The organism is Arthrobacter sp. Hor0625, from assembly GCF_052567525.1.
Genome location: NZ_CP199586.1, coordinates 2,831,898 through 3,061,387, shown reverse-complemented (window position 1 = coordinate 3,061,387; position 229,490 = coordinate 2,831,898). Strand labels below are relative to the sequence as shown.

Here is a 229,490-nt window from a genome sequence, read left to right as displayed (position 1 = left end):
GGAAAAACTCGGCGCGATCATCCTGGTGCTGGACGAGGCCTCCCGGCCCGAGGACCTGGAAAAGCCGGTCCTCACCGCCGCTGCGTCGTTCCGCGACCTGGCCGCCAACGCCCGCGTGATCACCATCTCCCGTGACGCCGCGGAGGCCGCCGAAGCCGCCATGCCTGCGGTGGCGGCCGCCCGGCAGGGCGTCGACGGCCTGCTCCGTTCACTCGCCAAGGAGCTGCGCGCCGGCGCCACCGGCAACGGCATCGTCCTCGCCGACGGCGCACGGACCACGAGCCCCAGCGCCCTCGGCGCCCTGCGGTTCCTCCTCTCGGGCCGTTCGGCCTTCGTCGACGGCCAGTTCCTCACGGTTTCCTCCGACGCGGGCCAGCTGCCGGACGACGCCGACAGGCCGCTGGCCGGCAAGGTCGCTGTCGTGACCGGCGCGGCCCGGGGCATCGGAGCGGCGATCGCGCGCACGCTCCACCGGGACGGCGCCACCGTCATCGCGGTCGACATTCCTGCCGCAGGGGACCACCTCGCGGCCGTCGCCAACGAGATCCCTGGCACTGCCCTGCAGCTGGACATCAGCCGCGAAGATGCCGGCCAGCGGATTATCGACCACGCGGTGGAGCGGCACGGCAGGCTGGACATCGTGATCCACAACGCCGGCATCACCCGGGACAAGCTGCTCGCCAACATGGACCAGGGGCGCTGGACCTCGGTCATCGCCGTGAACATTGCCGCCCAGCTGCGGATCAACGAGGCCCTGCTGGCCTCGGAGCACTTCCGGAACGCGCCGCGGATCGTTTCCGTCGCGTCCACCAGCGGCATCGCCGGCAACCGCGGCCAGACCAACTACGCCGCGTCCAAGGGCGGCGTCATGGGCATGGTCCGCGCCACCGCGCCGCTGCTCGCGGCCCACGGCGGCTCGATCAACGCCGTCGCGCCGGGGTTCATCGAGACCGAGATGACGGCACGGATCCCGTTCGCGACCCGGGAGGTGGCACGCCGGCTCAATTCGCTGCAGCAGGGCGGCCGGCCCCAGGACGTCGCCGAGGCGATCGCGTTCCTGGCCAGCGACGCCGCTGGCGGCATCTCCGGTGGGGTGCTGCGCGTCTGCGGACAGAACCTGGTGGGCGCATGAGCGCTCCGCAGACTGTCCGGCTGGGCGAGATGCCGTCGCTGTCCAAGCTGTACGTCAACGCCGCCGCCACCGCGGCACGGCGCCGCGTCCTCGGCGCACAGTCCGGGTCCGAGCTGCCCGGCTGCGGCCACGAGGTCCGCGGCGTCACGGCCGGCGTCGGGAATCTGACGGCCTACCAGCACCTGGTCGGGGAAACCGCCAGCGATGTGCTGCCGGCCGGCTTCATCCACGCCCTGGCGTTTCCGCTGGCCATGTCCGTGATGAACCGCGAGGACTTCCCGCTGCCGCTGCTGGGCATGATCCACCTCAGCAACAAGGTGGTGCAGTCCGCTCCGGTGCTGTTCTCGGAGGCACTGGACATCCGGGCCTGGGCGGAAAACCTGCGCGGGCACCGCGCCGGGACCCAGCTGGACCTGGTCGCCGAGGTGCGCGGGGCAGGTGAAGACACCCTGCGCTGGCGCGGCGTCTCCACCTACCTGGCCAAGGGCGTGTTCCTGCCGGGAATCGACAAGCCCTCAGCCGCCGCGGCTCCGGGCGACTTCACGGCGCCGAACCCGACGGCCCTGTGGCAGCTGGGGGTGGACACCGGCCGCGCCTACGCTGCCGTGTCCGGTGACTTCAACCCGATCCACCTCAGCGTGCTCAGCGCCAAAGCCCTGGGCATGCGCCGGTCGATCGCGCACGGCATGTACCTGGCCTCCAGGGCGCTGGCCGACGTCGGCGCCGCGAAAGGCGACGCGTTCAGCTGGGATGTGGCGTTCGAGGCGCCGGTGTTCCTGCCGGCCAGGGTGGCGCTGGACATCAGCACCGTGCAGGACGACGACGGCGCGTGGCTGCGCTCGGACTACGTGGCGTGGAGTCCGCGGTCGGGCCGGAAGCATTTCAGCGGGTCGGTGGCGTCGCTGAAATAGCGCCCCACAAGGCAAACGTCGGCGGCCGCCCCGGGAAGACCGCGGTTTCCGGGGGGGAGCCGCCCGCGTCTGCGGCCCCGGGTCAGCCCGCGTCGGTGGTATCCGGCTGGCGTTTGGCGTCCCCGGACTTCAGCACGCGCAGCATGCGGTGCAGGCTGAGCAGGATCGATTCCACGGCGTTGGGCGCGCCGGGGGGCTGTTCCTCGGCCGCGATCCGCGCGGTGAACTCCTGGACCGCGGCATCGGCCTGTTCGATGAGCTCGGCCTGGCGCTGCGGTTCCTCCTCATCGACGGCGCGCAGGGCATCGCCGACCAGCGCCATGGCGTCGGCCAGCGGCTCGGCCTGGCCGTCGGGGATGACGAAGGGGTGGTCTGTGGCCCAGATGACGTCCGAGAGTACCTGCGTGACGTCCTGGATGTGGAAGGTCAGCCGTTCCAGGTCCCGCAGGTCGCGGTAGTCCTCTTCAACGTCCCGGGGGTGCAGGCGGCGGCGCGGGTTGGCCCGGCGGCTGGCGTCGGCCTTTTGGACGGCGGCACGTACCGAGCGGGCGTGCGCGGCCAGTGCCTCCGAGCGGCGCGACCAGTCCTCGTGTTCCGGCGGCCAGTTTTCCTTCAGCGCCTTGCTCATGTCCCGAAGCTGCCGGGCCAGGGCCAGCCGCAGTTCGGCCAGGCTCAGTGCCGCGGCCTTGAAGTGCAGCGGCGGGAAGACCAGCAGGTTCACGAGGATGCCGACGCTGACCCCGACGCCCATCTGGAGCAGGTAACCGAAGGAGAACTTGTCCGGGTTGTGGCCGCCGACCAGCAGCACCAGCAGTGCCGCCGTCGGGATCCAGTCGCTGCCCGAGCCAATCCGGGGCAGGCCGGCGAGGATTACCCCCAGCCCCATGACGATCGCGACGGTCAGCGGGGATGGGTCTCCGAGACTGAAGAGCATGAAGGCCAGGCCGATGCCGATGGCGAGCCCGACGAGGGTCTGGAACCCCTGGCGCATGGAGCCGGAGACGTTCTCGTACATGGCCACGAGCGCACCCAGCGGGGCGTAGTAGGGGTATTCAGCGGCGGAACCGGGCATGTAGGGGGCGATGAAGAACGCGACGCCTGCCGCGATGGCGGCCTTGGCTGCCAGCTGCAGCCTGGGCCACAACAGGGCGGCGGAGACGCTGGCCCGCACGGCCCGTCCCGCTTTGCCGAGCCGGGAGGGATGGCCGCCGCGGTCGGGTTTATCGTCACTAGCCATCCGGCCAACACTAGGGCTGCGGCGTTGGTGCTACAAGTGGACAAACCCGCCCATGCCCTGTCCGGCTAGTCCGCAGCGGCGCAGGCCTCCCGGACGGCTGCGGACAGACGCTGTGCCCGGCCGCCGGTACGGCCTTCCTCGGCACGCCGCGGGACGTAGCCGAAACCGATGCCGTGGGCCGGATCCGCATAGCCCAGGGCCGCGCTGGCGCCTTCATGCCCGAACGCGAACGCGCTGCCGAAGTCCCGCTCGGGCTGCGGTTTCATGAAGACGACGGCGAACGCGTCGCTTTGGGCCGAACACCGGTCCAGTCCCCAGACCTGTTCCTCGGCCATGAGTGCGGCGGTGCCCGGAGCCAGGAACGCGGGGAGACCGTCAACGCCGGTTAGCGCGGCGGCGTAGAGGCGGGCCAGACCGTCCGCGGAGCCGATTCCGCCGGCGCTGCTCATCCCGCCGGCCCGGATGGTGCGGTGGTTGGGCAGTTCCATGATGGTGCTGACCGGGGCGTTGCTGGTGATCCCGTCGAGGCTGAACGGATCCGCCGGCGGTCCCTCCGCGTACAGCACGTCCCGGAACCGCGGCTCCTGGTCCTCGGGCAGGCCCAGGAAGAAGTCCAGGCCGTAGGGGAGGCGGAGACGTTCGTCGAAGAGCGCCTGAAGGGACCTTCCCGCCACCCGCCGGCACAGCTCCTCCATGATGACCCCGATGGTCAGGGCGTGATAGCCGAAGGCAGTGCCCGGACGCCAGAGCGGAGCCTCGGCGGCGAGCCGGCGCGCTGCCTCGGAGGTGGGGAAGTCGGCGAGCGCCAGGCCTCCGGAGATGCCGGGGACCCCTGCCTGGTGGGACAGTGCCTGCCGGACGGTGAGACGGTCCTTGCCGTGCGCCCCGAACTCGGGCCAGTAGGCGACCAGTGCGGCATCCAGGTCCAGCAGCCCCTCCTGGACCAGCAGGGCGATGACCATGGCTGCGGCGCCCTTGGAACACGAATATGTGCCGGTGATTTCTCCCGGGCCCAGTCCGGCACCGGCGCTGAGGTCCAGCACCTTGGCGCCGTGCCGGTAGACGGCGAGCTGGGCGCTGTAGGCGGGGTCCGCGGCCCGGAAGGAGTCGAAGAGTTGACGGACGGCAGTGAATCCGGGAGCCGCGTAGCCGGAGGAAGAGGAGGAGGCCGCGTTGGCCGCGTCGTCGGTCGCTGTGTCCGCCACGCCTCAGCCGGCCCCGTGGCCGGCCGCCACCTCTTCGCCGGCCCGCACCGGACCGGGCGGGGTGCCGATGCCGAAGGGCCGGCCGCCGAGGGCCTCCCTGCCGTGCTCCGTAAGCCAGTTGCCCAGGTCCGGGCCTTTCGGGACGATGCCGGTGGGGTTGATGTCTTCATGGACGATGTAATAGTGCTGTTTGATCTGCACGAAGTCGATGGTGTCTCCAAAGCCGGGGGTCTGGAACAGGTCCCTGGCGTAGGCCCACAGGGCCGGCATCTCGCTGAGTTTCTGCCGGTTGCACTTGAAGTGTCCGTGGTAGACGGCGTCGAAGCGGGCGAGGGTGGTGAACAGCCGGACGTCAGCCTCGGTGATGGTGTCGCCGACGAGGTACCGCTGGCCGGTGAGCCGCTCTTCGAGCCAGTCCAGGGCTGTCCAGAGCCGGTCGTAGGCCGCGTCGTAGCCCTCCTGCGACCCGGCAAAGCCGCAACGGTAGACGCCGTTGTTAACCTCGGTGAAAACCCGCTTGTTCACGGCGTCGATCTCCGCCCGGAGCGCCTCGGGGTAGAGCTCCGGCGCGCCGTCGCGGTGGTACTCGGTCCACTCGGTGGAGAAGTCCAGGGTGATTTGCGGGAAGTTGTTGGTCACCACGGCTCCGCTGGGAACATCGACGATGGCCGGGACGGTGATACCGCGGGGATAATCCGGGAAGCGCCGGAAGTAGGCCTCCTGGATCCGTTCGATCCCGAGGACCGGATCCTTCCCGCCCGGATCCAGGTCAAAGGTCCAGGAACGGGCGTCATGCGTGGGTCCGGGCTGGCCGAGCGAGATGACGTCTTCGAGGCCCAGCAGCCGCCGCACGATCACAGTCCGGTTCGCCCAGGGACAGGCCCGCGCCGCGACCAGCCGGTAGCGTCCCGGTTCAACCTTCCAGCCGGGCTCACCGTTGGCGCCGGGGGTGCCGTCCCGGGTGATCCGGTCTTCGATGTAGTTGGTGTCGCGGGTGAACTCGGCTCCGCCGGTGACATAGGCGCCGCGCGTGCTGAAGGCCTGGTCCGTCTTCGTGGTTGACTCACTCATGCCCCCAGCCTAGACCGCCGGACCAACGGGGAGCCGCCCGGGACCGGTCGGGACACCCCGCCGGCACGCAGCCCCGCCGCCACGCAGCCCTGGCGGCGCAGCAGACAGCTTCAGCGCAGCAGGCCGGCGAGCACCGGGGCGATCGGCTGCCAGGCCACCCACCAGGCGGCGGCCACGGCCGCTACGAACAGTCCGATCCAGAGGAAGGCCGGAACCCGGGTGGCCCGGGCCAGCAGGAACGCATCCGACGTTGACAGGCGGTTCCGGTGCCGGGTGTGCACCGCGATGAGCTTGCCCAGGTCGCGGACGGCCGCCACCAGCAGCGCAAGACCGAGCCCGATCATCACATGGCCGATCAGCACGGCCGGGACAAACAGCACCAGCACTATGGCCGCGAGCACCGCTCCGGCAGTGATCAGCACGCCGGCGATGTTGCGCAGGAAGAGGAAGGACACCAGCAGCAGCACGGTCCCTACCGACATGGCCGCCGGCCCCCAGCCGGTGAACCCGCACCAGACCATCGCCGCGCCCGCCAGGGCCGGGACCGGGTAGCCCCAGAACGTCGACCAGACCGCAGCCGCCGGCCGCCGGCTGTAGCTCGTGGTCGTGCCTGAATGGTCCAGGCCCAGCCGGATGCCGCCGAGGCGCTGGCCGGTCATCAGGGCAGCGACGGCATGGCCGAGTTCGTGGGTCACGGTGGCGAGCAGGCCGAAGTAGCGCCAGGTGGCACTCGGCAGGGACAGCACGACGGCGGCCGCGGCCACCAGCAGGAGTTCCACACCGGTCACCGACGGGACCGGGGCGTGGCTGAAGCCGGCCACCAGCCGCTCCCACCACGTGCCGGCGAGGTCAGCGGCCGCGAGGCCGGGCAACGCGCTACCCATGTCCGGGGCTCAGGCTTTTCCGGCGGAATGCTGGATGCAGTACGGCGTCCACGGTCTGGCCTCAAGCCGGCCCTCCGCGATGGGGCCGCCGCAGACCTCGCAGATTCCGTAGGTGCCGGCCTCGATCCGGGCGAGGGCCGCGTCGATCTGGGCCAGTCCGGCGCTGCTCTGGGCCAGCAGCGCGGAGGCCTGGGAGAGTTCAAAGGCAATCGTGGCGCCTTCGGGGTCGTGCTCGTCGTCGACGTTGGAGTCCTGCCGGGCGGCGTTGACCGAGGTGATGTCCCGGCGCAGGGCGGGGAGCAGGGCAAGTTTGCGTTCGCGCTCCTGGGACAGGAGGATCCGGAACCGTTCGACGTCGACCATAGGGTGCAAGGCTAGCGCGGGCAACCGGACCGCGTCGAAACCGTCCGGACGGCCCGCCGGGCCGAAAGCCCTGTCGCCGGGGAGCGGGCCGGCAGTACAGTGAAAGCCCGATCTCACCCAGCCAGGGAGATGCCATGGACCCCTCCGCCGCACAGACCCCTGCTCCACGTAGCTCTCCTCCACAGGCCCCTGCTCCACAAAGCCCTGCTCCGCAAGCGTCCGCTGCGGAGTCCGCGATGCCTCCGGCCGCCGATGACGATGCCCGGGCGTTTGCCGCCGTGGAGCACCACCACGCCGGGATGCTCACGCGCCTCGACGCCTTGGTCGCAGCCCTGACGCATGCCGTCCAGGCCCGTGACTCTGTGGCGGAGCACGACGCCCACGAAGTGCTGGTCGAATGGTGCGAAACGGAGCTTGTCCCGCACGCGCTCGCCGAGGAAGGGCCGCTCTACGGCGGTGCGGGCGGCACCCCCGAGGGCCGGCTGCTGGTGGCGGGCATGCTCTCCGAACACCAGGTCATCGTCGGACTCGTGGAGCGGCTCCGCGCGGCCCGAGGCGTGGACGCCGCCGTCGCTGCCGGAGCTATCGGACACATCTTCGCGCTGCACCTGCAGAAGGAGAACGGCCTGCTGATGCCGTTCATCATGGACTCGCCCGGGCTCAGCCTGGCGGACGCCGTCGCCGGCCTGCACGAACTGGTGGGAGAGGCGCATGTGCACAGCTCGCACGGGCGAACCGTCGGGGACGCGCCGACGGCCAACGGCTGACCTGCCCATGGCAGACCGTCCGCCGGCCGGGGGCCCCGCCGGCCCGGAACACGGCGGCGACGCCGACCCGGCGTTGCGCGAACTTGCTGCCGCCCATGGGGTGGGGATCTCCTACCGGGGCTGGGACGGGCTGGAGCGTCCGGTGGCCGCCGGGACCCTGCGCCGGGTCCTCGGCGCCCTCGGGGTTGCCGCCGACAGCCCCGGCCACGTGCGGGGCTCGCTGGAACAGGCGAGGCTGGCACCGTGGCGCCGGCTCCTGCCACCGATCGTGGTGGCCCGCGAGGGGATGGCGGCGTCCTTCGACCTGCACGTCCCGCACGGCAGCCCCGTCACCGTCCGGGTCATTGCCGAGGACGGATCCCAATACGAAGCGCCGCAGCTGGAGAACTGGGAAGCGCCCGTCGAGGTCGACGGCGTACTGACCGGGCGCGCGAGTTTCGCCGTCCCGGAGGGGCTGGGTCTGGGCTGGCACACCGTCCAGGCGGACGCGGCCGGAATGACGGCGCAGTGCCCGCTAGTGGTGACACCGGCGCAGTTGCGGCCCACCGGTGCCCTGGCCGGCCGGCGCGCGTGGGGCCTTACCGCCCAGCTCTACTCCGTGCGGTCCGCCCGCTCCTGGGGGATCGGCGACTTCGCCGACCTGGCGGACCTCGCCGCGGTGGCGGCAGCGGAAGGCGCGGACTTCCTCCTGGTCAACCCGCTCCACGCCGCCGAGCCCGCGCCGCCGGTGGAGGATTCGCCGTACCTGCCGGCCACCCGCCGCTTCTTCAACCCGCTCTACCTCCGGGTGGAGGAGATTCCGGAGTACGCCTACCTTGAGCCCCGGGCGCAGGCCGCCATCCACGACGCGGCCCTCCGGCTGCAGGCGGCGAACCGGCAACCGGACCTGCTGGACCGGGACGCCAGCTACACGGCCAAGCTGGCGGCGCTGGAACACGTCTTCAGGGTCCGCCGAGGCCCCGACCGGGCCCGCCGCTTCGGCGACTTCTGCCGCGGCCAGGGGAAAGGGCTGGACGACTTTGCCCTCTGGTGCGCCCTGGCGGAGCGCCTCGACCCCGCGGCCCCCGAATGGGAGGCCGAGGCAGCCTCCCCGAACACGGACTACTGCGCAGCCCAACGGACGGCGCTCGCGGACCGGATCGAGTTCCACCGCTGGCTTCAGTGGGTCTGCGACGAACAACTTGATGCCGCCCAGCACGCGGCGCTCGGTGCCGGGATGCGGATAGGCGTCATCCACGACCTCGCGGTCGGAGTGAAGCCCGGCGGCGCCGACGCCTGGACCCTCTCCGGGGTTCTTGCCTCCGGCGTCACGGTCGGCGCGCCGCCGGACGTATTCAACCAGCAGGGCCAGAACTGGACCCAGCCGCCGTGGCACCCCGGCAGCTTGGCCGAATCCGGGTACGCCGCCTACCGGGACATGCTGCGGACCGTCCTGCGCCACGCCGGCGGCATCCGGGTGGACCACATCCTGGGCTTGTTCCGGCTCTGGTGGATTCCGGAGGGTGCGCCGGCGGACCAGGGCACCTACGTCTACTACGACCACGAGGCGCTGATCGGGATCCTGGCCCTCGAGGCCCAGCGCGCCGGAGCATTTGTGATCGGAGAGGACCTGGGGGTCTTTGAGCCGTGGGTGCGGGACTACCTTGCGGCGCGCGGGATCCTCGGCACCTCGATCCTGTGGTTCGAGCGCGACGCCGACGGCCCCCTCAGCCCTGAAAGCTACCGGGAACAATGCCTGACCAGCGTCAACACGCATGACTTACCGCCCACGGCAGGCTACTTGGCCGGCGAACACGTGGCCCTGCGGGAGTCCCTCGGGCTGCTGCGGCGGCCGGTGGCTGAGGAACGGGCCGCGGACTCCGCGGAGCAGGAAGCGGTGCTGGCGCGGGTCCGGGAGCGCGGACTGCTCCCGCCCGCTGACGCCCCGCCACCTGGCGAGCAGGCCACGGTCGAGGCGCTGTACGCCTTCACCGGGCTGACGCCGTCGGTCTTGCTCGGCGTCGCACTCGTGGACGCGGTCGGGGAGCGGCGCACGCAGAACCAGCCCGGCACCGGCTCCGAGTATCCCAACTGGCGTGTGCCGCTGGCGGGCCCGGACGGCGCCGTCCTCCTTGAGGAACTGCCCGCGAACCCAAGGGTCCAAGCACTTCTTGCCACCGTCCGGAAATCCCTGCACCCCGTCGCTGCCGACGGGAGCAGCCCGGCAGGCAAGTAGTGGAGGCCGAAAGGCAAGTACTGCCGACACCCGCCTGCAGGAGCGGGACAGGTAATTCGAGTACTCGATACTCGTGCACCTCTACAGGGCAGTTCCTAGGGTTTGGCCTACTGGGTCTCAACTGAATACGTAAGGTCTCACATCATGTCCACGCTAAATGCTCTTGCCCCAAAGTTTGTTGCCGTAGGCAACCCTATTAATGCTGACGTCCTTGCCCCCCGCACCGGGGGGAGTTCGCGTCCAGAATGGTGCCGACGGGAGCTGGTCGGGGAAATTCTGGGCAACCTGACCGGCCAGGGCGGCACCGGCGGCTCCTGCGGTGCGGTGGTCGTCGGAGCGCCGGGAGCGGGCAAAACCTTCCTCGCCCGCAAGGCGCTCGAACGGCTGGATCACAGTTACCTGGTCGTTCAGGTGGAGGGGCGTTCGGCCCCGGCAACAACGCCTTACGGCGCTCTGGAATCGCTCGTGAACAACCTCGACGAAGGATGCCTCGATCATCCGCTCAAAGTGGTTGCCGGACTTACCCGGCTGCTGCGGGATCGGGCCGGGGGACGCGAGGTTGTCCTGTTCGTGGATGATGCTGAAGGCCTTGACGAACTGGCCGCCCTCGTCGTTAACCGGCTGACAGTCCACGGAACTGTTCGATTGCTGGCCACGGGACAGGACCTGCTGGCGGCTCCGGGCGAGCTGGTTGCGCTGTGGAAGGACGGCGTCGTCGGACGGACTGACGTCGGTGCCTACAGCCGGGCCGAGGCACGCCAGTGGCTGCGCTCCTTTTGCGCGGCCGAGGTCTCAGCCGCGGCGGCAGCGGCATTCTGGGCAGCCAGCCGCGGAAACCCCAGGGTGCTCGAACTGATCGTGCGCGACCAGATGGACGCGGGCACGTTCGTTGCGGACGACGGTATCTGGGTACTGACCAACAGCTCCTTCGTGGACGGCGCGAACTCCAGGGACGCCGTCTGCGCCTGGCTCAACCCGGAATCCCGCGCGGAGCGCCAGGTCCTGGAACTGCTGGCACTCAGCGGCGGCATGCCCTTGGACTCCCTGCTGCAGCTCGGCAGCGCTGAAGCCGTTGATTCGCTCACCGCGAGGGGCTGCCTCGACCGGCCGAGTGGCCGGCGGTCCTTGGTGCGGCTCGGGAATCCTCTGGCGGAACGCGCTATCCGCGAGCGTGTTCCGAGGCGCCGGAGCAGGGAGCTGTACCTGCGCGCCGCGCAGGTCCAGCCAGGAGCTGAGGGCTCGGCCGCGGAAGTCCTGGCGATGTCCCGGTGGGCGCTCGACTGCGGCGAGCCGTTGTCCGCGCGTGAGGCCAGGGAGGCATCGTGCCTGGCCAACCGCGCCGGCCAGCCCCGGGTGGCCCTGAGATTTGCAGAGCTTCTGGCCCCGCACGAACCTGGCACCGCCTTGGTGCTTCAGGCCCGGGCCTACCTGGCGCTCGGGGAGGCCGTAAAGGCCGAGCAGCTCTTGTCCCCGCACGACCTCGACGCGATGGACCTTTCGCTGGCCTGCTGGGTCGAGGCAATGCTGGTGCGCAGCCACGTCCTCGCTTCCTGTCCGGGCCGCGGGCCTGAAGCCCGGGCCGAGTTGGACCGTGTGGAGGTGCGGCTGAATGGAGCCGAAGCCGGTTCCGTTCAGGACGGCGCCGGAACCGCAGCGCTGCGTGAGGACCTCGCGTTGGCCACCGCCGAACTCGACTTCAGCGAGGGCAGGTACCGCCAGGCGACAGAGGCGCTGGTTCGGCTGTATCCAGCCTGCACGGACCGGGGAAGGATGGTCCACGCGGCCACGCTGTTGTGGCAGGCCTGGACGATTGCGGGCCGTCGCGCGGATGCCCGGACCCTGATCCAGGACATGCAGGTCCGCTTCACCGCAGAAGAGCTGGCGGAGGTCGGAGCAAAGACCACTGAACAAGCACTGCTGTACCGCTTTGTGGGGACATCCCCGGTTCCCCGCCTCCTCGGCGGCCCCGACGCCGGGCAGGGCGCCGGCGGGACCGCAGCCGTCGCCGTCGCTTTGGGCGAACTCGGCCAAGGCGTCCTGGACGCCTACTGCGGACGGGCAGAGCGTGCGCTGACGCGGCTGTTGCCGGCACAGCGCCAGCTCGGGCAGCTGGATACGTCCGGCGGACAGGCACTGGCCGGTGCAGCTATCGCGTACTGCTACGCACTGCTCGGGAAGAAAGACAAGGCCCTGCAGTTCCTGGTTTCCGTGGAGCTCGACGGCCGCTGCCCGTCGCAGCTCTCGTTGGGCGTGCGCTCTTTCTTCCAGGTGCTCGCCTCCGCGGAACTGGCATCCAAGGAAAAAGCAGGAGTGCGGCTGCTGGGTCTTGCCGAGGAGGAACGCCGGCGGGGGGCGAAACTGCCCGAACTGGTTCTCCTCTGCGCAGCTGTGCGGCAAGGGTGCCACGGCGCTGCCCCGCGGCTGGTCGCGGCGTCGGCATCCGTCCAGGGGGTATTTGCGGACGTATGCCGCCTGTTCGGGACGGGCGTGCAGGAGCAGGACAGCGCCGTGCTGCTGGAGGCCGCCGAAGCCGCCGCTGGTATGGGCGATGACCTGTTCGCCAGGGACGCGGCCCGGGAGGCCCAGAAACTTGCCGCCACGGCGGGGGACCGGGCCGCAGCCCGCGCGGCCCGGCACCGGATCAGCAGCAGCGTCCAGAAACTGGGGGTCATGCCGACGGAGGAAGATGGACCGACGCTCACGGCCCGGGAACAGGAGGTGGCCCGCCGGGCGGCCGCGGGCGAGAGCAACAAAGCCATCGCTGCGAAGATGCACATCTCCGTCCGGACCGTGGAAGGTCATCTCTACCAGATCTACGGAAAGCTCCTGGTGACCAGCCGTGCCGACTTGAAGATGACCTTCGCGTAGGGGGCCGGACATGGATACGGGCGTTTCTTCCCAGGCCCAGCCGGGCTGCTCCGAGCTGGTGGCGTCCATAGTGGCCGCGCTGCAACATCCGGACCGGAAAGGAGTCCTGCTGGCGGGGGACGCCGGACTGGGCAAGACCGCCCTCGCACGGGGGGTGCTCCGGCAACTCGGCCCGACGGTCAAGCCCTTCTGGATATTTCCTGCCGCGGCACTGGCGCAGCTGCCTTTCGGTGCCTTGGCCCCTTACCTCGACTCGTTCCCCCTGCCGGAGCCCGCGTCGTGGCTGGCGGTACTGCGGCGCATGCAAGACGTGCTGCGCCGGCGGCTCGACGCCGGCGAACCGATGGCCTTGGTAATCGTGGAAGACGCCTGGCACCTCGATGCAGACAGTTCCAGGGTGCTGGCGCACCTGGCGGTGACCGGGCTGGTGAAACTGGTGGTGCTCTCCCGGAAGAAGCCGGAACCGCCGGCCGCTTTTGTCTCCCTCTGGGACGAAGGACTGCTGCAACGCTTTGACCTGTCGCCGCTGACGGACGCGGAGGCGGCCGCGCTTTGCGGGCAGGTGCTGGGCGGAGACATGGTCACCAGCGACAGTACCGCCCTCAACAGGATTGCCGGAGGAAACCCGCTTTTCCTGCTGTCGCTGATCCGTCAGGGCCAGCGGTCGGGCGAGTTGGTGCTCCGCAACCACGTGTGGATGCTGAGGAACTTTCACCTGCGGGTCGATCAGCAACTGCGGGACCTGGTCCGCGAACAGCTGGCCGCCAGATCGGCGGCGGAGAGGGCGATCCTCGAGACCGTGGCGCTCGCAGAGCCGATGCCCCTGGTTTGGCTGCAGCAGCTGGGCAAGGAATCGGACGTCGACACCCTGGAAGAGGACCGGCTCATCACCATCGCCCGCGGGCCGCACCGATTGGTGCGGCCGGCCTCCCCGCTGCTGGGAGCTGTGCTGCGCGACCTGGTTCCGCCGGCCCGCAGCATGACCATTCGCTCCCTGCTCCTCGCAGTCGCGGACGGTGTGATCCCGGAGGAGACCCAAACCAGGCTGGTCTGCTGGTCGTTGGAATGCGGCGCCGCGGTCAGCGATGAGCAGCTCCTGGGGGCAGCCGCCAGCGCCAACCGGCATTTCGAGCCCATGGTGGCGCTGCAAACAGCCGAAGCGGTGAGCGGGGAAGTCTTTCGGGCGGCAGCGAAGGTCCAGCTGGCTGAAGCCCACGTCCACCTTGGTGACCTGCCCCGCGCGGCGTCGTTGCTGCAGGACTGCATAGAGTCAGCGGCGGACCCCGCGACGGCGGAGGCAGCTTCCCGGCTGGCCGCCCGCGTGCATCTGGGGATGGGCGGCCAGGTCCTGGGGCTCAGAAGAATTGCCGCCGCCTGGCGCGCGTCGGAACGGCGGCTTGACGCCGGGAGCGCGGGGTCCGCGGTGCGCGGCCCCTGGGGGAGCCGCCTGCTGCTCCTGCACGCACTTCACCTGGAGGGACGCTACGCCGAAATCGAGGCTGAACTGGTTGCGGGGCTGGCCGACACCGGGGCGGACCCCGTCACCCGCACCAGGATCCTTTACCTCTGGGCTGAGTTGCTGGCGGCCACCGGACGGCCGGACAGTGCCGCCCGGGCAAGCGGCGAAATCCTGCAACTCCTGGGCGGAAGCTCGACGGCCCAGTTCCGGGCCTACGAACTGGCGCGCTTCAAGTATTCCCTGGCACTGGTGCGGCTCGGGCGCTGGAACCTCGTCGCCAGACCGCTGGAAGAGGCTCCGTGGCACGGGTTTCGCAGCGGGGTGCACTTCGGCGGCGGGCAGCCCCTGGTAAGCGGGCTGGCGGCACTGAGGCAGGGCGACATGATGACCGCATTGGGCAGGCTTGAGGTTGCCGTCGAGGCCCTCATCGAATCCGACTTCGACCAGCTCCTGCCATACGCCCTGGGCCTTGCGGCGTACGCTGCTTCCCTGCTCGGACGCAACGACGTGGTGGACCGCTATGGTGAGGCCTACAACGGCGTCCCCTATCAGGGTTCCCTGCACTTTCAGTTGCTGGGCCAGGCCCACCTCGCGGCAGCGCGGGCGGCCGTGCAGGGCGCAGCAGCCGGTATCCGTGAGCTGGCCGGACTGGCCGACCGTGCCCGCCGCGCGGGGCTGCTCGCGGCGGAACGTGATGCCCGTGAACTGGCGTTGCGGCTTGGGGATAACAGCCAGTTGGCCCGCCTGGTGGAACTGACAAATCACGGCGAGGGGCCGGAAGCCGAGTGCCTCAATGCCTACGCGCGCGGCCTGCTCGAGCGGGACGCCGAGCAGCTGCTCGCTGCCGGCGAAAGGGCGCAGGAACGGCGGTACTTCCTGCTCGCGGCCGAATGCCTCGGCAAGGCGGTCTCCTTCCTGAACGGCACCCGGGACCCGAGGCGCGTCCGGGCAGTGGCCCAACTGCTCCACCTCCGGCGCAACGAGCTGGCGGGAATCAGCGCCCTGCCCCTGTTCGGCCCGGATGACGCTACCTCCCTGACAGCCAGGGAACGCGAAATTGTCATCATGGTGACCAACGGCAACACCAACCGCGAAATCGCCGAGCTGTCGTCACTGTCGGTCCGCACTGTGGAAGGACACCTGTACCGAATCTTCAGCAAGCTCGGCATCAATCGCCGCGAAGATCTGAAGACTGTCGGCCTGACGACTGTGCGAAGCGGCGAGCTCAGCCCCCGCTGAAGCCCGCAGGGAATGCCGGCGCCGGCAGGATCATCCGCACGGGGTTCCGTGTCGGCGCCGCCGCACGGTGGTCGCGCCGGAAGGAGCTGCCGGGGACGGACCGAATGGCCGGCTGGTTTACTTGCTGAGTTCGGCCAGTTCCGGGGCACCGAGGCTCATCGCGGCCAGGATCGCGTCGACCGCGGCGTCCACCGAGGTGGTGCCGGTATCAAGCACCAGGTCGGCGTCCTGGGGCGGTTCATAGGGGGAGCCGATCCCGGTGAAGTCCCGCAGGTCCCCGGCACGTGCCTTGGCGTAAAGTCCCTTCCGGTCCCTCGCCTCGCAGACCTCCAGCGTCGTCGCCACATGCACCAGGAGAAAGGAGCCGGCACTCTCGGCCATCGCCCGGACCTCCTGACGGGTGGATTCGAACGGCGCGATCGGCGCGCACACGGCAATTCCGCCGGACTTGGCGATGAGCGACGCGACCCAGCCGAGCCGGCGGACGTTGAGCTCGCGGTCCTGCCTGCTGAAGCCAAGTCCGGACGACAGGAGCCTGCGGACGTCGTCCCCGTCCAGCAACGTGACGGGGCGGCAGTCCGCGAGCTGCAGCCTTTCGACCAGTGCACGGGCGATCGTCGACTTGCCGGAGCCGGAGAGACCGGTCAGCAACACGACAGTTCCCGCCGCGGGAGTAGCTCCTGCCAGCGGTTCGGGATTCGCCACGCGGCGCCGTCGCGGCCGGAATCCCGCCGCCGCCCCCGCGTCGGAGGTGTAGTTGAGCAGGATGGAGGCGCCCAGCCGGCGCAGTACGTAGTCGCGCAGGGCCGGGTCAGGACCGGCGGCTGCCCCCTCATACGCGGGCAGGACCAGCAGTCCGGTGCGCGCTCCGGACAGCTGCTCCGAGCAGTGTTCGAGGACGGTCAGCAGTTCCAGGACCGTGTAGCTTCCGTGCTCCTGGCTGCCGGCGACCGCTACCAGCCACAACGTGGCGTGGTGGCGGACCGCCATGCCCATCGCTTCGGCAAGCTGGGCCGGCTCCGGCACCCGGTCAAACGCGGCCACCAGGATCGGGTCCGTGGCGCGTCCCGGCAGCCCGCCGTCGGCTGCGCTGAGAGGCCGGGTCAGGCGCAGCCTGCGGACGGGCGGGTGCTCGGCGGGCTGAAGTGCTTCCAACCGGCCGGCAAGGTGCATGATGTCGTGCCCCGAGTCCTGGCTGGCGTTGACAGTCAGTCTGGCCAGGGGAGTGCCATCCGGATCCGTGATCACCAGGGCGCTTTCGTCCACGGCACGTTGCCCGACGGCGGCGGGCACCGGCAGTGTAAACGGCCAGGGCCACTCCGCTGGAACGTGGGAGGGCAGCGCATAGCCGTCCGCGGGACCATACAGGCCGCCCAGGAGGAGCTCCAGCTCGTCCAGGCGGGCGCCGGTGAGAACGTGCGATGGTTCTGCACCCAAGAGCAGGCTCACAGTGTCCCCCTGATTCCGTCGGCTGATTTCATGAGAGCGGCCGCCTCACGACGCCGTCGGCTCTCCACGCTGGCCAGTGCCGGGAACCCTTTCTGCCGGCGCAGGTACATCCAGGCAAGGGGTGCGACCAGCAAAGCGGCCCCGAGCACACCGGCTGTCAGCGCGTCCGGTACGGAGAGCATCTTCAGCGCCGACGCCAGCAGCACAAAGGCCAACGCCCTGCGCACAAATCCACCCGAGAGGCGGGAAGACAGCATGGCCCCCAGATAGACACCGGGAATGCTTCCCAGCACCAGGGGAAGAGTCAGGCCGAGGTTCAGGTCACCGAAGAAGGTATGCCCCACGGCCGCTGCAAAAACTAGGGGAACGGCCTGCAGGAGGTCGGTTCCGACCAGCTGGTTGGCTTTGAGCCCCGGATAGATCAGCATCAGCCCGATGATGATCAAGGACCCGCTTCCCACGGAGGTCATCCCCACCACCGTGCCGCCCAGAATCCCGAGGAGGACGGTGGGCACAACCCGGACTGCCACGTGCGGCCGCTCTGTGGGCAGCTCAGCGCCGCGTCCGTCCGCGCTGCGCGCGCGCTCGGCGAGGCGTATGTAGGCCCGCACCACCAGCAGGATGGCGCTCAGCAGCAGGGCAAAGCCAAGGGCCAGTTTGACGTTCTGCTGGACTTCCTCGCCTGGGCCCAGCCACTTGAGGATCAGCACTCCGCAGAACGCTGACGGCACCGAACCCACCGCCAGCCACTTGACGACGTCCAGATTTACGGTCCGGCGCCGCAGGTGTACCACCGAACCCACCGGCTTCATGACGGCGCTGGCCACGAGATCGCTGGAGACCGCGGCGAGTGGCGGGACGCCAAAGAACAGCACCAGAGCGGGTGTCATGAGGGCTCCGCCGCCCATGCCTGTAAGTCCCACGACGACGGCTATACCGAAAGCTGTCAACGCCAAGGTCAGGTCCATAGCGCCGATCCTTGCACCGCGGCAGCGCCCGATAAATACGTAGTTCTGCGGGGCCGAGAGTAGTCACTTGGACCGGGAGGCGCCGGATTGCGGTCCTGGTCCGGGCCGGCCTAACCGTTGGTGGTGGTGGTTGCGGTGAGGTCGAAGCTGATGTCTTTGGTGGCGTGGTAGTTCAGGTGGGTTTCCGCGGCGATGGTGTTGGTTCCGTTGACCAGCAGGGAGGGCGGGACGTTGAAGGTGACCGGGGCGGTGTTGGCGTTGGAGGTGGAGCTTGAGGCGGTGGCGTAGGAGTTGATGGTGACCGTGCCGGCGGGCATGCGGCTGCGGCCGACTTCCGTGCCGTTGACGTAGATGACGACGCCGTCGTCGGCAACGGTGGTGAGTTTGAGCGCGGTGACCGCGGAGGCGCTGGGGATGGAGAAGCTGCGCAGGAAGTAGGCGGCCAGCGGGCGGACGCTGGTGGTGGCGGAGGGGTTGAGGTTGGTTCCCAGCGGGGTTGAGCCGTAGCCCAGGACGCCCGGTCCGGTGGTCCAGGCGGAGGAGTTATAGCCGGGGTTCTTCCACGCCGGGTCCGGTGCGGTGCTGCTGTACCGGTATTTCCAGGAGGACTTGGCGGGCACGACGACGGCGGTGACGGAGCCGGAGGAAGTGGAGACGGTCACCGGCGAGGTCTTCGTTCCGGTTGCTCCCTGGCTGTCGGTCACGGTCAGGGTCACGTTGTAGGTCCCCGCGGCGGCGTAGCTGTGCGACGGCGAGACGCCGGTGCCGGTGCTGCCGTCGCCGAAGGTCCATCCGTAACCGGTGATGCCGGCGTCGTCAGTGGAGGCGCCGGCATCAAACGCCGCGGTCAACCCGGACACCGAGGAACTGAACGACGCCACCGGCGCGGCATTGACCGTGGAGCCGTTGGTGGTGGTGGTGGTTGCGGTGAGGTCGAAGCTGATGTCTTTGGTGGCGTGGTAGTTCAGGTGGGTTTCCGCGGCGATGGTGTTGGTTCCGTTGACCAGCAGGGAGGGCGGGACGTTGAAGGTGACCGGGGCGGCGTTGGCGTTGGAGGTGGAGCTTGAGGCGGTGGCGTAGGAGTTGATGGTGACCGTGCCGGCGGGCATGCGGCTGCGGCCGACTTCCGTGCCGTTGACGTAGATGACGACGCCGTCGTCGGCAACGGTGGTGAGTTTGAGCGCGGTGACCGCGGAGGCGCTGGGGATGGAGAAGCTGCGCAGGAAGTAGGCGGCCAGCGGGCGGACGCTGGTGGTGGCGGAGGGGTTGAGGTTGGTTCCCAGCGGGGTTGAGCCGTAGCCCAGGACGCCCGGTCCGGTGGTCCAGGCGGAGGAGTTATAGCCGGGGTTCTTCCACGCCGGGTCCGGTGCGGTGCTGCTGTACCGGTATTTCCAGGAGGACTTGGCGGGCACGACGACGGCGGTGACGGAGCCGGAGGAAGTGGAGACGGTCACCGGCGAGGTCTTCGTTCCGGTTGCTCCCTGGCTGTCGGTCACGGTCAGGGTCACGTTGTAGGTCCCCGCGGCGGCGTAGCTGTGCGACGGCGAGACGCCGGTGCCGGTGCTGCCGTCGCCGAAGGTCCATCCGTAACCGGTGATGCCGGCGTCGTCAGTGGAGGCGCCGGCATCAAACGCCGCGGTCAACCCGGACACCGAGGAACTGAACGACGCCACCGGCGCGGCATTGGCCCTAAAAGGAACCCGCTGCACCGCAAGCACAGCGGAGGTGTCGACGACGGTCACCTTCAGCCATTCGTCCCCCGTCGATCCGCCCTCCACTGTGATCCTGGAGAAGTTGGGGACGGGGGTGGTGAGGCCGTAGTACGACAGCCACGTCGAGGAGGTCAGCGGGCGGTCGCTGGCGAAGCCATGCGTGTCTCCGTTGAAGAGAAAGACCGGAAGCTGGTAGCTGAGGGAGTCGGAGGCGAAGGCCTTCACCAGCGGCTCGTAGGCGGTGCGGCTGGGCGTCCCCTTGAACATGTCGGCCTGGGTTGTGAAGACCACCGCACGGCTGCTGTTCGCCCTGGCACGTTCGAAGGCGGCGTGAATGAGGGCGACGCCGGCGTCGGTGCGTGCCTTCACTTCGGCGGTCTGGGCACTGGTCGGTGCCGAATAGCCGCTCCAGGTTGCCAGGTCGTTGGCCGAGCCCACGATGTGCACGGCGGCAAACGTGAGGCCCTCCCGGTCATAGAGCACGTTCTCCGGATAGCCCGCCTGGGCCGTCACGCTCGCCGCATTCCGCCCCAGGGTTGTGCCGGGGACTGGGAAGAAAACCCGGCGTATGGCGTCCAGGCGCTCCAGCGGGTTGGCGGCGCCCACCGAGGCGCCGGAACAATCGGCCCATTCATTGTCGCCGGGAGTGTAGACCAGCGGGTCGGCGAAAGTGTCAAATTTTGCCCTGATGGTCGCGTAGTACGAGTCGGAGCAGTTCGGGGGGCCGCCGATGTCGCCCAGATGGGTCACCAGCTGCACCTGGCTGTCCGCATTGATCTGTCCGATCCGGTCCGGGAAGACACTCAACTGCGCGGAGCCGTAGGGGGTGTCCCCGATGACGGCGAAACTGAACGGCGCGGCGGCCGCGACCGGTCCGGCGGCGGCTGCGGTGAAGCTCAGGGACAGGGTGACGGCGGCCAGAGCCGATACGAGCTTGCGTTTCACCGGGTATCTCCTCGCATTTGGGATTGCCACGCCGGGAGACCGCTTCCGCCGCTACCGTTCGGCGGCCAAGGATCCGTCCAGTGGCAAATCCGTCCAGTAGCCGCCCCTAACCGTCTCGGGTATCGAAAGGGTACAAGTGCCTCATCAGCTTGTCCATCACCTCCCGACGGCGACTCCGCCCGCCGTCCGCAGCGCCAGCCGGCACCGATGAACCGCCACGGCGCTGCCGGTCCGGGGTAGCCGGCCGGCCGCCGGCGGGCGCGATTAAGTAGGACCGGGCACAACAGAGTGGTCCGTACCCGGACACGAATTGCCGGCCCAGTAACCAGTACCGATTAAGCAGTGAGACGCCCAAGGAAGACCCGTACCGTTTACTCGCGTGCCCCGGCCGGCGTCCTCCTACGTTGGATATATCCAGTCGACAAACAACTACGGGTACTAAGTAGGTCTCGACATGTGCTCTTTGAAGATAAGTTCCGTACCGGCTTTTCACAGCAGCGCTTCCCGGCACGTACCGGCGCGCCAAGGCCATCATGTCCCGGACTCCGGTCCGGGCAGCTTCGGCAGGGGAAGTACCGTCGGGCCCGCATGCATCGCTGGCCGCCCGGCGGCGGGACCGCCTGCGGCCGGCGCTGATCCCGGGCCGTTCCCGCCTTCCTGCTTCCGGCGCGGCGACGGGCGGTGCAGCCGATGAGTCCGCTGGATGATTCCGCGGCCCTGGCCGTGGACCTCGGTTTCGACCGTCCCGCCCGCACGACGGGGCACAGCTATCCGGCCCTTCGCGCCCCGAAAACCAAAAGCGCCTGGACCCGCGCCGCCGGCTCCGGCCAGGCGTGGGCCGGCCACTACCACCGTCTTTTGTGCGTTACCGACGCCGCGGTGCTCTGTTTCGTGGCGATTGCCGCCCAGCTCTTCCGGTTCGGCGGCAACAGCTCCGAAATCGAGGTCGGCCGGTCCGGCTTCGATTACGGCTCCCTGTCCGTGGGCATCGCCGTGGCCTGGATGACAGCGCTCGGCGTCTACCGCAGCCGCGATCCCCGGGTGGTCGGTATCGGCACGGATGAGTACAAGCGGGTGATCAGCGCCACGGTCACGCTGCTGGGTGTCATGGCCATCGCCTTCCTGGTTTTCAAGGTCGACGTGGCGCGCGGCTACTTCGCCCTCGCAGTTCCGCTCGGCGTCGGCGGCCTCATCGCCTCCCGCTGGAGCATGCGCCAGTGGCTGACCCGGCAGCGGGCCTACGGCCACTATCTGTCGCGCGTCGTCGTTTTGGGCAGCTACAAGGATGTCCGTTACGTGGTCAGCCAGATCCAGAAGAAGTCCGGAGCCGTCTACGAAGTCGTCGGCGCAGCGCTGCCGCCCGGCGACGATCGGATGAGCGTAGCCGTCGGCTCCGCCGCCGTCCCCGTGGTCTCGGACACCGGCTCCGTGGTCGCGGCTGTAAAGCAACTCAACGCGGACGCCGTCATCGTTGCAGGACGGGTCAAGGGCGGCAGCAAGTTCGTGCAGGAACTCGGCTGGAAACTCGAAGAGTCCCGCGCCGAGCTCGTCCTGGCCACCGGATTGACCAACGTCGCCGGCCCGCGGATCCGCTTCCGCCCTGTGGAAGGCCTCCCGCTGATGCACGTGGACCTGCCCCAGTACACGGGGGCGAAGCACGTGCTGAAGCGGATGCTCGATATCGTCCTCTCCGCCGGGGCGCTCCTGGTGCTCTCGCCGCTGTTTATCGTGCTGGCCGTCCTGATCAAACGGGACAGCCCGGGCCCGGTAATCTTCCGGCAGGAGAGGATTGGCCGCGCCGGCAAGAAGTTCATGATGTACAAATTCCGCTCCATGGTGCAGACCGCCGAAGAGGACCTCGCCGCCCTGATGGACCGCAACGAGGGCGCCGGCGTGCTGTTCAAGCTGCAGAACGATCCGCGCGTCACCCGGGTCGGCACGTGGCTTCGGCGGTACTCCCTGGATGAGCTGCCCCAGTTCTGGAACGTCCTGCGCGGGGACATGTCGCTGGTGGGTCCGCGGCCGCCGCTGCAGCGGGAAGTGGACGCCTACAAGTCCCGGGTTCACCGGAGGCTGTACATCAAGCCGGGGCTGACGGGCATGTGGCAGATCAACGGCCGCTCAGAACTGAACTGGCAGGACAGTGTCCGCCTCGATTTGTACTACGTAGAAAACTGGTCTCTCGCCGGCGACATCATCATCCTGTGGCGGACAGCCAAGATGATGAAGAACCCAGTCGGCGCCTACTAAAACGGGGGAAATATGTTATCGCTCAAACGCGGGGGCGCTATCAGCGCCAAGCTGTCGGACGCCGAGCTGGCCGCAGCCCTGGCCGAAGGGGCCGGAGACATCCTCAGGACCCTGCAGGACGAAGCCGACACCCGGGAGCCCGGCCCGCTCGGCGCGGAGGGGGACAGGCGCTCCCAAACGTTCCTGACGAAGATGCTTCTCCGCAGCCGTCCCGGGGACCACGTGCTCTCGGAGGAGGCACCCGATCAGACGTCGCGGCTGCGGGCCGACCGGGTCTGGATCATTGACCCATTGGATGGCACCCGCGAATTCTCCGAAGGCCGCCGCGACTGGGCAGTGCACGTCGCGCTCTGGGAAAAGGGCGAGTTGGCGGCCGGCGCGGTTGCGCTGCCCCGGCTGGATATGGTCCTGACCGGTGAGGACGCCGGCGAGGCCGCCGCACCCCATACCGGCCTGAGGATGGCCGTGTCCCGGAGCCGGGCGCCGGAAATTGCCCGTGCCGTGGCCGCCGAAATCAACGCCGAGCTCATTCCCATGGGTTCGACCGGGTATAAGACGTGCGCCGTCGCCAGCGGTGAAGTCGACATCTACCTGCACGACGGCGGCCAGTATGAATGGGATTCCGCCGCGCCCGTCGTCGTCGCCCGTGCCGCCGGGCTCCATGTCAGCCGGCTCGACGGTTCGGCACCGCGGTACAACCAGGAAAACCCCTACCTTCCGGACCTGCTGGTCTGCCGTCCGGAACTCAGCGCGATGGTCCTGGCGGCAGTCGCCGACGCACGGCGGGAACACCCCCAGAAGGAAGGACAATCCGGTGAGTGACGTGACCGAAAGCCCCCGACGCATCCTGTCCCAGCTCGAGGTCCTCGAGTCGGAGGCGATCTATATCCTCCGGGAAGTGGTGGCGGAGATCGAGCACCCGGCGCTGATGTTTTCCGGCGGGAAGGATTCGATCGTCATGCTGCACCTCGCGGCCAAGGCGTTCGCTCCTGCCCGGATCCCATTCCCGGTGCTCCACATCGACACGGGCCACAACTTCCCGGAGGTGCTCGAACTCCGGGACCGGCTGGTGGCCCGGTACGGAGTGAACCTGGTGGTCGGTTCGGTCCAGGACGCCATCGACCGCGGCATGGTCCGGGAGGAGCCCAATGGTTCGCGGAACCGGATCCAGACACCCGTGCTGCTGGAAACAGCGGAGAAGAACGGCTTTACCGCCCTGCTGGGCGGTGCCCGCAGGGACGAGGAAAAGGCCCGCGCCAAGGAGCGCATCTTTTCCTTCCGCGACGAATTCGGCCAGTGGGACCCCAAAAAGCAGCGCCCGGAGTTGTGGAACCTGTTCAACGCCAAGGTGCACCTGGGCGAAAGCATCCGGGTGTTTCCGCTCTCCAACTGGACCGAGCTTGATATCTGGGAGTACATCGCCGCTGAGGGCATCGAGGTGCCCTCCATCTACTACGCCCACCAGCGCGAGGTCTTTGAACGCAACGGCATGCTGTTCGCGGCCAATGAGCTCTGCCGGCCCACCGCCCAGGAACCGACATTCCTGGAATCGGTCCGTTACCGCACCGTGGGGGATGCCACCCTGACCGCTGCTGTACGCTCCCAAGCCGACACCGTCGAGCGGGTCCTCGAAGAAGTCGCCTCGTCCCGGATCACCGAACGCGGGGCCACCCGCGGCGATGACCGGGTCAGCGAAGCGGCGATGGAAGACCGAAAGAAAGAAGGCTACTTCTGATGGACCTCCTGCGATTTGCCACTGCCGGATCGGTCGACGACGGGAAGAGCACCCTCATCGGGCGTCTGCTCTACGACTCCAAGTCCATCTTCAGCGACCAACTGGAAGGCGTTGAGCGGACCAGCCGCGAAATGGGTTCGGAATATACCGAGTTGTCGCTGCTGACGGACGGCCTGCGGGCCGAGCGGGAGCAGGGCATCACGATCGACGTCGCCTATCGGTATTTTGCGACCCCGTCGCGGAAGTTCATCATTGCGGACACCCCCGGCCACCTCCAGTACACCCGGAACATGGTGACCGGCGCGTCCACCGCAGACCTGGCGATTGTGCTGGTGGACGCCAGGAAGGGCTTGGTCGAACAGAGCCGCCGGCACGCGTTCCTGGTGTCCCTGCTCCAGGTTCCCCACCTGGTCCTGGCCGTCAACAAGATGGACCTTGTGGGCTACTCGCGCCAGGTGTATGAGGACATCCGGCGGGAGTTCACGGAGTTCGCGGCAAAACTGCAGATTGCGGACCTGACCGTCATACCCGTCTCCGCCCTGCACGGTGACAACGTGGTGGACCGCTCGGAGAACATGCCGTGGTACGAGGGCGGTTCACTGCTCAATCACCTGGAGAACGTGTATATCGCCAGCGACAGGAACCTCGTGGACGGGCGGTTCCCGGTGCAGTACGTGATTCGGCCGCACACCAGCGAGCACCACGACTACCGCGGCTACGCGGGGAAGGTTGCCGGCGGCGTGATGCGGACCGGGGACGACGTCATCGTGTTGCCCAGCGGCCTGCCGAGCCGCATCGCCTCCATCGAAACCGCCGATGGCCCGGTCGCCGAGGCCTTTGCGCCGATGTCGGTCACGGTCCGGCTGGAGGATGACATCGATATTTCCCGCGGGGACATGATCTGCCGCCCGCACAACCAGCCCAGCGTGTCACAGGATATCGACGCCATGGTGGCGTGGATGAGTGAGGACCCCCTCCGGCCCGGGCAGAAGCTGGCCCTTAAGCACACCACCCGCAACACCAGGGCACTGGTGCAGTCAGTGCAGTACGAACTGAACGTCAACACCCTGCACCGGGATGAATCGGCTCCCGAACTTGCGCTGAACTCCATCGGCCGGGTCCGGCTGCGCACGACGACGCCGCTGCTGACCGACGAGTACCGGCGGAACCGGGAAACAGGCGGATTCGTACTGATCGACGAAAACACTCACAGCACCGTCGGCGCCGGAATGATCATCTGAACGCACGGACCGGCGCCACCACGTATCACTAATTGGGGAGGATTTAAAGCAATGACATCAGACCTAGGTTTCCCGGACGGCCGGACAGCCGCATCGCCGGGCCCGGAGCGAATCCTGCTGGTAGGTTCCAGCGGCGGCCACCTGGCGCAGTTGATGTCGCTGCGGCCCTGGTGGTCGGCGCACGAGCGGGCATGGGTCACCTTTCCCACCGAGGATGCGAAGTCGAACCTCGAAGCGGAGACCGACGTGTCATGGGCCTACTCGCCCACGACACGCAATATCCCGAACCTGCTCCGAAACGCCCGGCTTGCCTATCTCGTGATCCGCCGCTTCCGCCCCACCGTGGTCGTCTCCACCGGCGCCGGCAGCGCTTTCCCCTTCTTCGTCGTGGCCCGGGCCATGGGCATCGCGACCGTCTATATCGAGGTGTACGACCGGGTCGAGAGCCCCACTCTGACCGGCCGGCTCTGCCGTCCCTTCTCGGACCTCATGCTGGTCCAATGGCGGGAACAACTCGGCCTGTACCGGGGAGCCCAGCTGCTGGGGAGGCTCCTGTGACGAGCAGAGCAGCCAGGACGATCGCGGTACTGGTGGGAACCGACTGCCATCCGTTCCAGAGAATCATCGACTGGGCAGACAAATGGGCGGAAGCCAATCCCGCCGACCGGGTGATCGTCCAGTACGGCCACAGCGCTCCGCCGCGAACTGCCTCCGGCCGGGCCTTCATCTCGCCCACGGAACTGGCCACCTTGCTGGAAACCAGCGACGTCGTCATCATCCACGGAGGCCCTGCCACGCTTTCAGAGGCGCGAAAAGCCAGTCACCTGCCGCTGGTGTTTCCCCGGGATCCCCGCCACGGGGAACATGTCGATGACCATCAGCAGCGGTTTTCGCGCTGGGCAGACGGGCGGGACCTCGCCATCTGCGTGGAATCGGCGCAGGAACTGGATGCCCGCGTGGCCGCGGCTGCCGGAGACAAGGCGGGGACCCGCCGCCTGATGGAGGCAGAGACCTTCGGCGCCGACGAGGCCGCGCGGAAGTTGGCCGCATTGCTGCACAAGCGCCGGACCTCGGCGAACAGCGCCTCCGCCGGAGCCCCGGTCGTCCTGTATGTCGCCGCACCGTCCGGCTCCGTCGACACCCTGCTGGAAACTGCCGGGGGCCTTGCCTCGGTGGCTTTCCTGGGCGACACGCGGCGGCTCTGGCAGCGCGGCATCATCGACAATGAGGATTGCAGTTGTGGCCTGCCCTTTCATGAGTGCACGTTCTGGCGCGCGGTCGGGAAGACCGCCTTCGGGGGGTGGGACGAAGTCGATGTCGCCGGTTTGAGCAGGCTGGCCGGCGCCGCCACCCCGGCACGCTACCTGGGGCCGGCGGTGCTGGCCGGAAGGCTGCAGGGCCGACAGCAGCTGGCCCGGTACAGCGGGTACTACCAGGCGGTCTATGCCGCCGCCAGGGATGTTTCCGGCGCGGACGTCCTGGTCGACAGCGCAGAGGACCCTATGCTGGCCTACGCACTGAGCCATAACCGCGAGATCGACCTGCGTTTCCTCGAGCTCTCCCTAGCCGCCACGTCCTGGACCTCGGCGCGGACGGCAGCCGGGCAGGACAAACCGTCCCGGCTCGCCGCCCTACGGGCGGCACGGGCCCTGAGCCGCCACAGCATCCCGCGGGCCAGCCTGTCGCCGACAGCCGTCCGCGACCGGCACGCCGTCTCGGCGTGCTGGGCCCGGTTAGGACTGCCCGGCTCCGGTGATGGGGCGGCCGGCACGGTGGGCCGCGCCCCCCAGCCGGTGCACGCCGTGGCATGCCACGCCCTGGCCGACCCCCGCAGCGGCGTCGGACCTGGCGGTGCCGCCGCGCCCGGCAGGGGCGCAGGAGCGGGCGCCGGTGCAGCCACAGCGGGAACCGGGTGGTGACCGCCATGGACCGGGTCACCGCCATCATTGCCACGAGGGACCGTCCGGAGATGCTGCGCCAGGCGATCAACGCCGTCATGGCGCAGACCTACGCCGGGTTCATCGAGATCCTGGTCGTTTTTGACCAGTCGGAGCCGGACTACTCCCTGGTCGAGGAATCCGAGTCCCGCAGCGTGCGGGTTCTGACCAACGTGCGGAAGCCGGGACTTGCCGGTGCCCGCAACAGCGGCATCGAGGCAGCCACGGGGGAGTTCATCGCGTTCTGCGACGACGACGATCTCTGGCTGCCCCACAAGGTCGAAGCGCAGGTGGGGCTGCTGGCGGACAATCCCGGCACTGAGTTCGTGACCTGCGATATTGCGGTCTCCTACGACGGTCAGATCCACGAGCGGCCGCTGGGCAAGTCCTGGATCAGTTTCCCGGACCTGCTGCGCGACCGCCACACCGAACTCCATCCCTCAACATTCATGATGCGGCGCTCTGCCGTCCTGGAGGGCTTCGGCCTGGTCGACGAGGCAGTCCCGGGCGGCTTCGGCGAAGACTACGAGTTCCTGTTGAGGGCCTCCCGCAGCGCTCCGATTGCCCACGTCAGGAGGGTGTCGGCGACGGTCAGGTGGGGTAGCCAGTCCTTCTTCTTCCGCCGCTGGCAAACGATGTGTGACGGCCTGTCGTGGATTCTGGAAAAGTACCCGGAATTCGATACGGTGCCCGCCGGCTCTGCCCGGATCAGGGGCCAGTTGGCGTTCGCGCACGCGGCCATGGGGGAGCGGCGGATGGCGTTGCGCTGGGCCGCATCGGCAGCCCAACGCAACCCACTGGAGCCGCGCGTGCCGCTGGCCGCCGCCGTCGCCTGCGGGATGGTGACGCCGGGACGGGTGATGGAAGCACTCCACAAACGGGGCCGCGGCATTTAGCAGCGCTGCGGCCCGGTTGCATCACCCGCTGACCAGTTTCCGCCAGGCCGCAGCCGAAGGTGCGTCCGTCAGGCGGTAGTCGCCGACACCGACCGCGGAGTCCCAGTACGCCACGAAAAGGGCCTTTTGGTCCTTCAGGTATTGACCGACCTTGGCAAGCCACGCAGCCCGCCCCTCCCCGCCGGGGTCAGTAGGGATGAGCCGGCTACCGGTCTCGGCGATGCCGAAGGGCTTGCCCGCGGCCTTGGAGACCGCAACGACGTCTCCAAAGACGGCGGCCGGGTCCGGGTAGGTCGAGGGACCGGCAACGCTCCCGGCGTCGTTATACGGGTCCCAGGCCAGGACGTTGATGTAGCTGTCGCCCGGGTAGTAATCCTTCCAGTCCAGCTTTGAGGCAGGGTTCACGGTCCATCCCATGAGGATCAGGGTGGAGTGCAGGTGCTCGTTGCCGGCCTGGTCCTCCAGCCGCGCAATGTGCTGCCAGGCCGCGCGGTAGTCGGCCGCAGTGAATTTGCCGCGGGCGATTTCGGCCTCGGGTTCGTGGACGTAGGACCAGTACGTTTCCTGGTCCCGCGGGGCCGCCTTGAACCAGGCCAGCAGGGCCTCATCGTAGGTGCCGGCCAGCACGTCCGCCGGCGGCGGACGGAAGGAGATCACCAGGGACTTACCCTTGAACGTTTCCAGCGATGACCAGCTGGACGGCAGCGCATCGTCGAAGAGCCGGACGGTGCCCAGGGAACCGAACCGGCATTCCTCCCGCGCCAGGGCTTCTTCACGCGTCCCGCCGGAGCTCGATTGTCCCAGGCTGGAGCCGAAGACGGTCCCCGACGGCGGCGCAGGGGCGGGCGCCGGCGTATCGGCAGCCACCGCCTGCATGGAGACGTCATCCACCTGGAGGGACTGGCCCGGCGCCAGGTCCCACGCCAGGATGTTCAGGTCCATGGACGAACAGTTATAGGCGGCCGTGACATCGAAGGCGATCTTCGTCCAGCTATCGGTCGTCAGGTGAAAGGTTGAGCCGGTGAGCGGGACGTCGCCCTGTTCCTCGCGGACCCGCACCTGACCTGATATGCCTGGGGTGTCGGTACGGACCCACGCGCTTACGCTGTAGCGCGTTCCGGCTTTGGTGGCTCTGACGGTATTGAGTCCGTCGTTCAGGACGGCTGTCTGCGTGCGCTTCGTTGTGAGCTCGACGGCGTGCCCGCCACTGTGGCCGCCGCTAACGATGGCCAGCTCCTGGGTACTGCTGTCATTGGTCCGCCAGCCGGAGGTGCCGGCTTCGAACCCGCCGTTAACCACCTGCTCTGCCGGGCCCGCCTCAACCGGAACAGAGCCGGCCTCGGCAAGACCCAGGACAATCGCCAGGGCCGTGCAGCTGCCGGCGACCAACCGCCGGCGGCGGCTCCGGTGCGCGGAGTCTGCCCGGGACAGGGGCAGGACGGCACCGGACCCTGGGGTGTTCCCGGTGTCTGTCACGCGATTCATAGGCTTGCTCCTGCGCCCGAGGGCGTCGATCACGATGCACCTGAGACCCGGCTGCGACCCGGACTTTCGAATCAGGTCAAAGCGGCCATGTCGATGTGAAGAGACTGTACAAGTCTTCGTCACGGATTCCCACAGGTGCTACGCGGGCAGCGGCTCAAATTACCCGTATAACCGGAATGCAATATCGTGCACAATGGGACCACATGCCGCAGGCGGCAGTACTGGGGGAACTGGCGGAGGGACCGATGATGAGAAACCCGTGGCGTGGACAACGCATTGTGAGCGGCACAGGCACGTCACCGCTGGACACGCTGGTGGAGCAACTCTGGCGCCTGCCCGTCTCGACCGGACAGGTCCGTGTTGTCCTCAACCCCTCTGCGGACGACGGGTGGCGCGAGGTCGAATCGTATTGGGTGCTTCCCAACGCTTCCCGGGCGAAGCTGCTGATCCCGCTGGCGACGCCGCAGGTCACCGCCGCCAGCCTGCTCCAGTACCGCTCGCTGCGCCGCGGCAAAATCAATACGGCACGGATCCTGCTGGGATCGTTGGCACGGCTGGGGCTACGACCGGTCCTGGACAAGTTGTCGGTGCAGGAACCCGCAGGGCAGGTGCCCGGAGCGCAGCCAGCGATGCCGCTTGCCGCCGTGGCGGCCAGGCTCCAGGACAGCGGAACGGCCGAGGGGGACAGCTCTCCGGCTACCGGCCGTGCCGGCCGGGAGTTGTTTGCCTCCATCGGTATCCGGGAGGGAGATAACCGCAAGCCGACGCTGCAACTGGTGGATGGCACCGGAAAGCCGGCAGGGTATGCCAAGCTGGCCTGGAACGAGAGCAGCAGCGAGTTTGTCCGGACGGAGATCGGCGCCTTGAGCGCCGTCGGCGGGTCAGCGGGGGCCGTGCGGGCACCGGCGCTGCTGGCCGTCGGAACCCACGGCGCCTTTCCCTATCTGGTGACCGAGCCCCTGCCGCTGGACGTGCGCGCTGTACGCGGCCGCGTTAACGGCCCCACCCCCCAGGAGCTCTTTGCCCTGTGCCCGGTCATCAGGGTGGACCGGCTCTCCTCCACTGACCACTTCCAGGCGCTGGGGCGCCGGCTGGCCGGCCTTGATCCGGCGACCGAGCCGCTGTTGGCGCAGGCCCTGGACCGCCTGGCCGAACAGTTGCGTGGCCGGGATCCGGTGCTGCCGGTGGCCGAGCGCTGGCACGGTGACCTTGTTCCCTGGAACACGGCACGGGATGCGGCCGGCCGCCTGTGGTGTTGGGACTGGGAGTCGTGCGAGCCCGATGCGATCGCAGGCCTGGACGCAGTGCATTGGATGTTCAGTGTCAGGCGCGAGCGCGGCGAGGGCCCGGTGGCAACTAACCTGCTCCGCGCCATGACGGACGCCAGGTCCTTCTTCGAGGCGGCAGGCCTCTCCCGGGACGCTTGGCCGGCGGTCGTGGGCGTCTACGCCATGGTGGTAGCCGAACGGGCCTGGACACTGGCTGTGCGCAATGGGGGCTGGGCCTCCTCCTGGATCACGGTGCCGGAGTTGATCAGCCTCCTTGATGCTGCCCACGGCCTCTTCGGAACCCCGGACGAGCGGGGTTCCGTTGAGGCCTCTCCGGCCGCCCCGGCGACGTGACGCCCAGGCCCCACGGGCCGGCTAGGGCCAGAGCGGTTCCCGCTGCAGATAATCGGCCAGCGCCTTGTTGTGCGGGGCGTAATAAGCGGTGAGCTCTGCCCTGGCGGCCTCCGGCATCCTGGACCGGGCGCTGGCGTTGAAGGTCTTGGTGGTCGGCAGGCCGAAGCGGGGGAGGCCGAGGAACTCGCATACCCGGTCGAAGGCACCTTGGACGTCGTCGTACATGTCCTCGCTGCGCAGGACCAGCAGCTGACCCTCCGGAAACGCGCGGTGCCAGTTTTGCACCTGCGGCAGGTACACGCCCCTGGCCCGGTACGAGTAGAAGTCATGGGCGGTGCTGTAATACCAGGAGTCCGACGCCATCTTCCCTAGCTCGCCCGCCAGCCTGGTGTCCTCGGCGGCGAGCGCCGCTTCAAAGTCCAGGGGCTCGACGCCGTTCTGGACTCTCTCCTGGTAGTGGGAGTAGGCGCGTTCAACCGGGTCCCGCAGCAGCGCGATCGCCTTGATGTTGAGGGAGACCGCGCGCGCCTGCATCGCGATCCGGGGGTCCCAGAGGTAATACGGGGACGCCTCACCGCTCAGCGGACGGTAGCCCAGCTTCCGGGACAACAGACCGCGGTACGCCTCCGTGTGGAAGTGCGAGCGGTACCAGAGCTCGCCCCGTCCGCGTTCCTTGAAGAAGTAGTCGGTACTCTTCTTGCCGCGTACCTGGGGGAAAAGCCCGAGGACCCCGGGGTGCATCAGTAGGTAGTTGTACAGGGAGGTGGTCCCGCCGCGCTTGGTGCCCACGATCAGGAAATCCGGCGCCGGCCTTGCTCCGACGGTCCCCTTCGCGTAGGACCGGGTGAGGACATCCCCGGCATCCTTCATCCACCTGGGTGCTACGTCTTTGATGTCGCTAAGTCCAAGCATTCCGGCTCCCTGATTCGTCTAGTGGGTGGTTTGGGCACGAAAAGGTTGGGTGGGGGGCCTACGTCGCGGCCGGGGCTTCACGCCGCCCGCTGCGGGACAGGAGGGCAAGGTCGTCGAGGTGGAGCCGTTTCCTGTCCAGCCAGCACCAGGCGGCCAGGGCGGCCATGCTGGTGGCCCCGGCTACGAATACGGCCGCCGTTGACTGGCCCATCAGCGCCCTGGTCAGCAGGCTGACCGGGACAACACAGACACCGGCGACGAACAGGGCGTAGAAGACCTGCCGCGCGCCAAATTTGATGCCGAGGAAGATGCGGCTCTCCACCGAAGCCAGCACGGAGTCCAGCAGCAGGCTGAAGGCCCAGGACACTGCCGCCCCCGTGATGCCCCAGAGTGGAACCAGCCACAGGTTCCCAAGCACGTTCAGGACCAGCACGATGACTTTGTTAACGGCCATCCACCCGCTTCTGCCGCTCATCATGAGTAGGGCGTCCACGTTGCCGGCCATCAGGAACGTCAGGGCGCCAGCGCACAGCACGATCAGCGCCGTGCTTCCGCTCTCAAACCCGGAACCCAGCCAGCCCAGGACGGTCGGGGCGAAGAACATGAACAGCGCGTAGACCGGTGCCCCCAGCAGCACAATCCAGCTGACGGTGGTGGAGTAGAGATCCTGGACCAGCCGCGTCTTGTTCTCGCCGAGGAGGGCACTGAACCGCGGCGACACCACCATCCTCATGGCGGTGGCGACGATGAGCCCCACGCTGACGAACCGGCTGGCGGCACCGTAGACGCCGGCCGCCCCCGCCCCGGCAATCAAGCCAACCAGCACAACATCGAACCAGATGATCGACTGTTCCACCCCGGAGGAGAACCAGCGGGGCAGCGCGAACTTCCAGATCTGCACGTTGAGCTCACGGGCAGGCCATAGCGGCCCGTGGCTGCCTGCGCCCCGCTCGTGCGCCCCGACGCGACGCCACAGAATCAATAGGGCTGCCACCATGGCGATTGCCGCCGGGGCAGCCCAGGCGATGGATGCCAGCACCGGCAGGGTGCCCAGGCCAAGGGCGCCGAGCCCCAGACTCCCCAGCACCAGCAAGGGCCGGGCCACCGGGAGGCCGATGTTGCCGATGGCCGCATACGGCACAATGTTTCCCAAGGCGCGGGTTGCGGCCAGCGCAACCATCATGATGGCGGCCGCGGGAAGGAACCAGCTTGCCCCCTGGACCGCCTGCACCAGCTGTTGGCTGTCGGCGTCGCCCCCGGCGCCGAGCTGGGGAGCGAGCACGGCCAGCAGCAGCGCGAGCAGGCTCCCGACCACGGCGGGGGGAACGAGCAAGGCCATCGTCGCGCCCCGGAGCGTGGACCGGTCCGAGATCTGCAGGCGGGGGAGCAGCCACACCGCGGCGGTATCCATGCCGGCTTTCGCCAGTCCCAGGACGATGGTGAAGATAGCGATGGTCTGCAGCACGACGCCGGAGCCCGCCTCGCCCAGTGAGCGCGCCAGGATGAAGGTCAGCGCAAAGCCCATGACGGAGCCGATGGCAGCCCCCGAGATTCCGATCACGCCGCCGCGGGCAGCCTGCCGCCGTTCGGCGCTGTGCGGGGAGGCCCCCCGGTCAACTACCTGTTTCTCCCCGGTAACGCTCACGACGACTTGCGGCTTCCGGCCGTGGGTGCTGACTCCGCGAGCACCGCCTCGGATTCAGGTTTCTTGTCGCCCGTTGTGGGCAGGCTGAGGATTTCCCGGTGCCGGGCCTCCTTGGCGGGGCTTTCAGGATCAACGATCCTGCGCCCCGAGGGGACCAGGACGGTTCCAGCGAGCTGGGCCTCCACGTCATTCATTTCAGCGGCGTTCAAGGCCAGGGCATCGATCCGGGTCCGCTGGCATTCCCCGACGAGCAGCACCAGGTCGGAGAGCCGGCCGGCCGCCAGGCGGCTTGCATGCGGCGCGGAGGGTGGCAGGGCCAGAATGATCACCTGGCCGGATTCACGTCCGATGAGCTCCCGGCGGACCGCCTCGGTGACGAACTCGTCGGCGTCCAGGATGGTCCTTCCGCGTTGCGGCTGGAAGACCGTGAGGGACTGGACGAGGCCGGAACGGAGTATGCGGCCATCGGTTCCGGCAGCATGGCTGTTCAGCTGCAGCCCGGTCTTCAGGACGGTCATCTGTGCGTCCGAGGCCCCCATCAGGACGAGCTCCACGCGGGTTCCGGCCTCCGCCAGCACGACGGCCAGGTTGGCAGCGACATCCGAAGGCCTCGAGTTGCGGGTCTCGTCGATGACTGTCAGGGTGCGCAGCCGGTTGTTTGAGCTGGCCAGCAACCGCTCACGCACCACCCGGAACTGGTCAAGGTCAGTGCCGGCTGCGGGCATCGACGCACGGGAAGCCGTGAACCGGACCAGGAGGGGGCCGGCGCCTGCCCCGCGGACGTCGAACCAGTCCCTGACGCGGCGGTCCAGCATGTTGACGGCAAACGCAAGCACCAGGCCCACCACAAACGCAGCCAGCGTGCCGGTGAGCATCACGGTCGTCGGCTGCGGTTGAACGCTCACCTCGTTCTGTGCCGCCGGGTTCAACACCGTGCCGCCGCTCGTGTCGATGAGGGACAGCTGGTTCAACTGCGACTGGACACTGCCAATCTGCGCGAGGATGGACGATGCGCTGCTGCCGGCGCGCGGAAGGGCCTTCTGCAGCCCGGTCAGCTGCTGCTCGAGCTGGCCCCGGAGTTTGGACTTCCGTTCCTCCGCCTGGCCCTGACGGTAGGCGAGGTACGAGTTGGCCAGCGCATCCGCGCCCGCCCTGGCATTCTGCGCGTTGCTTGAGGTGTAGGAGATGGCCATCGTCGTGCCGTTGGCCAACGTGGTGACGTTGACTCCGGCCCGGAGCGCTGCCACCGAGTCGCCATTAGCCAGGCTGGACGCCGCTGACTGGGCCACGACGTAGGAGCTTGCCAGCTGCTGCTCCGTGGAGGCGTCCAGCAGTGCCGAGCTCGCCTTGGCAGGGTTGAAGGGGTCCGTGGTGATGACGTTGAGGTTGACGACCGTGGAGGCGGTCACGGAGCCCGGCACCAGGCCGAGGTACGCAGCAGCGGCGCCGACCCCCAGGACGGTGACAAGCGCGATCGTTTTCCATTGCCGTCGCAAGACTACTGCGTAGTGACCGAGTCCGACGGAAGAATTCTCGTCCATTTGTTCCTCAATCTGCCGGCAGAACGCCGGCAATACGCCCAAAAGGGAGACCTGACTCAGCGCCGGGCCGGGGCTGATGGCACGACGATATAGTCCGCCCGCCCGGGGGCATATAGGTATTTGGGGGTAGGTACTAGGGGGGAACTACTCGTTGGCAGTCTTTGTGCCGGTTGCCATACTGAACGCCGATAGCCAAGGAGCCCCCATACCTTCACGAAGGACGCCAGGCATGAACACGGACTTCCCGGCCGGAACAACCGGCGTCGCGGTACTGCGCAGGAGTCCGGTGCAGCGCCCGGACCGGGAACGCGTCGGAGCCACTGCCGAGCTGCCGCGCTGGCCGTTTGCGCTCATCTTCCTTGGCTTCCCCTTGTGGTGGCTCGCCGGCCTCAGCGATCTCATTTGGATCGGCGTCGGGGGCATCATGTTCCTGTACCTGGTGCGTTTCCGTTCGGTGCGGGTGCCCAAGGGGTTTTCGGTGTGGATGCTCTTCCTGCTCTGGATGGCGTGTTCCTCCATTGCGATCGATTCACCCGAACGCATGCTCGGCTTCGTTTACCGGCTGCTGCTTTATCTGGCGCTGACTGTCATCTTCGTTTACGTCTACAACGCCCGGGCGCACTTGAAGGTGCAATACATTCTGGGCTGCCTGACGGTCTTCTGGGCCGTCGTCGTGGTTGGCGGCTATCTTGGGCTGCTCTTTCCCTCCGTGGTGATCCACACCCCGCTGAGCTACGTTCTGCCGCAATCGTTGTTGCGGAACGAGCTGGTGAACCAGATGGCCATCCGTCGGCTGACGCAGTTCAACCCCGACGCGTGGAACTACATCGACCCGCGCCCCAGCGCGCCCTTCCTGTACACAAACAACTGGGGCGCCGCGTATTCGTTGCTTCTGCCCCTGGTGGTGGGCTACCTCTGGCAGATCCGCAGGAGCCGCCGCTTCTGGCTGGTGCTCGCGGCGATTCCGGTGTCCTTCGTGCCGGCGTTCCTGACCCTCAACCGGGGCATGTTCCTGGGACTCGGCATCGCCCTGCTCTACGCCGCGATGCGGATGGCCCTGGCCGGAAACCGGAAGGGCCTTGGCGCGCTGCTGGGCATGGGCATCCTGGTGGCGATCATTGTCCAGGTCCTTCCCGTCACCGAACGCCTGCAGAACCGGCTCGGGGTCAGCAGCACCACTGAGGACCGGGAATCGCTCTATATCGAGGCCCTGAACGAAACGCTCAAGTCTCCGGTCTTCGGGTTCGGGGCGCCGCGGCCCTCCGTCACCATCGGAGCGCCCTCCGTAGGGACCCAGGGCCAGATCTGGATGGTGCTGTACTCCCACGGTTTCCTCGCGGCCGCCTTCTTCGTGCTGACCTTCGTCGTCATGTTCTTCTACACACTGCGGCTCTCGGACCCGGTGGGCCTGGCCTGTAACACGGTCCTGCTGGTGTCGGTCGTGGAGGTTTTTTACTACGGCATGCTCGCCTCGGGCCTGGCACTCATGCTGATCGCCGGAGCAATCGGCCTGCAAAAGGCAGGCGCACTGAAACGGGGGCCGCGGCCGCCGGGGATAGGGGTGTTCCCATCGAACTTCTAAGCGAGCTGCGCAACGACATCAAGGCGAACCGCGGGCAGTCAAAGGGCCAGGTCGTCATGGTTCTGTACCGGATTGCCCACGCAAGCCGCAGGCCATTGAACCGGCGCCCCCGGCCGCACGCCGTCGTCGTCGGTGCAGCCTACAGGCTGCTGGTGGAGTGGGTGCTGGGTGTTGAGATCCCCTGGCGCACCAGGGTCGGTTCCGGGGTACGCATCTACCACGGGGTCGGCCTGGTCATCAATGACCGGACCGTGATCGGCAACAACGTCGGCATCCGGCAGAACGTCACCATCGGCAACAAGGGTTCTGCCGGCCCGTGCCCGGTGATCGAAGACGACGTCGAGATCGGCGCCGGGGCGATCATCGTCGGCGGTATCCGCATCGGCAAGGGGGCCCGCATCGCCGCCGGCGCGCTCGTCACCACCGACGTACCGCCGGGCTTCACGGCGATCGGGAACCCCTCAGTGCTGCGGCCGCCGCGGGCCGTCCGGGCGGAGTCGAACTCCGCCTGAACGGCCCGGCGGCCGCCGCCGCTACCGGGTGGCGTTGTAGACGTCCGTGCCGAAGTGGTTCAACCCGGAGACCCCCGCCATTCCCAGATGCGCCAGGGAGAAGGTGTCCTCGATACTGGCGAGCAGGCTGTAGTGGTTGTAGAGCGTGTCGGACGAGGTATTGGGACGCACGAAGGGCGAGATCACCAGGGCACCCACCTTCCCTCCGCCGGGACCGAAGACTGCCTGCATCGGAGCCCCCCGGTCGATGTTCTCGCCGACTTCCTTGTCGCCCTCATCAAAGGTGATGACCAGCATCCCGTCCGTCTTGAAGGCCGGTGAGGAAGTGATTGCCGGTACCCACTTCTTCAGCCATGCGTCCGCTGTGGCCAAACCTCCCTCCGTCCCGTCGACGCACGGGGAATCGTGTCCGTCGCTGCACGTATTGGGAGTGATGTAGGAGAGGTTGGGGGTGGTGTCCGCCGACTTCAGGTCAGCGGTGAGCCCGGACAGGTCCACGACGTTCCGTGCACAATCGGGGGATCCGGTTATCGCGGCGAAGTAGACAAACGGGTTATGCCTGGTGGCGTACTGGTCACCGACCCGGGGCTTCTTGGTGCTGTCCGCGGCGTTCAGCTCGGGGTGCCGGCACGGGGTGCCCATATCTTCCATATACCCCTTCCAGGTCAGCCCCGCCGAGCTCAGTTGCCCCGCAACGGTCTGCACGCTTTCCGGATAGACGCAGCCGAAGCCGGCAAGCTGGCCGTAGGACGCCGTGCCGGTTTGAGTGAACTCGTGGAAGACGGCGCAGTCATTCATCGTTTTGGGGTTGGGGCCTTGTCCGGAGATCTGGGCGATGTAGTTCGGCAACGAGCTGGGCGCCACAGCGTAGTAGGAGGTCAGGAGAACGCCCTGTTCCCGCAGCGTCCGGGACAGGTACGGCGCCTGTGATGACTCGCCCCAGGCACGCTTGTAGCTCGTGTTTTCCAAATTGATGACAAATACGTGGGCCGGCTTGGTCGCCACCCTAACGCTCGTGGAGGAACCGCCCGCACCCTGGCCGGCACCGGCCACCTGGCCGCCGCAGCCCGATAGGAGGGCGGCCAGGGCCAGCATGGCCATGCCCGTGAGCGTCTTGCCGGCGGACCGGCCCGAGAGCGTGCTGCCGGCCGCCGCAGCCGGCCTCGGCGTGGACCCGGCTGAATGCCTGGGATTCGTTCGGGCGGAGGTACTGCGGTACGGCCTCATCTGGTTTCCGTTCCTTAGGTTCGCTGCTGCTGCGGTAGGTGGCTCCACAGGTAGCACCTGATTGCCTGCCGGTCTATAGGTAGTCCGGCGGCGGAGCGGGACCCGGCTTGTCGACGAATGCCCAGGTGGAAGGCGCTCGAGGCGGTCGGTACAGCGTCCGAAGGCTTCCTGCGCAGCTCCTGCCGCAGCGTTCAGGTGGCGCCGCTTCGGCGGTAAGTAGTGCCGCGGATTAGACGCGTAGCCACGGCCCGGATTCGGGTAGCCGGATGCCGGTTTCACGCTACTTTTCCCGGATCCGCCGTCATACTCTTGCTTCACTTTCCGGCTCTGAAGAGTGTCAGGTCTCCAGGAGTGTGCGTCTTCCCGGCGCATCCCGGTCTCTTTCTAAGGGGGCTCCCTGTGTCGAGGGCGCGCGTAATTTCAAAAATTGTCGGGCCGCTGGCCATCGCTTCAATCGTCTTCTCGACGCTGGTGGCCAATCCGTCACCGGCCGCGGCGGCGCCGGTGGTGGTGCGGAACGGCTCGACGGCGGCGACAGCGGCGGCCTCGTGCTGGGAAATCAAGCAGGACACCCCTGCGGCGGCCAACGGCACCTACTGGCTGCTGACGCCCGCCATGGATGCCCCGGCGCAGTTCTACTGCGACATGACCACCGACGGCGGCGGCTGGGTCCTGATCGGCAAGGGCCGGGAAGGCTGGGTGGTCAACAACAATGGAAAAGGCTCGCAGTCCGCACTGCGCACCGCCGGCCTGAGCCCCATGTCGTCAGCAACGACGCAGTACCCGGCCACCGTAGTGCAGGGGTTGCTCAACGGCGGCCGTCCGGACGCCCTGTCCGACGGCATCCGCCTCAAGCGTGCAATGAATGCGGACGGAACGCAGTGGCAGGAAGCCCGGTTCAATACGAATAAGGGGGAGCGCTGGGTCTGGACCTTCAGCGCGGAGCACCAGGTTGCCTGGTTCACCTTTGACGGCGTGCGCGGGGGAGGAGGGCTGACCTCCAACTTTGGTGCAGATGACGGCTACCAGCGGGTCACCACCAATACCCTGGCGGACGCTTCGCAGGGCTATACCCAAGGGTTTTCGTACGGTCCGTCGGTGACGGGCACCAGCAGCAGCACCAGCTATCTCTGGTCGAAGGCGGACGGGCAGGGCTCCGCCCGCCCTTACACGGAAATGTATCTCCGTCCCCGGCTCACCTCCCTGGACTCGGGCTTCACCCGCATCGGGGACGGCGGCACGGCCGCGAAAACGAATGTTCCGGTTGCTTCGTCCCTGGCGCTGGACAGCCCCTGGGGGCTTGCCGACCCGGCAACCCCGAAACGTGAAGGGGACGTGCTGTCACAGGCATTCGTCCAGAGCGGCAAAACGATGTACGTAGGCGGCAACTTCACCGCCGTCCAGCGTGCGGCCAATTCCACCGGGGCTGACAAGGTCTCCCAGGCCTACCTGGCGGCGTTCGACGTCGATACCGGCCAGCTGTTGCCCGGGTTTGCCCCGCAGCTGGATGGCCCGGTGATGTCCCTCGCCGTCCTGCCCAATGGCAACGTCGTGGCCGGCGGCATGTTCACAACGGTGAACGGGGCCCCGGCGCCCTCGCTGGCGACACTCAACCCGACGACGGGCGCCACGGCGACAAACTGGTCAGCGGCCGTGGAGGACCGCATCGTCGGGGACGTCATGCGGGTGACGGATCTGGCCGTCAACGGGGACTGGCTTTACCTGGGCGGTTCCTTTACGCATCTGAGCGGAGGAAGCCGGCCGAACACGTCCGTCTATGCGCGGGACCTGGGCCGCGTGTCGTTGACCGACGGCACACCGGACCCGGATTGGAACCCCAACATGGACGGGACCGTCATGGGGATTTCGCCGTCCGCGGACGGCACCCGGGTCTACGCGGCCGGGTTCTTCTCCAACGCGGCCGGGGTGACTGCACGCCGGGCTGCGGCCGTGCAGACCACCGCCGGCGCACCGCTCGCCACGCCGGCCTGGAACCCGGTGTGGAGCAACGGCAAGGACTACCAGCAGACCGTGGGGGCCATCGGTGACCGCGTCTGGCTCGGCGGGTCTGAGCACAGCCTCTTCAGCTTTTCCCCGTCCACGTTTGAGAAGTTGTCCGGGAACATCGGTAAGAACCACGGCGATTTCCAGACGATGACGTCCAGCCAGACGGGCATCCTCTACGCAGGCTCGCACGGCCACGACTGGAACTACTCCAACGCCTTCACCTGGCCGGACGTCGGAACAGGGTGGACCCACGCCGACGCCTTCAGCTACATCGGGGCGTGGGACGCGGCCACGGGCCAGATTGTTCCGACCTTCAGCCCGACCATCACCTGTGCCAAGAAAGCCGAAGGGGTGTGGGCCTCCGCCGTAGACAGCAACGGCACCCTATGGGCCGGAGGAGACATAGCCACGGCAGCGACGCGGACGTCGGTGTCGAGGTGGGCGGGAGGCTTCGCCCGGTTCCCGCAGACCGATGCGACCGCCCCCACCACCCCGGCCGCCGTGACGCCGTCGTCGGACGGAACGACGACGGTGAAGCTGACCTGGAGCGCCTCGTCGGACAACAGCGGCAGCGTTTCCTACCAGGTCCTGCGAAATGACCGCGTGGTGGCCACCACCACCGGCACGGGCATCACCGTCCCGAAGGGCGGCGAGAACCGCTTCTTCGTGCGGGCCGTCGACGCCGCCGGCAACCTCTCGGCCAGTTCCCCGGCCGTCGTCACCAGCGGCGGGAATCCTGCTCCCGTGGCCGAGTTCACGTCTGCCGCCGACGGCTGGAGCCAAAACTTCGACGCTTCGGCATCAACAGACAACGGAACCATTGCCGACTATGCCTGGAACTTCGGTGACGGCACCACCGGATCCGGCGTCACCGCCAGCCACACCTACACGGCCGCCGGGACCTACCAGGTCCGTCTGGTCGTCACGGACGACGGCGGCGAGCGGGCGGGCTCGATGAAGACGCTGACAATTGTGCAGCCTGCGCCGAAGGATGCCTACGGCGCCGCCGTTTACGATGAGAAGCCCACACTCTATTACCGCTTGGGCGACGGCAGCGGCACGACAGCGGCGGATTCGGGTTCCGCAGACAGCCCGGGAACCTATTCCGGCGGCGTGACCCTCGACTCCGCCGGGGCGCTGCCGGACGTGCCGGACACGGCCGCCGCCTTTGACGGCAGCTCCGGCCTGGTGGCCAGCCAGCGGAGCTACGACAACCCCGGCACCTACACCCTGGAGCTGTGGTTCAACACGACGACCACCACGGGCGGAAAGCTGATCGGCTTCGGCGACCAGCCGGTCGGAACTTCCAACAACTACGACCGGCACGTGTACATGCAGGACGACGGACGCCTCGTGTTCGGCACCTGGACCGGGCAGCCGAACACGATCACCAGCCCCGCCGCCTACAACGACGGCAAATGGCACCTGATGGCGGCGACGCAGTCCTCCGACGGCATGGTGCTCTACGTGGACGGTGCCCAGGTGGGGACGAACCCGCAAACCCAGGCCCAGCCCTACTCCGGGTACTGGCGGATCGGCGGGGACACCACCTGGGGTTCCAGCAGCCCGTTCTTCGCCGGAACCCTCGACGAAGCAGCCGTCTACCCGACAGCGCTGACCGCGGCGAAGGTTGCCCAGCACTACCACCTCGGCGGCGGCAACCTGGCCCCGGCGGCGGCCTTTAGCTCCACGGTCAGCGACGCTTCCGCCGTTTTGGACGCCTCCGCGTCGACTGACGACGGCAGCATCACCAGCTACGCGTGGGACTTCGGCGACGGCACCACGGGCACGGGGGCCACCACCACCCATGTCTTCGCCTCGGCCGGCACCTATCAGGTCAAGCTGACCCTGACTGACGACCTCGGGCTGACGTCCTCGGTGAGCCACCCGGTTGCCATCACCCGGCCCGCACCGGCGGATGCCTACGGTGCCGCGATCTACGCCGGAAACCCCACGCTGTACTACCGGCTGGGTGAAACCGGAGGCACTGCCGCGCAGGACTCCAGCCCGGCCGGCAGCGCCGGCGACTACTCGGGCGGGGTCACCCTGGGCGCTGCCGGAGTGCTGCCGGGAGGGGAGAGCACCGCTGCCTCCTTCGACGGAAACTTCGGCCTGGTCGCTACCCGCAACACGTTCTCCAACCCGACCACCTACTCCCTGGAGGTGTGGTTCAACACCAGCACCACCCGTGGCGGGAAGCTGATCGGGTTCGGAAACAGCGCCACCGGAACCTCCGGCAATTATGACCGGCACGTGTACATGCAGGATGACGGCCGCCTGGTGTTCGGAACGTGGACGGGCCAAATGAACACGATCACCACGCCCGGCGCCTACAACGACGGACAGTGGCACTCGGTGGTTGCGACGCAGTCTGCTGCCGGCATGGTCCTGTACGTGGACGGTGCCGAGGTGGGCACCAATCCGCAGACAGGGGCCCAGGACTACACCGGCTACTGGCGGATCGGCGGGGATACCACCTGGGGTTCCAGCAGTTCATTCTTCGCCGGCACCCTCGACGAGGCCGCCGTCTACCCCTCGGCGCTGACGGCGGCCGAGGTCGCCAGGCACCACCAGCTCGGGACAACCGTGGCGCCGGTGAACAAGGCGCCGGTGGCATCGTTCACCTCGGCGGTCAAGGATCTGGGGGTCACGGTCGATGGGTCCGGCTCCTCGGATCCGGACGGCACCGTTGAAAACTACGCGTGGGACTTCGGAGACGGAGCCGCCGGCCAGGGAGCCACCGCGACCCACACCTACACGGCCGCGGGAACCTACACCGTCAAGCTCACCGTCACGGACAACCAGGGCGCAACCGCTGAGAAGACCGATCAGGTCACCGTGACGGCACCGCCGGTGAACAAGGCGCCGGTGGCATCGTTCACCTCGACGGTCAAGGACCTGGAGGTCACAGTCGATGGGTCCGGCTCCTCGGATCCGGACGGCACCGTGAAAAACTACGCGTGGGACTTCGGAGACGGAGCCGCCGGCCAGGGAGCCACCGCGACCCACACCTACACGGCTGCCGGCACCTACACGGTGACGCTCACCGTGACCGATAACGAGGGCGCGACCGCCGAGACGACCGGCCAGGTCATCGTGACGGCACCGCCGGTGAACAAGGCGCCCGTGGCATCGTTCACCTCGACGGTCAAGGACCTGGAGGTCACGGTCGATGGGTCCGGCTCCTCGGATCCGGACGGCACCGTTGAAAACTACGCGTGGGACTTCGGAGACGGAGCCGCCGGCCAGGGAGCCACCGCGACCCACACCTACACGGCTGCGGGCACCTACACGGTCACGCTCACCGTCACGGACAACCAGGGCGCGACCGGTGAGAAGACCGGCCACGTCACCGTGACGGCACCGCCGGTGGACGTGGTGGCCGTTCCGGCAAAGTCAGACTGGAACTGGCGCTACGAAGCCACCGCGCCGCCGACAGGCTGGAAGGAACAGGGCTTCGACGCCTCGTCCTGGAAGACGGGCAAGGGCGTCCTGGGCTTCGGCTCCACGGGACTGGGAACGAACATCGATGTCAGTACCGGAACCAGCACGCGACCCCTTGCCGCGTACTTCATCAAGACCTTCACGGTGGACGACGCAGCCAGCGTTTCCAAGCTGACCCTTAAGACGGTCGCCGACGACGGCGTGGTGGTTTACGTCAATGGAACCGAGGTGGGCAGGAGCAACATGCCTGCTGGCACCGTGACGTTCAATACCTACGCATCAGCCGCCACCCGGACGTCGGTGGCCTCGGCCAGCCCGGTGACGGTGGACGTGCCGGTGTTCCTGTTGCGGAACGGGACCAACACCATCGCCGTCGAAACGCACCTGAATTACCGCGCCACGGCCGACGTCAGCTTCGACCTGAGCGCAACCGCAGCGGTCGGCGGAACGGTGCCAAACCAGGCGCCCGTCGCCAAGTTCACCTCGACGGTGTCCGGACTGGCGGTGGCGCTGGACGGGTCCACGTCCGCGGATGCTGACGGGACGATAGCGTCGTACGCCTGGAATTACGGTGACAACGCGACCGGCTCAGGCGCCACGGCGACGCACACCTACGCCGCAGCCGGGACGTACACCGTCACGCTCACGACGACGGACAACAAGGGTGCGACCGGTGTGGCAACGGCTCCGGTGACGGTCACTTCGGTGAGCGGGCCGGTAGACGTGGCCGTGGTGCCGGCGAAGGCCCCGTGGAGTTGGCGCTACGAATCAACGGCGCCCGACTCCGGCTGGAAGAACAACGGGTTCGACGCCTCCGCCTGGAAGACCGGCAACGCCGTCCTTGGGTTCGGCACAACGGACCTGGGCACCAACATCGACGTTCCGCCGCCTACCAGCAGCCGGCCGCTGGCAGCGTACTTCCTCAATCAGTTCAACGTGGATGACCCCGCCAAGGTATCGAAACTGACGTTGGACACCGTGGCTGACGACGGGGTCGTGGTCTACGTCAACGGAACCGAGGTTGCCCGCAAAAATATGCCCGCCGGGCCGGTGACATTCTCCACCTACGCCTCAACCGCGATCAGGACAATCAAGGCCAATGCGGCGCCGCTGACCATCGACGTGCCCTTGTCCTTGCTGGTGGGAGGCATCAACACCATCGCGGTGGAGACCCACGTGAACTACCGGGCCACGCCCGACGTCAGCTTCGACCTCAAGGCAACGATGACGAAGCAGCCCTGAGTCCCCGGCGGGGGACTCTCCGCACCACCTGACCGGGCGGACCCGGCCGCAGCTGCCCCAGCCGCGGCCGGGTCCGCGTTTGTGCGGATGAGGTCAGGCCGTCAGCAGTCCGGGTTGTCCGGGAAGGTCACCTGGCTGACCAGCCACGTTCGGGTTGCGGACTGTACCAGCGTCATCACATTCAAGGACCTGTCCCTGGCACTGCCCTTCTGGACCGTCGCTCCGGCGCTCGTAAGCACTGACACCGCCGAGGAATCGACGCAGACATTGAGGGTGACGGTCGGCGGTTCGGCGCCCGGCTCGTAGCGGACGACCTTGGTTGACACCACCTTCGGTTTGCCGGCGAGGTGCCAGCCGTTGGCCTTGAACTCGCTGGCCTTTGCCATCAGGGAGTCGTAAGCGGAGCCGGTGGCCAATGCCGAGAGTTGGGCCTTGTCAGGCGGGTTCACCGTGGCAAGAGCTGTGGCCGTGGTGCCCACGTAGGCGGCCGCGTTCTTTGTCACCGACGCCGCGACGGGGGCCGGAACGGCCACGGCGGGCGCGGCGGTTCCCGGCGGCGCGGGCGGCGGTGTTGCGGCCGACGACGCCGCAGACGGCGCGGCAGAGGATGAGGCGGACTGCGAAGGTCCGTTTTGGGCGTCTGACCGGACAGCACCGGGGCTGGCTTGCGTGGCGATCAGCAGGACCACCAGCGCGGCGGCCAGAACGGCTGCTGCGGCAACGATGACGGTGGTGCGCGACCTGGCTTTTGACGCCTGACCCGGTGTTGACATAGTTTCTCCCCCTCGATGACCGCCCGCTGCACCGATGCCCTCGGGTCCTCGGACCTCCGCCACGGCTCGGACAATGATCCAGTATCGTACACAGCCGGTTGTGCTGACTATAGCGGGCGCAGGGCGGCTGGAGCGGTTACGCGGCGGTGCGCCGTTGGACCTCCGTGCACCTCCCGGCGCGCCTGTCCGACGGCCCGCAGAAAGCCGCGTTCCGCGTGTCGTTGCGGGGCGTGGCACCGGGGTGATAATTTCTCTTGCCGCCTCAAATTTTCTGGCCAGGACGGCGCCCGCCCCACCCGTTCCCCCTGCATCCCCGCGCACCAGAAAGGCCGCAATGGCGCTGCTCCTTCCTGAGACCCTGCCGACCCTTCAGACGGTCACCGGCAGGTTCGTTTTGGCCCCGTTCACACCGCTCGACGTCGAGCCGCTGGCCCGTCTCCTTACCCGGGATGAGATCTGGTCGCAGGGCTTCAGCGACAGTGAGGCGCGGCCCGCGGGGGAGGCCCAGGTGGCTGCGTTCGTGGACCGCCGGTTTGCCGGCCTGCAGGTCTTCTCGGTGTACCGCCAGCTTCCCCTCGGGCAGTCACGCTTCGTCGGGACCACCGGCATCACCGACCACGACGTGGTCTCGGAGCGGGTCAAAATCGGGCGTACCGTGGTCGATCCGGATCTTTGGGGAGCCAAGGTGAACCATGAAGTGAAGATCACGCTGTTGGACTGGTTGTTCTCGTGCGGGGCCGGACGGGTCGAGTGCGACGTGGACGCCCGGAACCAGCGGTCATTGTCCTCGCTGGTCCGCTTTGGTTTCACGGCCGAGGGAACCCGCCGGCGGTCCTCGCGCAATATCGACGGGCTGTGGCGGGACTTTGTCATCCTGTCGCTGCTGACCGAGGAGTGGCCGGACGTGCGTCCGCGGGCGCTGGCAGCACTGGCCGGTCCGAGCCGCGCCGGCCTGCTGGCTGTCTAGCCCGGCGCGCATTACGCCGCCGGGTTGACCGTGTCGCCGTGCCGGTGGGCGACCTTCCATTCCCCGTTTTCCCGCCGGTACACCTGGGTGGCCCGGAGCGTGTAGCTGCGCGGTTCACCGTCGACCGAGGCGGTGACGTGCTCCAGTCCCGCCGTGTACGCCATGTCGCCGACGACGTCGAAGGCCTGCAGATCGAAGCTGTAGGCGGTGCAATCGGAGAAGCTCTGGCCCAGCGCGGCAAAGAGTTCGTCCACCTGCTCCAGCCCTGAGGCGTTACGCCAGGCCCCCAGCACGCTGACTGGTTCGTTGCGGGACCAGATCGCGCGGCGCGGACCGGGGTCGCCGTTGTGCAATGCCACTTCGGCGCGGTACAGCACCGAGGTCACCCAGACCAGGAAATCATCGCGGTCGGTCATGCTTCCAGTATGCGCCGCTGCCCAGGGCGCCGCCATCGGGCTGACGCTTGCACAAACCCCGTCAGGGCAACAAAAAAGCCCTTGGAATCCGAAGATTCCAAGGGCTTTTCCTTGTGTGCGCGGAGGGGGACTTGAACCCCCACCCCCTTTCGAGGACTAGCACCTCAAGCTAGCGCGTCTGCCATTCCGCCACCCGCGCAGGTGGTATTTCCGGGAAAATTTCGCCTTTCGGCGTTTTGCTTTTCTCGGAAGCAGCGAGAAAGACTCTACACGAAGTTTCCGGAAACAAATAATCGGGCCAGTGGGTAGGCTGAAGCCAGTACCGAGCCCACCACCGGATCCCTGCCATGAGGAGCGATATGACTGAAGTTCGGCCTGAAGACGAAGTTGTCCGGATCTGCCAGGAGCTGATCCGGATCGACACCTCCAACTACGGCGACGGCTCCGGACCGGGGGAGCGCGCCGCGGCCGAGTACACGGCCGGGCTGATCGCCGAGGTGGGTCTGGACGCCGAAATCTTCGAGTCCGCCCCGGGCCGGGCAAGCGTGGTGACCAGGATGGCGGGCGAGGATCCGTCCGCCAGTGCGCTGGTGGTCCACGGACACCTCGACGTCGTTCCCGCCCTGCGCGACCAGTGGTCCGTTGACCCCTTCGGTGCCGAGCTCAAGGACGGCCTGATCTGGGGCCGCGGAGCCGTGGACATGAAGGACATGGATGCCATGATCCTCGCCGTGCTCCGGGACTTTGCCCGCACCGGACGAAAGCCCAAGCGCGACATCGTCTTCGCGTTCTTCGCCGACGAGGAAGCCGGCGGCAAGTACGGTGCCGGCTACGCCGTCGAGCACCGGCCGGAGCTGTTTGAGGGAGCTGCCGAGGCGATCTCCGAGGTGGGCGGGTTCTCGGCGACCATCGGCGGCCAGCGCACCTACCTGCTGCAGACCGCGGAGAAGGGCCTGTCCTGGCTGCGGCTGGTCGCCCACGGCCGCGCCGGCCACGGGTCCCAGATCAACACCGACAACGCGGTGACCCGGCTCGCCGGCGCAGTCTCCCGCATCGGGGACTACCGCTGGCCGGTGGAGCTGACGCCGACCACCCGGCAGTTCCTGGACGGCGTGACCGAGCTGACCGGCGTCGAGTTTGATCCTGACGACCCGGAGAAGATCCTCAAGGAACTCGGCACCGTGGCCCGCTTCGTCGGCGCCACCCTGCAGAACACCACCAACCCGACCCTGCTCAAGGGCGGCTACAAACACAACGTGATCCCCGAATCCGCTGAAGCCCTGGTCGACTGCCGCACGCTGCCCGGCCAGCAGGACCAGGTCCTTGAGATCGTCAGGGACCTCGCCGGTGCGGGCGTGGATGTCAGCTGCGTGCACCAGGACGTCTCGCTCGAGGTGCCGTTCGCCGGCAACCTCGTCGACTCGATGATCGACGCACTGCACTCGGAAGATCCGGAGGCGAAGGTCCTGCCCTACACGCTCTCCGGCGGCACGGACAACAAGGCGCTGAGCCGGCTCGGCATCACCGGCTACGGTTTCGCGCCGCTGATGCTGCCGGAGGATCTGGACTTCACCGGCATGTTCCACGGCGTCGACGAACGCGTCCCGGCTGAGTCGCTGAAGTTCGGCACGCGCGTACTCAAGACCCTCCTAAGCAACTACTGAGCGGACGTTACAGACCCATGGCACCCCAAGACCGCACACCGCTCACCATCCTGCCCGACGCGCTGCTGGAACGGATCCGGGGCCGGGCCGCCGGCTACGACCGGGACAATGCCTTCTTCACCGAGGATCTCCGCGAGCTCGCCGACGCCGGGTACCTGAAAATCTTTGTCCCGGTCGAGGACGGGGGACTGGGGCTGGGCCTGGCCGGAGCGGCGCAACTGCAGCGCCGGCTGGCCACCGCGGCGCCTGCCACGGCGCTGGCGATCAATATGCACCTGGTGTGGACCGGCGTCGCGCACGTCCTGGCAGCCCGGGGCGATTCGTCCCTGGACTTCGTCCTGAAAGAGGCCGCACAGGGTGAGATCTTCGCCTTCGGCAACTCTGAGGCCGGCAACGACTCAGTCCTGTTTGATTCGAAGACCGAGGCGACTCCGCTGCCGGACGGCAGCTACGGGTTCACCGGGACGAAGATCTTCACGAGCCTGTCGCCGGCCTGGACCCGGCTGGGCATTTTCGGCAAGGACGCCGCGGGCCGCGGCGGCGAGGGCGAGCTCGTCCACGGCTTCATCGACCGCGACACCCCCGGATACCAGATCCTCTCCGACTGGGACACCCTGGGCATGCGGGCCAGCCAGTCCAACACCACGGTGCTCGAGGGCGCCGTCGTCCCGGCTGAACGGATCTTCCGCAGGCTCCCGGTCGGGCCGAACGCCGACCCGCTGATTTTCGCGATTTTCGCCTGCTTCGAAACGCTGCTCGCGGCGGTCTACACCGGCATCGGCGAACGGGCGCTGGAGTTGGGGGTGGCGTCGGTCAAGCGGCGGACCTCGTTCAAAAACGGCGGCCGCAGCTACGCCCAAGACCCTGACATCCGCTGGAAAATTGCGGAGGCGGCGATGGCGATGGACGCCCTCTACCCGCACCTCGCGGCCGTGGCGTCCGACGTCGACGCCCTCGCCGACCACGGCGGGCAGTGGTTCCCCAAACTGGTGGGCGTCAAAGTCCGGGCCACCGAAACGGCGCGCACCGTGGTGGACCTGGCCATCAGGGTCTCCGGCGGGTCTAGCTACTTCCGCGGTTCCGAACTTGAACGGCTCTACCGCGACGTCCTGGCGGGCATGTTCCACCCGTCCGACGACGAGTCGGCGCACAACACGGTGGCCAACGCCTGGCTGGGTCCGCTGGACGGCTGACCGGCCGGGCGGCGGGTCAGACGGTGCGCTGGACCTGGAAGACCTTGCGGCGGAGCCAGAACCGCCGGCCGCCGCCGACATACAGGACGCTGCGCTCCAATTCCCACTTCCCGTACTCGGAGTGGGCGGCGAGCAGGCGGCGGGCTTCGGGCAGGGAATCCTCAGGGCTGACGGTCAGAACGAGATACTCGTACTGCCTCGCGTAGTCCCGCTCCCGACGGACCGAGCTGTTCAGAAATTGTTCCCTCATCGCTCTCCATTTTCGTCTTTTTCGGGCTAACGTGAAGTCATGAGCATCGATCCGCGTGTCGCGCTTCAGTCCCTGACCGCCGCCCTCGAGGAGCATTTGGCCGCTGCTGCGGCACGGCGGGGAGAAGGGGATCCCGCGGTCGAAGCGGCGTTTTTCGCCGTCGCCGATGCCTTTGAAGTTTATGACGACTCGCTCTACGAAGCGTACGGCGAAGTGACCCCGCTTGAAGTCATCGAGGAAGAAGATGACGAGGACGAGGATGAAGATGTCGACGACGAGGAAGACCTGGAGCTGCTCCGCGACAGCTAGTCCCGGTCTCTCCGTCTTCGGGACCGTTCCCGTTCCGTCGCCGCGGGGACCACGCGGATCATAGCGGCGCGGACACGTCCTCGAGGGCGGTTGCGATTTCCGGCGGCAGCGGTTTCAGGTCCGCGTCCAGGATCTCCTTCAACTGCACCGGCGTCCGGGCACCCACGACGGCGGAAGCCACCCCGTGCTGGGACAACAGCCAGCTCAGGGAAACGTCCAGGACGCTCCGGCCCAGGCCCTTGGCCGCCATCGCCACGGCCTCGACTACCCGGGACGCACCGGCCGCCAGGTAGGGCTCAACGTAGCCGGCCAGTTTCTGGCTGGCCGCCCGGGAGTCGGCCGGCATGTGGCCGCGGTACTTCCCGGTCAGGACGCCGCGTCCCAGCGGGCCCCACGCCAGCAGGCCGAGGCCGGCGTCCTCCACCGCGGGAATGAGTTCCGCCTCGGCCCGGCGCTGCAGCAGGGAATACTCTGCCTGGCACGCGACCAGCGGGAACCCGGCGACGGCGGCCGCCTTGGCGGTCTGCCAGCCGTTGAAATTGGAGACGCCCACGTAGCGCGCCCGGCCGGACCGGACCGCGAACTCCAGGGCGGACAAGGTCTCTTCCAGCGGCACATTGGGATCCCAGGCCTGGGCGAACCAGAGGTCCACGTAGTCCGTGCCCAGCCGGGCCAGGCTGGCGTCCAGCGAGGACAGCATCCCGTTGCGGGACGTGTCCACGCTCCGCCGGCTGCCGGAGGCCGCCAGACCGGCCTTGGTCGAGATGACGACCTCCGAGCGCGCAACGACATCGCCCAGCATGCCCCCGAGCAGGACCTCGGCGCCGCCGCCGCCATAGGACGCGGCGGTGTCGATCATGGTGCCGCCGCCGTCGACGAATGCCCGGAGCAGGCCGGCGGCGTCCTGCTCGTCAGTTTCACCGGCCCACGACATGGTGCCAAGGGAAAGGGACGAGACACGCAACCCACTGTTGCCGACATAACGCTGCTGCATGCCTGCAAGCTTACGGTGCTTCGGAACTCCATAACGTAGGGTCTATAAACGTGAACTGGTTAGAAGCGGCCTTTCTTGGCCTTGTGCAGGGACTGACGGAATTCCTTCCGATTTCTTCGAGCGCCCACCTGCGGATCGTGGGGGAGTTCCTGCCCAACGCCTCCGATCCGGGAGCGGCCTTCACCGCGATCACCCAGCTGGGAACCGAGACCGCCGTGATCGTCTACTTCTGGCGCGACATCGTCCGGATCGTCAAGGCCTGGTTCGGCTCGCTGACCGGCAAGGTATCGCGGCAGGACCCGGACGCGCGCATGGGCTGGCTGGTGATCCTGGGCAGTATCCCGATCATCATCCTCGGCCTGCTCTTCCAGGACCAGATCGAGTCCGTGCTGCGCAGCCTCTGGATCGTCGCCACCACGCTGATCGTCTTCGGCATGATCCTCGCGGTCGCCGACGCCGTCGGCCGGCAGGAACGCGAGCTCACGCAGCTGAGCTACAAGCACGGCATCCTGTACGGGCTCGCCCAGGCGATGGCCCTGATTCCCGGCGTATCCCGCTCCGGCGGCACCATCACGGCAGGCCTGCTAATGGGCTACACCAGGGAAGCCGCGGCCCGTTACTCCTTCCTGCTGGCCATCCCCGCCGTCTTCGGCAGCGGCCTGTACCAGCTGTACAAAGTCGTCTCCAAGGACGGTCTCACCGGCCCCTACGGGTTGCCGGAGACCGCCCTCGCGACCGTCATTGCCTTTGTGGTGGGCTACGTCATCATCGGCTGGTTCCTCAAGTACGTCTCCACCCGCAGCTACCGGCTCTTCGTCTGGTACCGCATCTTCCTGGGACTGGCGCTGTACCTGCTGCTCGGTTTCAATGTCATCAGCGCCTAGCACTAGGCTTGGGGTGTGAAATCCTGGACTTCCCGCCCCGTTCCCCAGCTGCCGGGCAGCATGCCCGCGCTGCGTCTGTTCGACACCGCCGAGGGCGGCCCGGTCACCCTTGATGCGGCGGGGGAACAGTCCCTGTACGTCTGCGGCATCACCCCCTACGACGCGACCCACATGGGCCACGCGGCCAGCTACGTCGCCTTCGACCTGCTGAACCGGGCGTGGCGCGACGGCGGCCAGCAGGTCTCCTACGTCCAGAACGTCACCGACGTCGACGATCCGCTCTTGGAGCGGGCGACGGCGACCGGCGTGGACTGGCGCGAGCTCGCCGCCAGCCAGATCGAGCTGTTCCGCACCGACATGGAAGCCCTGAACGTGCTGGCACCGGACAACTATGTCGGCGCCGTCGAGGCCATCCCGCTGATCGTTCCCGCCATCGAGTCCCTGCTGGAGCGCGGCCTGGCCTACCGGGTCGCCGGCACCGGCGGCGAGCCCGACGGCGACGTCTACTACGACGTCGAAGCGGCCGGGAAGCACTCCGCCGAGGCCCGCGACGCCTGGACCCTGGGCTCCGTTTCGCACCTCTCCGACGCCGAAATGCTTGAACTTTTCGCCGAGCGCGGCGGCGACCCCGGCCGCGCCGGCAAGCGCCAGGCGCTGGACCCGCTGCTGTGGCGGGTGGCCCGCGAGGGTGAACCCAGCTGGCCGGGCGCCAGCCTGGGGGAGGGGCGGCCCGGCTGGCACATCGAGTGCACCGTGATCGCGCAGAAATACCTGCCGGCACCGTTCACCGTGCAGGGCGGCGGCTCGGACCTCGTCTTCCCGCACCACGAGATGGGTGCCGGACACGCCTACTCCCTGGCCGGGGTGCCGCTGGCGAAGCACTTCGCCCATGCCGGCATGGTCGGCCTCGACGGCGAGAAGATGAGCAAGTCCAAGGGCAACCTGGTGCTCGTGTCCCGGCTCCGCGCCGCCGGTGAGGAACCGGCCGCAATCCGGCTGGCGATCCTGGCCCACCACTACCGCAGCGACTGGTCCTGGACGGCGGAAGGCTTCGAGCAGGCCAAGGAGCGGCTGCGCGCCTGGCGTGCCGCCGTCGAGCGCGCCCCCGAGGGCTCGGCGGGCCCGCTGGTAGGGCAGCTGCGTGACGCCCTCGCCGAGGACCTCGACGCCCCGCGCGCCCTCGCCGCAGTGGACGCCTGGGCTGCAGCCGCCGCCGCAGCGCCGGAAGGCTGTTCCCCCGTGGACGCCGCGCTGGTGCGCGACGCCGTCGACGCGCTGCTCGGCGTCGAGCTCTAGGCTGCGCCCCTAGGGCTTGTCTTTGCCGCGGCGCTTCAAGTAGCGCTCAAACTCGCGCGCGATGGACTCGCCGCTGGCCTCGGGCAGGTCGGCGGTGTCCTTCGCCTCCTCGAGCTGCCGGACGTACGCCGCGATCTCCGGATCCTCGGTGGCGAGCTCGTCGACGCCGCGTTCCCACGCGTCCGCATCCTCCACCAGGTCCCGGGTGTCCAGGGGGACCTGCAGGAGTTCCTCGATCCGGTTCAGCAGCGCCAGCTGCGCCTTCGGCGACGGGGCCTGGGCGACGTAGTGCGGCACGGCGGCCCAGAGCGAAATGGTCGGCAGTCCGGCCAGCAGGGCGACCTCGCCGAGGACGCCCACGATCCCGACGGGCCCTTCATACTGGGAGGCTTCCAGGTCCATCCGCTCCCGCAGGGCCGCGTCGTCGGTGGAGGTGCTGACCGGAATGGGACGGCTGTGCGGCACGTCCGCCAGCAGCGCACCGACCAGGATCACGTAGTCGACCTTCAGCGCCTCGGCGTGGACCAGCAGCTCCGCCGTGTAGGCCCGCCACTTGTAGGAGGGTTCGGTCCCCTGGACGAAGATGACGTCCACGTTGGTCTCCGGCACGCTGGCCTTGAATATCCGGGTGGAGGGCCAGGAGATCTTGCGCTCACCGGAGGCCGTCCGCCGGATGGTCGGCCGGGTGAACTGGAAGTCGTAGTACTCATCGGCGTCGATGGTCCCGACCTTCTTGCCGCCCCAGAGCTTGTTCAGGTACCGCAGCGCGTCGCTGGCGGCCTCCCCGGCGTCGTTCCAGCCCTCGAAGGCGGCCAGCATCACCGTGACGCGGCGGCCCTCCGGGACGGGCTGCAGCAGCCGCTCCGGCTCGGGCGCGGCGTCCTCTTCCGTGATCTCTGGCTCGAAGCTGTTCATGGGTTCACCCTACGTCGAACCGGCCGGGCCGCGCAGGAAGCCGGGGGAGGGGAGTTCCCCGGCTTCGCCCTCGGCGTAGCCGCGGCAACGGCTCCCGCCCGGTACGGCAGGGTCCGGCACCGTAGACTTGGGGCATGCGATCGCCAGCCTCCCAGCCCCTGCTCAAAGCCGCACTATGGGACATGGACGGCACCATCGTCGATACGGAGCAGTACTGGATTGAGGCCGAACACGCCCTGGTCTCCGCCCACGGCGGACGCTGGTCGCACGAGAAAGCCATGCAGCTGGTCGGCCAGTCGCTCGTGTTCTCCGCCGGCATCCTGCAGGAGGCCGGCGTCGACCTCGAGGTCCGGGAGATCATCGACACGCTGACCGGGCACGTGGTGCACCAGGTCCGGGAATCGGTGCCGTGGCGGCCCGGCGCGCGGGAGCTGCTGGACGAACTGCACACCGCGGGCGTGCGCTGCGCCCTCGTGACCATGTCAGAGGCGCCGCTGGCCCGCGAGATCGTCGCCAGCCTGCCCAAGCCCTACTTTGAATTCCTGGTCACCGGCGACACGGTGGCGCAGGGCAAGCCACACCCGGAGGCCTACCTGAAGGCCGTCGAACTCCTCCAGCAGCACGACCCGGAACTGGACCACCGGCACTGCGTCGCGCTGGAGGACTCCGCCCCCGGCGTCGCCGCCGCCGTGGCGTCCGGCGTCCTCACCGTGGCCATCCCGCACATCGTGCCCCTGCCGCACGACCCGCGCCGCGCCACCTGGGACACCCTGGCCGGGCGGACCGTCGCCGACCTGGAGGGGCTGCTGGCCCTCCGCCACGAGTTCACCGGGGCCGGCCTGTGACCGAGCCGTCGGCGCGGCGGCCAGGGCCGCCGGAGGCGCGGGACACCCCGGATGGGGAACGGCCGTTCTCCCTGCGCGGCGGCATCCCGCTGGGCAGGATCGCCGGAATCCCGGTGATTTTGGCCTACTCGTGGTTCGTCATCGCGGCCTTCACCGTGATCGCTTACGGCCCCGTCCTGGCCAATAACTACCCCGGGGCCGGCGCCACCGCCTACCTTGCCGCGTTCGCCTACGCCCTGCTGTTGCTGATCTCGGTGCTGGTCCACGAACTGGCCCACGCGCTCACTGCCCGGCTCTACCACTGGCCCACCAGCAAGATTGTCCTGAACCTCTGGGGCGGCCACACCCAGTTCGAGAACTTCACCGCCTCGCCCGGGAAGTCCGTCCTGGTGGCCATGGCCGGCCCGGCCGCGAATTTGGTCCTGGCCGGAGCCGGGTGGCTCCTCGTTGCCCCCGGCCCGCTTCCCGGCCTCGCGGACCCCCTGGCCAACATCTTCGTCTGGGCCAACCTCCTGATCGGCATCTTCAACGTGCTCCCCGGCCTGCCGCTCGACGGCGGCCGGCTGGTCGAATCCGCGGTCTGGAAGGCCACCGGAAGCCACGAGCAGGGCACCATCGCGGCCGGCTGGGCGGGCCGGATCATCGTGATCGCCCTCGCCGTCTGGTTCGTCGTGCTGCCGCTGTTGAGCGGCAACCGCCCGGACACCTCGCTGATGCTGATCACCGTGCTCGTCGGCAGCTTCCTGTGGATGGGGGCGACGGCGTCGATCCAGCAGGCCCGCTACCGGAGCCGGCTCCACCTGGTCGACGCCGCCGCCCTGGCGGAACCAGCCGTCGGCCTGCCCGGCGACGCCACCGTGCTGGACGTGCTGCGGCATTCACCGCGCGGCGTCCCCGCCGTCGTGCTCTTCGGCCCGGACGGCCGGCCCGCCGCGGTCGTCGACGAGACCGCAGCGGCGGAAGTGCCCGCCGCGCTGGCCGCCGCCACCCCGGCAACCGCCGTCGCCTACCCGCTCGCCGCGGGCGCCTATGTTAAGGAAACCGACCGCGGCGCGGAACTGCTGGCCTACCTGGCCCAGCTCGAGGGGTCCGACTACGCCGTCATCGACGACGCCGGAACCGTCACCGGACTGCTCCGCCAGCTGACCGTGCTGAACGCCATCACCGGCAAGCAGGGACCCGGTAACGAGGGCGCCCGCTCCGGGGCCGAGGGCCGGGATCAGGGCCCGACCCGGTAGAGTTACCTGCCGGTCGTGAATTCTCCGGCCCCCAGACCACGGACCGGCCCCAGCCGCCACATCCGCGACCCCGGCTTTCACAGGAGCGAGGAACATCCCATGAGCAGCGACACTGCCGCCAACGCCACCCCCGACGGGAACAGCCCAGCCGCGGAGGGCACCGCGGCAGCCGCCGCCAGGCCCACACCGGCGGCAGCTATGCCCGCACCGGTCGGCGCCAACCGCCGCCGCGGACCGTTCCGCGAGGGCGAGCGGGTGCAACTGACGGATGAACGCGGCCGGATGAACACCATCAGCCTCGAAGCCGGCGGGGCGTTCCACACGCACCGCGGCTTCCTGAACCACGACGAGATCATCGGCAAGCCCGACGGCTCCGTGGTGGTCAACAACGTCGGCCAGCAGTACCAGACCCTGCGCCCGCTGCTCTCGGACTTCGTACTCTCGATGCCCCGCGGCGCGGCCGTCGTCTACCCCAAGGACGCCGGCCAGATCGTCACCATGGCCGACATCTTCCCGGGCGCCCGCGTCGTGGAGGCCGGCGTCGGCTCCGGCGCCCTGTCCATCTCGCTGCTGCGCGCGGTCGGGGACAACGGCTACCTTCACTCCTTTGAACGCCGCGAGGAGTTCGCCGACATCGCCCGCGGCAACGTCGAGACGATCTTCGGCGGCCCGCACCCGGCCTGGCAGATCAGCCTCGGCGACTTCCAGGAGGAAGTCCTCAAATCCGAGGCGCCCGGGTCCGTGGACCGGGTGGTGCTGGACATGCTCGCCCCCTGGGAATGCCTCGACGCCGTCGCCACCGTGCTGGCTCCGGGCGGGGTGTGGATCAACTACGTCGCGACGGTGACCCAGCTGTCCCGCACCGCCGAGGCCATCCGCGCCGACGGCCGGTTCACCGAACCCGACGCCTGGGAATCCATGGTGCGCGGCTGGCACCTGGAGGGCCTCGCCGTACGCCCGGACCACCGGATGGTCGCCCACACCGGTTTCCTGCTGGTCACCCGCCGGCTGGCCGACGGCGTGACGGGCATCTCCGTCAAGCGGCGGCCCTCCAAGACCGAGTTCGACGCCGATGACGTCAACGCCTGGACCCCCGGCGCCGTCGGCGAACGCGCCGTCTCGGACAAGAAGCTGCGGCGCGCGGCCCGCGACGCGATCGCCGGCACCAACGTCGTGGACACCCCGGAGGTCACGAACTAGTCCGTATTTCGGAAGTCTTCAGCGGCAGCCGACGTCTTGGGGCTATGGTCTTAAGAGAAGTACGGAAGGGGCTGGTGCATGATGGAGACTCCGAACAACGACCACGGCCGGACGCCGGAGGACGAGGCGGCTGACGCCGGCCAGGAGACGGCCGGCGCGGCCGCCGAACGCTACGCAGCAAGCGAGCTCTCGGTTGCCGAACGGCAGGTCAACATCCTGCGGGACAAGCTGCGCAACATCGACCGGCAGCTCGCCGCGGCCACGCAGAACAACTCGAAGCTGGTCGGGATGCTGGAGACCGCCAAGGCGGAGATCCTGCGGCTGAAGAACGCCCTCGACCAGGAGGGCCAGCCGCCGTACAGCTTCGGCACCATCCTGCAGCTGAACCCGAAACGGCCGCCCGAGCCGGGCAGCAGCGGCCAGGCGGCGACGGAAGAGTCCGTGGACATCTTCAACGCCGGCCGGAAGATGCGCGTCGGCATCAGCCCGCTGGTGAACCTCAACCAGCTCGCCGTCGGGCAGGAAGTCCTGCTCAACGAGGCCCTGCTGATCGTGGCCGGGCTGGGCTACGAGCGGGCCGGGGATCTGGTCACGCTCAAGGAACTGCTCGGCCGGGACCGGGCGCTCGTCGTCGGCCGCGCGGATGAGGAGCGGGTGATCCGGCTCTCCGGTGCCCTGCTGGCGGAGAAGCTGCGGGTCGGCGACGCTCTCTCGATCGACAGCCGCACCGGGTACGCGCTGGAGAAGATCCCGCGCTCGGAGGTGGAGAACCTCGTCCTCGAGGAAGTCCCCGACATCACCTACCAGGACATCGGCGGCCTCGGACCGCAGATCGAACAGATCCGCGACGCCGTCGAACTGCCGTTCCTGCACCCCGACCTCTACCGCGAACACGGCCTCAAGGCGCCCAAGGGCATCCTGCTGTACGGCCCCCCGGGCTGCGGCAAGACCCTGATCGCCAAGGCCGTCGCCAACTCGCTCGCCGCCCGCGCCGCCGAACGCGCCGGCAAGACGGACATGAAGAGCTACTTCCTGAACATCAAGGGACCGGAGCTGCTGGACAAGTACGTCGGCGAAACCGAACGGCATATCCGGCTGATCTTCGCCCGGGCCCGCGAGAAGGCCTCCGAGGGCAGCCCCGTGGTCGTGTTCTTCGACGAAATGGACTCGCTCTTCCGCACCCGCGGCACGGGCATCTCCTCGGACGTCGAGACGACCATCGTGCCGCAGCTGCTCAGCGAGATCGACGGCGTCGAACGGCTCGACAACGTGATCGTGATCGGCGCGTCCAACCGCGAGGACATGATCGACCCGGCCATCCTGCGGCCGGGCCGGCTCGACGTCAAGGTCAAGATCCAGCGCCCGGACGCCGAGGCCGCGGCCGACATCTTCAACAAGTACATCACCACGGACCTGCCGTTCCACGAACAGGACCTCGCCGAACACAACGGCGACGTCCAGGCCACCGTGGACGCCATGATCCAGCGCACCGTGGAGTCCATGTACTCCACCGAAAAGTCCAACGAGTACCTCGAGGTCACCTACGCCAACGGCGACACCGAGATGCTGTACTTCAAGGACTTCAACTCCGGCGCCGTGGTGCAGAACGTCGTGGACCGGGCCAAGAAGTCCGCCATCAAGGACCTGCTGACCACCGGGCAGAAGGGCCTGCGCATCGACCACCTGCTCCGCGCCGTCGTCGACGAGTTCCGCGAGCACGAGGACATGCCCAACACCACCAACCCGGACGACTGGGCACGCATCTCGGGCAAGAAGGGCGAACGCATCACCTACATCCGCACCATCGTCCAAGGCAAGGCCGGCCAGGAGCCCGGGAAGTCCATCGAGACGATGCCGAGCACGGGCCAGTACCTGTGACCGGCGGCGCCGCGACCGGCCCCGGCGGCCTGCCCGCCGGGGGCGCCATGCGCGTCATGGGCTCCGAAACCGAATACGGCATCCACGCCCCCTCGGCCCCCGGCGCCAACGCCACGATGATGTCCGCCCGGGTGATCCAGGCGTACGCCCAGCTCACCCGGCAGCGTGCCGCCGGAGGCGCCGAAACCCGCTGGGACTACACCGACGAGGAGCCGCTGCACGACGCCCGCGGCTGGACCCTGGAACGCAGCGCCGCCGAACCGGAGCAACTCACCGACCGGCCGCCGGTCCTCGACGCCGAGGCGGTCGCCCTCGCCTACGGGCGGGCGGAACTCGACCACGACGGCGAGGACGAATCCGGGTCGCTGCTGATGAACATGGTCCTCGGCAACGGCGCCCGGCTCTACGTGGACCACGCCCACCCGGAGTACTCCAGCCCAGAGGTCACGAATCCGCGCGACGCCGTGACCTGGGACGCCGCCGGGGACCTCGTGGCGCTGGCCGCGGTCCGGCGGCTCGCGGCGGATCCGGAGCTGCCGCCGATCAACCTCTACAAGAACAACACCGACAACAAGTCCGTCTCCTACGGTTCGCACGAGAACTACCTGATGCCCCGGTCGGTTCCGTTCGGTGAGATCGTCCGCGGCCTCACCCCGTTCTTCGTCACCCGCCAGGTCATGTGCGGCGCCGGTCGCGTCGGACTGGGCCAGGACAACTCCCGGCCCGGCTACCAACTAAGCCAGCGCGCGGACTTTTTCGAAACCGAAGTCGGCCTCGAAACCACCATCCGGCGCCCGATCATCAACACCCGGGACGAGCCCCACGCCACCGCTGACAAGTACCGGCGGCTGCACGTGATCATCGGCGACGCCAACCTCAGCGAGACCGCGAACTTCCTCAAGTTCGGGACCACCGCCATGGTGCTGAGCCTCATCGAGGCCGGCCTGGCTCCGCGGGTGGAACTCCACGAACCGGTCGCGGCCCTGCAGGCGGTCAGCCACGACACGTCCCTGACCGCCACCCTGCGCCTGGCCGACGGCCGCCGCGTCACGGCCCTGGACCTGCAGTGGATGTATTACGAGGCCGCCGCCAAGCTCGCCCAGGACACCGGGGTTGCGGATGCCGTCGACGGTGACGGGCACACCCACGAGGTGCTCGAGCGCTGGTCGGCGACGCTGACCGCCCTCGACAGCGACCGCCCGGCCGCCGCGTCGTCCGTCGAATGGCTGGCGAAACTGTCCCTCCTGGAGGGGTACCGGCAGCGCGACGGACTGCAGTGGTCCGACGCCCGGCTGGGACTGGTGGACCTGCAGTGGGCCGACATCCGCCCCGAGAAGGGCCTCTACCACCGCCTGCTGGCCCGCGGCCGCATGCAGCGGATCACCGATGACGCCGCGATCGGGCGCGCGGTGACGGAGCCGCCGTCGGACACCCGGGCGTTCTTCCGGGGCCGCTGCGTCAGCCGGTTCGGCGCCGACCTGGTCGGCGCCAGCTGGGATTCGGTGATCTTCGATCTTCCCGGCCACGGGAAGCTGCAGCGGGTGCCGACCCGCGAACCGCTGCGCGGCACGGAAGCCCTCACGGGCGGCCTGTTCGCCCGGCACCGCGAGGCCGGGCCGTTCCTGGCCGAGCTCCTGGGCCGAAGCCCCGGCTCGTAGGTTCAAACGCCCCCGTTGGGCGTCCAAGCGTGGCAATATGGCTTTAAAGGCCGTCCTGTGCAGGATGGGACGGACGGTGGGATGAAAGAAGGAGAGCACGATGGCAGGCCAGGAGCAGCAGCAGCCGCAGTCCCGGGACACCGAGGTGGCGGAGGACCTTCCCGCCCCGCCGGCGGCGCCGGAGGCCCAGGCCTCGGCCGCGACCCAGGGCGTGGACGACCTGCTGGACGAAATCGACGGCGTCCTGGAATCCAACGCCGAGGAGTTTGTCCGCGCCTTCGTCCAAAAGGGCGGCCAGTAAGCCCGGAGAACACAGGGCTGTGGGCCGGAAGCCATTGATCCACTACGTTGAGGGAGTGCACCAGTGCAGGAATCGTCAGCCAACCAGCTAGCAGCGGACGCCACGTCCTCCTTCACCGAGCACCTGCGGCGCTCCCGGCCCGAACTGCTACCCTACAACGCCCTCCCGGCCGCCGCGCCCGGCGCTCCCGCGGCGCCCGGCGCCGGCCCGCTACAGGCTCCGCACGCCACCACGATCGTGGCCATGACCTATGCCGGGGGAGTGCTGATGGCGGGGGACCGGCGGGCGACCATGGGCAACGTGATCGCCAGCCGCCACATCGAAAAGGTGTTTCCCGCAGACCAGTACTCCGTCCTGGGCATCGCGGGTACGGCCGGCATCGCCCTGGACATCACCCGCCTGTTCCAGGTCGAGCTGGAACACTACGAGAAGATCGAGGGCACCCAGCTGAGCCTCGACGGCAAGGCGAACCGGCTCGGCGCCATGATCCGGAGCAACCTCCCGATGGCCATGCAGGGCCTCGCTGTCGTCCCGCTGTTCGCCGGGTTCGACCGCGCTGCCGGCGTCGGGCGGCTCTTCTCCTACGACGTCACCGGCGGGCGCTACGAGGAACAGGAACACCACGCGGTCGGATCCGGCTCAATGTTCGCCCGCGGTGCGCTGAAGAAGCTCTGGCGCCCCAACCTCTCCGAAACCGAAGCCGTCCAGGTGGCGGTGGAGGCCCTCTACGATGCGGCCGACGACGACTCCGCCACCGGGGGACCCGATCCGGTCCGGCAACTCTGGCCGGTCGTGTATACGGTCAGCCGCACCGGCGCCTTCCGGGTGGCCGAACCGGTCCTCGCGGCCGCCGCCGGCACCGTCATCGAGTCCCGCGCCGCAGCCCAGCGGGAGGCCTGAGATGACCCAGCAGTTCTATGTCTCCCCGGAACAGTTGATGAAGGACCGGGCGGACTTCGCCCGGAAAGGCATCGCCAGAGGCCGCTCCGTCGTGGTGATCAGCTGCCGGGACGGCATCGCCCTGGTCGCGGAGAACCCCTCACCGTCCCTGCATAAGATCGGCGAAATCTACGACAAGATCGCCTTCGCCGCCGTCGGCAAATACAACGAATTCGAGAGCCTGCGCCAGGCCGGGGTCCGGTACGCCGACGTCCGCGGCTATTCCTACGACCGCGGGGACGTCACGGCCCGCGGCCTGGCGAGCGTCTACGCGCAGAGCCTCGGCGCGGTGTTCACCGCCGAGCAGAAGCCCTTCGAGGTGGAGCTGGCCGTCACCGAGGTGGGGGAGCGCCAGGAGGCGGACCACCTGTACCGACTGACCTTCGACGGCTCGATTGCCGACGAACAGGGTTTCATCGTAATGGGCGGGCAGGCGGAGAAGGTCTCCGAGGCCGTCGCAGCCGGCTGGCGCAGCGAACTGGACTTCGCCGGGGCGATCAGGCTGGCCCTGGCCGGTCTCGTGGCCGACAAGGAAGACGCGCAGCTACCGGTTTCGGCCGTGGAGGTCGCCGTGCTGGACCGCGGCTCGGAAACCAGCCGCGGCACCCGCCGCGCGTTCCGCCGCCTCGACGACGCCGACGTCACGGCACTGCTGGGTGAGGAGAACTAGGATGGACAAGCGCATTTTCGGCATTGAAACCGAGTTTGGAATCTCGTATTCCAGCCCGGAATCCCGCCCGCTGGCACCGGAGGAGGTGGCCCGCTACCTGTTCCGCAAAGTTGTCAGCTGGGGCCGGTCCTCCAACGTCTTCCTCACCAACGGCTCCCGGCTGTACCTCGACGTCGGATCGCACCCGGAATACGCCACCGCCGAATGCGACGACCTGGCCCAGCTGATCGCCCACGATCGGGCCGGCGAACTGATCCTTGACGACCTCGTGGACGAAGCCCAGGAACGGCTCGCCGCCGAGGGATTCAACGGCACGGTCTACCTCTTCAAGAACAACACCGACTCCGCCGGCAACTCCTACGGAAGCCACGAGAACTACCTCATCCCCAGGCGGGGCGAGTTCTCCCGGCTGGCGGAGATCCTGATTCCGTTCCTCGTCACCCGGCAGCTGATTGCCGGCGCCGGCAAGATCCTGAAGACCCCGCACGGCGCCACCTACGCCTTCTCCCAGCGCGCCGACCACATCTGGGAAGGCGTGTCCTCGGCCACCACCCGGTCCCGGCCGATCATCAACACCAGGGACGAACCGCACGCCGACGCCGAGTTCTACCGGCGGCTGCACGTGATCGTCGGCGACTCGAACATGTCCGAGACCACCGCCCTGCTCAAGATCGGCACCGTGGACCTGATCCTGCGGATGATCGAGGCAGGGGTGATCATGCGCGACATGCGGATGGAGAACCCGATCCGCAGCATCCGGGAAATCTCGCACGACCTCAGCGGCCGGGCGCTGGTCCGCCTGGCGAACGGCCGCCAGCTCACCGCCCTGGAGATCCAGCGCGAGTACCTGAACAAGGTGACCGAGTTCGTGGCCGACCGAGGTCCGCACAACGCCCACGTTCCGCTCATCCTCGACCTCTGGGAGCGCACCCTCGACGCGATCGAAAGCGGCAACACGGCCGCAATCGACACCGAGGTGGACTGGGCGATCAAGAAGAAGCTGATGGACAGCTACCGGGAGCGGCACGGACTGGAGCTCGACTCGCCCCGGATCGCCCAGCTGGACCTCACGTACCACGACATTTCCCGCAGCCGCGGCCTGTTCTACCTGCTCCAGGCCCGCGGCGCGGCCCGCCGGGTGGTCGACGAAACCGCGGTCAAGGACGCCGTCGACGCGCCACCGCAGACCACCCGCGCGAAGCTGCGCGGCGACTTCGTCCGGCGGGCGCAGGAACTGGGCCGGGACTACACCGTGGACTGGGTCCATCTTAAGCTCAATGACCGGGCCCACCAGACCATTTTGTGCAAGGACCCGTTCCGCAGCGTGGACGAGCGGGTGGACGCCCTGCTGGACTCTATGGGCTGATACCCAGCTTTCCGCGATATTCTGGGTGAGGTGCCTTTCCACGGCCACCGCATGCTCTGCCGCCGGCGACAGCCCGGCACAGCGTCCATCCTGCCCCGACGAAAGTTCTTACGTGCGCCGACTATTAGCAATTCTCCTGCCCGGACTGCTGCTGCTCACCGCCTGTGGTGGCGGCGAGCCCGCCGCTCCGGAGCCCACCAGCCAGTCCGCCGGCGAGACAGCGAAGCTGGACTCACTGAAACTGACCGACAAGGGCGACAAGAAGGCCCCGGGCGTCGAATTCACCAAGCCGCTTGAGGTCAAAGACCCCACGGTCAAGGTCGTCACCGAGGGCGACGGCGACCGGGTCAAGGCCAACCAGGTAGCGGACATCTCGATCGTCGCCTTCAACGGCAAGGACGGCTCCACCCTCGAGGACACCTTCCCCAAGGATCCCGAGAAGCTTGAGCTGAACGACGAGCTCAAGACCGGCAGCGCCGTCATCTACAACGCCTTCGTTGGCGCCAAGGTCGGCTCCCAGCTGGCCCTCGCCGTTCCCGGCCAGGCCGCGCAGGGAGCTCCGGCGCAGCCCACCCAGCTGCTGGTCATCAAGATCCTCGCGGCCAAGGACGCCCCCAAGGTCCTGGACAAGCCCGAAGGCGACGCCGTGACGCCGCCGGCCGGCCTGCCCACCGTGAAGGAAAACGACAAGGGCGTTCCGGAGATCTCCGTCAAGGGCGTCGCCGCGCCCAAGGCCCTCATTTCCCAGGACCTGATCAAGGGCAAGGGCCAGGCCGTCAAGGCCAGCGACACGCTCACCGTCAACTACGTCGGCGTCGCCCTGGCCAGCGGCAAGGTCTTCGACTCGAGCTTCGCCAGCGGCAAGAAGGCCTCGTTCCCGCTCACCGGCGTGATCAAGGGCTGGACGCAGGGCCTCGCCGGCAAGACCGTCGGTTCCCGCGTGCTCCTGGTCATCCCGAAGGACCTCGCCTACGGCGACCAGGGCCAGGGTGACGCCAAGGGCGACCTCGTCTTCGTCGTCGACATCCTCGGCGTCAAGTAGCCAGCACCACTCACCGCAAGCCATCGAAGAAGGAGCAACCATGTCATTTGGACAGCGCAACCTCGACCGCCAGAAGCCGGAAATCGACTTCCCCGAAGGCGACGTCCCCACCGAACTCGTCATCACCGACCTGATCGAGGGCGACGGCCCCGAGGCCAAGGCCGGCGACACCGTCTCCACCCACTACGTCGGCGTGGCCTGGTCCACCGGCGAAGAGTTCGACGCATCCTGGGGCCGCGGCGCCCCGCTGGACTTCCGGGTCGGCGTCGGTCAGGTCATCCAGGGCTGGGACCAGGGCCTGCTGGGCATGAAGGTCGGCGGCCGCCGCCGCCTCGAGATCCCCTCCGAGATGGCCTACGGCTCCCGCGGCGCCGGCGGAGCGATCGGCCCGAACGAGGCCCTGATTTTCGTCGTGGACCTCGTCGCCGTCCGCTAGTCCCCACCGGCTCCCCGCCCTCGCAAGCTCGGGCCGGGACCCTCGCCGGCGGGGGCCCACCCACTCGCTCCCTGCCCTCGCAAGCTCGGGCCGGGACCCTCGCCGGCGGGGGCCCACCCACTCGCTCCCTGCCCTCGCAAGCTCGGGCCGGGACCCTCGCCGGCGGGGGCCCACCCACCGGCCGGCGTTGGCCATACCCACCGCATGGCTTGGAAGCGCGGTAACAATCGGAAGGCTCTTTCCGGTTGTTACCGCGCTTTCGCGTTTGCGGGCGCCCTGACTTTAGTACCCTTGCGGAGTGTCCGCCTCACGTACTGAACGCCTCCTGAACCTGCTGATCGCGCTGCTCAACACCAAATACGGCCTGCGCCGCGGCGAGTTGCGCGAAAAGGTCTACCACGACACCACCAGCTCGGACGACGCCTTCGGCCGGCGGTTCGAGCGGGACAAGGTCGAGCTGCGGCACTTCGGCTTCGACGTCGAAACCGTCACCGACCCGGGCTGGGGCTCCGACGATCCTGCCACCACCCGGTACCGGATCGGCAAGGAATCCAACCGCCTCCCCGACGTCGTCCTCACCCCGGCCGAATGCACGGTGCTGTTGCTCGCGGCGCAGCTCTGGGAGCAGGCCGCCCTCGGCTCCGCCGCCCGCGACGCCGTCCGCAAGCTCCAGGCCGCCGGCGGCCTCGCCGACGCCGAGCTGCCGCCCGGTGTCCAGCCCCGCATCCGCCCGGCAGGCCAGGCGTTCGAAGACCTCGTCGCCGCAGTCCACGGCCGCCATCCCGTGCGGTTCAGCTACCTGGCCGGCAGCACCGGCATCGAAGAAGAACGCACGGTCGAACCGTGGGGGCTGGGCAGCCGGTTCGGGCAGTGGTACCTCGTCGGCTATGACCGTGCCCGCAGCGGCCGGCGGTTCTTCCGGCTGTCCCGGTTCACCTCCGCCGTCGAGGTGCTGGAGAAGGACAGCTTCACCCCGCCGTCGTCCTTCAACGTCCGCGAACAGCTCGCCACCCTGCCCGAACTGCCGGTGCAGCACGCTGTCGTCGACGTCGCCCGGGGCGCCCTGCTCGGGCTGCGCAAGCACGCCGCACCGGCCGGCGACGCCGAAGCCTCCGCCGCTGTCCCGCCACGCCCCGGCTTCGACCGGCTCACGGTGCCCTACCGCGATGCCGAAACCCTCGCCGAGGAACTGGCCTCCTACGGTGCCAAAGCCGTCGTCGTCGCCCCGCCGGCGCTGCACACCGCGGTGCACCGGCGCCTGGCCGCCGCCGCCGCCTTCGCCGCCGTTCCCGCGCCGGAGATCGACTTCCCCGAGCACGCGCCGGCCAAGCGGGTGCGGAAACGCACCTCCGAGGACCAGCTCAAACGCATGCTGCAGCTGGTGCCCTTCCTGGTCCACAACCAGGGCCTGCACATCAGCGACATCGCCGCGCGGTTCGGCATCAGCCGCAAGGAACTCGAAGACGACCTGCGCATCCTGATCTGCTCCGGCCTGCCCGAGGGCTATCCGGACGACCTGCTGGACATCCGCTGGGACGACGACCACGTCTACATCCTCGAGGACCTGGACCTGAAGCGCCCGGTCCGGTTCACCGTGGACGAGGCCTGTGCGCTGCTCACGGGGCTGCAGGCGCTCAACGGGCTGCCCGGCCTGGACGAGGGCGGGGCCCTGGAATCGGTGACACTGAAACTCACCGCTGCCGCCGGCGAGGAGGGCCTGAAGGCCGCCGCCGTCTCCGGGCCGGAGGTGGCACCGAAAGACTCCGCCACCCTGGACGCCGCCCGGGAGGCCATTAGCGCCGGCGAACGGCTGCACCTCGAGTACCTGTCGCCGCAGCGCGACGCCGTGACCGAACGCGACGTTGACCCACTGCGGCTGTATTCCCTGGACAGCACCTGGTACCTGGAGGCCTACTGCCACCTGGCCAAAGGCCTGCGGAATTTCCGGCTGGACCGGATCCAGGGCCTGCGCCGCACCGGGGTTCCCGCCGGTCAGGCGGCCGCGCCTGCGGGCGGGTTCCCGGAGAAGCTGTTCACGCCCACCGACGACGACGCCGTCGTCGTGGTGGAGCTGACCCGGCAGGGAGCCGGACTGGCCGATGACTACTACGCCGAGCGCACCGCGGACCTGCCGTCCGGGAACCTGCTGGCCGAAATCCGGTTCGGCAGCGCGGCGTGGCTGCCCATGTTCGTGGCACAGCACGGCGGATCCGTCCGCGTCCTGGAGCCCCGGGCCCTGGCGGAGGAAACCAGGGCCTGGCTTGAAGCGGCCCTCGCCCGGTACGAACCCGCCCCCGCCGCCCGGCTAGACTGAACAGCATGCCTTGGTGGTCCTGGATCCTGATTTGGATAGCGCTCGTCGCGCTGTCGCTCCTGTTCTTCGGCGTGCTCGGCGTCCGCTTGTTCCGGCAGTTCATGGCCACCGTCAAGGAACTCGGGGAGGCGGGGGACCGCTTCGCGAACCTCGGCTCCGCGCCGCTCACCCCCGGTTCAGCCGTTGTTCATGTTGGGGACGTAGCGTCGGAGCACGACGGCGCGGGGAACTCCGCGGGGGCGCAGGCCGCCCCCGGCTCAGCGGTTTTTGCCCCGCCCGCGGCCATGCGACATGATTACCATGCATCCAAAGTCGCCCGGCAGGAAGCCCGGCGGTTGCGCCGGATCCGGCGCAAAGCGGAACGTGGCCAGCCCCAGGCGCTGCGCGACATCGATCTCCGTTAGACATAGGATGTACTCAAACGAAAGGACCATCCGGCATGAGGCTTGAAGGCTGGCATCTCATCATCATCATCGTCCTGGCACTGGTGCTCTTCGCAGCACCGAAGCTGCCCGGAATGGCCCGGAGCCTCGGGCAGTCGATGCGGATTTTCAAATCCGAGGTCCGCGAAATGAAGAAGGACGGCACCCCTGAGGCAGCCGCCGACCCCGACGCCGTCGAAGGCAAAGTCGTGAACCACCCCCGGTCCACCGGCACCGAAAGCCGCCCGGGCGGGGGAACCGATGTTCCGCCGCCGAACCGCGCCTAGAACCAGATGGCAGTAACCAAAAGCCGCCGATCGAATCCCGAGGGCCGGATGGCCCTCCTCGATCACCTCAAGGAGCTGCGGAACCGGCTCTTCAAGTCCGCCATCGCCGTCGTGCTCGGCACCGTCGTCGGATTCCTGGTCTACCAGCCCATGCTGGCGGCCTTGATCAAGCCCATCCGCGACCTGAACGAACACGAGGGTCGGCAGGCCTCCCTGAACTTCGACGGCGTGGCGAGCTCCTTTGACCTGATGATCCAGGTCTCCGTCTTCCTCGGCCTGATCGTGGCCAGCCCGGTCTGGCTCTACCAGCTCTGGGCGTTCATCGTGCCGGGCCTGCACAAGAAGGAGCGGCGGCTCGCGCTGTCCTTCGTGGCCGCAGCCGTGCCGCTCTTCGTCGGCGGCGTGCTGCTCGCGTGGCTGGTACTGCCCAACGCGGTGCGCGTGCTCACCGACTTCACGCCCTCCGGCGGCTCCAACTTCATCAGCGCGCAGGTCTACCTCTCCTTCGTGCTGCGCCTCCTGCTGGCCTTCGGCATCGCCTTCCTGCTGCCGGTGGTGCTGTTCGGCCTGAACCTCGCCGGCCTGATCAAGGGCCAGCAACTGCTGCGGAGCTGGCGGATCACCGTCTTCCTGGTTTGCCTTTTCGCCGCGATGGCAGCCCCGGGCGCGGATGCGATGAGCATGTTCTACCTCGCCGTGCCCATGCTGCTGCTGTTCTTCACGGCCATCGGGTTGTGCCTGATCAACGACCGCCGGCGGGAAAAGCGAGCGGCCAGGGTCGACGCCGAGACCGAAGCCACCGCTGACCGGGCGACTCCCAGCTCCGAGCTGGAGAATCTCTAGCCCGCAGCACACTAGGCTGGAATCATGTCCTCACTACCCGGGCCGGAGTCGCCGTCGGAGCGCTACCGCGCCAGCGCCGAGCGGGCCGCAGAAGCCAAGACCTACCTGGGCGGATTCACCCGTTCCCTCGCGTTCGAGCTGGACCCGTTCCAGCGCGAGGCCTGCCTGTCCTTGCAGGCAGGCCGGGGCGTCCTGGTCGCCGCACCCACCGGAGCCGGGAAGACGATCGTCGGGGAGTTCGCCATCTACCTGGCCCTCCAGCGCGGCCTGAAGGCTTTCTACACCACCCCGATCAAGGCCCTGAGCAACCAGAAATACACCGAACTGGCGGACAAATACGGCCCGGCCCAGGTCGGCCTGCTCACCGGCGACACCAGCATTAACGGCGAAGCTCCGGTCGTGGTCATGACAACGGAGGTACTGCGGAACATGCTGTACGCCGACTCCGCCACCCTGGATGACCTCGGCTACGTGGTCATGGATGAGGTCCATTACCTGGCCGACCGGTTCCGCGGGGCGGTCTGGGAGGAAGTCATCATCCACCTGCCCAGCGAGGTCCAGGTCGCCTCGCTCAGCGCCACCGTGTCGAACGCCGAGGAGTTCGGCGCGTGGCTGGACACCGTCCGCGGGCAGACGGACGTGATCGTTTCCGAACACCGCCCGGTGCCGCTGTGGCAGCACGTCATGGTGGGCCGCAAGATCGTGGACCTCTTCGCCGGCGACACCAGCTTCGACGAGATCGCACCGGCAGGCCAGGACGCCTCCGCGGCCACCGCCGAACCCGGCGCCGCACCTGGCGCAGGGCGGGGCACCGTCATCACCGAACGCGCCGGCTACGAGGTCAATCCCGAACTGCTGTCCATGGCGCGGGCGGAAAGCCAGATGAACTTCCGCGGCCGCTACGGCCACGGCGGCCGCCGGCAGCGCAACCAGCGCGGCCAGCGGGACTCTGCGCCCCAGGCCGCCCCGCGCAGCCCGGTCCGCAAGGCCAGCCGGCCGCAGGTCATCGCCAGCCTGGACCGGATGGACCTGCTGCCGGCCATCACCTTCATCTTCTCCCGCGCCGGCTGCGACGCCGCCGTCGCCCAGTGCGTCTCCGCCGGACTGTGGCTGACCACCGAGAAGGAACAGGCCATCATCGCCCGGCGGGTCGACGAGGCCGCCCAGGACATCCCCTCCGATGACCTTGATGTACTCGGTTTCTGGAGCTGGCGCGACGGCCTGCTCCGGGGCCTCGCTGCGCACCACGCGGGGATGCTGCCCACGTTCAAGGAGGTCGTGGAGAAACTCTTTGCGGACGGCCTGGTCAAGGCCGTGTTCGCCACCGAAACGCTGGCGCTCGGGGTCAACATGCCCGCCCGTTCCGTCGTGCTGGAAAAGCTCGACAAGTTCAACGGCGAAGCCCACGTCAACATCACGGCGGGGGAGTACACCCAGCTCACCGGCCGGGCCGGCCGGCGCGGGATCGACGTCGAAGGCCACGCCGTGGTGCTCTGGCAGCCGGGGACCGACCCCGCCGCCGTCGCCGGTCTCGCGTCCCGGCGTACCTACCCGCTGAACTCCAGCTTCCGGCCTACCTACAACATGTCCATCAACCTGGTGGCCCAGTTCGGCCGCGCCCGGGCCCGTGAAATCCTCGAATCCTCCTTCGCGCAGTTCCAGGCCGACCGTTCGGTCGTCGGCCTCGCCAAGCAGGTCCGCAGCCGGGAGGAATCGCTCGCCGGCTTCAGCAAGTCGATGAGCTGCCACCTAGGCGACTTCACCGAATACGCCCGGCTGCGCCGTGCCCTGTCCGACGCCGAGAAGACGGCCGCGCGGGGCACCTCGCGGGCGCGGAAGTCCCTCACTGAGGACTCGCTGAGCCGCCTGCTGCCCGGCGACGTCGTGGACGTCCCCTCCGGGCGGGCGCCGGGGCTGGCCGTCGTGCTGAGCTCGGACCACCATTCACGGGAGCCTCGCCCGGCTGTCATGACCCTGGACAACCAGCTGCGCCGGATCGGCCTCACCGACGTCGAGGGCCCGCTCTCACCCCTCACCCGGGTCCGGATCCCGAAGTCCTTCAACGCCAAGGTGCCCAAGTCCCGGCGAGACCTCGCATCCTCGGTCCGCAATGCGCTGCGGGAGAACCGGCCGCCGGCGCCTCCCAGCCGGGACGAGGACTTCGGCCGCGCCGCCGCCGCGCCGAACATGGAAAAGAAGATCACCGAGCTGCGCCGCGAACTGCGCGCCCACCCGTGCCACGGCTGCAGCGAACGCGAAGACCACGCCCGCTGGTCCGAACGCTGGTGGAAGCTCCGGCAGGAAACTGACGGCCTGATCCGGCAGATCCAGGGCCGCACCAACACCATCGCCAAGACCTTCGACCGCGTCTGCGCGCTCCTGACCAGCTACGGCTACCTGGAGAGCTCCGAATCCGGGCAGCTGGCCATCAGCCCCGACGGCCAGCGGCTCCGCCGGATTTACGGGGAGAAGGACCTGCTGATCTCCCAGTCGCTGCGGATGGGGGCCTTCAGTGACCTGGACGCCGCCGAGATCGCGGCGCTGGCCAGCGTCCTGGTCTACCAGGCCAAGCGCGAGGACCGCGGCCTGCGGCCCAAGATGCCGAGTGTCTCGCTCGAATCCGCCGTCGACACGGTGGTGCGCGAATGGTCTGCCCTGGAAGACGCCGAGGAAGCCGGCAAGCTGCCGCTCACCGGCGAACCGGAACTCGGACTGGTCTGGCCGATCTTCAAGTGGGCCAAAGGCCGGCACCTGCAGGACGTGCTCAGCGGCACCGACCTGGCCGCCGGCGACTTTGTCCGCTGGGTCAAACAGGTCATCGACCTGCTGGACCAACTGGCCAAGATCCCGAGCCTGGATCCGCGCGTCGCCCGGCTCTGCGCCGAGGCGATCACCCTGGTCAAACGCGGGGTCGTGGCGTACTCATCGGTCGCCTGACCGGCTGACCGCCGGCCACCCTGCATCCCGCTTCCCACCCCGCCCGGCCGACGCCGGGCACCAGCTACAAGGAGTATTCCGCCATGACCGCTTCACCGTCCCGGCCGCGCAAAGTGACGCTGTACCGCAACGGCTCCGTCTACACCGCTGCGGATCCCTTCGCCACGGCCGTGCTGGTCGACGGCGACACCGTCGCCTGGGTCGGGTCGGAACAGGCCGCGACGTCCATCGCGGACTCCAGCATGGAGGTCATCGACCTTAAGGGCGCCCTGCTCGCGCCGGGGTTCGTTGACTCCCACGTCCACCTGACGGAAACCGGCATCGCCCTGGAATCGCTCCGGCTCGGCGGTGTCCGGTCAGCGGCCGAGCTCCTCGACGCCGTCGCCGGCTACGCCGCGGCGGGATCCGCAGCGGACGGCCCTGTCCTGGGCCACGGCTGGGACGAGACCCTCTGGACTGATCCGGCGCTGCCCACCCGCGCCGAACTCGAACGCGCCGCCGGTGGCCGTCCCGTCTACCTGTCCCGGGTGGACGTGCACTCCGCGCTGGTCTCGGACTCCCTGGCCGGCGCGGCGGGCCTCGGATCCCTGGATGGCACCGGGCCGGACGCGCAGGTCAAGCGCGCCGCCCACACTGCCGCGCGGCTGGCTGCCCGGAAACTCCCCGCAGCCGCCGTGACCGGTTACCAGCAGGCCGCCCTGGCCGAGGCCGCCGCGAACGGCTACGTGGCGCTGGCCGAGATGGCCGCCCCGCACATCGGCAGCATCGAGGACCTCCGCCTCGCCGCCGGCTGGAACGCCGCGGACCGGCCGGGGCAGCCGGCGCCGGAGATCCTGCCCTACTGGGGCGAGCTGGCTGCCTCGGAGGACCACGCCCGCAGCATCCTGGATGCCCTGGGGGTGCCTGTCCTGGGTCTGGCCGGGGACCTGAACATGGACGGATCCATCGGCTCGCGCACCGCCGCGCTCCGTGAGGACTACAGCGACGCCGCGGGGGAGCGGGGCACCCGGTACCTCTCCGTGGACGAGGCGGCGGCGCACCTGGCCGCCTGCTCGCTGCTGGGCCTGCAGGCAGGCTTCCACGTCATCGGGGACGCCGGACTCGACGCCGCGCTTGAGGCCATGGACCGTGCGGCCGCCGAGGTCGGCGAGCAGCGCATCCGCGCGGCGGGCCACCGCCTCGAACATGTCGAGCTCGCCGACGCCGCAGCAATCACGCGGCTGGCGCACTATTCGGTGACCGTCAGCGCCCAGCCAGCCTTCGACGCGCTCTGGGGCGGCGCGGACAGCCTGTACGCCCAGCGGCTAGGCGCGCGCCACACGGCCATGAACCCGTTCGGGTCCTTCTACTCCGCCGGCGTTCCGGTGTGCTTCGGCAGCGACAGCCCGGTCACGCCGCTGCGGCCCTGGTCCAGCGTCCGCGCCTGCCTCGAACACCACAACGACGCCGAACGGATCTCCGCCCGCGCCGCCTTCCTCGGCCACACCCGGGCCGGCTGGCGGGCCGCCCGGTACCGCAACCCGATGGCCGGCCAGCTCGTGCCGGGCGCGCCGGCCAGCTTCGCGGTCTGGGAAGTGGAGGAGCTGATGGTGCAGGTGGCCGACGGCCGGGTGCAGTCCTGGAGCACGGACCCCCGCGCCCGGACGCCCCTGCTCCCGGCGCTGGACACCGGGACCGACCCGGTGTGCCTACAAACGGTGCGCGACGGCGTCGAACTTTTCGCCAACGGCGCGCTCCGCGGCTAGCCGGCGCCCGGATCCGGTCCGCCGGCTGGCTATAATGGAGAGCTGTGCCTGTCGCCGGCCAACCGCCGGCACTCCCGGCCCTCCGACCGTTTCCCCAAGGAAAGGCCCCGCTGTGCGTGTCCTCACGATTATCCCGACCTACAACGAGCTGGAATCGTTGCCCAAGACCCTTGGGCGCCTGCGCACCGCCGTCCCCGCCTCCGACGTGCTGGTCGTCGACGACAACAGCCCGGACGGCACCGGAGAGCTCGCCGACAGCATCGCTGCCACCGACAGCCAAGTCCACGTCCTGCACCGTGCCGGCAAGGCGGGCCTCGGCGCGGCCTACATCGCAGGTTTCAAGTGGGGCCTCGAGGCCGGCTACGACATCCTCGTCGAGATGGACGCGGACGGTTCGCATAAGCCGGAGCAACTGCCGCAGCTGATCGAGGCGGTGGAACAGGGCGCTGACCTTGCCATGGGCTCGCGCTGGGTGCCGGGCGGAAGCGTAGTGAACTGGCCGCTGTACCGGCAGGCCATCTCCCGCGTTGGCAGCACCTACGCCCGGGTCATGCTCGGCGTCAAGATCAAGGACGTCACCGGCGGCTTCCGTGCGTTCCGCCGGACCACGCTGGAAAAGCTCAACCTGGATTCTGTCGACTCGGTTGGTTACGGCTTCCAGGTGGATCTGGCGTGGCGCGTCGCGCAGCTGGGCCTCAACATTGTGGAGCGCCCCATCACCTTTGTCGAACGCGAACTCGGTGCGTCCAAGATGAGCGGGAACATCGTCCTCGAGGCCATGGTCAACGTGACCAAGTGGGGCCTCACCGCCCGCTGGAACACGCTTAGCCGCAAGCTCGGCCGCCGCTAGGACCAGCCGACGCAAAACAGGCCGGGCCAGCACCTCGCTGAGGTGCCGGCCCGGCCTGTCTTCGAAGGACGCAGCGTCAGGCGGAGCGGCGTTCCCCGCGACGCTCACGCAGGATGGTGAGGCGGTCTTCGAGGATCTGCTCCAGCTCCGGCAGGGAGCGGCGTTCCAACAGCATGTCCCAGTGCGTGCGGACGGCCTTTTCGTTGCTGTTGACGGGGCGTTCGCCGTCGACCAGCAGCGCTTCCTTGCCGGTCTTGGAAACCCATACCGGCGGAATCTCGGCCTCGGAGGAGAAGGTTACGAAGACCTGCTCGCCGTCCTCGCAGCGGTACTCAACCCGCTGGCGCGGAGCCGGTTCGACGCCGGATTCCGTCTCCATGCTCTGTGCGCCAAGGCGCATGCCCCGCAGGCTGCGATCGCTCATCTTTTCTCCCTTATGCTCGGTTCCCAGGGCCCGGCCCTGCGCCGGCAGCCGCCGCTAGGCGCCGCCGGACTGTGTGTTGCATTGCGTTCCCTGTGCACCTGGAGGTGCACTTTTTATTGCCCAAAATCGACACTAGGTTCAACGCGCCGCGAAGCTTCTTTGTTCCAGCCAGCCGTACCGGCCGGACAAATACTCCACTATACGCGCCTGCGACCCGGCAGGTAAAGCCGCCGGACCGCGAAGGCCCGCCCCGCCGTGGTGGCGGGGCGGGCCTTCAGGGCACTGCAGGTTGTTCCTAGGCCTCGGGCGCGAAGCCGGGGCCCGACGTCGGGGCCGGCGGCGCCGGCGGCGACACCGGGGCCGGGGCGGCCGGGGCAGCTGCCGCCGGAGCCTGCCGGCCGGAACGGCCGTCGGGGTTGCCGCCCGGGACCTGCTCCGCGTCGGCCGCGGCGCCGAAACCGCCCAGCGCGCCACCGATGCCCTTGAGCGCTTCACCGACTTCGCTGGGGATGATCCACAGCTTGTTGGAGGTGCCCTCGGCGAGCTTCGGCAGCGTCTGCAGGTACTGGTAAGCGAGCAGTTTCTGGTCCGGGTTGCCCTTGTGGATGGCCTCGAACACCTTCTGGATTGCCTGGGCCTCACCGTCGGCCCGCAGGATTGCCGCCTGCGCGTCACCTTCGGCCTTGAGGATCGACGACTGGCGCTGGCCCTCGGCGGTCAGGATGGCGGACTGCTTGGTGCCTTCGGCCGTCAGGATGGCCGCGCGGCGGTCCCGTTCGGCACGCATCTGCTTCTCCATCGAATCCTGGATGGAGTGGGGCGGATCGATGGCCTTCAGCTCCACCCGGGAGACCCGGATGCCCCAACGGCCGGTCGCTTCATCCAGGACTCCGCGCAGCTGCCCGTTGATCTGGTCCCGGGAGGTCAGGGCCTCTTCGAGGTTCAGGCCACCGACGACGTTGCGGAGCGTGGTGGTGGTGAGCTGTTCGACGGCCTGGATGTAGTTGGCGATCTCGTAGGTGGCGGCGCGCGCGTCGGTCACCTGGAAGTAGACGACCGTGTCGATGGACACCACGAGGTTGTCCTCGGTGATCACCGGCTGCGGCGGGAAGGAGACGACCTGTTCGCGGAGGTCCAGGAGGGGCAGCAGCCGGTCAACGAACGGAATCAGGAGCGTCAGGCCCGGGTTCAACGTCCGCTGGTACTTCCCGAGGCGCTCCACGACGCCGGCGCGGGCCTGCGGAACAATCCGCACCGACCGCACGAGCACGATTATGACAAACGCTACGAGTACCAGCAGCACTACTGCGACTGCGATATCCATACATCACCTTTTCCCCAAATTGTGTAGTTATGGTCGGCGCGGCAGCTGCTACCGCGCCCCGGGTTCCTGCTGCGGAACGATCATCGCAGTAGCGCCGTCAATGGCACTGACCACCGCGCGCTGTCCGGGCGCCAGCTCCCCGGACACCGAGCGCGCGCTCCAGACGTCGCCGCCGATCTTGACCAGGCCGCCGTCGGAGCTGACCTGCTCCACGACGATGGCAGGTTCGCCAATCAGCCGTTCAATGTTGCTGCGCTGGTCAGCCGGGCTGTTGCGCAGGTGCTTGAGCGCCACGGGGCGCACGAAGCCGATCATGAGCAGGGAAACGACGCTGAAGACGACGATCTGCAGCCACGGTTCGGCGCCGCCGAAGTCCGCCACCAGTCCGGCCAGGGCGCCGCCGCCAAGCATGATGAAGAAAAGATCGAGGGTGAGCATTTCCACCACGGCGAACACCAGGAACACCGTGAGCCACAGCGCCCACCAGTTTTCGGCCAGCCATTCGAACATTTCGTCCCCCTTGGCCACGCGCTGCGGGTGCTGCGGACGCAGACCCGGCGTGGCTTGGTTCCATCCTAAGCCGGGGGGCAAGCCTGTGGGGCGGGGCGCCGTAGCCAGCCGGCGACCGTGGCCAAGTCGTTATTCCGCGGCGGCGGGAACGGGCGGCTCCAGCGGTGCGAAGACGCTGATCCGGAACCGGGCCGCGACGTCGGTGCGGGCCGGCAGTGCCGCGGTACGTGCCGCCAGCTCCGCCCGGTCCAGGTGGTGGCCGGCGGGACCCATCAGGGCGAGGTTGGCCACGTCCGCCGGCGCCAGGCCAAGGGTCAGGTCGAGTTCGTGGTCCCCGGCTGCCCGGAAGTGGCCGGAGAGCGCGGCGGCCAGTCGTTCCTCCTTGGCCGGTTCGATCCCCAGCATGCCGGTAAGTGCCGCCACCTCCGCCAGGTGCCCCGGCCGGGGCGTAACCACGACCAGCCGGCCGCCGGGGCGCAGCACGCGGGCGAACTCCGCCGCGTTGCGCGGCGCGAACACCACGGACACGACGTCGACGGCGTCGTCCGCGAGCGGAAGCCGCTGCCACACATCGGCGACGATGCTGACGGCCTCGGGGTTCAGCCGGGCCGCACGGCGGAGCGCGAACTTTGAGATGTCCAGTCCGACAGCCGCAGCCGGGACACGGTCCAGCAGGGCGCGCAGGTAGTGCCCGGTGCCGGTGCCGGCGTCGAGCACGGCGGCGCCGGGGGCTGCGAGGAACGGTGCCGCCAGTCCGGCGACGGCGTCGGCGAGGGGTCGGTAGTGCCCTGCGGAGAGGAAATCAAAGCGCGCCGCGACCATGTCCGCGGCGTCCGCCTCGAAGACGGTGCCCTTGCCGGTAAGGAAGTTGAAGTAGCCCTGCCGGGCAGCGTCGAAGCTGTGACCGGCGGGACAGACGAGGCGCCGGCCGCCGCCGTCGGCCTCCAGCCGCTCCCGGCACACCGGGCAGGTCAGGGCGGGGAAGGTCCGGGCGAACATAGCCTCCATCGTACGGCGGCCGGAGGACGCGGCCCGGCGGGGTGTTTCACGTCACGTCCGTTGGGGGTTAGGCTCGCACTCGTGAAATCCCACCACCTGCCCCTGCTCAAGTCCGTTTCGGCCCCGACCGTGCACCCGGACGGCACCCATGCCGTCGTGTCCGTGATCCGGCCTGATTTCGACGCCGACGCCTATGTGGGCCAGTTGTGGCACGTGCCGGTGGACCCGGCGCTGCCGCCGCGCCGGCAGACCCGCGGTTTCCGCGACACGGCGCCGGCGTTTTCGCCGGACGGCCGGATCCTCGGCTTCCTTCGGGCCGCGGCCGGCGGAAAGCCGCAGCTGCACGTCGTTGAAGCCGCCGGCGGGGAGCCGGTACCGGTCACCGCCGCGCCGCTTGGAGTCAGCGCCTTCACCTGGGCTCCCGATTCGCGCAGCGTGGTCTTCAACGCCAGGACCCCGGAGGAGGGCAGGTACGGCACCATCGAGGGGGTCGGCGCCGGCGCCGAGGATGCCCGGCTGATCACGGAGTACAAATACCGGATGAACGGGGTCGGCTACACGGCGGACAAACCGCTTCAGCTGTTCGCCGTCGATGTCCCGGACCTGGCCGCGGAGCCTCCGGTGGCGCCCGCCGGACGGGCGCTGAAGACCGGAGCCGGCAGCCGCGACGGGGAAGGCGACGGCGTGCCGGCGGCCCGGCAGCTGACGACCGCGCGGACCGACCACTCCGGCGCTTCCTGCAGCGCCGACGGCCGCTACGTGTACTTCACCGCTGCCCTGCACGAGGGGAGCGACAGCGACCTGGGGAGCGGAATCTACCGCCTTCCGCTGGATCCGGCCGCGCAGTCGGAACCGGAAGATCTCACCCCGGCCAACCTTGGCCGGCTGTCGGTGGCCGCGGTCCGCGAAAGCCGTGACGGGCACTGGCTCTATTTCACCGCCCAGGACATCGGGGCGTCGGGCCGTGACTTCGTAGCCCGCAACACAGCGCTGTACGTCCTGCCCGCCGGCGGCGGCGACGCGGCCCGGCTCAGCGACCCGGAGATCACGGACCTGGCCGCCGGCGGCATCGAGGCGCGCGGCGCCGATGGTGCCATGGTGCTGAACAACGCCCGCGGCACCGTCCAGCTGCTGGCCTACGGCCCGGAGGGACGCTCCGAGGTGCTGCTCGACGGGGACAGGGTGGTCACCGGCGCGGCGGAAGCGGGAGGTGTGGTGGTGCTCAGCTTCAGCGAGGCGCAGAGCGCCGGCGATGTGGCGGTCCTGCGGGAGGCGCGGCAGGAGGGGGCGCGGGATGACAGTGCCCGGCTCCAGGTCCTGACGGACTTCTCCGCGCCGTTGCGAACCGACGCCGGGATCATTGCCCCGCAGGAGCTGACGTTCGCCTCGGCCGACGGTTACCCGGTGCACGGCTGGCTGGTCCGGCCGGAGGGCGAGGGCCCGCATCCGGTGCTGCTGAACATCCACGGCGGCCCGTTCGCCCAGTTCACCGGCGCCCTCTTCGACGAGGCGCAGGTTTACGCCGCCGCCGGGTACGCGGTCCTGATGTGCAATCCGCGCGGCTCGGCGGGCTACGGCCAGGCCCACGGACGCGCCATCAAGGAGCGGATGGGCACCCTGGACATGGAGGACGTCCTGGCGTTCCTGGACGGGGCGCTGGAGAAATTCGAGGAACTCGACGGCGGCGCCCTGGGCATCATGGGCGGCTCTTACGGGGGTTACCTCACCGCCTGGACCATCAGCCACGACCACCGGTTCAAGGCGGCCATCGTCGAACGCGGCTTCCTGGATCCGGTGAGCTTCACCGGCAGCGCCGACATCGGCTGGTTCTTCGGCGGCGAGTACACCGGATCCGATCCCGACCAGGTCGAGGCCCAGAGCCCGATGGCCCGGGTGGACCAGGTTCGGACCCCGACCCTGGTGGTGCACAGCGAGGAGGACCTGCGCTGCCCCGTGGAGCAGGGCCAGCGGTACTTCACGGCGCTCAAGCGGCTGGGCGTTGAGGCTGCCTTCCTGGTCTTCCCCGGAGAAAACCACGAGTTGTCCCGTTCCGGCACCCCGCACCACCGCCGGCAGCGCTTCGACGAGATCCTGCGGTGGTGGGCGCAACACCTTCCGACGGCGTCGAACCCGTCCCCGGCGGACGCGCCCGCCGCCGGCTAGGCGCCGTCGGACACAGCTAAGGTCCGTCCGGCAGGAACCCAAGTTCCTGCCGGGCGAGGCTGATGTCCGGCTGGGACCAGCGGGAGGCGTACTCGGTGTTGCTGCTCAAGGAGCGCAGTTCCGCGCGGTCAAGGTAGAGGACGCCGTGCACGTGATCGGTTTCATGCTGCACGATGCGGGCCTGCCAGCCGCTGAACTCCCGCTGCTGCCGGGTGCCGTCCGGGGCGGTGAAGTCCAGCCGGACCGCCGTCGGCCGGCGCACCGCGGCCTGCAGCCCGTTCACGGACAGGCAGCCCTCGTAGAACGCGCTGTAGGCGGTACCCACCGGCGTGTATTCAGGGTTCAGCATGGCAAAGAACGGCAGGGGCTCCCTGCCCCGGGCCGCGGCGACCACCGGATCCACCTCGAAGTTGTCTTCAAGCACGGCAAGCTGCAGCGGAATCCCAAGCTGCGGAGCGGCGAGGCCAACCCCCGGCGCCTTGTGCATCACCCGGCGCATCAGGTCGATCAACCGGCCCAGCCGTTCCTCGTCGAGCTGGCCGGTGAACGGGACCGCCTGGTGGCGCAGAACCGGATGGCCCACCTGGACGATGGGCGGCAGCACCCCGGCGTCGAGGATATGGTCCACCAGCTCCCGGATCTGGTCGTCGCTGGCCCCGCTCAACGGGGCGTCGTGGTTGGCTTCGTTCCTGGCGTCTGCAGACATGGCACCAGACTACTGGCGCCGGCAGGCTGAGGTGATGAAGTCGTAGATTTGTCCGCGCAGTGCCGCTCCGGCGGCCACCTTCAGCACACCGTCCCGTCCGCCGGCCGAGATCGTCAGCGGGAGCAGCGTTCCCACCTTGTCCTCGGCGACGGTGTGCGGGTCGCAGCGGGCCGGCCGGACGCCCAGGCGCAGCACGCGTTCCGGTCCGCCCGCGGCGATCCGCACTGGCCCGGGCCACGGGAGGGCCGGGTCCTCCGCCAGCAGGGTGGTGCCGCCGATGCCGTTGAGGACCAGGGAGTTGCCGGTGCCGCCGGAGCCGGTGCGTGCCGGGGTGATGACCAGGCGCAGGACGGCGGTCCGGCCGTCCGGGGAGCGGTCCAGGCCCGGGCCAAGCCCGAAGGCCGCGACCTCGGCCGCCGCCTGGGCCAGGCAGAGCTCGTCGTGGTTCCGGACGAGGACACCGAAGGGGTCTTCCGCGGCGGCCCGGACGGGGGCTTCCGGGGAGCCCCCGTCGGAGGTGAACCGGACCTCGACGGTGGCCGTCCGCGCGCCCTTGCCGGTGGGCGCCGGGCGGCAGTCCGCGGCGGGCATCCGCACGGAGAGGCTTTTCACCTGGCCCGGTGGCAGCTCGGTTCCGGCCGCCGGCGCCCACCGGGCGCCGGCGGGGAAGAGCGGGCTGTGCAGCGTGGCCGCTATCGCGGTGATCGCTGCACTCCCGGTGTTGGTCAACTGGATTTCGACGAGCGGCTTGCCGTAGTTGTCGCGGAACTGGCTGATCGAGGCGCTCAGCGGCGCGGGGCGGCCGGACGGGGAGGAGGACCCGCCGGCGGTCGTGGCCGCGCCGGCGGTCGCCCCGGAGGTGTCCGCGCCGGGGTTTGCCCCGGAGATCCCGGTCCCGGCGCCGGCGCCGGTGCCGGTCCCGGTGCTGCATGATGCCACCGCCAGCAGGAGCGCCGCCGTCCCCAGCCGGGGCAGGGACCGGCGCAGGGAGGATGGAAGGCTGCCCATGCGGCCAGTGTAGGCGGCGGCACCAACCGCGGGAACCGGACCCCAGCAACCGACGGCCGGGACCACGGGGCCGGAAGCCGGGTGGGCTAGTCTCGGTCCATGACTTCCCGTGCTGCTACCCGTCCGCTGCCTCCGGAGGCCAGTCCGCTGGATTGCGTGCTGGGCCTGCTGCGCGCCCTCGAGACCGGGGGCGCGGCTGCGCCGGACCCGTTCCTGGCCCCCGACTACGTGCTGACCGAGGCTCCCAGCCTTCTCGCACCGCAGGGGTCGATCCGTACGCGCTCCGAGGTCCTGGCCGGCGCCGAGCGCAGCGGCGAGGTCGTCGTCGGCCAGCGCTTCGAGGTCCGCCGCAGCACCTGCGAGGCGGGCCGGGTGGTGGTGGAGGCGGACTGGTCCGCGGTCCTGCAGCTGGGACTTCCATATTGGGATGCGGGGGACGAGATCCGGGCCAGTACGGTCGCCGTCTTCGAGGTACGGGACGGCCTGGTCGTCAGCCAGCACAGTTACGACTGCTACCACCGGCCCCCTGAGCCCGGTCCAGCGGCTACTGCATCGTGAAGCGGCGGGCGACGAAACGGTTGATCGCCGGCACCGCCGCAGCGGCGGCGATGCCCCCGTTCCGCACGGCCAGCAAGCCGGCGGGCAGGGGCCGGCCGAGCGCCATGTTAATCTCGGCCTGCCGCGCCGCCCGCGCCGCCTGGCGCACCCGCCCCGCTTCGTAGCCGGCAAGCCCTGGGCGGCTCCCGGCCAGAAGCGGCGGCACCAGCGGCGCCAGGGCCAGGGCATCCAGCCAGCCCAGGCTCATGCCCTGGCCGCCAATCGGGCTGATCTCATGTGCCGCGTCACCGATCAGGACAACGCGGCCGTGCACCATCCGGCGGACCAGCCTCGACCGGACGCCGAAGCTGCTGAGCATGCTGTTGCTGCCGGGGTCCACCTCGGTTCCGGTCCGCCGTCGAACCTCCCCGGCGAGCCAGTGGGCGTCCGTGCCGTGTCCGGCCGGGCCCAGCCGGACCACCCAGCGCCGCAGCATCCCTGGCAGCGGAAAGGATTCCACGATGCCGTCCCGGGCCAGGAACAGTGCCGCGTCCGGACCGAGCCCGGTGCCGTCCGCGAAGTCGCCCATCAGATAGCGATCCGGATAACCCTTGCGGCGGAGCGGCGGCGCAAGAACGGTCCTGGCCATCGAACCGACGCCGTCCGCGGCGATCACGAGGGGCGCCCGGAACTCCAGCTGCCGGCCGTTGTGCCGTGCCGAGACCGTGACGCCGCCGTCGTCCTCGCGCAGTCCGGACACCTCCACGCCCCGGCGCAGCGCCCCGGCAGCGAGGGCGTGGACGCGTTCCGCCAGCACGGCCTCGGTGCGGTCCTGCGGGACGGACAGGACGAACGGGTAGCGGCCCGACACGCGGGCGAAGGACACTTCAGCGACGGTGGTGCCGCCGTGCAGGGCCCTGCCGCGCCGGATCGGGACGCCCTGGCGGATCAGGTCCTGGTCGGCGCCGATCCGTGCCAGCGCCGCCACGGCCGGGGGATGGATGCCGATGGCCCGCGGGTGTGCCGCGGGGGAGGTGCGCCGTTCCAGCACGGTGACCTCCAGCCCGAGCTGCAGCAGCAGGGCGGCCATGAAGAGACCGACCGGGCCGCCGCCGATGATCACGATGCCGGTCACGGTTTGTCCCACACCAGCAGGTTGCGGAAGGGGGAGCGTCGCTGCACGGTCCAGCCCGGGGGTGCGGCGGCCGCAAGTTCGGCCTCCGTGTAGCTGCGCCGGATCGAGGTCAGCCCGTCGCGGCGGATGAAGGACCCGGTGAACGGCAGGGCGGCCGCCCAGAACAGCGCGTAGGCGGCCGCGCTGCGACGAAGGTCGTTGTGGATCACCCGCGTCGTTGCCAGGTCCGCCGAATCGGCCAGGAACGCGGCGAACTCGCCGGGCGCCAGATGGTGCAGCACGTGGTTGGACACCACGACGTCGAAGCGCGCGCCCGCCGCGAGCAGGTCCCGGGTGGACTGCCGCCGGAACGAGACCCCCGGGCGGGGACGGAGCCGGGCGGTGAAGGCCGCGGCCCGCCGGTCAGGGTCCACCGCGGTGATCTCCAGGCGCAACCCGTCCCGCGCCGCCCAGCGGGACAGCAACAGCGGCACATCACCGCCGCCGCAGCCAATATCCAGCAGCGTCGTGGCGCCGGCCGCGGAGAGCAGCGGCCTTATGTCCCGGCGGTAGATGCCACGCCAGCCGGAAACGGCCCGGTTCACCACCCCGAACTGCGCGTAGGTGCGCTCCAGCCGTCCGGCGTCGCAGTCCGGCCGGTCCATCTCCTCGACGGCATCGAGCGCGCGACCGCGCAGCAGGTCCATGCCGCCGGATCAGGCCAGCGCGGTTTCCGGCCGCCGGGCGGAGTCGGAGCCCGCGCCGCCGGACCGCGGGGCGGTGAGCCGGGTGAACAGCGCCGTCTCCACGGTCAGGCCGGGCCCGAAGGCCATCGAGCAGATCCGCTCGTCACCCTCCTCCCGCCGCGGGCTGTCAGCGGCCGGGGCCGGGTCTGCTGCCGGCTGGTCCAGGATGTGCCGCAGCACGAACAGCACCGTGGCGCTGCTCATGTTGCCGAAGTTGCGCAGGGTTTCGCGGGCAGGAACCAGCTGTTCGTCGCTGAGCTCCAGCCGGGCCTGGACCTTGTCCAGGATGCTGCGCCCGCCGGGATGGATCGCCCAGTGCCGGATATCCCGGTAGGGCAGGCCGGCCAGCGAGGCATCCCGGGACAGGAGCGGGTCCAGCGCGCCGATGATGTGGTCGTCGATGATGTGCGGGACGTAGCTGCCCAGGATCATCTCGAAGCCCTCGTCGCCGATGTTCCAGGCCATCGCCTCCTCGCCGACGGGCGTCAGGACGGTCTCGAACCGGTCCAGGGTCATCAGCGCCGGCTGGCCCGGCAGTTCGCGGGAGCTGATGACGGCGGCCGCGGCGCCGTCGGCGAACAGCGCCGAGCCCATGATGGTGTCCGGATCGTTCGAGGTCCTCACATGCAGGGAGCAGAGTTCGGCGCACACCACGAGCACCACGGCGTCCGGGTCGGCGTCGCAAAACGACTTGGCGGCGCGCAGGGCCGGGAACGCGGCGTAACAGCCCATGAAGCCCAGATGGTAGCGCTGGACCGCAGGGTTCAATCCGAGGGCGCGGACAATCTTGTAGTCGGGCCCCGGGTTGAAGAAGCCGGTGCAGGAGACCGTCACCAGGTGCGTAATCATCCGCCGGTCCATGCCGGGGCAGGCGTCCACCGCTTTTTCGGCCGCCTCGATGAAGAGCTTGGCCGCCTCGGCGGCGAAGATATCGTTCCGGGTCTTCGTGCTGGGACTGAGCAGCAGCCCGGTCGCCTGGTCAAAGAATTTCGGGTTCTCCGCCCGGGCGCCCGTGGTCAGTTCTTCGACGGCGGTGTACCGCGTGTCGATCGCGGCGGAGTCGAAGCAGGTGCTCACCAGGCGGGAACCCAGCCTGCTCAGCCCCGGCTGGGCCGCGAACACGTCGCGGGCTTCGGCCTGGATCAGCACCGTGGGCGGGACAGCTGTTTCAAGGGACCTCAGGTAGACCGTCATGGTTCATTCTTAGTGAGGCCGCCCGTTAAGGCAATGCCCGTCCCCGCGCCGCCACGCCTGCGCCCGGCACCGATCCGTCGCGCCCGGCCGCTGTTCTAAGCTGGTCACAACCAGCCAGGCCGCGGACTCCGGACCACGGCCGGAGGCCAGCGACGCAGAGGGAGACACCATGGACATGCCCCACCCGGACGCACCGCCGCCTGCGTCACCGCATGTGGCCGACACGCACGACCTGATCCGCGTCCAGGGCGCCCGGGAGAACAATCTCAAAGACATCAGCGTCGAGATCCCGAAGCGCCGCCTGACGGCATTCACCGGCGTGTCCGGATCCGGCAAGAGCTCACTGGTCTTCGCCACCATCGCCGCGGAGTCCCAGCGGATGATCAACGAAACGTACAGCGCCTTCGTCCAGGGCTTCATGCCGGCACTGTCGCGGCCGGACGTGGACGTCCTCGAAGGCCTGACGACGGCGATCATCGTGGACCAGGAGCGGATGGGCTCCAACCCGCGCTCGACGGTCGGCACCGCCACCGACGCGAACGCGATGCTCCGGATCCTCTACAGCCGGATCGGACAACCCCACGTCGGGCCGCCGACGGCATTCTCCTTCAACGTCCCGACGCGCAAGGCCAGCGGGGTGATGAGCACGCAGAAAAGCGGCCGGATCGAGAAGCAAGTGGTGAACGATGCCGTCTATCTCGGCGGCATGTGCCCCCGCTGCGAGGGCATGGGATCGGTCTCCGACTTCGACCTCACCGCGCTGTACGACGACAGCAAGTCGCTGGCCGAGGGGGCGCTCACCATTCCCGGCTACAGCATGGATGGCTGGTACGGCCGCATCTTCAGCGGGTCCGGGTTCTTCGACATGGACAAGCCGATCAGCAAGTACACCAAGAAGCAGCTCCACGACCTGCTCTACAAGGAACCCACCAAGATCAAGGTTGAAGGCATCAACCTCACCTACGAGGGCCTGATCCCGAAAATCCAGAAGTCCATGCTCTCCAAGGACCCGGACTCCATGCAGCCGCACATCCGCGCCTTCGTGGACCGGGCCATCACCTTTGCCACCTGCCCCGAATGCGGCGGGACCCGGCTCTCCCAGGAAGCCCTGTCCGCAAAGATCAACGGGAAAAACATTGCCGAGGTCTGCGCCATGCAGATCAGCGACCTGGCCGGCTGGGTCCGGGAGCTCGACGAGCCGTCCGTGGCGCCGCTGCTGGGCGGACTCCAGCACCTGCTGGATTCCTTTGCCGCGATCGGGCTGGGCTACCTCTCGCTGGACCGCCCGGCCGGCACACTGTCCGGCGGAGAAGCGCAGCGGACCAAAATGATCCGCCATCTGGGCTCTTCGCTCACCGACGTGACCTACGTCTTTGACGAGCCCACGATCGGACTGCATCCTCACGATATTGAACGAATGAATGGCCTGCTGCTGCAGCTGCGGGACAAGGGCAACACGGTGCTCGTCGTCGAGCACAAGCCAGAAACCATCGCCATCGCCGACCACGTCATCGACCTGGGCCCGGGCGCCGGGACCGCCGGCGGCGAGGTGGTGTTCGAAGGCACCGTCGAGCGGCTGCGGGGGAGCGGCACCACCACCGGCCGGCATTTCGATGACCGGGCTGCCCTGAAACGCGCCGTGCGGGCGGCGTCGGGAGCGCTCCCGGTGCGGGGCGCATCGACCCACAACCTGCGCGACGTCGACGTCGACCTTCCGCTTGGGGTGCTGTGCGTCCTCACCGGGGTGGCCGGTTCCGGCAAGAGTTCGCTCATTAGCGGCTCCGTGGCCGGCCGTGACGGCGTCGTGGTCATCGACCAGGGTGCGATCCGCGGTTCACGCCGCAGCAATCCGGCGACCTACAGCGGACTGCTTGAACCGATCCGGAAAACGTTCGCGAAGGTCAACGGCGTGAAGCCGGCGCTTTTCAGTTCCAACTCCGAGGGTGCCTGCCCGGCCTGCAACGGCGCCGGGGTGATTTACACCGACCTCGGCGTCATGGCGACGGTGGAGACCACCTGCGAGGAATGCGAAGGCCGGCGCTTCCAGGCCGCGGTCCTGGAGTACACCCTGGGCGGGCGCAACATCGCCGAGGTCCTGGCCATGTCCGTCACGGAGGCCCTCGGGTTCTTCGCCGAGGGGGAGTCGGCAACACCGGCGGCGCACCGGATCCTGGAGCGGCTCGCCGACGTCGGACTCGGCTACCTCAGCCTGGGACAGCCGCTGACGACGCTGTCCGGCGGCGAACGGCAGCGGCTCAAGCTTGCCAGCCAGATGGCAGAGAAAGGCGCCGTCTACGTCCTGGACGAACCGACCACCGGGCTGCACCTGGCGGACGTCGAGAACCTTCTGGCACTGCTGGACCGGCTGGTCGACGCGGGCAAGTCGGTGATCGTGATCGAGCACCACCAGGCAGTCATGGCGCACGCGGACTGGATCATCGATCTGGGCCCTGGCGCAGGACACGACGGCGGCCGGATCGTCTTCGAGGGCACGCCGGCTGACCTGGTCGCGGCGCGCTCCACCCTCACCGGCCAGCACCTGGCCGCCTACATCGGAACGTAGCCCTACGAGGCCAGCCGCTCGGGGGACCGGCGCTCGGGGGAGCGCCGCTCGGCGGCGTCCGGCCGGGTGCCGCCGGCGGGGTGGCTGATCTCGGCCCAGACCGCGTCGAGGGAGAGCCCGAGGACGCCGGCGATCGCGGCGATCGTGGGGAAGGCAGGGGTCGCAATGCGCCCCGTCTCGATTTTACGGAGCGTTTCCGGCGAGACCTGTGCCTCGAGCGCGACCTCCAGCATGGGGCGTTCCGCCCTGGCGCGGCGCAACAGGGCCCCGAGGCGCCGTCCGCGCTCGACTTCTTCACCGGTGAGGGGCAGTCTGACCATGGCACCGAGTATAGCGGGATTATATGGCCGGTATAATAATTGGATGATTGAGATTTTGAACTCCGCCGAGCTGGGCCGCGCACGCCAGACAGGTGCCGTGGTCGCTAATATCCTGCAGACCCTGAGGAACCGCACCACCGTGGGCACGAACCTGCTGGACATTGACCGCTGGGCCCGGACCATGATAAACGAGGCTGGGGCCTCGTCCTGTTATGTCGACTACGAGCCGTCCTTCGGGCGCGGACCATTCGGGCACTACATCTGCACGGCCGTCAACGATGCCGTCCTGCACGGATTGCCGCGCGATTATGCCCTAGCCGACGGCGACCTGCTGACCCTGGATCTTGCCGTCTCCAAGGCAGGGATCGCCGCGGATTCGGCCATCAGTTTTATCGTGGGGGAGTCAAAGCCGTCGGAAAGCGTCGCGCTGATCAACGCCACCGAGCGCGCCCTGGCTGCAGGGATCGCGGCCGCCGGCCCGGGGGCCCGCATCGGAGACATCGCCTACGCCATTGGATCAGTCCTGAGCGAGGCTGGATATCCGATCAACACCGAGTTCGGCGGCCACGGCATCGGCTCGACGATGCACCAGGAGCCGCACGTTCCCAACACCGGCCGCCCGGGCCGAGGCTACGAATTGCGGCCGGGATTGCTCCTGGCCTTGGAGCCGTGGGTGATGACGGACACGGCGAAGCTCGTCACGGATCCTGACGGCTGGACGCTGCGCAGTGCCACGGTATGCAGGACGGCCCACAGTGAGCACACGATCGCGATCACGGACGATGGAGCGGAAGTTCTAACGGCCGCGACGGCCTGACGATCAACATTCGGACGACTCTTGAAGACGCCGACAACACTGCAAAGTTACCCGCCACGGCGGGTCCGTCCTGCCCCTCCCGGCCATTTCTCCAGAACGCCGATAATCTACATTATGTCAAGTAGTCCAGAGGAGCCCACCTAGCCCACCGACCAATGGTTCCGGCCAAGACGCCACTTCTGGCCCTCCACTTCGACGGTCACGACCGGGACCGTGCCTCGCCGTAACAAGCGACGCCTTTGTTCGATGCGCGCTTCGCCCTGAAGATAGGCGCGCATAACGAGGCAGATCCGCCGGAGCTCATCTTCCTTGTCTTGCTCCACGTCATCCTCGTCCGGGCCGCCGGCTGCCTGCACGTTGAGTTCCGGGATGAAAGCGTCCATCCACACGTAGGAGGCGCGAACGATTGCCGTTCGGCCCCGTTCGCGACGACTGATCACGCGGACTGCGGGCCGCAAAGGATCATCATTGGACGTCGCATCTTCGACGGTGAAGTTCTGGTCGAACACCTCAGTGACGACCCGATCAAGCATGGCTTTGATGTCGATCGGCACGGTGTCAGTCTCGCACGGGCGAACAGCGCCATCGCCTAGGCAGCCGGTGCGCGCTTTCCTGCTCCCCCGGTGCCGGCAGTCGTCAATCCGCGCACTGCCCGGCGGTATCGATCCAGTACCGCCGTTTACCGTTGCGGGTGTCTTCGTAGACCCCGCCGTTCTTTTCGATGGTCGCCCTGGAGCCCGCGTTGTCCTCGTCGCACGTAATGAGGGCCCGGGAGATGCCGAGGTCCTTGGCGACGGGCAGCGCATCGGCCAGCGCCTGCGCCGCATGGCCGCGGCGCCGCGCGGACGGCCTGACGCTGTAGCCGATGTGGCCGCCTTCGTTGAAGAGGAAACTGTTCAGCTCATGCCGGATGGCCAGCGAGCCCAGGAATCTGTCGCCGTCCACGATCCACAGGTAAGTGCATGGAACGTAACCCGGCTTCCGGGGGCTTTCGGGCAACGCATCCTCAACGAGCGAACGTACGAAGCGGCCGAAGGTGGCGGCGTCCGTGAGCTCCTCCAGCGGCCAGTCGTCCGCGCCGCCGCCGTCCCTGCGGCCGCCGTCGAACTCTGCCGATCCCTCGAGCCAGGAGGCGTGGTAACTGACATCCGGAACGATAAGGCGGGCCATCCCCCGATCCTACGTGCCGGGACCACGCAGGCTGTCCCCGCCGTCGAAGGCCACGGCACTGGTGCTCACCACCGCCGCGGTCCGCCCCGGGGCCGCATGGTTCTCCCAGTAAAGGTTCGTGTGCGCAATGACCAGCTCAGGCGGCGGCGCGCCCCAGTCCGAGAGATCCTCCGTCGTGTGGGCGTCGGCGACGAGTGTCACGTCGTAGCCGCGGACAAAAGCGCCGTGGATCGTCGACCGGATGCATTCGTCTGTTTGCGCGCCCGCAACGACGAGCCGCCCGACGCCGGCGGCGGCGAGGGCGTCTTCGAGGTCCGTGCCCTCGAAGGAATCCCCGTAGGACTTGTGCACCAGCGTTTCGTGCCCGGCCCGCGACAGCTCGGGGACGAACTGCCACGCGTCACTCCCCCGCGCCAGCTGCGCATCCGAATGCTGGACCCAGACGACCGGAACGGCGGCGGCCCGGGCCCTCTCCACCAGTTCGGCGATGTTCGCGACGACGGAGTCCCGGCGGTACGCCCCCTCGACCACGCCATTCTGCACATCGATCACGATCAGGGCGGTGCGGGGCCGGTCTGGCAGCGTGGTCATTGGTAAGCCTCCTGCGTGGGCGGGTCTGGAGACAGACTAGACCCGGCAGGGGCCCGACTCCAGAGCCGCCGAGGTTAGGCTTGAAGCATGCCCTCCCCCGCTTCCCCGCACTCCCCCGCGACTCCGGCCCGCCCGGCGCCGCCCGCCCACACCACGGTGCTTGCCGCCGCCGCCGACGCCGTCCTGATCCTGGTCTTCGCCGCGATTGGCCGGGACGCACACCAGCGCGGCGAGATCGTCATCGGCGTCCTGGCGACGGCATGGCCGTTCCTGGCCGGCGCCGCCATAGCGTGGCTGGCGCTGCGGCTGTGGCGTACTCCGCTGGCACTCTGGCCCGCCGGGGTCGGCGTCTGGCTCGGCACGGCGGCTGTCGGCATGCTGCTGCGCGCGCTCACCGGCCAGGTCGTGGTGCTGCCGTTCGTGATCGTGGCGCTGCTCAGCGTCGGTGTGTTCCTGCTCGGCTGGCGCCTCCTGGCGGCGGCCGTTCGGCGCTTGCGGGCACGGCGCCGGCCTGCCTGATGCACTAGGCTTGCTGCAGATGGCACGGCCCCTGCCGGGGCCGATCAACACGCCGGGTTACGGCGCAAACAGATCCGAAAGGTTTCAACGTGATCACCGCTTTCGTCCTCATCAAGACAGACGCTTCGGCTATCCCGGAGACCGCCGAAAAGATCTCCGCGATTCCCGGCATCAGTGAGGTCTACTCGGTGACCGGCGAATGGGACCTGATTGCGATCGCCCGGGTGGCCCGGCACGAGGAACTGGCCGATGTCATCGCGGACAAGCTCTCCAAGGTTCCTGCCGTCGTGCACACCACCACGCACATTGCCTTCCGCGCCTACTCCCAGCACGACCTCGACGCCGCGTTCGCACTGGGCTTCGAGCAGTAACTCCCGCTCAATCGCGGGACAGCGCGACCCACCGGTCCAGCACCGCTGCAGCCGAGCCGCTGTCCACGGACTCTTCGGCACGCTTCATCGCTGCTGCCATCCGCTCCGGCAGGGAACCCGCGGCATCCTGATCGAAGGCCACCAGCCCGGCAGCCGCATTCAGCAGCGTCGCATCGCGCGCAGGCCCCGGCTGGCCTGCCAGCACGGCGCGCACGACGGCGGCATTGGCCGCCGCGTCGCCGCCGCGCAGCTCTTCCACCGTCGCCTGGCGGATCCCCAGAGTGCGGGGGTCGAACACTTCCTCCGCAACTTTCCCGTCGCGGATTTCCCAGATCCGGGAGGGTCCGGTGGTGGTCAGTTCGTCCAGTCCGTCGTTCCCCCGGAAGACCAGGCCCCGGCTCCCCCGCGCCGCCAGGACCCCCGCCACCAGCGGCGCCATCCGTTCGTTGGCGACGCCGACGGCGGATGCCTGCACGTGGGCCGGGTTGGTCATCGGCCCCAGGAAGTTAAAGGCCGTGGGCACGCCGAGTTCGCGGCGGGCGACGGCGGCGTACCGCATGGAGGGATGGAAGACCTGGGCGAAGCAGAAGGTGATCCCTGCCTCCTCGGCATTCCGCGCGACACGCGGAATCGGCAGGTCCAGGCGCACGCCGAGGGCCTCGAGCACATCGGCGGAGCCGGAGCTCGACGACGCGGCGCGGCCGCCGTGCTTGACGACCTTGGCGCCGGCGCCGGCCGAGACGAGGGCTGCCATGGTGGAGATGTTAACGGTATTCAGCTGGTCCCCGCCGGTGCCGACGATGTCGAGCTTTTCGCCGCTGATCTCGATCGGATTCGCGGCCGCGGCCATCGCCTCCACCAGGCCGGTGAGCTCCTGCACGGTCTCGCCCTTGGCCCGCAGCGCCACCAGGAATCCGGCGACCTGGGCCGGCGTCGCCTCACCGGACATGATGGACGCCATGGCCCACTCGGTATCGCCGGCGCTGAGGTCCGTACCGTTAATAAGGGCGCCGATGAGGCGCGGCCACGCCATGCCTACAGCCTGTGCAGATGCCTGAGAAGTCACGATCCGATGCTATCGAGCCGGAACCCGCAATGCCCAATGCGAAGGCCGTCGGGAACTTTTCCGCGCGATTTCGCGTCTTTGTAGAAAAAGTCCTCCGAAAACGCGGTTTGCGTTGGGCAGGACAGAGTTTTACAGACATAATGTCTATGTGACATCTGCGACCCATGCCCCCAGTACCCCGGCGCACCCGACGCTGAATCGCCCGAATATGGTTTCCGTTGGAACCGTCGTCTGGCTGTCCAGTGAGTTGATGTTCTTCGCCGGTCTCTTTGCCATGTACTTCACACTCCGTTCGACCTCCGGACAGATGTGGGCCGAAGAGACAGCCAAGCTCAACTTCCCCTTCGCGCTTGTAAACACCATCGTCCTCGTGGCCAGTTCCTTTACCTGCCAGATGGGCGTCTTCGCTGCCGAGCGGCTCCAGCCGCGCCGGCTCGGCGGTCCGCTGAGCTTCGCCCGGTGGGGAATGAACGAGTGGTTCACTCTGACATTCGTCATGGGCGCGTTCTTCGTGGCCGGCCAGGCGACCGAGTACGCGATGCTCGTTTCCGAGCACGTCTCGCTCTCCTCCAACGCCTACGGCTCCGCGTTCTACATGACCACCGGGTTCCACGGCCTGCACGTTATCGGCGGCCTGGTTGCCTTCCTGCTGATCATCGGACGCTCCTTCGCCGCGAAGAAGTTCGGCCACTTCGAGGCCACCTCCGCGATCGTCACCTCGTACTACTGGCACTTCGTCGACGTCGTGTGGATCGGCCTCTTCCTGGTCATCTACGTCCTCAAGTAGCCCCCCTTGTCTCTCTTTCTACAAGAGATAGAATTTCAAGAATCGGCTCCCCGAGCCAACGCAGGATCGAATAAAGGAACCACCACGTGAAGGCACTCTCGCAGAAGCGACGTCACCCACTGGCAGCAGTTGCACTGTTGCTGATGGGCCTCCTCATCACTGGTGGGCTGTACGCCGTCGCCACCACCGTCAACCAGGCCAAGGCCGACACCACGAGCTTCAGTGCAAGTGATGCAGAAGAGGGCGGCAAGCTGTTCGCCGCCAACTGCGCCACCTGCCACGGCATGGGTGCCAGCGGCTCGCAGGCAGGACCGTCGCTCGTTGGCGTCGGCGCCGCCGCCGTTGACTTCCAGGTTGGCACCGGCCGCATGCCCATGCAGATGAACGGCCCACAGGCGTACAAGAAGCCCGCCCAGTTCAACGAAGAGCAGACCCACCAGCTGGCGGCGTACGTTGCTTCGCTGGGCCCCGGCCCGGCCATCCCCGAGGCCGGTGTCCTCGACGAGAAGGGCGACGCTGCCAAGGGCGGCGAGCTGTTCCGCACCAACTGCGCCATGTGCCACAACGCCGCCGCTGCCGGCGGTGCGCTGACCCGGGGCAAGTTCGCCCCGGCCCTGGCTGACGTTTCGGGCAAGCACATCTACGAGGCCATGGTCACCGGCCCGCAGAACATGCCGGTCTTCTCGGACGCCAACGTCAGCCCCGAGGGCAAGCGCGACATCATCACGTTCCTCAAGCAGATCGAAGCCAACGGCTCCCCCGGCGGCAACGACCTGGGCGCCCTTGGCCCGGTTTCCGAGGGCCTGTTCGTTTGGATTGCCGGCCTGGGCGTCATCATCGCGTTCACGATCTGGCTGACCTCCCGGACTTCCTAGCCGCTCCGCGGCACCGTAAGAATTTCTGCCGACCCGTCGGCAGTTGGAATTGAAAAACTAACCCGGCATCAGCCGGGACGAGAGAAGGATGAGGCGAATTATGGGCAACCATAGTGACGGCAGTCCGAACCACTCGGGCACCGTAGCTACGGCTGGTCAGAATGAGGTGGAGAAGTTCCAGGATCCTGGAATTCCCCCGCATCGTTTGCGCCTGGCTGACACGGACCCGAGGGCCGCCAAGCGAGCGGAACGGCAGGTGGCCATTCTGTTCGGCGCCTCGGTCGTGGGCACCCTGATATTCCTGGTGGCGTACTTCGCCATCGATCTTGGAGCAGACTCCTCGATCGCCACCATCCGGCTGCAGAACACCCTGCTGGGCATCGGCACCGCCTTTGCCATGCTGGGCATCGGCACCGGAATCGTGCACTGGGCCAAGGCCCTCATGCCGGACCACGAAGTGTCGGAAGAGCGCCACGCCATCCGCACCGAAGAGGACCGCCAGGCCGCCGTCCGGATCGTCGACGACATCGTCGAGGAAACCGGCATCAAGCGCCGCCCGCTGATCCGCAACACCCTGCTCGGCGCCGTCGCGCTCGCTCCGCTGCCGGCCCTGGCCGTCTTCGGTGACCTCGGCCCGCGTCCGGACAACAAGCTGGCCCACACCATGTGGGCCCCGGTTGACGGCAAGACCAAGCGCCTGACCCGCGACCCTGACGGCACCCCCATCAAGGCCGCGGACGTCACCATCGGCTCCGCCTTCCACGTCATCCCGGAAGGCCTGAACGAGCTCGAAGAGGGCAAGCTGAACGAGAAGGCCAAGTCCGTCGTTCTGCTGATGCGCCTGAACCCGGAATCCCTCAACCCCTCCCCGGGGCGCGAGGACTGGGGCTACAACGGCATCGTTGCCTACTCCAAGATCTGCACCCACGTCGGGTGCCCTGTTGCCCTCTACGAGCAGCAGACGCACCACCTGCTGTGCCCGTGCCACCAGTCGACCTTTGACCTGACCCAGGAATGCAAGGTCATCTTCGGCCCGGCCAGCCGGCCGCTCCCGCAGCTGCCCATCGCCGTGGACGACGAGGGTTACCTCTACGCCACGAGCGACTTCAAAGAACCTGTCGGACCTAGCTACTGGGAGCGTGATGAGCATGAGCGCAACATCAACAGCTGACACCCCCACCTTCGTCGCCAAGACCAAGGGCGGCCGCATCACCGACTTCGTTGACCAGCGCGTCGGCGGCTCGGGCATCCTCCGCGAATTCGGCCGGAAGGTCTTCCCGGACCACTGGTCCTTCATGTTCGGCGAAGTTGCCCTCTACTCCTTCGTCATCCTGCTGCTCTCCGGCACGTTCCTGACGTTCTTCTTCGACCCGTCGATGGCGGAGACGCACTACCACGGCTCCTACCTCCCGTTGAAGAACGTCGAGATGTCGGTTGCGTACAACTCCTCGCTGAACATCTCCTTCGATGTCCGCGGCGGGCTGTTCATGCGCCAGGTCCACCACTGGTCGGCCCTGCTCTTCGTAGCCTCCATCGCCGTGCACATGCTGCGTGTCTTCTTCACCGGCGCGTTCCGCAAGCCGCGTGAAATGAACTGGGTGGTAGGCAGCGTCCTGCTGATCCTGGCCATGGCCGCAGGCTTCACCGGCTACTCACTCCCCGACGACCTGCTCTCCGGCAACGGCCTGCGCATCATCGACGGCGTGATCAAGTCCATCCCGGTTGTCGGCACGTACATCTCGTTCTTCCTCTTTGGCGGCGAGTTCCCGGGTACGGCCATCATCGGCCGCCTGTACATGCTCCACATCCTGCTGGTTCCCGCGCTGATCCTGCTGATGATCGCCGTGCACCTGTTCATGGTGGTTGTGCACAAGCACACCCAGTACCCCGGCCCGGGCCGCAACGACGGCAACGTCGTCGGCTACCCCCTCGGCCCGGTCTACGCGGCCAAGGCCGGCGGCTTCTTCTTCATCGTGTTCGGTGTCATCGCGCTCATGGCCGGTTTCTTCACCATCAACCCGATCTGGAACTACGGCCCGTACGACCCCTCCCCTGTCTCCGCCGGCACCCAGCCCGACTGGTACATCGGTTTCGTTGACGGCGCCCTGCGCCTGATGCCGGGTACCTTCGGTGACTGGCACGTCGAGCAGGTCTGGTTCGGCCACGTCTTCACCTTCAACGTGCTCCTCCCGGCCCTGGTGCCGGCAGGCCTCCTGTTCACGGTGATGTTCGCCTACCCGTGGATCGAACGCTGGATCACCAAGGACGACCGGGAGCACCACGTTCTCGACCGTCCCCGCAACGCCCCTACCCGTACGGCGATCGGCGTGGCAGGTTTCATCTGGTACTGCGTGATGTGGGCTGCTGCGGGTTCCGACCTGATCGCCACGCACTTCCACGTGGCACTGAACGACGTCACCTACTGGCTCCGCGCGCTGTTCTTCATCGGCCCGATCCTCGGCTTCATCGTCGCGAAGCGTGTCGCCCTGGCCCTGCAGCGCAAGGACCGCGAGATCGCGCTCCACGGTCGTGAAACCGGCCGCATCGTCCGCCTGCCGCACGGTGAGTTCATCGAGGTCCACGCCCCGCTGGACGAGTACAAGCGCTACAAGCTGGTTGGCTTCGAATCCCCGTCGCCGATCCCGGCCCAGCCGAACGAACACGGTGTGGTGGACCGCAAGGAGAAGCGCCGTGCGCTGCTCTCCAAGTGGTTCTTCGAAGACCGGGTTGCACCGGCCACGCCGGCGGAGCTCGCCGCGGCCCACGGCCACCACGGCTCCCACGAGGCAATCGACGCAACTGCCGATCAGAAGACGCTCAGCCACTAGGAGCGATTGACAACGCAAAAGGCCCGGTCCGTCAGGACCGGGCCTTTTACGTACCCCGCGCCGTTGTGTCCGCCCCGCGCGTGGTTCCGCTGGGCCGTCGAGGCAGCCGTCAGTGCACAGCGGCCCCCGGGCCGTTGCGGCTAGGGACGGTACCCGGAGGCATAGTTCCGGGTCGGGCGGACGCCGGGACGCTGCAGCGGCACCCAGAGCTTGTACCGGTCGGCACGGTAGTAGGAGACCGAATAGTCCACCATGGCCCGGGCCACGAACGCGTGGCGCTGGATCTTCAGCAAGGGCGACCCGACCTCTACGTTGAGCAGCCGCGCCGTGGACGGCGATGCAGCGGTCGCCTCGATCATGTCCTCCCCCCACTCCATGACCAGGCCGTAGGATTCGCTCAGGACGTTATAGAGCGACGTCGGGGGCTCGCCGTCGAGCAGCCCCGGAACCCGGTGCGCGGGGATGAAGTTTTCGTCCACGCTCATCGGTTCGCTGTCGGCCAGCAGGAGCCGGCGGAACCTGACCAGCGGCGTGCCCTCCTCCAGCTGGAGCTCACGGGCCAGGAAGGCGCTGGCGTTGATCTGTTCAAAGCTCAGGACCTTGGCTGCGGGCACCATGCCACGCCGTTGCATTTCCTCGCTGTAGGAAGTCAGCTTTACCTGCAGGTCCAGCTTGGGCTTCCGCACGAAGGTGCCCAAGCCAACCACCCGCTCGATCACCTCTTCACCCACGAGTGCGTCGATTGCCTGCCGAACGGTCATCCGGGCCAGGCCAAAGCGTTCGGAGAGCTCCCGCTCGGACGGCAGGGCCGACCCCGGAGGGCAGGAACTGGCAATGTGGGCGCGCAGGATCTCCCGGAGCTGGACATAGATCGGAGTCCCGCTGCTCCGATCGATGTCCCCGGCCATCCTGGCCGCGTCAGAGCCCATAACGGTTCCCGCTGCAATCGTTCATGCACCAAGTTTAAGTCACCCCGCAGCAGGTCTAGACCACTGCGGATCCCGGATTAGCACGGGTCCGCTCCCCCGGCTACGCTGAGTTATGCCGCCGCACCGGCCGGCGCCCCGCAGACTTCGCTACTGCCGCCACCGCGGCGCCAGGTCGGCGGGGGTAGCAACACCTGAGGAGTCTCCATTGCCAGCACGCAAGGCGGTCGTCCGGTCACCGATCGGACTGCACGCACGTCCCGCTGCGGCCTTTGTCCGCGCCGTGACCCAGACCGGCTTCGCCGTCCGGATCAGCAAGGCCGGCCGGCCCGCCGTCGACGCCCGTTCCCTGCTGGAGGTCATGACCGAAGACTTTGACTGCGGCTGCGAGGTGGAACTGTCCATCCAGTCGGACCTCGTCCCGGCTGGGTCCGGTACCCGCGACGCCGACCAGGTCCTGGACGTCCTGTGCGCCCTGCTGGACTCGCAGGCAGGCTGACCGCCGAGGACGCCCAACCACGCACCACCGCAGTCAGCCGCCCGGGCACGGCGCAGCGCACACGCAAACGACGGCGGGCCCCACCATCAGGTGGGGCCCGCCGTCGTTTTCTACGTGTGGTGCCTAGTGCGCGTGGTCGCCGCGGCTGTATTCGTAGACCCAGCCTACGAGAGCCACCAGGGCCAGGCCACCGGAGATGTAGGTGACCCAGAAGCCGACGGCCAGGCCGAGGAAACCACCGGCGGCGGCCAGGCCAAGGACCAGCGGCCACCAGCTCCAGGGGCTGAAGTGCCCCTGCTCGCCGGCGCCTTCGTGGATCTCAGCGTCGCTCCGGTCCTCCGGGCGCATGCCGACGCGGCGTGCGGTGAATCCCAGGTAGGCGCCGATCATGCCCGCGAGGCCGGCCACCAGCAGGAGGGCGAGGTAGCCCACCGGCTCGTTCCAACCGGTCACGATGCCGTAGACGATGGCCACCGGGACGAAGAAGAAGACTCCGAGTCCAAAAATCCTTGATTCGATTTTCACTGGGCCTGGTCCTTCTGGTCGGCGTTACCGAGCGTCGCGGCTGCCGGGGCAGGCGAGTCAACGGTGTATGACTGGGAGAGTTCGGGGTGGTGCAGGTCCAGGGCAGGACGCTCCGAACGGATCCGCGGCAGCGAGGTGAAGTTGTGCCGCGGCGGCGGGCAGGACGTCGCCCACTCAAGCGACGCACCGAAGCCCCAGGGATCGTCCACCAGGACCTTCTCGTTGCTCCGCCAGGTGATGTAGACGTTCCAGAAGAACGGGATCAGCGAGGCGCCGAGCAGGAAGGACGCGTAGGTGGAGAACTGGTTCATCCAGGTGAAGTTGTCCTGCGGCATGTAGTCCGCGTAGCGGCGGGGCATGCCCTCGACGCCGAGCCAGTGCTGGATGAGGAAGGTGCCGTGGAAGCCCAGGAAAAGCATCCAGAAGTGGATCTTGCCGAGACGCTCGTTGAGCATCTTGCCGGTCCACTTCGGCCACCAGAAGTAGAATCCGGCGAACATCGCGAACACCACGGTGCCGAAGACCACGTAGTGGAAGTGGGCGACCACGAAGTAGGAGTCGGAGACGTGGAAGTCCAGCGGCGGAGACGCCAGGATGATGCCGGTCAGGCCACCGAAGAGGAAGGTGGCCAGGAAGCCGATGCTCCAGAGCATGGGGGTTTCGAAGGTGATCGAACCCCGCCACATGGTGCCGATCCAGTTGAAGAACTTCACGCCGGTGGGGACCGCGATCAGCATCGTCATGAAGGAGAAGAACGGCAGCAGGACCGAGCCGGTGACGTACATGTGGTGTGCCCACACGGTCACCGAGAGAGCGGCAATGGAGATCGTCGCGTAGACGAGGCCCTTGTAGCCGAAGATCGGCTTGCGGCTGAAGACCGGGAAGATCTCGGACACGATGCCGAAGAACGGCAGCGCGATGATGTAAACCTCGGGGTGGCCGAAGAACCAGAAGAGGTGCTGCCAGAGGACGGCGCCGCCGTTTTCGGGATCGAAGATGTGGGCACCGAAGCGGCGGTCCGCGCCGAGGGCGAACAGGGCGGCGGCCAGCGGCGGGAACGCCATCAGCACGAGGATCGCGGTGACCAGGACGTTCCAGGTGAAGATCGGCATACGCCACATGGTCATGCCCGGGGCGCGCATGCAGATGATGGTGGTGATGAAGTTGACGGCGCCGAGGATGGTGCCGAAGCCCGAGAGAGCCAGGCCGAAGACCCAGAGGTCACCGCCGACGCCGGGGCTGAAGGTGGTGTTGGACAGCGGCGCGTAGGCGAACCAGCCGAAGGAGGCTGCACCCTGCGGGGTGATGAAACCGGAGACGGCGATCGTCGAGCCGAACAGGAAGAACCAGAAGGCCAGGGCGTTAAGCCGCGGGAAGGCGACGTCGGGTGCGCCGATCTGCAGCGGCATGATGACGTTGGCGAAGCCGGCGAACAGCGGCGTCGCGAACATCAGCAGCATGACGGTGCCGTGCATGGTGAAGAGCTGGTTGTACTGTTCCTTGGTCTGCAGGATCTGCATGCCGGGTTCGAACAGTTCGGCGCGGATCAGCAGCGCCATGACGCCGCCGAAGCAGAAGAACACGAAGGACGCGATCAGGTACATGTACCCGATGGTCTTGTGGTCAGTGGAGGTGATCCAGTTGACGACGATGCGCCCCTTGGATTTGGGTACTACGGGAGCCTCAAGGGTCCCGGAGGGCTGAGAGTAGGTCGTTGCCACTTCGCGCTCCCCTTACTTGTTCTCGGTCTTGGCCGGGAGGCGGTCGTACTCTTCGCCGAGCAGTCCGGTGTTGCCGTCCTGGCGGAGCTGGTCCATGTGGGACTTGAACTCCGTCTCGGAGACAACCTTCACGCGGAACAGCATTTCGGAGTGGTACTCGCCACAGAGTTCGGCGCACTTGCCGTCGTAGGTTCCCTCTTTGGTGGGAGTGAACCGAATGTAGTTGGTCTTGCCCGGGATCATGTCGCGCTTCTGCAGGAACGCCGGCACCCAGAACGAGTGGATGACGTCGCGGGCGTTCAGCTCCAGATCGACGGACTTGTTAACCGGCAGGTACAGGGTGGGCAGCTTTTCCTTGTCCACCTCGGTGCCGGTGAGGTGCGCCTGGACGCCGGCCTCGTGGACGTCGTCGGTGACGACGTCGCCCTTCTTGTAGTTGAAGTCCCAGGCCCACTGCTTGCCGCGGACGTCGACGACGACGTCGGCCGGGGCGTCCCGGTTGTCGATCGCCTGCTGGTCACGGTCGGTGAAGTAGAAGAACACCAGGACCATGAACAGCGGGATCGTCAGGTAGAAGACCTCGAGCGGGAGGTTGAAGCTGTTCTGGCGGGGGAACCCGACGGTGCCCTTGCGCCGCCGGTATGCGACGATGCACCAGATCATCAGGCCCCAGGTAATGATGCCGACGACCAGCGCGGCAATCCATGAGTTGACCCAGAGGTCCATGATGCGGTCAGTGTGGTTGGTGGTGCCGCGCTCGGTCGGCAGCCACCCTTTCTGTACCTCTGGTGAACATCCAGTCAAAGCCAACGCGCCGGCTAGTGCCAAGCCAGTGATCGTAGTGATCTGTTTGCGTCGGCTGCCGGTTCGGTTCTGCGAACTCACAGACGGCCCTTCCTACTTGTTGCTGCCGCCCGGCCGCCGAAAGCGTTCCGGGCACACTAAAAGTTTTACTACTCGGTGTAGAGCTTACCGCTCCCCGCGAGTTTTCGCCCACATGTCCGCGCCGTGCCCTTGCGGAGTTTTTAACCCCTCCGGTGAACGCCCTCCGGACGGAACTAAGGCCGGGCTGAAAGCCCGGCCTTAGCCCTTAGTGGAAGGAGTCCCCGCAGGCGCAAGATCCGCCTGCATTCGGGTTGTCAATCGTGAAGCCCTGCTTCGAGATGGTGTCCTCGAAGTCGATGCTGGCACCGCTGAGGTAGGGGACGCTCATCTTGTCCACGACAACCTCGACGCCGTCGTAGTCGCGCACGGCGTCGCCCTCGAGCAGGCGCTCGTCGAAGTAGAGCTGGTAGATCAGCCCGGAGCAACCGCCCGGCTGCACGGCGACGCGGAGGCGCAGATCGGTGCGGCCTTCCTGTTCCAGCAGGCTGCGGACCTTGCCGGCGGCCACGTCGGACAGCTGGACCTCGTGGCTGGGCAGCTCCTGGTCGGCCTGGACGGTGGTGTCGGCGCTGTTTTCATTGGTTGTAGTGCTCATGGCCTACCTTCTAACGACGGTCGTGGCGGCCCCGCCTGCGCGGCGCCCGCCCCTACTTACACGGTATGGGCTATAGCTACATGCTACGTCGATCGGCCCTGTAGCTCTAACTCCTGCCGTAACCGTGGAAGCGGGCTGGATGTTCCCTGCGGGCGCCGCGCCGGGGCGCCTATGCCGGCGGTGTCAGGCCGTCGGCGTTCAGCCGGGCCAGCAGCAGCGCCTCCGCCACGATCGCGTTCCGGAAATCCGCCAGGTGGAGGGACTCGTTGGCGCTGTGCGCCCGCGAGTCCGGATCCTCCACGCCGGTGACCAGGATCTGCACTTCCGGGTACAACTCTGTCAGGTCCGCGATGAACGGGATCGACCCGCCAATGCCGGTTTCGACCGCGGGGACGCCCCAGGCCTCGCCGAGCGCCCACATGGCCAGTCCGGCCGCGGCGGAGCTGGTGTCCGTCGCGAACGCGTTGCCGCTCTCCCCCGGGGTGAAGACCACCTGGGCGCCGAACGGGGCGTGCGACTCGACATGCCGTCGCACGGCGTCCATGGCCTCGGCCGGGTCCTGGCCGGGCGCCAGGCGCAGGCTGAACTTCGCGCGGGCGCGCGGCAGCAGCGTGTTGGAGGCCACGTCGACGGCAGGCGCGTCGAAACCGATGATCGACAGCGCCGGCTTGGTCCACATCCGCGATGCGATGGTGCCGGTGCCGGCAAGCTTCACCCCGTCGAGGACCGAGGCATCGTTGCGGTACTCCTCCTCGGTGAGGTCGACCTCGGCGTCGTCGCGGCCGACGAGGCCCTCGATCGCGACGCTGCCGTCCTCATCGTGCAGGGTGGCGATCAGCCGGGCCAGCAGGGTGGGCGCGTCCAGGACGGGCCCGCCGAACATGCCGGAGTGCACGGCGTGGTCAAGGACCTTGACCTCGATGGTGCCGTCAACCAGGCCGCGCAGGCTGGTGGTGAGCGCCGGGATGCCCACCTTCCAGTTGGAGGAATCGGCGACGACGATCACGTCGGCGCGGAGCAGCTCCCGGTGCTCTTCGAGGAACGCGCGAAACGTCGGCGACCCGGCTTCCTCTTCGCCTTCGAAGAAGAAGGTCACGCCAAGGCCCAGGTCCTCCCCCAGCACACGGGTCACGGCGGAGTAGGCAGCGACGTGGGCGAGGATGCCCGCCTTGTCGTCGGCGGCGCCGCGGCCGTAGAGCCGTCCGTCGCGTTCGACGGCGGTGAAGGGGTCGGTATCCCAGAGCGCGGTGTCGCCGGCGGGCTGGACGTCATGGTGGGCGTAAAGCAGGATGGTCGGCTTGCCCTCGGCGGCGGGCCGGCGGGCGACGACGGCGGGCCCGCCCGGGGTGCCGTCGGCCTTGTCGCAGCGCAGGACGCGGACGTCCTCGAAGCCGCTGGCGCGGACCAGGTCCGCGACGGCTTCGGCGCTGGCATTCAGCGGCGCCGGATCGAAGCTGGGCCAGGCAATGCCCGGGATGGCGACCAGGTCCTTCAGCTGGGCGACGGTGGCGTCGAAGGAGTCGCTGACGGCCTGGCGGAGGGCGGCGGCGTCGATGGAGCCGGCGGCTGCGGACTGCGGGATCCCCGCGGATGATGAAGTCATGGCCAAAACCCTACCGTGTCAGCCGTCACGGCAGACCGGGCCCCGCAGGGTAATGTATAGGGGTGTTTGGACGTAAAAAGGAAGCGCCCTCGGCGCAGGACGTAGTTGACCAGCAGGCGGCCGCCGCAGCGGCCCGCGGCCCCGTGGCCGGCAAGGGCGCACCCACGCCCAAGCGCAGCGCCCAGGTTGCGGCCCGGAAACGGCCCCTGGTGCCGGAGGACCGCAAGGCCTCCAAGGCTGCCGAGCGCGAAGCGGTCGCCGCCCAGCGGCTGAAGATGCGCCAGGCGATGGATTCCGGTGACGAGAAGTTCCTGCCGCTGCGGGACAAGGGCCCGCAGAAGCGCTTCGCCCGCGACTATGTCGACGCGCGCTTCAGCCTTGGTGAGTACCTGATGTTCGGTGCCCTGGTCTTCGTGATCATTTCGCTGTTGGTTCCGGCGAGCAGCGAGCAGATGATTTATGTCCTCGGCGGTTTCTGGGTCATGTTCCTGGCCGTCTTCGTCGACGTCTTCATCCTCTCCCGCAAGCTCAAGAAGCGCCTGGCCGAAAAGTTCGGCGAGGTGGAGCGCGGCACGGTCTGGTACGGCTCGATGCGTTCGCTGCAGTTCCGTCGCCTCCGCCTGCCCAAGCCCCAGGTCCGCCGGGGCGAATTCCCCGCCTGATTCACGCCTTCAACTCGAAGGAGCCCCCGGCAGCTGCCGGGGGCTCCTTCGTTTGTTCGGGTACGCGGAGTGCCCGCCTCCGAACGGCTCAGCGCCGGGACGGGTGCTTCGCAAGGAGCCGGTTGATCCGCGCCGCCCAGAAGGGACCCTCATAGAGGAACGCCGTGTAGCCCTGCACCAGGGTGGCGCCGGCGTCGAGGCGCTGCTGGACGTCCTGTGCCGTTTCGACGCCGCCGACGGACACCAGCGTGATGGCACCCCCGGTGGCTTGCCGGAGCCGCCGCAGCACCTCGAGGGAACGCTGCTTCAACGGCGCTCCGGAGAGCCCGCCGGCGCCGCACGCTGCCACCGTCCCCGGCGCAGAGACGAGCCCGTCGCGGGTGATCGTGGTGTTGGTCGCGATGATGCCGTCCAGCTTCATCTCCAGCGCCAGCCGCGCGACGTCGTCGATGTCCTCGTCGCTGAGGTCCGGGGCGATCTTGACCAGCAGCGGCACGTGCCGGCCTGCGGCGGCATCCGCTTCCTTGCCCACGGCCTCCAGCAGGGGCCGGAGCGTGCCGACGTCCTGCAGCAGGCGCAGGCCCGGGGTGTTCGGGGAGCTGACATTGACCACCAGGTAGTCGGCGGCCGGAGCCAGGCTGCGGGCGCTGATGAGGTAGTCCGCCACCGCGTCGTCGAGTTCCACGACCTTGCTCTTGCCGATGTTGACACCGATCACCGGCCGGACTCCGGGGTAGCGGCGCTGCAGCGCGGCGCGGGCGGCGCGGAGCCGGGGTGCGACGGCGGCGGCGCCGTCGTTGTTGAAGCCCATCCGGTTGATCACCGCGCGGTCCTCGATCAGCCGGAACAGCCGCGGGGCCGGGTTGCCCGGCTGGGCCTGGCCGGTGATGGTTCCCACCTCGACATGGCCGAAGCCGAGCTCGGTCAGCGCCTCGATGCCGTGGCCTTCCTTGTCGAACCCGGCGGCGAGGCCGAACGGTGAGGGGAACGTCAGGCCGAAGGCCTCGGTCCGCAGCGAGGCCGCCGGTGCGGTGAAGCGCTGCAGCACCCGGCCGGCGCCGCAGCGGTTGGCCAGCCGGATGGCCTGGAACCCGATCTTGTGGGCACGCTCGGCGTCCATCCAGGAGAAGGCGAGCCGGAAGAAGGTGGGGTATACGCGCATGCCACTAGTTTTCCGGTTCCGGGCGCGCAATCCAAAATGCGCGCGGATTCGGTCGCCGCCGGGCGTTAGCATGAAGCCATGACCAGCGCGGATGCAGTCTCCAGCGGCGGCGCGGCCGCGCCCGGTGCCCGGATCGAAGCCGACGTGATCGTCGTCGGCGCAGGACTCGCCGGCCTGGTGGCCGCCGCCGAAGCGTACGCTGCCGGCCGGCGGGTGGCGGTCCTGGACCAGGAGCCGGCGGCCTCTACCGGGGGCCAGGCGCACTGGTCCTTTGGCGGCCTGTTCCTGGTCAACACCCCGGAGCAGCGCCGGCTGGGCGTCCGGGACAGCGTGGACCTGGCCCTGGCCGACTGGCTCGATTCGGCCGCGTTCGACCGCCCCGAGGACGCCCTGGCCAGGGACTGGGCAGAGGCGTACGTGAACTTCGCCGCCGGCGAGAAACGCGCCTGGCTCGCGTCCCTCGGGGTCGGCCTGTTCCCGCTGGTGCAGTGGGCCGAACGCGGCGGCTACGGCCCAGCCGGCCACGGCAACACGGTCCCCCGCTTCCACGTCGCCTGGGGTACCGGCCCGGCGCTCGTCGCGCCGTTCCTCGCCAAGCTCCGCGAGGGCGAGGCGGCCGGCCGGGTCTCTTTCCACTTCCGGCACCGCGCCACCTCCCTGACCGCGACGGCGGGACGGGTTGACGGTGTGCGCGGCGAGGTGCTGGTACCGAGCCCCGCGGCGCGCGGCGAGCAGTCCGAACGGACCCCGGTCGGTGAATTCGAAGCCACGGCCGGCGCCGTCGTCGTGACCACTGGCGGCATCGGCGGCAACCACGCCGCGGTGCGGGAACAGTGGCCCGGCGGGGCCGCCCCGGAGACCATGCTGAGCGGGGTTCCGGCCTCGGTCGACGGCGGCTTCCTGGCCGCCGTCGCACGCGGCGGCGGCCGGCTCATCAACGGCGACCGGATGTGGCACTACCCGGAAGGGATCCACAACCACTCCCCGGTCTGGCCCCGGCACGGCATCCGGATCCTGCCCGGACCCTCGGCGCTCTGGCTGGATGCGACCGGCCGGATGCTCCCGGCGCCGCTCTTCCCCGGTTTCGACTCCCTCGGCGCACTGCGGCACATCCTCGGCACCGGCCACACCCACTCCTGGTTCGTGCTGAACCGCACCATCGCACTGAAGGAATTCGCGCTGTCCGGCTCCGAGCAGAACCCGGACCTGACCGGCAAGGACATCCGGCTGCTGGCCGGCCGCCTCAAACGCAGCGGCGACAGCCCGCTGCAGCGCTTCCTGGACCGGGGCGTCGACTTCCTGCAGGCCGATTCTCCCGCCGCGCTGGCGGCCAGGATGAATACCCTGACGGGCTCCGGGCTGATTGACGCCGCGGAGCTCGAGAGCCTGCTCCGGGCGCGGGACCGCCAGTTCACCAGCGGCCTCGGCAAGGACCCCCAGCTTGCGGCGATCCGCGCGGCCCGGCGCTTCACCACGGACCGGATCATGCGGGTCGCGCCGCCGCACCGGATGCTGGATCCCCGTCACGGGCCGTTGCTGGCGGTCCGGCTGTCTGTCCTGACCCGCAAGAGCCTCGGCGGAATCCAGACGGACCTGCACTCACGCGTCCTGGACGACGCCGGGCTCGCGGTGCCCGGTCTGTACGCCGCGGGCGAGGCCGCGGGCTTTGGCGGCGGCGGCATCCACGGCTACCGCGCCCTCGAAGGCACCTTCCTGGGCGGCTGCCTCTTCTCCGGCCGCGCGGCGGGCCGCGCCGCCGCACAGGCCGGCTGACCGGACCGCGGAGGTTAGGAACGCAGATGGAATGGCAGACCGACATCCTGGGTGAGGACTTCGCCTCCTGCGCTTTCCAAGCGGCCGGCCCGGACGGCGTGGAACGAACGGCCACCCTCATCCGGCATGTGCCCTCCGCGGGCGCCGGCCCCGCCCCGCGGCAGGCGGTGCTCTTCCTGCACGGCTGGAGCGACTACTTCTTTAACGAGGAGCTCGCGGAGTTCTGGACCGGCCACGGCTTTAGCTTTTTCGCCCTGGACATGCACAACCACGGCCGGAGCCTGCAGTCCGGCACGCACGGCGGCTACGTCGCCGACTTAGCCGATTACGACGCCGAGATCACCGCCGCGATGGGCATCATTGACTCCCTGGGCCCCAAGGGCTCCCCTCCCCCGCCGGTTACCCTGATGGGACATTCCACCGGCGGGCTGGTCGCGGTGCTCTGGGCCAGCCGGCACCCTGACCGTGCCGCGGCCCTGGTGCTCGACAGCCCGTGGCTGGAGATGCACGGCAGTCCGGCGGTGCGGCGCGCCGCCCGCACCATGGTCGAACCCCTCGCCCGGTTCCGGCCGGAATCGGTGATCAGGCTGCCGGAGCGGGCCTTCTACTGGCGGAGCATCAGCAGCGCCGCGGAGGGAGAGTGGGTGCTCGATGACAACTACCGGCCGCCGCTGGCCTTCCCGGTCCGGGCCGGCTGGCTCAGTGCCGTCCTCGCCGGCCAGTCGCAGGTGGCCCGGGGCCTGGACATCGATGTGCCCATCCTCGTGATGATTTCCGGGGCGAGCGCCAACGGGATGTTCTGGAAGGAATCGATGCGGCGCACGGACGCCGTCCTGGACGTCAACACCATAGCGCTGCGGGCCCTGAGCCTGGGCCGGACCGTCACACTGGAGCGGATCGACGGCGCCCTGCACGACGTGTTCCTCTCCGCGCCCCGGGTGCGGGCGGACGCCTACGCCCGGCTGGAGCGCTGGCTCCGGTCCTACGTCCCCGGCCCCGGCCCCGGTCCCGGCGGGCAGCGCTGACCATCCCCGCGTCGAAGCTTTGGCAGCGGGATGTCCTGGGCAGCCGCTTTGAGTCCCTGGAGCTGGACCTGGGCCCGGATGACGAGGGGCCCGTCATCGCCACCCTGGTCCGTCACACCGGTACGGGCGCCGCCCACGGCACAGCAACAGGCTCCGGGAAAGACACAGCGGAAGGTGCAGCGGACACTGTCGCGGCAACCGCACCGCAAGGGCAGCCCCGGGACGTTCCCGGCACGGCTGTGCCGCAGAAGGTAGTGCCGGCAAAGGCTGTGCCGCCAAAGGTGGTGCTCTACCTGCATGGCTGGGCCGACTACTTCCTGCAAACCGAACTTGCCGACGAGCTCGTGGCCGGCGGCTTCCACTTCTATGCCCTCGACCTGCGGAAGTTCGGGCGCAGCCTGCGCAGCTGGCAGACGCCCGGCTACACGACGGACCTGGCGGTCTACGACGAGGACCTCGACGCTGCCCTCACCGCTGTCAAGGCGGACGTCGCCCACCGGACCGGCCTCCCCGGACTGCCGACGGTGCATCTGCTCGCCCATTCGTTCGGAGGCCTGGTGGCCGCGTTGTGGGCCGACCGGAACCCTGGAGCGATCGGCACGCTGATCCTGAACGCGCCGTGGCTGGAGCTGCAGGGCAGCAGCCTGATCCGGAACCTCGCCCTGCAGTTGGTGGAACCCTTGGCCCGCATCGACCCCCGGCGGCCGTTGTTGCTGCCGAGCATGCCCGGCTACTGGGACAGCGTCAGCCACACGGCCCACGGCGAATGGGAGCTGGATTCCCGATGGCGGCCCCGGGAGTCGTTCCCTATCCGCCCGGGGTGGACCAAAGCGGTCCTCGCCGGTCACGCGACCGTGCAGCGGAAGCTGGACATTACGTCGCCGGTGCTGGTGATGTTGTCCGGACGCACCCGGATCCAGGCCGAGTGGTCCGAGGGACTGATGGACCTCGACGCCGTGATCGACGTCGAGGAAACGGCGCGCCGCGCGCTTGGGCTGGGCCGCCGGACGGCCGTCTTCCGCTACCCGGGGGCGATCCACGACGTCTTCCTCTCCCGGCCCGCGGTGCGGCGCGAAGCCTACGGGGACCTGCTGCTCTGGCTGAACCTGTACCCCGGGTAGTCCGGCCCGCTGGTGCTGCCCGGCCCGCTGGCTTAGGCGGGGTTGGGCGGCGCCGCCGCGTCCACCGCGCCGCCGTACCGCCGGTCACGGCGGGCGTAGATTTCCACGGCTTCCCACAGCGTGCGGCGGTCTACGTCGGGCCACAGCGTGTCAAGGAACACGAACTCGGCGTAGGCGGACTGCCACAAGAGGAAGTTGGACAGGCGCTGCTCGCCCGAGCTGCGCAGGAACAGGTCCACGTCCGGCAGGTCCGGCTCGTCGAGGTACTTCTGGATGGTCCGTTCCGTGATCGCACCGGGCTTGAGCCGGCCGGCTGCCACTTCCTCCGCGATCGCGGCCACAGCGTCGGCGATCTCCGCCCGGCCGCCGTAGTTAACACACATGTTCAAGGTGCAGGTGCTGTTGCCCTTGGTGAACTCCTCGGCGTCTTCGAGTTCGCGGATCACCGAGCCCCACAGCCTGGGCCGGCGGCCCGACCAGCGGATCCGCACTCCCCAGTCATCGAGCTGGTTGCGCTGGCGTCGCAGCACGTCCTTGTTAAATCCCATCAGGAAGCGGACTTCTTCCGGTGACCGGCGCCAGTTCTCGGTGGAGAACGCGTAGACGCTGACGTGTTCGATGCCCAGTTCGATCGCCCCGGCCATCACGTCCAGCAGGGCGGGTTCCCCCGCCTTGTGGCCCTCGATCCGGGGCAGGCCGCGCTGGTTGGCCCAGCGGCCGTTGCCGTCCATCACGATCGCGACGTGCCGCGGAATGAGCTCCGCCGGGATGGGCGGCGGTACCGCACCGGAGGGGTGCGGGTAAGGCGCCACAACCGGCTCGGTGCGGCGGCGGACCGGATTCTTCTTCTTGCCCAGGACCATACTTTTTCCCAACGACACAGTGTTTTCTACTGAGGTTTTTCTACTGAGGGTTTTCTACCGAGGTTTTTACTGAGGTTATTTAACTGAGGGTCTTTCCCACTGACGCGGCTCCTTACGGCGCGGTCTGTCCCGGCGCCGGCGCTCCCGACACTACCGCTAGGTCCGCTCCACATGCTTGAGGGACTTCAGCACCCGCTCCAGGTGCCATTGCAGGTAACTGGCCACCAGGCCCGCGGCTTCCCGGCGGTGCACCGGCGCCGAGGCATCCGCGGCCTGCCAGTTCCCGGTCAGCAACGCCCCGAGCAGCAGCACGGTCTCGGCGGCGGGCGCGGGAGAGCCCGGCGGGCGGCACTCGGAGCAGACCATGCCGCCCAGCGGAGCGGAAAAAGCGCCGTGCGGCCCCGGCGCGCCGCAGCGCGCGCAGTCGGTGAAGCTTGGCGCCCAGCCGCCGGTGGACAGGGCGCGCAGCAGGTAGGAATCCAGGATCAGCTCGGGAGCGTGGTCGCCGCGGCTCAGGGACGCCAGCGCACCGACCAGCAGGTTGTACTGGGCGGTTCCGGCCTCGCCGTCGACGTCGGTGAGTTTCTCCGCCGTCTCCGTCATCGCGGCCGCAACGGTGTAGCGGCTGTAGTCGGCGGCGATGCTGGAACCGTACGCCCCCTTCGCGACGGCCTGGGTGACGACGTCGAGGGTGCGCCCGGAGATGAGCTGAAGGTCCGCGACCATGAACGGCTCCAGCCGGGCCCCGAAGCGGCTGCTGGTGCGCCGGACGCCTTTGGCGACGGCCCGGACCTGCCCGTGGTGCTTGGTCAGCAGCGTGATGATGCGGTCGGCCTCGCCGAGCTTGTGGGTGCGCAGGACGACGGCGTCATCGCGGTACGAGCGCGCAGCGAAGGAAGACGGTTGGGGCACGGTTAATCTTCGCACTGACTTCCGGGAAACGCCGCCTTTGCCTCACGGGCGGCGGGGGAACGGCAGCGCGCCGCCGGGCTTCCGGCGGCGCGCTACCGTTGCGTCCGTTCAGTCCGGTCAGCCGCGGGCGTCCCGGATGGCGCGGTTGACGGCCGAGATGACGGCCTTGAGCGAGGCCATCGAGGTGTTGGCGTCGATCCCGACGCCCCACAGCACCCGCTCCCCTACGGCGCATTCAACATAGGCGGCGGCCTGGGCGCTGCCGCCCTCGGACAGGGCGTGCTCGCTGTAGTCCAGGACCCGGACGTCCACGCCGTCCTCGCGCAGGATGCTCAGCAGCGCCGCTATCGGGCCGTTGCCGCTGCCGGTGCGGCGGACCTGCTTGCCGTCCACCTTCAGCGCCGCCGTCAGCACCATGGTGCCGTCCTCGTCCGATTCGGTGCTGACGGCGCCCAGGGCGTAGCGGCCCCACTGCGTTTCGGCGGCGGTGGAGGGCAGGTACTCGTCCTGGAAGAGCTGCCACAGCTGGGCGCCGCTCACTTCCCCGCCCACCGTGTCGGTGCGGCGCTGGATGACGCCGGAGAATTCGATCTGGGCGCGGCGCGGCAGGTCCAGGTTGTGCTCGTTCTTGAGCAGGTACGCCACGCCGCCCTTGCCGGACTGCGAGTTGACCCGGATCACGGCCTCGTAGCTGCGGCCCAGGTCCTTGGGATCGACCGGCAGGTACGGGACCTGCCAGGCGTAATCCGCGACGTCCTTGCCGGCGGCGGCGGCGTCCTTCTCCAGTGCCTCCAGCCCCTTCTTGATCGCGTCCTGGTGCGAGCCGGAGAACGCGGTGAAGACCAGGTCGCCGCCGTAGGGTGAACGTTCCGCGACGGGCAGCTGGTTGCAGTACTCGACCGTACGGCGGACCTCGTCGATGTCGGAGAAGTCGATCATCGGGTCGATGCCCTGGACGAACATATTCAGGCCCAGGGTCACCAGGTCGACGTTGCCGGTCCGCTCGCCGTTGCCGAACAGGCAGCCCTCGATCCGGTCGGCGCCGGCCAGGTAGCCCAGTTCGGCGGCGGCGACGCCGGTGCCCCGGTCGTTGTGCGGGTGCAGGGAGAGGATGATGCCCTCGCGCGGGTGCAGGTGGCGGCTCATCCACTCGATGGAATCGGCGTAGACGTTCGGGGTGGCCATTTCCACCGTGGCCGGCAGGTTGATGATCACCTGGCGGTCGGCGGAGGCCTCGAAGACGTCGGCGACGGCGTTGCAGACCCGAACGGCGTAGGCCAGTTCGGTGCCGGTGAAGGACTCCGGCGAGTACTCGTAGGTGATGTGGGTGTCCTCGAGGGTTTCCTCGTACTTCTTGCACAGCCGGGCGCCCTGCAGGGCGATGTCGAGGATGCCGTCCTCGTCCTGGTTGAAGACGACCCGGCGCTGCAGGACCGAGGTCGAGTTGTACAGGTGGACGATGGCCTGCTTGGCACCGACCAGGGACTCGTAGGTCCGCTCGATCAGGTGCTCCCGGGCCTGGGTCAGGACCTGGATGGTGACGTCGTCGGGAATGTGGTTGCCCTCGATCAGCTGGCGGACAAAGTCGAAGTCCGTCTGCGAGGCGGAGGGGAAGCCGACCTCGATCTCCTTGTAGCCCATCCGGACCAGCAGGTCGAACATCTTCATCTTGCGGGCCGGGCTCATCGGGTCGATCAGCGCCTGGTTGCCGTCGCGCAGGTCCACCGCGCACCAGCGCGGGGCCTTGGTGATGACTTTGTCGGGCCAGGTCCGGTCCGGCAGTTCGACCGTGATCAGGTCCTGGAACGGGACGTAGCGGTGGACCGGCATTCCTGAGGGCTGCTGTGCGTTTCGCATTACTATCGGGGCCTTTTCTGTGGTTCCTGGTGAAAGGGTGGCCGGGGCAACACAAACTCCGCAGCGAGGGTGGGCCTTGCGCTAGATCGCGTCTGAGGCCTCGCCGCGGCAGCTAAGAAGAAGCAGTTCTGCACGCACATTTTCACAGTAACACGGGTGCGTAAGATGAAGGAGCCATACCCCCGCAACGTCCACCATGCAGACGCCGGGCCGGTGCCAGGCCCGGTCCGGCGTCCTCTTCGAAGGAGCCCCAGTGCCGCTTTCCGGGATCGACCAGTCCACCATCGACGACGGCGTCCGCCCGCAGGATGACCTCTACCGGCACTTCAACGGCCGCTGGTTGAAGGGCACCGCCATCCCGGATGACCGGCCCCTGGAGGGAACCTTCACCGCCCTGCGGGACGGCTCGGAACTGGCGGTCAAGGAGATCATCCTGGAGGCCGCCGGCCGCGGCAGCGCGGCGTCCGGCATCGAACGCAAGATCGGGGACCTCTACAACAGCTTCATGGACGAGGCCACGGCTGAGGCCAAGGGCGCGGAGCCGATCCGGGAGCGGCTGGCGGAGGTTTTCGCCACCGGTTCCGTGGCCGAGCTCATCGGGCTGGCCGGGCGGCTGTTCCGCGCGGACGTCTCCGGATTGTTCTACATCTATCCGGCACCGGACGCGGGCAACCCGGACCGGATCCTGCTCTACACGGGCCAGGGCGGCCTGGGGCTGCCGGACGAGTCGTATTACCGCGAGGAAAAGTTCGCGCCGATGGTGGAGGCCTACCGCGGGCACGTGCGCACGCTGTTCGGGCTGGCCGGCGTCGCCGATTCAGACGCGGCGGCGGACCGGGTGGTGGACTTGGAAACCTCCCTCGCCTCCCACCACTGGGACAAGGTCACGCTGCGCAACCCGCAGAAGACGTACAACCTGAAGTCGGCGGAGCAGGCTGCCGATCTGTTCCCGCTGCTCTCCGCCTGGTTCGACGCCGCGGACATCGCCCCGGAGAAGCGGACCGAGCTGGTCGTCAGCACCCCGGACTTCTTCGCCGGTGCTGCCGGGCTGCTGGAGACGGTGCCGCTGGCGGTGTGGCAGGAATGGCTTGCCCTGCGGGTCATCAGCGCCGCCGCCCCGTACCTGTCGGCCGCGTTCGTGGACGCGAACTTCGCCTTCTACGGCACCACGCTCAGCGGCACGCCGCGCAACCGCGACCGCTGGAAGCGGGGGGTTGCAGTGGTCGAGGCCGCCCTGGGCGAGGCGGTCGGGCAGATCTACGTGGCCCGGCATTTCCCGGAGAGCCACAAGGCGCACATGCGCTCGCTCGTGGGCAACCTGATCGAGGCGTACCGCGGTTCGATCACGGAGCTGGCGTGGATGGGCGAGGAAACGAAGCTTGAGGCGCTGAAGAAGCTGGACTCCTTCCGGGCCAAGATCGGTTACCCGGAAAAGTGGATCGACTATTCCGCGGTCGAGATCGACCCGGCGGACCTCCTGGGGAACGTCGAGCGGGCCCACAGCGCCGACGTCGACCGGCACCTCGACGAGGTGGGCAAGCCCGTGGACCGGGAGAAGTGGCTGATGACGCCGCAGACGGTCAACGCCTACTACCACCCGCTGCTGAACGAGATCGTGTTCCCGGCCGCGATCCTGCAGCCGCCGTTCTTTACCGCCGACGCCGACGACGCCGTCAACTACGGCGGCATCGGCGCGGTGATCGGCCACGAGATCGGGCACGGCTTCGACGACCAGGGCTCGCAGTACGACGGCAGCGGGATGCTGCGGAACTGGTGGACCGAAGCCGACCGGACCGCGTTCGAGGCGCTGACGTCAAAGCTGGTGGCCCAGTTCGACGCGCTCTCCCCCGCCGAAGCTCCGGGCCACCACGTGAACGGCAAGCTCACCCTCGGCGAGAACATCGGCGACCTCGGCGGCCTGACGATCGCCTACAAGGCCTACCTGATCAGCCTCGGCGGGCAGGAGCCGCCGGTCCTCGACGGGCTCACCGGCGCCCAGCGCTTCTTCGCCTCCTGGGCCGCCAGCTGGCGGCAGGTGATCCGGAACGAGGAGGCCGTCCGACGGCTGGCGACGGACCCGCACTCCCCCAACGAGTTCCGCACCAACGAAATCGCCAAGAACCTCGACGCGTTCCATACGGCCTTTGGGACGACCGCAGCCGACGGGATGTGGCTGGCTCCGGAGGAACGCGTCAGCATCTGGTAGGCGCAGCCCGTCCCGGGAGTCCAAAAAGAGGGGGTCGGCCCGCGGTAACGTCCGCGGACCGACCCCTCTCTTTGCTGCCTCGGCGTGTGGCTTGCTGACCCTAGGGGACGACCAGGGCCGGGTTGGCCTGCTGGCACTTGGCGTCGCCGGCGGTCTGGTTGACGATGTCCGGCGGGAGGGACACGGGTGCGTCGGCCTGCTTGGTCCCTGACTTGTAATCGCTGCCCAGGTACACCTGCACGCCGGCCACGTCAGCCGGCAGGACCTGCTTGGCGGGAACCCCGAGCAGCGCGGCGACGTCCTTGGCCACGTCGGCGAAGTCCGGGCCGTAGTACACGGCCGTGGTCGCCACCGCCTGGGCGGCGAACTGGCCGGTCTGGCTGAACCCGGCGGCCTTGAGCGCGGTCACCACCTCGTTGGCGCGGGCGGCGTCGGCGGAGCCGTTGGCCACGGTCACCGGCTGCAGCGCCTTGTTGTAGGCCGGCGCGCTGGGCGTGGCGGCTTCGCTGGGCGCGGCACTGGCGCTGGCGGACGCGGTGCCCGACGCGGACGGGCTGGCGGACGGGGACGGTTTGGCTGTCGGGTCGGTCAGGTCAATGTCCTTGCGCATCGCGGCGAACAGCTCGGAGGCCGCCGGTTCGGCCAGCTGCAGCCGGTTCGGGTCCGATTCCGCGGGCTCGGTGGGCGCCGCCACGAACGCTACCTTGCCGACGTCGATGGTCTTCAGGCGGTTTCCCACGGTCAGCAGCGTCGGCACGGACGCCAGGCCGTCGTCGATCGTCAGGTTCTTGGTGATGGCGTCCGCGATGCCGAGCATCCGGGCCGGGTTGGACAGTGTGCCGTCGTCCTTGATCTTGCGCACCAGCGCGGACAGGAACCCTTGCTGCGCCTTGATCCGGCCCAGGTCGCTGCCGTCACCGAACGCGTGCCGGGTGCGCACGAACGCCAGGGCCTGCTCGCCCTTGACCTGCGAGGTGCCCTTGGGCAGCCGCAGGCCCGAGTCCGGGTCGTAGACCGCGTCGCTGATGCACACATCCACCCCGCCGACGGCGTTGGAGAGTTCCTTGACGGCGTTGAAGTCCGCCATCATGAAGTGGTCGATCTCCAGGCCGGTCAGCTTGTTGACGGTGTCGACAGCGCAGCCGATGCCCGCCTCGGTCATGGCCGCGTTAATCATCACGCCGCTCTGGGCCGGGTACTGCTTGTTGGTCTTGGGGTCCTTGCACGCCGGGGCGTCCACCAGCAGGTCGCGCGGGAAGCTGATGACGCCGACGCGCTTGTTGTCCGCGGAAATGTCCATCAGCATCATGACATCGGAGTGCCCGTAGCCGGAGGAGTCGTCCTTGGTGCCGTACTTGGAGTTCTTGCCGTCGCGGGTGTCGGTGCCGAGGATCAGGATCTGCATCCGGCCCGACGCGTCGTCGGGTGCGCCCTCGGTGCGGCTGTTGCCGGCGCCCAGGGCCTGGGTGGTGATGTTGCCCTGCAGCCGGATGACCCAGTACGCGCCGAAGGCGATCACACCCACCAGCATGACCGACAGGACGATCGTGGTGGCCTTCAGCCAGCCGGGGATCCGCCGGGCGGCCGCGAGGTGCCGTGCGGGCCCGACGGCGGTCTCATCCGTATGCCGGGCGGCCGCCCCGGGCCGGGTCGGCGGGCCTGTGCCGTCTGCACGGTTATCACGGGGTCGAACCACAGGTGGAGCCTTCCTAGACGAACGGGAGTCAAGCTATTTTACGGTCCGAAACTGGGAAAACCCCGAGGAACGTACCCCCGGGCGGGTCCGCCCGGGGACCGGCGGCCTAGAACCCGAGCTTGACCAGCTGCTTCGGGTCACGCTGCCAGTCCTTGGCGACCTTGACGTGCAGGTCCAGGTAGATCCGTGCCCCGAGCAGCGCCTCGATCGCCTTCCGCGCCGTGGTGCCGACCTCACGGAGCCGTGCACCGCCCTTGCCGATGATGATGGCCTTCTGCGAGGGCCGTTCGACATACAGGTTGACGCGGACGTCCAGGAACGGCCGGTCCTCGGGCCGGTCCTCGCGGGGGACGATCTCGTCGACGACGACGGCGAGTGAGTGCGGAAGCTCGTCGCGGACGCCTTCAAGGGCTGCTTCGCGGATCAGCTCCGCGATCATCACCGCCTCGGGCTCGTCGGTCAGGTGCCCGTCCGGGTACAGCGGCGGCGACGGCGGCATGTGGCGGACCAGCACGTCGGCAACGGTGTCCACCTGGAACCCGTCCGTGGCGGAAACCGGGACGATGTCCTTGAAGCCTTCCCCGCCCAGGACCTCGCGGCCCAGCTCGGCGACGGCCAGCAGCTGCTCGGTCAGACCCTGGCGGTCCACCGTGTCGGCCTTCGTCACGACAGCGACCACCGGCTTGCTGCCGAGCCCGGCCAGCTGCGCGGCGATGAACTTGTCACCGGGTCCGATTTTTTCGTTGGCCGGCAGGCAGAAGCCGATCGCGTCGACCTCCGCCAGCGTGTCCGCCACCAGCTCGTTCAGCCGCTTGCCCAGCAGGGTCCGCGGCCGGTGCAGCCCCGGGGTGTCGACGAGCACCAGCTGCGCGTCCGGGCGGTGCACGATGCCGCGGATGGTATGCCGGGTGGTCTGCGGCTTGGCCGAGGTGATGGCGACCTTCTGGCCCACGAGCGCGTTCGTCAGCGTTGACTTCCCGGCGTTCGGCCGGCCCACCAGCACCGCGAATCCGGCGCGGTAACCGCCGTAGGGCGCTTCGCCGTCGGACTTATTCTGCTTGCTCACGTGGAACTCCCTGGTGCGTTGGTTCGGCCTCGTCGAGGAGGTCTTCAAGGTCAGTTTCTTCCTTTGGAACGGCCGCCGCAATGATGTGGCTGACGCGGTTCCGGCGGCCCTCGAGCCGGTCGGCGCGGAGGGTGACGCCATCGACGGTGACGGTGCTTCCGACGATCGGGACCCGTCCGAGCGCCTTGGCGAGCAGGCCGCCGACGGTGTCGACCTCGTCGTCGTCGAGCTCGAGGTCGAACAGTTCGCCGAGGTCGTCGATGCTCATCCGGGCGCTGACCCGGTAGCTCCCGCCGCCGAGCTCCACCGCTTCGGCGGCCTCGGTGTCGTATTCGTCCACGATCTCGCCGACGATTTCCTCGATCAGGTCCTCCAAGGTGACGAGTCCGGCGGTGCCGCCGTATTCGTCGATGACGATCGCCACGTGCGTGGATTCCTTCTGCAGCTCACGCAGCAGCTCGCTCACCGGCTTGGAATCGGGGACGTAGCGCACCTCCCGGGCGAGGTCGTCGACGACGGGCGGTTCCTCGCCGGGGGCCAGGTTGTGCACCGCCGCGGCGACATCCTTGAGGTAGACGATGCCGAGGATCTGGTCCGTGTTTTCGCCGATCACCGGGATGCGCGAGTAGCCGGAGCGGAGGAACAGCGACATCGCCCGGTGCAGGCTGGAGCCCGAGTCGATGCTCAGGATGTCGGTGCGGGGCACCATGACGGAGCGGACCAGGGTGTCGCCGAAGTCGAAGACGGACTGGATCAGCTCGGCCTCGTTGTCCTCGATCACGTCGGATTCGCTGGCGCGCTCGACGAGTTCGCGGAACTCCTCCTCGCTGAAGAAGGCCTCGTTGTCCGCCGGTGCGCCCGGCGCGACGGCGCTGCCGAGCGTCACCAGCCAGCCGGGAATCGGGCCCAGCACCCAACAGAGCCACCGGATCAGCGGCGCGGAGAAACGCACCATGCCGGCGGAGTGCACCCGGCCGAGCTGCCGCGGCGAGACACCGACAATGACGAAGCCCAGCAGCGCCATGATGCCGGTGGCGGCCAGCCCGGCGAGCCAGACGTTGTCCAGCAGGCTGTGGAGCAGTACGGTCACGGCCACCGCGGAGGCCATCTCGAACCATATCCGCCAGAACCGCAGCGCCCGCATGTGGGCGACCGGCTGGGCGAGGATCCGCTTGAGCGCGGCGCCGCGGCTGTGCAGCACCGCTTCTTCGGCGTCGTGCCGTGGGAGGTAGTTGAAAGCGGCCTCCGCCGCGGTCAGCACGGCGGCAAAACTGAGGAAGACCAGCGCCATGCCGGCCAGGATCAGTGGGGTCACTGAATCGTCTCTGCCGGCGCGGCCTTACCGGTGAAGCCGGAGAGCAGTTCGCGCTGCAGGCCGAACATCTCCTCCTTCTCCTCCGGCTCCGCGTGGTCGAAGCCCAGCAGGTGCAGGATGCCGTGCGTGGTCAGCAGCAGCATCTCGTCCTGGGTGGAGTGGCCGGCGTTCTTCGCCTGGACTTCGGCTACCTGGGGGCAGATCGCGATGTCGCCGAGCATGCCCTGGGGAGTGGGCTTGTCCGGGGTGCCGGGGGTCAGTTCGTCCATCGGCACGGAGAGCACGTCGGTGGAGCCGGGCTCGTCCATCAGTTCGATGTGCAGCTTCTCCATCGCGGGCTCGTCGACCAGCAGGATGGACAGCTCGGCCTGCGGGTGGATGAAGAGCCGCTCGAAGACGTACCGTGCCAGCGCCACCAGTTCCGCTTCGTCGACGGCAACGCCGGATTCGTTGTTGACCTCGATGCTCATGCGCGTTCTCCCCGGTTCTCCCGGGCGGCGGAGTGCTTGACCCGGTTCCTTTGTGCCTCGTCCCAGATGCTGTAGGCGTTGACGATGTCCCCGACGAGGCGGTGGCGGACGACGTCGGAAGCGTCCAGGACCGAGAAGTTGACGTCCTCGATGCCGTGCAGGATGTCCTCGACGATCCGCAGCCCCGAACGGGTGCCGAAGGGCAGGTCCACCTGGGTGATGTCACCGGTAACCACCATCTTGGAGCCGAACCCCAGGCGGGTGAGGAACATCTTCATCTGCTCGGGGGTGGTGTTCTGGGCTTCATCGAGGATGATGAACGCATCGTTGAGCGTCCGGCCGCGCATGTAGGCCAGCGGCGCCACCTCGATGGTCCCGGCGGCCATCAGCCGCGGGATCGATTCGGGGTCCATCATGTCGTGCAGCGCGTCGTAGAGCGGGCGCAGGTACGGGTCGATCTTGTCGCTGAGCGTGCCGGGCAGGAACCCCAGCCGCTCCCCCGCCTCAACGGCGGGGCGGGTCAGGATGATCCGGTTCACTTCCTTTTGCTGCAGCGCCTGCACGGCCTTCGCCATGGCCAGGTACGTCTTGCCGGTGCCGGCCGGCCCGATGCCGAAAATGACCGTGTTCGCGTCAATCGCGTCGACGTAGTTTTTCTGGTTCAGGGTCTTCGGCCGGATGGTCTTCCCGCGGCTGGAGAGGATGTTGTGGGTCAGGACCTCCACCGGGTTCTGCAGCGACTGGCTGCGCAGCAGCGAGACCAGCTGCTGCAGCACGGCTGGGGTGACGACGGTGCCGCGCGCCACCAGGCCGCGCACCTCGGTGAGCAGCCGCATGATGCGGGGCACCTCGGCGGCCGGACCGTTGATGGAGAGTTCATTCCCGCGGACATGGAAGTCGACGCCGGGAAACTGGGTTTCGATGAAACGCAGCGCCTCATCGTGGCTGCCCAGGGACTGCACCATCTGGTCGGAGTCGTCGAACAGGACCACTTCCGTCCGCAGGCCTGGGAGGGAGTGGGGGAATTCCCCTGCGGTGCGCTCGCCCGCGCTGTTCCGGGCCTTGCCGTTGGCTGCTTCAGTCATAGTGGTGGCCCGCGGGCCTCTGGTCCCCTCCAGTTCGAAATTTCCCGCCGCGCCGGGTAGTTTGCGGCTTCTTACATCTTACGCCAGCGCATCCGCCGTCCCGCGACACGAGGAGCCGCAACAACAGAGCCGCATCGCCGGAGCCCGCGCCAACAGAGCCCCCGACACCAGGGGCCGCACCGCCGGCGGCGGGCCGTTTGGTATCAACTTCATATCGTCCTCATATCGTTCCCGTTGCAGTTCGCCGCGAGGCGCCGAATCCCGGCCGGGACCTCCTGCCGCTGTGGGATGCTGGATTCGGTCCTGCCGGGGAAGCCGCCGGCGCCGGGCCCCATTCCGCGGGAGCCGCCCCAGGACCGCACAGCGAAGGGACCGCACCATCAGCCAGCGTGGACAAAACCTCACGGCAGCAGGCCGGCGCACGCGCCGCACCCTGCTGCTGCTGGTACTGCCCGCTGCCCTGGCCCTCTCCGGCTGTGTGGCCACCCCGCAGCCCGGGATCACGAATTCGAACACGCCCTCACGCACCGTGCCGGGCCCGACGGCCGGCGTCGCCACCACGAGCGCACCGCTGGAGTCCACCCAGGCCTCCAACAAGGCCCCGGTCTACTGGATCGGTCGCAGCAATGACAACGTCTTCCTGTACCGGGAGTTCCGGGACGTTTCCGAGGACGACAACCCGATCACCCGCGCACTGCGGGTGATGATGTCCCAGAAACCGCTCGACCCGGACTTCTTCACCCCGTGGCAGAACCCGAAAATGCTGGCCACCTCGATTTCCGGCAAGAACGTCATCACGGTGGATGTCTCCGCGGACGCCTTCAACAGCAACCTCGACGCCGACATGGCCGAACGCGCCATCCAGCAGCTGGTGTACACCGCCACGGCCGCCGGCGCCAGTGCCGGCCTGACGGACACCGGGCAGCAGATCCAGGTCGTCGTCCTGGTCGACGGGCACACCGACTATGTGGCCTTTAACCGGGTGCGGCTCGGCTCGCCGACCTCGCGCAGCGTCGGAATGGTGGCCCCGGTCTGGATTATCGATCCGCAGGAGGGCACCGAACTGGCCGACGGCGCCGTCAAGATTTCGGGCCGGAGCACCGTGCCCGGAGGCAAACTCCGCTGGGAGCTGCTGCGCACGGACGGATCCGCCAAAACCCCCTACCTGAACGGGACGATCACGGCCGCCAGCGGGGCGGACCAGGCCGGGATGTTCAGCCTGAGCGTCAACCTGGGTCCCGGCAGCTATGAGGTCCGGGTGTCGCAGGTCGATCCCGCCGGCAAGGTCAAGGACCTGAACGTCGACACCCGCGGCTTCACCGTCAAGTAGGCCCGTCAGGCAGGCCGGTCAAGCAGGCCGGGCGGGGTCATCGCCCGCAGCCTTCCCGAAGGAAAAACCCCTACCAGCGTCCGAGGATGTCGCTGGCGAGCACCGTCGCGGCGGGGCCGGCCGTGGAGGACCGCAGCACGTGGTGGCCGAGCAGCGCCGTGACGGCACCCGCGCCGCAAAGCCGGGTGACCTCGCGGGGGCTGATCCCGCCCTCGGGGCCGACGATCAGAAGCACTTCGCGGACGCCTGCCGCCCCGCTGCCGTGGGCCCATCCTTCGAGTACCTGGCGCAGCGGCCGCACCGCGTCCTCGTGCAGGATGACGGCCAGGTCCGCGGCGGCAACGGCGGCCTGCAGCCCGGCGCCGTCGACCGCGGGGCGGACCTCGGGGATCCAGGCCCGGCGCGCCTGTTTGGCGGCCGCCGTGACCACCGACTGCCACTTGGCATGGGCCTTCGCGGCACGTTCGGGCTTCCAGCGGACGATGGAGCGCTCCGCCTGCCACGGAACGACGGCGTCGATTCCCAGCTCCGTAGCGGTCTCCGCGGCGAGCTCGTCGCGGTCCCCCTTGGCCAGGGCCTGCACCAGGACCAGGCGGATGTCGGGCCGGGCCTCCGTGCTGACCTCCCGGCACTCGACCGTCAGTTCCTGCCCGGCGACATCGGCGACCGTGCCGGTCAGCCGGGTGCCGGCGCCGTCGGCGAGGTCGACGGCCTCCCCGACGGCGAGGCGCTTGACGGTCACCGCGTGGCGGGCCTCCGCGCCGTCGACGACGAACGTCGTGCCGGGGGCCTGGCCGTCGAGGGCGCCTGCCGGGGTGAAGAAGACCGGGTTGCTCACCGCTACAGGTTACCGAGCCGGTCCCGCCACTTGGCGAAGACACCGCCGCTGGCAGCGAGCTTGCCCTCGGTGAACTGCTCACCGCGGAGTTGGGCGAGCCGGCGGAGCAGGTCCTCCTGCGCGGCGTCGAGCTTGGCGGGGGTTTCCACCTGGAGGTGGACCTTCAGGTCCCCTCGGCCGTAGCCGCGCAGGTGGGTGACGCCGAGGCCGCGGAGCGTGATGACCTCACCGGACTGCGTGCCGGCCTTGACGTCGATTTCCTGCTGGCCGTCGAAGGTCTCCAGGGTGACCTCGGTGCCCAGCGCGGCAGCGGTCATCGGGATGTTCAGGCTCGCGTGCAGGTCGTCGCCTTCGCGCACGTAGGTCGGGTCGTTGTTGACCCTGATCTCGACATAGAGGTCGCCGGAGGGTCCGCCGGCCGGTCCGGCCTCGCCCTGGCCGGAAAGCTGGATGCGGGTGCCGGTGGCGACGCCGGCCGGGACCTTCACGGTGAGCGAGCGGCGGCTGCGGATGCGGCCCTGCCCGGCGCACTCGTTGCACGGGTCCTTGATCACGGTGCCGAAGCCTTCGCAGCTGCCGCAGGGGGCGGTGGTCATGACCTGTCCCAGGATGGACCGGACGGCCCGCTGGACCTGGCCGCTGCCGCCGCAGATGTCGCAGCGCTCCGGGTGGCTGCCCTCGCGGCAGCAGGACCCCTCACAGGTGGGGCAGGTGACCGCGGTGTCGACCTCGATCTTCTTGTTGACACCGAAGACCGCGTCACGGAGTTCAATCCGGACGCTGATCAGGGCATCCTGCCCGCGGCGTACCCGCGAGGCCGGGCCGCCCTGGCCGGCTCCGCCGCCGAAGAAGGTCTCGAAGATGTCCTGGAACGCGAAGCCCTGGCCGGCGTAGCCGCCGCCGAAGCCGTTATCCGTGCCGTTCTCGTTGCCGGTGGTGTCGTAGACGCGGCGCTTCTGCGGGTCGGAGAGCACCTCGTAGGCGTGCGTGACGGCCTTGAAGCGCTCCGCGACGTCCTCGCCGGGGTTGACGTCCGGGTGCAGGGTGCGGGCCAGCTTGCGGTAGGCCTTCTTGATCTCTTCGCCCGTGGCTTCACGGGAAACTCCGAGAACGTCGTAGTGGCTGCTCAAAGTGTGTATCTCTTCCTGGTTGTACTGCCGGTAACGGGCAAAGAAGCGGTAAAGGTCAGGGGCGCCGCGCCGGGCCGGTCAGGGTCCGAGGATCCGCGACAGGTACCGGGCCACCGCGCGGACAGCGGCCATGGTGGTGGGGTAATCCATCCGGGTGGGGCCGAGCACGCCCACCTTCGCCGTCGCATCCGGGCCGTACCCGGTCGCGACCACGGAGGCCTCGGCCAGGCTGTCGTAGGGGTTTTCCCGGCCGATGCTCACGGTAACGCCGCGGGGGTCCTGGGCCATGTCGCTCAGCAGGCGGAGCATCACCACCTGCTCCTCCAGGGCTTCCAGGACCGGGCCGATGCTCAGCGGGAAGTCCACGTTGGAGCGGGCCAGGTTCGCGGTCCCGGCCATGACCATCCGTTCCTCCCGGCTGCTCAGCGCCAGCGACTCCAGCCCGCGGGCCAGCGCCTGGGCGGCGCCGCGGCGCTCCGGCGGGCAGCCGTCGACCACGGCCGGCAGCGACTGCGGCAACAGCCCCAGCGGAGTCCCGGACAGCCGGGCCAGGAACTGGGTGCGGAGCCCGGCCAGATCCTCGTCCCCGAAATCCTGGCCGACGTCGATCACGCGCTGCTCGACCTTGCCGGTGTCCGCGATCAGGACGGCGAGCACCTTGCGCGGGGCGAGCAGGACGAACTCGATGTGCCGGACGCGGGCCCGGCCCAGGAGCGGGTACTGCACGACGGCGACCTGGTTGGTCAGCTGCGAGAGCAGGCGCACGGTCCGGTCCAGCACGTCGTCGAGGTCATCCGACCCTTCAAGCAGCGCCTGGATGGCGCGGCGCTCGGCCGGTGACAGCGGCTTGACGGCCGAGATCCGGTCCACGAAGAGGCGGTAGCCCTTGTCCGTGGGAATCCGGCCGGCGCTGGTGTGCGGGGCGGTGATCAGTCCTTCGTCCTCCAGCGCGGCCATATCGTTGCGGATCGTGGCGCTGGAGACACCGAGGTGGTGCCGCTCCACGAGCGCCTTGGATCCGACCGGCTCGCGGGAATGGACGTAGTCCTCCACGATGGCGCGCAGGACTTCGAGTTTGCGTGGCTCGCTCACGCTCCACCTCCAATTCGACGCGTATCGCTCCGCCGGCGACCGGCGGTTAGCACTCGACATGCCCAAGTGCTAACCAGTCTAATATGAGTCGCGCCGTTGTTAGCATTGGATTCGCTGCGGGCGTGAACTGCGGGGCCCGGATTTAGCGGGCACACCGCGGCCCGCGTGCCGTTTCCCGTAGTTCCCGAGCGCAAAGCAGTGTGTAGCAAATGTCATACCAAAATTGGGGCCCGCAGGAGCTCTCCGCGCCCGCCAAGGCCCAGCTGCCCGAGGTACCGGTGGAACGGGGCATGGTGCTTGAGGATGCGCAGTCCGGCTGGGTCGGCGCCGTCACCCGGGTGGAGAAGTCCGGCGGCATGCACGTGGTGGCGCTCGAAGACCGGCGGGGAAAGACACGGTCGTTCCGCCTGGGTTTCGGCTTCCTGCTGGAGGGCCGGCCGATCCGGCTGATGCCGCCGGCACCGCGCGCCGCACCGGCCGCCGCTGCTGCCGGGCGCACCGCCTCCGGGTCGGTGCGGGTCGAAGGCCAGCGCGCGCAGGTCGCCAAGGCCAGCCGGATCTGGGTGGAGGGCAAGCACGACGCCGAACTCGTCGAAAAGGTCTGGGGCGATGACCTGCGGGTGGAGGGCATCGTCGTCGAACCGCTGCACGGCATTGACGACCTCGCCGGAGCCGTCCGCGACTTCCGGCCCGGACCCGGCCGGCGCCTGGGCGTCCTGGTGGACCACCTGGTGCCCGATTCCAAGGAGTCGAGGATCGCCGACGCGGTCATGGCCTCCCCGGGCGCGGCAGGCAACGTGCTGATCGTCGGCCACCCGTACGTGGACGTCTGGCAGGCGATCCGGCCCGCGGTTCTGGGCATCGAGCAGTGGCCGGTGATTCCGCGCGGGGTGGACTGGAAGACCGGCATCCTGACCGCCTTCGGCTGGCCGCACAGCACCAAGGAGGACATCGGCCTGGGGTGGCAGAAGCTGCTGGGCGCGGTGCGCACTTACGCGGACCTGGAGCCCTCGCTGCTGGGCCGGGTGGAAGAGGTCATCGACTTCCTCACGGTGCCCTGACCGCCGCCTCGTGCGTCGAACCGCGGCGGGAGCAAGTATTCTTGGTACGGCGGCTGCAGCCCTTTGCTGCGGCCGTGGCTCGTACAGGCACCATCGCTCCACCGCAATCCAAAGGACTCAACGTGGCAGAAGACGCACGCGAACACCCGGACCACCACGCAGGCCCTGAGCGGCCCCAGTACCATGGCGTGCCGGCGAACGCACTGCCGCTGACGGCCAGCGAAGACCGCCAGTGGGCCACCCTCGCGCACTTCGGCGGGATCCTCGGGTGCATCCCGGCGCTGCTGATCTATCTGATCTTCAAGGACCGCGGCCCCTTCACCGCCCAGGAGTCCAAGGAAGCGCTGAACTTCACGCTGCCGCCGACGATCGCCGCCGTCGTGGCCAACCTGCTGGTCTTCGTGCCGGTGGTGGGGAACATCTTCGCCGTGCTGGCCACCGTCATCTGGATCGCCCTGGCCTGCTTCTCCGTGGCCGCCGGAATCCACGTCAACCGGGGCCAGCCGCACCGCTACGAGTACAACCTGCGCTGGATCAAATAGCGCGAACGTACACTTCAGGCCCAACCGGGCCGGAGCGTCCGCGCCGTCCGGCCGGCGAACTTAGTCCGGCAGGATCCGGCGCACCACGGCGTCCGCGAGCAGACGGCCCTTGAGCGTGAGCACCAGGCGGCCCTTGAAGGCCTGCTGCGGTTCCACCAGGCCGTCGGCGATCAGCCCGGCGACGGCGTGCCGCCCGGTGTCCCCCAGGCCGCCCAGCCCGGTGATCTCCAGTCCGGTCACCAACCGGGCTTCGAGCATGACGCGTTCGACCTCCCGGGTGGCGCTGTCCAGGGTTTCCCGGCCGGCTGCGGGTGATGCTCCGGTGGAGATCCGGCCCGCGTAGGCGGACGGGTGCTTGACGTTCCACCAGCGGACGCCGCCCACGTGGGAGTGCGCGCCCGGGCCGATCCCCCACCAGTCGTCGCCGCGCCAGTAGGCCAGGTTGTGGCGGCAGGCCTGCTCCGGGGTCCGGGCCCAGTTGCTGACTTCGTACCAGCCCAGCCCGGCGGCGGAGATGAGTTCGTCGGCCAGTTCATATTTGGCGGCGTGGTCGTCGTCGTCGATCCCGGGAACCTCGCCGCGGCGGATCTGGGTGGCGAGCTTGGTGCCCTCCTCGACGATCAGCGCGTAGGCGCTGATGTGGTCCGGGCCGTAGGACAGCGCCGTCTCCAGCGAATGCCGCCAGTCCAGCAGCGACTCCCCCGGGGTGCCGTAGATCAGGTCCAGGCTGACAGCCAGCCCGGCGTCGCGCGCCCACTGGACGGCCTGCGGTACCCGGCTGGGCGTGTGGGTGCGGTCCAGGACCTTGAGAACGTGCGGCACGGCCGACTGCATGCCGAACGAGACCCGGGTGAAGCCGGCGTCTGCGAGCAGCTGCAGGGATTCCGGCGTGACCGAGTCAGGGTTCGCTTCCGTGGTGACCTCGGCGCCCGGCTCCAGCCCCCAGGTGTCGATGGCGGCGCCCAGGATCCGGGCCAGGTCCGCGGCCGGCAGCAGCGTAGGCGTGCCGCCGCCGAAGAACACCGTGGCCAGGCGGCGCTCGGGCAGCCCCGAGGCCCGGAGCGCCCTGCCGGCAAACTCCACCTCCGCGACGGCGGTGCCGGCGTAGGCATCCTGCGAGGCGCCGCCGCCCAGTTCGGTGGCGGTATAGGTGTTGAAGTCGCAGTAGCCGCAGCGCACGGCGCAGAACGGGATATGGACGTAGAGCCCGAAGGCCCGCTCAGCGGCGCCCTCCAGCGCCTGGGCGGGCAGCAGCCCGTCCGACGGCGCCGGGTCGCCGAGGGGTAGTGCGCTAGGCATGGCTACTTCTTGGCCTTGTCCTTGGACTCTTCGGTGGTCAGGGCGGCGATGAACGCCTCCTGCGGCACCTCGACCCGGCCCACCATCTTCATGCGCTTCTTGCCTTCCTTCTGCTTTTCGAGCAGTTTGCGCTTTCGGGTGATGTCACCGCCGTAGCACTTGGCCAGGACGTCCTTGCGGATCGCGCGGATGCTCTCACGGGCGATGATCCGGGAGCCGATGGCGGCCTGGATCGGCACCTCGAACTGCTGGCGCGGGATGAGTTCGCGCAGCTTGCCGGTCATCATGACCCCGTAGGCGTAGGCCTTGTCGCGGTGCGTGATGGCGCTGAACGCGTCGACCTGCTCGCCCTGGAGCATGATGTCGACCTTGACCAGGTCCGCGACCTGGTCGCCGTCGGCCTTCCAGTCCAGCGAACCGTAGCCGCGGGTCCGGGACTTGAGGATGTCGAAGAAGTCGAACACGATCTCGGCCAGCGGCAGCCGGTAGCGGATCTCGACCCGGTCCTCGGAGAGGTAGTCCATGCCGCCCATGACGCCGCGACGGCTCTGGCAAAGCTCCATGATGGCGCCGACGAACTCGTTGGGCGCCAGGATCGTGGCCGAGACCATCGGCTCGCGGACCTCGGCGACCTTGCCCGTGGGGTACTCGCTCGGGTTGGTGACGTGGACGACCTTCTTGTCCTCGAGCGTCACCTCGTATTCGACGTTCGGGGCGGTGGAAATCAGGTCCAGCTTGTACTCGCGCTCGAGCCGTTCCCGGGTGATTTCCAGGTGCAGCAGGCCCAGGAAGCCAACGCGGAAGCCGAAGCCCAGCGCAGCGGACGTCTCCGGCTCGTAAACCAGCGCGGCGTCGTTGAGCATGAGCTTCTCAAGGGCGTCGCGCAGCACCGGGTAGTCGGTCCCGTCCAGCGGATAAAGGCCGGAGAAGACCATCGGCTTCGCATCGGCGTAACCGGGCAGCGACTCGGCCGCGGGCTTGGCCAGGTTGGTGACGGTGTCGCCGACCTTGGACTGGCGCACGTCCTTCACACCGGTGATCAGGTAGCCAACCTCGCCGACGCCCAGGCCCTTCGAGGGGGTGGGTTCGGGGGCGCTCACGCCGATCTCCAGGAGTTCGTGGGTGGCGCGGGTGGACATCATCTGGATGCGCTCACGCGGGTGGAGCATGCCGTCGACCACGCGGACGTAGGTGACGACGCCGCGGTAGGTGTCGTAGACCGAGTCGAAGATCATGGCGCGGGCCGGGGCGTCCGGGTTGCCGACCGGGGCCGGAAGGTCACGGACGATCTTGTCCAGCAGCAGTTCGACGCCGGCGCCGGTCTTGCCCGACACGCGCAGCACGTCCTCGGGGTCGCCGCCGATCAGGTTCGCCAGTTCCTCGGCGTACTTCTCCGGCTGGGCAGCCGGCAGGTCGATCTTGTTCAGCACCGGAATGATGGTGAGGTTGTTTTCCATCGCCAGGTACAAGTTCGCCAGGGTCTGCGCCTCGATGCCCTGCGCGGCGTCCACCAGCAGCACGGCCCCTTCACAAGCAGCCAGGGACCGGGACACCTCGTAGGTGAAGTCGACGTGGCCGGGCGTGTCGATCATGTTGAGGGCATAACTGGTGCCGTCCAGCTCCCAGGGCATGCGCACGGCCTGGGACTTGATCGTGATGCCGCGTTCGCGCTCAATGTCCATCCGGTCCAGGTACTGGGCCTTCATGTCGCGGGACTGGACGACGCCGGTGTACTGGAGCATCCGGTCGGCCAGCGTGGACTTGCCGTGGTCAATATGCGCAATGATGCAGAAGTTCCGGATGAGGTCCGGATCTGTTGCGGCAGGCACCGGGGCGGTGCGGGCCATGGGAGACACGCAGGGTCCTTACTGTTGGCAATACTGGGGCGGCGCGGACGGACTATTCGCACAGGCCGTTCCACGGACGGGCGCAGCCGGGGCAGACCCTGCCGCGACACGCCGCAATTTTCGTTCCTCTAGTCTCCCACGTCCCGGCGCGTGGCACCGCATCCCGGCGCTTCCCGGCGCGCGGGCCGCCCGGCGGTAGGGTTTCCCCATGTCCCAGACTCTTCGCTCCCTCGCCAGGGCCTTCCGCGGCGCCCTGCGCCTGCTGGGTGGATCCGGCGGCGCGCCTGCGGCGAACCGCCGGCCCGCAGCCGGCACCAAGACCGGGCGCAAGCCCGCCGTCGGCCTCTCCGGAACCTACCCGGGCGATTTCCAGGGCCGCTCGACGGTCCGCTACAACCCCGCGGCCAACGGCCAGCCCGAACCCGGCGAAATCGTCTGGACCTGGGTGCCGTTCGAGGAGGACCACGGCCGGGGCAAGGACCGGCCCGTGCTGCTGGTAGGCACCCATGGCCGCTACCTCCTTGGCCTGATGCTCACCAGCAAGGACCACGACGGCGACGCCCGCCGCGCCCAGGACTACGTCGACATCGGGACCGGGCCCTGGGATCGGCAGTGGCGCCCCAGCGAGGCGCGGCTGGACCGGGTCCTGCAAATCAATCCGCGGGACGTGCGGCGCGAGGGCGCGATCCTGGACGCCGGGCGGTTCGGGGACATTTCCGCCGCGCTGCGCCGCCGGCACGGCTGGTCCTGAGCGACCCGCGCGCCCGGGCCCGAACTCGCCACCGGCGGCGGGGCTCTGCTATTATTGACAGCTGTGTGTCCGTGCAGGTCGACGGCCACAGATGGTTGGTCGCCATAGGTATCCCCACGCCGCTCAGTCAATGGCCAATCTGAAAGCCCTCTAGACCATTTTCCGCATTGAAAAAGAGAGTTCACACGTGGCTAATATCAAGTCCCAGAAGAAGCGCATCCTGACCAACGAAAAGGCTCGCCTGCGCAACAACGCAGTCAAGTCCGAGCTGAAGACGGCCATCCGCGCCGTCAACACCGCCGTTGAGTCCACCGACAAGGATGCCGCTGCTGCTGCACTGGTCACTGCCAGCCGCAAGCTCGACAAGGCTGTCAGCAAGGGTGTTCTGCACAAGAACAACGCTGCAAACCGCAAGTCCGCGATCTCCAAGAAGGTCAACGCACTCTAAGGTTTTCCAGTTCCACTGAACTGATGATTGTGGCCGGCACCCCCTGGGTGCCGGCCACAGCCAGTTAAACGCGCGGGGACGGTACTTCAACGCCGGCGCTAGCGTTAGCGGCGGACGGATCCCGCGATCACCGAGACGGCGTGCTCGACGGCGTAGACCGGGTCCCGCGACAGGCCCTTGACCTGGGCGTCGGCCTCGGCCGTGACCTGGATGGACTGGACCAGGCCCTCCGGAGTCCAGCGCCGGACATCACGCTGCGCCTGCTCGACCAGCCAGGGCTGCATGCCGAGCTCCTTGGCGATCTGCGCGGAGGAACCCCGCGCGCCGGCGACCTTGGCCAGCGACCGCAACTTGGAGGCGAGGGCGGCGACGATCGGTACGGGGTCGGCGCCGGTGTCGAGGGCGTGGCGCAGCGTGGAGAGGGCAAGCGGGGCGTTGCCGGCCATGGCGGCGTCCGCGACTTTAAAGGCCGTGGCCTCGACCCGGCCGCCGTAGTAGCGGTCCACCATGTCGGTGTCCACGGCGGTGGTCGCGTCGGCGATGAGCTGGCTGCAGGCCGCGGCGAGTTCGGCCAGGTGGGCCCCGACCGCGTTGACCAGGGCGTGCACGGCGTCCGGTTCGATCCGGCGGGCGGCGGCCTTGAACTCGGCGGCCACAAAGGCGGCCTTGTCGGCGTCTTTTTTCAGCGGCTGGCAGTCCACCACGGGCCAGCCGCCGGCCTTGACCGCGTCGAGGAGCTTCTTGCCGCGCACTCCCCCGCCGTGGCGCAGAACCAGCACAGCGTCCGGCTCCGGCCCGGCAAGGTATTTGAGGCCGTCGGCGAGGAAGGCGTCGTTCATCGCCTCGAGGCCCTCGACCTCGATCAGCTTTTGCTCGCCGAACAGCGAGGGGCTGACGTTCATGGCCAGGCTGCCCGGTTCGTAGCTGCCGGCGTTGAGCCGGGTCACCTCGACGTCGGGCGCGGCTGCCCGGACCTGGGCACGGATCCGGTCCATGGCCCGGGATCCGAGGTAGTCCTCCGGCCCGGCGACCAGCACGACGGCGGCAGGCATCACATCGCGCCAGGAGGCGGTGTTCGTGGCCGTGGTCCGGGCGCGTTGGGTCTGGGCAGCAGCCACTGGGGGTTCCTCCGAAAAGTAAATTTGCAGACTCTAAGCCTGCCACGACGGGCACCGTCCACCAAGCCGGTCCGCACCGCCACACTTCGTGTGCTGCCCGGCCGACCGGCTGACCCGGAACCGGTCCCCGAGCCTGAGCCCGAGCCCGAGCCCGACGGCGTCCTGCCCGGCGGGGCGGGTTGCCGGTCGAGGAGCCAGCCCAGCAACCTCACGGTGCGCCGGTGCATCCACGGCAACGCGGCGATGGCAGCGGCGGTATGGCAGGCCAGCCAGACGGCGGCCAGGGACAGGACGGAGAACGCCGCCATGGTGGCCGCGCCGAAAGCCCCTTCCGGCCAGGGCAGGGCCGCGGCCGGCAGGCCGGCAAAGTACCGGGCAATTGCTGCCACCCCGCCGGCGAAGATGCCGGCAACGGCTATGGGGAGCGCAGCCAGGGCCGGTGCTCCGGCGAGGGGCGGGACGGCGGCGGTACCGAGAAGGGTGATGGGCGGCACAAGTACCGCGGCCGCAAGGTTGGCGGGCAGGGCGTAGCTGGAGAACTGGGGCTGGAGGAGGACGATGACGGGGCCGCAAAAGAGCTGGGCGGACAGCGGAACAGCCAGCCCCGCGGCCAGGCTCCGGGGCATAGTTGCGGGCAGCCAGTCCATGATGGACCGCCCGGCCACGACGATGCCCAGCGTGGCCACGACGGAGAGCACGAACCCGACGTCGGTGGCCAGCGCCGGATCGACCAGCAGGAGTGCGGCCGTAGCGACGCAGAGCAGGCTGAGGCTCCGGCCGGCGCGGCCGAAGGCGAGGCTGGCCAGTCCCACGGCCCCCATCACCGCAGCCCGGAGGACGCTGGCATCGGGCCCGACCATCAGCACAAACAGCAACAGTCCCGTCACGGCCGCGGCGGCGGCGGCCGGCCTGGGGAACCGCAGGCTGCGGGCCGCCAACACCAGCGCGCCGAGCACCAGGCTGCAGTTCGCTCCGCTGACAGCGGTCAGGTGGGTCATGCCGACGGTCCGCATGGCCGCAGCCAGCTGCGGATCGAGTGCCGCCGTGTCCCCGGTGATCATCCCGGGGAGCAGGCCGGCGGCGTCACCGGCGAGCCCTGCCGAGGCGGCACTGAAGTCCCGGGCCAGTTTCGCGGGACCGCGGGCCCAGCCGGTCGCCTCCCGCAGCACGGTCGGAGCGGACGACGCCGAGAGGATCCCGGCCTCGGGCCCGGCGGACTCCGCAGACTTCAGCTTGCCGGTGGCGCGGATCCGCTGGCCCGCGCGGGCCTGCTGCCAGCCGCTTCCGCCAATGACGACCAGCGGCACCCGCACCTCGGCGCGGCGTCCGTCGAAGACCAGCATCCGCAGCGTGGCCGGCACCGCCCAGCGCCCGGCAGAGCCCGGCCGGTCCGGGACTGCCAGCCGGCGCGGGTCCTCGGCGATGTCCAGCTCAGCCAGCACGGCCGCCTCCCCGGAGAAGGCTCCGGCGACGTCGCCGGAGTGCCGTTGGACGGAAGCCGCGGCAGCGTGGCCCCCGGCGGCGCAGGAGAGCACCAGGCCGAGGGCCAGCGTGGCCCGGAAGCTGAGGTGCGGCAGCTGACCGCGGGCCCTGCTGCCCGGCGTACCGAAGCGGTGGCCATCGTCGTCGTGGCGACGCAGGCACGTTCGGCGCTGGGAGCTGCGGCCATGATTGTCGTCACCACGCCGGCAAGTCCGGCGCTGGGAGGTGCGCCGCGGGCGATATAGCAGCAGCAGTGCCGCCGCTCCGGCCTGCGCGCCGCACAGCAGAGCGATGGCACCGGGTTCCAGGAGCCCGCAGGTCGCGGCCGTTGCCCAGACGGACACGACAGCGGGCACCAGTCGAAGGTCGGTTCTCCGCCGGCGTTCCGGCTTACCGGCCGATGTGGCCGGCGCTACAGCCCGGCCTGCCAGAGCCCCGCGGAGGGCACGAGGGGGATGATCCCGCCAGTGGCTCCATGCGATATTCCATGAGCGGTCCCAGACGCGCCGCCACACGGAAGCGGCATGTTTGGACCCGGGTGGTCCGGCTGGCTCCGCGGCAATCGTGCGGGCCGCCGCGTTCCGGAAGGCCTGCCATGGCCGGGTCTGCCCCGCCGCCATCTCAGACCTCCACCAGGGGCAGCAGGGCCGCCAGCAGTTTGGGTCCGATTCCTTCGACGGCGTCGAGCTCGGCGACGCTGCCGAAGTTCCCGTGCTCCCTGCGCCAGTCAACGATGCGCTGCGCCAGCACGGGTCCCACCCGCGGCAGCGTGGCCAGCTCTTCGGCTCCGGCGGCGTTCAGGTTGATTTTGCCGCCCGGCGGCGCACTGCCCGCAGGTGCGGCAGCTCCATTGCCCGGGCTGCCGGCACCGCCCCCGGTGCTTGACGGCGGGTCAGGGTCGCCGCGTTTGAGCACGAGGACCTTCTGGCCATCGGCCAGGACGGCTGCCAGGTTAAGCCGGTCCAGGTCAGCGCCCGGAGTGCTTCCGCCGGCCGCCCGGATGGCCTCGTGCAGCCGGCTACCGCGTGGGACCTCCACCACGCCGGGGCTGGCGACCGCTCCGGCAACGTGGACGATGATCGTGCCGGCCGGATCGGGGCCGCCGCCTTCCGGAGCTGCCCGGCCGGAGCCGCCATCTTCCGGAGCTGCCGGATCGGAGCCGCCGCCTTCCGTGCCGGCAGTTTCCGTGCCCGCAGCGTCGGCGCTGGCAGTGTCTGTTTTGTCTGACCCGCCTCCGGTGCTGCGCGCGGCGGCGGACGGTCCGCCGAGCGGCAGGACACGGGGTGCGCCGGTCGCTGCCTGCCACCAAAACCACATGCTTAACAGCACGGACACAACGGCAACCAGTGCCGCTGCCCGCCGCCCGGTCCGCCACCGGAGCGCGGCCGCGGGAGGGCGGCGCGTCAGTCCGCGGCTGGACTCCGCCTCGCCGGTGGGTTGCCCGCCAGCCGGTTGCTCGCCGGCCGGCTGCCCGCCGTCGTCCCAAGGCCGTGCCGGCGCCCCGGCCGTGACGGAACCCAGACTGGCGTCCCAGCGGTGCCGGGTCAGCCCTGCTGCGCTGCGGCGGGCAGCTTCCCGGGATCGGCGCGACATGCGCTCCAGCCTAGGAACGCGCCGCGGCGCAGCACAGCAGCGGGCCGCGCTATGTGGACATGTCTCCGGCGGACTCCGCGGAACCGGCCGCGCCTGCGTGCCGTTCGGTTGGCCGGCGCGGCGTCGCCGGCCCGTGCGTGCCGGCTGGACCACCGGCTGGACCAGCGGCCGGGGCGGCCGGCGCGGGCGGGGTGCTGCTCTCCCCCACGATCACCGCGAGGACGCCGAGACCGGCGTGGGCCGCCAGCACGGCGGGCAACGCACTGATCTGCGCCGGCGGGCACTCCGGCAGGAGCGCGGCCAGCCTGGCCGCCAGCTGTTCCGCCTCGGCCTGGTTGCCAAAGTGGTGCACGGCGATCCGGGCCTCGCCGTCCGGGCGTGAGAGCGCGTCAGCGGCAGCGATCTCCTCGAGCCGCGCAATGGCGCGGGGCGCTGACCGGACTTTTTCCAGCGGCACGACCTTGCCGCCGTCGACCGCGAGGATCGGCTTGATCGAGAACATGGTGCCCCAGAGCGAGGCGGCGGCACCGATCCGGCCGCCGCGGCGGAGCTGCTCGAGGCTCGGCACGTAGAAGTACACGCGGGTCCGGGCCAGCCGCTCCTCGGCAAACTGTTTGACCTGGGCCAGTCCGCGTCCGTCGGCGGCCGCGACGACGGCGCTCTGCACGCCCATTCCCTGGGCCATCCCCACCGTGCGCGAGTCCAGGACCTCCACCGGGATGCCCACCCTGCCTGCGGCGAGGCGGGCGGAGTCGGCCGTGCCGGACAGGTCGCCGGAGATGTGCAGCGACAGGACGGATTCAAAGCCGCGCGCGGCAGCGGCCTGGAAAGCCTGTTCGAACTGGCCGGGCGAGGGCCGGGAGGTGCGGACCGGGGTACCGGCGGCCAGGGCTACGGCGATGGTTTCGGCGATGTCGTCCTCGCCTTCGCCGTAGATCTCGTCCCCGATCATGACGGGCATCGGCACGACCGTGAGGCGCCCGTCTGCGGTGAAGTCCCGCACCCAGTCCGCCGGGAGTGCGGCGGCCGAGTCCGTAACTACGGCGGTCCGGACCGCCGCCGGTACCGGGACCGCGGCAGGCCGGGCCGCCTGGCGGAGCCTGGCCAGGCGCTCACGCAGCCACGGCCAGCCCGGGGGCTCACGGTCCGGCACGATCTACCTCCTGGAAAGAGATCCGGCCGCCGGCATCTGCCGGCGGCCGGATCACGAACGGCTTGTCCGGCTAGGCCGGGACGATGTTGACCAGTTTAGGCGCCCGCACGATCACGGTACGGATCCCCCGGCCGTCGAGGGCACGCTGGACGTTCTCGGAGGCCAACGCCAGTTCGCGCAGTTCATCCTCGGCGATGCCCGGGGATACCTCGAGGCGGTCCCGGACCTTGCCCTGGACCTGGACGACTGCGGTGACCGTGTCCTGCACCAGCAGCGCCTCGTCGTGCGTGGGCCAGCCGGCGTTGGCCACCGAGGCCGGGTGCCCCAGCACATTCCACAGGTCCTCGGCCGTGTAGGGGGCGAACAGGCTCAGGATGACCGCGACGGCCTCAGCGGCCTCACGCACGGCCGGGTCTGCGCCGCCGGCACCGCTGTCGATCGTCTTGCGGGTCGCGTTGACCAGCTCCATCAGCTTGGCGACCACAACGTTGAACTTGTTGTGGTCCAGCAGGGCTTCCGCGTCCGCGATGGTGCGGTGGGTGACGGTGCGCAGGGCGCGGTCGCCGGTCGCGAAGTCGACGCCGGGGGCGCTGGTGACGTCCTGGCCGAGCCGCCAGGCGCGGGCCAGGAACTTCGCGGAGCCCGACGGCGAGACGTCGGCCCAGTCGACGTCGTCCTCCGGCGGGGAGGCGAAGATCATGGTCAGGCGCACGGCGTCGACACCGTACTTGTCGAGCTGCTCGCCCAGGTCCACGCCGTTGCCCAGGGATTTGCTCATGGCCTTGCCGCCGTTGAGGACCTGGCCCTGGTTCAGCAGCGCCTTGAAGGGCTCGTCGGCCTCGATCAGGCCCAGGTCGTGGATGACCTTGGTGAAGAAGCGGGCGTACAGCAGGTGGAGGATGGCGTGCTCCACGCCGCCGACGTACTGGCCGACCGGCATCCAGTTATTGATCTTGGCCGGGTCGAAGGGACCTTCGGTGTACTGCGGGGAGACGAAGCGCAGGAAGTACCAGGACGAGTCCACGAAGGTGTCCATGGTGTCCGTGTCGCGCTTGGCCGCGCCGTGGCAAGCGGGGCACTCGACGTTGACCCAAGCTTCCGCGGCGGCCAGCGGCGAGGTGCCCTTCGGGGACAGGTCTTCGCCGCGCAGGTCCGCGGGCAGCGTCACGGGCAGCTGGTCGTCCGGGACGGGTACTTCGCCGCAGGACGGGCAGTGGATGATCGGGATGGGGGTGCCCCAGAACCGCTGGCGGCTCAGCAGCCAGTCGCGCAGGCGGAAGTTGACGAACTTCTCCCCCGTGCCCTGCTCCTCCAGGATCCTGATGGCGGCCGGGATGGCCTCGGCCTTCGGCAGTCCGTCGAGCGCGCCGGAGTTGACCAGGGTGCCTTCGCCGGCGGTGGCGGTGCCGGACACTGCGGGGTCCTCCTCGCCGGTGTCCAGGACGGCGCGGACGGGCAGGTCGAAGGCCTTGGCGAAGTCCAGATCGCGCTGGTCGTGGGCGGGGACGGCCATGATGGCGCCGGTGCCGTAGTCGGCCAGCACGTAGTCCGCGGCCCAGACCGGCAGCTTCTCGCCGTTGAGCGGGTTGATCGCGTAGCGGCCGGTGAACACGCCGGTCTTCTCGCGCTCGGTGGACTGCCGTTCAATCTCGGACAGCGCCTTGACCTGCTCGCGGTACGCGTCGAGGGCGGCGGCGTGCTCGTCGGTGACCAACTCCACTGCCAGCGGCGCGTCGGCAGCGACGACGAAGAACGTCGCGCCGTACAGCGTGTCCGGGCGGGTGGTGAAGACGGTGACGTCCTTGGCGGGTTTCCCGCCGTCGGCCTCGATCGCGAAGGTGACGTGGGCCCCCTCGGACCGGCCGATCCAGTTCTTCTGCATGGCCAGGACACGCTCGGGCCAGTGGCCGCGCAGTTCGTCCATGTCGTCCAGCAGCCGGTCGGCGTAGTCGGTGATCTTGAAGTACCACTGGTTCAGGGACTTCTTCGTCACGGCGGTGCCGCACCGCTCGCAGGCGCCGTTGACGACCTGCTCGTTGGCCAGCACGGTCTGGTCCTTCGGGCACCAGTTGACCGGGGAATCCTTGCGGTAGGCCAGCCCGCGCTCGTAGAAGCGCTTGAACAGCCACTGCGTCCAGCGGTAGTACTCGGGGTCGGAGGTGTGCAGCCGGCGGGACCAGTCGGCGGAGATCGCGTAGCGCTTGAACGACGCCGCCTGGGTGTCAATGTTGGCGTAGGTCCACTCGCTGGGGTGCGCGTTGCGTTTGATCGCGGCGTTCTCGGCCGGCAGGCCGAAGGAGTCCCAGCCGATCGGGTGCAGCACGTCGAAGCCCTGCTGGCGCAGGTAGCGGGCGACGACGTCGCCCATCGCGAACGCTTCGGCGTGGCCCATGTGCAGGTCGCCGGAGGGGTACGGGAACATGTCCAGCACGTAGCGGCGTTCCTTGGAGCCGTCATCCAGGGGCGTGAAGACCTTGAGGTCCTCCCAGACCTGCGGCCACTTGGCCTCCATGGCGGCGAAGCTGTAGGCGCCCTCCTCGGGGCTGTCGCTCGCGCCGGCTGCTGCTGTTCCGGCTTCTGTCTCCGGCTGAACGCTCACTGCTGGCCTCTTCTGTTCATTCGATCGTGTCGGATCAGGGCGTGCACGCCTGATCCCTGGGTCCCCTGCTGCGGGCCGGTATTAGTCCCGGACACACAAAAGCCCCTCGCCACGGAGGGGCTGCCGCTCGGCAATCCGGGTTTTCGTCGGGATGCCGGGCGGCTAGCTAAGCAGAAGGATCGCGCGCATACGACTACTTTAGCGCACCGCCCACCTCCCTACCGTAAGTCGCCACGAGCGGCTGAATCGGCCAGCCCGGGAATGCCGAACTGTTGAGGGGGCCCGGGAGCGGCTTCGGGCGTCCGCGAAGCGGGCGGGGCCCCCTCAACAGTGAAGGCATCGGCGCGTGGACCTACTTCACGTCCTCGTCGACCCAGTCCATGGACTTCGTCACGGCCTTCTTCCACAGCCGCATCTGGCGGTCACGCTCGGCCTCATCCATCTGCGGCTCCCAGCGCTTGTCCTCGGACCAGTTGGCCGAGCACTCGCCCAGATCCTTCCAGAAGCCGACGGCGAGGCCGGCGGCGTAGGCGGCGCCGAGCGACGTCGTCTCGACCACCTTCGGCCGGATCACCGGCACGCCGAGGATGTCCGCCTGGAACTGCATCAGCGCGTCGTTGGCAACCATGCCGCCGTCGACCTTCAGCTCGCTCAGCGGCACGCCCGAGTCGGCGTTGACGGCGTCGAGCACCTCGCGGGTCTGGAAGGCGGTGGCCTCCAGCGCCGCACGCGCGATGTGGTTCTTGTTCACATAGCGGGTCAGGCCGACGATCGCGCCGCGGGCGTCGGAACGCCAGTACGGCGCGAAGAGGCCGGAGAACGCCGGGACGATGTACACGCCGCCGTTGTCCTTGACCGATGCGGCCAGGGTTTCGACCTCCGGGGCACTGCTGATCATGCCCAGGTTGTCGCGCAGCCACTGCACCAGCGAGCCGGTGACGGCGATGGAGCCTTCCAGCGCGTAGTGCGGCTTGGCGTCGCCGAGCTTGTAGCCGACGGTGGTCAGCAGCCCGTTCTTGGAGTGGACGATTTCCTCACCGGTGTTGAAAATGAGGAAGCAGCCCGTGCCGTAGGTGTTCTTGGCCTCGCCGGTGTCGAAGGCGGCCTGGCCGAACGTGGCCGCCTGCTGGTCGCCCAGGATGCCGGCGACCGGAACTTCGCGCAGCAGCTGGGAGGTGTGGACCGTGCCGTAGACCTCGGAGGAGGACTTGATGGCCGGCATCATGGACGCCGGGACGCCGAAGGCATCCAGGATCTCCTGGTCCCAGGAGAGGGTCTCGAGGTCCATGAACATGGTCCGGGACGCGTTCGTCACGTCGGTGACGTGCACGCCGCCGTCGGTCCCGCCGGTGAGGTTCCACAGCACCCAGCTGTCGGTGTTGCCGAAGACCAGGTCGCCGGCCTCCGCCTTGGCGCGGGCGCCGTCGACGTTGTCCAGGATCCACTTGATCTTGGTGCCGGAGAAGTAGGTCGCCAGCGGCAGGCCCACCTTCTGCTTGAAGCGCTCAAGACCGCCGTCCTTGGCGAGTTCGTCAACGATCGACTGGGTGCGGGTGTCCTGCCAGACGATCGCGTTGTAGACAGCCTTGCCGGTGGTCTTGTCCCAGACGACAGCGGTTTCCCGCTGGTTGGTGATGCCGACGGCGGCGATGTCGTGGCGGGTCAGGTTCGCCTTGGACAGTGCCGAGGCGATGACCTCACGGGTGTTGTTCCAGATTTCGGCCGGATCGTGCTCCACCCAGCCGGCCTGCGGGAAGATCTGCTCGTGTTCCATCTGGCCCGAGGACACAATGCTGCCGCTGTGGTCGAAGACGATGGCGCGGGTGCTGGTCGTTCCCTGGTCGATGGCGATTACGTACTGGTTCATGCTGACGTCCTTGTCTGTTGGGCCTGCGGTTGAAGTGATGCGAATCGAACGGGTCGTGCCGGGTGGATCAGGCGGCGGCGGTGGCGATGATCGGCACTACGGCTGCCACGATGCCGGCCAGGCCGCCGCCGACGAGCGGGCCGACGACGGGGATCCAGGAGTAGCTCCAGTCCGAGGAGCCCTTGCCCTTGATGGGCAGCAACGCGTGCGCGATGCGGGGGCCGAGGTCACGGGCCGGGTTGATGGCGTAACCGGTGGGGCCGCCGAGCGAGACGCCGATGCCGACGACCAGCAGGGCCACGGCGAGCGGGCCGAGTCCGGAGGGGGTTCCGCCGAAGGTCAGGATGACGAACACGAGGACAAAGGTGCCGATGATTTCCGTGATCAGGTTCCACGGGGTGGAGCGGATTGCCGGGCCTGTGGAGAAAACGCCCAGCTTGCTGGCGGGCTCGGGTTCGACGTCGAAGTGCTGCTTGTGGGCGAGCCACATGACGACGGCGCCCAAGAAGGCGCCGAGCAGTTCCCCGCCGAAGTAGGTCAGGGTGGAGGCGAAGTCAACGGGAACGCCGGGAGCGAACTCCTTCTTGCCGTTGAGCAGCAGGCCGAAGGTGACGGCCGGGTTCAGGTGTGCACCGGACTTGGCAGCAACGAAGACACCGGCGAAGACGGCAATGCCCCATCCCCAGGTGACCATCAGGAACCCGCCGTTGTTGCCCTTCGTGCCTTTAAGCGCGACGTTGGCGACAACACCGCAGCCGAGCAGGGTCAGCATTGCGGTGCCGAATACTTCGGACAGGAAAACTATTCCAAGAGACATCTTTGACTCCTCTATTTTCTGTTGTCAGCCCTTCGCGAGTTTGAAGGGCTGTTGGGCCGGCAGCGGTTTCGCGTTGCCGGCCTGCCACTGCGGGGTCCCCCTGGGAGGAACCCCGCAGCCCTTGTGTCCGGAGGGCGGGCCTCCGGACACGCAAGTCGTCAGGCGACCAGGCTGTGCACCTGGACGCCGTGGAAGCGTCGGAGCACCTCCTGGGCGTGATCGATTTCAGCGGCGCGGGCCGCCGCGTCCCAGCCGAGCGGGCCGGAAAGGATTTCCGCGACCTCGTTCAGCAGTTCACCGGTGACCAGCCCGCGGAAGGCCAGCGAGGTCCTCCGGATGAGAACGTCGACCAGGTGCCCGATCTGCTCGTTGCGTGCCATAAACTCCAGTTCACGGACGCTGAGCTCGCGGGTGGAGTGCAGCGGAGCGTCGGGGCCTTCGTCGAGGAAGGCGATGACGTCAGCCGCGCGGGTGCCGTAGCGGGTCAGCAGTCCGGCGGTGCGGTCGGCATCGCGGCCGGCGGCCATGTGGGCCTTGATCCAGCGCTGCACGCCGTCCTCGGTGGCCGGGAAGTCCGCGCCGCCGCCGATGGCGAGCTTCGCCGTCGAGACTTTCCGCTCCGCACCGAGCTCGGCGAGTACGTCGTTGCTGAGGTGTTCGGACAGGGCGCGGAACGTGGTCCATTTGCCCCCGACGAGGCTGAGCACCACCGGGCCGCCGGCGTCGCCACGGCGCTCGATCCGGTAGTCGCGGCTGACGAAGCCCGGCTGCGTGGCGTCGTGCCGGGGCAGCGGGCGGATGCCGGAGAACGTGTAGACGATCTGGTCCTTATCCACCGTGATGTCGGGGAAGACGTGGCCGATGAGGTCGAAGAAGTACTCAATCTCGGCGTCCGTGCAGACCGTGTCCTCGGCCGGGTCGGCGTCGATGTCGGTGGTGCCGACCAGGACGCGGTCACCCATCGGGTAGATCAGCACGATCCGGCCGTCGGTGTGTTCGAAGAAGATTTCCCGGCCCTGGCAGGCGTCGAGCAGCTCCGGGTGGTCCAGGACGATGTGGGACCCCTTGGTGCCGCCCATGAAGGCCGATGCGGCGCCCATGGCCTGGTTGGTCAGGTCCACCCACGCGCCGGTGGTGTTGACCACGACGTCGGCGCTGAAGTCGAAGACTTCGCCGGTCAGTTCGTCACGCAGCTGGACGGTGCCGGCCTTGGCGTCGGCCTTGTCACCGGCCTGCGCACCGGCGTCTCCCATGGAAACCAGCGACAGGTAGTTGCTGGCGCGGGCGCCGTTGCCGCCCGCTGCGCCGGCCTTTTCCCCGTCCTGCAGCACGTCCAGCGTCAGGCGCTCGGGGTTGTGCACGGAAGCGTCAAAGTAGGTCGCGGCGTATTTGATGCCCGGGTGCAGCCGGGGCAGTTCGGCGAGGGCACGCTTGCGGCCGCGGAACTGGTGCCGAGGGACGGTGCCGCCGTCGCGGGAGAAGAAGTCGTAGAGGCTCAGGCCGACCTTGATCAGGAAGGCGCCACGTTCCTTGGGGGCGCCCTGCTGCTTGTGGGTCAGGAACCGGAGCGGTGCGGCGAGGATGCCGGAGAAAGTGCTGAAGATCGGAATGGTGGTCTGCAGCGGCTTCACGTAGTGCGGGGCGATGCGCAGGAGCCGGTTGCGCTCGACGACGGACTCCTGGACGAGGCGGAACTCGCCGTTCTCGAGGTACCGGATTCCGCCGTGGATCATGTGGGAGGAAGCGCCGCTGGCGCCCTGGCAGTAGTCGCCCCGTTCAACGAGCGCGACGTCGACGCCCTGGAGGGCGAGGTCCCGGAAGGTGCCGACTCCGTTGATGCCGCCGCCGATGATGAGCACCTGGGCGTGGGGCCGGTCCTTCAGCCGCTGCACGGATGTGCGCGGTGCGCTCGACGCCGGATTGGCCGGTATTACCTGGTTTCCCAAAACTGCTCCCTCGGGATTGCTGCTCTGCGGCGCGCCGGTAGGCGGGCCGCCGTTCAACACTATTCTTTGGACTAATGGAAAATGGAGTCAAGCACTATGCACAAACGTGCAGAATGGAAATGGAATGTCGCCAACGCGCCCGTCCGACGCCCTCCGCGCCGCCCAGCTGTACTACCTCCAGGACCTGACGATGGATGCCATCGCCAGGGAGCTGCGCACCTCGCGCTCGACCGTCTCGCGGCTGCTCTCGGCGGCCAGGGAATCCGGGCTGGTGCAGATCCAGATCCGCAGCCCGCTGGACACCGGCCCCGAACTGGCAAGCATGATCCGCGCGGAGTACAAGGTGGATGTGCACGTTGTCCCGGTGGTGGACACGCTGAACGAAGCAGAAACGCTGGACCGGGTGGCGATGCAGGCGGCCCGCACGATCGGTCCGCTGGTCGATTCGAACGCGATTATCGGGGTGGCATGGGGCTCGACGCTCAGTGCCGTGAGCCGGCACCTGACCCGCAAGATCACCCACGACAGCATCATCGTCCAGCTCAACGGGGCCGGGAACATGCAGACCACGGGCATCACCTACGCCTCGGACATCATGCGCCGCTTCGGCAGCGCCTACGGCGCCCGGGTGGAACAGTTCCCGGTGCCGGCATTCTTCGACCACGCGGCCACCAAGAAGGCGATGTGGAATGAACGCAGCGTCCAGCGCATCCTGCAACTGCAGTCCCGAATGAGCATCGCTATCTTCGGGGTGGGGTCCGTCGACGCCGACTACCCCAGCCATGTGTACGCCGGCGGTTACCTGGACGAGGACGACCTGAGCGTCCTGGCAAGCTCCGACGTCGTGGGCGACGTCGCCACCGTGTTCTTCCGCGCGGACGGCTCCTCGGACGGCATCACGCTCAACGAACGGTCCACCGGACCGGACCTGGCACAACTGCGGCAGGTCCGGCGGCGGATCTGCGTCGTCTCCGGTGCGTCCAAGATCAACGGGCTGCGCGGTGCGCTGGCGGCGGGACTGGCGACCGACCTCATCCTCGACGAGGCCAGCGCCCGGCGGCTGGTCAGTGCCGAAGGCCTGTCCTGACGGCCCGTCTCCCCCGTCCCCGGCGTCGGACTGGGTAGAGTCTTCGCTATGAGAATCTCCCCGCGGCTGAGCCTGAATAACGGCGTGCTGATGGACCGCCTCGGCTTCGGACTGTACAAGGTGCCGCCCGAGGACGCCGCCGGCCTGGTGACCATGGCCCTGGAGGCCGGGTACCGGCATTTCGACACCGCCGCCATGTACGGGAACGAGACCGGCGTCGGGAAAGCGATCGGCGCCCTCTCGGCCTTCAACGGCTCCACCGGCGGCTCGGGCGAACTGCACCCCTCGCTCACCCGCGAGGATCTGTTCGTGACCACCAAGCTCTGGAACGACGACCAGGGCTACGATGCGACCCTGCGCGCCTTTGACACCTCGATCGCGAAGCTGGGGCTCGAGTACGTCGACCTTTACCTGATCCACTGGCCGTGCCCGCAGCGGGGTCTCTACACGGAGAGCTACCGGGCCCTCGAAACGCTGTACCGGGAGGGCAGGGTGCGGGCGATTGGCGTCTCCAACTTCCAGCCAGCGCACCTGCAACGCCTGCTCGACGGCGCCGAAGTGGTCCCTGCGGTCAACCAGATCGAACTGCACCCCTGGCTGCAGCAGTCCGAACTGAGGGCCCTGCATGCCTCCCTGGGGATCACCACCGAAGCGTGGAGCCCCCTGGGCCGAGGGCAGGTGCTGGAAGATCCGGTCATCCTGGAGCTCGCCGCGGCGCATCATCGCACCGCCGCGCAGATCATCCTGCGCTGGCACCTGGAGCTGGGCAACGTCGTCATTCCCAAGGCCAGTTCCCAGGCCAGGATCCGCGAAAACCACGACATTTTCGGGTTCAGCCTCAGCACCGCCGACCTCGACGCCTTGGCCGGCCTGGAGCGCGGCTTCCGCACCGGCTCAAACCCCGACAATGTCAACTAGGACCGGACGAATGGACGACGTGGCCGCCGGGTCATCGCCCCGGGTTCCCCTGCTCAGCGACAGCCTGGATGCCAGGAGCCGCGCCGCCACGGCGGAGATCAACGGCAGCAGGGTCGCCTACTGGACCTACGAACCCGTCCAGGTCACCGCCGCCACCCGGACGATCCTGGTGATCCACGGGTTCCGCGGTGACCACCACGGGCTGCTGCGTGTGGTGGACCAGTTGCCGGAGATGCGGCTGATCATGCCGGACCTGCCGGGCTTCGGCGTCTCTGAAGCCGCGGGTGCCGGAGAGCACAGCGTCGCCGGCTACGGAAAGTTCGTTCGTGACTTCATGGAAGCCCTCGGGCTCGGGCCGGAGACGGTCCTGCTGGGCCACTCCTTCGGGTCGATCATCGCCAGCCACTTCGTGGCGGACCATCCCGGGGCGGTGGCCGAACTGATCCTTATCAACCCCATCGCCGCGCCCGCCCTCGAAGGCCCCAAGGGCCTGATGACCAAGGCCGCGGTGCTCTACTACGAGGCGGCCGCCCGGCTCCCCCGCAGGCTGGGGAATGCGCTGCTGCGCAACCAGCTGATCGTTCGCGTGATGAGTGAGACCATGGCCAAGACCCGCGACAAGGACCTGCGGCGGTTCGTGCACGACCAGCACAGCGCCTACTTCTCCGCGTTCGCGGACCGCGACAGCCTGCTGGAAGCCTTCAAGGCCTCGGTCGGCAGCAATGTCGCCGAGGTGGCGCCGCGCCTGGCGCTGCCGGTGCTGCTGGTGGCCGGCGCGGAGGACGAGATCGCAACCCTTCCCGACCAGCACAAACTGTTGCCGCTGTTGCCGGACGGGACCTTGGAAGTCATTCCCGGCGTCGGGCACTTGATCCACTACGAAACCCCTGAACCCGCCGCGGGCTTTATCCGCCGCTTTTTGAAGGACCATGCCGCGTGAAAATTCTTATTGACGCCCGCTTCACCAGGCTTGACCACCATGACGGCATCAGCCGCTACGGCTCCAGCCTGATCGCGGCCGCGGCGAAAATCGCTGACGTCTCGATGCTGATCAGCGACCGGCGACAGCTGGCCCTGCTGCCGGATGTTCCCTACACGCTGATCAACAGCCCGCTGTCCCCGGCGGAACTGTTCGTAGCCCGGAAGATCAACCCGCTCGGCGCGGACGTCGTGGTGTGCCCGATGCAGACCATGGGCAGCTGGGGGCGCAAGTACGCCCTCGTCCTGACCCTGCACGACCTGATCTACTACGAGCACCCGGCGCCTCCCGGGTTCCTGCCGGCCCCGGTGCGGGTGTTGTGGCGGCTGTACCACAAGGCGTTTTGGCCGCAGCGGGTGCTACTGAACCGTGCCGACGTCGTGGCGACCATCAGTTCCACCACCGAGGCCCTGATGGCGAAGTACCGCCTCACCAGGCGGCCCGTGCGGATCGTGGGCAACGCCCCGCAGCCCGGGATCACCCCGCGCGATCCCGGCGCCGGGGCCGAGAAGACGCTGCTGTACATGGGGTCGTTCATGCCCTACAAGAACGTGGAGACCCTGGTCCGCGGCATGGCGGAGCTGCCGGAGATGACGTTGCACCTCTTGAGCCGGATCACCCCCGAACGCAGGGCCGAGCTCGAGGCGCTGGCGCCCGAGGCCGCGAACATCGTGTTCCACAACGGCGTGACCGACGCCGAGTATGAAGCACTGCTGGCCCGCACCACCGCGCTGGTCAGCCTGTCCCGGGCCGAGGGCTACGGCCTGCCCCTGGTGGAGGCGATGGCCCACGGCACCCCGGTGATTGCCAGCGACATTCCGATTTTCCGCGAGGTCGGTGCCGACGCAGTCAGCTACGTCGACCCCGACTCCCCCGCGGCCTTCGCCGCTGCGGTCCGCGCCCTGGAAGACCCGGCGCTGTGGAAGCAACGGTCGGGCCGGGCAGTGGAGCGGGCGGCCGACTTCAGCTGGGACGAATCGGCCCGCCGCCTGCTGGAGACCGCCGAAGAAGCCGTCGCTTTGCGGAAGCGCGCCCGCCGGTAGGTACTGCTTCGGGAGGTGCCGTGCCGGCAGGGGCTGTGCCGGGCGTTACTTCGGGTTGACGCCGGCGATTTCCTGCAGGGCGCGGACGTGCGCGTCGAAAGCGCGTCTGCCGGAGGGCGTGAGGGACAGCCAGGTGATGCGTCGTGCGTCATCGCGGCCCGCGGAAGCCGCTTTCGACGACGCTACGTAGCCGGAGGCGATCAGCGTCTTCAGCTGCTTGGAAAGGGTGGCATCCGAAACGCCTAACGCTGTGCGGATGACAGCGAAATCGAGTCGGTCCACCGGGCTGAGCAGGCCGCAGATGCGCAGCCTCAGCGGGGCGTGGATGACCTCATCAAACGCCGCCTCAGCCATGGCTGAGCTTGGCCACAGCTGAACGGTAGGCCACTCCGGCCAGCCAGGTCGTTAGGACGAACGCCATGACGCTGGGCAAGAGGACTGCCCAGTGCAGCCCGAGGGAAACCAGGGCCAGGGAGACGCTGTAGAGCCCGAGACAGGAGATGACCACGCCCGCCACTGCCAACAGTGCCAGCGCCCCCATGCGGCGGAAGCGGATCCCGGTGTCACGCTGGACCAGGTGGACGAAGACGAGCGCAACGGCCAAGGCCAGCCACCCCATTGCCGGCGGCTGGTAAGTCTGCCCCGGCGACGTCCCGGCAGCCATGCCCACCCACCAGGCGGCCACTCCACCGAAGCCAGCCATGAGCGCCCGGGGGACCCTGATGGTATGCGCGAGCCGCTGTCGGTCTGCGGACAGTTCGTTCAATGCGGCTCTCGCCCCGTCACCGGAGGGCCGTCGAAGATCACTTTCCATAGCGGAAAGACTAATGGTTACTTTCCACGGCGGCAAGTCAGAGCGGGTTGCCCCGAGGCGCACCTTGGCGAGCCGCGCAGCTCAGCAAACGCCGCGGCCCGGCCCGCGGCCCATTCGCCCACGGTCCCCACGGTCATTGCGAGGTTCGTTGCCTCAGCCGCTGGCCGGCGTTGGCCGCGCTGCAGTTCTCGGAGCGCCGCCAAGCTCGGCAAGTCGTGACTTTTGGGCACGCTCAAGCGGCGCGATTCAAGACGTGGCCTGGGATGGGTTCCTCGGACAGGGCGGGCCAGTCGGGTTCGTCGGGTTCGGGCGCCGCGAAGCGGTACCAGTCGGGGAAGGGGTCCGCGGGCAGTTCCGGGTCCGGGTCCAGGTACAGTTCGGTGTCCGGTGGCAGGCAGTCGGAGTCGGACCCAGGTGGCCAAGTGTCGGGCCAATTGGCGCCGGAGGGGATCGGCCCGCTTCCGGACCAATCGGAGTCGGACGGGGCTGGCCCGGTGTCCGACCAGCGGGTGTCGGGCAGGCGGGGTGGTTCCCAGTCCTGTTCTTCGCTGCGGTAATGCCGGCCGGCCGGTGATCTCCAGCCGGGCGGTTCGTGCCCGGTCGCCGGGGTGGGTTTCCAGGCCGTGGTGTGTCTGAGCCGGTGATGTTTACGGCAGGGCTGGCCCAGGTTGCTGACCCCGGTCGTGCCGCCCTCGGCCCACGCCAGCAGGTGGTCCGCCTCGGTATCCAGCGATGAGTTGTTACAGCCCGGGAAAGGGCACTTCCCATCCCGCAACCGCAGCCACTGCCGCATCGCCTTTGGAATCCGATAACTTGTCCGGCCGATCTCCAGCGGCGCCCCGTCCCGCGGGTCGGTCAACACCCGGTAGAACGAATCCGCCCCCTCAGCCACGAGCTTTCGGGCAACTGACGGCGGGACCGGCCCGTACCCGTCCAGCATCGCCGCCTCCTCCGTCACCCCCAGCAACGACAACACCGGCACGGTGACCAGAACCTGCGCCCGCGGCCCCGGCACATCGGCCGCGTCATTGGGGGCCACGGTCGGCGATGCGTTGGCGTCCTCGCCACCGGCAACAATGCCAGCAGAGCCGCCGGGGCCGCCCTTAAGGAGTACGGCCGCCGCCACGTCCGCCCGCAACTGGGCCAAAGTTCTGGGCTCTTCCGGGCCCTGGAGCGCGCGGGAGGTGGCGGTGAGTCGATCGAATATCCCCGCCGCGGTCGCTGCCGGCAGGTACGCGTTGAGCCAGGCCATTCCGTCCCGGTCCGGAACGAACTCCACCCGGCGATCCCCGGCGCCGCGGACATGGCGGACCTCGATACTGTCCGGGTGCTGGCGCTCCCGCCACGAACGGGCCTTCGCCCGGAACCGCCCCGGAACCAACTCCCCCGCCGGGCACCCCCGCGCCGGCACCGGAGCCGCAGGATCCAGGAAATGCCCCTCCAGCGCCGCGGCAGCGACCCGGTCCAGGCCAGCGGTTTCATCGACCATGACCCTCGCGTGCTGCCAGGATAGTTCCCCGGCCTGCAACGCCCCCAACGTCAACGGCAATGACCCGGTCAGCGCCTGCGCATCCGAAAGCAACGCCGACGCGGACCGCTCACTGACCGTCAGCACACACGCGACCTCTGCGACCGTCCCCATCTCCCGAGCCGTGTGGTCCTGCGGCGAGGCCGCCGGACCCGCCAACACCTGCGCCACATGCGCATACCCCGCCACCAACCAGACCTTCACGGCCGCCAACCGCGCCTCGGCCCGGGCCACCTCGGCCAACCCATCCAGGTACGCATCCTCCCGCACCTGCAGCGGATCGGCGCCGTCGATACCGACGTCGTCACCGACACCGGCCCCGCCAAGGAGGGCCTGAAGCGCGGCAGTAGACCCCGCCAGCGCAGCTACCGCCGCCCCGATCTCCGCGCTGAAAGCTTCTCCGCTTTGCATACCCAAAGCATCTCAGGAGGCACTGACAGTATTGCGGCGGGAGTGCGGAAGTACGGCTTTAACCCGCTTCATCCTTAACACGCAGCTGCCCCTTGCTGCCCTAGCCTGGTGCCCGACCGTGCCGCGCACCCTCGACGTTCAGCCTGCGCTGCTCGTCCCCGGCTCCCGGCTGGTGAGGCTGAGCCGGCGCTGTTGCGCCGCTGCGAACCCGGCAATCACGCCCGCGTCGAGTCGATGGAAGGTGCGCCAGTCGGTGTCAACGTCAGCCCATCGAGCGGGTTGGCCAGGCTCCGGCCGGAGCTCGCTGGTGGCGTCGGCCACCGCCCAATACGACAAGTTCAGCGTCTCCGGCCAGTCCCGGCAGTACGAGCGGGCTGCGGCAAAAGCCGGGCGGTGCGCAATTGCCGGATCAAGACCGGTTTCTTCCCTGAGCTCGCGGACCGCGGCCTCGCGAGGGGTCTCACCGGGTTCGACCCGCCCACCGGGTGGCACCAGGCCGCGCCAGCGGTGCTCAACGACCAGGATGCGAGTGAAGTCGGGCGTGAAGGCCCACACATCCGCCGCCAAGGGCTGGGGGTCCGAGGGCCATTTCGTCCCGAACCACTCCAACAGCCCCTCTTCTGCGATATGCGCTCCCAACACATCACGAGAGGCCGCATCGATAGCGCGTTGGTCGGCCATTCCCGCCCCTCCTGCCTCGTGGTAACTGCCGAATCCCGCACCGTCCCGTCCGGATGTGAACGCAGCCGCTACAGCACGTCGACGCCGTCGAGCCGCAACTGGACCGGATCGTCAGTGCGTTTCGCCGCTGCGGCGGCCTTGACAGCCCGCAACGCCTTTGTAACGTCGGTGGCCTGCGCGTACGGGATAAAGAGCAGGGTCCGGACGTCCCCGGCGGGCTGGGCACCGGGAACCTGCGCGCCCGGAACCGGGTGTCCGCCGGGAACGTGCTGGGCACCGACCGCCGGCCCCGCTCCTCCGCCGACCAGCGGCGCCGGACCGGCCGAGCGCAGGGTGATGCCCTGTTGGGCCAGCGACCGTTCCGCGGCCTGGGTGAAGTGGGCGACGGCGGTCCTGCCGCCGGTGACCGATGCGACCCGCACCGCCGGCGGTAGCGACAGTTCCTGGCGCAGGGCAAGCTCCCGGCCGGCGTACCCTGCAGGGTCCCAGCGCAGCAGGGCGCCCACGCCGGCGGTGTCTTCGGCCGTGATGACCACCAGCCCGCCGTCGGATGCCGGACGGACTAGGGCGGCGGCGTTGAACCAGCGCCGCACAGCGTCTTCGCCGGCCCGGAGGTTCTCGCGGCGCAGCAGCGAGTCGCCGTCGAGCAGCAGCGCCGCGGCGTACCCGCCGGCGGCCACCGGCTCCGCTCCCACGGTGGCGACAACCAGGGCCTTGGCCTCCGGCACCTCGGCCAGCACCCGGTCCCCCGAAGAGGTGAGCACCGGTTTGCCGGGGAAAGCCCGGCCAAGCTCCTCGGCGGTCCGCAGGGCCCCGACAGCCCCGCGACGCAGCCTTACCCCGTTGCAGTGCACGCACCGCCACTCCGGCGCCGGCGCAGAGCACCAGCGGCACGCCGGCACCGCGGCACTTCCACCCGGGCCGGCGATGGCCAGCGGCCCGCTACAACTGGTGCAGCGCGCCGGTTCACGGCAACGTTCGCAGGCCAGGGACGGCGCGTACCCGGCACGCGCTACCTGGACCAGCACTGGTCCGCGCTCCAGTCCCTCTTTCGCGGCGCGCCAGGCAACCCCGGGAAGCCGGGCGATCCGGGCCAGCGGATCGCGCTCCTGCTCGAAGCTGTCGGCCGTGTTCAACACCCGCGGCACGGCGCGGCGGACCACGTGGCGCTGGGCTTCCACCGACCGGGCCCAGCCGGACTCGACCAGCCGCTGCGCTTCCGTGCTGCGGGCGTGCCCGGCGAGCAGGCATGCGGCACCTTCATGGGCGGCGCGAAGCAGCAGCACCTCACGGGCGTGGGCGTACGGGGCGCGCTGCTCGATGTGCAGATCGTCGCCGTCGTCCCAGCACACCACCAGCCCCAAATCCCGGACCGGAGCGTACGCGGCCGAGCGCGTTCCCACCGCTACCCCGGCGGCGCCGCTGAGCACCCGCAGGAAGTTCCGGTACCGCGGTGTCTGGCCGTCCTCAGCCGTGAGCCGGGCGACGTCGTCAGCCGGCAGGAGATCCAACAACGCAGCTTCCGCCCGGTCCAGGTCACGCTGGTCCGGGACCACGACGACGGCGCCCCGCCCGGAGCGCCGGACAGCGGCCACCGCCTCGGCAATGAGTCGGGGCCAGCCCCCGGGGCCGTACCCTTGGAGGGCGCCCAGAACCGCCCGCGGCGATTCGCCGGCGGCCACGTGCTGCAGGAACGCCGGACCATTGTGGTAGTCCGCCCAGCGGGACGGGGCGGCAGCGTCACAGGCGGCACCACCGGCCTCGCCAGACTCAGCGGCAACCCCGTCACCAGCACCGGCGAAGAGCGCCGGGTCGAGTCTGCCGTCAGGGGCGAATTCCTTCTCCAGCCGGGCCATGCGGGGCGGGATTGCGACGCGCAGAACGTCGCTGACGGTTCCGGCGTACCGCCCGGCGACCCGTTCGGCCAGTTCGGCGACGGCGGGGGTGAGTACCTGCACCGGCGACACGACCTTGTGCAGCGGCACCAGGGCGTGGCCGGCGTCGGACTCCGCGACGCGTTCGAGCAGGTAGCCGCCCAGTTCCTGGCCGCTGAACTTCACTCTGACCCGCACACCGGGTTGGGCCGCTGCGTCCAGGTCCGCCGGAACGCTGTAGTCGAAGGGCCGGTCCAGGTGCGGCAGGGGCGACTCCAGCAGCACCCTGGCGACCGGCAGGTCAGCGGCCAGCGCCGGTCCGCCCGACGCCGCGGAAGCAGGGAAGCCCTGCAGCAGTGACAGCTGCAGGGGCTCCTCCGCCGCGGCGGCGCGTCCACGTGGTGTGCTCATGTTCCCTGCCTCCCTTCAGCTGCCGTCGGACAGGCATCTATCCCAACCCAAAAAACTGTAGCCAGGCCACCGGTCGGCGGCCTGGCTACAGTCCATCACGGGCCACCGACAGTCGGCGGCCTACCTAAGACATGCCTCAGGCTCAGGCGTTGAAGAAGGCCTTCAGTTCGTCGACCCGGTCCAGGCGCTCCCACGTGAAGTCCGGCTCCTCGCGGCCGAAGTGGCCGTGGGCGGCCGTCTTGGCGTAGATCGGCCGCTTGAGGTCCAGGGCGTCGATGATTGCCCGGGGGCGCAGGTCGAAGATCTCGGCAATGGCGTCGCTGATCCGGGCCGGATCCACGGTCTCGGTACCGAAGGTCTCCACGTAGGTCCCCACGGGGCGCGCCTGGCCGATCGCGTAGGCGATCTGGATTTCGGCGCGCTTGGCGAGGCCCGCTGCGACCACGTTCTTGGCGACCCAGCGCATGGCGTAAGCGGCCGAACGGTCAACCTTGGACGGATCCTTGCCGGAGAAAGCGCCGCCGCCGTGCCGGGCCATGCCGCCATAGGTGTCGACAATGATCTTGCGGCCGGTCAGGCCGGCGTCGCCCACGGGGCCACCGATCACGAACGCTCCCGCCGGGTTAAGGATGTTGCGGGCCCGGGAGGTGTCCAGGTTCGACATGGCCATGACCGGCCCCACCACGTGCTCGGCCAGGTCAGCGCGGAGTTGGTCCAGGCTGGCGCCTTCGGCGTGCTGGCTGGAGATGACCACGGTTTCGACCGAGACCGGCCGGTCGCCGTCGTAGCCAACGGTCACCTGGGTCTTGCCGTCCGGGCGCAGGTAGCCGAGCTGGCCGGACTTGCGGACCTCGGTCAGGCGCTCGGAAAGCCGGTGCGCCAGCCAGATCGGAACCGGCATGTAGGAGGGGGTTTCGTCGCTGGCGTAGCCGAACATGATGCCCTGGTCGCCGGCGCCCTGGAGGTCATAGTCATCCTCCTGGCGGCCCTCGCGCGCTTCGAGCGAGTTGAAGACGCCACCGGCGATGTCATTGGACTGCTGGCCGATGGAAACGGACACGCCGCAGCGGGCGCCGTCGAAGCCGTTGGCCGAGGAGTCGTAGCCGATGCCAAGGATGGTCTCGCGGACGATCTGCGGGATTTCGACGTAGGCATCCGTGGTGACCTCGCCGGCCACGTGGACCAGTCCGGTCGTGGCCAGGGTCTCCACCGCGACGCGGGACTCCGGGTCCTTGGTCAGCAGGGCGTCGAGGATCGAATCGCTGATCTGGTCACAGATCTTGTCGGGGTGTCCTTCGGTCACCGACTCGGACGTGAAGAGCCGGAGCGAGGCGGGCGTGGACCCGTGGAAGTCTGGGATGTGCAGCGGTAAAGTCACTCAACTACCTTACTGGTTGGGAAACGGGCGTCCGGCGGCGTGAGTCCCTGTGCGAAGGAGACCTTGATTACGGCAGCGCTCAAGCGGGCGGGACTGCCCTGCTCAACTCGGCGCTGACGCGGTCAATCACGGCAGCCGCGACGTCGGACTTGGAGCCCGACGCCTCTTGGGGTTCGGAGCCGGACCTCGCAAGGATGACTACGGAGTTGCTGTCCTGGCCGAAGACCTGATCCTTCCCGACCTGGTTGACCACCAGCAGGTCGCAGGCCTTGCGCCGCAACTTGGCCTGGGCGTACTCAAGGACGTCACCGTCGGCGTCGCCGGTCTCTGCCGCGAAGCCCACAATCAGCTGGTTCCGTGCGGCGGCGTCGCGGATCTCGACGAGTTCGCGGAGGATGTCCGGGTTGCGGACGAGCGAGATCACCGGGTCCGCGCCGTCGTCGCGCTTCTTGATCTTGGTGCCGGAGACATCGGCCGGGCGGAAGTCCGCCACGGCGGCCGCCATGATGACGACGTCGGAGTCGGCGGCGGCGTGCAGGGCTGCTTCGCGCAGTTCCAGCGCGGTCTCCACCCGGACGACGTCGACGCCGGCCGGGGCGGGCACGTCCATGTGGGCGACGAGCAGGCGGACGCGGGCACCGGCGTCGCGCGCGGCCGCGGCCAGCGCCACGCCCTGCTTGCCGGAGGACCGGTTGCCGAGGTAGCGGACGGGGTCCAGGGGCTCCCGGGTACCGCCGGCGCTGATGGTCACGGTGAGTCCGGCCAGCGGCCCAGCAGTACCGGCGGCCGTCGGGGCGGCGGCCAGCGAGGCCCCCGGCAGCGGGGTGCCGGACAGCGACGACCCCGGCACCGTGGTGTCCGGCGAGCCCGGCGAGTCCGGGACCTCGGCTCCCCCGGCCAGGGCCAGCGCCGCGGCGAAGATCGCCTCGGGCTCGGGGAGCCGGCCCGGGCCGGAGTCGGCACCGGTCAGCCGGCCGCTGGCCGGCTCGAGGACGGTGACGCCGCGGCTGCGGAGTGTTTCCACGTTGGCCTGGGTTGCGGCGTGCTGCCACATTTCGGTGTGCATGGCCGGCGCCATCAGGACCGGCCCGCCGGCCATCAGCAGCGTGTTGGTGAGCAGGTCGTTGGCCTGTCCGGAGGCGGCCCGGGCGAGCAGGTCAGCGGTGGCCGGGGCCACTACGATCAGCTCTGCTTCGTGGCCGAGCCGGACATGGTTGACGGTGTGCACCTCGTCGAAGACGCTGTTGCTGACCGGGTGCCCGGAGAGGGCCTCCCAGGTGGCGACGCCGACGAACCGGGTCGCGGCCTCCGTGGGGATGACGGTGACGTCATGGCCGGCTTCAGTAAAAAGCCGGAGGAGCGACGCCACCTTGTAGGCGGCAATCCCTCCCCCGACTCCGAGGACTATGCGCACGTGACCTCCGTCAGGCAGCAGAGTAGTTACTCTGCGGGTGCTTCGATCGGCGTGGAGACGAGCTTGCCCTCGTTGATCTCGCGCAGCGCGATCGAGAGCGACTTTTCGTTGAGCTTGGTGTCGACCAGCGGGCCGACGTACTCGAACAGGCCCTCGTGCAGCTGGGCGTAGTAGGCGTTGATCTGGCGGGCGCGCTTCGCACCGAAAATCACCAGTCCGTACTTCGAGTCGGCGGCCTTCAGCAGCTCGTCGATCGGCGGGTTGATGATGCCTTCAAGGTTCGTGGACACGAATTCTCCAAATTCTAACGGGCGTACATCCCGTCGCATGGGCTACGGGTTCGGGGTCAGCCCCATGAGTGAAACAAGCTCGTCCGCTGCCCGGCGAACGTCATCATTGATGACGGTGTGGTCGAACTCCGGTTCAGCAGCAAGTTCTAGTTTAGCGGTTTCCAGCCTTTGCTGCTGTTCTTCCGCGGATTCCGTGCCGCGGCCGACCAGCCGGCGGACCATTTCGTCCCAGCTCGGCGGGGCGAGGAAGACAAACTGGGCGTCCGGGACGGCCTTCTTGACCTGCCGGGCACCCTGCAGGTCGATCTCCAGCAGCACCGACCGGCCCTCGGCGATGGCGGCGTCGACGGTGCTGCGGAGCGTGCCGTAGCGGTTCCGGCCGTGGACGACCGCCCACTCGAGCAGTTCGCCGTTCTCGACCAGGGAGTCGAACTCCTCGGCGGACTTGAAGAAGTAGTGGACGCCGTCCTGCTCCCCCGGGCGCGGCGGCCGCGTCGTGGCGGATACGGAAAGCCAGACGCCGGGGTAGTTGTCCCGGATGTAGGTGGACACGGTGCCTTTGCCGACGGCGGTCGGTCCGGCGAGGACTGTCAGTCCGGGTTTCTTGCTCACATATTCCTTTGGCGGTGTTGCGGCCGCGGCGCCGCAAGGCGCCGGGCTGCAAAAAGCGGGCTATTTCTCGTCTATAAAATCTACCAGCGCCCGGCGCTGGTGGATTCCCAGGCCCCGCACCCGCCGGGACGAGGCGATCCCGAGCCGGTCCATGATCGCCGCGGCGCGGACCTGGCCGATCCCGGGCAGTGCCTCGAGGAGCTCCACCACGCGCATCCGGGCGATGGCCTCGTCGGAGTCGCCGGCGCTGAGCAGTTCGCTGACCGACAGACGGCCGGACTTCAACCGTTCCTTCGCCTCGGCGCGGGCCGCCCTGGCCGCGGCGGCCTTGTGCAGGGCATCGGCACGCTCCTGGGGCGTGAGGGGTCGCAAACTCACTGAGGTCCTCCCTGCACTATCAACCGAGACCACACGGACGGCCCGGTCAGCCGGGCCGCACCAGCACGCCGGCTGGTACCGCGGACTTGTCCTGAACTTACAGTCTGGGATCGCCGGAAAGCAATGGACCGCGGCCGGCACAGCGGATCTGGCCGACCGGGCCTGGCCGCCTAGGCCGCGAGGAGCGCGTCCAAGGTGCGGCGCGCGGCCTCCCTGAGCGCGGAAGGTTCCGGGCCGGCAGCCAGGATGTCCCGGCTGGAGGTGCCGAGCACCTGGCCGTAGGCGTCCCCGAAGGTGCGGCGCAGGTCCGCTGCGGTGGCACCCTGGGCGCCGAGGCCCGGGGCGAGGATCGGGCCCCGGACGGCGGCAAGGTCAAGGTCCAGGTCCGCCAGCGCCGTGCCGACCGTCGCGCCGACCACCAGGCCCACGGAACCAAGGTCTCCGTGGTACCGCTGGTTTTCCGCGGCGGCGGCCCGGACAATCCGCCGGGCCACCGAGTCGGCACCGCCGACGTGCTGGACCGAGGCGCCCTCCGGGTTGGAGGTCAGGGCCAGCACGAAAACGCCGCGGCCGGACTGCGCCGCGAGGTCCAGGGCGGGACGGAGCGATTCGAAGCCCAGGTAGGGGCTCAGCGTCACCGAGTCCGCGGCCAGGGCCGAACCGTCGCGCAGCCACGCGTCGGCGTAGGCGGCCATGGTGGAACCGATGTCGCCGCGTTTGGCGTCGGCGATGCTGAGCACGCCGGCCTCCTTCGCCGCCGCGAAGATGCGTTCCAGCACGGCCATGCCGGCCGAGCCGTGGCGCTCGTAAAGAGCCACCTGCGGCTTCACCGCGGCAGCGAGCGGCGCCACCGCGTCCAGGACGGTGCGCGAGAAGCGCTCCAGCCCGGCGACGTCGTCGGCCAGGCCCCACTGCTGCAGCAGGGCCGGGTGCGGGTCGATGCCGACGCACAGCGGGCCGCGTTCGGCCATGGCCCGCCCGAGCCGGGAGCCGAACGACTCCCGGCCGGGCGTGTCAACGGTGGCTGCCTCAGGCATCCGCGTTCGCTTCCTGCAGGACCCGCTGCTGCGAGGCGGCGAGGGAGGCTGCGTGCTCCTGCAGGCTCGTGACGGACCACTCGTAGGTGCGCATCGCCTCGATGGCCTGCACGGCGGCGTTGAACTCCGCCACCGTGGTGATGCACGGGATGCCGATCGACGTCGCGGCGGCGCGGATTTCGTAGCCGTCGCCGCGGGCTTCGCCGCCGGAGGGGGTGTTGAAGACCATGTCGATCTCGCCGGCGACGATCAGGTCCGCGATGGTGCCCTCCCCCTCGGCGCTGGAACCCTCCGCGACCTTGCGCACCGTGGTGGCCTGGAGGCCGTTGCGGCGCAGCACGTCGGCGGTGCCGCCGGTGGAGACGATCTCAAAGCCCAGGTCCGAGAGCCGCTTGACCGCCATGATGATGGCGCGCTTGTCCCGGTTGGCGACCGAGACGAAGACCTTGCCTTCGGTGGGCAGCGCGTTGTTGGCCGCGGCCTGGCTCTTGGCGAAGGCGGTGTCGAAGTGCTTGTCGATGCCCATGACCTCGCCGGTGGAGCGCATTTCCGGACCCAGCAGGGAGTCGACGACCTTGCCTTCGAGGGTGCGGAAGCGGCTGAACGGCAGCACGGCTTCCTTCACGGCCACCGGCGCGTCCAGCGGCAACGTCGAGCCGTCGCCGGATTCCGGCAGCATCTTGTAGGCGCTGCGCAGCTGGTTCACGGTGACGCCGGTGCCGATCAGCGCCGCGGCCTTGGCCATCTGCACGCCGGTGGCCTTGGAGACGAACGGCACGGTCCGCGAAGCCCGCGGGTTGGCTTCGAGGACGTAGAGCACGTCGGAGGCCAGCGCGAACTGGATGTTGATCAGGCCGCGGACGCCCACGCCCTCGGCGATGGCCCGGGTGGCGGTCCGGACGCGGTCGATCACATTGTTGCCCAGGGTGATCGGCGGCAGCACACAGGCGGAGTCGCCGGAGTGGATCCCGGCCTCCTCGATGTGTTCCATGATGCCGCCGAGGTACAGGTCCTTGCCGTCGAAGAGCGCGTCGACATCGATCTCGACGGCGTCCTCCAGGAACCGGTCGATCAGCACCGGGTGGTCCGGGGTGATCTCGGTGGCGTTGGCGATGTACCGGGAGAGGTTCGCCTCGTCGTAGACAATCTCCATGCCTCGGCCGCCCAGGACGTAGGACGGGCGGACCAGGACCGGGTAACCGATTTCGTCGGCAATCTTCTTGGCGTCCTCGAAGGACACGGCGGTGCCGTTCTTCGGGGAGACCAGGCCGGCCTCGTCGAGGACGCGGGAGAAGGCGCCGCGGTGTTCGGCCAGGTCGATCGCCTCCGGCGAGGTGCCGAGGATCGGCACGCCGGCGTCGGCGAGCTGCTGGGCGAGCTTGAGCGGGGTCTGCCCGCCGAGCTGGACGAAAACGCCCATCACGCCGCCGGTGCGTTCCTCGGCGCCGATGACCTCGAGGACGTCCTCGAGCGTGAGGGGCTCGAAGTAGAGCCGGGTGGAGACGTCGTAGTCGGTGGACACGGTCTCCGGGTTGCAGTTGACCATCACGGTCTCATAGCCGGCCTTGCGCAGCGCCATCGAGGCGTGCACGCACGAGTAGTCGAACTCGATTCCCTGGCCGATCCGGTTGGGACCGGAGCCGAGGATGATGATCGACGGCTTGGCGTGCAGCGCCACCTCGTCCTCCTCGTCGTAGGAGGAGTAGTGGTAGGGCGTGTAGGCGGCGAATTCCGCGGCACAGGTGTCCACGGTCTTGTACACCGGGCGGATGCCCAGGGCCTGCCGGACGCCGCGCACGACGGCCTCGGAGTTGTGGGTGAGGGCGCCGATCTGTGCGTCGGAGAAGCCGTGCCGCTTGGCGCGCTGCAGCATCTCCAGGGTCAGGGCGGTGGACTGCCGGATTTCCTGGGAAATTTCATTCAGCAGCTGCAGCTGGTCCAGGTACCAGGGGTCGATCCCGGTGGCCTCGAAGAGCTGCTCCACGGTGGCGCCGCCGAGCAGCGCGCGCTGGACCTGGTGCAGGCGCTCGGTGCTGGGCCGCTTGGCCTTCTCGACCAGTTCCGCGACTTCCCATTCGGGGACGGCGCTGAAGTCCAGCTGCGAGCCCTTCTGTTCCAGGGACCGCAGCGCCTTCTGCAGGGCCTCGGTGAAGTTCCGGCCCATGGCCATGGCCTCGCCCACCGACTTCATGGTGGTGGTGAGGGTGGCGTCCGCGGCGGGGAACTTCTCGAAGGCGAAGCGCGGGACCTTGACGACGACGTAGTCGAGGGTCGGTTCGAAGGACGCGGGGGTCTTCTGGGTGATGTCGTTGGGGATCTCGTCCAGGGTGTAGCCGAGGGAGAGCTTCGTGGCGATCTTGGCGATCGCGAAGCCGGTCGCCTTGGAGGCCAGGGCCGAGGAACGGGAGACACGCGGGTTCATCTCGATCACGACGACCCGGCCGGTGTCCGGTTCGACGGCGAACTGGATGTTGCAGCCGCCGGTGTCGACGCCGACCTCGCGGATGACGGCGATGGCGATGTCGCGCAGCCGCTGGTACTCGCGGTCGGTCAGGGTCAGCGCCGGGGCGACGGTGATGGAGTCGCCGGTGTGGACGCCCACCGGGTCGAAGTTCTCGATCGAGCAGACAACCACGACATTGTCGTTCTTGTCCCGCATCATCTCGAGCTCGTATTCCTTCCACCCCAGGATGCTCTCTTCGAGCAGCACCTCGGAGGTGGGGCTGTACTGCAGGCCCTGGCCGACGATCCGGCGCAGGTCATCCTCGTTGTACGCCAGGCCCGAGCCCAGGCCGCCCATCGTGAAGGAGGGCCGGACCACCATCGGGTAGCCCAGGTCCTCGGCCGCGGTGAGGGCCTCGTCCATGCTGTGGATGATGTGGCTGCGGGCCGATTCGGCACCGCAGCGCTCCACCACGCCCTTGAACTTCTCGCGGTCCTCGCCGAGCTCGATCGCCGCGATGTTGGCGCCGATCAGCTCCACGTTGAACTTCTCCAGCACACCGTTCTTGTCCAGGGCGATCGCGGTGTTCAGTGCGGTCTGGCCGCCGAGGGTGGGCAGGATCGCGTCGGGGCGTTCCTTGGCGATGATCTTCTCGACCACCTCGGGGGTGATCGGTTCGATGTAGGTGGCGTCGGCGAACTCCGGGTCGGTCATGATCGTGGCCGGGTTGGAGTTGACGAGGATGACACGCAGGCCTTCCTCCTTGAGGACGCGCAGTGCCTGGGTCCCGGAGTAGTCGAATTCGGCCGCCTGGCCGATCACGATCGGGCCGGAACCGATGACCAGGACGCTTTTCAGGTCAGTTCTCTTGGGCATTACTTCTTGTCCTCAGTCTTGGAGTCGGTGGAAGTCTTTGTTTTGGAAGAAGCAGCGTCCGCCATCAGTTCGATGAAGCGGTCGAAGAGGTACGCGGCGTCGTGCGGGCCGGAGGCCGCTTCGGGGTGGTACTGGACCGAGAAGGCCGGGATGTCGAGGCAGGACAGGCCCTCGACGACGTCGTCGTTGAGGCTGACGTGGCTGACCTCGACGCGGCCGAAGCGCTCCTCGGGGGCCTGGGTGGCGCCCTCGAGCGGGGCGTCGACGGCGAAGCCGTGGTTCTGCGAGGTGATTTCGACCTTGCCGGTGCGGCGGTCCATCACGGGCTGGTTGATGCCGCGGTGGCCGTAGCGGAGCTTGTAAGTACCGAAGCCGAGCGCGCGGCCCAGGATCTGGTTGCCAAAGCAAATGCCGAAGTAGGGCAGCTTGGCGTCCAGGACGGAGCGGAGCAGGTTGACCTGGCTGTCGGCGGTGGCGGGGTCGCCGGGGCCGTTGGACATGAACACGCCGTCGGGATTGACGGCCTTGACGTCCTCGAGGGTGGCGGTGGCCGGCAGCACGTGGACGCGGACGCCGCGTTCGGCGAAGCGGATCGGGGTCATGCGTTTGATGCCGAGGTCGATGGCGGCGATGCTGAAGCGCGGCTCGCCTTCCCAGCCCCAGTCGGCGGGTTCGACCGTGTAGGCCTCATCGACGCTGACTTCCTCGGCCAGGCGGGAGCCTTCCATTGGCGCGCTGGCCAGCACGGCGTCGAGGAGTTCCTTGTCCGTGGCGGCCGCGGCCTCGCCGGAGAAGATCCCGGCGCGCATGGTCTTGTGTTCGCGCAGGTGCCGGGTGATGGCGCGGGTGTCCACGCCCTGGATGCCGACGATGCCCTGGTCGATGAGTTCCTCGTCGAGGCTGCGCTCCGAGCGCCAGTTCGACGGCCGGCGGGCGGCGTCGCGGACGATGTAGCCGGCCACCCAGATCTTCCGGGATTCGGCGTCGTCCTTGTTCACGCCGGTGTTGCCGATGTGCGGTGCGGTCTGGACCACGAGCTGGCGGGCGTAGGAGGGGTCGGTGATGGTTTCCTGGTAGCCGGTCATGCCGGTCGCGAAGACCGCCTCGCCCAGGGTCGTGCCGGTGGCGCCGTAGCTGGTGCCGCGGAAGATGCGGCCGTCTTCGAGGACGAGCACCGCGGGGCTCGTTGCTGTTTCTGTCACGTCTGTCTTCTTCACTTCTGCGTTCGTCGCTGGCTGGGATTCCGTCACGTCGTTACTTTCCACTATCGGCTTCTGCCTGAGGGGCTGCGGAGATCAAATCTTGGAGGGCTTCGAGGAGGAGGGCCTTGTCGCCGGCCCGTCGGGTCCTGAAGCCGGTATCGAGTTCCCGGGCGCCGAGGGTCCAGCTGAGCACCAGGAGTCCGTCTTTCTCGACGAACTTCCCGGCCATGCCGCTTTCCTGCCGCACCCCGGTGAGCCGGCCGGCGGGAATGAAGACCGGGCCGGCGCCGGAGCGTTCGAACAGGACGCCTTCGGGGTGGACGCTGAGTTCGGCGTTGGTGCGCAGGCCCAGCTGGTGCACCGCGATCCGGTCCAGCCAGTCGCCCGCCGTGGTGGAGGCGACGTACTGGCCCTCCGCCGCGGCCAGGGGCGCACCCAGCGCTGCGGGAACCGCGGGCAGGGGCTCGACGTCGGCCTGGCGGCGCAGCCGGCCGCGCCAGCCCGCCCAAATCAGGGCCAGGGCGCCGATGATCAGGACCAGCGTCAGGATCAGGGAGAGTTCCTTGACCATCACGCCCGGCCCGCCGCCGGTGCGCCGGCGTTGCCGGGAGCGTCGGGGAGCCAGCGGTACGGGGTGTTCAGTTCCCCGTCCAGGACCGTGGGGTGTCCCTTGAAGAAGGTGGCCACGACCTTGCCCGGGAGTTCCCGGCCGGCAAACGGAGAGTTACGGCCCATGGTTGCCATCTTAGAAGGGTCCACCGTCCAGCGCGCAGCCGGGTCCACGAGTGTGACGTTGGCCGGTTCGCCGGGCTCCAGCGGCCGGCCCTGGTCCGCCAGCCTGCCGATCGCGGCGGGTGTGGTGGAGGTGACGCGGGCGAAGCCGGCCCAGTCCATCAGCCCGGTCTCGATCATGGTGTGCTGGACCACGGACAGGGCGGTTTCCAGCCCGGTCATGCCCATCGCTGCCTGCGCCCATTCGCATTCCTTGTGTTCGCTCGGGTGCGGGGCGTGGTCGGTGCCGACGACGTCGATCGTGCCGTCCGCCAGCGCGGCGCGCAGGGCCTGGACGTCCTCGTCGGTGCGCAGCGGCGGGTTGACCTTGTAGACCGGGTCGTAGCTGCGGACGAGTTCGTCGGTCAGCCAGAGGTGGTGCGGGGTGACCTCGGCCGTGACGTTGATGCCGCGGGACTTGGCCCAGCGCACGATTTCCACGGATCCGGCGGTGGAGACGTGGCAGACGTGCAGCCGGGAGCCGACGTGCTGGGCCAGCAGCACGTCGCGGGCGATGATGCTTTCCTCGGCGACGGCGGGCCAGCCGGTGAGGCCGAGGACAGCGGAGACGGCGCCTTCGTTCATCTGGGCCCCGGCGGTGAGGCGCGGTTCCTGGGCGTGCTGGGCGACGACGCCGTCGAACGCCTTGACGTATTCGAGGGCGCGGCGCATCAGCACGGGGTCGCTGACGCAGATGCCGTCGTCGGAGAAGACCCGGACCCGGGCGCGGGAGTCGGCCATGGCGCCGAGTTCGGCGAGTTGCTCGCCGGCGAGGCCGACGGTGACGGCGCCGACCGGACGGACGTCCACCCAGCCGGCGGCGCGGCCGAGGGTGAGCACCTGTTCGACGACGCCGGCGGTGTCCGCGACCGGGTTGCTGTTGGCCATGGCGTGCACGGCGGTGTAGCCGCCCAGGGCCGCGGCCCTGGTGCCGGTCTCGACCGTTTCGGCGTCTTCGCGGCCGGGTTCGCGCAGGTGGGTGTGGATGTCGACCATGCCCGGCAGCGCCACCAGGCCGGCGGCGTCGATGACGGTGGCGTCGGCGTCGGCGAGGTCGGTGCCGCGTGCGGCGATGACGCCGTCGCGGATGAGCAGGTCTTCAGCGGGGCCGCCGAGGATTGCGGCGCCCCGGATGAGGTAGGCGCCGGTGCTGCCCGTGTCCTGTTGCTGTGGTGCCATCAGTGGCTCTCCTTGGAGTAGGCGGCGGTGGGGGTGGCCGGTCCCCGGGTGTCCCCGGAGAGCAGCAGGTAGAGGGCGGCCATCCGGACGGACACGCCGTTGCGCACCTGGGCCAGCACGGTGGAGCGGGGCGAATCGGCGGCAGCCGAGGATATTTCCAGGCCGCGGTTCATCGGGCCGGGGTGCATGATGATGGTGTCTTTGAGGCCCAGGCTGTCCAGCGCGCGGAGGCGGTTGTCGTCGAACCCCCAGCGCCGGGAGTATTCCCGGGTGGTCGGGAAGAATGAGGCGTTCATCCGTTCGCCCTGCACGCGCAGCATCATCATCGCGTCCACGCCGACGGCGAGGGTCTCGTCCAGGTCGTAGCTGACGTTGCAGGGCCAGTGCTCGACGCCGATCGGCAGCAGGGTCGGAGGCGCCACCAGGGTGACGTCGGCCCCCAGCGTGCGCAGCAGCCAGACGTTGGAGCGGGCCACGCGGGAGTGCAGCACGTCGCCGGCGATCGCGACGCGCATGCCGGCCAGGTCTGCGCCGGCAGAGGGGGTGCCGGCGAGCCTGGACCAGTGCCGGCGCATGGTGAACGCGTCCAGCAGCGCTTGGGTGGGGTGTTCATGGGTCCCGTCGCCGGCGTTGATGACGGCGGCGTCGATCCAGTCGGTGGCGGCGAGCCGATGCGGTGCGCCGGAGGCCCAGTGCCGGATGACGACGGCGTCGGCGCCCATGGCGGCCAGGGTCTGGGCGGTGTCCTTCAGCGATTCGCCCTTGGAGACCGAGGAGCCTTTGGCCGCGAAGTTGATGACGTCCGCGGAGAGCCGTTTGGCGGCCGCTTCGAAGGAGATGCGGGTGCGGGTGGAGTCCTCGAAGAACAGGTTGACGACGGTGCGGCCGCGCAGGGCAGGGAGTTTCTTGACCTCGCGCTCCCCCACCGCGGACATCTCTTCCGCGGTGTCGAGGATGCGGATGGCGTTGGCGTAGCTGAGGTCTTCGGTGGAGAGCAGGTGCTTCATGCGGTGGCCTCGATGACCACTTCATTCACGGCCCCGCCGTCGGCCGAGTCGGTTTCCTCGAGCCGGACCCGGACCTTCTCCGCGGAGGAGGTGGGGAGGTTCTTGCCGACGTGGTCGGCGCGGATCGGCAGTTCGCGGTGGCCCCGGTCGATCAGGACGGCCAGCCGGACGATCCGGGGGCGGCCCAGGTCGACGATTGCGTCCAGCGCGGCACGGATGGTGCGGCCGGAGTACAGCACGTCGTCGATCAGCACGACGACCTTGTTGTCGATGCCGGTGCGGGGCAGCTGGGTGGGGTACGGGGGCCGGGTGGGCTGGTGCGACAGGTCGTCGCGGAACATGGTGACGTCCAACTGGCCGACGATGGCGGCCGGGTCCACGGAGGGATCGGCGGCGGCGATCTTGGCGGCGAGGCGGACGGCCAGCGGATAACCGCGGCGCGGGATGCCCAGCAGGACCAAATCCTGGGAGCCCTTGTTGGACTCGAGAATCTCATGGGCAATGCGGGTGAGTGCGCGGTCGATGTCAGCCTGGGTGAGGACCACCCGGCTGAGCTTGACCGTCGCCGGGACCGGTGCTTCCGGGACAGAAGTCAACGCTCTTCTCCCCTTTCCCCGCCTCACAGGACGGAATTAAAAAAGGATCATTTGCCTTTTCAAATTACCACACGGCCAACCGCCGGAGCGCGCCCGCGGAGGCGGCGTGCATCACACCGGAGACCGTTCGGGCGGCGTCTCTTGGGCCTCCCGCCGGGGGCACCTTAGGCTCAGTGCATGACGAGCTTCAATCCCCCGCCCGGCCGGCAGGTGCCGCAGCAGGCCAATCCCAGCTGGATGGGGCAGGTCCGGCCCCGGGACTACCGGCCGGCTCCGGAGTCGGGCCGGTCAGCGGCACCCGGCGGCCAGCCGGCGTACGCCGTGGCGCTCCCGGCCCGGTCCTCGGCCGGGATGGCAGCGCTCACGCTCGGCGGCGGGATCCTGGCGTTCTTCAGCCTGTTCCTGGTCCTGCCCTTCGTGCTGGAAAATACCGGGCCGGCCGGGTTCGTCGTGGGGTTCATCGCCTCGCTGCTGCCGCTGGGTTCGGTGCTGCTCGCCGTCCGCTACATCGACCGCTGGGAGCCCGAGCCGAAGCGGTTGCTGTTCTTCGCGTTCGGCTGGGGCGCCCTGGTCTCGATTGCCGTGACGATGCTGATCCAGCCGTTCTTCACGTTCGCCGCGGGTCCGGCGTCCGGGCTGGACTACCGCACCTTCGCCGTCACGGTGCAGGCTCCGGTGGTGGAAGAGTTTGCCAAGTCCCTCGGGCTGCTGCTGTTGCTGCTCTTCGCCCGCAAGCAGTTCGACGGCCCGGTGGACGGCATCGTGTTCGCCTTCACGGTCGCCGGCGGGTTCGCTTTCACCGAGAACATCCTGTACTTCGGCCGCGCGATTGCCGAGTCCAGCGCTCCCGGCGCGGACCTGGCCGTGATTTTCTTCCTGCGCGGAGTGATGTCGCCGTTCGCCCACGCCATCTTCACCGGGACCACCGGGCTGATCCTGGGCTTGGCGGCGCGGCGCTGGCATTCGGGCCTGGCGCTGCTGGCGTTCCCGGTGGGGCTGGTGCCGGCGATGCTGCTGCACAGCGGCTGGAACTCCATGGGCCGGGACTTCCTGGCCCAGTACATCGTGGTCCAGGTCCCGATTTTCCTGCTGGCGGTGCTGGTGGTGGTGTTGCTCCGCGTCGCGGAGCGCCGGCTGACCCGGCAGCGGCTGCTGGAGTACGCTGCCGCCGGCTGGTTGACCCCGCAGGAGGTGGCCATGATGTCGACGCCCGCGGGGCGCCGCTCCGCGCTGCGCTGGGCCGGAACCGTCGGCCGGCGTCCGCAGATGAAGGCGTTGCTGCATGCCGCCACCCGGCTGGCGTTCACCCGGCAGCGGATCCTCAGCGGCCGGGACGTCGCCGCACACCAGCTCGACGAACAGCAGCAGCTCGGCGAGCTGCTCAGGCTGCGGGAAGCCGTGCTGCGTTAAACCCCGGGGACGCCAAAGGCCGGCGGCCACCTTTCGGCGGCCACCGGCCTCGGTGGTGTGGTGCTTAGGCCAGCAGCGAGGGCTTCAGCTGCTGCAGGCGGCCCAGCAGGCCATTGATGAACGTCGGCGACTCATCCGTGGAGAGCGTCTTGGCCAGGGCCACCGCTTCGCTCACGGCGACGCCGTCGGGAACATCCTCGTTGTAAAGCAGCTCCCAGGTGCCGATCCGCAGGATGATGCGGTCCACGGCGGGCATGCGCTCCAGCGACCAGCCCTGCGAGTAGGTCTCGAGGAATTCGTCGATGGCCGCCTGGTGCGAGACGACGCCCTCGACGATTTCCAGGGTGTAGGGGTTGATGACCTGATCCGTCATTTCCCGACGGGAACGCAGTACATCGAATGCGGAGGCGGAGCGCTGCTCTGCCTCGAAAAGAACATCCAGGGCCCGGTTACGGGCCTTACCGCGTGCGCTCACTAGTCGTTGACCCGGCCAAGGTAGCTGCCGTCGCGGGTGTCGACCTTGACCTTGGTGTTGTTCTCAACGAACAGCGGGACCTGGATTTCGTAGCCGGTCTCGAGGGTGGCGGGCTTGGTGCCGGCCGAGGAGCGGTCGCCCTGCAGGCCCGGCTCGGTGTAGGTGATTTCCAGCACGACGCTCGGCGGCAGTTCGATGTAGAGCGGGTTGCCTTCGTGGATGGCGATGTTGACCATCTGGTTTTCCAGCATGAAGTTGGTGGCGTCCCCGACCGTGGCGGCCGGGACGGTCAGCTGGTCGAAGTCCGAGGTGTCCATGAACACGAAGTCTGCGCCGTCCTGGTACAGGTACTGGTAGTCGCGGCGGTCAACCGTGGCGGTTTCGATCTTGAGCCCGGCGTTGAAGGTCTTGTCGACGACCTTGCCGGACATCACGTTGCGCATCTTGGTGCGGACGAAGGCGCCGCCCTTGCCGGGCTTGACGTGCTGGAACTCGATGATGTTCCAAAGCTGGCCCTCCAGCTTCAGCACGGTTCCGTTCTTGATGTCGTTAGTGGTTGCCACTGTATCCTCGGGTTTCGTTGTTGGCTGGTTCTAGCCACCAGCCGCTTATGCCAGGCAGGCATGCCGATCGGGGCCTGCCAGCGCGTCTTTATCAAAAATCCAAAAACCATTCTACCGGTTTTGCCGGCGGGCTGCCGGTCGGGCCCCTAGCAGGCGAGGTCGAGGACGTCCCGCGCCCGCTGCAGCGCCACGGTCGAGGAGTAGATCAGGGCCGCGTCCGCGGATTCCGCCACCCGGAGGTCCAGCGCCTTCGCGAAGGATTCGACGGCGGCGGCGGCATGGCCGGCGGCGAAGTGGGAACGGCCCAGGTGCTGCTGGACCACGGATTCCTCCGGGGTGCCCTGGGCCTCCGCCAGAAGCTGGCGGTAGAGCTCGACGGCGCGGTCGAACCGGTGCGAGACCCGGAGGACCTCGGCTTCGAACATCCGCAGCCGGAAGGAGTCCGGGTCCTTGTACCGGGCCTCGGCCAGCAGCTCCGCGGCTTCACCGGGGTGGCCCTGCACGAGGCGGACGAAAATCAGGTCGGTGGGGTCCGTCGAGGCCGCCAGCGCCGCAGCGCAGGCCTCGTCGTTGACCACTTCCGGCATGAGCGAGTCAGGGTTGATCCTGATGCCGGGAAACCCGCCGTCGGGCCAGTCGCTGGTGCTGCCGCCGTCACGGACCATCAGGAAGCGATTTCCTGGTAGGCCGCGAACAGCAGCGAGGTGTCCGGTACATCCAGGATGCCGGGACGCGCCACGCCGTCGAGCACGACGAAGCGCAGCAGGTCGCCGCGGGACTTCTTGTCCCGCCGCATGCCGTCCAGCAGCGCCTGCCAGCGGTCCCGCCGGTAGCTGGTGGGAAGTCCGAGGCTTTCGAGGATGCTGCGGTGCCGGTCGGCGTCGGCGTCGCTGAGCCGGCCAACGCTGCGCGCGAGTTCGGCCGCGAACATCATGCCGACCGAGACGGCGGCGCCGTGCCGCCAGGAGTAGCGTTCGGCGAGTTCGATCGCGTGGCCCAGGGTGTGGCCGTAGTTGAGGATTTCGCGCCGGCGGGATTCCCGCAGATCCTCGGAGACGACGGCGGCCTTGACAGCGATCGAACGTTCGATCAGCTCCCGCAGGACCTCCGAGCGCGGTTCGGTGACGGCGGAAGGGTCCTTCTCGATCAGGTCAAGGATGGCCGGGTCCGCGATGAAGCCGCACTTGATGACCTCGGCGAGGCCGGAGATGATCTCGTTCTTCGGCAGGGTGTCCAGGGTGTCGAGGTCCGCCAGGACGCCGGCCGGCGGGTGGAAGACGCCCACCAAGTTCTTGCCCTCGGCGGTGTTGATGCCGGTCTTGCCGCCGACGGCGGCGTCCACCATGCCGAGCAGGCTGGTGGGCATGTGGATGACCTTGACCCCGCGCAGCCAGGTCGCGGCGACGAACCCGGCGAGGTCGGTCACCGCTCCCCCGCCGACGGCGACGATCGCGTCGGAGCGGGTGAAGTCGTTCTGGCCCAGCACCTGCCAGCAGAAGGAGGCGACTTCGATGTGCTTGCCTTCTTCGGCGTCGGGGATTTCCGCCGTCAGCGCGGTGAAGCCGGCGGCGGCCAACTCTTCGCGGACGGTGTCGCCGGTGAGGCGCAGCGCGCGGGGGTGGATCACGAGGACGCGCCGGACACGCTCCCCCAGCAGGGCAGGGAGGCCGGCGAGCAGGCCGCGGCCGACGACGACGTCGTAGTTCTCCCGTGCAGCCTGGCCGGTGACCTTGATGACGGTGGATTCGTTGCTCACAATTCAACTTCCTTTGTTGCCGCTGGAGTGGAGGCGGGTGCCCCGGACCGGCCGGCGGCCGGTTCCTCCAGCGCATCTTCGAGACGGCGGGCGAGTTCCTGGACGGATCCGCTGCGCACGTCGAGGACCAGGTCGGCCAGCCGCTCGTAGACCGGCTGGCGGGTGGCGAACAGCGTCCGCCAGCGTTCCATGGCGTCCCCGGCCAGCAGCGGGCGGCCGGAGTTCCGGGCGATCCGTTCGGAGACGGTGTCGGCGTCGCATTCGAGATAGACCACCGTGCACCCGGCCAGCAGCTGCTGGGTGCCGGAGTCGAGCACCGCGCCGCCGCCCAGCGAAATCACGGTGGGGGCGCCGCCCGCGTCCTCGATGGCCTGGGCGACCGCGCGGGCCTCGAGCTCGCGGAACGCGCACTCGCCCCGGGTGGCGAAAATCTCCGCGATGGTGCCGTGCCGGGCGACGACCTCGGCGTCGGTGTCCACGAACCGGGCGCCGAGCTGCTGGGCCAGCTGCTGCCCGATCGCCGACTTGCCCACCGCCATGGGCCCGATCAGGACCACCGGCCGGGGCTGTCCCTGCGGTTGCTGGTTCCGGGCGGGCACTAGTGTCCGATCGAGTCCAGGGACGCCGGAATGTTGTCCAGGTAACCCTTGAGGTTGCGGGCGGTCTCCTGCACGGAGTCACCGCCGAACTTTTCCATGACCGCCTCGGCCAGGACCAGGGCCACCATCGCCTCGGCCACGACGCCGGCTGCCGGGACGGCGCAGACGTCGGAGCGCTGGTGGTGCGCCTTGGCTGGCTCGCCGGTACTGACGTCAACGGTCTTCAGCGCGCGCGGGACGGTCGCGATCGGCTTCATGGCCGCGCGGACGCGCAGGACGTCGCCGATGCTCATGCCGCCCTCAATGCCGCCGGCGCGGTTGGAGGCGCGGGTGATCCTGCCCTCTTCGTCCTTCACGATCTCGTCGTGGGCGGCGGAACCGCGGCGCTCCGCGGTCAGGAAGCCGTCGCCGACCTCCACGCCCTTGATCGCCTGGATGCCCATCAGGGCCGCGGCGAGGCGGGCATCGAGGCGCCGGTCCCAGTGGACGTAGCTGCCCAGTCCGGGCGGCAGTCCGTAGGCGAGGACCTCGACGACCCCGCCCAGGGTTTCGCCTTCCTTGTGCGCGGCGTCGACCTCGGCCACCATGGCGTCCGAGGTCTCGCGGTCAAAGCAGCGCAGCGGGTCGGCGTCGAGGGCCAGGACGTTCTCCGGCGATGGCAGCGGCCGGCCTTCGGGCACGGCAACACTGGCGATCGAGACGGTGTGCGAGACGAGTTCGATGCCGAGCTGCTTGAGGAACGCGGCGGCGACGGCGCCGAGGGCCACGCGCGTGGCGGTCTCCCGGGCGCTGGCACGCTCCAGGACCGGCCGGGCCTCGTCGAAGCCGTACTTCTGCATGCCGGTGAAGTCTGCGTGGCCGGGCCGCGGTCGGGTCAACGGGGCGTTGCGGGCCTGGTCGGCGAGGACCGCGGGGTCCACCGGGTCCGCGGACATGATCTGTTCCCACTTGGGCCACTCGGTGTTGCCGACCTGGATGGCGACGGGGCCGCCCTGTGTGAGCCCGTGGCGGACGCCGCCCAGGACCGTCACGGCGTCCTGTTCGAACTTCATCCGTGCGCCGCGGCCGTAGCCGAGGCGCCGTCGGGCCAGCGCCTCTACGATCCGGTCACTGCTGAGTTCTACGCCCGCGGGGACGCCTTCGATAATTCCGACCAGGGCCGGCCCGTGGGATTCTCCGGCTGTCAACCAACGCAACATACAATCCATCCTGCCATGCACGGCACTTAGAACACCCGCCGGGGAGCCCCGACTGCGTCACACATCACATCTATGACTTCGGCCGGCAACGGGCCGTCGTGGCCGGTGAAGAGGCGTACCTGCTCCACGGCCTGGTAGAGCAGCATCTCCAGCCCCGGAACCACGGTGCCGCCCCCGGCCGCCCATTCTGCGGCGATGCGGCTGGGCCAGGGATCGTAGGCGGCGTCGAGCAGGACGCCCGGCGTGGGCCGGCCGGAAGCGGCCAGGTGCCCGGCGAGCCCGTCTGCGGCGCGCGGCGGCAGGGTGGAGACCACGACGTCGGCGGAGGCGATTGCCGGTGCCGCCGCGGACAGCTCCAGGATGCGCAGCGGCAGTCCGACGGCGGCTGCCGCCGCCCGCGCCTCGGCGGCCCGTGCGACGTCGCGCACGTACACCGCCGCTTCCGGCGCGCCGAGCTCCTGCAGGGCCGCCACCGCGGCGGCCGCGGTGCCGCCGCCGCCCAGGATGGCGGCGGCGGGCCGCGGGCGGACGCCGGCGTAGCGGAGGGCGTTGACGATGCCGGCGACGTCGGTGTTGTAGCCGACCAACCGGGCCGGACCGGCCGGGCCGGCGGTGTCCGCCGCGGCTTCAAACGCCACGGTGTTGACGACGCCGAGCTGGCGGGCGACCCCGCGCACGGAGTCAACCGCCGCGGCCATGGCTGCCTTGAGCGGCATCGTCACGGAGAGCCCCCGCCAGCTGCCGTCCGCGCGCACCGCGGCCAGGAACTCGGGAAGCTGCGGGACGGTCAGGTCGACGGCGTCGTAGGCGATGTCCACGCCCAGCCGGGCGTACGCCGCGCGGTGCAGCGCCGGTGACTTCGAATGGCTGATCGGGTGGCCGAGGACGGCAGCCCGCAGCATCACACGCAGCGTCCGGGGTTCGCCTCGCACCACGCGTTGTACTTGGCGACGTACCCGTTGTGCTCGGCCAGCGTCTTGGAGAACTTCGTCTCCTTGGTGTCCAGGTTGATGGTCACCCAGTAGAGGTAGTCATTCTTCTTGGGCTTGGCCGCGGCGTCGATGGCCCGCTTGCCCGGTGAGCCGATCGGTCCGGCCGGGAGCCCCACATTGGCGTAGGTGTTGTATTTGTTCGACTTGTCGGCCTTCTGGTCCTCGTCGATGTGGAAGCTGCGGATTCCCAGGCCGTAGGTGACGGTGGCGTCGGACTGGATCAGGCCGTTGGTCTCGGTGTTGGTGGGCTTAAGGCGGTTGTAGATGGCGCCGGCGACGTCGCCGTACTCCGCCTGGCCGCCCTCGGCCTGCACGATGCTGGCCACGGTGACGACGTCGTACTGTTTCGCCGGGTCCGTCACGCCTTGGGCCTTGAGCTCGTCGAGGGTAGTGCGGACGAGCTTCTGCAGGATGTCCTTTCCGGAGGAGCCCAGCGGGAAGCGGTATTCGCCAGGGAACAGGAAGCCCTCGAGGTTCTTGGCCTTGGCGGGGACGCCGAATTGCTTGGGGTTGTTGCTGAGGTCCTTGAGGTCCGCGACCGGGATGCCGGTGCCCTCCGAGATGGCTTGCAGTGATTCGTTAATCCGCAGGCCAGCGCTGAGCGCGAAGTACATGACCTTTTCCTGGTCCGCGTTCAGGAGGGCGGCCACCGCGTCGGCGTTGTTCATTTCCTTGCGCAGCGTGAACGTGCCGGGGCTCAGCGACCCGCCGGACGCGGCGAACTGCTTGAGGAAGGAGTCCGCGTTCGCGATGACGTTCTTCGACTCCATTTCGGTGGCGACGGAACTCGGTCCGGCCCCCGGCGGGACGGTGATGGTCACCGAGCCGGTGCCGGGCCCGGGGTAGTCAGCCTTGGTGTTGCCGCCGAGCAGCGGTTTGATGAACTGCGCTCCGACGGCGATGGCGACGACGAAGACGGCGAGGGTGACGACGAGGGCGAGGAAGCGGCGCCGCCGGCGGACCTTCTTGGAAGGGCCCTTGGCGGTGGGGATGGCGGCAGCGCCGACCATGAGGCCGTGGCCGCGGTCGTCGGCGTGGCCGTGGTCGTCGGCGTGGTCGTACCCGTCCGCAGCGTAAGCGTGGTCGTCGTGGCCCGGGCCCTCGTAGCTGTGGCTGTCGTAGGGCTGTTCCGCGTAATGCTGCTCTTCGTACGGCTGGCCGTCGTGGCCGTCGCCGTCGTGGTGGCCCGTCCCGTGGCCCAGGCTGTGGCCGTACTGCAGCTCATCGGCGCGCCGCAGCGTCTCTTCGCGGGACATGGCCGGAGCGTACTCGTGGACGGGTTCCGACCCGACAGGTTCTACCTCGACGGGCTCGGCCGCCGGCTGCCGCGGTGCGGACGCTTCACGCACCGGCTCTTCCTGCACAGGCTCATGCCGCACCGGCTCTTCCAGCGCCGGCTCATGCCGAACAGGTTCTTCCTGCACCGGCTCGTCCCGGACCGGCTCATGCACGGTCGGCGCGGCTGCCGGCGGTTGCGGAGCGGGCGCCGCGGCAGGGGGTGCGTCCTGGCCGGTTTCGAAGGCCTGCGGCGGGATGACATCGTGGCCCTGCGTGGCCAGGGATTTTTCCCGGGCCCTGATCTCTTTGCGCGTCAGCGGACGGCCAGCGCCGTCGTCGGCAACACCAGCGGAGTCGTCATGATTGACCGGGCTCACTGTAGCCTTCCATTTCAGGCAGAATGCGTTGTGCAGAATGCGTGTGTACTGCCGGGGCGGCCTGAGCGCCGTCCCCGGGTGGCCCCGCAGGCAGGTCCGCCGTGACGCGGCGGCCTACCTCCGTTCCCCTGGCCTTTTGCATATCGATCGCGTGCTGCAGGATACCCGCGGCCGCGACCTGATCAACTACTTTACGGTGGTCTTTGCTGCTCATGCCAGCCTGATGCAGCTCGCGATGGGCGCTGACCGTGCTGAGCCGCTCGTCAACCAGCCGCACCGGAACCCCGGAGCCGGCCGCCAACAGCGTACTGACCAGTAGCTTTGCATACTCCGTCGCCATTTGGGCGGAAGCGTGCTCCTCGCCTTTCATGGTGCGCGGCAGCCCGACAAAAATTTCCACGGCATCCAGTTCCTTCGCCAGGCCGGCGAGGATCCGCACGTCGGTGTTCTTCTTCGCGTTCCGGTGCAGGGTGCGCAGCGGTGTGGCCAGGATCCCATCCCGGTCGCACACCGCCACGCCCACCCGCACGGTCCCGACGTCCACCCCGAGTTTGACTCCGCGGGGGTAGCCGTCGGGCTCGGCTGAATCTGCCATCCGAGGTCCGGACTAGCGCCGGCTGATGGCGTCCACGACGGCGGAAAGCGCCGCGCCGACCTTGGACGCGTCGGTGCCGCCCCCCTGGGCCACGTCGTCCTTGCCGCCGCCGCCGCCGCCGAGGATCCCGGCCGCGAGGCGCACCAGCGCTCCGGCCTTGACGCCGGCCTCGCGGGCCGCCTCATTGGTGGCGATCAGGATGACCGGACGGTCGTTGCTGACCCCGGCGACGGCGACAGCCGCTGCGTCCGACCCGAGGCGGGTCCGCAGGTCCAGGGCCAGGCCGCGGAGGTCGTCGGCTCCGCTGACGGTCCCGGCGTCGTGCGCGATGACCTTGACACCGGCGGCGTCCTTGGCGGTGCCGACCAGTTGGGCGGCGGCAGCGGTGAGCTGTTCCTTGCGCAGCCGTTCCAGTTCCTTTTCGGTGGCCTTGAGCTTGGCCAGGGTGCCGGCGATCCGCTCGGTGAGCAGGCCGGAGGGAACCTTAAGCATTTCGGTGAGTTCGGTCACCAGGGCCCGCTCGGCAGCGAGGTGCCGGAACGCGTCCATGCCCACGAAGGCCTCAACGCGGCGGTTTCCCGATCCGACGGACTGCTCGCCGAGCAGCGACAGGCTGCCGATCAGCGAGGTGTTGGACACATGCGTGCCGCCGCAAAGCTCGCGGGACCAGGCGCCGTCGATCTCCACGACGCGTACCTCGTTGCCGTAGTTCTCGCCGAACAGCGCCATGGCGCCGAGGGCCTTGGCTTCGGCGAGGCCCATGACCTTGGTCTCCACCTGGAAGTTGTTCCGGATCGCGATGTTGGAGACTTCCTCGATTTCGGACCGGGTGGCGGCGCTGAGGCCCTCGCCCCAGGCGAAGTCGAAGCGCAGGTAGCCGGCCTTGTTGAAGGAGCCGCGCTGCAGCGCTTCCGGTCCGAGGATCTGGTGCAGGGCGGCGTGCACGATGTGCGTGCCGGTGTGCGCCTGCTCGGCGGCGTGCCGGCGTTCCCGGTCGACGGCGGCCTGGACCAGGGAGTCCGCGCCGATTTCGCCCTCGCGGACGATCGCCTTGTGCACGCTCAGGCCCTTGACCGGGCGCTGGACATCGAGGACCTCGACGACGAAGCCGTCGCCGGTGATCAGCCCGGTGTCGGCCGCCTGCCCGCCGGCCTCGGCGTAGAACGGGGTTTCGGCGAGGACGAGCTCGATCTCCTCACCGGTGGCGGCCTGCGAGACCTTGCGGCCGCCGGCGATGATGCCGCGGACCTTCGACTCGCCGGCGAGTTCGGTGTAGCCGGTGAAGACGGTCTCCCCCGCGCCGAGCAGCTCCTGGAAGACGCTCAGGTCCGCGTGGGCGCCCTTCTTGCCCTTGGCGTCGGCCTGGGCGCGCTGGCGCTGTTCCAGCATGAGCTTGCGGAACTCGGGTTCGTCGACCTTGAGCCCGGCTTCCTCGGCCATCTCCAGGGTGAGGTCGATCGGGAAGCCGTAGGTGTCGTGCAGGGCAAAGGCGTCGGCGCCGGAGAGCGGCTGGCCGGCGGCCTTGGATTCCTTCACGGCGTCCTCGAGGCGGGCGGTGCCCGAGGCGATGGTGCGCAGGAACGCCTTTTCTTCGGCGTAGGCGATCCGGCTGATCCGGTCGAAGTCCGTTTCGACGACCGGGTAGACGCCCTTCATGGCGTCACGGGAGACGGGCAGCAGGTCCGGCAGGCAGGCCTTCTCCACGCCCAGCAGGCGCATGGAGCGGACCGCGCGGCGGATCAGCCGGCGCAGCACGTAGCCCCGGCCCTCGTTGGAGGGGGTGACGCCGTCGGCGATCAGCATCAGGGCCGAGCGGATGTGGTCGGCCACCACGCGGAGCCGGACGTCGTCGGTGTGGTGCGGGTCATCGGGGGTCTCGGCGGAGGTGTACTCCTTGCCGGCCAGCTCGGCGGCCTTGTCGATCACGGGGCGGACCTGGTCCGTCTCGTACATGTTCTCGACGCCCTGGAGGATCATCGCGAGGCGTTCCATGCCCAGGCCGGTGTCGATGTTCTTCTTGGGCAGTTCGCCGGTGATGTCGAAGTCCACCTTGGAGCGGACGTTGTCGATCTGGTACTGCATGAAGACGAGGTTCCAGATCTCGATGTAACGGGTCTCGTCGGCCAGCGGGCCGCCCTCGACGCCGTACGCCGGGCCGCGGTCGTAGTAGATCTCGGAGCAGGGGCCGGCGGGGCCGGGCTGGCCGGTGGACCAGTAGTTGTCGGCCTTGCCCATCTTCTGGATGCGCTCGGCCGGGACGCCGGTGTTCTTGAGCCAGAGTTCCTTGGCCTCGTCGTCCTCTTCGTACACGGTGACCCAGAGGCGTTCGGGATCGAGGCCGTAGCCGCCATCGTCAACGCTGGTGGTCAGCAGTTCCCAGGCGAACTTGATGGCGTCTTCCTTGAAGTAGTCGCCGAAGGAAAAGTTGCCGCACATCTGGAAGAAGGTGCCGTGCCGGGCAGTCTTGCCGACCTCCTCGATGTCGCCGGTGCGGATGCACTTCTGCACGCTGGTGGCGCGGGAGTAGGGGGCCTCTTCACGGGCGGTCAGGTAGGGAATGAACGGGACCATCCCGGCGACGGTGAACAGCAGGGAGGGGTCGCTGGAGACCAGGGAGGCGGAGGGCACCGCCGTGTGGCCCTTGCTGACGAAAAAGTCGATCCAGCGCTTGGTGATCTCCTGCGACTTCATAACCTGGTTTCTTACCCTTCAATATGCACGGCCGGAATGCGCTGCGTGGTGCCGCATCATTGGCTCTGCGTTGTTAGTACTGCTGCGTTTGTTAGTGCTGCCGCGCTTCGTGGGGCTGCGGCATTCGGTGGGACTATGCGGGGGTGGTGCTGCCGTGCCCCTCGGACGGCGGGAGCCGCGGAGCCGACGACCCGCTGCTCCGCGGGACGCCGCTGCTGTCCATTCTCTCCCGGCTAGCGCCGGATCGCACCCCGGACGGTGGCGGCAGCGGAGCCGGCACCGCCGTCGGTAGCGCCGCCGGCGTCGACGCCGAGGGCGGTGCGGAGTTCGGTTTCCCGTTCCCGCATGCCGGCCCGGACGGCGTCGGCGAAGTCATAGACGCCGTCGGTCAGCCGTCCGACGGCGCGGTTGAGGCCTTCGGGACCGAGCGAGGACTGGGCCTCGCTGAGCTTGCGGACGGCGATGACGCCGATCGCGACGCCGATGCCCATCCAGATGATCCTGTTCATGTCCAGCTCCTGTGTGCGGGTCGGGTCAGCGGCTGCGGCGGCCGGTGGCGGGCTTCTTGCGGGCCGTGAAGGCCGAGCGGACCCCGTAGCTGAAGGCGGCGATCTTGATCATCGGTGAACCCACGGTCGCGGCGACCAGCGAGGACAGCGCCGAGATGTTGGCGGAGGCGTCGGAGACGTTTGAGGCGATCCCGTCGACCTTCTTCAGCTGCTGGTTGGTCGTGGAGACGGTCGCGGTGACCTCGTCCATGAGCGGGGTGGCGCCGTCGCTGATGGAGCGGATGGTGCTGCGGACCTCGTCCAGCACGCCGCCGAGCTTGAAGATCGGGACCGCGAGCAGCAGGACCAGCAGTGCAAACACTCCGGCCGCGATCAGGCCGGCAATATCGCCACCAGACATAGACGTTCATCTCCTTGAAACTACGTGGATTCCTGCGTGGTCCTCCGGCCGCGGGACGGCAGGCGGAGAACTCCCCCAAGTACCTTACATACAAAGAAGCCCGCGGCGCTTGCCACGGGCTTCTTTGTAAGGTGTCGCGCTGGTTCTAGCGTGCGTAGAATTCCACGACGAGCTGCTCTTCGCAGGTCACGGGGATTTCGGAGCGCTTCGGGCGACGGACCAGGCGGGCCTGGAGTGCCTCGAGCTTGACGTCGAGGTACGCCGGAACCGTCGGCAGAACGTCGCGGTGTGCGCCGGCTGCTGCGACCTGGAACGGAGGCATGGATTCGCTGCGGCTGTGGACGTGGACCAGCTGGCCCTCGCCGACGCGGAACGACGGGCGGTCAACGCGGACGCCGTCAACGAGGATGTGGCGGTGCACAACCAGCTGGCGAGCCTGGGCGATGGTGCGGGCGAAGCCTGCGCGCAGCACGAGGGCGTCAAGACGCATCTCGAGCAGTTCGATCAGGTTTTCACCGGTCAGGCCCTTGGTGCGGCGTGCTTCTTCGAAGGCACGGGTCATCTGGGCTTCGCGGATGCCGTACTGGGCGCGCAGGCGCTGCTTTTCGCGCAGACGAACGGCGTAGTCGGAGTCCTGCTTCTTGCGCGCGCGGCCATGCTCACCGGGGCCGTACGGGCGGCGCTCCATGTACTTGGCGGCCTTGGGGGTCAGAGCAATGCCGAGTGCGCGCGAGAGGCGTGCGGTACGGCGAGCACGAGTGTTGTTAGCCACTTGTGTCCTTCCAATATCTGCGGTGTGTCAGTGTTACTGGCCTCCACGATGGAGAGCATCGGCCAACCGCTGCCTTTTGCTACTGGGCACAGGGCAAACCCGTCCCGCACAGCAGAAACTGCCGGTGGTGGTGGATTGTGCGTCCGTGCCTTGCCAGACAACGAACTATCCTAGCACGGCCGGCGCCTGCCCTAGGTGCCCCGGATGATCTTCCGCAGCCGCTGTAGCCGGGTGGAGATGTCTCGTTCGGCCCCGTTGGCGGTGGGTTCGTAGTAGTTCCGGCCCACGAGGTCGTCCGGCGGGTACTGCTGGGTGGCCACAGCGTGCGGGGCGTCGTGGGCGTATTTGTAGCCCTTGCCGTGGCCCAGCTGCTTAGAGCCGGGGTAGTGCGCGTCGCGCAGGTGCGCCGGGATGCCCCGGCCCAGGCCGGCCCGGACGTCGGCGATGGCCTGGTTGATCCCGAGGTACGCGGCGTTGGACTTCGGCGCGGTAGCCAGGTGCACGACGGCTTCGGCCAGGATGATGCGGCCCTCGGGCATGCCGATCAGCTGCACGGCCTGTGCGGCGGCGACGGCGGTCTGCAGGGCCGTGGGGTCGGCCATGCCGACGTCCTCGGCCGCGGAAATCACGATCCGCCTGGCCACGAAGCGGGGGTCCTCCCCCGCCTCCAGCATCCGGGCGAGGTAGTGCAGGGCGGCGTCGACGTCGGAGCCCCTGATGGACTTGATGAACGCGCTGGCGACGTCGTAGTGCTGGTCCCCGGCGCGGTCGTAGCGCACCGAGGCCACGTCGAGGGCGCGCTCGGTGTGCTTGAGCTCGATCGTCACGGGCGCCCCGGCGGCTTCCCCGGTCCCGGGGCCGCCCGCAACGTCGTCCGCGTCCCCGAAGGCGACGCCGGCGGCGGCCTCCAGCGCCGTGAGCGCCCGGCGGGCGTCGCCGCCGGAGAGCCGCACAAGGTGGGCCAGCGCCTCCGGCCCAAGCTTGACCGTGCCGCCAAGGCCGCGGGCGTCGGCGACGGCGCGTTCGAGCAGGCCTTCGATGTCGGCGTCCGTGAGCGGTTTGAGCGTCAGCAGCAGCGACCGCGAGAGCAGCGGGGAGACCACCGAGAACGACGGGTTCTCCGTGGTGGCCGCGACCAGGACCACCCAGCGGTTCTCGACGCCGGGCAGCAGCGCGTCCTGCTGGGCCTTGTTGAAGCGGTGGATCTCGTCCAGGAACAGCACGGTGGTGGTCTTGTACAGGTCCCGGGCGGTGAGGGCCTCGTCCATCACGCGCCGCACGTCCTTGACCCCGGCGGTGATCGCGGAGAGCTCGACGAACTTCCGGCCCGGGCCTTTGGCGATCACGTGCGCGAGGGTGGTTTTGCCGGTGCCCGGCGGGCCCCAGAGGATCAGCGAGCTGGGCCCGGCCGGGCCGGTGGCGTCGCTGCCGGCCGCGAGCTGCCGCAGCGGCGAACCGTGGCCCAGCAGGTGCTGCTGGCCGACGACGTCGTCCAGGCTCCGCGGCCGCATCCGGACAGCGAGAGGACTGCGCGGCGCGGTCCGGGCCGGCGCGCCGTCCGGGGCGCGGTCGCTGCCGGTTTCCTCGGCGTCACTGTCATGGTGCGCGGACGCGGTGTCCTGCCCTGCGCCAAAGAGATCATCCACATAGATAGGCTACTTCTAGTTCCCGGCCGCCCCGACACGGCGGCCGCCCCTGTAACCCCGTCCGCACCTCACATCGGAGACCCGCGCCATGGCCAGCCCCGACACGCGAGTGGCATTCGTGTCCGGCGACCGGCTGCCCGGCTGGGTGGAGCGTTTCGCCGCCAGCCACGGGGAGCTGCGCGAGGACCCGGAGGATGCCGGGCTGCGGCTGATCGCCGCCGACGGCGCCACCGCGCTGCTGCTGCCGCCGTGGCCGGTGGACGGCCGCCCCGGCCGCGGGGGCGACCCTGTGGCCCGGCTGGCGTCCCTGGCCTCGCAGCCGCGGCGCCTCGGGGCGGTCCTGGTGCGCCGCGGCGGCTATTCGGTCGCGGTGGTCTCCGAGGGCCGGGTGCTCGCGTCCAAGACCGGGACCCGGCACGTGCAGTCCCGCACCGCGGCCGGGGGCTGGTCCCAGCAGCGCTTCGCCCGGCGCCGGGCCAACCAGGCGGACGCCCTGGTCGAGGCCGTCGCCGAGCATGCAGCCCGGGTTTTCGCGGACCACAGCATCGAATACCTCGCCCCGGGCGGCGACCGCACCCTGGCCGATCAGGTGCTGGCCGAACCCGTACTGAAAAGCTATGCGGCGCTGGGCCGGCTGCCCTTCCTGGATGTCCCCGACCCGCGGGCGGCGGTGCTGAAGAAGGCCGCCGCGGACCTGTGCGCCGTGCGGATCGTGGTGACGGACCCGCCGGCTTAGCGGCAGCCTCGGACCTGGGGCCAGCCCCGAGCCCGCCCGTCCCCGGGCGGGCCCGGCGTCGGGCCGGGCCCAAAGAAAGCGTCGGGGCGGCCCCGCCGTCGGGATCAGTGCTACTTGCGTGCCGGAGCCGCAGGAAGGCGTGATGCCAGCACCAGGCCCGCGGCGATCTGCAGGGCGCTCACGGCCCTGGTCAGTCCGGGATGCCCGGCCCACATACGCATGTACTTGCGCCACGGTTCCGGGCCGGACTCCCAGCGGATCGAGTGCTGGACCGGGAACACCAGCCCGAGGACACCGTCACCGATGGCCATCATCGCCGCGGATTCCGCCAGAACTACTTTCATGGGATGCCTCCATCCTTTTGCGTCCGGAACGGGCTGGTGCGGCAATCTGACCGCCGAGGCGCATGGCTGTGGCCCGTTCGTTGGTTCAGCACGATGTGGTTCACACCGGGTGATTGTTCCGATTTTTCTCCGGCCACACCTGGGGTTCCCAGTGCTGAAATGCCCTCTCCCCCATCAGTGTCCCTGGCCGGTGCCCGTACCGTGCCCTCCTGGCGGACAAGGCGGCTATCTTGGAGCGACGGGCTGCTTACGCCAGCGGCCGCCGGCAGCAATTGGGACAACGACGTCGAGGAGGAATGCATGGAGGACCATCCCGAGGCGCCCGAGGTCCAGGATCCGGGGCCCTTTTTCCACGGCACCAAGGCTGACCTGAAGCCGGGGGACCTGCTGGAACCGGGCTACAGCTCGAATTTTGGTGCACGCAAAAAGTCGAACTTCATCTACCTGACCGCAACCCTCGATGCCGCCACGTGGGGCGCCGAACTCGGGGCCGGCGAGGGACCGGGCAGGATCTACCGCGTGGAACCAACGGGCCCGTTTGAGAACGACCCCAATCTGACGGACAAGAAGTTTCCGGGAAACCCGACAAGGTCCTACCGAACCCGCGAGCCGCTGCGGGTGGTCGATGAAGTTCGGGATTGGCAGCCACACTCTCCCGAAGTGTTGCAGCACATGCGGAATCACCTGGAAGAACTGAACCGGCTCGGCGTCGAGGCCATCAACGACTGACCCGATCACTACAGCCGATGCGGTTGTTCCGGGCACTGCCGCCGCGTAACGCAGACCAGCAGTGGTTGCCCTGGGCCAGCGACGGGGTCAGGCGGCGGTGAACTGGTACCAGTCCGCGAGCGGGTCCGTAGGCAGCTCCATACCGGGATCCAAGCCGGGGTCGTCCGGGCCAGCTTCCGGTTCAGGTTCCTGGTCTGCGGTGAACTGGAACCAGTCCGTGAACGGGTCCGCAGGCAGCCCCATGTCGGGATCCCACCCGGGATCGCCAGCCCTGCCCTCGTCCACTGGCGCGCCGGATTCCAAGATTGCGTCGGTGAGCGGGATGTTGTCCGGCCAGGTTGGTGGTTCCCAGTCCTGGGGTTCGCTGGCGTAAGTCCGCCCCGCCGGTGAGATCCAGCCCGGCGGGCTGGTCTTCGTGGCCCCGACGGGCCGCCACGCGCTGGCGTGTTTGAGGCGGTGGTGTTTCCGGCACGGCTGGCCAAGGTTGCTGATCCCGGTGGTCCCTCCCTCGGCCCAGGCCAGCACATGATCGGCATCCGTGTCGAGGGAAGAGTTGTTGCAGCCGGGAAACGGGCATCTGCCGTCACGCAGGCGCAACCACTGCCGCAGGGCCTTGGTGACCCGGTAACTGGTCCGCCCGATCTCCAGCGGCGCCCCGTCCCGCGGATCAACCAGGACCCGGTGGAACGAATCCGCGCCGCCGGCGACCAGACGCCGGGCCATCGACGGCGGGATCGGCCCGTACCCGTCCAGCATCGCCGGCTCCTCCGTCACTCCTAGAAGCGAGAAGACCGGGACGGTGACGAGGACCTGCGCCCGCGGAACCGGCACCTCCCCGCCCACGATGCCCGCGCCCGCTATATCCCCAGTCACGGTGTTCCCGTCAAGGACGTCACCGCACACGACCGGGCGCTCGTCCGTCCCGTGTCCGGTGCCGACCGTTCCGCCACGAATGTCAGCGCCGTCACCGGTCCTGGCGCCAGTGCCGCCGTTGCCGGTGAGGAGCAGGGTGGCCGCGACGTCGGCGCGGAGCTGGGTCAGGGTCCGGGCCTCCAGCGGGCCCTGCAACGCCCTCGCCCCGGCAGTGGTGCGGTTCCAGATCCCCGCCGCGGTCTCCGCCGGAAGATACGCGTTGAACCACGCCATGCCATCGCTGTCCGGAACGAACTCCACCCGCCGGTCCGCCGCGCACCGGACGTGCCGGGCCTCGATGCTCACAGGATGGTGGCGTTCGCGCCAGGTGCGCGCCCTGGCGCGGAACCGGCACGGAACCAGCTCCCCGGCCGGGCAGCCGCGCGCCGGGTCCGGCGCGCCCGGGTCCAGGAAGTGCGCTTCCAGCGCCGCCGCCCCGGCTGCGTCCAAGTTCGCTGTCTCATCCACCATGATCCGGGCGTGCTGCCACGAGAGGGTCCCGGCTTGCAGGGCTTTCAGGGTCAGCGGCAGCCTTTCCGTAAGTGCCACACAGTCGGAGATCAGCGCCCCGGCCGTGCGTTCGGAAACGGTCATGGCACCTGCGACCTCGGCGACCTCCGCCATCTCCTGAGCGGTGTTGGGCAGTTCCGGTGCCGCCAACGCCTTGGTCGCGTCCAGATACTCCGCGGTGATCCGGGCCCGCAACGCCGCGCTCCGCGCATCCAGCCGCGCCAGCTCCGCGAAACCGTCCAGACACGCTTCCGCCCGTTCCCGCAACGGATCAGCACCATCCGGCTGCGGTTCGTACCCGCCGTCGGGCAAGCCGGAGGAAGCCGCGCCAACAAGAGCATTCAACGCAACGGCGGAATCAGCGACGGCCGCCGCCGCCTCCTGGGTTTCCGTACTAAAAGCCGCGCTGCTTTTCATACCCCCATCAAAGCAGGGAGCACCGACAGTATTAGGGCTGGCTGCGGCCCGGCCGGAGGGGTTCCCCGGAATCCCTCAGTGATGGCCGCTAGGGTGGGCCCATGCCACAAACCGCCGGCCAGAAGCTCGGGTCGTTACTGCTGCCGTTGTATTTGCTGGCAGTCCTTGCCGGTATGGCAACCGGCGCGGCTGTCGGCGCTGTCCTGAGCGCAATTTCGGCCCTCCAGCGGGTCCTCGACCCCGTCCTCGCCGCGACATGGGGACCGGGCGGACCGGGGATCATCCCCATCCTGGTCGGTGTGCCGGTCGGTGCCGGGATGGCGTTGGCCCCGGCAACCGGCGCCGTCGCGGGGCTGTTCGTGCAGGCCTGGAAATTGCCGTTCCCGTCGGTCAGGAGCCAGGCCCGCGCCGCGGCGTGGGGTGCCGGGCTGGCGTCCGTCCTGCTGACGTGCGGTGCGTTGTTCATGGACGGCGGCAGTATCCCTGCGATCATCGCGGCCGGGGCAGCGTATGCGCTGGTGTCCTTCTATCTGGCGTCGGCCATCACCTCGAGGCTTCTCCGGTACCGGGGGTCCCGGGACGCACCGGACTGAGGCACCTGGTCAGCAGCCCGTGAGGTGCCTCGTGGGGCGTTCCTGCCGGTAAATGTAGCGGCCGGCCGGCCGGAACCCTGCGCGGGTGTAAAGTTCGCGGGCTCCGGTGTTGGCGGCCGTCACCAGCAGCCAGAAGGACGTGGCACCGCGGGCTTCGCCTTCGCGCAGCAGCGCCTGCAGGATGCGGGAGGCGTAACCGCGCCGCCGGGCGTCCGGGCGTGTCGCCATGCAGTACAGCCCGCCCGCGGCGCCGCCGGCTTCCGGCGGCAGGGACAGGCGCCCGACGGCGGCCGGCTCACCGCCGTCGTCGCGCACGAGGGCGTACAGCGAGGGGCACGCTTCAAGAATTCCCCGGGCGACGGCGAGGTCCTTGTCGCCACCGCGGCCGTCCACACTCCACCACAGCCGCAGCCATTCCGGAGTGGGAGCCTCGGATATTTCGACGCCGCCGGCGGCAGGAACCACCGTCCCGCCGTCCCGGACCAGTATCAGGGTCTCGGACTGCCGGGTGAACCCTTCGGCGTCCAGCAGGGCGTTGAGCGGCGCGGAGCGCGGGTCGTCGAAGACCTGGAAGATCAGCGGGAGCCGGCGTTTCCGGTACCAAAGGCGCGCCTGCCTGAGAGCCGCTGAAAGCAGGTGCGGATCCGGGCCAGGTTCGCGCGGCCACACGGAGTTGGCCCGTTGGGTCACCCCGGAAGCCGCGCGGAGGACCCAGCCCGCATGCTCCTCCCGGTCGGGGGCGGCCCACGCGGCGTCCATCAGCGCTTCGATCCCAGGCATCGGTTCCGCTGCCATGCGGCCCCCCTCCCCCTACTTCTAAGAGACAGCAAAGGCTCCCCGGTTGCCCGGGAAGCCTTTGCTGATCGTCACGCCAGGCTACTTGGCGCCGTCCGCCGGAGGCGCGGCTTTCTTGGCCTCCGGCTTGAAGTCCACGCCGGCTTCCTTGCGCTGCTGGGCCGTGATCGGTGCCGGCGCCTGGGTCAGCGGGTCGTAGCCGCCGCCGGACTTCGGGAAGGCGATGACGTCGCGGATCGAGTCCACGCCGGCGAGCAGCGAGACGACGCGGTCCCAGCCGAACGCGATGCCGCCGTGCGGGGGCGCGCCGAACTTGAAGCCCTCGAGCAGGAAGCCGAACTTCTCCTGCGCGTCCTCGTGCGAGAGGCCCATGACCTTGAAGACGCGCTCCTGGATGTCGCCCTGGTGGATACGGATCGAGCCGCCGCCGATTTCGTTGCCGTTGCAGACGATGTCGTACGCGTAGGCCAGCGCCGATTCCGGATCGGTGTCGAAGCTGTCCATGAACTCCGGCTTGGGCGAGGTGAAGGCGTGGTGCACGGCCGTCCACTTGCCGCCGCCGACGGCGACGTCACCGGAGGCGACAGCGGCTGCGGCCGGTTCGAACATCGGCGCGTCGACGACCCAGCAGAAGGCCCAGTCGCTCGGGTTGATCAGGCCGGTGCGGTGGCCGATCTCGACGCGGGCGGCGCCGAGCAGCGCCCGGGACGGGGTCTTCTCACCGGCGGCGAAGAAGATGCAGTCACCGGGCTTGGCGCCGACGGCGTCGGCCAGGCCGGCGCGTTCGGTCTCGGTCAGGTTCTTGGCGACGGGGCCGGCCAGCTCGCCGTCTTCCTTGTAGAGCACGTAGGCGAGGCCCTTGGCGCCGCGCTGCTTGGCCCATTCCTGCCAGGCGTCAAGGGCGCGGCGGGCCTGCGAGGCGCCGCCCGGCATGACGACGGCACCGACGTAGGGAGCCTTGAAGACGCCGAAGTTGGTGTCCTTGAAGAACTCGGTGAGCTCGGTGAGCTCCCGGCCGAAGCGCAGGTCCGGCTTGTCCGAGCCGTACCGGGCCATCGCGTCGTTGTAGGTGATGCGCTGGATGGGCGTGGGGATCTCGACGTCGATCAGCTTCCACAGCGCCTTGACGAGGCTTTCACCGAGGTTGATGATGTCGTCCTGCTCCACGAAGCTGGCTTCGATGTCGAGCTGGGTGAATTCCGGCTGGCGGTCCGCGCGGAAGTCCTCATCACGGTAGCAGCGGGCGATCTGGTAGTACTTCTCGAAGCCGCCGACCTGCAGGAGCTGCTTGAACAGCTGCGGCGACTGCGGCAGGGCGTACCAGGAACCCGGTGCGAGGCGGGCGGGCACGACGAAGTCGCGGGCGCCTTCCGGCGTCGAACGCGTCAGGGTGGGGGTCTCGATCTCGACGTAGCCGTCCTGGTGCAGCAGCTCACGGGCCACGCGGTTGGCCTCCGAGCGCAGCCGCAGGTTCCGGGCGGGGCCGGGGCGGCGCAGGTCCAGGTAGCGGTGCTTGAGGCGTGCCTCTTCGCCGACCTCGACGTGCTCGTCGATTTGGAACGGCAGCGGGTCCGAGGTGTTGAGGATGGTGACCTTCTCGGCCATGACCTCGATCTCGCCGGTAGCCAGCGCCGGGTTCTCGTTGCCCTCCGGGCGCTTGGCGACCGTGCCGATGACCTGCAGCACGAACTCGTTACGGAGGCCATGGAAGACCTCTTCCTCACGGACGACGACCTGGGCGACGCCCGAGGCGTCGCGCAGGTCCACGAATGCGACACCACCGTGGTCACGACGCCGGCCGACCCAGCCGGCGAGGGTTACGGTTTGTCCAATGTGCTCGGAACGAAGCGATCCGAGGTCGTGTGTGCGCAGCACAGCTCGCCTTTCAGCAGGAAAACAGGTGGTATTAGGGTGGACCATTGCGGGAACGGTCCCGTCTGAGTTTACCCGCTGGAAAGGACCCGTCCGCCATGGCCCTCCCTCCCACCCCGCCGGGGCAGCTGCAGCGCCGCCTCGGCGTCGTTGATTCCACCGCGATCGGCCTCGGGTCGATGCTGGGGGCGGGCGTGTTCGTGGTGTTCTCCCCCGCCGCCGCCCTGGCCGGGCCGCTGCTGGCCGTTGCGGTCGCCGTGGCCGGGGTGGTGGCCTACTGCAACGCCGTCGCCTCCGCCCAGCTCGCCGCCCGGTATCCCTCCAGCGGGGGCACCTACGTCTACGGCCGCCGGCAGCTGGGCGAATGGCCGGGGTTCATCGCCGGCTGGGGGTTCGTGACCGGCAAAACCGCGTCCTGCGCCGCGATGGCCCTGACCTTCGGGCACTACGTGGCGCCGGGGTTCGCCACCCCGATAGCGGTGGCCGCCGTCGTCGTGCTGACCGGTGTGAACCTGCTCGGCATCACGCGCACCGCGCTGCTGACCAAAATCCTGCTGGCGGTCGTGCTCGCCACCATCGCGTTCGTGGCGGCCGCGGCGCTGATCGGCCCGCACCCGGCCGGCGCGGCGTCCGGGACCCTGGCATCCGGGATGACGGCGGCGGGGGCGTGGGGCGTGCTCCCGGCGGCCGGACTGATGTTCTTCGCCTTCGCCGGCTACGCGCGGATCGCCACCCTGGGCGAGGAGGTCAAGGACCCGGCGACGACGATCCCGCGCGCCATCCTCGCTGCCCTCGCCGGGGCGTTCGTCATTTACCTTGGCCTGGCCGTGCTGCTGCAGTGGCACCTGCCGGCGGACCGGCTGGCCGCCTCCTCTGCCCCGCTGCTGGACGCCGTCGCGGACTCCGGGCTGCGCGCCGGCGTGCCGCTGGTCCAGGCGGGCGCCGCCGCCGCGTGCCTGGGCGCGCTGCTGGCCCTGATCACCGGGGTTGGCCGGACGACGATGGCGATGGCCCGGGAACGCGACCTCCCCCCTGTCCTGGCCCGGGTCGGCGGGCGGCACACGGTCCCGTTCGTTGCCGAACTTACCGTGGCGGCGGCGGTGATCGTGCTGCTGCTGACCACCAACGTGCTGACCGTGGTGGGCTTCTCCAGCTTCGGCGTGCTGGTCTACTACGCGGTGGCCAACGCCGCCGCGTTCACTCTGGCCGGCCCGCGCCGCTTCGCTCCCCGCTGGCTCAACGTCCTGGGCTTCGCCGGCTGCGTACTCCTGGCGCTGACGCTGCCGCCGGCCTCGGCACTGGGGATGGCCGCGGTGCTTGCGGCGGGGATCGCCGGGCGGGCGCTGGTGCTGCGGCTCCGGGCCCGCAACGGGGCCTGACCCGGCCTAGCTGTACAGCTAGGCCCGGGTCACCCGGACGTGCAGGTCCTCCTCGGCCGGGGCCCAGGTGGCGGGGTCGGCGTCGACCTGCTCACCGGTGCGGATGTCCTTGACCTGGTGTTTGCCGTCGTCGTCGGTGAACCAGACGAACGGGATGCCGCGGCGGTCAGCGAACTTGATCTGCTTGCCGAACTTCTCGGCCTTCGCCGCGACCTCGGTCGCGATCCCGCGGGCGCGCAGCTGCGCCGCGACATCCTGCGCGGCGCCCCAGCTGCCGTCGTCGTTCAAGGCCACCAGCACGGCCGTGGGGACGGCCCGGGAGGCCTTGGCGAGGTCCTGGCTGAGGATCCGGGACACCAGCCGGGTCACGCCGATGGAGAGCCCGACGCCGGGGAACTTGCGGTTGCCCTTGCTCGCCAGCGCGTCGTAACGGCCGCCGGAGCAGATCGAGCCGAGCTGCTCATGGCCCACCAGGACCGTCTCGACGACGGTGCCGGTGTAGTAGTCGAGGCCGCGAGCGATACTGAGGTCCGCGACGACTTTGCCCGGGGCGCGCTGGACCGCGGCGGCGATGACCTGTTCCAGTTCGTTCAGGCCCTCCTCGAGCAGCTCGTTGCTCACGCCGAGGGCACGGACCTGCTCGACGAACGACGTGTCCGGGGTGCGGATGCCGGCGAGCTTGAGGGCGGCCTGCGTCTGCTCCTCGGTGGCGCCGAGCTCCGACTTAAGCAGCTCGGCGACCTTGGCGGGACCGATCTTCTCCAGCTTGTCGATGCTGCGCAGCACCCCGGCGGTGTCGGTGAGGCCGATGCCGTTGTAGAAGCCTTCGGCCAGCTTGCGGTTGTTGATCCGGAGGAGGAAGTCCGGGATCGGCAGGGCGGACAAGGCCTCGGCGATCACCAGCGCGATCTCGACGTCGTAGCGGAACGGCAGCTCGCCGTCGCCGACAATGTCGATGTCCGCCTGGGTGAACTCGCGCGCCCGGCCCTCCTGCGGGCGCTCACCGCGCCAGACCTTCTGGATCTGGTAACGGCGGAACGGGAAGGCCAGGTAACCGGAGTTTTCCACCACGAAGCGGGCGAACGGCACGGTGAGGTCGAAATGCAGGGCCAGGGCGTGCGGGTCCGCCTTGTGCGAGGCGGAGGCCGCGTCCGCGGCGTCGCCGGCGTCGTCCTGGAGCCGGCTGAGGCCGTAGACCTCCTTGTCGATCTCCCCCTTGCGCAGCAGCTGCCCGACGGTTTCCACGGCGCGCGTCTCGATGGACGAGAAGCCGTGCAGCTCGAAGGTCCGCCGCAGGGTGTCCAGCACATGCAGTTCCACCAACCGCTCCTCGGGAAGCCACTCGGGGAATCCGGACAGGGAGGCGGTGCGTGCCATGGTGGAATTTTCTCCTCGGGTTACGACGGCGGCGGGAAGGTGCGCGGGCGCAGCGGCCGCGGCGTCCCGCGCAGACCGGCCGGTCATGCATAAACTGTGTGCGGCAGTCAGTTTATGCTCTCGGCGCGCTCATCTCTAATGCGGCGGCGCCCGGACAGTACTGCCGGCAGCTCGCGCGCTGCACCGGACCGGCGCCCCGGCGCCGACCGGGTGCGGCCCTACTTCCAGGAGGACTTTTGGCGGCCAGTTCACGCAGTGCACGCGAGGCCAAGCGGCGCGTCCAGCAGATGGAGGCCAAGCGGGAGCTGCGCCGTGACCAGGACCGGCGGCGGAAACGCGACAACATCGTCGCCGCCGCGGGCGGCGGCGCCGCCCTTGTCCTGGCGCTCGTGCTGCAGCTCGCCGTGTTCTCCGGCAACCCGAGCGAGGACGACTTCAAGGCTGCCGAAGCCGGCCTCGAGAGCCCCACCGCCAGCCCATCCGCCGCCGCGAGCAACGGGCCGGAGATCCCGAAGCCGGAAACCGCGGCCGGCAAGAAGTTCACCGGCACGCTGGCGCTGAACCGCGGCAGCCTCGGCGTCGAACTGGACGGCACGAAGGCCCCGCAGGCCGCCGCCGTCTTCAAGTCCCTCGCGGACCAGGGCTTTTACAAGGGCCTGAGCTGCCACCGGCTGACCACCGCCGAGTCCTTCGGGGTGCTGCAGTGCGGTTCCAAGTCCGGCGACGGCAGCGGCGACCCTGCCTACACGTGGGGCCCGCTGGAGAACACCCCGGCAGACAACAAATACCCGGCCGGCACCATTGCCGTGGCCCGGACCGGCGGGAACGCCTACGGCAACGGAACCCAGTTCTTCATCGTCTACAAGGACACCCAGATCCCCGCCGACGCGGCCGGCGGCTACACCGTCGTCGGCAAGGTCACCTCCGGACTCGACGTGGTCAGCAAGATCGCGGCGGCGGGAATTAAACCGGGTTCCAGCGCAACGGACGGCGCACCTGTGGAACCAGTCACGATAGACTCGTTCTCTCTGAAGTAACCAGCCGGGGCCCGTGCGGCCGCGGTGCCGGTATTTCCCTCCAAGCGAAAGACTTCTAGCGGTGACAGACAGTCAGAAATCCGACGAAACAGTGGCAGCAGCTGCCAACCAGACCGAGGCCCCGGCCACGGCCCCCGAGGCAGGTGCAGCAGCCCCGGCCCCCGCGCCGTCGCCTGCACCGCGCCCCGCGCCCTCTCCGGCCGCTTTCGCCGCCCGGCCCAAGGCCGCGCCGTCCCCCGTGGTGACCGCTGCCGCTGCCGCGTCAAGCGCCGCCTCCCTGGCCGAAGCGTCCCGCTGGGGCCGGGTGGAGGGAGACGGCCACGTCTTCCTGACCATCGACGGCGAGGAGCACCCGGTCGGCCAGTACCCGGGCGTCAGCGACGACGAGGCGCTGGGCTACTTCGCGCGTAAATACGACGACGTCCTCGCCCAGATCGTCCTGCTGGAGCAGCGGGTGGCGTCCAAGGCGCCGGCCACCGACATGCAGAAGACCGTGACACACCTGCGGGAAATCCTTGCCGAGCGCAACATGGTGGGCGACCTTCGCGCCGCCGAGGCCCGGCTGGACACCCTCTCCGGCCAGATCACCGAGCTTGAGAAGACGGAAAAGGCCGAGCACGACGCCGTCCGCGCCGCCGAACTCGCCGCCCGCGAGGCGATTGTCGCCGAAGCCGAGCAGATCGCCGGGAACGACCCTGCCCAGACGCAGTGGAAGACCTCCAGCGCGCGGATGAACGAGCTGTTCGAGAGCTGGAAGACCGCCCAGAAGAGTGGGGTCCGGCTGGGCCGCAGCAACGAGGACGCCCTCTGGAAGCGGTTCCGCGCCGCCCGCACCGTCTTTGACCGGCACCGCCGCGCGTACTTCTCCCAGCTGGACAGCATCAACTCGGCGGCGAAGGCCGCCAAGGAAAAGCTGATCGCCGAGGCGGAGGCGCTGTCCTCCTCCACCGAGTGGGGCTACGCCGCCGGCGAATACCGGCGCCTGATGGACCAGTGGAAGGCCTCGCCCCGCGCCAGCCGCAAGGACGACGACGCGCTGTGGGCCCGCTTCCGCGCGGCCCAGGACGTCTTCTTCACCAACCGGCAGGCCGCCAACGACGAGATTGACCAAGAATACGGCGCGAACCTCGTGGTGAAGGAAGCCCTGCTGGCCGAGGCGAACGAGCTCCTGCCGATCAAGGACCTCGCCGCCACGAAGAAGGCCCTGCAGTCCATCCGCGACCGCTGGGAAGACGCCGGCAAGGTCCCGCGGGCCGACATGGGCCGGATCGAAGCGGGCCTGCGGAAGGTCGAGGACGCTGTCCGCCACGCCGAGGATGAGAACTGGCAGCGCTCCAACCCGGAGACCAAGGCCCGCACCAACAGCGCCCTGACCCAGCTGGAATCCGCCATCGCCGGCCTCAAGGAGGACCTGGCCCAGGCCGAGAAGGCCGGGGACGAGCGGAAGATCGCGGCGGCCCGGGAAGCCCTCGAGGCACGCCAGGCCTGGCTGGAGCAGCTCGAACGCTCCGCCAGCGAACTCTCCTAGCAGTACGGCGCGGCCAGGCAGCCGCCGCCTGGCAACTACTGCCGAAGGGACAGGCCCCGTTCCGGTTATCCACATGACCGGAAGGGGGCCTGTCCTGCGTCCCGGGCCGGGCGCGACCATGGCTGGATGGTTCTGTTGCACGCCGCCGACGACACCCCTGAGGTGCTCTACTCCCCCGGCCTGCCCTTTTCCTGGCCGGAACTGCAGGCCATGGCGGCCGACGGCGTGCTCGTCCGGTTCGCCCAGCGCGGGTTCCTGCCGCCCGGTGCGCAGTCCACCCCGCGGCTGCGTGCCCGGGCCGTCGCCTGCGCCCTTCCGGCGCCGGTACGGCAGCGGGTCGTCGCGGGACGGATGACCGCGGCCTGGATTTTCGGCTGCGCGCCCGAACCGGACCGGCTCGCCCTGCTGGTGGACGCCAACCGCCGGGTGTCGAGCCTGCGCGCCACCCGCGGCTGCAGTTTCCATGAGGTGAAGCTGGGCCCCTTCGACGTCGTGAGCCTCGGCGGGATACTGGTGTCCAGCCCGCTGCGGACCGCGGTGGATATCGCCCTGCACGTCGAGGCCGCGCGGGCATTACCGGCCCTTCAAGCCTTCCTCGACACGCCCGCGCTGGGCATCCGCACGGGTCTGCTGCGCCGGGCCGTCGAGGCAGTCCCGCGGCTGCCGTACCGGAAGACCGCGCTGGCGACGCTGGCCGCCCTCGAGTGAGGCTGCCAGCGTCAACCGCCAGCGGCGGTAACGGCCGCGGTCAGCTGCGGCGGCGGTTCCCGGTGGTGCGGTAGACGTCAAAGACACCGTCGATCCGGCGGACCGCGCTGAGCACGTGGCTCAGGTACTTCGGATCGCCCATCTCAAATGCGAACTTCGAGATCGCGACCCGGTCGGTCGAGGTGTGCACGCTGGCGGCAAGGATGTTGACGTGGTTCTCGGACAGCACCCGGGTGACGTCGGACAGCAGCGACTTGCGGTCCAGGGCCTCGACCTGAATTTCGACCAGGAAGACGCTGGACTGCGTCGGCGCCCACTCCACTTCAACGATCCGGTCCGGCTGGTCCATCAGCCCGGACACGTTCGTGCAGTCGGTGCGGTGGACCGACACGCCCGAGCCGCGGGTCACGAAGCCCAGGATCGGGTCCGGCGGCACCGGAGTGCAGCACCGCGCCAGCTTCACCCAGACGTCATCGACGCCGCGGACCACGACGCCGGAGTCGGAGTACCGGGCCTTGCTGACCTGCGCGGGGATGGACACCTCGGTGAGGTCGTCCTCGGGGGTCTCGTTGCCGCCCAGGCTCTCGACGAGCCGCTCCATCACGGACTGGGCGGAGGTATGACCGTCGCCGACGCCCGCGTAAAGGCCGGAGATGTCCGTGTACTTGAAGTCCTCGGCGATCGCAGCGAGGGCGTCGTGGGTCATCAGGCGCTGCAGCGGCAGGTTCTGCTTGCGCATCGCCTTGGTCAGCAGCTCCTTGCCGCGGTCGATCGCCTCCTCGCGGCGCTCCTTGCTGAACCACTGCCGGATCTTGTTCCGGGCCCGGGCGCTCTTGACGAAGTGCTGCCAGTCCTGGCTGGGCCCGGCGCCTTCGGCCTTGGAGGTGAAGATCTCCACCCAGTCGCCGTGGTTCAGTTCACTGTTGAGCGGGACGAGCTTGCCGTTGACGCGCGCACCGATCGTACGGTGCCCGACTTCGGTGTGCACCGCGTAGGCGAAGTCCACCGGCGTCGAACCGGCCGGCAGCGCCATCACCTCACCCTTGGGGGTGAAGACGAACACCTCGCGGGCGTTAATCTCGAACCGCAGCGAGTCGAGGAACTCCCCCGGGTCGGAGGTTTCCTGCTGCCAGTCCACGAGCGAGCGGAGCCAGCCCATGTCGCCGTCGCGCGGGCTGCCCGGACCCGCGGCGGTGCGGTTGGGCTGGTCCTTGTACTTCCAGTGCGCCGCGACACCGTACTCGGCGCGGCGGTGCATCTCATGGGTGCGGATCTGGATCTCCACCGGTTTGCCGCCCGGACCGATCACCGTGGTGTGCAGCGACTGGTACATGTTGAACTTGGGCATCGCAATGTAGTCCTTGAACCGGCCCGGCAGCGGGTTCCAGCGCGAGTGCATGGCCCCCAGCGCCGCGTAGCAGTCCCGGACCGAGTCCACGAGCACCCGGACGCCCATCAGGTCGTTGATGTCGTCGAAATCCTTATCCCGGACGATCATCTTCTGGTAGATCGAGTAGTAGTGCTTGGGCCGGCCCGTGATGGTCGCCTTGATCTTGGCCGTCCGCAGGTCCTCGGTGATCTGGTTGCGGATGACGGCGAGGTTCTTCTCCCGCTCGGGGGTCCGCTCCCCGACCATCCGCACGATTTCCTCGTAGACCTTCGGGTAGAGCGCCGCGAAGGACAGGTCCTCCAGCTCCCACTTGATCGTGTTCATGCCGAGCCGGTGCGCCAGCGGGGCGAAGATCTCCAGGGTTTCGCGGGCCTTGCGCGCCGAGGACTCGGCGGAGACGAAGCGCCAGGTACGGGCGTTGTGCAGCCGGTCCGCGAGCTTGATCATCAGGACGCGGATGTCCTTGGCCATCGCCACGACCATCTTGCGCACGGTCTCGGACTGGGCGGCCTCCCCGAAGCTGACCTTGTCCAGCTTGGTGACGCCGTCCACCAGCATCGCGACCTCGGGCCCGAACTCACCCTTCAGGTCCTCCAGCGTGTAGGAGGTGTCCTCGACCGTGTCGTGCAGCAGCGCGGCGGCGAGGGTGGTCCCGTTCAGGCCCAGTTCGGCCAGGATGGTGGCGACGGCGACGGGGTGGGTGATGTACGGGTCGCCGCTCTTGCGCTTCTGTCCGCGGTGGCAGCGTTCGGCGACGACGAAGGCGCGCTGGATGAGCTCGAAGTCGTCCTTGGGGTTGTTGGCGCGCACGGTGCGCAGCAGCGGCTCGAGGATGGGCGAGTACGCGGGGGTGCCGCGGCCGGTGAGGCGGGCCAGCCGGGAGCGGGTGCGTTCGCGGCGGCCCGGGAAGGTGGGCCGGGCTCCGGAGTTGTCGACGGGCACGGCCGTGTCGGAACGGCCGGCAGCCACGACGCCGGTTCCCGGCCCCTGGCCGGAGGCCTTTTCCGCCGGGGCGGCTGGCACCGGCGTCGAACGTTCTTCCACTGAAGCACCTCTCAAAACCCGTTAATTATTCAAGTCTATTCCCGCGGCAGGATACTTCGATAACCGCGCCTCCTACGCCGACGGGCCGGAGGACGCCGCTAGGACGTTCTCCGGCCCGTCGGGGCGCTCGTGTACCGCGGGCGGTCAGGCCGTGGCGGGTGCCTGCCTGGCCGGGTCGGCGGCCCGGCGCTGCTGGACGCGCTTGGCCTGCTTGACCAGGTCCGGCTCGCCCTGGCGCAGCCACGCGTACAGCGGCGCGGCGACGAAGATGGTCGCGGCGGTGCCGATCAGGATGCCCACGAACAGCGCCAGCGAGAGGTCCCGCAGCGTGCCCGCGCCGAGCAGTCCGGCGCCGATGAAGAGGATCGCACCGACCGGCAGGATGGCGACCATCATGGTGTTGATGGAGCGCACCAGGGTCTGGTTCACGGCGAGGTTGACTTCCTCGGCGAAGGTGCGCCGGGTGGAAGCCTGCAGGTCCGCGGTGTTTTCCCGGATCTTGTCGAAGACCACCACGGTGTCATACAGGGAGTAACTGAGCACGGTCAGGAAGCCGATGATCGCCGAGGGGGTGACCTCGAAATCGCTGAGCGAGTACACGCCGGCGGTGATGAACATCGTCACGGCCATGCCGGCGAGTGCGGACAGGGACATCTTCCAGGTCCTGAAGTACAGCGCCATGAGCACCGCTGCGAGGCCGACGAAAATCGCCAGGCCGATCAGCGCCTGCTTGGTCACGTCCGCGCCCCAGGTCGGGCCCACGAAGGTGGAGGTCACTTCGTTGTCGGTGACCCCGTACGCCTTGGTGAGCCCGTCCTTGATCCGGAGCGTCTCATCGTCGCTGAGCTTGTCCGTCTGGATCCGCATCGTGTTGCCGGCGACGTTGGCCACGCGCGGCAGGGTGCCGGAGACGACGTCCTGGACGGCCTTCTCGCCGAGGGCCGGGTCGCGGTCCTTGACGTTGGAGACCGTGAATTCGGAGCCGCCGCGGAACTCGATGCCGAGGTTGAATCCGCCCTTGACGACCGGCAGCAGGATCGACAGTGCGACGGCGACCGCGGCGACCAGGAACCAGATCTTCTTGGCTCCGACGAAGTCGTAGGACCGCTTGCCGGTGTAGAGGTCGTTGCCGAATGTGGCGAAGCTGGCCATTTACTTGCCTTCCTTGGACGCGCTCTTGCTGGACCCGGCGAGTTGTTCCTGCCGTTCCGCGAGCCGCCGTTCTGCGATGGTCATGCGCCGTTCGGCTTCGGCCGCGGCACGGCTGTTCTTGGCGCGCGGGGCGGCGGCGGGCCGCTCCTCCGGCGTGCGGATCCGTCCGGCACCCCGGTAGAGGGGCACGGCACCGAGCCGCTTCGGGTCCAGGCCGGAGAACTTGTGGCCTTCGCCGAAGAACTTGGTCCGGGCCAGCAGCTGCAGGGTCGGGTGCGTGAACATGAAGACCACGATCAGGTCGGCGATCGCCGTCAGGCCCAGGGTGAACGCGAAGCCGCGGACGTTGCCGACGGCGACGAAGTAGAGCACCAGGGCGGCCAGCAGGTTCACGGCCTTGGACGCCAGGACGGTGCGCTTGGCACGCTTCCAGCCGTTCTCCACGGCGGAGACCAGGCCGCGGCCCTCACGCAGTTCGTCGCGGATGCGTTCGAAGTAGACGATGAAAGAGTCTGCGGTCTGGCCAATGGCCACGATGATGCCCGCCACGCCGGCCAGCGAGAGCCGGTAGTTTTCGGTCCAGCCGAGGATGGCGATGGCCAGGTAGGTCAGCGCGCCGGCGACGACGAGGGAGGCGACGGTGACAAAACCGAGCGCCCGGTACTGGAACAAGGAGTAGACCACAACCAGCAGCAGGCCGATCAGACCGGCCAGCATGCCCATGCGCAGCTGCTCGCCGCCGAGCGTGGCGGAGATCTGCTGCTCGCTCTGGATATCGAAGCTGATCGGCAGGGCGCCGAAGCGCAGCTGGTCGGAGAGCGCCTTGGCGGACTGCTCGGTGAAGCCGCCGGTGATCTGCGGGCGTCCGTCGGTGATGACCGCCTGCGACCGCGGTGCGGAGATGACCTGGTCGTCCAGGACGATGGCGAACTGCGCCTTCGGGTCCGAGCCGGTCTCGCCGCCGGCGTCGACGTAGAACTTGTTCAGCCGTTCGGTGACCGTCTTGAACTTCGCGGTGCCCTCATCGTCGAACTGGATGTCGACGGCCCACTCGTTGGTGACGGCGCCCTGGGCGCCGCGCTGCAGCTGGAAGGACGAGGACTTGATGTTCGAGCCCTTGACCTCAACCGGGCCGAGGATGTACTTGATCGCGGGCCGGCCGTCGGCGGCGGGTTCGCAGGTGACCAGCGGCTTGGCCGGGTCGGAGCGTTCCTGCTTGTCCTGGGACGGGTTGTCGCAGTCGAGCGCCTCAAACTTCTTGTAGACGTCCGCCGTGACCCAGTTCTCGTCGCTGCCGTTCTTCGGGGCGGCGGTAGGCTTGGGCAGTTTCGCCGCCGGGGTCCGGGACGCTTCGGGCACCGGAGCGCCGGCGCCGGCCTGGATCACCGGGCGGAAGTTCATGTCGGCGGAGGCCTGGATCAGCTTGCGGGTCTCCTTGGAGGGGGTGCCCGGCAGGCTGACGATCACGTTGCGCCCGGACTGCGTGCTGATTTCGGCTTCCGCGACGCCGGAGCCGTCCACGCGCTGGCGGATGATCGCCACCGCCTGGTTCAGTTGCTCTTCGTTAATGTCCGAACCGCCCGCTACCTTGGGCGCCAGGATCATCTGGGTGCCGCCTTCAAGGTCCAGGGCCAGCTTCGGGGCCCAGCTTGCCTGCCCGGCCATGGTGCCGCCCGCCAGGACGGCCGTCAGGACGGCGAGGATAACGCCAAGCCAGACCAGCACCCGGAGGGCTGAATTTTTGGGGCCAGTTCGTGCCATTGTCGATCTTTCTATTGTTTACGGAAGAACCGCCGGCGGGCCCTGACGGGCCGGCGCCGGCGGATGCCCGCGCACCGTAGCTCCGCGGGATAGCTCAGGAGGCAGACTAGCTGTCTTTCCGGCCTTCATCGTTCAGGCGGCGCAGGGTTTCGTCCGGAGTTTCGTTGCGCGGGGTCTCGGCGGCGGGAGCTGTGCCTTCGACGCCGTCGACGGTGGCGTCGGTCTTTCCGACGGTCAGCGACGAGGCGTCGTCCGGAACAACCGTAGGCTCAGCGGCGGCGGCGGCCGGCTCGACGATCTTCGTGACGGCCTGGCGGTGCACCGTGGCGGTGTTGCCCGGGGAGAGTTCGAGCAGGACCTTGTTCTCGGCTTCGTCGATCTCGACGATGCGGCCGAAAAGGCCGAAGCTGGTCATGACCTCGACGCCGGGGCCGAACTTCGACTGGAGCTCCGCCTGCTGCTGCTGCGTCTTCTTGTTGCGGCGGAACATCATGAAGACGAACACGCCGAGCATGACGAACAGGAGAATTGTCATTGGATCCAAGGGAAAGTTCCGTTCTGTACTTGCAAGCTGATTGAGGGCATCGTCCGCTTCGTTCCGGGGCTGCCCGGGGCGGACCCCGGAAGGAAACCTGGCGGGACTACCTCGCCTGGCCTGCGACGGCCGGCAGGGACCGCACACGGAAACAAAGGCCCGAACGTGCCGAGCGTCATACCAGTCTAAAGGGAAAAGCCTGCGCGTGAGTGCTACTGCGGGTTACGGATCCATTCCGGATCCGCCTCTGCCGCGCCCTCGTCGGCCTGGAACAGCTCCAGCGGATCCTGGCCGGCCACCCCGGCGGGCACCGCGTAGCCCAGGTGCGTCCACGCGGCCGGCAGGGCGATCCGCCCGCGCGGGGTCCGGCCGAGGAGTCCCTCGCGGACCAGGTACGGCTCGGCAACCGTCTCCACCGTTTCGGTTTCTTCACCGACGGCGATCGCCAGCGTCGACAGTCCCACCGGACCGCCGCCGAACTTGGTGATCAGTGCCTCCAGCACGGACCGGTCCAGCCGGTCCAGGCCGCGCTTGTCGACCTCGTACATGTCCAGGGCCGCCGACGCCGCGCGCGCGTCGATCTGGTCGACGCCGTGCACGAGCGCCCAGTCCCGGACCCGGCGCAGCAGCCGGTTCGCGATGCGGGGCGTCCCCCGGGAGCGGCCGGCGATCTCGCTGAAACCGGCGGAATTGACCTTGAGGTCCAGCAGTCCGGCGGAGCGGCGCAGCACGAGCTCCAGTTCCTCGACGGCGTAGAACTCCAGGTGGCCGGTGAAGCCGAACCGGTCCCGCAACGGTCCGGGCAGCAGCCCGGCGCGGGTGGTGGCTCCGACCAGGGTGAACGGCGGCAGTTCCAGCGGGATCGCGGTGGCGCCGGCGCCCTTGCCGACGACGATGTCGACCCGGAAGTCCTCCATGGCCATGTACAGCATTTCCTCGGCGGGGCGGGACATCCGGTGGATCTCGTCGAGGAAGAGGACCTCACCTTCGGAGAGCGAGGACAGGATGGCGGCCAGATCGCCGGCGTGCTGGATCGCCGGGCCGCTGCTGATCCGCAACGGGGCGTTCATCTCCGCGGCGATGATCATCGACAGTGTGGTCTTGCCCAGGCCCGGAGGTCCGGAAAGCAGCACGTGGTCGGCGCTGCGGCCGCGCATCCGGGAGGCTTCCAGGACGAGCGACAGCTGCTTCCGGACCCGGTGCTGTCCGACGAAGTCGTGCAGGTTTTTCGGCCGCAGGGCGGCCTCGATGGCGCGTTCCTCGGGTTCTTCTCCCCCGGCGACCAGGGATGGCTCAGCCACGGGCGCCTGCCCGGTTCCCGGCGCGTGCCCCGTCCTGGCCGAGCCAGCGGAGCGTGGCGCGCAGGATTTCGGCGACGTTGCCCTGCTCGGCGAGGCCGGGGGAATCGGCCAGCGACTTGTCGATGCTGCTGGCGGCGTCCTTCTCGGACCAGCCCAGGCTGGTCATGGCGGCGATGACCTGTGGTTTCCAGACTGCCTCGGCGGACACGGCCGGCGCGGAGGTTCCGGGGGTGCCGTGCGGCACCAGTTTGCCTGCCAGCTCCAAAACGATCCGGCCGGCGACCTTGGGCCCGATGCCGGGGACCTTCGTGAAGGCTTTGTTGTCCCCGGAGTGGGCGGCGACCCGGATGGCCTCGGGGTCGTGGACGGCGAGCACGGCCAGCGCGAGCCGGGGACCGACGCCGCTGACACTGAGCAGGATGTCAAAGACCTCGCGCTCGTCGTCGCTGGCGAAACCGAACAGCGTCAGCGAGTCCTCACGCACGATCAGCGAGGTGAACAGCTTGCCCTCGTCACCGACCCTGAGCCGGCTGAGGGTCTGCGGGGTGGCGTGCACGCTCATGCCGGCGCCGTTGAGGTCGATGACTGCCGAGGACAGGCCGACGTGCGCCACCGTGCCGCGGAGAAAACTGATCAAGGCCTGGCTCCTGGGGTTACAGCTGGTGTCCAGCTGAGCTCTTACCGCCGGTACGGCCGGCACGCGCCGGCCATCCGAACATATCTACGAATACCCTAGCAAGCGGCCCGGACATTCAGCGCGCACGGCGCGCTTTGGCCTCCGCGTCCGCCCAGGCCCGCTGGGCGGCCGTGAGCGACTGGCCACCCGGGGCGGCGTCGGCCCAGGCCCGCTGGGCAGCGGTGAGCGACTGCCCCCCTGGCGCCCCGGCGCCTGCTGCCCTGCCCGACGTCGCGCCCCCGGCACGCCAGGCGTGCGTGATCGCCAGCGCCAGGGCATCGGCCGCATCGGCGGGCCGGGGCGGGGCGTCCAGCCGCAGGATTTTGGTCACCAGTTTGGTGACGGCGTCCTTGTTGGAGGTGCCGCTGCCGGTGACGGCGGCCTTGACCTCCGACGGGGTGTGCAGGGCTACCGGGATGCCCCGGCGGGCGGCGGCGGCGATGACGACGCCGGAGGCCTGGGCTACGCCCATCACCGTGCTGACGTTGAGCTGGGAGAAGACGCGTTCGACGGCGAGGACGTGCGGTTCGTGCTTGTCGAGCCAGTCGTCGATGGAGGTGGCGATCACCAGCAGCCGCTGGTCCAGCTCCTCCTCCGGGGAGGTCCCGACGACCCCGTAGGCCACCATGGTGGCCCGGCGGTTCTTCTCGACGTCCACGACGCCGATCCCGCAGCGGGTGAGGCCGGGGTCGACGCCGAGGACGCGAAGGGTCACTCGGCTTCCAGTGCGGCCTGCACTTCGTCGCTGAGGTCGGCGTTGCTATAAACGTTCTGCACGTCGTCGAGCTCTTCGAGCGCGTCCACGAGCTTCATGAACTTCTTGGCCGCGTCCAGGTCCAGCGGCACCTGCATGGAGGGCACGAACTCGGCCTCGTCGGTGTCGTAGTCGATGCCGGCTTCCTTGAGCGCCTCGCGGATGGCCTGCAGGTCGTTCGGCTCCGAGTGGATCTCGAAGCTGTCGCCGTTGTCCTTGACTTCCTCGGCGCCGGCGTCGAGCACGGCCATCAGGACGTCGTCCTCGGTAAGGCCGTTCTTCGGCAGCGAGACGACGCCCTTGCGGGAGAACAGGTAGCTGACTGATCCCGGGTCCGCGATGGTGCCGCCATTGCGGGAGATCGCGAGCCGGACCTCGGAGGCGGCGCGGTTCTTGTTGTCGGTAAGGCACTCGATCAGCAGCGCCGAGCCCTGCGGGCCGCGGCATTCGTACATGATCTCGGTGTAGTCGACGACCTCGCCGGTCAGGCCGGCGCCGCGCTTGATGGCGCGGTCAATGTTGTCGTTGGGGACGGAGGTCTTCTTGGCCTTGGTGACCGCCAGTTCCAGCCCGGGGTTGCCGGCCAGGTCGGGTCCGCCCATGCGCGCCGCGACTTCGATGTTCTTGATCAGCTTGGCGAACGACTTGGCCCGGCGGCTGTCAATGATGGCCTTTTTGTGCTTGGTCGTCGCCCATTTGGAGTGGCCTGACATGCTTTACGCTTCTCCTCTGATCATTCGAATAAACAGTTCGTGCACCCGCTTCTCCCCCGTCACTTCCGGGTGGAAGGAGGTGGCCAGCAGCTTGCCGGAACGCACTGCAACAATTCTAGCCGTCCCGTCGAGGGATTCCGGGTGGCCGGCGAGGGACGGTTCAACCTTGGCCAGCACCTCCACGCCCGGACCGACGCGCTCGACCCACGGGCCGCGGATGAACACGGCGTGCACGGGATCGACGCCGGCCGCGCCGGCACTGAACTCAAGGCCCTTGAAGTCGAGGTCGGTTTCAAACGATTCGCGCTGCCGCCCGAAGGCGTTCCGCCGCACGGTGATGTCGAGCCCGCCGAATGTCTGCTGCGGGTTGCCGGCCAGGTCGGTGGCCGGGTCCGCGATCTCCTCGGCGAGCAGGATCATCCCGGCGCAGGAGCCGTAGACGGGCAGCCCGGAGCGGATGGCATCACGCAGCGGGTCACGGAGCTCAAAGATCCTGGCGAGCTTGTCGATCGTCGTCGATTCCCCGCCGGGAATGATCAGGCCGTCCAGGCCGTCCAGTTCGGCGGGCCGGCGGATGCCGATGCCGGCAGCGCCGGCGGCCTCCACCGCGTGCAGGTGTTCGCGGAAGTCGCCCTGGAGAGCCAGGACGCCGATCCGCAGGCCGGAGCCCACGCGGGAGCCGGGCGCAGAAAGGGGGGTGGTCATCATGCCAGCATAGTGCTCGGCGGTGCCGGGAGGCGCACCCGGGCCGGCCCCGGACCGGGTTCCATGCCGCTGCTGGGATATATTACAAAGCATGCTCTACTTCAGCGTTCCGCTCGGCAAGCTCGTCCGCCGGGTGTCCCGGCTCCGGGGTGGAGGCTCTGCCCTCCCCGGCCTTGTGGTCGAAAAAATCGACCCGGGGTTCATGCAGCGGACGCTCGCCACCCTCCCGCTCGGCGTCGCCGTCGTCAGCGGCACCAACGGCAAAACCACCACCACCAAGATGGTCGTGGAACTGCTGGAGAGCCAGGGACTGAAAGTCTTCACCAACCGCACCGGCAGCAACTTCACCCGCGGCGTGGCCGCGGCGCTGCTGGGCGAGGTTGACTGGCGGGGCCGGCTCGATGCAGATATCGCCGTGCTGGAGCTCGATGAGGCCCACGCCGTGCACTTCGTCAACAAGGTTCCGCCGCGCTACTGCCTGCTCCTGAACGTGCTGCGCGACCAGCTGGACCGGTTCGGCGAAATCGATAAGACCGCGGAACTGCTGCAGCGCATTGCCTCGAAGACCACCGGCACCGTGGTGCTCAACCGCGAGGACCCGCGGGTGGCGCGGATCGCCGACACCCTCGGCCAGGGCGCGGCCAACGCACCGCAGGTACGTTACTTCGGCCTGGACGACTCGTTGCTGAGCACGTTCCCCAACGATGACGAGCTGCGCGCCGCGCCGGGCAGCCCGGTGCCGGCGGCGCCGCCCAAGCCGGCCGCCGACGTCGTGCTTCGCCGGGTAGGCGCCGACGATGCCGACTTCGAATACGACGGGGCCACGGTCGGCACGCACATGCTCCTGCGCGGCGTTTACAACATTTTCAACGCGGCGGCGGCCCTTACCCTCGCCCGGGCCATCGGTGGCCGGGACGGAGCCGCACCCGACAACGGGCGCCTGCTGGCGGCCCTGGCCCGCGTGGCGCCGGCGTTCGGCCGCGGGGAGAGCCTGGTGGTGGACGGCCTGCCGCTGGACCTGGTGCTGGTCAAAAACCCCAGCGGCTTCCGGCTGGGCCTGAAGTCCTTCCCGGCGGCCGGCTACGCCACGATGATTGCCATCAACGACAACTACGCCGACGGCCGGGACATGTCCTGGCTGTGGGACGTGGAGTTCGACACCCTGCGTGAGGGCGGCGTGGACCAGCTGTCCGGCTCCCGCGCCTACGACATGGCGCTGCGGCTGCAGTACGACGACGTCGCCATCGGCGCGGTGGACACCGAGATCGCCCCGGCGCTGGCCGCCTTCATCCGCGGAGCCAAAGACAAGCCCAAGCGGATCTTCTGCACCTACACGGCCATGCTCGCTATCCGCCGCGAGCTGTCCAAAATCACCACAGTGGAGGTGGTCTCATGACCCCGGCGTCCCCCGAAACCCCGGACGGGCTCTCCTTCGGCCACGAACTGCCGCCGGCGGACTCCGCCGTGCCCGGCAAGGGCACCATCCGCGTGCTCCAGCTCTACCCGCGCGACATGAACATCTACGGGGACTGGGGCAATGCCCTGGTCCTGGCCCAGCGGCTGCGCTGGCATGGCTACACCCCCGAGCTGCTGGAATACAACGTTGGCGACGAGTTTCCCGACGGCGTCGACCTGATCGTCGGCGGCGGCGGCCAGGACAGCGGTCAGCTGGTGATCCAGGACGATCTGCTCACCCGCGGGCCCCTGCTGAAGGGCCTCGCCGAGGACGGCCTGCCCATGCTGGTGATTTGCGGGCTCTACCAGCTCTTCGGGAAGTTCTTCAAAACCCGGACGGGAGCGGTGATCCCCGGGATCGGCGTCCTCGACGTGGAGACCCACGGCACGGACGAACGGCTGATCGGCAACGTGTCGGTCTCCTCCCCCGAATTCGGGACCGTGCTGGGCTACGAGAACCACAGCGGCCAGACCACGCTGGGCCCGGGCGTCACGCCGCTGGGCACCACCGCCAAGGGCACCGGCAACAACAGCAGCGACGGGCAGGAGGGCGCCCGCTACCGGAACGTCGTCGCCAGCTACCTGCACGGTTCGCTGCTGCCGAAGAATCCGGCACTGGCGGATTTCCTGATCAAGACGGCGGCGGAGCGCAAGTTCGGCAGCTTCACGCCCGGCGCGCCGGACGACACGTACGCCGTGCTGGCCCGCGAACATGCCGCCCGCCGTCCCCGCTGACACGCAGGCACACCGGTCCGGGGCCATCGAGGTAGCCCGGGACGACCCGGCGCGGACCGACGTCCTCGGCCTGCTGGGCGAGCACCTCGCCGACATGTTCGCCACGTCGCCCGCCGAGAGCGTGCACGCCCTCGATCCCGCGGCGCTGGCGGGCCCGGACATCACCTTCTGGACCGCGCGTCCGGCCCCGCACGGCAGCGGGCAGCTGCTCGGCTGCGGGGCGCTGAAGGAACTGGACCCCGGCAGCGGCGAAATCAAATCCATGCGGACCGCGCAGCACGCCCGCGGCCGCGGCGTCGCTGCCCTGCTGCTGGAGCGGATCCTCGCCGAAGCCCGCGCCCGCGGCTACCGGCGGGTGTTCCTGGAGACCGGCAGCCAGGACTACTTCGCGCCCGCCCGGCGGCTCTACGCCCGGCACGGCTTCACGGTCTGCCCGCCGTTCGGCACCTACGCAGCGGACCCGAACAGCGTGTTCATGGCCCGTCAACCCTGAGGATCCGCACCCCTTCCGATTCGTCCGGTTCCTCGAATATGCCCGCCAGATGGCGGACCGCTGCCTCCGTCAAGGGGTGGGTGCCGGGTTCCGCCGCCAGCGTCCGCAGGAGGGTCCGCTCGATGGCGACGCCGAGAGGCGTCTGGACGTGGTGCAAGACGGCCCCGAACCCCGCCTCCCTGGCGTTGTCCCGCCACCGGGCCCGACGCTCACGGTTCCACTGGTTCCAATCAAGGACGACGTCGGTCCCGGTCCGCAAGACCTGGACGGCAATATCCCACATCAGCACTTTGCACTCTTCAGCGCGGCGTGCGTACTCATCGGAAGCGTAGTGCAACCCCGGATGGAGCCGCAGCATCCAGTCGTCGAGGCTGAAGCGCACCGCCGGAAGCGTGGCTTCGAGCCGCTTGGCCACCGTCGTCTTGCCCGCACCGTTCAACCCGCAGAGCAGATGGACGATGGGCGCCGTCGTGCTCATTGTCCGGCGTCAGCACCGCGCAGCAGCGCCGCAAACTCCGCGGGCCGGGTGGCAGGCCACCAGTGGCCGCTGTCCACCCTGACCACCTGCAGGTCATCCACCCAGGCCTGCAGCCCGTCGACCAGGTCCGGGCTAAGGAAGGGATCCCTGGCCGGGGCCACGACCTGCACCGGGAGGGTCACCCGCGCGGCCGGCGGCCAGTGCCGGCCGGAGCGGAAGTTGGCCCGGTAGAGCGCCAGCCCGCGGACCGGGTCGTTTCCCACGCCGCGCTTGGCGGTCCGCTCGTAGCGCCGGGCCAGCACCAGCCGCCAGGCGGCCTCGGGCAGCACCGGGACCAGGAAGGCGGCGATGTACCAGCTCCGTAGCAACTGCCCGGCCAGCTGCGGCCAGGCCCGGGGGTTGCGCACCCGGGAGCGCACCCAGCGGGAGTAGTGGCGCAGATCGGGCCCGGAGACGGAGGTGTAGCGGCTGATCCGGCCGGCGGCCCGCGGATCCTGGACGGCGGCCCAGCCCTGGATGGAGCCCCAGTCGTGGCCGACCAGGTGCACGCCGGCGACGCCGACGGCGGCCAGCACCGCAAAGAGGTCGTCCACCAGGGTGGCCAGGCAATAGTCGCCGGGTGCGGCGGTGACCGCGGACGCGCCGGCGTTTCGGGTGTCGTACGCGATCACGTGGTGCGTAGCGGCCAACTCCCTGACAGCGGCGGCGAACACCCTGTGGTCGTCCGGGTAGCCATGGACCAGCAGCAGCGTCGGCACAGCCGGGCCCGGCTCCGGGCCGTACTCGTAAACGGCCAGTTCCGCGCCTGCAGCCGTGACCGTCCGCCGTCGTTCCTGCAGCGTGTCCACGCCTAGCGTTCCTTGGTGATCAGCAGTTCGTGCGCCCCGGCGGCGGCCGCACCCATGGACTCGACGACAGTCCGGGTCCGCGTTCTCGTCGCGGCGTCCGCGGCGGCACCGGCGCATGGACCCTGCGGGGCGTCGGAGGCGACCGAACACCACCGGTAGGGGTCCCGGACGATGACGGACGGTACCCAGCCCAGGTCGGAGGCGGACCACTTGCCGGCGGCGTCCTGGCTGAACTGTGCCCGCACCAGCAGGCCCTCGTTGTTGACCACATACCAGGGCGAGAGTTCGGTGACGCCGTTGCCCAGCCCGTAGGCGATCCAGGTCCCCTTATAGCGTTCGATCGGCAGGACCGAGTGGGTGTGGTGGCCGTAGATCATGGTGAACTGGCCGCTGTCCACCAGGGCGTGCGCCACGCTGCGCTGCTCGGCGTTCGGCGCGCTGGCGTACTCATCACCGGCATGCATGACGCCGAGCACGATGTCGGCCCCGAGCGCCCGCGCCTTCCTGGCCTTGGCGATCATCGCGGCCGGGTCGAGCATGTCCACCTGCCAGGCGTGCTCCGGGAGCTGCCCGTTGAGTCCGTAGGCGCCCTCGATCACGGCGATTTTGGCCGCGGGGGTCTGCAGGATCATCACCTCGCGGGAGTCGGCTTCGCTGCGGTAGGAGCCGGTGTGCTGCAACCCGGCGGCATCCAGGGCGTCCAGGGTGCGGACCAGCCCCGCCGTCCCCTGGTCGATCGTGTGGTTGCTCGCGGTGGTGCAGGCCTGGTAACCGACCTGCTGCGCGGCCGTGATGATCTGCGGCGGCACATTGAACGACGGGTAGGCGGAGAACGGCCCGGTGGGGCTGGATACCGGCGTCTCCTGTTGGCAGATCGCGAGATCGCTCTTGGCAATGTAGCGGCGCTGGCCCGCCAGCAGCGGCTCGAAGTCCAGTCCCTTGGCGCCGGCGGCGAGGGCGTCGGCGCGGGCCTGCTCCCAGAGCTGCGTGTGGACGAGCATGTCGCCGGTCACCAGGACGGAGGCGCAGCGGACTCCCGGGCACGCCGGGCCCTTCCCCGGCGTCGGGGTGGGCGACGGGCTTGGGGTCGGGGTCTCCGCCGCGGCTCCGGGCGTGGACTGGCCGCCCGGCCCGGCCCCGGCCGTCGCGGCTGTGTCTTTTCCTGCGGATGCACCCGCGGAGGCACCCGGGGATTCCGCACTCGGGTTTGAGGCCAGGCCGCAGGACGCCAGCAAGGCGGCAAGGACGAGTGCCGCCGGTCCGGCCAGCAGCCGGCCGGACCGGAAGGAGGTGATGGTTCGCATTCCGCTATCGTACGGTGGCCGGGGTCACAACACGCCCACCATTCCGTTGTGTACGCCCGCCGTGCATGAAAGAGTTATTTCATGACTAACCCGCTCCTGAGCCCCAGCCCCCTGCCGTACCAACTGCCGCCGTTCGCGGACATCGAGGTCCCGCACTACGCCGAAGCCGTCGAGGCCGGCCTTGCCGAACACCTCGCGGAGATCCAGGCGATCGTGGACAGCCCCGAACCGGCGTCGTTCGAGAACACGGCGCTGGCGATGGAACGGTCCGGCCAGCTGCTGCAGCGCGCGGCGGCGTCCTTCTTCACGCTGGTGTCCGCCGACGCCACCGACGCCATCCGCGAACTGGAGACCAGCCTTTCCCCGAAGTTCTCGGCCCACCAGGATGCGGTGTACCTCAACCGTGGCCTCTACGAACGCTTCGCAGCCATCAGCACGGACCGGCTCGACGCCGAGTCCCGGCGGCTGGTGGAGGAGTACCTGAAGGAGTTCCGCCAGTCCGGCATCGGGCTGGATCCGGCCGGCCAGGACCGGCTGAAGGCCATCAATGCCGAACTCTCCACCCTGGGCACCGAGTTCGGCCAGCGGGTGAAGGAGGGGATGAAGTCCGCCTCGCTGCTGCTGGACGACGCCGCCGACCTCGCCGGTCTGCCGGCGGACGACGTCGCCAGCGCCGCCGAGGCGGCGCGCACCGCCGGCCATGAGGGAAAGTTCCTGCTCACGCTGATCCAGCCCAGCAACCAGCCTGCGCTGGCCGCGCTGGAAAACCGGGAAGTGCGGCGGCGGCTGTTCGAGGCCTCGACCGGTCGCGGCAGCGGCGGCGACAGCCTCGACGTGTTGGACCTGGTCAAGGACATGGTCCGGCTCCGCGCCGAGAAGGCCACACTGCTGGGCTTCGCCAACTTCGCCGAGCTCAGCGTGGACCAGCAGACCGCGCCGGACTTTGAGGCAGTCCAGGCCATGATGAACCGGCTCGCCCCTGCCGCCGTCCGCAACGCCGACGCCGAGGCGGAGGCCCTGGCGGAAATCGCCGGTCACCCCCTGGAGGCCTGGGACTGGGCCTATTACGCGGCGAAGGTGAAGCGGGAGCGCTACGCCGTGGACGAGCAGGCGCTGCGGCCCTACTTCGAGCTGGACCGGGTCCTGAAGGACGGCGTCTTCTTCGCCGCGAACGCCCTGTACGGGATCACGTTCCACGAACGCACCGACCTGGCCGGTTACCACCCGGACGTCCGGGTCTGGGAAGTGAAGAACTCCGACGGCACCGACCTGGGCTTGTTCCTGGGTGACTACTACACCCGGGAGAGCAAGCGCGGCGGCGCGTGGATGAACTCGCTCGTGGAGCAGTCCGGGCTGCTGGACAACCGGCCCGTGGTGATCAACAACCTCAATATCTCCAAGCCGCCGGCCGGTGAGCCGACGCTGCTGACCCTCGACGAGCTGCGGACCACCTTCCACGAATTCGGCCACGCCCTGCACGGGCTCTTCTCCGCCGTCACCTATCCGCGTTTCTCCGGCACCTCCGTGCCGCGGGACTTCGTCGAGTACCCCTCCCAGGTCAACGAGATGTGGATCATGTGGCCGGAGGTGCTCGCGAACTACGCCAAACACCACGCCACCGGAGAGCCACTGCCGCAGGAAACCGTGGACAAGCTCGAGGCCGCCGCACTGTGGGGCGAGGGCTTCGGCACCACCGAGTACCTCGGCGCGGCGCTGCTGGACCTGGCCTGGCACGTCCTGGACGGCTCGGACATCCCGGAGGACGCGCTGGAGTTCGAGGCCAAGGCCCTGGCCGCGGCCGGGGTGGCGCACAGCCTGATCCCGCCCCGCTACCGCACCGGCTACTTCCAGCACATCTTCGCCGGAGGCTGGTACGCGGCGGGCTACTACTCCTACATCTGGAGCGAAGTGCTCGACGCCGAGACAGTGGAGTGGTTCAAGGACAACGGCGGCCTCACCCGGGCCAACGGCGACTTCTTCCGCGCCGAGCTGCTCTCCCGGGGCAACAGCCGCGACCCGCTGGAATCATTCCGTGCCTTCCGCGGCCGCGACGCCGGACTGGAACCGCTGCTGCAGCGCCGCGGCCTGGAGTAGGTCGCTTAAGAACAATCGACGGCGGCCGGCCACCGGAAAGGGTGACCGGCCGCCGTCGTATTCATCAGAAGCGCAAGGCGCCGGGCGGTGTGATCCGGCAGCGTGCGTAAAAGGGGCCCCGCGCCCCGGCCAGCCGCTTAGCTGCGAACAAGGCGCGGGGAATAGCACGCAGAGGATCAGCGCCGTCCGGCGCCCTCAACAGCGCGAGTTACCAGCCGCGCTCGGCGAGGCGGTGCGGCTGCGGGATTTCGTCGACGTTGATGCCCACCATGGCCTCGCCCAGGCCGCGGGACGCCTTGGCGATGACGTCCGGGTCGTCGAAGAAGGTGGTGGCCTTCACGACGGCGGCGGCGCGCTGGGCGGGGTTGCCGGACTTGAAGATGCCGGAGCCGACGAAGACGCCGTCGGCGCCGAGCTGCATCATCATGGCGGCGTCGGCCGGGGTGGCGATGCCGCCGGCCGTGAAGAGCACCACCGGGAGCTTGCCGGTGGCGGCAACTTCCTTGACCAGTTCGTACGGGGCCTGCAGTTCCTTGGCGGCGACGTAGAGCTCGTCCTCGGGCAGGGCGGCCAGCTTCAGGATCTCGGCGCGGATCTGGCGCATGTGGGTGGTGGCGTTGGAGACGTCGCCGGTACCGGCCTCACCCTTGGAGCGGATCATGGCCGCCCCCTCGTTGATGCGGCGGAGCGCTTCACCGAGGTTCGTGGCACCGCAGACGAAGGGAACCGTGAAGTTCCACTTGTCGATGTGGTTGGTGTAGTCGGCCGGGGTCAGGACCTCGGACTCGTCGATGTAGTCGACGCCGAGGGACTGCAGGACCTGCGCCTCGACGAAGTGGCCGATGCGGGCCTTGGCCATGACCGGCACGGACACGGCATCGATGATCTTGTCGATCATGTCCGGATCGGACATGCGGGACACGCCGCCCTGGGCGCGGATGTCGGCGGGAACGCGCTCCAGCGCCATCACGGCCACGGCACCGGCGTCCTCGGCAATGCGGGCCTGCTCGACGTTGACGACGTCCATGATGACGCCGCCCTTGAGCATCTCCGCCATGCCGCGCTTGACGCGGCTGCTGCCCGTAACGTTCTTGGCGGACGCGCCGGCTTCGCTGCTTACATCAGGTGTAGACACAAAAACCCCTATGGGTAGATAGATGACCTCGCCGGGGCGCGGAGGGCACGCGGATCGGAATCTCGCATACTCGCTCGCACACACCGGATTACCGGGAACCATTGGCCGGTAAGGGTAATACTAGTCCCCCGCCGCGGAGGGTTTGAATTCCGGTTACGGTCCCTCCCGCCGCGGAAAGCGCCCCGGGAGGGGCCCGCTAGGAAACGGCGGGTGCGGCGCTCAGGCCGCCGGCTCGCTCGCGGTTCCCCGGTGTTCGTCCTGTGCCTGGCGGTGCACCGCGGTGATGCGCTGCACGACGGTGACGAAGCTGGCCAAAGCCAGCAGGCACAGGGTGGCGAACAGGACCACGGTGGGCAGGCCCAGCCCGGTGAAGCCGGTGACCACCAGCACCGAGACGAGCCGCTCGGCGCGTTCGGCGATGCCGACGTTGGCGTGGAAGCCCAAGGCCTCAGCCTTGGCCCGCGCGTAGGAGACCACCATGCCGAGGACCAGGCAGAGCAGCGCCGCGACGGCGATCGCCGTGTCCGCGCCGCCGGTGAAGAACCAGATGGCGACGCCGGCAAAGAGGGCGCCGTCGGCGATCCGGTCCAGGGTGGAGTCCAGGAAGTTGCCCCAGCGGCCGCCGCGGTCCTGCAGCCGGGCCATGATCCCGTCGATGACGTCGGAGAAGATGAACGCGGTGATGAACAGGGTCCCCCACCACAGCTCCCCCAGCGGGTAAAGCACCAGGGCGCCGACGACGACGCCGGCGGTCCCCACGATGGTGACCGCATCCGGGGAGACGCCGATCCGCAGCAGCCAGCGGGCGAACGGGGTGAAGAGCGCGGTGAAGAATCCGCGGGCGTGCTTGTTAAGCATCCGTCGCACCGGCCGGCATCTGCCCCGTGTTGCTGCCCTGGTCGCCGCCCCGCTCATTGTTCTGGGGCCAGGCGTCGGCGACCTGCTGGCGGACCTCGCCCAGGGTCTGGGTGATGGCCTTGGTCTGGGCGATGATCGGGAAGAAGTTCCCGTCCCCGCCCCAGCGCGGCACGACGTGCTGGTGCAGGTGGCCGGCGATCCCGGCGCCGCCGGTGACGCCCTGGTTCATGCCGAGGTTGAAGCCGGTGGGGTTGGCGACCTTGCGCAGCACCCGCATCGCGGTCTGGGTCAGGTCCGCAAACTCCGCGGTCTCCTCCACCGTCAGGTCGGTGTAGTCCGGGATGTGGCGGTAAGGGCAGACCAGGAGGTGGCCCGGGTTGTACGGGAACAGGTTCAGCACGACGTAGCAGGACCGGCCGCGGAACACGATCAGCGAGTCGTCGTCCTCGCGCTCGGGCGCGACGCAGAACGGGCAGTCGTCCGGATTCTTGAACTGGTGCTGGCCGCCCTTGATGTACGCCATGCGGTGCGGAGTCCACAAGCGCTGGAACGCGTCCGGCACCCCGGCCAGGCCAAAGTCGTCGGTCACGCCGTCGTCGCCCGGGTAGCCCGGGACGGCGCCTGTGGTCTCCTGCACGTGCTGCTCCCCCGCTAGCTGGTCCGGTTGCGGACGGCGTCGACGATCCGGCTCACGGCTTCCTCCACCGGCACCCCGTTGTCCTGGCTGCCGTCGCGGAAGCGGAAGGACACGGCACCGGCCTCGGCGTCGTCGCCGCCGGCGATCAGCACGAACGGGATCTTGTCCTTGCTGGCGGTGCGGATCTTCTTCGGGAAGCGGTCCGAGGAGATGTCCACCTCGGCCCGGATCCCGGCAGCCTTGAGCTTGTCGACGACGTCGAACATGTAGTCGTTGAACGCCTCGGCGACGGGGATGCCCACCACCTGCACCGGCGCGAGCCAGGCCGGGAACGCCCCGGCGTAGTGCTCGGTCAGGACACCCATGAAGCGCTCGATCGAGCCGAACAGGGCGCGGTGGATCATCACCGGGCGCTGGCGGGTGCCGTCGGCGGCCTGGAACTCGAGTTCGAAGCGCTCGGGCAGGTTGAAGTCCAGCTGGATGGTGGACATCTGCCAGGTCCGGCCGATCGCGTCGCGGGCCTGCACCGAAATCTTGGGACCGTAGAACGCCGCTCCGCCCGGATCCGGGACCAGCTCCAGCCCGGATTCCTCGGCCACCTCGGCGAGGGTCCGGGTGGCTTCCTCCCAGATCTCATCCGAGCCGACGAATTTCTCCGGGTCCTTGGTGGAGAGCTCGAGGTAGAAGTCGTTGAGTCCGTAGTCCTTCAGCAGGGCGAGGACGAAGTTCAGCGTGCTGGTGAGTTCGTCCTTCATCTGCTCGCGGGTGCAGTAGATGTGGGCGTCGTCCTGGGTCATGCCGCGGACCCGGGTGAGGCCGTGAACGACGCCGGACTTCTCGTAGCGGTAGACGGAACCGAATTCGAAGAGCCGCAGCGGCAGTTCGCGGTAGGAGCGGCCGCGGGAACGGAAGATCAGGTTGTGCATCGGGCAGTTCATCGGCTTCAGGTAGTAGTCCTGGCCGGGCTTGCGCACGGTGCCGTCCTCGTTGAGTTCCGCGTCGATGTGCATGGCGGGGAACATGCCCTCCCGGTACCAGTCCAGGTGCCCGGATACCTCGTAGAGGTGGCCCTTGGTGATGTGCGGGGTGTAGACGAATTCATAGCCGGCGTCGACGTGCCGCTGGCGGGAATAGTCCTCCATAGCCTTGCGGATAATGCCGCCCTTGGGGTGGAAGACCGGCAGGCCGGAGCCCAGCTCGTCCGGGAAGGAGAACAGGTCCAGTTCCGCGCCCAGCTTGCGGTGGTCGCGGCGCTCGGCCTCGGCGATCCGCTCCTGGTAGGCCTTGAGCGCTTCCTTGGTCGGCCAGGCAGTGCCGTAGATGCGCTGGAGCTGCTTGTTCTTCTCGCTGCCGCGCCAGTAGGCGGCCGAGGAGCGGGTCAGGGTGAAGGCGTTCGAGATCAGCTTGGTGTTGGGCAGGTGCGGCCCCCGGCAGAGGTCGCACCAGACGGTGGCGCCTTCCTTGCGCTCGACATTGTCGTAGATGCTCAGCTCGCCGCCGCCGACCTCCACGGACGAGCCGTCGGCGTCGGAGCCGGCACCCTTCAGGCCGATCAGTTCCAGCTTGTACGGCTCGTTCTTCATCGCCTCGCGTGCCTCGTCCTCGGAGACCACGCGGCGTACGAACTTCTGGTTCTGGTTGATGATCTTCTGCATCATCTTTTCCAGCTGGCGGAGGTCTTCCGGGGTGAAGGGCTCCTCGACGTCGAAGTCGAAGTAGAAACCGTCGGCGATGTAGGGGCCGATGCCGAGCTTGGCGTCGGGGCGCAGCTGCTGCACGGCCTGCGCCATGACGTGGGCGGTGGAGTGGCGCAGGACGTTCAGGCCGTCCGGGGAGTCGATGGTGACCCCTTCGATGGTGGCGCCTTCAGGCAGCGGCTGGTCGAGGTCTTTCAGCTCGCCGTTGACGCGGGCCACAACGACGTCGCGGCGCTCAAAAAAGAGTTCCGCGCCGGTGGTCCCGGTAGTCACCTTGGTCTCTTCGCCGTCGACGAGAAGGGTGATCTGCTGGGCATCTGACACGGGTGTCTCCTATTCAAAGTTAAGGCTTCGTAGCTTGTGGCGTACGGGGACCACAGCCAGCCTCGTCCATGCTATCGGGTTCCGGAGGGGCCAACCAACGCAGGCTGGCGGGGAAAATCCGCCCGTCAGCCGCCGAACCCGGTGATGGCAAGGTTCCGCCGGATCCCGTCCAGCGGTCCCGGCACGGTCACGTCGGCGGGGACCGGCGACGCTGCGTCACCGGGTTCGGCGCCGGCGGAGCCCGCGGGCGCAGGGAAGGGCAGGGTGTCGGTGCGGCTGAGGTCCCAGGCCATCGAGGCGCTGATGCTGATGCCGCGCGGCCCGGTCCGGCGGGTGGTGCCGCGGATCAAGAGCAGCCGGGTGCTGAACAGCAGCGGGCCGGCCTGCTCCTGGGCCTCGTGGAAGAAGACCGAATCCACGCAGCCGGTCCCGTCGTCGATGCTGATGAACACCACCCGGCGGCCGCCGCGCATCGGCGGGGTCTGGGTGGCAACCCGCACCCCCGCCACCAGCACCTCGGTGCCGTTGCGCAGGCCCAGCAGCTTGTCCGCCGTCGTGACTCCCAGCCGGTCCAGCAGGGGCCGGTGGCTGGACATGAGGTGGCTGCTGACATCCACGGCCATCAGGTCGAGTTCGGCCCGGACGGTCTCCACCAGGGTGGGGGCCGGCAGCCCGGCCTTGATGTTCTTGAGTTCGACGTCACCCAGGGGCAGGGCCAGCTGTCCCTCGATGACCTCGGCACCCTTGCGGTGCGTTTTGCCCTGGAGCTGCTGCAGGTGCTGGACCAGGTCTGCCCGGTTGGCGCTGCCTCCCGAGCTCCGGTGCAGCGAATCGAAGGCGCCCAGTTGGGCGAGCCGCTGGATACTCGGTTTGCTCAGCCGGGCCCGGGCTCGCAGGTCCGCCAGCGAGTCGAAGGGCTGCCCGGCCACAATCCGCTTCAGCTCGGCGCCGGAAAGCCCGAAAATCCCGTTCAGGCTCAGCCTGATGCCGAGCCTGCCCCGGTCCGGGCCTGCTTCCACCCGTTCGACCCGGTATTCGGCCTGGCTGCGGTTGATGTCCAGCGGGAGAATGGGAATTCCCAGCCGCCGGGCCTCGGCCACCAGCAGCCGCTTGGGATACATGCCCGGATCGTGTTCCCAGAGCCCGGCGAGGAACGCCTCCGGGTGGTGGGCCTTGAGCCAGGCCGACTGGTAGGTGGGCACGGCGAAGGCGGCGCCGTGGGCCTTGCAGAACCCGAAGCTGCCGAACGCTTTGAGCGTCCCCCAGACCTTGTCCACCACCCCGGGGGCGTAATTCCGCGCCCGGGCTTCGCGGCGGAAGAATTCCTCCACCTTGGCTTCCAGCACCTCGTTGCCCAGGGCGCGCCGGAATTCATCCGCCCGGGCCAGCCCGCAGCCGGTCATGATGTCGAAGGTTTTGAGGATCTGCTCATGGAAGACGGTGACACCGTGGGTTTCCTGGAGCACGGGCTTGAGGTCGGGGTGCGGAAATACCTCCGGCGCGAAACCATGCCGGTGTTCGAGGAACGGCCGGACCATGTCCGATTTCATCGGCCCCGGCCGGAACAGCGAGATGTCAATGATGAGGTCGTTGAATTCCCGGGGCGCCAGCTTTCCGATCAACTCCCGCTGGCCCGGGGACTCGATCTGGAAGCAGCCCAGGGTATGGGTGCTGCGGATCAGCTCGAAGGTGGGTTCGTCGTCGAGTGAAACCGCGTTGAGATCGATGCGGCCGTCCGCGGCGATGAAGTCCGGTCCGGTGCCGTCGGGTCCGGCCGGGTGGCCGCCCGCGGCCATGACCTCGGCCTTCGACGGGTGCAGCCGCACCACTTCACGGACGGCGAAAGCCATGGCGCTCTGCATGCGGACACCCAGGACATCGAGTTTGAGCATGCCCATCGGATCCATGTCGTGCTTGTCGAACTGGCTCATCGGCAGGCCCAGGCCGCTGGGCTGCACCGGGGTGCGGTCCAGCAGGGTCGCGTCGCCCAGGATCACTCCGCAAGGGTGCATCGAAATGTGCCGCGGCAGCCGGTCGAGCCGTTCGGTCAGGTCCACCAGCAGGTCCAGCTGCTGGTTTTCGCCAAGGTCGCGCTGCTCCACCCGGCCGGCGAACTCCTTCAGCTCGGGTTTCTCCACCAGGGCCTCGCGGAAGTTCCGCGCCGAGAACCGCCACAGCTGCTTGGCGATCTCGTCGATGTCCCCGCCGTCCATGCCCAGCGCCAGGCCGGCGTCGCGGACGGCGCCGCGGGCCCGGTAGCCGTTCTGCATGCTCATCAGGGTGACGCGTTCGGCGCCGAACCGCTCGAAGATTTTCCGGTAGACGTTGTGGCGTTCGGCGCTTTCGACGTCGATGTCGATGTCCGGCAGCGTGGCGCGGTCCCGGGAGAGGAAGCGCTCGAAAATGAGGTCGTGCTGCAGCGGGTTCACCTGGCTGACGCCGATGAGGTAGTTGACCAGGCTGGAGGCTCCCGAACCGCGGGCGGCTGCCCGGACCCCCATGTCCTGGATCATCCGGGACACCTCGGCGACGGTGAGGAAGTAGGACGCGAAACCCAGGTTGTCGATGATCCTCAGCTCGTGTTCCAGCCGGGCGCGCAGTTCTTCGGCCTGCCGTCCGGCGATCCCGGGGAAACGCGCGGTGATGCCCGCCTCGCAGCGCCCGGTGAGTTCGACGAGCGGGTCGCCCGCAATCCCAATCACCGAGGCCTCCGGTACTACCGGTTGCTTCCAGCCCATGTCAGCGGCCGGGTCCATCCGGCAGCGGTCCGCGAGCGCCTCGGTCTGGGCGAGCAGGCTTTTCAGGTCCGCGGCGCCATAGCCGGCGGCGTGCATGATTTCCCGGCCCAGCTGCTGCATCTGCCCTGCGGATTTCAGCCAGGCCTGTCCGTTCGGTTGCAGCAGCGGGGCCGCGGCGAGTTCGGGCAGGGACTTCAGGGTGCGTGCGGAATCCAGCACGTCCGCCGTTGCGGCTCCGTCTTCGGCGCAGTACCGCACGGCGTTGCTCAGCACGGCGGGTACCGCGTGTTCGGCCGCGAGCTTGAGCATCCGCACCGCGTGCGCGGTGCTCAGCGGCTCACCTGGCGGGCTGAGCTGCGAGACCACCTCGGCGGCGACGGTTCCCGGCGGCATGGCGTCCAGCCAGCGTTTGAAGAGGGTGCGGGGGCGCAGGTAGCGCCGCCCGGTCATGGCGCGGCCGACGTCGGAGTCCGGACCAAGCAGGACGGTCAGGACCGGCTTCAGGGTGTGCTGGTCCAGGGTGCGGGAGGCCAGTTCCGCCCGGGTCACCGCGACGGGCACCGTGCCGCCGGCCTTGCCGGTGGTGCGGGCATGGGCGTCAGAGACCAGCCGGCACAGCGCACGGTAGCCCGCGCCCTGGTTCTGCCCGTGCGCCAGCACGACGACGCGGCCGCCGGGCTGGGCGCGGAAGTCGCCGTCGTCGTCGAAGACCGCAAGGTCCACGCCGACGACGGCGTCCAGCCCCGCGTCCATGCAGGCCTTCAGGTGCTTGACCGTGCCGTACAGGCCGTCGCGGTCGGTGCAGGCGAGCGCCGTGGCACCGTCGGCCGCGGCTGACGCTGCCAGTTCCTCCGGCCAGGAAACCCCATAGTGGGCGCTAAAGGCGGTGGAGACGTGCAGATGGGTGAAGCTCATGCCGATTCCGTTTTCCGGACCGGGCGGAGGGCGTCATGGATCCGCAGCAGCCGCCAGCGGCCGCTGCCGGTGTGGCGGCTCAGGTCCAGGGTGAGTTTTTGCTCCGGGTGACCGGCCCCGCGGACCTGGATCCGCCAGATCTCGTGGTCCACCAGCCCTGCCCCGCCGCCCAGGGGAGCCCGCATTTCCTCCACCCACCATTGCCGCCGCTCGAACCAGCGGACCGGTTCGGCGCAGACGTCATAGTGCCGCCCGGCCCATTCCAGGGACCGGGGCTGGCCTGCGGGCGTGCAGTCGACGTCCACCGACTCACTGAACATCCCCATGACGCCTCCCGGACCCGCTGGCCGCTATACCGGCCTGAACAAAGCTTTCCCCGGGCCGTTCCCGGGTAGGGCACAGGACCGAGTATTCGAATATATCTTCGAACGCTTCCAGTCTACGCCCGGGCCGGGACAAAACCTAGATCGGGGGTGGACGGACGCAGGCGCAGGTAGCAGGATTGAGCCATGAGCTCCCACAGCGCACTCCTGAAGCACGTAAGTATCGCCGCCAAGGATTCAACCTTGGTGGCGAAATTCGATATTGACGGGAATATCCCCAGTTCGGGGGCGTATGTGGTGGGGCTGGTGGCGTCCACCCCGGACCATTCCCATCAGCGCCGGATGGAAATCGAGTTCATGAACGGCGAGGCCGTGTCCTTTTTCTGCTTCAGCCATGACGGCACGGAGGAGAACTTCGACCTCAAGGGGGTGGAGCATTCCGGCAACACCATCACCGGGAACTTTCCGCTCAGTACGGTGATGGGCCTGACCAAGGGCCACCTTATGACGGCCTACAGTGACTGCGACGGCCGGGACTACCAGGCCAACGTGCCGGTCGAAGAGGCCCTGTAGCCTCCGGGGACCGCGTCGCGGCGGATCCTGCCGCGGGTCAGTTGCCGGCCTTGTAAACGTCCAGTTCAAGCCGGGTGAACGCCGCGATCATCGCCTGGTACGTCTCCGTGACGATTTCAGGGTCGATGTCTTTTGCCTCCGCGGTGGCCTTGACGTGCTCAAGGACCCGCTCCACCCGTCCCGGTGCCCGCACCTCGGCGCTGTCGGCCTTGAGCGTCCCGGCGATGCGGATCAGCCGCTCCCGGCGGCCGATCAACGCGACAATCTGCTCGTCCACCTCGTCGACCGCCACCCGCACGGCTGCGAGCTGGTCCTTGTCGGCCTGGGCGTCTTTGGCGTCACGATGGGATGTGGACATGCCCATGACAGTATCGAAAGATGCAACCACGAGTCGACTTCATCTCACTGGGCGTCCGCAGTGTCGACGCCTCGCGCCGCTTCTACGTCGAGGGGCTCGGGTGGCCGGTCCACCGCGAGGTTCCCGGCGATGTGCTCTTCCTGCAGGCCAACCACGGCCTGATTCTCTCGCTCTGGGACGCGGGCCAGATGCAGGCCGAGGCAGCCACCGACGCACCCGCCGGGGTTCCCTGCATCACCCTGAGCCACAACGTGGGCAGCGCCGCGGAGGTGGACGAGGTCCTGCGCCAGGCGGAGGCTGCCGGAGCCGTCATCGTCGCGGCGGCCAGGACCCAGCCCTGGGGAGGCTACACCGGCTACTTCGCCGATCCTGACGGCTTCCGCTGGGAGGTGGCCTTCAATCCCACCTGGACGGTCGACGCCGACGGCCGGGTGACGGTCTAGGCCTCCCGGCCAAGCGGCCTCGGCCGGATCCGCGCTAGAACAGGCTTCCCACGGGCTGGATCAGCTCAGGCGAATCGTTCTTGACGTTCCCGACGGCGGTGCCGACGGCGTCGATCGTCCAGCCCTCGGCAACGTCATGCGCGTTGGCCCGCACGATCCCCACGAGGGCGGCCGCGTCTTCGGCCTGCGGATCCAGCCAGGTCTCCATGGTCCGGCGGTCCATCGGCAGCGGAACCCGGTCGTGCAGGGCCGTCAGTTCCGCAAGCATCCCGCCCGCGTAGCCCTCCGGCGGCGAGTCGGTGGTCAGGATCGACGTCGAGAGCAGCCAGCGCTCCGGGTCCCCCTCGGCCTTCGACGGGTCCTTCCACCATTCATAGAGCCCCGCGAAGACCACCGGGCTGCCGTCCTTCGGGTGCACGTAGTACGGCTGCTTTCCCCGGCCTTCGCCCTTCCACTCGTAATATCCGTCGGCCGGCACGGCACAGCGCCGCGAGCGGGTGGCCTTGCGGAACGCAGGCTTCTCCAGCACGCTTTCGCTGCGCGCGTTAATCATCTTCGAGCCGATACCGGGGTCCTTGGCCCAGGACGGCACCAGGCCCCAGCGGGCGATGTGCAGCTGCCGGACGGGGGCCCCGTCCACCAGCCGCTCCAGCAGGATCGGCACATCGGCGGTCGGGGCGACATTCCACGACGGCGGGATCACCACTTCCTCTTCGAGTTCGGCGTCGAATTCGGCCAGCAGGTCCCCGACCGCACGGGCCATCACATAGCGTCCACACATGGCACCAGCATGCCACCGGGACGGGGTCCCGGACAGTATCTGCGGGAATAGCGGCCAACGGGTTACGGTTATGGGCAATGACGTATGACCTTCATCGGCGCCCTGCGCTTCGCCCCGGCGCCGCCGACCAGCCCTAAGGAGAACTTCGTGGACTTCACCCCCGATTCCGGCACCATCACCATGTTTTCGACGACCTGGTGTGGCTACTGCAACCGGCTGAAGAAGCAGCTGGACGCGCAGGGCATCGGCTACACCGAGATCAACATCGAGGAAGTCGAGGGCACCGCCGAACTCATTGAGCAGCTCAACGGTGGCAACCGGACGGTTCCTACCGTCCTGTTCCCGGACGGCACCGCCGCGACCAACCCCTCCGCGGCCGAGGTCAAGAGCCGCCTCGCGGCGTAGGAACCCGTTCAGCACACCCCAACACCACGTACGGCGCGGACTGCCGGCTCACCCCAGAAGTCCGCGCCGTACCGTTTCCCGCCAGCTTCCGGCGGGGAGACGGCGATGAAAAGGAGCTATCCCATGGTCCACAAAGTCAAGGGCGCGATCGTCCGGTCCAAGAACGCCCCGGTCACCCTGGAGACCATCCTGGTCCCGGATCCCGGGCCCGGCGAGGCCTTGGTGGATATCCTCACCTGCGGCGTCTGCCACACGGACCTGCACTACAAGCAGGGCGCCATCAATGATGACTTCCCCTTCCTGCTGGGCCACGAAGCCACCGGCGTGGTCAGCGCCGTGGGCCCCGATGTCACCGCGGTGGCACCCGGGGACCGGGTGGTGCTGAACTGGCGCGCCGTCTGCGGTGAATGCCGCGCCTGCCGCCGCGGCGAACCGCAGTACTGCTTCAACACGCACAACGCCACGCAGAAGATGACCCTGGAGGACGGCACCGAACTCACCGCCGCGCTCGGCATCGGCGCCTTCGCCGAGAAGACCCTGGTGGCCGCTGGGCAGTGCACCAAGGTCGACCCCGACGCCGATCCGGCCGCCGTCGGTCTGCTCGGCTGCGGCGTCATGGCAGGCCTCGGCGCCGCCATCAACACCGGCAACGTCGGGCGCGGCGATTCCGTGGCCGTCATCGGCTGCGGCGGCGTCGGCGTGGCAGCCGTAGCCGGCGCAGCGCTCGCCGGCGCCACCACCGTGATCGCCGTCGACATCGACGCCAAGAAACTCGAACGCGCCAAGGAACTCGGCGCCACCCACACGGTGGACTCCTCCGCCGTCGACCCGGTTGAGGCGATCCGCGAACTGACCGGCGGTTTCGGCGCCGACGTCGTGATCGACGCTGTCGGGCGGCCCGAGACGTATAAGCAGGCCTTCTACGCCCGCGACCTCGCCGGCACCGTCGTGCTGGTGGGGGTCCCCAGCCCGGAGATGACCCTGGAGCTGCCGCTGCTGGACGTCTTCGGCCGCGGCGGCTCGCTGAAGTCCTCCTGGTACGGCGACTGCCTGCCCTCCCGTGACTTCCCGATGCTGATCGACCTGTACCGGCAGGGACGGCTGGATCTGGACGCCTTCGTCACGGAGCGGATCACGATCGACCAGATCGAGGAAGCCTTCGAGAAGATGCACGCCGGTTCCGTGCTCCGCTCGGTGGTGGAGCTGTGAGCGGGGCCGGCGTACGGATCGACCAGCTGGTCACCTCGGGCACGTTTTCGCTCGACGGCGGCACCTGGGACGTCGAGAACAACGTCTGGATCGTCGGCAACGACACCGAATGCGTGGTGATCGACCCGGCCCACGACGCCGCGGCGATCGCGGACGCCGTCGCCGGCCGGACCGTCACGGCCATCCTGCTGACCCACGGCCATGACGACCACATCGCCGCGGTGGGCGAGGTCCGGAACCTGGTGGGCGCGCCGGTTTACCTGCACCCGGACGACTGGATGCTCTGGGACCGGGTCTTCCCGGGCACCGAGCCGGACCACGCGATTTCCGACGGCGAGACGTTCGACGTCGCCGGCGCCCGGCTGGTGGCCCTGCATACCCCCGGCCACTCCCCCGGTTCCGTCAGCTTCCGGCTGGAGAGCGAGGGGACGGTCTTCACCGGCGACACGCTGTTCCAGGGCGGCCCCGGCGCGACCGGCCGGTCCTTCAGCGACTTCCCCACCATTATCGAATCCATCAAGACCCGGCTGCTGACGCTGCCGGCGGACACCGTGGTGCGCACCGGCCACGGGGATTCAACGACGGTGGGCGCAGAGGCGCCGCAGCTTGAGGAATGGATCGCGCGCGGCCACTAAGCCACCTGTTGCCGTTGCCAGGGCCCCGTCCGGATTCCGGGCGGGGCCTTGTAGGCTGTGGCGCTATGAGCACATTCCCCAGCATGGACCCGGGCATCTTCGCCGCGGACCTGCGGGCGCAGTTCGACGCGTTCCTCGATGAGCACCGGGCCGCCCTGCACGATTGCCTCGACGGGCTGAGCGAGGCGGAGGCCCGGGCAGCGCTGGTGCCCTCGCGCACGACGCTGCTGGGCCTGGTCAAGCACGCGACGTTTGTGGAAAAGGTCTGGTTCGACGAAGCCGTCACGCGCCGGACCCGGCAGGAGATCGGCATCCCGGCGACCCCGGATGAATCGTTCATCCTTGACCCGGGCGACACGATCGCCAGCGTCCAGGCCGCCTACCGTGCGGCGTGCAGCGCATCCCGGGCCCGGACGTCGGCGCTGGGGCTGGACGACCTGGTCACCGGCAACCGCCGCGGGCCCCTGCCGCTTCGGTGGGTCTACCTGCACATGCTGCGGGAACTCGCGCAGCACTGCGGGCACGCGGACATCCTGCGCGAACAGGTCCTGGCGGCGCGCAGGCCCGGCTGAGCCGCTGGCTGGGTCCCGGGGTCAGGCCAGCAGGGTCCCGAAGTCGCCGTCTTTCAAGGACGCGTAGCGGCCGTACGCGGCCAGGACGGCTTCTTCGACTCCCTGCACGTCAATGCCCGGCACCAGCTCGTCGGCGGCGCCCGCCGTCGCCGGATCCCAGTCCAGGCCCAGCGCCGCGTAGCTGGCCTCCAGTACCGCCCGAATGGGCGCCGAGTCCTGCACGATGATCACCGAGCTGAACAGCCACCCGCCGGAGACCACCCGCTGGGCGGTGCCGATGAGCTTGATCCGGTGGGCAGGGTTGGCGGCATGGGTACCGTGCACGCTGAACTCCCCCGGGCAGTACTCACCGGGGATCTCCCCGACGGCGGCGTCCAGGCCGGCGTCACGCAGCGCCCGGGCCAGCAGTTCGCCGAAGAAGGAGAACCGCCCCTTGGCTCCGGCGATCGCGTCGGCATCCGGCTCCAGGTGGTCGATCACGAGCGTGCCCTGGTGGTAGGCGGCGGCCCGGCCGCCGGCCTTCCGCACCAGCGGTTCGAACCCCAGCTCCCGGCAGGCCTTCGCCGCGGCTTCGAATCCGGGCAGGTGCGTGTCCCGCTGGCCGAACGCGACGGTGGGTTCGGGACGGTACAGCCGCAGCATCGGGCCCAGCACGCCGGTCTTGACCCGCTGCAGCAACTCCAGGGCGAAGTCCAGGTCCTGCGCGGCGCCGAGGGACTCCTGCTGCCGGTACACGGTCAGGGTCCGGGGTCCGGCCGCGGCCTGCTGCATGTTGTTATGCTCCCTTATGGTCATTCTGCAATTCCTGGTGGTAGCCGCCGCGTTCGCCGTGATCGACGCCATCTGGCTGAAGTCCATGAGCAAGTTCTACCGCCGGCACCTGGGCCATCTGATGGCGGACAAGCCCCATCTAGGGTACGCCGTGGTGTTCTACGTGCTGTACATCGCGGGGATCGTTTTCTTCGCCCTCCGGCCGGCGCTCGACGGCGGCGGCTGGGCCACCGCGGTCGGCTACGGCGCCGCCCTCGGCGGCTTCGCGTACGCCACCTATGACCTCACCAACGCCGCCACGCTGAAGAACTGGCCGCTGGCGATCGTCGTCGTCGACATTGCCTGGGGCGTGTTCCTGACCGGCGCGGCCACGCTCGTCGGCTGGCTTGTGTTCCACTAGGCTCCCGGCCTTAGCCCCGGCCGGACCGTTCCGGCCCCGGGATTTGCGCCGCCCCGAGATTTGCGCGGCCTCAGGATTTGCGCAGCGTCAGGATCTGTTCAGCGCGGCCGAACGGTCCCTGCAGGTCGTGCAGCACCGTGGAGGTCAGGCCGATGCCGTCCGTGCCGAACGAGACCTCATTGTCCAGGCCCAGCCATTCGCCCTCGGGCCGCCGGTACATGTGGATCTGCAGGTCCAGGTTGGGGAAGGCGTAGCTGTCCTTGCCCGGCGGAACCCGCGCCGCGATGCCGTTGGCGGTGTCCA

At 68.9% G+C, this 229,490-nt stretch carries 203 protein-coding genes and 1 tRNA gene (2 of these 204 cut by a window edge); 85 read left to right on the top strand and 119 right to left on the bottom strand.

The annotated features are described in order from the left end of the window. Positions 1-1,132: the 3' portion of a 3-oxoacyl-ACP reductase gene (locus ACTWLI_RS14065; protein WP_445154400.1), read on the top strand. Its footprint begins 218 nt before the window's first position; 1,132 of the gene's 1,350 nt are visible here — the last part of the coding sequence; its start codon lies off the left edge, out of view; its stop codon occupies positions 1,130-1,132. Further along, positions 1,129-2,043 carry a MaoC family dehydratase gene (locus ACTWLI_RS14060; protein ID WP_445154399.1) on the top strand — a complete coding sequence of 305 codons (915 nt, stop codon included), beginning with the start codon at positions 1,129-1,131 and terminating at the stop codon, positions 2,041-2,043. Before ACTWLI_RS14065 ends, ACTWLI_RS14060 begins: the two co-directional genes overlap by 4 nt. Before the next feature lie 82 nt (positions 2,044-2,125). Here the strand turns inward: ACTWLI_RS14060 and ACTWLI_RS14055 are convergent, their stop codons facing one another. The 5 genes from ACTWLI_RS14055 to ACTWLI_RS14035 form a co-directional block, all read right to left on the bottom strand. Beyond that, on the bottom strand, positions 2,126-3,280 hold the full coding sequence (locus ACTWLI_RS14055; protein WP_445154398.1) for an FUSC family protein: 1,155 nt from the start codon (positions 3,278-3,280) through the stop codon (positions 2,126-2,128). Positions 3,281-3,345: 65 nt separating this feature from the next. Continuing rightward, complete coding sequence (locus ACTWLI_RS14050; protein ID WP_445154397.1) at positions 3,346-4,485, bottom strand: serine hydrolase domain-containing protein; 1,140 nt, start codon at positions 4,483-4,485, stop codon at positions 3,346-3,348. Positions 4,486-4,488: 3 nt separating this feature from the next. Beyond that, a complete protein-coding gene (locus ACTWLI_RS14045; RefSeq protein ID WP_445154396.1) occupies positions 4,489-5,556 on the bottom strand; it encodes a glutathione S-transferase family protein in 1,068 nt (355 codons plus the stop codon). Positions 5,557-5,666: 110 nt separating this feature from the next. After that, a complete protein-coding gene (locus ACTWLI_RS14040) occupies positions 5,667-6,440 on the bottom strand; it encodes a M50 family metallopeptidase (RefSeq protein WP_445154395.1) in 774 nt (257 codons plus the stop codon). A 9-nt stretch (positions 6,441-6,449) separates the two neighbouring features. Beyond that, positions 6,450-6,803, bottom strand: a complete 354-nt coding sequence (locus ACTWLI_RS14035; RefSeq protein ID WP_445154394.1) for a TraR/DksA family transcriptional regulator — start codon at positions 6,801-6,803, stop codon at positions 6,450-6,452. 236 nt (positions 6,804-7,039) lie between these two features. Between ACTWLI_RS14035 and ACTWLI_RS14030 the strand changes: the two genes are divergently transcribed. The 4 genes from ACTWLI_RS14030 (at position 7,040) to ACTWLI_RS14015 (ending at position 15,351) form a co-directional block, all read left to right on the top strand. Beyond that, positions 7,040-7,570 carry a hemerythrin domain-containing protein gene (locus tag ACTWLI_RS14030; RefSeq protein WP_445154393.1) on the top strand — a complete coding sequence of 177 codons (531 nt, stop codon included), beginning with the start codon at positions 7,040-7,042 and terminating at the stop codon, positions 7,568-7,570. A gap of 7 nt (positions 7,571-7,577) precedes the next feature. Continuing rightward, positions 7,578-9,785: a 4-alpha-glucanotransferase gene (malQ, locus tag ACTWLI_RS14025; protein WP_445154392.1), complete on the top strand. Its 2,208-nt coding sequence runs from the start codon at positions 7,578-7,580 to the stop codon at positions 9,783-9,785. Between the two features lie 144 nt (positions 9,786-9,929). Beyond that, positions 9,930-12,653: a LuxR C-terminal-related transcriptional regulator gene (locus ACTWLI_RS14020; protein WP_445154391.1), complete on the top strand. Its 2,724-nt coding sequence runs from the start codon at positions 9,930-9,932 to the stop codon at positions 12,651-12,653. A gap of 10 nt (positions 12,654-12,663) precedes the next feature. Further along, the gene (locus ACTWLI_RS14015) at positions 12,664-15,351 is read left to right on the top strand and encodes a LuxR C-terminal-related transcriptional regulator (RefSeq protein ID WP_445154390.1); all 2,688 of its coding nucleotides are present in this window, start codon (positions 12,664-12,666) and stop codon (positions 15,349-15,351) included. Positions 15,352-15,468: 117 nt separating this feature from the next. Here the strand turns inward: ACTWLI_RS14015 and cysC are convergent, their stop codons facing one another. From cysC to ACTWLI_RS14000, 3 genes are all read right to left on the bottom strand, one after another. Continuing rightward, entirely contained in the window at positions 15,469-16,800 is a 1,332-nt protein-coding gene (gene cysC, locus ACTWLI_RS14010; RefSeq protein WP_445154389.1) for an adenylyl-sulfate kinase, read from the bottom strand. Further along, positions 16,797-17,768: a sulfite exporter TauE/SafE family protein gene (locus tag ACTWLI_RS14005; protein ID WP_445154388.1), complete on the bottom strand. Its 972-nt coding sequence runs from the start codon at positions 17,766-17,768 to the stop codon at positions 16,797-16,799. Before ACTWLI_RS14005 ends, cysC begins: the two co-directional genes overlap by 4 nt. A gap of 110 nt (positions 17,769-17,878) precedes the next feature. Then, positions 17,879-20,425: a PKD domain-containing protein gene (locus ACTWLI_RS14000; protein ID WP_445154387.1), complete on the bottom strand. Its 2,547-nt coding sequence runs from the start codon at positions 20,423-20,425 to the stop codon at positions 17,879-17,881. Between the two features lie 690 nt (positions 20,426-21,115). Here ACTWLI_RS14000 and ACTWLI_RS13995 point away from each other — a divergent pair. The 7 genes from ACTWLI_RS13995 to ACTWLI_RS13965 are packed head-to-tail and all read left to right on the top strand — an operon-like array spanning position 21,116 to position 28,484. Continuing rightward, positions 21,116-22,675 carry a sugar transferase gene (locus ACTWLI_RS13995; protein WP_445154386.1) on the top strand — a complete coding sequence of 520 codons (1,560 nt, stop codon included), beginning with the start codon at positions 21,116-21,118 and terminating at the stop codon, positions 22,673-22,675. Between the two features lie 12 nt (positions 22,676-22,687). Continuing rightward, on the top strand, positions 22,688-23,497 hold the full coding sequence (locus tag ACTWLI_RS13990; RefSeq protein ID WP_445154385.1) for a 3'(2'),5'-bisphosphate nucleotidase CysQ: 810 nt from the start codon (positions 22,688-22,690) through the stop codon (positions 23,495-23,497). Further along, positions 23,490-24,410 carry a sulfate adenylyltransferase subunit CysD gene (gene cysD, locus ACTWLI_RS13985; protein ID WP_445154384.1) on the top strand — a complete coding sequence of 307 codons (921 nt, stop codon included), beginning with the start codon at positions 23,490-23,492 and terminating at the stop codon, positions 24,408-24,410. Before ACTWLI_RS13990 ends, cysD begins: the two co-directional genes overlap by 8 nt. Further along, positions 24,410-25,651, top strand: a complete 1,242-nt coding sequence (locus ACTWLI_RS13980) for a sulfate adenylyltransferase subunit 1 (RefSeq protein WP_445154383.1) — start codon at positions 24,410-24,412, stop codon at positions 25,649-25,651. The genes cysD and ACTWLI_RS13980 overlap by 1 nt, the downstream gene beginning before the upstream one ends. A gap of 51 nt (positions 25,652-25,702) precedes the next feature. Beyond that, positions 25,703-26,209, top strand: coding sequence for a PssD/Cps14F family polysaccharide biosynthesis glycosyltransferase (pssD, locus tag ACTWLI_RS13975; protein WP_445154382.1), 507 nt, complete (start codon positions 25,703-25,705; stop codon positions 26,207-26,209). Continuing rightward, positions 26,206-27,570, top strand: a complete 1,365-nt coding sequence (locus tag ACTWLI_RS13970) for a hypothetical protein (protein ID WP_445154381.1) — start codon at positions 26,206-26,208, stop codon at positions 27,568-27,570. Before pssD ends, ACTWLI_RS13970 begins: the two co-directional genes overlap by 4 nt. 5 nt (positions 27,571-27,575) lie before the next feature. Beyond that, positions 27,576-28,484 carry a glycosyltransferase family 2 protein gene (locus tag ACTWLI_RS13965; RefSeq protein ID WP_445156195.1) on the top strand — a complete coding sequence of 303 codons (909 nt, stop codon included), beginning with the start codon at positions 27,576-27,578 and terminating at the stop codon, positions 28,482-28,484. A 21-nt stretch (positions 28,485-28,505) separates the two neighbouring features. Here the strand turns inward: ACTWLI_RS13965 and ACTWLI_RS13960 are convergent, their stop codons facing one another. Then, the gene (locus tag ACTWLI_RS13960) at positions 28,506-29,969 is read right to left on the bottom strand and encodes a carbohydrate binding domain-containing protein (RefSeq protein ID WP_445154380.1); all 1,464 of its coding nucleotides are present in this window, start codon (positions 29,967-29,969) and stop codon (positions 28,506-28,508) included. 278 nt (positions 29,970-30,247) lie between these two features. Between ACTWLI_RS13960 and ACTWLI_RS13955 the strand changes: the two genes are divergently transcribed. Next, the gene (locus ACTWLI_RS13955; RefSeq protein ID WP_445154379.1) at positions 30,248-31,591 is read left to right on the top strand and encodes a hypothetical protein; all 1,344 of its coding nucleotides are present in this window, start codon (positions 30,248-30,250) and stop codon (positions 31,589-31,591) included. A 21-nt stretch (positions 31,592-31,612) separates the two neighbouring features. Here the strand turns inward: ACTWLI_RS13955 and ACTWLI_RS13950 are convergent, their stop codons facing one another. From ACTWLI_RS13950 to ACTWLI_RS13940, 3 genes are all read right to left on the bottom strand, one after another. Then, complete coding sequence (locus ACTWLI_RS13950) at positions 31,613-32,461, bottom strand: sulfotransferase domain-containing protein (protein ID WP_445154378.1); 849 nt, start codon at positions 32,459-32,461, stop codon at positions 31,613-31,615. A gap of 100 nt (positions 32,462-32,561) precedes the next feature. Continuing rightward, the gene (locus tag ACTWLI_RS13945) at positions 32,562-34,148 is read right to left on the bottom strand and encodes a lipopolysaccharide biosynthesis protein (protein WP_445154377.1); all 1,587 of its coding nucleotides are present in this window, start codon (positions 34,146-34,148) and stop codon (positions 32,562-32,564) included. After that, complete coding sequence (locus tag ACTWLI_RS13940; RefSeq protein ID WP_445154376.1) at positions 34,145-35,689, bottom strand: hypothetical protein; 1,545 nt, start codon at positions 35,687-35,689, stop codon at positions 34,145-34,147. The genes ACTWLI_RS13945 and ACTWLI_RS13940 overlap by 4 nt, the downstream gene beginning before the upstream one ends. Positions 35,690-35,918: 229 nt before the next feature. Here ACTWLI_RS13940 and ACTWLI_RS13935 point away from each other — a divergent pair, with 229 nt between their 5' ends. Both ACTWLI_RS13935 and ACTWLI_RS13930 read left to right on the top strand, forming a co-directional pair. Continuing rightward, the gene (locus tag ACTWLI_RS13935; RefSeq protein ID WP_445154375.1) at positions 35,919-37,271 is read left to right on the top strand and encodes an O-antigen ligase family protein; all 1,353 of its coding nucleotides are present in this window, start codon (positions 35,919-35,921) and stop codon (positions 37,269-37,271) included. A gap of 95 nt (positions 37,272-37,366) precedes the next feature. Further along, positions 37,367-37,783 (top strand): serine acetyltransferase, encoded by a 417-nt coding sequence (locus ACTWLI_RS13930; RefSeq protein WP_445154374.1) that lies wholly within the window; start codon positions 37,367-37,369, stop codon positions 37,781-37,783. Positions 37,784-37,804: 21 nt separating this feature from the next. Here ACTWLI_RS13930 and ACTWLI_RS13925 read toward each other — a convergent pair whose 3' ends face one another. Continuing rightward, entirely contained in the window at positions 37,805-38,884 is a 1,080-nt protein-coding gene (locus ACTWLI_RS13925; protein WP_445154373.1) for an alkaline phosphatase family protein, read from the bottom strand. A gap of 525 nt (positions 38,885-39,409) precedes the next feature. Between ACTWLI_RS13925 and ACTWLI_RS13920 the strand changes: the two genes are divergently transcribed. Beyond that, positions 39,410-45,703 (top strand): PKD domain-containing protein, encoded by a 6,294-nt coding sequence (locus ACTWLI_RS13920; RefSeq protein WP_445154372.1) that lies wholly within the window; start codon positions 39,410-39,412, stop codon positions 45,701-45,703. Positions 45,704-45,804: 101 nt separating this feature from the next. Here the strand turns inward: ACTWLI_RS13920 and ACTWLI_RS13915 are convergent, their stop codons facing one another. After that, the gene (locus tag ACTWLI_RS13915; protein ID WP_445154371.1) at positions 45,805-46,476 is read right to left on the bottom strand and encodes a hypothetical protein; all 672 of its coding nucleotides are present in this window, start codon (positions 46,474-46,476) and stop codon (positions 45,805-45,807) included. 334 nt (positions 46,477-46,810) lie between these two features. On the opposite strand from ACTWLI_RS13915, the gene ACTWLI_RS13910 reads away from it, so the two are divergent. After that, complete coding sequence (locus tag ACTWLI_RS13910; protein WP_445154370.1) at positions 46,811-47,443, top strand: GNAT family N-acetyltransferase; 633 nt, start codon at positions 46,811-46,813, stop codon at positions 47,441-47,443. An 11-nt stretch (positions 47,444-47,454) separates the two neighbouring features. Here ACTWLI_RS13910 and ACTWLI_RS13905 read toward each other — a convergent pair whose 3' ends face one another. Next, the gene (locus tag ACTWLI_RS13905) at positions 47,455-47,859 is read right to left on the bottom strand and encodes a nuclear transport factor 2 family protein (protein WP_445154369.1); all 405 of its coding nucleotides are present in this window, start codon (positions 47,857-47,859) and stop codon (positions 47,455-47,457) included. Positions 47,860-47,975: 116 nt separating this feature from the next. Beyond that, a tRNA-Leu gene (locus tag ACTWLI_RS13900) sits at positions 47,976-48,058 on the bottom strand. 160 nt (positions 48,059-48,218) lie between these two features. Here ACTWLI_RS13900 and ACTWLI_RS13895 point away from each other — a divergent pair. Further along, positions 48,219-49,523: a M20/M25/M40 family metallo-hydrolase gene (locus ACTWLI_RS13895; RefSeq protein ID WP_445154368.1), complete on the top strand. Its 1,305-nt coding sequence runs from the start codon at positions 48,219-48,221 to the stop codon at positions 49,521-49,523. Positions 49,524-49,540: 17 nt separating this feature from the next. Then, positions 49,541-50,716: an acyl-CoA dehydrogenase family protein gene (locus ACTWLI_RS13890; RefSeq protein ID WP_445154367.1), complete on the top strand. Its 1,176-nt coding sequence runs from the start codon at positions 49,541-49,543 to the stop codon at positions 50,714-50,716. Between the two features lie 16 nt (positions 50,717-50,732). On the opposite strand, the gene ACTWLI_RS13885 is transcribed toward ACTWLI_RS13890, so the two are convergent. Further along, the gene (locus ACTWLI_RS13885) at positions 50,733-50,966 is read right to left on the bottom strand and encodes a DUF5703 family protein (protein WP_056739380.1); all 234 of its coding nucleotides are present in this window, start codon (positions 50,964-50,966) and stop codon (positions 50,733-50,735) included. Positions 50,967-51,005: 39 nt separating this feature from the next. Here ACTWLI_RS13885 and ACTWLI_RS13880 point away from each other — a divergent pair, with 39 nt between their 5' ends. Then, on the top strand, positions 51,006-51,275 hold the full coding sequence (locus tag ACTWLI_RS13880; RefSeq protein ID WP_056739378.1) for a hypothetical protein: 270 nt from the start codon (positions 51,006-51,008) through the stop codon (positions 51,273-51,275). Between the two features lie 58 nt (positions 51,276-51,333). Here ACTWLI_RS13880 and ACTWLI_RS13875 read toward each other — a convergent pair whose 3' ends face one another. Beyond that, the gene (locus ACTWLI_RS13875) at positions 51,334-52,269 is read right to left on the bottom strand and encodes an aldo/keto reductase (protein WP_445154366.1); all 936 of its coding nucleotides are present in this window, start codon (positions 52,267-52,269) and stop codon (positions 51,334-51,336) included. A gap of 50 nt (positions 52,270-52,319) precedes the next feature. On the opposite strand from ACTWLI_RS13875, the gene ACTWLI_RS13870 reads away from it, so the two are divergent. Further along, positions 52,320-53,153 carry an undecaprenyl-diphosphate phosphatase gene (locus tag ACTWLI_RS13870; RefSeq protein ID WP_445154365.1) on the top strand — a complete coding sequence of 278 codons (834 nt, stop codon included), beginning with the start codon at positions 52,320-52,322 and terminating at the stop codon, positions 53,151-53,153. Positions 53,154-53,168: 15 nt separating this feature from the next. Next, entirely contained in the window at positions 53,169-54,449 is a 1,281-nt protein-coding gene (gene mshC / locus ACTWLI_RS13865; RefSeq protein ID WP_445154364.1) for a cysteine--1-D-myo-inosityl 2-amino-2-deoxy-alpha-D-glucopyranoside ligase, read from the top strand. 9 nt (positions 54,450-54,458) lie between these two features. On the opposite strand, the gene ACTWLI_RS13860 is transcribed toward mshC, so the two are convergent. After that, positions 54,459-55,364, bottom strand: a complete 906-nt coding sequence (locus ACTWLI_RS13860; protein ID WP_445154363.1) for a PAC2 family protein — start codon at positions 55,362-55,364, stop codon at positions 54,459-54,461. Between the two features lie 134 nt (positions 55,365-55,498). Here ACTWLI_RS13860 and ACTWLI_RS13855 point away from each other — a divergent pair, with 134 nt between their 5' ends. From ACTWLI_RS13855 to ACTWLI_RS13770, 18 genes are all read left to right on the top strand, one after another. Beyond that, positions 55,499-56,209: an HAD family hydrolase gene (locus tag ACTWLI_RS13855; protein WP_056739365.1), complete on the top strand. Its 711-nt coding sequence runs from the start codon at positions 55,499-55,501 to the stop codon at positions 56,207-56,209. A 71-nt stretch (positions 56,210-56,280) separates the two neighbouring features. Next, the gene (locus tag ACTWLI_RS13850; RefSeq protein ID WP_445156194.1) at positions 56,281-57,447 is read left to right on the top strand and encodes a site-2 protease family protein; all 1,167 of its coding nucleotides are present in this window, start codon (positions 56,281-56,283) and stop codon (positions 57,445-57,447) included. A gap of 99 nt (positions 57,448-57,546) precedes the next feature. Beyond that, positions 57,547-58,647, top strand: a complete 1,101-nt coding sequence (locus ACTWLI_RS13845) for a tRNA (adenine-N1)-methyltransferase (RefSeq protein ID WP_445154362.1) — start codon at positions 57,547-57,549, stop codon at positions 58,645-58,647. A gap of 81 nt (positions 58,648-58,728) precedes the next feature. Continuing rightward, positions 58,729-60,525: a proteasome ATPase gene (gene arc / locus ACTWLI_RS13840; protein ID WP_445156193.1), complete on the top strand. Its 1,797-nt coding sequence runs from the start codon at positions 58,729-58,731 to the stop codon at positions 60,523-60,525. Positions 60,526-60,572: 47 nt separating this feature from the next. After that, the gene (gene dop, locus ACTWLI_RS13835; RefSeq protein WP_445156192.1) at positions 60,573-62,183 is read left to right on the top strand and encodes a depupylase/deamidase Dop; all 1,611 of its coding nucleotides are present in this window, start codon (positions 60,573-60,575) and stop codon (positions 62,181-62,183) included. Positions 62,184-62,283: 100 nt separating this feature from the next. Further along, positions 62,284-62,484, top strand: a complete 201-nt coding sequence (locus ACTWLI_RS13830) for a ubiquitin-like protein Pup (RefSeq protein ID WP_445154361.1) — start codon at positions 62,284-62,286, stop codon at positions 62,482-62,484. Between the two features lie 63 nt (positions 62,485-62,547). Then, complete coding sequence (gene prcB, locus ACTWLI_RS13825; RefSeq protein WP_445154360.1) at positions 62,548-63,384, top strand: proteasome subunit beta; 837 nt, start codon at positions 62,548-62,550, stop codon at positions 63,382-63,384. Position 63,385: 1 nt separating this feature from the next. Beyond that, the gene (gene prcA / locus ACTWLI_RS13820) at positions 63,386-64,093 is read left to right on the top strand and encodes a proteasome subunit alpha (protein ID WP_445154359.1); all 708 of its coding nucleotides are present in this window, start codon (positions 63,386-63,388) and stop codon (positions 64,091-64,093) included. Position 64,094: 1 nt separating this feature from the next. Continuing rightward, the gene (gene pafA / locus ACTWLI_RS13815; protein ID WP_445154358.1) at positions 64,095-65,459 is read left to right on the top strand and encodes a Pup--protein ligase; all 1,365 of its coding nucleotides are present in this window, start codon (positions 64,095-64,097) and stop codon (positions 65,457-65,459) included. 112 nt (positions 65,460-65,571) lie between these two features. Continuing rightward, a complete protein-coding gene (locus ACTWLI_RS13810) occupies positions 65,572-66,501 on the top strand; it encodes an FKBP-type peptidyl-prolyl cis-trans isomerase (RefSeq protein ID WP_445154357.1) in 930 nt (309 codons plus the stop codon). Positions 66,502-66,541: 40 nt separating this feature from the next. After that, the gene (locus ACTWLI_RS13805; RefSeq protein ID WP_056739347.1) at positions 66,542-66,937 is read left to right on the top strand and encodes an FKBP-type peptidyl-prolyl cis-trans isomerase; all 396 of its coding nucleotides are present in this window, start codon (positions 66,542-66,544) and stop codon (positions 66,935-66,937) included. Between the two features lie 298 nt (positions 66,938-67,235). After that, positions 67,236-69,251 carry a helix-turn-helix transcriptional regulator gene (locus ACTWLI_RS13800; RefSeq protein ID WP_445154356.1) on the top strand — a complete coding sequence of 672 codons (2,016 nt, stop codon included), beginning with the start codon at positions 67,236-67,238 and terminating at the stop codon, positions 69,249-69,251. Positions 69,252-69,256: 5 nt separating this feature from the next. Continuing rightward, positions 69,257-69,655, top strand: coding sequence for a hypothetical protein (locus tag ACTWLI_RS13795; RefSeq protein ID WP_445154355.1), 399 nt, complete (start codon positions 69,257-69,259; stop codon positions 69,653-69,655). Positions 69,656-69,690: 35 nt separating this feature from the next. Next, positions 69,691-69,960 carry a Sec-independent protein translocase subunit TatA gene (gene tatA / locus ACTWLI_RS13790; protein WP_056739341.1) on the top strand — a complete coding sequence of 90 codons (270 nt, stop codon included), beginning with the start codon at positions 69,691-69,693 and terminating at the stop codon, positions 69,958-69,960. A gap of 6 nt (positions 69,961-69,966) precedes the next feature. Further along, entirely contained in the window at positions 69,967-70,803 is an 837-nt protein-coding gene (tatC, locus tag ACTWLI_RS13785) for a twin-arginine translocase subunit TatC (protein ID WP_445154354.1), read from the top strand. 24 nt (positions 70,804-70,827) lie between these two features. Beyond that, on the top strand, positions 70,828-73,740 hold the full coding sequence (locus tag ACTWLI_RS13780; RefSeq protein ID WP_445154353.1) for a DEAD/DEAH box helicase: 2,913 nt from the start codon (positions 70,828-70,830) through the stop codon (positions 73,738-73,740). A gap of 83 nt (positions 73,741-73,823) precedes the next feature. After that, positions 73,824-75,485, top strand: coding sequence for an amidohydrolase (locus tag ACTWLI_RS13775; protein ID WP_445154352.1), 1,662 nt, complete (start codon positions 73,824-73,826; stop codon positions 75,483-75,485). A gap of 112 nt (positions 75,486-75,597) precedes the next feature. Beyond that, entirely contained in the window at positions 75,598-76,335 is a 738-nt protein-coding gene (locus ACTWLI_RS13770) for a polyprenol monophosphomannose synthase (RefSeq protein WP_445154351.1), read from the top strand. A gap of 76 nt (positions 76,336-76,411) precedes the next feature. Here the strand turns inward: ACTWLI_RS13770 and ACTWLI_RS13765 are convergent, their stop codons facing one another. From ACTWLI_RS13765 to ACTWLI_RS13750, 4 genes are all read right to left on the bottom strand, one after another. Then, positions 76,412-76,759: an RNA polymerase-binding protein RbpA gene (locus tag ACTWLI_RS13765; RefSeq protein ID WP_026266329.1), complete on the bottom strand. Its 348-nt coding sequence runs from the start codon at positions 76,757-76,759 to the stop codon at positions 76,412-76,414. A 295-nt stretch (positions 76,760-77,054) separates the two neighbouring features. Further along, a complete protein-coding gene (locus tag ACTWLI_RS13760; RefSeq protein ID WP_445154350.1) occupies positions 77,055-78,083 on the bottom strand; it encodes an SPFH domain-containing protein in 1,029 nt (342 codons plus the stop codon). 48 nt (positions 78,084-78,131) lie between these two features. Continuing rightward, a complete protein-coding gene (locus ACTWLI_RS13755) occupies positions 78,132-78,593 on the bottom strand; it encodes an NfeD family protein (protein ID WP_445154349.1) in 462 nt (153 codons plus the stop codon). A gap of 129 nt (positions 78,594-78,722) precedes the next feature. After that, positions 78,723-79,592, bottom strand: a complete 870-nt coding sequence (locus ACTWLI_RS13750) for a methyltransferase domain-containing protein (RefSeq protein ID WP_445154348.1) — start codon at positions 79,590-79,592, stop codon at positions 78,723-78,725. A gap of 81 nt (positions 79,593-79,673) precedes the next feature. Between ACTWLI_RS13750 and ACTWLI_RS13745 the strand changes: the two genes are divergently transcribed. After that, positions 79,674-81,755 carry a S9 family peptidase gene (locus ACTWLI_RS13745; RefSeq protein WP_445154347.1) on the top strand — a complete coding sequence of 694 codons (2,082 nt, stop codon included), beginning with the start codon at positions 79,674-79,676 and terminating at the stop codon, positions 81,753-81,755. 16 nt (positions 81,756-81,771) lie between these two features. Here ACTWLI_RS13745 and ACTWLI_RS13740 read toward each other — a convergent pair whose 3' ends face one another. Together ACTWLI_RS13740 and ACTWLI_RS13735 are read right to left on the bottom strand one after the other, a co-directional pair. After that, positions 81,772-82,461, bottom strand: a complete 690-nt coding sequence (locus ACTWLI_RS13740) for a peptide deformylase (protein WP_445154346.1) — start codon at positions 82,459-82,461, stop codon at positions 81,772-81,774. A 9-nt stretch (positions 82,462-82,470) separates the two neighbouring features. After that, positions 82,471-83,469, bottom strand: coding sequence for a hypothetical protein (locus ACTWLI_RS13735; protein ID WP_445154345.1), 999 nt, complete (start codon positions 83,467-83,469; stop codon positions 82,471-82,473). A 99-nt stretch (positions 83,470-83,568) separates the two neighbouring features. On the opposite strand from ACTWLI_RS13735, the gene ACTWLI_RS13730 reads away from it, so the two are divergent. Then, positions 83,569-84,027 (top strand): nuclear transport factor 2 family protein, encoded by a 459-nt coding sequence (locus ACTWLI_RS13730; RefSeq protein ID WP_445154344.1) that lies wholly within the window; start codon positions 83,569-83,571, stop codon positions 84,025-84,027. Here the strand turns inward: ACTWLI_RS13730 and ACTWLI_RS13725 are convergent. From ACTWLI_RS13725 to ACTWLI_RS13715, 3 genes are read right to left on the bottom strand one after another with little or no spacing between them, the layout of a single operon-like run. Beyond that, the gene (locus ACTWLI_RS13725; protein ID WP_445154343.1) at positions 84,014-85,153 is read right to left on the bottom strand and encodes an FAD-dependent oxidoreductase; all 1,140 of its coding nucleotides are present in this window, start codon (positions 85,151-85,153) and stop codon (positions 84,014-84,016) included. The two genes, ACTWLI_RS13730 and ACTWLI_RS13725, sit on opposite strands and share 14 nt — an antisense overlap. Beyond that, the gene (locus ACTWLI_RS13720) at positions 85,138-85,827 is read right to left on the bottom strand and encodes a methyltransferase domain-containing protein (RefSeq protein WP_445154342.1); all 690 of its coding nucleotides are present in this window, start codon (positions 85,825-85,827) and stop codon (positions 85,138-85,140) included. The genes ACTWLI_RS13725 and ACTWLI_RS13720 overlap by 16 nt, the downstream gene beginning before the upstream one ends. A 9-nt stretch (positions 85,828-85,836) precedes the next feature. Continuing rightward, positions 85,837-87,060: a type III polyketide synthase gene (locus tag ACTWLI_RS13715; protein WP_445154341.1), complete on the bottom strand. Its 1,224-nt coding sequence runs from the start codon at positions 87,058-87,060 to the stop codon at positions 85,837-85,839. Positions 87,061-87,229: 169 nt separating this feature from the next. On the opposite strand from ACTWLI_RS13715, the gene ACTWLI_RS13710 reads away from it, so the two are divergent. Further along, positions 87,230-89,623: an ATP-binding cassette domain-containing protein gene (locus ACTWLI_RS13710; protein ID WP_445154340.1), complete on the top strand. Its 2,394-nt coding sequence runs from the start codon at positions 87,230-87,232 to the stop codon at positions 89,621-89,623. A gap of 2 nt (positions 89,624-89,625) precedes the next feature. Here the strand turns inward: ACTWLI_RS13710 and ACTWLI_RS13705 are convergent, their stop codons facing one another. Continuing rightward, positions 89,626-89,943 carry a helix-turn-helix transcriptional regulator gene (locus ACTWLI_RS13705; protein WP_445154339.1) on the bottom strand — a complete coding sequence of 106 codons (318 nt, stop codon included), beginning with the start codon at positions 89,941-89,943 and terminating at the stop codon, positions 89,626-89,628. Positions 89,944-89,986: 43 nt separating this feature from the next. Here ACTWLI_RS13705 and map point away from each other — a divergent pair, with 43 nt between their 5' ends. Further along, entirely contained in the window at positions 89,987-90,760 is a 774-nt protein-coding gene (map, locus tag ACTWLI_RS13700; protein ID WP_445154338.1) for a type I methionyl aminopeptidase, read from the top strand. Positions 90,761-90,900: 140 nt separating this feature from the next. Here map and ACTWLI_RS13695 read toward each other — a convergent pair whose 3' ends face one another. From ACTWLI_RS13695 to ACTWLI_RS13685, 3 genes are all read right to left on the bottom strand, one after another. Continuing rightward, positions 90,901-91,314, bottom strand: coding sequence for a hypothetical protein (locus ACTWLI_RS13695; RefSeq protein ID WP_445154337.1), 414 nt, complete (start codon positions 91,312-91,314; stop codon positions 90,901-90,903). Between the two features lie 82 nt (positions 91,315-91,396). Further along, positions 91,397-91,930, bottom strand: a complete 534-nt coding sequence (locus tag ACTWLI_RS13690) for a GNAT family N-acetyltransferase (RefSeq protein WP_445154336.1) — start codon at positions 91,928-91,930, stop codon at positions 91,397-91,399. A gap of 9 nt (positions 91,931-91,939) precedes the next feature. Then, a complete protein-coding gene (locus tag ACTWLI_RS13685) occupies positions 91,940-92,521 on the bottom strand; it encodes a cysteine hydrolase family protein (protein WP_445154335.1) in 582 nt (193 codons plus the stop codon). Between the two features lie 87 nt (positions 92,522-92,608). On the opposite strand from ACTWLI_RS13685, the gene ACTWLI_RS13680 reads away from it, so the two are divergent. Then, positions 92,609-93,040 carry a DUF3054 domain-containing protein gene (locus tag ACTWLI_RS13680; RefSeq protein WP_445154334.1) on the top strand — a complete coding sequence of 144 codons (432 nt, stop codon included), beginning with the start codon at positions 92,609-92,611 and terminating at the stop codon, positions 93,038-93,040. Between the two features lie 89 nt (positions 93,041-93,129). Next, complete coding sequence (locus tag ACTWLI_RS13675; protein WP_056739303.1) at positions 93,130-93,411, top strand: Lrp/AsnC family transcriptional regulator; 282 nt, start codon at positions 93,130-93,132, stop codon at positions 93,409-93,411. A 7-nt stretch (positions 93,412-93,418) separates the two neighbouring features. On the opposite strand, the gene trpD is transcribed toward ACTWLI_RS13675, so the two are convergent. Continuing rightward, a complete protein-coding gene (trpD, locus tag ACTWLI_RS13670) occupies positions 93,419-94,477 on the bottom strand; it encodes an anthranilate phosphoribosyltransferase (protein WP_445154333.1) in 1,059 nt (352 codons plus the stop codon). A gap of 112 nt (positions 94,478-94,589) precedes the next feature. Here trpD and ctaE point away from each other — a divergent pair, with 112 nt between their 5' ends. The 4 genes from ctaE to qcrB all read left to right on the top strand — a co-directional run bounded on the left by ctaE (position 94,590) and on the right by qcrB (position 98,967). Continuing rightward, positions 94,590-95,264 (top strand): aa3-type cytochrome oxidase subunit III, encoded by a 675-nt coding sequence (gene ctaE / locus ACTWLI_RS13665; RefSeq protein ID WP_445154332.1) that lies wholly within the window; start codon positions 94,590-94,592, stop codon positions 95,262-95,264. 86 nt (positions 95,265-95,350) lie between these two features. After that, the gene (gene qcrC, locus ACTWLI_RS13660; RefSeq protein ID WP_056739297.1) at positions 95,351-96,139 is read left to right on the top strand and encodes a cytochrome bc1 complex diheme cytochrome c subunit; all 789 of its coding nucleotides are present in this window, start codon (positions 95,351-95,353) and stop codon (positions 96,137-96,139) included. Positions 96,140-96,239: 100 nt separating this feature from the next. Beyond that, positions 96,240-97,310, top strand: a complete 1,071-nt coding sequence (gene qcrA / locus ACTWLI_RS13655) for a cytochrome bc1 complex Rieske iron-sulfur subunit (protein ID WP_445154331.1) — start codon at positions 96,240-96,242, stop codon at positions 97,308-97,310. Next, positions 97,288-98,967: a cytochrome bc1 complex cytochrome b subunit gene (gene qcrB / locus ACTWLI_RS13650; protein WP_445154330.1), complete on the top strand. Its 1,680-nt coding sequence runs from the start codon at positions 97,288-97,290 to the stop codon at positions 98,965-98,967. The genes qcrA and qcrB overlap by 23 nt, the downstream gene beginning before the upstream one ends. 140 nt (positions 98,968-99,107) lie before the next feature. On the opposite strand, the gene ACTWLI_RS13645 is transcribed toward qcrB, so the two are convergent. Then, positions 99,108-99,896, bottom strand: coding sequence for a GntR family transcriptional regulator (locus ACTWLI_RS13645; protein ID WP_445154329.1), 789 nt, complete (start codon positions 99,894-99,896; stop codon positions 99,108-99,110). A gap of 205 nt (positions 99,897-100,101) precedes the next feature. On the opposite strand from ACTWLI_RS13645, the gene ACTWLI_RS13640 reads away from it, so the two are divergent. After that, positions 100,102-100,392 (top strand): HPr family phosphocarrier protein, encoded by a 291-nt coding sequence (locus ACTWLI_RS13640; RefSeq protein WP_445154328.1) that lies wholly within the window; start codon positions 100,102-100,104, stop codon positions 100,390-100,392. Positions 100,393-100,515: 123 nt separating this feature from the next. Here the strand turns inward: ACTWLI_RS13640 and ACTWLI_RS13635 are convergent, their stop codons facing one another. The 5 genes from ACTWLI_RS13635 to ACTWLI_RS13615 form a co-directional block, all read right to left on the bottom strand. Further along, complete coding sequence (locus ACTWLI_RS13635) at positions 100,516-100,917, bottom strand: cytochrome c oxidase subunit 4 (protein WP_445154327.1); 402 nt, start codon at positions 100,915-100,917, stop codon at positions 100,516-100,518. Next, complete coding sequence (gene ctaD, locus ACTWLI_RS13630) at positions 100,914-102,638, bottom strand: aa3-type cytochrome oxidase subunit I (protein WP_445154326.1); 1,725 nt, start codon at positions 102,636-102,638, stop codon at positions 100,914-100,916. The genes ACTWLI_RS13635 and ctaD overlap by 4 nt, the downstream gene beginning before the upstream one ends. Positions 102,639-102,650: 12 nt before the next feature. Next, complete coding sequence (gene ctaC, locus ACTWLI_RS13625; protein ID WP_056739284.1) at positions 102,651-103,523, bottom strand: aa3-type cytochrome oxidase subunit II; 873 nt, start codon at positions 103,521-103,523, stop codon at positions 102,651-102,653. A 205-nt stretch (positions 103,524-103,728) separates the two neighbouring features. Further along, on the bottom strand, positions 103,729-104,118 hold the full coding sequence (locus tag ACTWLI_RS13620) for a HesB/IscA family protein (RefSeq protein ID WP_445154325.1): 390 nt from the start codon (positions 104,116-104,118) through the stop codon (positions 103,729-103,731). Between the two features lie 169 nt (positions 104,119-104,287). Next, on the bottom strand, positions 104,288-105,721 hold the full coding sequence (locus ACTWLI_RS13615) for a dipeptidase (RefSeq protein ID WP_445154324.1): 1,434 nt from the start codon (positions 105,719-105,721) through the stop codon (positions 104,288-104,290). Positions 105,722-105,783: 62 nt separating this feature from the next. Between ACTWLI_RS13615 and ACTWLI_RS13610 the strand changes: the two genes are divergently transcribed. Further along, entirely contained in the window at positions 105,784-106,383 is a 600-nt protein-coding gene (locus ACTWLI_RS13610) for a DUF3043 domain-containing protein (RefSeq protein ID WP_445154323.1), read from the top strand. Between the two features lie 88 nt (positions 106,384-106,471). Here the strand turns inward: ACTWLI_RS13610 and ACTWLI_RS13605 are convergent, their stop codons facing one another. Beyond that, positions 106,472-107,545 (bottom strand): quinone-dependent dihydroorotate dehydrogenase, encoded by a 1,074-nt coding sequence (locus ACTWLI_RS13605; RefSeq protein WP_445154322.1) that lies wholly within the window; start codon positions 107,543-107,545, stop codon positions 106,472-106,474. Positions 107,546-107,623: 78 nt separating this feature from the next. Here ACTWLI_RS13605 and ACTWLI_RS13600 point away from each other — a divergent pair, with 78 nt between their 5' ends. The 3 genes from ACTWLI_RS13600 to ACTWLI_RS13590 are packed head-to-tail and all read left to right on the top strand — an operon-like array spanning position 107,624 to position 111,464. Next, positions 107,624-109,318 carry an FAD-binding dehydrogenase gene (locus ACTWLI_RS13600; RefSeq protein ID WP_445154321.1) on the top strand — a complete coding sequence of 565 codons (1,695 nt, stop codon included), beginning with the start codon at positions 107,624-107,626 and terminating at the stop codon, positions 109,316-109,318. Between the two features lie 26 nt (positions 109,319-109,344). Beyond that, positions 109,345-110,343, top strand: a complete 999-nt coding sequence (locus ACTWLI_RS13595; RefSeq protein WP_445154320.1) for an alpha/beta hydrolase — start codon at positions 109,345-109,347, stop codon at positions 110,341-110,343. A gap of 2 nt (positions 110,344-110,345) precedes the next feature. Continuing rightward, positions 110,346-111,464, top strand: coding sequence for an alpha/beta hydrolase (locus ACTWLI_RS13590; protein WP_445156191.1), 1,119 nt, complete (start codon positions 110,346-110,348; stop codon positions 111,462-111,464). A gap of 32 nt (positions 111,465-111,496) precedes the next feature. On the opposite strand, the gene ACTWLI_RS13585 is transcribed toward ACTWLI_RS13590, so the two are convergent. The 3 genes from ACTWLI_RS13585 to leuA form a co-directional block, all read right to left on the bottom strand. Beyond that, on the bottom strand, positions 111,497-112,327 hold the full coding sequence (locus ACTWLI_RS13585; RefSeq protein ID WP_445156190.1) for an isoprenyl transferase: 831 nt from the start codon (positions 112,325-112,327) through the stop codon (positions 111,497-111,499). Positions 112,328-112,483: 156 nt separating this feature from the next. Further along, a complete protein-coding gene (gene recO, locus ACTWLI_RS13580) occupies positions 112,484-113,239 on the bottom strand; it encodes a DNA repair protein RecO (protein ID WP_056739266.1) in 756 nt (251 codons plus the stop codon). A 117-nt stretch (positions 113,240-113,356) separates the two neighbouring features. After that, the gene (leuA, locus tag ACTWLI_RS13575) at positions 113,357-115,096 is read right to left on the bottom strand and encodes a 2-isopropylmalate synthase (RefSeq protein ID WP_056739263.1); all 1,740 of its coding nucleotides are present in this window, start codon (positions 115,094-115,096) and stop codon (positions 113,357-113,359) included. Between the two features lie 253 nt (positions 115,097-115,349). On the opposite strand from leuA, the gene ACTWLI_RS13570 reads away from it, so the two are divergent. After that, the gene (locus ACTWLI_RS13570) at positions 115,350-117,302 is read left to right on the top strand and encodes a M13 family metallopeptidase (RefSeq protein ID WP_445154319.1); all 1,953 of its coding nucleotides are present in this window, start codon (positions 115,350-115,352) and stop codon (positions 117,300-117,302) included. A gap of 100 nt (positions 117,303-117,402) precedes the next feature. Here ACTWLI_RS13570 and ACTWLI_RS13565 read toward each other — a convergent pair whose 3' ends face one another. The 5 genes from ACTWLI_RS13565 to ACTWLI_RS13545 form a co-directional block, all read right to left on the bottom strand. Further along, a complete protein-coding gene (locus tag ACTWLI_RS13565) occupies positions 117,403-118,998 on the bottom strand; it encodes an LCP family protein (RefSeq protein ID WP_445154318.1) in 1,596 nt (531 codons plus the stop codon). Between the two features lie 106 nt (positions 118,999-119,104). Next, positions 119,105-120,064, bottom strand: coding sequence for a GTPase Era (gene era, locus ACTWLI_RS13560; RefSeq protein WP_445154317.1), 960 nt, complete (start codon positions 120,062-120,064; stop codon positions 119,105-119,107). Beyond that, positions 120,048-121,379, bottom strand: coding sequence for a hemolysin family protein (locus tag ACTWLI_RS13555; RefSeq protein ID WP_445154316.1), 1,332 nt, complete (start codon positions 121,377-121,379; stop codon positions 120,048-120,050). The genes era and ACTWLI_RS13555 overlap by 17 nt, the downstream gene beginning before the upstream one ends. After that, a complete protein-coding gene (gene ybeY, locus ACTWLI_RS13550; protein ID WP_445154315.1) occupies positions 121,376-121,849 on the bottom strand; it encodes an rRNA maturation RNase YbeY in 474 nt (157 codons plus the stop codon). Before ybeY ends, ACTWLI_RS13555 begins: the two co-directional genes overlap by 4 nt. Then, entirely contained in the window at positions 121,846-122,934 is a 1,089-nt protein-coding gene (locus ACTWLI_RS13545) for a PhoH family protein (RefSeq protein WP_445154314.1), read from the bottom strand. The genes ybeY and ACTWLI_RS13545 overlap by 4 nt, the downstream gene beginning before the upstream one ends. A gap of 478 nt (positions 122,935-123,412) precedes the next feature. Here ACTWLI_RS13545 and ACTWLI_RS13540 point away from each other — a divergent pair, with 478 nt between their 5' ends. Continuing rightward, positions 123,413-124,264 (top strand): GerMN domain-containing protein, encoded by an 852-nt coding sequence (locus tag ACTWLI_RS13540; RefSeq protein ID WP_445154313.1) that lies wholly within the window; start codon positions 123,413-123,415, stop codon positions 124,262-124,264. Positions 124,265-124,334: 70 nt separating this feature from the next. Here the strand turns inward: ACTWLI_RS13540 and ACTWLI_RS13535 are convergent, their stop codons facing one another. From ACTWLI_RS13535 to hrcA, 3 genes are all read right to left on the bottom strand, one after another. Then, positions 124,335-125,102, bottom strand: a complete 768-nt coding sequence (locus ACTWLI_RS13535; RefSeq protein ID WP_445154312.1) for a 16S rRNA (uracil(1498)-N(3))-methyltransferase — start codon at positions 125,100-125,102, stop codon at positions 124,335-124,337. Positions 125,103-125,104: 2 nt separating this feature from the next. Further along, complete coding sequence (gene dnaJ, locus ACTWLI_RS13530; RefSeq protein ID WP_445154311.1) at positions 125,105-126,232, bottom strand: molecular chaperone DnaJ; 1,128 nt, start codon at positions 126,230-126,232, stop codon at positions 125,105-125,107. Positions 126,233-126,310: 78 nt separating this feature from the next. Beyond that, the gene (hrcA, locus tag ACTWLI_RS13525; protein ID WP_056739248.1) at positions 126,311-127,324 is read right to left on the bottom strand and encodes a heat-inducible transcriptional repressor HrcA; all 1,014 of its coding nucleotides are present in this window, start codon (positions 127,322-127,324) and stop codon (positions 126,311-126,313) included. Between the two features lie 209 nt (positions 127,325-127,533). Here hrcA and ACTWLI_RS13520 point away from each other — a divergent pair, with 209 nt between their 5' ends. Next, entirely contained in the window at positions 127,534-128,385 is an 852-nt protein-coding gene (locus tag ACTWLI_RS13520) for a DUF3097 domain-containing protein (protein WP_445154310.1), read from the top strand. A gap of 122 nt (positions 128,386-128,507) precedes the next feature. Continuing rightward, positions 128,508-128,927, top strand: coding sequence for a DUF4870 domain-containing protein (locus tag ACTWLI_RS13515; protein WP_445154309.1), 420 nt, complete (start codon positions 128,508-128,510; stop codon positions 128,925-128,927). A gap of 60 nt (positions 128,928-128,987) precedes the next feature. Here ACTWLI_RS13515 and hemW read toward each other — a convergent pair whose 3' ends face one another. Continuing rightward, a complete protein-coding gene (gene hemW, locus ACTWLI_RS13510) occupies positions 128,988-130,226 on the bottom strand; it encodes a radical SAM family heme chaperone HemW (protein WP_445154308.1) in 1,239 nt (412 codons plus the stop codon). 2 nt (positions 130,227-130,228) lie between these two features. After that, a complete protein-coding gene (lepA, locus tag ACTWLI_RS13505) occupies positions 130,229-132,082 on the bottom strand; it encodes a translation elongation factor 4 (RefSeq protein ID WP_445154307.1) in 1,854 nt (617 codons plus the stop codon). Positions 132,083-132,281: 199 nt separating this feature from the next. Here lepA and ACTWLI_RS13500 point away from each other — a divergent pair, with 199 nt between their 5' ends. Next, positions 132,282-132,824: a type II toxin-antitoxin system PemK/MazF family toxin gene (locus tag ACTWLI_RS13500; RefSeq protein ID WP_445154306.1), complete on the top strand. Its 543-nt coding sequence runs from the start codon at positions 132,282-132,284 to the stop codon at positions 132,822-132,824. Between the two features lie 187 nt (positions 132,825-133,011). Continuing rightward, positions 133,012-133,272: a 30S ribosomal protein S20 gene (gene rpsT, locus ACTWLI_RS13495; protein ID WP_056739236.1), complete on the top strand. Its 261-nt coding sequence runs from the start codon at positions 133,012-133,014 to the stop codon at positions 133,270-133,272. 104 nt (positions 133,273-133,376) lie between these two features. On the opposite strand, the gene holA is transcribed toward rpsT, so the two are convergent. From holA to ACTWLI_RS13455, 8 genes are all read right to left on the bottom strand, one after another. Further along, on the bottom strand, positions 133,377-134,390 hold the full coding sequence (gene holA, locus ACTWLI_RS13490; RefSeq protein WP_445154305.1) for a DNA polymerase III subunit delta: 1,014 nt from the start codon (positions 134,388-134,390) through the stop codon (positions 133,377-133,379). After that, positions 134,324-136,228, bottom strand: a complete 1,905-nt coding sequence (locus ACTWLI_RS13485) for a ComEC/Rec2 family competence protein (RefSeq protein ID WP_445154304.1) — start codon at positions 136,226-136,228, stop codon at positions 134,324-134,326. Before ACTWLI_RS13485 ends, holA begins: the two co-directional genes overlap by 67 nt. A 265-nt stretch (positions 136,229-136,493) precedes the next feature. Next, positions 136,494-137,465, bottom strand: coding sequence for a helix-hairpin-helix domain-containing protein (locus ACTWLI_RS13480; RefSeq protein ID WP_445154303.1), 972 nt, complete (start codon positions 137,463-137,465; stop codon positions 136,494-136,496). 49 nt (positions 137,466-137,514) lie between these two features. Then, on the bottom strand, positions 137,515-138,618 hold the full coding sequence (locus ACTWLI_RS13475; RefSeq protein WP_445154302.1) for a DegV family protein: 1,104 nt from the start codon (positions 138,616-138,618) through the stop codon (positions 137,515-137,517). Between the two features lie 70 nt (positions 138,619-138,688). Further along, positions 138,689-141,217 carry a leucine--tRNA ligase gene (gene leuS / locus ACTWLI_RS13470; protein WP_445154301.1) on the bottom strand — a complete coding sequence of 843 codons (2,529 nt, stop codon included), beginning with the start codon at positions 141,215-141,217 and terminating at the stop codon, positions 138,689-138,691. A 352-nt stretch (positions 141,218-141,569) separates the two neighbouring features. Beyond that, on the bottom strand, positions 141,570-143,084 hold the full coding sequence (glpK, locus tag ACTWLI_RS13465; protein ID WP_445154300.1) for a glycerol kinase GlpK: 1,515 nt from the start codon (positions 143,082-143,084) through the stop codon (positions 141,570-141,572). 67 nt (positions 143,085-143,151) lie between these two features. Beyond that, positions 143,152-143,901: an MIP/aquaporin family protein gene (locus ACTWLI_RS13460; protein ID WP_056739226.1), complete on the bottom strand. Its 750-nt coding sequence runs from the start codon at positions 143,899-143,901 to the stop codon at positions 143,152-143,154. Positions 143,902-144,059: 158 nt separating this feature from the next. Further along, positions 144,060-145,847, bottom strand: a complete 1,788-nt coding sequence (locus tag ACTWLI_RS13455; RefSeq protein ID WP_445154299.1) for a glycerol-3-phosphate dehydrogenase/oxidase — start codon at positions 145,845-145,847, stop codon at positions 144,060-144,062. Between the two features lie 124 nt (positions 145,848-145,971). Here ACTWLI_RS13455 and ACTWLI_RS13450 point away from each other — a divergent pair, with 124 nt between their 5' ends. The 4 genes from ACTWLI_RS13450 to ACTWLI_RS13435 are packed head-to-tail and all read left to right on the top strand — an operon-like array spanning position 145,972 to position 149,874. Beyond that, on the top strand, positions 145,972-146,934 hold the full coding sequence (locus ACTWLI_RS13450; protein WP_445154298.1) for a sugar-binding transcriptional regulator: 963 nt from the start codon (positions 145,972-145,974) through the stop codon (positions 146,932-146,934). 48 nt (positions 146,935-146,982) lie between these two features. Then, complete coding sequence (locus ACTWLI_RS13445) at positions 146,983-147,852, top strand: aldo/keto reductase (RefSeq protein ID WP_445154297.1); 870 nt, start codon at positions 146,983-146,985, stop codon at positions 147,850-147,852. Positions 147,853-147,862: 10 nt separating this feature from the next. Continuing rightward, positions 147,863-148,792: an alpha/beta fold hydrolase gene (locus ACTWLI_RS13440; protein ID WP_445154296.1), complete on the top strand. Its 930-nt coding sequence runs from the start codon at positions 147,863-147,865 to the stop codon at positions 148,790-148,792. Beyond that, positions 148,789-149,874 carry a glycosyltransferase family 4 protein gene (locus ACTWLI_RS13435; protein ID WP_445154295.1) on the top strand — a complete coding sequence of 362 codons (1,086 nt, stop codon included), beginning with the start codon at positions 148,789-148,791 and terminating at the stop codon, positions 149,872-149,874. The genes ACTWLI_RS13440 and ACTWLI_RS13435 overlap by 4 nt, the downstream gene beginning before the upstream one ends. Positions 149,875-149,919: 45 nt before the next feature. Here the strand turns inward: ACTWLI_RS13435 and ACTWLI_RS13430 are convergent, their stop codons facing one another. From ACTWLI_RS13430 to pyrR, 17 genes are all read right to left on the bottom strand, one after another. Further along, a complete protein-coding gene (locus ACTWLI_RS13430) occupies positions 149,920-150,228 on the bottom strand; it encodes a transcriptional regulator (protein ID WP_445154294.1) in 309 nt (102 codons plus the stop codon). Then, positions 150,221-150,577, bottom strand: a complete 357-nt coding sequence (locus ACTWLI_RS13425) for a hypothetical protein (protein WP_445154293.1) — start codon at positions 150,575-150,577, stop codon at positions 150,221-150,223. The genes ACTWLI_RS13430 and ACTWLI_RS13425 overlap by 8 nt, the downstream gene beginning before the upstream one ends. 343 nt (positions 150,578-150,920) lie before the next feature. Then, positions 150,921-152,627: a DUF222 domain-containing protein gene (locus ACTWLI_RS13420; protein ID WP_445154292.1), complete on the bottom strand. Its 1,707-nt coding sequence runs from the start codon at positions 152,625-152,627 to the stop codon at positions 150,921-150,923. A gap of 138 nt (positions 152,628-152,765) precedes the next feature. Beyond that, the gene (locus ACTWLI_RS13415) at positions 152,766-153,308 is read right to left on the bottom strand and encodes an NUDIX domain-containing protein (RefSeq protein ID WP_445154291.1); all 543 of its coding nucleotides are present in this window, start codon (positions 153,306-153,308) and stop codon (positions 152,766-152,768) included. 68 nt (positions 153,309-153,376) lie between these two features. Next, positions 153,377-155,593 carry a primosomal protein N' gene (locus ACTWLI_RS13410; protein WP_445154290.1) on the bottom strand — a complete coding sequence of 739 codons (2,217 nt, stop codon included), beginning with the start codon at positions 155,591-155,593 and terminating at the stop codon, positions 153,377-153,379. A gap of 142 nt (positions 155,594-155,735) precedes the next feature. Beyond that, positions 155,736-156,971, bottom strand: a complete 1,236-nt coding sequence (gene metK, locus ACTWLI_RS13405; protein WP_445154289.1) for a methionine adenosyltransferase — start codon at positions 156,969-156,971, stop codon at positions 155,736-155,738. A 79-nt stretch (positions 156,972-157,050) separates the two neighbouring features. Continuing rightward, positions 157,051-158,385: a bifunctional phosphopantothenoylcysteine decarboxylase/phosphopantothenate synthase gene (locus ACTWLI_RS13400; RefSeq protein WP_445154288.1), complete on the bottom strand. Its 1,335-nt coding sequence runs from the start codon at positions 158,383-158,385 to the stop codon at positions 157,051-157,053. A gap of 26 nt (positions 158,386-158,411) precedes the next feature. Further along, positions 158,412-158,675 carry a DNA-directed RNA polymerase subunit omega gene (rpoZ, locus tag ACTWLI_RS13395; RefSeq protein ID WP_056739201.1) on the bottom strand — a complete coding sequence of 88 codons (264 nt, stop codon included), beginning with the start codon at positions 158,673-158,675 and terminating at the stop codon, positions 158,412-158,414. Positions 158,676-158,717: 42 nt separating this feature from the next. After that, positions 158,718-159,287: a guanylate kinase gene (gene gmk, locus ACTWLI_RS13390; RefSeq protein ID WP_056739199.1), complete on the bottom strand. Its 570-nt coding sequence runs from the start codon at positions 159,285-159,287 to the stop codon at positions 158,718-158,720. Positions 159,288-159,347: 60 nt separating this feature from the next. Further along, positions 159,348-159,665: an integration host factor, actinobacterial type gene (gene mihF, locus ACTWLI_RS13385; RefSeq protein ID WP_445154287.1), complete on the bottom strand. Its 318-nt coding sequence runs from the start codon at positions 159,663-159,665 to the stop codon at positions 159,348-159,350. A 170-nt stretch (positions 159,666-159,835) separates the two neighbouring features. Continuing rightward, positions 159,836-160,702: an orotidine-5'-phosphate decarboxylase gene (gene pyrF / locus ACTWLI_RS13380; RefSeq protein ID WP_445154286.1), complete on the bottom strand. Its 867-nt coding sequence runs from the start codon at positions 160,700-160,702 to the stop codon at positions 159,836-159,838. Continuing rightward, positions 160,695-164,021 (bottom strand): carbamoyl-phosphate synthase large subunit, encoded by a 3,327-nt coding sequence (gene carB, locus ACTWLI_RS13375; protein WP_445154285.1) that lies wholly within the window; start codon positions 164,019-164,021, stop codon positions 160,695-160,697. The genes pyrF and carB overlap by 8 nt, the downstream gene beginning before the upstream one ends. After that, on the bottom strand, positions 164,021-165,238 hold the full coding sequence (carA, locus tag ACTWLI_RS13370) for a glutamine-hydrolyzing carbamoyl-phosphate synthase small subunit (protein WP_445154284.1): 1,218 nt from the start codon (positions 165,236-165,238) through the stop codon (positions 164,021-164,023). The genes carB and carA overlap by 1 nt, the downstream gene beginning before the upstream one ends. A 37-nt stretch (positions 165,239-165,275) precedes the next feature. Next, complete coding sequence (locus tag ACTWLI_RS13365) at positions 165,276-165,794, bottom strand: PH-like domain-containing protein (protein WP_445154283.1); 519 nt, start codon at positions 165,792-165,794, stop codon at positions 165,276-165,278. Continuing rightward, on the bottom strand, positions 165,794-167,173 hold the full coding sequence (locus ACTWLI_RS13360; protein WP_445154282.1) for a dihydroorotase: 1,380 nt from the start codon (positions 167,171-167,173) through the stop codon (positions 165,794-165,796). The genes ACTWLI_RS13365 and ACTWLI_RS13360 overlap by 1 nt, the downstream gene beginning before the upstream one ends. Continuing rightward, positions 167,173-168,180 carry an aspartate carbamoyltransferase catalytic subunit gene (locus ACTWLI_RS13355; RefSeq protein WP_445154281.1) on the bottom strand — a complete coding sequence of 336 codons (1,008 nt, stop codon included), beginning with the start codon at positions 168,178-168,180 and terminating at the stop codon, positions 167,173-167,175. The genes ACTWLI_RS13360 and ACTWLI_RS13355 overlap by 1 nt, the downstream gene beginning before the upstream one ends. Further along, positions 168,177-168,776: a bifunctional pyr operon transcriptional regulator/uracil phosphoribosyltransferase PyrR gene (gene pyrR, locus ACTWLI_RS13350; protein ID WP_445154280.1), complete on the bottom strand. Its 600-nt coding sequence runs from the start codon at positions 168,774-168,776 to the stop codon at positions 168,177-168,179. Before pyrR ends, ACTWLI_RS13355 begins: the two co-directional genes overlap by 4 nt. A gap of 177 nt (positions 168,777-168,953) precedes the next feature. On the opposite strand from pyrR, the gene ACTWLI_RS13345 reads away from it, so the two are divergent. Further along, positions 168,954-170,186 (top strand): PrsW family intramembrane metalloprotease, encoded by a 1,233-nt coding sequence (locus ACTWLI_RS13345; protein WP_445154279.1) that lies wholly within the window; start codon positions 168,954-168,956, stop codon positions 170,184-170,186. 64 nt (positions 170,187-170,250) lie between these two features. Here ACTWLI_RS13345 and nusB read toward each other — a convergent pair whose 3' ends face one another. From nusB to ACTWLI_RS13275, 14 genes are all read right to left on the bottom strand, one after another. Further along, the gene (gene nusB / locus ACTWLI_RS13340) at positions 170,251-170,661 is read right to left on the bottom strand and encodes a transcription antitermination factor NusB (protein WP_056739182.1); all 411 of its coding nucleotides are present in this window, start codon (positions 170,659-170,661) and stop codon (positions 170,251-170,253) included. After that, positions 170,661-171,224: an elongation factor P gene (gene efp, locus ACTWLI_RS13335; protein WP_056739180.1), complete on the bottom strand. Its 564-nt coding sequence runs from the start codon at positions 171,222-171,224 to the stop codon at positions 170,661-170,663. The genes nusB and efp overlap by 1 nt, the downstream gene beginning before the upstream one ends. Before the next feature lie 146 nt (positions 171,225-171,370). Beyond that, positions 171,371-171,889: a tetratricopeptide repeat protein gene (locus tag ACTWLI_RS13330; protein WP_445154278.1), complete on the bottom strand. Its 519-nt coding sequence runs from the start codon at positions 171,887-171,889 to the stop codon at positions 171,371-171,373. After that, positions 171,889-172,980: a 3-dehydroquinate synthase gene (gene aroB, locus ACTWLI_RS13325; RefSeq protein WP_445154277.1), complete on the bottom strand. Its 1,092-nt coding sequence runs from the start codon at positions 172,978-172,980 to the stop codon at positions 171,889-171,891. Before aroB ends, ACTWLI_RS13330 begins: the two co-directional genes overlap by 1 nt. Further along, the gene (locus tag ACTWLI_RS13320; RefSeq protein ID WP_445156189.1) at positions 172,977-173,519 is read right to left on the bottom strand and encodes a shikimate kinase; all 543 of its coding nucleotides are present in this window, start codon (positions 173,517-173,519) and stop codon (positions 172,977-172,979) included. The genes aroB and ACTWLI_RS13320 overlap by 4 nt, the downstream gene beginning before the upstream one ends. A 59-nt stretch (positions 173,520-173,578) precedes the next feature. After that, complete coding sequence (gene aroC, locus ACTWLI_RS13315) at positions 173,579-174,778, bottom strand: chorismate synthase (protein WP_445154276.1); 1,200 nt, start codon at positions 174,776-174,778, stop codon at positions 173,579-173,581. Positions 174,779-174,804: 26 nt separating this feature from the next. Further along, entirely contained in the window at positions 174,805-175,683 is an 879-nt protein-coding gene (locus tag ACTWLI_RS13310) for a shikimate dehydrogenase (protein ID WP_445156188.1), read from the bottom strand. After that, positions 175,680-177,425 (bottom strand): endolytic transglycosylase MltG, encoded by a 1,746-nt coding sequence (gene mltG, locus ACTWLI_RS13305; RefSeq protein ID WP_445154275.1) that lies wholly within the window; start codon positions 177,423-177,425, stop codon positions 175,680-175,682. Before mltG ends, ACTWLI_RS13310 begins: the two co-directional genes overlap by 4 nt. Beyond that, complete coding sequence (ruvX, locus tag ACTWLI_RS13300) at positions 177,406-178,020, bottom strand: Holliday junction resolvase RuvX (protein WP_445154274.1); 615 nt, start codon at positions 178,018-178,020, stop codon at positions 177,406-177,408. The genes mltG and ruvX overlap by 20 nt, the downstream gene beginning before the upstream one ends. Positions 178,021-178,032: 12 nt before the next feature. Then, positions 178,033-180,711 (bottom strand): alanine--tRNA ligase, encoded by a 2,679-nt coding sequence (gene alaS, locus ACTWLI_RS13295; protein WP_445154273.1) that lies wholly within the window; start codon positions 180,709-180,711, stop codon positions 178,033-178,035. A 233-nt stretch (positions 180,712-180,944) separates the two neighbouring features. After that, a complete protein-coding gene (locus tag ACTWLI_RS13290; protein WP_445154272.1) occupies positions 180,945-181,220 on the bottom strand; it encodes a DUF6167 family protein in 276 nt (91 codons plus the stop codon). A 25-nt stretch (positions 181,221-181,245) separates the two neighbouring features. After that, positions 181,246-181,620: a DUF948 domain-containing protein gene (locus tag ACTWLI_RS13285; protein ID WP_445154271.1), complete on the bottom strand. Its 375-nt coding sequence runs from the start codon at positions 181,618-181,620 to the stop codon at positions 181,246-181,248. A gap of 145 nt (positions 181,621-181,765) precedes the next feature. Beyond that, positions 181,766-182,392 carry a 30S ribosomal protein S4 gene (gene rpsD / locus ACTWLI_RS13280; protein ID WP_445154270.1) on the bottom strand — a complete coding sequence of 209 codons (627 nt, stop codon included), beginning with the start codon at positions 182,390-182,392 and terminating at the stop codon, positions 181,766-181,768. Between the two features lie 191 nt (positions 182,393-182,583). Continuing rightward, entirely contained in the window at positions 182,584-183,903 is a 1,320-nt protein-coding gene (locus tag ACTWLI_RS13275) for a replication-associated recombination protein A (protein ID WP_445156187.1), read from the bottom strand. A gap of 223 nt (positions 183,904-184,126) precedes the next feature. Between ACTWLI_RS13275 and ACTWLI_RS13270 the strand changes: the two genes are divergently transcribed. Next, positions 184,127-184,774: an acVLRF1 family peptidyl-tRNA hydrolase gene (locus ACTWLI_RS13270; protein WP_445154269.1), complete on the top strand. Its 648-nt coding sequence runs from the start codon at positions 184,127-184,129 to the stop codon at positions 184,772-184,774. A 110-nt stretch (positions 184,775-184,884) separates the two neighbouring features. Here ACTWLI_RS13270 and ACTWLI_RS13265 read toward each other — a convergent pair whose 3' ends face one another. Continuing rightward, the gene (locus tag ACTWLI_RS13265; RefSeq protein ID WP_445154268.1) at positions 184,885-185,118 is read right to left on the bottom strand and encodes a hypothetical protein; all 234 of its coding nucleotides are present in this window, start codon (positions 185,116-185,118) and stop codon (positions 184,885-184,887) included. Between the two features lie 300 nt (positions 185,119-185,418). Between ACTWLI_RS13265 and arr the strand changes: the two genes are divergently transcribed. Continuing rightward, the gene (gene arr, locus ACTWLI_RS13260; RefSeq protein ID WP_445154267.1) at positions 185,419-185,847 is read left to right on the top strand and encodes an NAD(+)--rifampin ADP-ribosyltransferase; all 429 of its coding nucleotides are present in this window, start codon (positions 185,419-185,421) and stop codon (positions 185,845-185,847) included. An 87-nt stretch (positions 185,848-185,934) separates the two neighbouring features. On the opposite strand, the gene ACTWLI_RS13255 is transcribed toward arr, so the two are convergent. After that, on the bottom strand, positions 185,935-187,686 hold the full coding sequence (locus ACTWLI_RS13255) for a DUF222 domain-containing protein (RefSeq protein ID WP_445154266.1): 1,752 nt from the start codon (positions 187,684-187,686) through the stop codon (positions 185,935-185,937). A gap of 101 nt (positions 187,687-187,787) precedes the next feature. Between ACTWLI_RS13255 and ACTWLI_RS13250 the strand changes: the two genes are divergently transcribed. Beyond that, positions 187,788-188,279, top strand: a complete 492-nt coding sequence (locus tag ACTWLI_RS13250; RefSeq protein WP_445154265.1) for a hypothetical protein — start codon at positions 187,788-187,790, stop codon at positions 188,277-188,279. 9 nt (positions 188,280-188,288) lie between these two features. Here ACTWLI_RS13250 and ACTWLI_RS13245 read toward each other — a convergent pair whose 3' ends face one another. After that, entirely contained in the window at positions 188,289-189,074 is a 786-nt protein-coding gene (locus ACTWLI_RS13245; protein ID WP_445154264.1) for a GNAT family N-acetyltransferase, read from the bottom strand. A gap of 81 nt (positions 189,075-189,155) precedes the next feature. Continuing rightward, a complete protein-coding gene (gene aspS / locus ACTWLI_RS13240) occupies positions 189,156-190,949 on the bottom strand; it encodes an aspartate--tRNA ligase (protein ID WP_445154263.1) in 1,794 nt (597 codons plus the stop codon). A gap of 95 nt (positions 190,950-191,044) precedes the next feature. On the opposite strand from aspS, the gene ACTWLI_RS13235 reads away from it, so the two are divergent. Then, entirely contained in the window at positions 191,045-192,325 is a 1,281-nt protein-coding gene (locus tag ACTWLI_RS13235) for an APC family permease (protein WP_445154262.1), read from the top strand. A gap of 18 nt (positions 192,326-192,343) precedes the next feature. Here the strand turns inward: ACTWLI_RS13235 and hisS are convergent, their stop codons facing one another. Next, entirely contained in the window at positions 192,344-193,702 is a 1,359-nt protein-coding gene (gene hisS / locus ACTWLI_RS13230; protein WP_445154261.1) for a histidine--tRNA ligase, read from the bottom strand. Positions 193,703-193,938: 236 nt separating this feature from the next. On the opposite strand from hisS, the gene ACTWLI_RS13225 reads away from it, so the two are divergent. The 3 genes from ACTWLI_RS13225 to ACTWLI_RS13215 all read left to right on the top strand — a co-directional run bounded on the left by ACTWLI_RS13225 (position 193,939) and on the right by ACTWLI_RS13215 (position 196,975). After that, the gene (locus ACTWLI_RS13225) at positions 193,939-194,739 is read left to right on the top strand and encodes a peptidylprolyl isomerase (RefSeq protein ID WP_445154260.1); all 801 of its coding nucleotides are present in this window, start codon (positions 193,939-193,941) and stop codon (positions 194,737-194,739) included. Between the two features lie 61 nt (positions 194,740-194,800). Next, entirely contained in the window at positions 194,801-196,267 is a 1,467-nt protein-coding gene (locus ACTWLI_RS13220) for a DUF349 domain-containing protein (protein ID WP_445154259.1), read from the top strand. Positions 196,268-196,393: 126 nt separating this feature from the next. Next, positions 196,394-196,975, top strand: a complete 582-nt coding sequence (locus ACTWLI_RS13215; protein WP_445154258.1) for a type IV toxin-antitoxin system AbiEi family antitoxin — start codon at positions 196,394-196,396, stop codon at positions 196,973-196,975. Positions 196,976-197,015: 40 nt separating this feature from the next. Here ACTWLI_RS13215 and ACTWLI_RS13210 read toward each other — a convergent pair whose 3' ends face one another. The 9 genes from ACTWLI_RS13210 to pdxT form a co-directional block, all read right to left on the bottom strand. Beyond that, positions 197,016-199,409: a RelA/SpoT family protein gene (locus ACTWLI_RS13210; RefSeq protein ID WP_445154257.1), complete on the bottom strand. Its 2,394-nt coding sequence runs from the start codon at positions 199,407-199,409 to the stop codon at positions 197,016-197,018. A 144-nt stretch (positions 199,410-199,553) separates the two neighbouring features. After that, entirely contained in the window at positions 199,554-200,561 is a 1,008-nt protein-coding gene (secF, locus tag ACTWLI_RS13205) for a protein translocase subunit SecF (RefSeq protein WP_445154256.1), read from the bottom strand. Further along, complete coding sequence (gene secD, locus ACTWLI_RS13200; protein WP_445154255.1) at positions 200,562-202,322, bottom strand: protein translocase subunit SecD; 1,761 nt, start codon at positions 202,320-202,322, stop codon at positions 200,562-200,564. A gap of 106 nt (positions 202,323-202,428) precedes the next feature. Then, positions 202,429-202,857, bottom strand: coding sequence for a preprotein translocase subunit YajC (gene yajC / locus ACTWLI_RS13195; RefSeq protein WP_445154254.1), 429 nt, complete (start codon positions 202,855-202,857; stop codon positions 202,429-202,431). A 212-nt stretch (positions 202,858-203,069) separates the two neighbouring features. Then, complete coding sequence (gene ruvB, locus ACTWLI_RS13190; RefSeq protein WP_445154253.1) at positions 203,070-204,158, bottom strand: Holliday junction branch migration DNA helicase RuvB; 1,089 nt, start codon at positions 204,156-204,158, stop codon at positions 203,070-203,072. Then, the gene (gene ruvA / locus ACTWLI_RS13185) at positions 204,151-204,795 is read right to left on the bottom strand and encodes a Holliday junction branch migration protein RuvA (RefSeq protein WP_445154252.1); all 645 of its coding nucleotides are present in this window, start codon (positions 204,793-204,795) and stop codon (positions 204,151-204,153) included. The genes ruvB and ruvA overlap by 8 nt, the downstream gene beginning before the upstream one ends. Positions 204,796-204,910: 115 nt before the next feature. Further along, positions 204,911-205,549 carry a crossover junction endodeoxyribonuclease RuvC gene (gene ruvC, locus ACTWLI_RS13180; protein WP_445154251.1) on the bottom strand — a complete coding sequence of 213 codons (639 nt, stop codon included), beginning with the start codon at positions 205,547-205,549 and terminating at the stop codon, positions 204,911-204,913. Beyond that, positions 205,546-206,301 carry a YebC/PmpR family DNA-binding transcriptional regulator gene (locus tag ACTWLI_RS13175; RefSeq protein ID WP_445154250.1) on the bottom strand — a complete coding sequence of 252 codons (756 nt, stop codon included), beginning with the start codon at positions 206,299-206,301 and terminating at the stop codon, positions 205,546-205,548. Before ACTWLI_RS13175 ends, ruvC begins: the two co-directional genes overlap by 4 nt. A gap of 3 nt (positions 206,302-206,304) precedes the next feature. After that, entirely contained in the window at positions 206,305-207,006 is a 702-nt protein-coding gene (gene pdxT, locus ACTWLI_RS13170) for a pyridoxal 5'-phosphate synthase glutaminase subunit PdxT (RefSeq protein WP_445154249.1), read from the bottom strand. 91 nt (positions 207,007-207,097) lie between these two features. Here pdxT and ACTWLI_RS13165 point away from each other — a divergent pair, with 91 nt between their 5' ends. From ACTWLI_RS13165 to ACTWLI_RS13155, 3 genes are read left to right on the top strand one after another with little or no spacing between them, the layout of a single operon-like run. Then, entirely contained in the window at positions 207,098-208,402 is a 1,305-nt protein-coding gene (locus ACTWLI_RS13165) for a MurT ligase domain-containing protein (RefSeq protein WP_445154248.1), read from the top strand. Then, positions 208,399-209,196 carry a type 1 glutamine amidotransferase gene (locus ACTWLI_RS13160; protein WP_445154247.1) on the top strand — a complete coding sequence of 266 codons (798 nt, stop codon included), beginning with the start codon at positions 208,399-208,401 and terminating at the stop codon, positions 209,194-209,196. Before ACTWLI_RS13165 ends, ACTWLI_RS13160 begins: the two co-directional genes overlap by 4 nt. After that, positions 209,174-209,689, top strand: coding sequence for a GNAT family N-acetyltransferase (locus ACTWLI_RS13155; protein WP_445154246.1), 516 nt, complete (start codon positions 209,174-209,176; stop codon positions 209,687-209,689). The genes ACTWLI_RS13160 and ACTWLI_RS13155 overlap by 23 nt, the downstream gene beginning before the upstream one ends. Here ACTWLI_RS13155 and ACTWLI_RS13150 read toward each other — a convergent pair. Genes ACTWLI_RS13150 through ACTWLI_RS13140 form a run of 3 tightly spaced genes read right to left on the bottom strand, consistent with a single transcriptional unit; the run spans position 209,670 to position 212,319 of the window. Next, a complete protein-coding gene (locus ACTWLI_RS13150; protein WP_445154245.1) occupies positions 209,670-210,167 on the bottom strand; it encodes an AAA family ATPase in 498 nt (165 codons plus the stop codon). The two genes, ACTWLI_RS13155 and ACTWLI_RS13150, sit on opposite strands and share 20 nt — an antisense overlap. Next, positions 210,164-211,015, bottom strand: coding sequence for an alpha/beta fold hydrolase (locus tag ACTWLI_RS13145; protein WP_445154244.1), 852 nt, complete (start codon positions 211,013-211,015; stop codon positions 210,164-210,166). The genes ACTWLI_RS13150 and ACTWLI_RS13145 overlap by 4 nt, the downstream gene beginning before the upstream one ends. Before the next feature lie 2 nt (positions 211,016-211,017). Beyond that, entirely contained in the window at positions 211,018-212,319 is a 1,302-nt protein-coding gene (locus ACTWLI_RS13140) for a CapA family protein (protein WP_445154243.1), read from the bottom strand. Between the two features lie 81 nt (positions 212,320-212,400). Between ACTWLI_RS13140 and ACTWLI_RS13135 the strand changes: the two genes are divergently transcribed. Then, positions 212,401-214,413, top strand: a complete 2,013-nt coding sequence (locus ACTWLI_RS13135; protein WP_445154242.1) for a M3 family metallopeptidase — start codon at positions 212,401-212,403, stop codon at positions 214,411-214,413. A 208-nt stretch (positions 214,414-214,621) separates the two neighbouring features. Here the strand turns inward: ACTWLI_RS13135 and pdxS are convergent, their stop codons facing one another. The 6 genes from pdxS to ACTWLI_RS13105 all read right to left on the bottom strand — a co-directional run bounded on the left by pdxS (position 214,622) and on the right by ACTWLI_RS13105 (position 223,043). Then, positions 214,622-215,548: a pyridoxal 5'-phosphate synthase lyase subunit PdxS gene (gene pdxS / locus ACTWLI_RS13130; protein WP_445154241.1), complete on the bottom strand. Its 927-nt coding sequence runs from the start codon at positions 215,546-215,548 to the stop codon at positions 214,622-214,624. Positions 215,549-215,767: 219 nt separating this feature from the next. After that, positions 215,768-216,406, bottom strand: a complete 639-nt coding sequence (gene pgsA, locus ACTWLI_RS13125) for a phosphatidylinositol phosphate synthase (RefSeq protein WP_445154240.1) — start codon at positions 216,404-216,406, stop codon at positions 215,768-215,770. Continuing rightward, a complete protein-coding gene (locus tag ACTWLI_RS13120; RefSeq protein ID WP_445154239.1) occupies positions 216,399-217,043 on the bottom strand; it encodes an HIT family protein in 645 nt (214 codons plus the stop codon). Before ACTWLI_RS13120 ends, pgsA begins: the two co-directional genes overlap by 8 nt. A 14-nt stretch (positions 217,044-217,057) precedes the next feature. Continuing rightward, entirely contained in the window at positions 217,058-219,064 is a 2,007-nt protein-coding gene (thrS, locus tag ACTWLI_RS13115; protein WP_445154238.1) for a threonine--tRNA ligase, read from the bottom strand. A 125-nt stretch (positions 219,065-219,189) separates the two neighbouring features. Next, on the bottom strand, positions 219,190-222,717 hold the full coding sequence (locus ACTWLI_RS13110; protein ID WP_445154237.1) for a DNA polymerase III subunit alpha: 3,528 nt from the start codon (positions 222,715-222,717) through the stop codon (positions 219,190-219,192). After that, positions 222,714-223,043 carry a DUF6504 family protein gene (locus ACTWLI_RS13105; RefSeq protein WP_445154236.1) on the bottom strand — a complete coding sequence of 110 codons (330 nt, stop codon included), beginning with the start codon at positions 223,041-223,043 and terminating at the stop codon, positions 222,714-222,716. The genes ACTWLI_RS13110 and ACTWLI_RS13105 overlap by 4 nt, the downstream gene beginning before the upstream one ends. A 183-nt stretch (positions 223,044-223,226) precedes the next feature. Here ACTWLI_RS13105 and ACTWLI_RS13100 point away from each other — a divergent pair, with 183 nt between their 5' ends. Beyond that, a complete protein-coding gene (locus ACTWLI_RS13100) occupies positions 223,227-223,613 on the top strand; it encodes a hypothetical protein (protein ID WP_056739095.1) in 387 nt (128 codons plus the stop codon). 37 nt (positions 223,614-223,650) lie between these two features. Here ACTWLI_RS13100 and ACTWLI_RS13095 read toward each other — a convergent pair whose 3' ends face one another. Further along, on the bottom strand, positions 223,651-223,977 hold the full coding sequence (locus ACTWLI_RS13095; protein ID WP_445154235.1) for a chorismate mutase: 327 nt from the start codon (positions 223,975-223,977) through the stop codon (positions 223,651-223,653). Between the two features lie 14 nt (positions 223,978-223,991). Between ACTWLI_RS13095 and ACTWLI_RS13090 the strand changes: the two genes are divergently transcribed. Then, a complete protein-coding gene (locus ACTWLI_RS13090) occupies positions 223,992-224,414 on the top strand; it encodes a VOC family protein (protein ID WP_445154234.1) in 423 nt (140 codons plus the stop codon). Positions 224,415-224,448: 34 nt separating this feature from the next. On the opposite strand, the gene ACTWLI_RS13085 is transcribed toward ACTWLI_RS13090, so the two are convergent. Further along, the gene (locus ACTWLI_RS13085; RefSeq protein WP_445154233.1) at positions 224,449-225,195 is read right to left on the bottom strand and encodes an SOS response-associated peptidase; all 747 of its coding nucleotides are present in this window, start codon (positions 225,193-225,195) and stop codon (positions 224,449-224,451) included. Positions 225,196-225,342: 147 nt separating this feature from the next. Between ACTWLI_RS13085 and ACTWLI_RS13080 the strand changes: the two genes are divergently transcribed. The 4 genes from ACTWLI_RS13080 (at position 225,343) to ACTWLI_RS13065 (ending at position 228,016) form a co-directional block, all read left to right on the top strand. Continuing rightward, the gene (locus tag ACTWLI_RS13080; protein ID WP_445156186.1) at positions 225,343-225,600 is read left to right on the top strand and encodes a mycoredoxin; all 258 of its coding nucleotides are present in this window, start codon (positions 225,343-225,345) and stop codon (positions 225,598-225,600) included. A gap of 123 nt (positions 225,601-225,723) precedes the next feature. Next, positions 225,724-226,809: an S-(hydroxymethyl)mycothiol dehydrogenase gene (locus tag ACTWLI_RS13075; RefSeq protein WP_445154232.1), complete on the top strand. Its 1,086-nt coding sequence runs from the start codon at positions 225,724-225,726 to the stop codon at positions 226,807-226,809. Further along, the gene (locus ACTWLI_RS13070) at positions 226,806-227,444 is read left to right on the top strand and encodes an MBL fold metallo-hydrolase (protein WP_445154231.1); all 639 of its coding nucleotides are present in this window, start codon (positions 226,806-226,808) and stop codon (positions 227,442-227,444) included. Before ACTWLI_RS13075 ends, ACTWLI_RS13070 begins: the two co-directional genes overlap by 4 nt. A 65-nt stretch (positions 227,445-227,509) precedes the next feature. Beyond that, on the top strand, positions 227,510-228,016 hold the full coding sequence (locus ACTWLI_RS13065; protein ID WP_445154230.1) for a DinB family protein: 507 nt from the start codon (positions 227,510-227,512) through the stop codon (positions 228,014-228,016). A 21-nt stretch (positions 228,017-228,037) separates the two neighbouring features. On the opposite strand, the gene ACTWLI_RS13060 is transcribed toward ACTWLI_RS13065, so the two are convergent. Continuing rightward, on the bottom strand, positions 228,038-228,787 hold the full coding sequence (locus ACTWLI_RS13060) for a lipoate--protein ligase family protein (RefSeq protein ID WP_445154229.1): 750 nt from the start codon (positions 228,785-228,787) through the stop codon (positions 228,038-228,040). Between the two features lie 16 nt (positions 228,788-228,803). Between ACTWLI_RS13060 and ACTWLI_RS13055 the strand changes: the two genes are divergently transcribed. Then, a complete protein-coding gene (locus ACTWLI_RS13055; protein ID WP_445154228.1) occupies positions 228,804-229,187 on the top strand; it encodes a DUF2177 family protein in 384 nt (127 codons plus the stop codon). A gap of 70 nt (positions 229,188-229,257) precedes the next feature. On the opposite strand, the gene ACTWLI_RS13050 is transcribed toward ACTWLI_RS13055, so the two are convergent. Continuing rightward, positions 229,258-229,490 carry the 3' end of a thioesterase family protein gene (locus ACTWLI_RS13050; RefSeq protein WP_445154227.1) on the bottom strand. The gene runs 571 nt beyond the window's last position, so only the last 233 of its 804 coding nucleotides appear in the window; its start codon lies off the right edge, out of view — the gene reads right to left on this strand; it ends in the stop codon at positions 229,258-229,260.

Excerpts from the sequence above, each read along its gene's own strand:
- ACTWLI_RS13925 (WP_445154373.1), bottom strand. The coding sequence starts at position 38,884 with ATGGCCATGCTGGCCCTGGCCGCCCTCCTATCGGGCTGCGGCGGCCAG.
- ACTWLI_RS13075 (WP_445154232.1), top strand. The coding sequence starts at position 225,724 with ATGGTCCACAAAGTCAAGGGCGCGATCGTCCGGTCCAAGAACGCCCCG.
- ACTWLI_RS13775 (WP_445154352.1), top strand. The coding sequence starts at position 73,824 with ATGACCGCTTCACCGTCCCGGCCGCGCAAAGTGACGCTGTACCGCAAC.
- tatC (WP_445154354.1), top strand. The coding sequence starts at position 69,967 with ATGGCAGTAACCAAAAGCCGCCGATCGAATCCCGAGGGCCGGATGGCC.
- ACTWLI_RS13255 (WP_445154266.1), bottom strand. The coding sequence starts at position 187,686 with ATGAAAAGCAGCGCGGCTTTTAGTACGGAAACCCAGGAGGCGGCGGCG.
- ACTWLI_RS14015 (WP_445154390.1), top strand. The coding sequence starts at position 12,664 with ATGGATACGGGCGTTTCTTCCCAGGCCCAGCCGGGCTGCTCCGAGCTG.
- ACTWLI_RS13750 (WP_445154348.1), bottom strand. The coding sequence starts at position 79,592 with ATGTTCGCCCGGACCTTCCCCGCCCTGACCTGCCCGGTGTGCCGGGAG.
- ACTWLI_RS13755 (WP_445154349.1), bottom strand. The coding sequence starts at position 78,593 with ATGTTCGAATGGCTGGCCGAAAACTGGTGGGCGCTGTGGCTCACGGTG.
- pgsA (WP_445154240.1), bottom strand. The coding sequence starts at position 216,406 with ATGCTTAACAAGCACGCCCGCGGATTCTTCACCGCGCTCTTCACCCCG.
- ACTWLI_RS13420 (WP_445154292.1), bottom strand. The coding sequence starts at position 152,627 with ATGCAAAGCGGAGAAGCTTTCAGCGCGGAGATCGGGGCGGCGGTAGCT.
- ACTWLI_RS13995 (WP_445154386.1), top strand. The coding sequence starts at position 21,116 with ATGAGTCCGCTGGATGATTCCGCGGCCCTGGCCGTGGACCTCGGTTTC.
- alaS (WP_445154273.1), bottom strand. The coding sequence starts at position 180,711 with ATGAAGTCGCAGGAGATCACCAAGCGCTGGATCGACTTTTTCGTCAGC.
- ruvX (WP_445154274.1), bottom strand. The coding sequence starts at position 178,020 with ATGGCAGATTCAGCCGAGCCCGACGGCTACCCCCGCGGAGTCAAACTC.
- ACTWLI_RS13060 (WP_445154229.1), bottom strand. The coding sequence starts at position 228,787 with ATGCAGCAGGCCGCGGCCGGACCCCGGACCCTGACCGTGTACCGGCAG.
- prcA (WP_445154359.1), top strand. The coding sequence starts at position 63,386 with ATGACCCAGCAGTTCTATGTCTCCCCGGAACAGTTGATGAAGGACCGG.
- ACTWLI_RS13250 (WP_445154265.1), top strand. The coding sequence starts at position 187,788 with ATGCCACAAACCGCCGGCCAGAAGCTCGGGTCGTTACTGCTGCCGTTG.
- ACTWLI_RS13895 (WP_445154368.1), top strand. The coding sequence starts at position 48,219 with ATGACTGAAGTTCGGCCTGAAGACGAAGTTGTCCGGATCTGCCAGGAG.
- pdxT (WP_445154249.1), bottom strand. The coding sequence starts at position 207,006 with ATGACCACCCCCCTTTCTGCGCCCGGCTCCCGCGTGGGCTCCGGCCTG.
- ACTWLI_RS13165 (WP_445154248.1), top strand. The coding sequence starts at position 207,098 with ATGCTCTACTTCAGCGTTCCGCTCGGCAAGCTCGTCCGCCGGGTGTCC.
- ACTWLI_RS13980 (WP_445154383.1), top strand. The coding sequence starts at position 24,410 with ATGGACCTCCTGCGATTTGCCACTGCCGGATCGGTCGACGACGGGAAG.
- ACTWLI_RS13290 (WP_445154272.1), bottom strand. The coding sequence starts at position 181,220 with ATGAACAGGATCATCTGGATGGGCATCGGCGTCGCGATCGGCGTCATC.
- ACTWLI_RS13140 (WP_445154243.1), bottom strand. The coding sequence starts at position 212,319 with ATGCGAACCATCACCTCCTTCCGGTCCGGCCGGCTGCTGGCCGGACCG.
- ACTWLI_RS13065 (WP_445154230.1), top strand. The coding sequence starts at position 227,510 with ATGAGCACATTCCCCAGCATGGACCCGGGCATCTTCGCCGCGGACCTG.
- secD (WP_445154255.1), bottom strand. The coding sequence starts at position 202,322 with ATGGCACGAACTGGCCCCAAAAATTCAGCCCTCCGGGTGCTGGTCTGG.
- ACTWLI_RS13730 (WP_445154344.1), top strand. The coding sequence starts at position 83,569 with ATGACTTCCCGTGCTGCTACCCGTCCGCTGCCTCCGGAGGCCAGTCCG.
- ACTWLI_RS13595 (WP_445154320.1), top strand. The coding sequence starts at position 109,345 with ATGGAATGGCAGACCGACATCCTGGGTGAGGACTTCGCCTCCTGCGCT.
- ACTWLI_RS14005 (WP_445154388.1), bottom strand. The coding sequence starts at position 17,768 with ATGGACCTGACCTTGGCGTTGACAGCTTTCGGTATAGCCGTCGTCGTG.
- ACTWLI_RS13805 (WP_056739347.1), top strand. The coding sequence starts at position 66,542 with ATGTCATTTGGACAGCGCAACCTCGACCGCCAGAAGCCGGAAATCGAC.
- ACTWLI_RS13600 (WP_445154321.1), top strand. The coding sequence starts at position 107,624 with ATGACCAGCGCGGATGCAGTCTCCAGCGGCGGCGCGGCCGCGCCCGGT.
- ACTWLI_RS13830 (WP_445154361.1), top strand. The coding sequence starts at position 62,284 with ATGGCAGGCCAGGAGCAGCAGCAGCCGCAGTCCCGGGACACCGAGGTG.
- ACTWLI_RS13760 (WP_445154350.1), bottom strand. The coding sequence starts at position 78,083 with ATGGATATCGCAGTCGCAGTAGTGCTGCTGGTACTCGTAGCGTTTGTC.
- ACTWLI_RS14030 (WP_445154393.1), top strand. The coding sequence starts at position 7,040 with ATGCCTCCGGCCGCCGATGACGATGCCCGGGCGTTTGCCGCCGTGGAG.
- secF (WP_445154256.1), bottom strand. The coding sequence starts at position 200,561 with ATGGCCAGCTTCGCCACATTCGGCAACGACCTCTACACCGGCAAGCGG.
- ACTWLI_RS13705 (WP_445154339.1), bottom strand. The coding sequence starts at position 89,943 with ATGGTCAGACTGCCCCTCACCGGTGAAGAAGTCGAGCGCGGACGGCGC.
- ACTWLI_RS13365 (WP_445154283.1), bottom strand. The coding sequence starts at position 165,794 with ATGGTCAAGGAACTCTCCCTGATCCTGACGCTGGTCCTGATCATCGGC.
- ACTWLI_RS13285 (WP_445154271.1), bottom strand. The coding sequence starts at position 181,620 with ATGTCTGGTGGCGATATTGCCGGCCTGATCGCGGCCGGAGTGTTTGCA.
- ACTWLI_RS13415 (WP_445154291.1), bottom strand. The coding sequence starts at position 153,308 with ATGGCCGACCAACGCGCTATCGATGCGGCCTCTCGTGATGTGTTGGGA.
- ACTWLI_RS13605 (WP_445154322.1), bottom strand. The coding sequence starts at position 107,545 with ATGCGCGTATACCCCACCTTCTTCCGGCTCGCCTTCTCCTGGATGGAC.
- ACTWLI_RS13740 (WP_445154346.1), bottom strand. The coding sequence starts at position 82,461 with ATGTCTGCAGACGCCAGGAACGAAGCCAACCACGACGCCCCGTTGAGC.
- ACTWLI_RS13710 (WP_445154340.1), top strand. The coding sequence starts at position 87,230 with ATGGACATGCCCCACCCGGACGCACCGCCGCCTGCGTCACCGCATGTG.
- ACTWLI_RS13715 (WP_445154341.1), bottom strand. The coding sequence starts at position 87,060 with ATGACGGTCTACCTGAGGTCCCTTGAAACAGCTGTCCCGCCCACGGTG.
- ACTWLI_RS13055 (WP_445154228.1), top strand. The coding sequence starts at position 228,804 with ATGGTCATTCTGCAATTCCTGGTGGTAGCCGCCGCGTTCGCCGTGATC.
- ACTWLI_RS13085 (WP_445154233.1), bottom strand. The coding sequence starts at position 225,195 with ATGTGTGGACGCTATGTGATGGCCCGTGCGGTCGGGGACCTGCTGGCC.
- ACTWLI_RS13150 (WP_445154245.1), bottom strand. The coding sequence starts at position 210,167 with ATGAGCACGACGGCGCCCATCGTCCATCTGCTCTGCGGGTTGAACGGT.
- ACTWLI_RS13460 (WP_056739226.1), bottom strand. The coding sequence starts at position 143,901 with ATGTCTCTTGGAATAGTTTTCCTGTCCGAAGTATTCGGCACCGCAATG.
- qcrA (WP_445154331.1), top strand. The coding sequence starts at position 96,240 with ATGGGCAACCATAGTGACGGCAGTCCGAACCACTCGGGCACCGTAGCT.
- ACTWLI_RS13330 (WP_445154278.1), bottom strand. The coding sequence starts at position 171,889 with ATGGTCCGTGACGGCGGCAGCACCAGCGACTGGCCCGACGGCGGGTTT.
- ACTWLI_RS13440 (WP_445154296.1), top strand. The coding sequence starts at position 147,863 with ATGGACGACGTGGCCGCCGGGTCATCGCCCCGGGTTCCCCTGCTCAGC.
- ybeY (WP_445154315.1), bottom strand. The coding sequence starts at position 121,849 with ATGAGCATCGAGGTCAACAACGAATCCGGCGTTGCCGTCGACGAAGCG.
- ACTWLI_RS13410 (WP_445154290.1), bottom strand. The coding sequence starts at position 155,593 with ATGAGCACACCACGTGGACGCGCCGCCGCGGCGGAGGAGCCCCTGCAG.
- ACTWLI_RS13845 (WP_445154362.1), top strand. The coding sequence starts at position 57,547 with ATGAGCAGCGACACTGCCGCCAACGCCACCCCCGACGGGAACAGCCCA.
- arr (WP_445154267.1), top strand. The coding sequence starts at position 185,419 with ATGGAGGACCATCCCGAGGCGCCCGAGGTCCAGGATCCGGGGCCCTTT.
- ACTWLI_RS13735 (WP_445154345.1), bottom strand. The coding sequence starts at position 83,469 with ATGGGCAGCCTTCCATCCTCCCTGCGCCGGTCCCTGCCCCGGCTGGGG.
- ACTWLI_RS13105 (WP_445154236.1), bottom strand. The coding sequence starts at position 223,043 with ATGGGGATGTTCAGTGAGTCGGTGGACGTCGACTGCACGCCCGCAGGC.
- ACTWLI_RS14020 (WP_445154391.1), top strand. The coding sequence starts at position 9,930 with ATGTCCACGCTAAATGCTCTTGCCCCAAAGTTTGTTGCCGTAGGCAAC.
- ACTWLI_RS13950 (WP_445154378.1), bottom strand. The coding sequence starts at position 32,461 with ATGAAGGATGCCGGGGATGTCCTCACCCGGTCCTACGCGAAGGGGACC.
- ACTWLI_RS13965 (WP_445156195.1), top strand. The coding sequence starts at position 27,576 with ATGGACCGGGTCACCGCCATCATTGCCACGAGGGACCGTCCGGAGATG.
- ACTWLI_RS13175 (WP_445154250.1), bottom strand. The coding sequence starts at position 206,301 with ATGTCAGGCCACTCCAAATGGGCGACGACCAAGCACAAAAAGGCCATC.
- ACTWLI_RS13795 (WP_445154355.1), top strand. The coding sequence starts at position 69,257 with ATGCCTTGGTGGTCCTGGATCCTGATTTGGATAGCGCTCGTCGCGCTG.
- ACTWLI_RS13940 (WP_445154376.1), bottom strand. The coding sequence starts at position 35,689 with ATGGACGAGAATTCTTCCGTCGGACTCGGTCACTACGCAGTAGTCTTG.
- ACTWLI_RS13265 (WP_445154268.1), bottom strand. The coding sequence starts at position 185,118 with ATGAAAGTAGTTCTGGCGGAATCCGCGGCGATGATGGCCATCGGTGAC.
- ACTWLI_RS13155 (WP_445154246.1), top strand. The coding sequence starts at position 209,174 with ATGCCGCCCGCCGTCCCCGCTGACACGCAGGCACACCGGTCCGGGGCC.
- ACTWLI_RS13615 (WP_445154324.1), bottom strand. The coding sequence starts at position 105,721 with ATGACTTCATCATCCGCGGGGATCCCGCAGTCCGCAGCCGCCGGCTCC.
- glpK (WP_445154300.1), bottom strand. The coding sequence starts at position 143,084 with ATGAACCAGTACGTAATCGCCATCGACCAGGGAACGACCAGCACCCGC.
- pyrF (WP_445154286.1), bottom strand. The coding sequence starts at position 160,702 with ATGCCTGAGGCAGCCACCGTTGACACGCCCGGCCGGGAGTCGTTCGGC.
- ACTWLI_RS13885 (WP_056739380.1), bottom strand. The coding sequence starts at position 50,966 with ATGAGGGAACAATTTCTGAACAGCTCGGTCCGTCGGGAGCGGGACTAC.
- ACTWLI_RS13960 (WP_445154380.1), bottom strand. The coding sequence starts at position 29,969 with ATGAATCGCGTGACAGACACCGGGAACACCCCAGGGTCCGGTGCCGTC.
- yajC (WP_445154254.1), bottom strand. The coding sequence starts at position 202,857 with ATGACAATTCTCCTGTTCGTCATGCTCGGCGTGTTCGTCTTCATGATG.
- ACTWLI_RS13345 (WP_445154279.1), top strand. The coding sequence starts at position 168,954 with ATGACGAGCTTCAATCCCCCGCCCGGCCGGCAGGTGCCGCAGCAGGCC.
- ACTWLI_RS13090 (WP_445154234.1), top strand. The coding sequence starts at position 223,992 with ATGCAACCACGAGTCGACTTCATCTCACTGGGCGTCCGCAGTGTCGAC.
- ACTWLI_RS13915 (WP_445154371.1), bottom strand. The coding sequence starts at position 46,476 with ATGTCAACACCGGGTCAGGCGTCAAAAGCCAGGTCGCGCACCACCGTC.
- ACTWLI_RS13780 (WP_445154353.1), top strand. The coding sequence starts at position 70,828 with ATGTCCTCACTACCCGGGCCGGAGTCGCCGTCGGAGCGCTACCGCGCC.
- tatA (WP_056739341.1), top strand. The coding sequence starts at position 69,691 with ATGAGGCTTGAAGGCTGGCATCTCATCATCATCATCGTCCTGGCACTG.
- ACTWLI_RS13765 (WP_026266329.1), bottom strand. The coding sequence starts at position 76,759 with ATGAGCGATCGCAGCCTGCGGGGCATGCGCCTTGGCGCACAGAGCATG.
- ACTWLI_RS13990 (WP_445154385.1), top strand. The coding sequence starts at position 22,688 with ATGTTATCGCTCAAACGCGGGGGCGCTATCAGCGCCAAGCTGTCGGAC.
- ACTWLI_RS13095 (WP_445154235.1), bottom strand. The coding sequence starts at position 223,977 with ATGGGCATGTCCACATCCCATCGTGACGCCAAAGACGCCCAGGCCGAC.
- ACTWLI_RS13320 (WP_445156189.1), bottom strand. The coding sequence starts at position 173,519 with ATGGCGGTGGGCAAGTCGGCGATCGGGCAGCAGCTGGCCCAGCAGCTC.
- ACTWLI_RS13110 (WP_445154237.1), bottom strand. The coding sequence starts at position 222,717 with ATGAGCTTCACCCATCTGCACGTCTCCACCGCCTTTAGCGCCCACTAT.
- ACTWLI_RS13680 (WP_445154334.1), top strand. The coding sequence starts at position 92,609 with ATGCCCTCCCCCGCTTCCCCGCACTCCCCCGCGACTCCGGCCCGCCCG.
- pafA (WP_445154358.1), top strand. The coding sequence starts at position 64,095 with ATGGACAAGCGCATTTTCGGCATTGAAACCGAGTTTGGAATCTCGTAT.
- dop (WP_445156192.1), top strand. The coding sequence starts at position 60,573 with ATGCGCGTCATGGGCTCCGAAACCGAATACGGCATCCACGCCCCCTCG.
- qcrB (WP_445154330.1), top strand. The coding sequence starts at position 97,288 with ATGAGCGCAACATCAACAGCTGACACCCCCACCTTCGTCGCCAAGACC.
- ACTWLI_RS13360 (WP_445154282.1), bottom strand. The coding sequence starts at position 167,173 with ATGGCACCACAGCAACAGGACACGGGCAGCACCGGCGCCTACCTCATC.
- ACTWLI_RS13135 (WP_445154242.1), top strand. The coding sequence starts at position 212,401 with ATGACTAACCCGCTCCTGAGCCCCAGCCCCCTGCCGTACCAACTGCCG.
- ACTWLI_RS13890 (WP_445154367.1), top strand. The coding sequence starts at position 49,541 with ATGGCACCCCAAGACCGCACACCGCTCACCATCCTGCCCGACGCGCTG.
- pssD (WP_445154382.1), top strand. The coding sequence starts at position 25,703 with ATGACATCAGACCTAGGTTTCCCGGACGGCCGGACAGCCGCATCGCCG.
- ACTWLI_RS13880 (WP_056739378.1), top strand. The coding sequence starts at position 51,006 with ATGAGCATCGATCCGCGTGTCGCGCTTCAGTCCCTGACCGCCGCCCTC.
- ACTWLI_RS13545 (WP_445154314.1), bottom strand. The coding sequence starts at position 122,934 with ATGACTGAAGCAGCCAACGGCAAGGCCCGGAACAGCGCGGGCGAGCGC.
- ACTWLI_RS14035 (WP_445154394.1), bottom strand. The coding sequence starts at position 6,803 with ATGGTCGACGTCGAACGGTTCCGGATCCTCCTGTCCCAGGAGCGCGAA.
- ACTWLI_RS13645 (WP_445154329.1), bottom strand. The coding sequence starts at position 99,896 with ATGGGCTCTGACGCGGCCAGGATGGCCGGGGACATCGATCGGAGCAGC.
- ACTWLI_RS14060 (WP_445154399.1), top strand. The coding sequence starts at position 1,129 with ATGAGCGCTCCGCAGACTGTCCGGCTGGGCGAGATGCCGTCGCTGTCC.
- ACTWLI_RS13355 (WP_445154281.1), bottom strand. The coding sequence starts at position 168,180 with ATGAAGCACCTGCTCTCCACCGAAGACCTCAGCTACGCCAACGCCATC.
- ACTWLI_RS13860 (WP_445154363.1), bottom strand. The coding sequence starts at position 55,364 with ATGAACAGCTTCGAGCCAGAGATCACGGAAGAGGACGCCGCGCCCGAG.
- hisS (WP_445154261.1), bottom strand. The coding sequence starts at position 193,702 with ATGGCACGCACCGCCTCCCTGTCCGGATTCCCCGAGTGGCTTCCCGAG.
- ACTWLI_RS13935 (WP_445154375.1), top strand. The coding sequence starts at position 35,919 with ATGAACACGGACTTCCCGGCCGGAACAACCGGCGTCGCGGTACTGCGC.
- ACTWLI_RS13685 (WP_445154335.1), bottom strand. The coding sequence starts at position 92,521 with ATGACCACGCTGCCAGACCGGCCCCGCACCGCCCTGATCGTGATCGAT.
- ACTWLI_RS13275 (WP_445156187.1), bottom strand. The coding sequence starts at position 183,903 with ATGCGGCCGCGGAGCCTGGACGACGTCGTCGGCCAGCAGCACCTGCTG.
- ACTWLI_RS13585 (WP_445156190.1), bottom strand. The coding sequence starts at position 112,327 with ATGGTCCTGGGCAAGAAGAAGAATCCGGTCCGCCGCCGCACCGAGCCG.
- ACTWLI_RS13480 (WP_445154303.1), bottom strand. The coding sequence starts at position 137,465 with ATGTCGCGCCGATCCCGGGAAGCTGCCCGCCGCAGCGCAGCAGGGCTG.
- ACTWLI_RS14045 (WP_445154396.1), bottom strand. The coding sequence starts at position 5,556 with ATGAGTGAGTCAACCACGAAGACGGACCAGGCCTTCAGCACGCGCGGC.
- ACTWLI_RS13910 (WP_445154370.1), top strand. The coding sequence starts at position 46,811 with ATGGCGCTGCTCCTTCCTGAGACCCTGCCGACCCTTCAGACGGTCACC.
- aroC (WP_445154276.1), bottom strand. The coding sequence starts at position 174,778 with ATGTTGCGTTGGTTGACAGCCGGAGAATCCCACGGGCCGGCCCTGGTC.
- map (WP_445154338.1), top strand. The coding sequence starts at position 89,987 with ATGATTGAGATTTTGAACTCCGCCGAGCTGGGCCGCGCACGCCAGACA.
- ACTWLI_RS13500 (WP_445154306.1), top strand. The coding sequence starts at position 132,282 with ATGTCCCAGACTCTTCGCTCCCTCGCCAGGGCCTTCCGCGGCGCCCTG.
- ACTWLI_RS13620 (WP_445154325.1), bottom strand. The coding sequence starts at position 104,118 with ATGAGCACTACAACCAATGAAAACAGCGCCGACACCACCGTCCAGGCC.
- arc (WP_445156193.1), top strand. The coding sequence starts at position 58,729 with ATGGAGACTCCGAACAACGACCACGGCCGGACGCCGGAGGACGAGGCG.
- malQ (WP_445154392.1), top strand. The coding sequence starts at position 7,578 with ATGGCAGACCGTCCGCCGGCCGGGGGCCCCGCCGGCCCGGAACACGGC.
- ACTWLI_RS14040 (WP_445154395.1), bottom strand. The coding sequence starts at position 6,440 with ATGGGTAGCGCGTTGCCCGGCCTCGCGGCCGCTGACCTCGCCGGCACG.
- ACTWLI_RS13720 (WP_445154342.1), bottom strand. The coding sequence starts at position 85,827 with ATGGACCTGCTGCGCGGTCGCGCGCTCGATGCCGTCGAGGAGATGGAC.
- ACTWLI_RS13215 (WP_445154258.1), top strand. The coding sequence starts at position 196,394 with ATGGTTCTGTTGCACGCCGCCGACGACACCCCTGAGGTGCTCTACTCC.
- ACTWLI_RS13450 (WP_445154298.1), top strand. The coding sequence starts at position 145,972 with ATGTCGCCAACGCGCCCGTCCGACGCCCTCCGCGCCGCCCAGCTGTAC.
- leuA (WP_056739263.1), bottom strand. The coding sequence starts at position 115,096 with ATGCGAAACGCACAGCAGCCCTCAGGAATGCCGGTCCACCGCTACGTC.
- ACTWLI_RS13160 (WP_445154247.1), top strand. The coding sequence starts at position 208,399 with ATGACCCCGGCGTCCCCCGAAACCCCGGACGGGCTCTCCTTCGGCCAC.
- ACTWLI_RS13520 (WP_445154310.1), top strand. The coding sequence starts at position 127,534 with ATGTCATACCAAAATTGGGGCCCGCAGGAGCTCTCCGCGCCCGCCAAG.
- ACTWLI_RS13235 (WP_445154262.1), top strand. The coding sequence starts at position 191,045 with ATGGCCCTCCCTCCCACCCCGCCGGGGCAGCTGCAGCGCCGCCTCGGC.
- ACTWLI_RS13100 (WP_056739095.1), top strand. The coding sequence starts at position 223,227 with ATGAGCTCCCACAGCGCACTCCTGAAGCACGTAAGTATCGCCGCCAAG.
- ACTWLI_RS13690 (WP_445154336.1), bottom strand. The coding sequence starts at position 91,930 with ATGGCCCGCCTTATCGTTCCGGATGTCAGTTACCACGCCTCCTGGCTC.
- hemW (WP_445154308.1), bottom strand. The coding sequence starts at position 130,226 with ATGCCTAGCGCACTACCCCTCGGCGACCCGGCGCCGTCGGACGGGCTG.
- ACTWLI_RS14055 (WP_445154398.1), bottom strand. The coding sequence starts at position 3,280 with ATGGCTAGTGACGATAAACCCGACCGCGGCGGCCATCCCTCCCGGCTC.
- carB (WP_445154285.1), bottom strand. The coding sequence starts at position 164,021 with ATGCCCAAGAGAACTGACCTGAAAAGCGTCCTGGTCATCGGTTCCGGC.
- ACTWLI_RS13425 (WP_445154293.1), bottom strand. The coding sequence starts at position 150,577 with ATGGCTGGCTTCGGTGGAGTGGCCGCCTGGTGGGTGGGCATGGCTGCC.
- ACTWLI_RS13445 (WP_445154297.1), top strand. The coding sequence starts at position 146,983 with ATGAGAATCTCCCCGCGGCTGAGCCTGAATAACGGCGTGCTGATGGAC.
- ACTWLI_RS13855 (WP_056739365.1), top strand. The coding sequence starts at position 55,499 with ATGCGATCGCCAGCCTCCCAGCCCCTGCTCAAAGCCGCACTATGGGAC.
- ACTWLI_RS13875 (WP_445154366.1), bottom strand. The coding sequence starts at position 52,269 with ATGCAGCAGCGTTATGTCGGCAACAGTGGGTTGCGTGTCTCGTCCCTT.
- ACTWLI_RS13245 (WP_445154264.1), bottom strand. The coding sequence starts at position 189,074 with ATGGCAGCGGAACCGATGCCTGGGATCGAAGCGCTGATGGACGCCGCG.
- ACTWLI_RS13270 (WP_445154269.1), top strand. The coding sequence starts at position 184,127 with ATGGCCAGCCCCGACACGCGAGTGGCATTCGTGTCCGGCGACCGGCTG.
- ACTWLI_RS13905 (WP_445154369.1), bottom strand. The coding sequence starts at position 47,859 with ATGACCGACCGCGATGATTTCCTGGTCTGGGTGACCTCGGTGCTGTAC.
- ACTWLI_RS13430 (WP_445154294.1), bottom strand. The coding sequence starts at position 150,228 with ATGGCTGAGGCGGCGTTTGATGAGGTCATCCACGCCCCGCTGAGGCTG.